We start from the raw sequence: 230,686 nt of genomic DNA on the forward strand, positions 1-230,686 counted from the left end.
TCCGGGGTATCCGGGCGGACATCCGGGGTATCCGGGCGGACATCCGGATCCTTCCGCGCGGATGTCCGCGGACAGTGCGTCGCCGTCGCCACGGATGTCGCCGTCCGTGGCGTCGGCGACACGGACGGCACCGTCGTGTCGCGACAGCAGCCGTTGAACACAGGCCCCGTGTCGCTGAACGCCAATCTTGTCGCGATGAAGACGAGACCTGTGTCGTTGAACGCCGAGACCTCCCGCGAGACCTAGGCGAGACCGAGACCTGCGTCCGCGAGACCGAGACCTGCCCCGCGAGACCGGCTGGCCTCGAAGCCCGGCAGTGTGCTCCCGAAACGAACGGGGACGCCCCCGAAGCCGACGGCCATGCCCTCGAAACACCACACAGGAATGCGCGGTTGCGCGGGCCGGCACGGCGAGACACGAACGCGCAGAGTTGGGCGTCGGAATTCCCAACGAGATTGATCCCAGGTGCGGCTGGCCTGTTCCGCGGTGGAGTGTCCCACTGGGCGAGGTGCGGCCCAAGGCCCCGAGGCGCGGGCATTCGGAGGGACTCTCCTTGATGCTCTCCTGGCGCCTGCGGCCGTGAGCAGACGCCGGAGTGTCGGCTGCCCACCCGGCAGGAGCTCAGTGCGAGAGGAGCCTTCCCTGGCGATTCGTGCCAGCCGCTCGTCGCCCAACGGAGGGCACTCCGGCAGGGCTCCGCCACAGTCACGGACGGGGCAAAGCAGCCGAAGCCCTGGTGAGGAGGGGTGCACGGTTCCACATCGGGCCACCCTGCACCACGCCCAGCAGCCGCTTCGGACGCGCCGGAGGTGATGTGGCGTTCATCACATGAGCGAGAGCGTCGTCGCGTCAGCCGCCGGGCTGGCGGCCACCGCGCGGGAGGCCGACACGGCTCTGCGACTCCGCGTACAGCCCTAAGCGGAATCTCTGGCTGCCTGTTCTCCTGGGCGCCGCACCCGCGTGCGGGCCTGCCTTGGATCCCGGCCCGGAGCCAAGAGGGCATGTGACCTAGGTGCATCCCGTACGCGATGGTGCAGGACGGAGTCGTACGCGACTGGGGACGTTCAGTGGTACATCCCCCTCCTCGAGGAGGGAGACGGCTGCGTCAGGCGGCGGGCTGCAGGACGGTGTGGACGGCGGCAAGGGCCTGGAGCCGGTCGGCCACGGCATCTGGGCCGAGAGCCGCAAGGGCCCACAGGGCACTGAGCTGGCGGCCGGAGGAGCAGATATTGATTAACGGCGGACGGAACGGCGCCACGGCGATGTTCCGGGCGGCGAAGGGTGCGGGATCGAGATAGGTCATGCCGCCGGTCCCGCACAGATACGCGCGGGCGCCGGTCGCGGCGGAGAGATCCGCGAGCCGGACGGATCGGCCCGGCCGGGACGGGAGTTGGCTGCTGGTGAGGATCTGGTCCTTCCAGCCGAGCAGGTCCAGCAGGACACGGGTGGAGATCTCGGCGACCGTCGCGGTCCGGCCGGTGGTGAAGGCGTCCAGCACCGGGCCCAGGGCCTTCGCCAGGGCGGGCCAGTGGGGGCTGGCGCTATGCTCCGGCCGATCTTCCAGCCGGAGTCCAAGCCCGGCATGGACGAAGTGCTCTTCGAGATCGACGAGAAGTACGGCTTCTCTGCCTCGATGGATTTCATCATCGCTCTCGCCTACTTCACGGGCGCCGTCGTTCACCGCACGGCGGCGTCGACCGGGCGCTCGGTCGAAGAGACCATCCAGCTCCTTGAAGGCCGGGCGAAGGTGGCTTGGGCCGAGCTCGACGCCTACGACAACCGCCCCTACATGAACCGCTGACTACCAACGGGCCGGTGGCTTCGGGCGCACGGAAAATTCGTCCACCCTCTCCCGGCTGACCGCTACTCTGCGTCTGGTGATCGTCCTTGACAGTAATCAGCTGAGATTCGTACTGCCCCACAGCCCCGCACTGCGGCTGTTCTCCGCCGTCGCTGAGCGGGCCGGGCACACCTTCGCCACGACCGACACCGTGATCCGTGAGGTCGTCCGGCAGCGCCGGGAGGAGTTGGAGGGGGCCCTGGCCGCCTTCGTTAAGTCCAAGCGCGAGGTCAACCGGCTGCTGTCGCCGGGCAAGCGCATGTCCGCGGTCAACTTCCCGGACCGGCTCCGCGCCCTGAAAATCAAGGAGGCGATCGCCGAGTTCGAGGACGATGTCCGTGACACGTTCCAGGTGCTGGCCACGGCACCCGAGGATGCGGTGGTCGCGTTGGAGATGGAGGCCGATCAACGGCCGCCCTGCAACAACGGCACAAGGGCCAGGGACGCTGTCATCTGGCTGACCGCCGCACGGGCCTGCCGGTCGCCGGAGTCGGATGCGTCCAGCCGGCCGCTGCCGGTGATCTTCGTGTACCAGGACAAGGACTTCCGCGGGCCTGGCAAGGCCGCGGGACTTGCACCGGAGCTCGTCAACGAGGACACCGAGGCAGGTCGGCTTCTCGTCCTGCCGACCGTGCTGGCCGCGATGGACGCGCTGGGCTACCCGCAGAAGTTCGCGGACGCCGAGGAGATCACGGCGGGCGAAGGCTTCCAGCAAGCCCTGCTCGACGCGGTCATCCGCTCCACTCCGTTCCCCAGTCGGCAGCTGGCGCAGATCGAGGAGGGAGATGTGACCGTGCGGTTCAACGGGGACGGCAAGGCACGCCAATGCCTGGGTGACGGCACCAAGCTCACCAGCATCGCGGGGACCTGGAGCGTCCGGGTCGTCACCGAGCGGCCGCCGCGTCGGCCCGATGGGCAAGGCAGGGGCTATCGCGGTTTTCCCATGGCTGTGGAGGGTGCCGCACTGATGGTCGAGGACCGCGGCCTGCCGACTGCGATCGACTTCGTTCCCCAGTCCGTACATCTTCCCTGGGCCTGAGGCACACAGCAGCACCATCCGAACGTGAACCATCCGATCGACGGTCAAGGAACCTGGACGTCATCGCAAGTGGACCCACCCCGGAAGAAGGGGACTTCGACGAGCACGACCGCGACGAGACGTTCTTGGCGGACCTCAGAGACGACGAACTGCGCGAGTTCTCCCGCCGCGCATCGGAACTCGCTGCGAGCGTGAGCCGCCAACTCGCACCGCGCATGGCCGCCATGGCCCCGGTCACCGACCTCGAACGCCGCCTCCGCACATCGTTCGCCCCCGTGCTCGAACAACACGCTGCCGCAACGGCCGCGTTCCGGAGGATGCAGCCGGTCTTCGACCTGCCGCAGCTCTCGTCGGCGTTCACCGTCGAGGTCGCGGGGATGCGCGACTGGCACCGGCGCATCGACGAGATCCAGAAGAGCATCGCGCCCTCCGCCGCCCTGCTCGGCCGCTTGAAGGACATCGCCTCCGGCTACCTTCCCGACAACCTCCAAGGGCTCCGGCTCGACTGGCACCACGTCCTCGACATCAGCGAGGAGGACGGGATCTCACTCGCCTGGGCACCCGCCAGGAGATCGTCGAGGAACTCATCAGACTCGACAGCCGTGAAGCCCGCGAATTGCTGCTGCTCAAGCGGCAGGACGAGGTACTCGACGACGTCAGCGACAGCCTCGCGCTCGTCACGTACCCAGCCCTGGTCGAACTGGCGGATCTCCTGGGCAAGGCCGCAGATGCGGTCCGGGCCGGGCATACGGAGGCGGCCCAGGCGCTGATCGCGAACATCCTCGAGACGACGATGAAGAACCACGCCAACGCCTGGATCCGGCGCACGTTCCCCTCCGTCGAATACCAGGGCGCCCCGGGCACCAGACACCACCGGACCCTGGCCGGCGCGACGAGCGGCCCGGCCAACCCCCGCGACCTGACCTTGCTCAGTTCAACCACTACCTGGCCCTGCGGGGCCTGACCGACACCTTCCAGGGCGGCGTCACACCCAGGAGACCCTCAACCGGCACCTCAGCTGCCATCATGCCTCGCACGACACCTACCGCAGCGAGTTCATCCTGCCCGCGCTCCTGCTCACGCAGGCCCTCCTACGGGTGATGGACCAGGTCCTGGAGCCCTCCGAATAGTCGCCCTGTCCCCGCAGGGGCACGACAGACAGATTCCTCGGCAGGCGAAGCGTTCTCCGTCGTTGGCTGAAGCGGGCCCATCTCAGATCCGGTACCTCGGCGAGATATCCGTCTCACAGCGCCTCCACCCACTCGACGGGCTCACACGTGAGGTCAACAACCGCCTCGCCTTCGGGCGCCCGCACATGGCGGACGGCCGCGTCCTGCGGGGGTTCGGGGACGGTGGCAGCGTAGGGGATCGCGGCGGCGCACGCAGCGCAGGCATCCGCGAGGTGCCAGGTGAGGCCACGGTCCGCCCGGATCAGCAAGAGCCGCAGCGGGCCGGAACAGGGGCCCCGGCGCCCGTGCCACACACAGACCCTTTCCCGGCACTGGCACGTACGCAGGTACGTCGGCAGCCGGGACTCGACGAGGTGGCCCGCAAGGTGCCGGCGGACCTGCACGACCCCATCAGCGCCCATGGCCACGAACGGCTGCGGGCAGGCACTGCACGTCAGCATGGGCCGCCCCGCCGAACTGTTGATCGTGACGGTCCAGGCGCGTGCGGACAGAGCCATGGACATCGGTCCCTCCAAGCCGTGAGGAGTCAGCCGCCGACCCTGCGTCCGGGCGGCTCCGGGCGCGGACACCGTAGTGCAGACCTCTGCCCTGCCGGAGCCGGTCCGCATCGACACAAATAGGGCAGAGGTCTGCACTGCCAGGGCAGGGTTCTGCACCGCCGGATGGATCCGTGACGATCATCCCGCCGCCGGAGCCCGACCCGACGGCACTCAGGCTCTCCCTCGCTCGGCTGCGTGCGCAGCGCAGGTGGAGCTACGACGAGCTCGCCGCGCACAGCGGTCTGTCCCGCCGGACTCTGATCGAGATCGAGCAGGGCCGAACGATCGGCACGCTGGCCACGTGGCACGCTCTCGCCCACGCCTTCTCCATCCCGCTGGGTGAGCTCCTGAATCCGCTGTGCGCGGGGCACGAACCTCCAATGTCCGACGCCTGAGCACAGTCGCACGTCGGCCACCCGAACGTGATGGCGCTCTCGTACATAAGTCCTGAATTCGGATTCCTGTCGCCGTCTTGTCACTGCATCGGGCGGACCGGACGGCGCGTACGTAAGACACGCGCGGATGCGTTGGCACTTTTTGACTCCGGCACCTGCCGAGGGTGCGCCCTTTCCCTGCGCCCACATGTCTGTGGCGTGGGCTTCGAGCTTCCGGAGAGATCTGTTCCATGCCCTTTTCCCCGACCGACGAACAGACCGCCGCCCTGGAGGCGTTCCGCAGCGGCGGCCATCTCGCCATCCAGGCCGGCGCAGGCACAGGCAAGACATCCACGCTCGTCTTCCTCACGGAACAGATGCCGCTGCGGCGTGGGCGCTACCTCGCTTTCAACCGGGCCATCGCCCTGGATGCCGCCGCCCGCTTTCCCTCTGTGGTCCAGTGCAAGACGGCCCACTCGCTGGCCTACGCCGCGCTCGGCCACCGCTTCCGCGGCCGCCTGAACGCTCCTCGGCGGCCCGGGTGGCGGATCGGGCAGGACCTGGGCCTTAACGCCCCGGCCGACATCGGCCGGGCGGGGCTGATGCCGGCGACGCTGTCCAACGCCACGCTGCGGACAGTGACCCGCTTTTGTCAGTCGGCCGACATGCAACTGGCCCACCATCACGTTCCGCGCCTTCGGGGCCTGGACGACGAGGACCATGCGGAACTGGCCGACCTGATCCTGCCCTACGCGGAGAAGGCATGGGCCGATCTGCAGGACCCCTACGGCGGCGCGGTCCGTTTCGAGCACGACCACTACCTGAAGATGTGGGCCCTGACCGAGCCGGTCCTGCACGGCGACTTCCTCCTGCTGGACGAGGCCCAGGACACCAACCCTGTCCTCGAGCAGATCGTCCTGGCCCAGCAGGAGCGCACTCAGATCGTCATGGTCGGTGACTCGGCACAGGCCATCTACGGATGGCGCGGCGCCCGGGATGTGATGACGCGGTTCACCGGCCAGCACCTCACGCTCACCCGCTCCTTCCGCTTCGGCCCCGCGCTCGCCAGCGAGGCCAACCGGTGGCTCACCCTCAGCAACGCTCCCATCCGACTGACCGGGACACCCGACATTCCGACCACAATCGGATCCCGAGCCGGGCGCCCGGATGCGGTCCTGTGCCGGACCAACATCGGCGCGATGACCGAGGTTCTCGCACTCATCGCCGCCGGCATCGCCACGGCGCTGGTCGGCGGGGGTGACTCCCTGCGCGCCCTGGCATGGGCCGCCCGCGACCTCATCCAGGGACGTCGCGCCCACCACCCCGAACTTGTGCTGTTCACCTCCTGGACGGCGCTGCGCGACTACGCCGAGCACGACCCCGCCGGCAGCGACCTGCAACCCTTCGCCAACCTCGTCGACGAACACGGCCCCGAGGCCATCCTGCAGGCCGTCGACCGACTCGTTCCCGAAGGCACGGCCGAGGTCACCGTCTCCACCGCCCACAAGGCCAAGGGCCGGGAATGGGCCCGGGTGCGCATCGCAGCCGACTTCACGCCGCCCGCCGACACCGACGAGGTCGACGCCCAGGGCCAGCCCGTTCCCCGGCCCATCGATGAGGCAGAAGCCCGCCTGGCGTACGTCGCCGTCACCCGGGCCCGCCACCACCTGGACCCCATCGGCCTGGCCTGGATCAGCCAGCACCCCGACAACCCGGCCTGAACCCGAACTCCCCGGCACACGCTGCGGCCTCACTCTGCAGATTGGCCACGATGACGCAGCACCGGCGCGCACCGCGCCTACTGATCACGCATTCCCCGACGTCATCGCGATTGACGAATGGACCGCGATTGTCACCACGGAGACGACTCGTCCACCCTATGCCCCGGAGGCCCGCACTTGCCTTGGAGCCTTCGGGACCGGCCAGGTGCCAGTGGTGAGGCACCGGGCGGCAGATGTCAGGAACGGTCGCGTACGACGGCTCGCCTTTGCTCCGCGTCCGGTCCGGGCTGCGGCACGATCCGCGGCAGGGCGGCGGGACGCAGGGCCCAGTGCACGCGGAACTGTTCCAGGATCTTTCGGGCGCTGTGCGGGGACACGGTCATCTCCAGGCGCGCCTCGGCCAGTCGCTGCAGGTCGCCGGGTGGCTTGTCGGGGCCGGTGTAGGCCGCTTTGCGGGCCGCGAAGTTAGGTCGCGCAAACACTTCGAGCAGGGTGCCGATGAAGTAGAGGTAGCAGGAGAACTCCTCCCAGCGCTGGCCAGATTCGCCGACGGGGTCGGTGGCTTCAGCGTGGGGAGGGTGTACGGCGTGCGCCAGATGCAGGACGCGCTGCTCGAGTTCGGGGTTGGCCCGACTGGAGTCGGCCTCGCGGATCAGGGTGATCAAGGTGTGCAGGTCGTGCACGATCCGCGCGGTGGCGGCGGAATCGTCGTGGCGGGCCAGTAGCGCGCGAAATCCGGCCAGAGCTTGTGCGGCTTCCTCCCACAGCACTTCACGGGCCAGGGCCGCCAGTCCGGGCCGCCGGGTACGCCGGTGGGTCTCTGTCACCTTGCGGGTGTAACGGATGAGGTCGCGTGGGAGCCCGCCGGACAGCGCGTGGACAAGTGCGACGAAGGGGTCGGTGAATCCCGGGACCCGTATCTGCAGCAGCTCTCTGGACTCCTCCAGGGTGCGCGCCTCGATGACCAGGACGTCCTCCAGGGAACTGTCGGTGACGTCGCGGGTGGGCAGTCCGCGGCGGATGAAGGCCGACCCGATGTCCTCGGACACCGACAGCACGAAGTACACGCGCGGTACGTCGAAGATGGCCTTGATCTCGGCGAGGAACGCGCGTGCCTGCTCGCTCGAGCCCAGCCGGTCGAGCTCGTCAATGCCGACGAAGACCTTCCAGTTGTCCTGGCGCTCGATGGCGCTGATGCGGGACAGCAGACTCCGGAACTCCCACACCAGCTCCGGGTAGGTGAAGGTGCGGGAACTGCTGCCACTGGTACGGCCGAATCCCAGGGTGAGCGCGCGGGCCGACGCGCCGAGCGAGGTTGACGTGCCGACAGACTGGATGTGCTGCAGCAGATTCAGGTAGTTGTGGCAGTCGTGCACCAGGCGCCGCACCGGCCGCCCGGTGAGCCAGCTTCTCGGATCTGCCCACCACAGCAGCAGCGCCCCCACCACGAGCAGCACCAGACGGGAGGTCACGGGATGCTCCTGCCATGCGGTCAGCGTCCACTCCCACAGACCCACCGCCCATCCCGCGGCGGCGGGGCGAGCGGACTGGTAGACGGCATCAACGAGATCGCGGACTTCCCTCTGGATCGCCAGGACGACCAGGCCGAGCCCTGCCAGGAGCTGGGCCCACCGGCGGGCCGAGTAGTACAGGCGCCGGGGGCGGTGTGCTGCGCGGGCCCGCGAGCGAAACAGAAACGGGGTACGCGGACGGCGGCCGTACAGTGCGAGGTAGTCCCGGCACACCGACTGGAACAGGGAGAGCAGGAACTCCTCGGGGCGGTAGTTGGCCGGCGTCTGGATGATGGTGTGGAAATGCGGTTCGGGAAAAGGACCAAGTCGGCCCTGGCATGCCTTCTTCAGCAGGGTGCTCTTGCCGACGCCCCGTGGCCCGCAGATCGCGATCGCCCCACCGCTCATCTGATCGAGCTTGCGCTGCAGCGTGGCCTCGACCTGCGTCGATGTCCAGTACCGGGAGTTGCCGGCGTCGATGAGCCCGTCATGGCTGCGGGCCACCAGCAGTGACTCGTGATCAGGTCCGAGCAGCGCCGTCATCTCACGCCGCATGATCGGATCCATTGTCTTCTTCAGCCTGACGAGCGCCCACCAGCCCAGGCGTACCTCGGCGTCGGCCGCGCATGCGGCCCACAGCACGCCGTATAGGGCGGTCTGTATTTGGTTGACAAAGTTGTTCCGGTTATCCGCGTTTCTGAACTCTTTGACGCCGCAGTAGCCCAGAGGCCAGATAAGGACCGTGATACCCACCCACCAGGGCATCCCGACCATTGCATCCGCCAGCCAGTAGACAAGCGCCACCAAGAACACGAGCGACAAGAAGGGCGTGGTGCGGCATCGCTCCCGGGACTCGATGAGGCTTTGACGCAAGGAGTCGACGCGAGCCGCTCTGCGGCGCAGATCGGAGTAGGAGGGATCGGCCCGCAGCACTTCGGAGATGATCCGGGGCTGGTCGAAGGCATGCCGCAAGTGCTCGTCCGTGATCTGGGGCCGGTCCAGGTCCAGATACGCCCGGATCTCTGGGTGCTCAGTTGACGCCGTCACGGCACGCGTGTACCAGGGCCGGATCCGCCGGGGCTCCAGGTGCCAGATTCCGCTCGGCATCCATGCCTTCCTCTGAGCAGCGAATGCATCCCGCGGCCCGACAGCGACGGGAAACCGTAGGGGGCTGACACCTTACGCCCCGTGCGCAACCCCTGGACCAGGGCAGCATCGTAGGAGCCAACATGCTCAACAGGGCCCGCCAGGAGGAAAATTGACGCAATGTCGCTGGTAGCAGCTAGCGGTCGCGGCATTTCATGGATGCGGCCCATCGAGGTCCGGTGGCGGACACGGCCGGCGTACGCGTGCCAGCGAGGAGCAACTGCACTAAGGAGAGGGAGACTTGGTCGGGCGGAACATGGCGTACCTGCGCAGGCACGAGGTGGAGAAGCTCCTCCACCTGGACAAAGGCGAGCTGGACCGACTGCTGGAGGAAGACGAAGACTTCCCTGAAGGGTCCCGGGATCATCACAGCCTGTTCGACCAGGCACTCGGCAAGGAGCCCCCCGTGACGTGGGACGGCGGCTCGGTCTACATCTGGGCCGCCCGCTCAAGCCGGTTTCGTGAGCGAGGAGCCGTGCTGCTTGATCCTGCCCTGGACACGCGGTCCGTCGCGCCCGGCAAGTGGCTCGGATTCCAGCCCACCTCGCAGGGCCCGGCCATGGACTGGGACACCGACCTCGGCATCGTGCGCATCGTCCACACCACTCGCCATGGCGCAGCCTGCGCTATGGCCGAAGAACTGGCCGAGGACGTCGGAGCCCAAGGCGTGATCACCGTATGCGCCCTGTTCGGTGATATCGGATTCTCGGGACCGGCCTTGATCGCGGCCGACACCGCGCAGCCGTTCCTGGAGTACGAGACCCAGTGGGGCCTTGTGACCCGGCTCGTCGGCCAGCCGCTGCCCTGGTGGCCCCGTGCGCTGCGACGCTCCGACGTGATCAGCCAGTGGTCGCCGGGCGCACCCGTCACCCTCGCCGAAGTCCTGCCCGACGAGAAGGAGACCACCCTGCGGCAGGCAGCCACCGTCCGATGGCCTGATGACGCCGCCAAGACGGCACTTGTGGACCTGGCCAACTCCCTGCGCAATCACGACATCGACAGCCTCGACAGCGAGATTCGCATCTTCGCCGAACACGGTGGGCACCCCCACGGCGACCCGCTCCTCATTGCGGCCCGACACCGCACCGAGGGCTACCCCCTGCCCCGCACCGATGACCGTGATCTGCTCGCTGCAGGCTGGCGCACAATCGCTTCCAGCCAGCTCTTCGAAGCCTACGAACCCATAGAGATCGGAATGCACTACGCCGCCGATCTCCTGCCGTACGGCCCACGCACCGAAGTGCGCCTGCGAGGCCCCGCCGCCCACCGATGGGGGCAGCACCTCGCAGCGTGCACACCTACCGCCGTGCACGCCGTCCTCGCCGGCGACGCCCACGACGTGACCTTCTACACCGACCGCACCACCGGCATTCCCATCGTCCGCAAGGGATCCTCCCGCGACGGCACTTGGGTCTTCCTGGCCCCCCTGCAGCTAGAGGACCAAGGCGCCCAGCTCGAGTCCGTGATCCTGGAAGACACCGTGTGGGTGCAGACCACGGACGGCCGGATCCATCCCGGGCCGTGTACGCCAGGCGACCACCTGTGGTGGGGCCCCGGCGGAGGGGACCGGCCCACGGAAGCCGCCTGGGTCATCTCCCAACTCATGGACGACATCAGTACGCGAGTGAGCCTGGCCGACCACTGGCACCACGCCCCCGCCGGCCTGACGAAGCTCCTCAACGAAACCCGCCGGTACGGCACCGAACTCCCGAGGGCCGTGCTCGAGCAGGCCCGGACGCCGCTGGTCGACGGCACTTCTTAGCCGACGGTCCACGCCACCTCACCTTGATTCTCGCCACTTGGGACTGCGCACTCAAGACCGCGCCGCACTCCCTGGTGACGATCTCGGACGACGACGAAAGCTGATCCTTCGGGCGTAGCCCGGTGGGCGATGGTCTCCAGCACCACCGGGCTACACCGCTTGCGCGGCAGGACCGAACCGGGCAACCACCTGGTCACGGGCCTGCCGCCTGAGACCCACGAGGGGTCGAAGGGGCTGAAGGGGCCGAGTTTTCGAAAAAGGCACTGGCGAGGAGAACGACACGGACCGGTGCGACGACGGCGAGTTCGACGACACCTGGGCCGACACCGCCGGCCGCCTCGCCGAAGCCGCGGAACTCGAAGGGGAGAAGACCTGCGAAGCCTGTGGTGAGCCCGGACGCGCCCGCTTCCACGGCGACCAACACGGCACCTGGATCAAGGCCCTTTGCGATGACTGTAGGGCACTCCCTGGCGCCGCTCTATGTCATTTCATGATCAGACAAGCGAAGAAAGTGAGCATATCGGTTCGCAAATCATCGACGCTCCACGCCATATTGTGGTCAATCTCGAAGAAGAGTCGTTATCGCTGGGCAGAGGATGCTGCCGTGGATAGATGGGCGGCGCAACGAGGGCAATGATCCCATCGGAGTCAAGTCACCTTGACCAGTTGGCCATTGAGTATGACGGGGATGTCACCGAGCGGGATCGGCTACGGCTCGATGACGACTGGCCCCGTCGGTGGAGTTCGTCATGGCGGGTGGGTGCTGGCGAAGTCTGTTGGCCGATCCGAGACATGGCGCACGTGCCGGTGCTGTCATCACGTCCGATGCGGGGGTTCACATGGCGGGCGAAGCAACGGCATCGCCCAGGCCTGGAGGTGATGGCCTCAACAGGCAGGCAACACGGCTTCGAGTCGCTGGAAGAGATGCGCCTGCTGGTCGCGCTGGACTTCTTGAGGGCATCGGAGGTTCTGTCGCAGCCGTTCCGACTGGACTTCGAGCATGTGGGCGGAGATGCCTGGCACATCCCGGACTTCCTGGCTGTGATCGACGGCGGGATGTGGCTGCTGGACGTCCGGCCGATGGAGCTGATCAAGGAAGAGGACGCGCTGAAGTTCGCGGCGGCCAGAGAAGCGGCGGCCGCCTGCGGCTGGCGGTACTCGGTGATCGCGGGCTGGCGCCCGCATGTCTGGAGCGTCCTTGATCATCTGTCCTCGCGCAGGCGGCCGGCGAGGGACCTGCTCGGCATGCGGGACCAACTGCTCACCGCTATCGGCGGGCAGCCGGGACGGATGATGACGTTCCGCGAGCTGGCGGACTCGACCAGCGTGCCTGCCGTTGGCCGGGCGAACATCGTCCGGCTGCTCTGGCACCGCGAGCTCGGCGTTGACCTGGGCAGTCCTTTGCGGGACAGCTCGCTGATCTGGGCGGTGTGATGGCAGCCAGGGGCTTCCTGCAGATCGCACCGGGCAGGCGGGTCGCGCTCAACGGCGTCGAGTGGACGATCGCAGCCGTCCACGGTCAGTACGGCCGGCTCGTCCTCACGGACGACGACGGCCGCGCGGAGACCCGCTCGTTCCGCTGGCTCATCAACCATCCCGACCTGCGGCTCCTGCCGAAGCCCCGAGAGCCGGGGCACCCGTCGCCAGTCGCCCAGCAGCCGAGGACCCTGGCCGACCTGACAAAGGACCAGCTGGAGCGGGCCCGGCTGCGGGCTGCGCACGTGCTGGAAGCCGAGACGGGGTTCCGGGAGGGCCACCCGGCTCGGGCCCTGCCGGGTGAGCCCCGGCCTGCCTACGACCCGGACCGCACGACGCTGACCGAGCGCCGCCGCTCGAAGGCTGCGGAGATGGAGGCGATGCCCCGCCCGGAAGCGGTCCGGCTCGGCCTGCAGCACCTCAGCTACCGGACGCTGATGCGTCTGTCGGGACTGTCGGGCGACAGTCTCCTGCTGGCCTGCGCGGACGGGCGCTGGACACGACGACGCAGCGGGCACCGCAGCATCACCGAGGAGGTCCGGGAGGCGATCTTCGCGGTCAAGGCCGAGTGCCGCGAACGCGCCGGCCTGAGTCTGGCTGCCAGGCACCGGTTGATGCACCAGTACATGCGCGAGCGGTTCCCGGCCTTCCCGACCGAGAAGATCCCTTCCCGCTGGACGTTCGCGACAGTCTGGGAGGAGTGGTTCGGGCCCGGCGGAGCCCGGCCGCGTTACGGGCGAACGGCCGAGGCCGCCGCGGAGGCCGGGGTCTCCGGCCGGGTGGTGGTCCACCGGCCGGGCCAGGTTCTGGTGCTGGACTCGACCCCGATGCCGGTGAAGCTGCGCGAGACCGTCTTCGGTGATGCGGTCACCTCGACGCTCACCCTCGCGCTCGATCTCTACACGCACGGGCTGCCGGCTTTCCGGCTGACGCTGCAGTCCGACACCTCGGTCGATGTCGCGATGCTGCTGCGGGACGTGATGCTGCCACTTCCGATGCGGGACGGCTGGGGCGAGGACATGGAGTGGCCCTACGCCGGGGCTCCGGCCGACGTGATCGCCGAGTTCACCGGGCACCGGGTCGCCGCCCTGCCGTTTTTCGCCCCGGAGACGGTCACCACCGACCACGGCGGCCCCTACAAGAACCACGACCTGGTGGAGGCCGAGCGGGAGATCGGCTGCCGGATCCTTCCTGCCCGCGTCCTGCGCCAGACCGACAAGTTCGCGGTCGAGCGCCAGTTCCTCACCGTCCAGACCATGCTCTTCGAACACCTGCTGGGTTTCACCGGCGGTGACGTCGCGGACCGCGGGGCCGACCCGGAACGCGATGCGAGCCTCACGCTCGCACAGACCGAGCACATCATCGCGACCTGGATCGTCCAGATCTGGCAGAACCGCAAACTCGGCGAATACGCCCCGAGTTGGGCGCCGGGCGAGGATCACAGCCCCAACACGCTGTTCGCCGCGGCGATGGAACAGGGCGGCTTCGACCTGGACTTCCCCGAACCGAGCCTCTACTACAAGGTCCTGCGCAAGCACCACGTGAAGATCCATCCGCGTCGCGGCGTGAAGATCCTCGGGCTTTGGTATCACGACCCGATCCTTGACGAGCCGCGGTTCCAGCAGCCCTCCGCCCGAGGCGGCAAACACGCGCGCCAATGGGTGGTCCGCAGCGACCGAAGGGACCGCCGACAGGTGTTCCTCCAAGACGACGCCGACCATGAGACCTGGCACATCCTGCGCTGGCGAGGACTGCCTCCCGACGGCGAGATCCCCGCCTTCTCGGACAAGACCGCAGGCGCCCTTCTGGCGCACGTGAAGGCGAACAACATCAGGATCCACTCCGAGAGCGAGCTCCTGGAGCACCTGCTCGGGATCCTCGGCTCGGTCACCCCCGTTGACCAGTGGCCCAGCCAGGCCAAGAAGAAGGCCGGAAAGAAGCGGCGCGTCGCCCAGGCCCGCGAGATCACCCGAGCACAGGCCGCTACGGCCGACCGCCCCGCCGCACCGGCACCCGCAAACGAGCAGGTTCCGGCGGAGATGCCCGTGGCCTGGGCCGAGCACGCCCGCACGATCGACCACGTCGTCGACGCCGACCGGCGCCGACGACGCGAAGAAGCACTCGCCGGCACCAGGCCCGTCGCACCGGCAACGCTGCACGCAGCCCTGAACCGGCGCCGCATGTTCCGGCTTCCGCCTCCCGACGACTCGGAAGCCGACACAACGGTCCGGGAGGACGACACGTGACCCAAGCGATCTCTCACGACGATTCGGTGGAGGGCCTGCCTTCACGAGCCAGGATCGCCGAGTTGATCCTGGGCAGCCGCCCGTCCCTCGACACCTACGCCGGCTGGCAGCACTACCGCACCCACTGCGATCTCCTCGTCCCTGCCTCCGTCATCTCGCCGAAGCAGTGGTCAATGCTTCCCGAGAGCCGCCAGTACGACTACGACCTCTACCGAGAGCTGACGAACGCGAACCTCCCACTGCAGGACACCCCCATGCACGACAAGGTCGGCAGGCTGATCCGGCGCCGGTTGAGCGGCAACACGAGGAAGAAGAACGACCCGACCCGCGCCGGCGTCATGATCAGCGGCTGGGGCAACTACGGCAAAACCGCGTCTGTCATCTCAGCCGGGGCCGTCTTCGAAGACCAGTGGCTGGAACTGCACAGCCACCTCAACCCTGGGGCTGTTCCGGGCACTCGGGACCTTCATGCGCCAGTCGTCTATGTCTCGACCCCGGTGACCGCGACCCCGAAGAGCCTTTGCGCATCGATCCTGGCCTTCTTCCGCGCCCAGACCCGCAAGTCGGCCACGCTGCCGGAACTGGTACGGCAGGTCGCCGACTCCCTCCATGACCACGGCGTCAAAGCGCTGATCCTGGACGACATCAGCCGGCTGCGGATGCACAGAGCCGACGATCAGGACGTCCTCGACCTGATGCGGGCCTTCATGAGCCTGGACGTCACCCTGATCCTGACCGGCGTCAACATCCCCGGCACTGGGCTGCTTCGCGAGGCCACGTGGAACAAGAAGACCCGGCAGTGGGAAATGCCGCCTCTGGAGTCGACCCGCATCCACGGCTTGGAGATCACCCAGACCGAGCACCGCTTCGAGCTCATCGAGATCGACCGCTTCCGCTACACCACCCCGGAGCAGATCCAGGGCTTCGTCGATCATCTGGAGGGAATCGAGCAGCACCTGCGGCTTTTCAACGCGAAGGCGGGCATGCTCACTGCCGGCGCCATGCCGGAGTACCTGATGCGTCGCACCGGCGGTGTCATCGGCCTGCTGGGACGCCTGCTCGAAGATGGTGCTCAAGAGGCCATGGAGTCCGGGAAGGAACTGATCGACGAGAGCCTGCTGGACGAGATCGTGCTCCGACGGGATGCGCCCGAACAGGCACCGGACGAGCCCGTGATCCCGGCCGACCCTCCGACCGCTGACAAGACCCCCAAGCCGGCGAAGCGCCCCCGGAACACCGTCTTCGATGACGCCGGCCCGGCTGCCCGCGCAGGCGCCTGACGGGTGAAGCCACGATGCATCCACTGCCCCGGAGCCTCGAACCCCTGTCCGGAGAGTCCCTGGTCAGCTACATGCTGCGACTTGGGCACCGTCTCGGCCTCTCGCCTCTCCACCTGATTCGCGCGGCGGACTGGATCAAGGACGGCGCCAACCCAAATCACTTCCCCGGCAGTCTGCTGCTGGACCTTCCCAGTCCTCAGATCGACGCATTCGCCCGGCTCACGGGACAGACGGCCAGGGAAGTCTCCGCGCTGACGCTGGCGCAGTGGCGTGACCGCTACCCGCCGATCGCCCGGTCCCTGTCCGCCCCAGGGCGCTTGATGAGGCCAGACGCATGGCTCTACGTCGGCTCGCCCCGCTTCTGCCCTTCCTGCCTGGCGGGCGACGGCACTGATGTTCAGCAACGGCACGGCGGGCCCTGGCTCAAGCTCTGGCACCTGCCCATCGTCTTCGCCTGCACCGAGCATCAGACCTATCTGGAGGCCGAATGCCCGCACTGCGGTCAGCCGCACGACGCGCAAGGACCTCTCATCCAACGGGCCAACGACCACACGCTGCATCCAGCGCAATGCCGGTGGACGGTCAACGCGCAGACGCCGAGGAGGAAGTCTTTCGCCTGCGCCGGCAGACTCGACCACCTCACCGACTCTGGGCGCGACCGGCCACAACCGACTGCCGACATCCTCCGCTTCCAGAAGTCCCTCCGGGGCCGCCTGGATTCACCCACTCGAGCCACGGACGCGTCCGAGTACTTCACCGATCTCCGGCTGGCCACTGCGCTGATCAACACGGCATGGCCTCACAGCCTGGACCTCCTCGATGCCAACACCGCTGAGCGAATCGACTCCAACTCGCAGACGATGCACGCCAGTCCGGGCGGGAGGCACAACCAACAAGTCCGCGACACGCCGCTGCGTGACCCCATTACCTGCGGAGCTTTGCTCATGGCCGCAGACCGCCTGCTTTCGAGAGACGACCTGCCCGACGTCATCTCGAATCTCACGCGTGCTGCCTTCGGCAGCCCTTCAAGCCGAACACCATGGGCCGTTCTCTACGACAGGCACAAGAGCGGCTGCTCCGAGCGACTCCGCCAGGTCGCTGAACCCGTCACTCGGACGTTCCCCCGGGTCAGCGGCGGCCGCGGAGGCACACGAGGACCACTCCGCAGCGGCTACCAGCCCGAGCACATCCCGGCGTTCCTGGAACCCGACTGGTATCAGCGCTACCTGGCCAGTTGCGCGGGCTCGGAAGTCAAGTCCGTGCGCAGGGCCGCCGCCGTCCGGCTCGTCCAGTGGACCATGGGCGGAACCTACGATGACGCCGCCGAGTTCCTCGGGATCACGCCAGTCCAGACACACCTACTCACCGGACGCGAGACTCGGCGCTCAGCATGGACGCGATGCAACCCTCTTGAGGTCGACAAAGCCCTTCGTGCTCTCGCCTCAGAACTGCAATCACGACGTCAACCACCAGTTGACTACTGGCACAGACGGCAAGCACTCCACGAGTGGGTGCTCAGCGTCGACTCCTGGGAAGCGCTGGTCAAAGAACTCCCGTCCGTTCACACCCAGACCCGCACCCGGACCGACGACCGCAAGCGCCAGGACGCCTCGGTATTCATCTGGACGCTGGTCACGCGAGGCGAGCACCTCTTCGCTCCCCGCCCACTCGAAGCCGCACAACCCACCGAAATCCAGCAACAGTGGGCCGCGCGGCGGAACACCGCATGGTTCCAGTTCTCCCGCCCCGATCCGCTGCGTCACTACGCGGACCTACGCTACGTCCTCGCCAAGTACGCACAGCAACTCGCATGGGAAATCGACGCCGGTGCTGGGCCCACGGCCACCCTCGCGGACGAGGTCAACGGATCACCCAACGCCCCGACGCTAACGCACAGTAGACATCCATGTCCGTAGCTCTACTCCCAAGAGCCCGTACAGCACCGTATGCAGCCCCGCCCACCGTCATCACCGCATCGCAGATGGCGGCGATCTCCAACATGGGGTACGGAGCAGAGATACGATCACTTCGCCCGCAATGGGAACGAGACACCGGATGGACAACTGATGGACAGCGCTCGTGCGCTCACCCAAGTGAAGGTCACTGGCCTGCTCGGCAGGTTCACGCATACGGTCAACTTCCCGGCTACCGACGAGTTCGTGATCGTCCACGGGCCCAATGGTGTGGGCAAGACAATGCTCCTCGACCTCATCAGCGCGGTGTCGTGGCCGGTGGACTTCGGCAAGATCGCGCGCGTGCCGTTTCAGACTCTTCAGATGTGCTTCAGCGACGGCTCGCAGCTCTCTATCGAAAAGCCCGAGCCGGAGAGCATGCACGAAGAGGACCGAGCCTCTCCAGACGACGAAACCCGGACCGCTCCGGCATCCTTGTCCTTCCTCCTCGAAGGACCTGGCCCCGTTCGCATCACGTGGTCGCCCAAGCTCCCCGTAGGGCGAGCGGAAGCCCGGCGCGCGTTTGTGCGCCTCGAAGCGGGCAGCGCTGAACTACTGTCCCGCAACCAAAGGTTGCTACGAAACCAGCTAATGCACGCTACCGACGAGGTCGCTCTCCTGGACCTGCTGGCACAGTGGGGGGACGAGCCCCCTGATGCGCTCAGGGACCTGCTGAGCGAGCTCATGCCGGCAGAGATGCGTGAGTATCTGACGGGCATCGTGGTCCATTCCATTGACACCCACCGACTGCTTGGCCTGTCGGTGCCAGAGGATCGGCCAGGACGGAGGCAGCGTCCCACACTGATGAAAGTCGAGGAGTTCGCTCAGGACCTGGCCCGCAGACTGGCGAAAGAACTGGCGGAGAACTCACGGACTTCGCAGGAGCTGGACCGAACCTACCCACAGCGCCTTCTGGAGAACCCCGCTGTCGACGTGAGCGAGCAGGCGATTCGGGAACGCTACGACGCCCAGAACGAGCTGCGACGCCAGCTCGGTGACATCTCGCTGGTTGACGATGACGAACGTTCCAGCGTGATCGAGATCCCCGAGCGCATGGAGGACTGGCAGCGCGCGGTGCTGTGGACCTATCTCCGTGACACCGAAGCAAAACTGGCGACGTTCCAGGACACTCTCGATCGAGTTTCTCGACTGCGTGAAATCGTCAACAGCCGGTTCCTGTTCAAACACCTCGAGATCGACCGCGAACGCGGCTTCCGACTGGTCAGCGACGATGACGGGCAGGAACTCGAACTAGCTTCCCTGTCTTCCGGAGAGCAGCATGAACTGGTGCTGGTCTACGACCTCCTGTTCAATGTTCCTTTGGGCGCTCTCGTGCTAATCGATGAACCGGAGATCTCCCTTCATGTGTCCTGGCAAAAGGGATTCATCACGGACCTCCGCAAGATCGCGTCCCTGGTGAGGTTCCGGACTATCGTCGCCACTCATTCCCCTCAGATTGCCGGAAAGTGGGCGGATCGTATGGTCGTGCTTGGCCCGGACGCGGAGTAGTAGACAAGGTGTTCGACGACCTCGATGCAGACGACCTCTACGCTGAACTGATCATGCTCCGGGCCAATGACTCACGCGCCTTCATACTCGTCGAAGGCTCTGCGGACTGCGCAGTCTTGGACCGCTTCATAAACGCCGAAAATTTCACCACAGTTCCCGCGCTAGGCAAGCAAAGAGCCCAAGGAGCCATCGAGAGGGTCCACGACAGCGGCCAACTCGCAGCCGTCTATGCCATCCTTGACCGCGACTGGGTAGGGCTGTTGGACAACGGTATGGACCACCACGCAGTGATCTACACCGACTTCTACGACTTGGACGCTTGCATCTTCTTCGCCCCGCACGTATACGAAGCACTCGCGGCCAGCTTCTGCACTGACCTGAGTTTTCGGCACGGCGCCGACGGCTGCACCCAGGAGGACATCAACGCCGCCTGTGTCCACCTGGCGCTCCCAGTCGGGCTCCTGCGCTTCATGTCTCAGCGTGACGGGCTCGCGCTGAATTTGCGGGACTTCCCGTTGACCGAGGTGGCAAGGAACAACGTCGGCAGTATCGACCTCACCGCATTGATCACGCTCGCCTGCAAACGCGCAGGAAAGGAGCCCGAAGACCATCCTGGGCTGCTCGCCCTTCTGCAGGCAGAACTCGCACGCGTCACGGAGAGGGAGCAGTACTGCTCCGGCCACGACCTGGCCAAGGCATTCTCGCTCGTCGCGAAACGGCGGTGGGCAGCCAAAGTGGGACACGATGTCATCGAACGCTCCGCCAGAGCCGCGCTTAGCCGTGACGCGTTCGAGCAGACGAGCATCTACCGTGGCTGCATGCGTTGGGCCGACAGTGAAGGGGCAGCCGTCTGGAAGGGCGCCCTCACCTCCTCCCAAAACTCGCATACCGAGTAACCGAGCGGGGCCGGTCAGAATTCCACACGGGGTCGTTCGCTGATATCCCGGCTGAGTAGGGTTCGAACATCGGCTTCCGGAAGTCCGGAACGATTGATGAAATCAGCGAAGGAGATCCCGGTTGTCTCCATGAGTTCTAGTGCGCGTTGCAAGAGTACGGGAACTTCTGGATTCCCAAGAGGGCCTGGCTCAACTTTCCTCCACCCCCGGACGGACAAGGCTTTCCATGCCTGCGCATAGGTGTGTTCACTCATAACACCGAGCGTTTTTGCCCTAACCAGGAGAGCTGCTAGAGAAACGTGCCACTTCGCTTTCAAGCGAAGAAATGCGGGCCAATCGAGATGTTCCGGAAGTTCGGATCTGATGTCGTTAGCTGGCATGAGGAACGCAGCAGCAAACTCGTGGGCCTGACTCTCAGTGACCTTGTCGCCGATTTTCCCGGTGAGGCCATGCAAGACCAGGTGCCCTAGCTCATGGGCCGCATCGAAGCGGGAGCGGTCACGCAGTCCCTTGTCGGCCCCGAGAGCGACAATAGGCCTGTCAGGGAAGTCGACACAGAATGCATCAACTTTTTCAATGCTGACACGGAAGCGAACGACGACAACGCCGTTCATTTCCATCAGGCGCACGACGTTTCGTACAGGACCGCGTGGGACATTCCAGTGATCACGGATCTGTGCTGCCGCTTGTTCGATGTCGGCGGATTGAAGAGGATGCTCTTCGTTGATTGGAATGCGCGGCAGATTGAGGTCGGGAAGCGCGACGTATTTTTCGAGCTCAAGCGCGAGTTCTCGTGCGAGGTGCACGTACGCAAGCGCTTGTTGGCGATCTCGGGGGGAGGTCGATCGAAGGCTGCGAAAGAACCCGTTGACCTGATCCTGAGCAGGGGGGCGGGCTGGCGCGGCGAAGAACGACGGCGGTACCCGCAAAGCGACCGCAAGCCGGCGAAGCGTCGATGTAGCGGGCTTGGTGTGTCCGTTTTCGAACTGGCTGATCGAGGCTGCGGTGACGGAGCCCACTTCCCTGGCCAGTTGCACCTGGGTGAGCCCCCGGAGTTCGCGCGCCATTCGCAGCCGGGCGCGATCGAACAGGGCTGCGATGTCACCGGGGTCCAGTCGCAGGTCGTTCACGTCGCTCGCCTCCCGGCCAGTCGGCGTCCGCCGATCAGCGGACGATTCTCGATCTTGAATGCTCCGCCCGCATCTTAGGCACACCTTGGTTACCGGTCGGTCAAATCGCTCGGCTCCAACCGAACACGCCCGAGTGAAGTGTGTCGAGTTGCATCTCCGCTACGTCATGTACTCTACCCAACGCGTGGAAGATGATGTTCAGATCTGAGGTAACCCGCCATGTGTGGGGGGATGGAGCTGAGGTGATGAGGGTTCAGGAGTGCGTGCTGTCGGACGAGGTGATCACCGCCGACTCGGCGGAGGCCGCCTTGTGGGACGCCATCGTGGTGCCGGAGGGGATCAAGGAGCGGTTGCGCAACCAAACCGTGTTGTCGCTGCTTGTGCGGCCTGACCTGCCGTTTGCGGTGACGGCGTTGCACGGCTTGTGCACGCTCTACGGTCCTCCTGGTACCGGCAAGACGACCCTGGCGCGGGGTCTGCCGGCGCAGGTCGCCCGCTACGTCGGCGGAGGCGCGGTCCGGCGGATCGAGATCAACCCGCACGGGCTAATGAGCGCCGAGCACGGGCAGTCGCAGCAGCGGGTCAGCGAGCTGCTGGGCGAGTACGTTCCAGGCCTCGCGTCAGATGGCGTGCCGACCGTGGTGATCCTCGACGAGGTCGAGTCGATGGCGGTCGCCCGCTCGGCGGCGTCGCTGGCCGCCAACCCGGCCGACGTTCACCGCGCAACGGACGCGGTGCTCACTGCCTTGGATCTCAACGCCGCCGAGCACCCGCACCTGTTCTTCGTCGCGACCAGCAACTTCACTACCGCTCTGGACGAGGCGTTCCTCTCCCGCTCGGACGCCGCCATCCTCGTCCCACTTCCCGAGCCTGAGGCACTGCGGAAGATCCTGGCCTCCACGCTGCTGATGCTGGCCGACAAGTACCCCGCCTTGGGTGAGCTGGCGCACTCCTCGGCGATGGAGCGCATCGCCGAGGCGGCTCACGGACTGGACGGCCGCCGTACGCGCAAGCTGGTCTTCGAAGCCCTGGCTCAGCGGCTGGACACCGTGCTGGACCCCGGCAGCCTCACCGAAGACGACCTGGCCGCCGCAGTGCGCAACGCCGTCGCGGAGACGGGTGAGCCGGAGGTGTCCCGTGCGGCGTGCTAGGCAGGTAGCGGCCTCTCCCGTGCGCAGCGCCAGCGGAACCTGGGCGGTGATCGCGGACCTCGTGGCGGACACCGTGGCGCAGTCCTCCGCGCTGTCCCGCGACGAGGCGATGCAGGCGATGTCGGCCGCCGAGGCAATCGGGCGGATGCTGATCGCGGCAGGGCACCTGCAGCAGCACCCGATCACCCTGGTGGCCGGCAAGGTGCACTGTGAGATAACGACGGTGTCCGGCACGGCGGCGCTGACGTTCGAGGAGAACCTCAATCCCGTCCCCGGCGCGGCGGGCGCCGACAATTTCACGATCCACCTGCCGTCCCCGGCCCCACTCCAGGAACAGGTGAAAGCAGCCGTCGACGGTCACGCCCGGTTGTCTGACGCGGTCCCGCCCGCTCCGGAGACAAAGGCTGCCAACTCCGGTCCGCTGATCGACCGTGAGGCTCTGCTACGGGCGGTGACCCAGCGATGACCTCCACCTATACCTACAGCTACACCCGGACCCACACCGCCACGCACCTGACCGACGTCATCCTCGGCACCATCACCGACATCCTCGCCGACCTGGGGATCAACATGGATCGGTTCCGTCGCGACTGGGTGCAGAACGAGGATGCGATCAAGGCATGGATCGAGGAGGGCTCCCTCGACACGGTCGTCCTGGAGTGCCACCAGCCCTCGGGCGCCGTCGCACCGGTGATCGAATTCCCGGTGTCCTACACCACCGCCGGCGACGGCAACGCCGAGTTCACCGCCTCCCGTGCCCGAGCCGCCCGGTTCCGGGCCAAGTTCGACCGGGTGCCCGCGGGCACCACCTACAGGCTGTTCTGCACCTTCAACGGGCCCCGCACCCCACAACCGGGTTGGGGGCCCGGCCAGCGGGCAAGCACTGACGGCCTGCGCGGCATCACCTTCGGCACTCTCGGCTCCGCCCCGCACGCCTCGACTGGCATGCGGTATTACCACACCTGAGACCACGAGCAGGAAGACACCGCTATGGGATACATCGACGACGCCTTCACCAAGCTCAAGCACAACCTGGAAATCACCCAGACCGAGCAGAACCTGGCGAAGGCACGGCACGAGGCCATCCGCGATTTCGTCCGGTCGCGCTGGGACCTCGCCGACGACTTCCTCACCGGCAGCTACCGTCGCGACACCAAGACGAAGAAGCTCAAGGACATCGATATCTTCGTGGTCCTCGACGCCGACGGCTCCCAGGCCGGCTTCCGCGATCAGGCCCCCATCCAAGTGATCAACGCCCTGGAGACCCTGCTCCGTCAGAAGTGGAGCTCCGCCGCCCGCGACGGCATGGCCGTCGTCATCCCTTACGGCCCCGACGACGAGGTCATGTCGATCGACGTAGTCCCCGCCTTCAAACGAGACGAGGGCGGCTACTACATCCCCAATCCCTCGGCAGGCGACTGGATCGCGACCAACCCCAAGCGCCACCACGAGCTGAGCATCGACAAGAACGCCGACTGCGACGGCAAGTACGTGCCCTTCGTCAAGATGGTCAAGGGCATCAACCGCGAACTCGGCGAGCCTGTGTCGCCCTCCTTCCTGCTGGAGGTCATGGCCCAGTCGCTGGTGAAACCGCCGATCGGGCGCTACCAGGACGAGATCGTGCTGTTCCTGGCCACCGCCGCCGAACGCCTCGGCGACGAGTGGCCCGACCCCGCTGGCCTTGGCGGTGACGTCAACGCCGTCATGAACGCGACCCAGAAACTCGCCGCGGCCAACACGCTCAACCAGGCCCGCGCCATCGCAGAGCGGGCGGTCGACCTGGAGGACGAGGGCCAGGAGCGCGCCGCCTACGACGAGTGGAAGAAGCTGTTCGGAAACAGGATGACCAGGCCATGAACCTCTCCACCGACCCCGGCGGCGTCCACGGGATCCCATCCCGGGCCATCCACGAGCGGCAGCTCGACGACGACATGCTGCTCCTCCAGCGCGCCGCGTCAGCAAGCCACCAACGCGGCCAGCTCCTCGAGGCCGTGCGCGTCACCGCCGCCGTTCTGCTCGCCGCCGCCGGTGTCCTGATCACGCTGATCGGCCACGGCCGGACAGCCGTCTCGATCGTCGGGTTCTTCTGGTTCGTCGTCTCCGCGTTCCTGCTCAAGGGCCTCGCCGGGAGCACAGCCCGCCAGGGCGCCCTGCTCCAGGAGATGTTCGACGTCACCCTGTTCCACTTGCCGTGGCGCTCCACCGTTGCAGGCGATCCCATCCCCGAACCCGACGTCCGCCGTCTCGCGCGCAAGCTCCCCCGAGGTGGCGCGAAGGACAAGCGCATCACTGACGGTTGGTACGACCCCACCCACGACGTCCACCACCCCTACGACATTTTCATCGCCCAGGAACAGAACCTTGCCTGGGACGCCCGCCTCCGCCGCCGCTACAGCCACCTCATCGCCACCCTCGCGATGCTGTGGGCCGCTATCGGCTTCGTCGCCGGTTTGGTGGTCGCGGACGCCACTCTGGGCGACACTCTCCTTAGCTTCTTCGTCCCGTCTCTGGCGGCCTACCAGATCGCTTACGAGATCTGGTCCGGCCAACGCAAGGTGGCCGACGAGCGCGACCGACTCACCAAGGTCGTCAACACCGAGCTACACAACGGACACCCCGGCCCCGTACCCGACGACGAATGGCACCGCCTTCGGACCGTTGCACGGGATGTGCAGGACGGCGTTCTCCGCACCCGCCTGGACACCACCCGAGTACCCGAGTGGTTCTACAAACGCTTCCGCGACGACGACGAACGCGACTTCGGCGACACAGCAGAAGGCCACCGCGTCCGCCTCGCCCAAATCACGCCCCCACCCCCGTAAGTCGCTGGGCGGGTTACTCCAAACCCGCCCAGCGACCTGCCGCACCTAAACGTGGCACCGTCTCACCCCGGCGCTCACGTACAGTAAGCATCCGTATCCTTGAGGTGCCAACTATCTCGCTCAAGATGTGCCAACAAGAATTCTCCAAGCCGCCCTGACCTGCACAGCTCGGACCGAGAAGTGCCAACTAGGAATCTCGGTCACATCTCGTCACTCCGCAGCGCGGCCGATGAATATGTGGCTCCTGGCCAGTCCAAGCTCGTGACAGCCCAGGAAAGGACACCGCCATGTCGGAGCTTCTCGTCGACTTCATCACCTCCCTCGACGGCTACGCGTCAGGAGAGGGATGGCCCGGGTTCTGGGGCCTCGAAGGCCCGGAGTACCTCTCATGGCTCGGCGAGCAGCCCGAGGCCACCTACCTGATGGGAGCGAACACCTACCGCCTGATGTCGGGCTTCGCCGCAGGCGAGGTCCCGCAAGGCCAAGACGAGTTCAGGCCCGAAGAAGAGGCGTCCGTCGACGAGCTCACGCAAGCTTCCAAGGTGGTGTTCTCCTCCTCACTCAAGGCGCCGCTGACCTGGGCCAACTCCACGCTCGTCCGCGACGACGCCGTCGAGGCGGTCCGCGCCATGAAGTCGAGTGGCTCAAAGCTCCTCAGCACCATCGGCAGCCTCAGCCTGTGCCGGTCCCTGCTACGAGCCGGACTCGTCGACCGCTTCCGGGTCGTGATGTTCCCGGTGATCACCGGGGCCACGGGCGAAGAACGCATCTACGACGGCTATCCGGACGTTGCCCTCCAGATGATCGAGCACCGCACCTTCGACGGCCGCATCCAACTGGTCGAGTACGAGCCCCGCGTGCTTGAGCACCCGCCGCTCGGCGTCCCTGCGTGACGTCGCCCCGGCCCGCCGGTCCGGACGGCCGCCAGGCCGGCGCCGGCGGGTGCGGAGGCATCCGTATCCGGAAGGCGGATCTTTGCGGAGACTGCGGTCTGGGAGGGCGCCGCCGCCGGACGCTTCCCTGGGCAGCGCCTCGGCCGATGGGGCCGACGGAAGCGCTCCGTCACATCTGAGTACGGTACGCAGACCGGGGTGAGTAGCCGAGCGGTGTGGCGCGGCCGTCGTACGGCGTTGGATCGGGGCATGGACGCCACCGCCCCTCCCCCTCCCGCCCCCGCTCCCCCGGCCCCGGTCCCGGCAGGCACGGACCGCACTCGGCTCTGGTCCGCCGGGTGCGCTCTCCTCTTCGCGCCGGCGGCCCTGGTGACCTGGATCCTCACCCTCCTCTCGGAGCGGGCGGCGCGATGTCTGACGTACGGCGAGGGGTGCGAGCCCGGGCTGCCCGACTCGGCGTTCGACGGGAGCCTCGGGCTGGGCGTCGTCGCCTGTGCGGTCGCCCTGGCCGCGCCCGCCGTACGGGTGCGGCGGGTGGCACTCGCCGTGCAACTGCTCGCGGAGTGCATGGCCCTGGTGGTGATCCTGAGCCGGGCCTGACCGGTCGGGCGGCCTGGGCGGCGGCTACCGTGGCGGCATGGGTGAGTTCTGGCCGGTCCCGGACGTGCTGGCGTATCTCGCCGGGAGCTGGCGGGTCACGCGCGAGGTACGGGATCTCGACGGGGGCGACGAGGGCCGGTTCACCGGCGACACCGTCTTCGCGCCCCTGCCGGACGGGGGCGGGCTGCTGCACCGGGAGTCCGGCACGTTCGTCTGGCGGGGCGAGGCCAGGCCCGCCGGTCGGACCCTGCGTTTCGCGCCGGGGGCGGCGCCGGGCACGGCCGAGGTGAGGTTCGCGGACGGCCGCCCCTTCCACCCCCTCGATCTGACCGGCGGGCGGTACGTCGCCGAGCACCCGTGCGCCGCGGACCTGTACCGCGGCGAGTTCACGGTCGCCGGCCCGGACCGCTGGCGTACGGTCTGGCGGGTGGGCGGCCCGGCGAAGGACCTGCTCCTGGTCACCGACTACACGCGCGATTCCTAGAGGGGCGAGCTGTTGGGCGCTCCGTCGAAGCGGAGGTTCCAGCGGCCCGCGCGGCCGGTGACGGTGGTGGTCGACAGCGGGCGCACATCGAGGTTCCAGTAGGTCGCGGGCGGGGCCTTGAGCGCGTAGACCAGGGCGGCCCGGATCACCGCGGGCTCGGCGACGGCGACGAAGTGGACGCCGTCCCCCACCGGGCGGGTGTCGAGCCAGCCGCCGACGCGGGTGATGAAGGAGATCAGGGACTCACCGCCGTGCGGGGTGCCGCGCGGGTCGGCGAGCCAGGCGTCGACCGCCGCCGGTTCCCGGGCCATCGCCTCGCCCAGGGTCAGCCCCCGCCAGCGGCCCATGTCGCAGTCCCGCAGGGCGGGTTGGACCAGCGGGGCGTAGCCGAGGGCGTCCCCGGTGGCGCGGCTGCGCGGGGTCGGCGAGCAGTAGCGCAGTTCGGCGGCGGCGAGCGGCACCAGCTCGCGGGCGACGCGCTGCACCTCGTACCAGCCCGCCTGATCCAGCGGCCGGTCGTCCTCGAAGGTCTCGGCGAGCAGCGGTGAGCTGCGCGCGGCGGCGACGAACGTGACCCGAAGTGCCATGCGGGGATCGTGTGCCCGCGATGTGCCCAGGTCAAGAGGGGCCGCCCAGGAGCTACCGACGGTACGCAAGGGTTTACCGGAAGGCAGGAATCAGTCGGGCATACGCCCTGAATCGCCGCCCGCGCGAGGGGGGTTGACGGGTGCCGGACGGGCGGCATCCCCACGGCCCGCTCAGTAGGTCAGCACCATCCAGTGGTCGGGCCGCTCCAGCCCCCGGAAGCCGATCCGCTCGTACACGCCGTGCGCGTCGTGCGTGGCGAGCAGCAGCCGGTTCAGCCCGCAGGGCCGCAGTTCCTCGCGGACGGCGGTGACCAGCGCGGTGCCGAGGCCGTGGCCGCGGACGGCGGGGTCCACGTACACGTCGCACAGCCAGGCGAAGGTGGCCCGGTCGGTGACGACCCGGGCGTAGGCGACCTGGGCGCCGGTTCCGCTGTCGTAGACGCCGAAGTTGAGGGAGCCGGCGATGGCCCGGTCCTGCTTCTCGCGGGGGCGGCCGAGCGCCCAGTACGCGTCGGTGGACAGCCAGTGGTGCACGCGGGCGGCGTCGATGCGGTCGGGGTCGGTGGAGATCTCGTAGCCCTCGGTGAGGACGGCCGTGGTGGTGGTGTCGGTCATGGCGGGATCCTCACAGCGCGGCGTGGGTGTGTCGACCGGTTTAGGGGGCGCCGAGCACCTCGTCGCAGGCGGTGCGCAGCCGTCGTAGGCCCTCGGCGATCTCGGTGGTGCCGGAGACGGCGGCGAAGCTGAGGCGGAGGTGGGCGCCGGGGGGTTCGGCGCTGAAGGAGGGGCGGCCGGGGGTGAGGGCGACGCCCGCGCGCAGGGCGGCGGTGTACAGGGTGCTCTCCGCGGCGGAGCCGGGGGTGCGGGAGGTGCCGTCGGGCAGCCGCAGCCACAGGTGGTAGCCGCCGGAGGGGATGTGTGGGAGGGCGAGTTCGGGCAGGTGGTGGCGCAGGCCCGCGGTCATGGCGTTGCGGCGGGTGGTGAGTTCGGCGGACAGGGCCCGCAGGTGGCGGGGCCACGCGGGCGAGCCGACGAGTTCGAGGGCCGCCTCCTGGAGCGGGCGCGGTACGAAGAAGGAGTCCACGATCTGGATGGCGCGCAGTCGTTCCAGGGCGGGGCCGCGGGCGGCCAGCGCGCTGACGCGGAAGCTGGGCGAGGTCGCCTTGGTGAGGGAGCAGACATGGACGACGACGCCGTCGGGGTCGTCGGCGGCGAGCGGGGGCGGCAGGGGCCCGGCGTCCTCGTGCACCAGCCGTCGTACGAAGTCGTCCTCCACGACGAAGGCGCGGGCGTCGCGGGCGATGCGCAGCACCTCGGGGCGGCGCTGGGCGCTGAGGACCGCGCCGGTGGGGTTCTGGAAGAGCGGCTGGCAGACGACGACGCGGGCGCCGGTGGCGCGGAAGGCGTCGGCGAGCAGGGCGGGTCTGATGCCGTCGGCGTCGACCGGGACGGGGACCGGGCGCAGTCCGGCGGCGCGGGCGATGGCCAGCATCCCGGGGTAGGTGGGCGACTCGACGAGGACGGGCGCGCCGGGCGGGGCGAGGGCGCGCAGGGCGGTGGTCAGCGCGGACTGGCCGCCCGCGGCGATGAGTACGTCGGCGGCGGTGAGGGAGTCGCCGATGCCGCGGGCGAACCACTCGCGCAGTTCGGGCAGTCCCTCCAGGGGCGGGCGGCCCCAGGCGCCAGGGCGGCGGCCGGCCCGGGCGAGCGCGGCGGTCATGGCCTTCTCCGGCTGGAGGGAGGCGTGGAGATAGCCGCCGTTCAGCTCGATGACCCCGGGCGGCGGTGCGGCGAGGCAGACGGTGACTCCGGAGGCGTCCACGGTCCGGGGGACGGCGTCGGCGGCGCCGTCGGCGCTGAGGGCGACCTCCTGCCAGGAGGTGTCACCGGTCGGCGCGAGCGGGGTGCGGGGGCTCGCGCGGAAGGCTCCGGCGCCGGGGCGGGTGACGACGAGGCCCTCGGCGGCGAGCTGGGCGAGGGCGCGCGAGACGGTGACCGGGCTGACCCGGAAGCGTTCGACGAGCGCCCGGCTCGACGGGAGCTTTCCATCCGGAGAGTAGCGCTGCACCTCGGGGCGCAGCCGTTTCACCAGTTCATCCACGCTGCTACGCTCTTGCATGAGAGCACAGGATAGCGCTATCGCACTGAACTCGATAGCGGTGAGCGACTCGCGCCGGACCGGTTCCGGCACTCTGGCGGCCGTCCTCGGGGTCGTCGCCTTCTCCCTCACCTTCCCGGCCACCGCCTGGGGTCTTGAGGGGTTCGGGCCCTGGTCGCTGGTGGCGGTGCGCAGTGTCCTCGCGGCGGTCGTCGCCGGGGGCTGTCTGCTGGCGCTGCGGATCCCGCCGCCCGACCGCGCCCACTGGCCGGGGCTCGCGGTGGTGGCGGGCGGGGTCGTGATCGGCTTCCCGCTGCTGACGACACTCGCCCTGGAGACCTCCACCACCGCGCACGCGGCCGTCGTGGTGGGGCTGCTGCCGCTGACCACCGCGCTGCTGTCCGCCCTGCGCACGGGACACCGGCCCTCGCGCACCTTCTGGGCGGCGGCCGTGGCGGGCGCGGCGGCGGTCCTCGCCTTCACGGTCCTGCGGAGCGGTGGCGCGCTGACCACCGCCGATCTGCTGCTCTTCGGGGCGCTGCTGGTGTGCGCGGCCGGGTACACCGAGGGCGGCCGGCTGGCGCGGGTGATGCCGGGCTGGCAGGTGATCGGCTGGGCGCTGGTGCTGTGTCTGCCGCTCGGGGTGCCGGCCGCGGCGCTGGCGCTGGCGCACGAGCCGGTGCGGCTCACCGCGCACAGTGTGACCGGGCTGGTGTGGGTCGCGGCGGGTTCGCAGTTCCTCGGGCTGGTGCTCTGGTACCGGGGCATGGCCGCCATCGGGGTGCCCAGGGCCAGTCAGTTGCAGCTCGCCCAGCCGCTGCTCACACTGGTGTGGTCGGTGCTGCTGCTCGGCGAGCGGCTGACACCGGCCGCCCCGCTCACGGCTGTGGCGGTGCTGGTGTGCATCGCCGTCACCCAGCGGGCCCGCGGCTGACACCGCCCGGGATCCGGTCGAACGGCCCCGGCGGGCCCAGCCTCGTAGACTCGACAGCACGGACCGCCGCTCCGGCGTCAGGAGGCCCCAGATGCGCGCAACCGAGGGCGACCAGCTTGTCCAGCACGGCAGGGTGGTCGGCCAGAACGACAAGGTCGGCGAGATCGTGGAAGTGATGGGACAGGGCGGCCGGCCGCCGTACCGGGTCCGCTTCCAGGACGGTCACGAGGGAGTCTGCTCCCCGGGCCCCGACACCGAGATCCGGCACCGGGAGACCGCCCGCGGCCGGTGAGCCGCCGGGGGCCTCAGCGCGGAGGTGCCGCCGACCGCCGGTAGTGGTCGGCGACCACCCGTGCCATGGCCCCCGCCGGGTCGGCCGCCACGTCCTTCGCGCCGAAGAACACATGCCCGCTCACCTCGGGGTGCTCGGCCGCGAGCGTGAGATGCCGGGAGAGTTCGGCGGGGTCCTGCCAGGCGGCGGGCTGACCCGAGGCGCCCGCCTTGTAGAGCGCCTCCCCGATGTGCAGCCGGGTGCCGCTGCCCTTGGCGACCTCGGCCCACCACGGGATCAGCTTGGCGTAGTCGGCGGCGGAGTTGCCGATGTGCCAGTACAGCTGGGGGCAGATGTAGTCGATCCAGTTCTCCCGCACCCAGCGCCGGGTGTCCGCGTAGACGTCGTCGTACGACTGGAGGGCCCGGGTGTCCGAGCCCAGCGGGTCGGTGGAGGCGTTGCGCCACACGCCGAACGGGCTGATGCCGAACCGGGTGCCGGGCCGGGTCCGGGCGATGCCGTCGGCCATGTCGCGGACCAGCCGGTCGATGTTGTCGCGCCGCCAGTCGGCCCGGGTGGAGAAGTCGCCGCCGTGCTGGTCGTAAGCCCGGTCGTCGTCGAAGGTCTGGCCGGCTTCCGGGTACGGGTAGAAGTAGTCGTCGAAGTGGACGGCGTCGACGGGGTACTTGGCGACCGCGTCCAGCATCGCCTGCTGCACGAACGCGCGGACTTCGGGCAGCCCGGGGTTGTAGTACAGCCTGCTGCCGTACTTCACCACCCAGTCGGGGTTGCGCCGGGCCGGGTGGGAGGCGATCAGCCGGGTCGGGTCGGAGTGGACGGCGACGCGCAGCGGATTGCACCAGGCGTGCAGTTCCAGGCCGCGCCGGTGGGCCTCCGCCACGGCCGTGCCGAGCGGGTCCCAGCCGGGGTCCTGGCCCTGGGTGCCGGTGAGGTACTGCGACCAGGGCTCGTGCGGTGAGGGCCACAGCGCGTCGGCGCAGGGGCGCACCTGGAAGATCACCGTGTTGAGCCCGCGGTCCACGGCCCGGTCGAGATGGGTGAGGAGTTCGGCACGCTGCTGCTCGGCCGTGAGCCCGGACCGCGAGGGCCAGTCCCGGTTGGTGACCGTGGCCAGCCACACCCCCCGCATCTCGCCCTCGGAGGCCCACCGCCCGCCCGCGGGGCGGCCCTGCCCCCGGCTGCCGGGCACGGCCTGCGCCTCCGCCGCCGTCACCAGGGCCGACAACGCGGCCAGCGCGAACGTCCGTCGGGACAGCCGTCCCATGCCTTCCACCTCCGTACGCTACGGATCCGCCCGGTCACGGTCCGTCCTCCGGCACCCAGGATGCCCGCCCCCCGCCGGTCGACCGGCGATTTTTACCGGTAACGTGCACGAACGGAGCAGAGTGCCGCACCGGCGGCGCCCTGCGGACGGGCATGCACGGGGTAGGGACCGGCGTGACCGGGCACGGACCAGCGTGACACGGCGAAAGGGACGAAGTGACCGGCTTCTCGGGTGATATCGAGCGCGTGGGCGTGGTCGGCTGCGGCCAGATGGGGGCGGGCATCGCCGAGGTGTTCGCGCGGGCCGGACTCGACGTCAAGGTCGCCGAGACCACCGGCGAGGCCCTGGAGTACGGCCGGACCCGGCTGCTCACCTCACTGGCCAAGGCGGCCGAGCGCGGAAAGATCACGGAGGCCGAGCGGGACTCCGCACAGGCGCGGCTCACCTTCACCACGGATCTGGGCGAGTTCGCCGACCGTGATCTGGTGATCGAGGCCGTGGTCGAGAACGAGCAGGTCAAGACGGAGATCTTCCAGGTCCTGGACCAGGTGGTGACCCGCCCGGACGCGATCCTCGCCTCCAACACCTCCTCCATCCCGCTGGTCCGGCTCGCGGTGGCCACCTCCCGCCCGGACCAGGTGGTCGGCATCCACTTCTTCAACCCGGCGCCGGTGCAGCAGCTGGTGGAGCTGATCCCGGCCCTGACCACGTCGGAGGGCACGCTCAGCCGGGCCCAGCTCTTCACCGAGAAGACCCTCGGCAAGCACGCCATCCGCGCCCAGGACCGCTCCGGCTTCGTGGTCAACGCGCTGCTGATCCCGTATCTGCTCTCCGCGATCCGGATGTTCGAGTCCGGCATCGCGAGCCGTGAGGACATCGACAACGGCATGGAGATGGGCTGCGCCCACCCGATGGGCCCGCTGAAGCTGTCCGACCTGATCGGCCTGGACACGGTGGCCTCGGTGGCGCACTCGATGTACGAGGAGTACAAGGAACCGCTGTACGCCGCTCCCCCGCTGCTCCAGCGGATGGTGGACGCGGGCCGGCTGGGCCGCAAGAGCGGCTCGGGCTTCTATACGTACGGCTGATCCCTACGGACGATCGCGACGGCTCCTGCCCTCGGCTGATCCTCGCGGCTCTTCCCTTCGGCCGATCCTCGCAGCTCCTGCCCTCGGCTGGTCCCTACGGCTCTTCCCCTCGGCCGCCGGCCGGGGGCCGGTGGATGCGGACCGGGCGCACCCCGACGGGTCTGGCGTTTCGCGGCCTCGATGTCCTGTCAGTGGTGCGCCCGGTGGCCCACCGGGCGGCCGGGGCACGGGACGGTGGCGCCGCGTTCGTTGCGCAGCACGAGCATGGCGATGTCGTCGGCGGGGGCACCGCCGCTGTGCCGCATCAGCCGGGCGTGGACCGCGCCCAGTACGGTGCGCGGTGGTTCGGGGCCGTCGCGGACGGCGTCGGCGAGCGCGGCGGTGAGCGGGAAGAACCGGCCGTGTGTGTCCCGCGCGTCCTCGACCCCGTCCGTGTGCAGGAACAGGCTGTCGCCGGGCAGCAGCGATCCACCGGGCAGCGGCACCAGGTCGGCCGGGAGCGGGAACAGCCCGAGCGGTGGCAGGGGTTCGGTGACGGAGAGGGGTACGACCCGCCCGCCGCGCAGCAGATGCGGCCAGGGGTGCCCGCAGTTCAGCGCCCGTACGTCGCCGTCGCGGCGGATCTCCAGGAGCAGTACGGTGACGAACTCCTCGGCGACCGCGAGGTCCGGGTCGCCCAGGGACTGGGCCACGCGGGCCTTCTCGCGCAGATGCCGGGCGAGCGCGCGGTCCAGGCGGCGCAGTACTCCGGTGAGGTCGCGTTCGTCGTGCACGGCCTCGCGGAAGCTGCCGAGCACGGCGGCGACGGTGCCGATGGCGGCGAGTCCGTGTCCGCGCACGTCCCCCATGACGACCCGCACCCCGTGCTCGGTGGAGATCACGTCGTAGAGGTCGCCGCCGACGAACGCGCCCTGCTCGGCGGAGCGCTGGGCGGCGGCGACGGCCAGTCCGTCGACCCGCGGGGGCAGGGGTCGGAGCAGTGCCGCCTGGGCGGCGCCCGCGACCCGGCGGACCTGCTTCAGCTCGGTCAGCAGCACCTGCCGTACATGGAGCACGAGCCCGGTACCGACCGCGAAGAACACGGCGCTGGTGACGATCCGCGCCCCGAGCCCGGTCTGCTGGGCAAGGGGGCAGCCGAGCTTGTAGGTGATGGCGACCGCGCCCCAGGCCGCCGGCAGTCCCAGCAGAAGACCGCGCCGCAAGGGCCTTCGGCCGGTCACCCCGGCTCCGAAACGCATCATCCCGATGCCCCCCTTTAGGCCCTGACAGCCGCGGACCGACCCCGAGAGGCCGGTCCGATTCTGTCGCTCCTCGCCCCGTACGAACCAGATCACCCGAATTCATCACTCAAATGAGTGAGGTGACTCGAATTCAGTACATGTATGCAGCAAGAACCCCGCCCTGCAAGTGCGGCACACGCCCTCACCCGGGCGCCCCGAACGGGGCGCGGGGAACCGCGCGCTCAGCGACCGCGGACCGAAATCCGCCGACGAGCCCGCAGCCCCCCGCTCACAACGCGTGCGAAGGAGAGGTGCACCCCCTCAGCCCCGCAGCACCGCACCCACCCGCTCCCCCGCGAGAGCGACCGCCGCGTCCCGCGCGGCCGAAGCCTCCTCCACGGTCAGCGTCCGGTCACCCGCGCGGAACCGCAGCGCGTACGCCAGCGACTTCTTCCCGGCCCCGAGCTGCTCGTCGTTGACGTACACGTCGAACAGCCGGATGCCCTCCAGCAGTTCACCGGCGCCCTCGCGCAGTGCGGACTCGACGTCCGCGTGCGGGACGGACCTGTCCACGACCAGCGCGACGTCCTGGGTGGCGACGGGGAACGCGGAGATGGCCGGCGCCTGCGGCACCCCACCGCCGGCGGCGGCGACGGTGTCCAGGTCCAGCTCCATCGCACAGGTACGCTCGGGCAGCCCGAGCGCCTTCAGCACCCTCGGGTGCAGCTCACCGGCGTGGCCCACCACGCGCTCGGCGCCGTCCACGACGACGACCAGTTCGGCGCACCGCCCCGGGTGCCACGGCCCGTACCGCCCCTTGCGGACGACCAGTTCGACCCCGGCCTCCCGGCCCACCAGACGTCCCGCCTCGATGGCGTCGGCCCAGTTCGCCGGACGGCCCTTGCCCCACCAGCCGGCCTGCTCGCGGGCGCCGCTCAGGACGACGGCGACATGGCGCGGCTGCTCGGGCAGGGCCCGGTTCAGCTCGGCCAGTTCCTCGTCGGTCGGGCGCCGGTCCACCGGCAGGTGCACGGCGGCGCTCCCCCGCTCACGCGGGTGGAACACCAGCCCGGTCTCGAACAGCGCCAAGTCGTGCGACCCGCGTCCGTCGTTGCGCCGCAGCGCGCCGAGCAGCCCGGGCAGCAACGTGGTGCGCAGCGCCGGTTCCTCGTCGTTGAGCGGGTTGACGAGGGTGACCACCCGGCGGGCCGGGTCGTCGGCGTCGAGGCCGAGCTGGTCGAAGACCTGCTCACCGAGGAAGGGGTAGGTCGGCGCCTCGACATGGCCGGCGCCGGCCAGCGCCCGGCCGACCCTGCGGTGCAGCCGCTGCCGCTCGGTCAGCCCGCGGCCCGCCTCGGGCCTGGGCAGGGTGGAGGGCAGGTTCTCGTAGCCCTCCAGCCGGATGACCTCCTCGGCGAGGTCGTTGCGCTCCAGCAGATCGGGCCGCCAGGACGGCACGGTGACGATCAGCTCGTCCTGCCCGTACACGTCGCAGCCGACCTCCTGGAGGCGGCGTACGACGGTCTCCCGGCCGTAGTGGACACCCGCGACCCGGTCGGGGTGGTCGGCGGCCACGGTGATGGTGTGCGGCGCGGACGGGGCGATGACCTCGGTGACGCCGGCCTCGGCGGTGCCGCCCGCGAGCAGCACCAGCAGATCGACGGTGCGCTGGGCGGCGGCGGACGCGGCCTGCGGGTCGACGCCCCGCTCGAAGCGCCGGGACGCCTCGGAGGAGAGCTTGTGGCGGCGGGCGGTGCGCGCGATGGACACGGCGTCGAAGTGCGCGGCCTCGATGACGACACCGCTGGTGGCGCCCTCGGCGCGGTCGTGGTCGGCGATCTCGGTGTCGGCGCCGCCCATGACGCCCGCGAGCCCGATGGGGCCCCGGTCGTCGGTGATCACCAGATCCTCGGCGTGCAGGGTGCGCTCCGCCCCGTCGAGGGTGACGATCTTCTCGCCCTCCTCGGCCCGGCGGACCCCGATGGTGCCCTGGACCTGTCCGCGGTCATAGGCGTGCAGCGGCTGGCCCAGCTCCATCATCACGTAGTTGGTGACGTCGACGGCGAGCGAGATCGGGCGCATGCCGACCTTCTGGAGCCGGCGCTTGAGCCAGAGCGGGGAGCGTGCCTCGGGGTGCAGTCCGGTGACCGTGCGGGCGGTGAAGCGGTCGCAGCCGAGCGGGTCGGCGACGTCGACCGGGTAGCCGTAGGCGTTGGGCGCGGGGACGTCCAGGAGGGCCGGGTCGCGCAGCGGCAGCCCGTAGGCGATGGCCGTCTCCCGGGCGACGCCGCGCAGTGACAGACAGTCGCCGCGGTTGGCGGTGACGGCGATGTCGAGCACCTCGTCGACCAGTTCGAGCAGCTCGATCGCGTCCTTGCCGACCTCGGTCTCGGGCGGCAGCACGATGATGCCCTTGGTGCCGTCGTCACCCATGCCCAGCTCGTCGCTGGAGCAGATCATGCCGTGGGAGACCTTGCCGTACGTCGTGCGGGCGGCGATGGCGAAGCCACCGGGCAGCTCGGCGCCCGGCAGGACGACGACGACCTTGTCGCCGACGGCGAAGTTGCGGGCGCCGCAGACGATCTCCTGGGGCGCACCGGTGCCGTTGGCGGCGCCCACGTCGACCGTGCAGAAGCGGATGGGCTTCTTGAAGCCCTCCAGTTCCTCGATGGTCAGCACCTGCCCGACGACCAGGGGGCCCTTGAGGCCGTCGCCGAGCTGCTCGACGGTCTCGACCTCCAGGCCGGCCGAGATGAGCTTGGCCTGGACGTCACGACCGGTCTCGGTGGCCGGCAGGTCGACGTACTCCCGCAGCCAGGAAAGCGGGACCCGCATCAGATCTCCATCCCGAAGGGCCGGGTGAACCGGATGTCACCCTCGACCATGTCTCGCATGTCTTCGACGTTGTGGCGGAACATCAGCATCCGCTCGATGCCGAACCCGAAGGCGAAGCCGCTGTACTTCTCCGGGTCGACGCCGCAGGCGGTGAGCACCCGCGGGTTGACCATGCCGCAGCCGCCCAGCTCGATCCAGCCCTCGCTGGAGCAGGTGCGGCAGGGCCGGTCGGGGTTGCCGACGGACGCGCCGCGGCAGACGTAGCACACCATGTCCATCTCGGCGGACGGCTCGGTGAACGGGAAGAAGTTCGGCCGCAGCCGGGTCTTCATGTCCGGCCCGAACAACGACTGGACCATGTGGTCCAGGGTGCCCTTGAGGTCGGCCATGGTCAGGCCCTCGTCCACGGCGAGCAGCTCGACCTGGTGGAAGACCGGGGTGTGCGTGGCGTCCAGCTCGTCGGTGCGGTAGACGCGGCCGGGGCAGATCACGTACACCGGCGGCTCGCGGTCGAGCAGGGAGCGGATCTGCACCGGCGAGGTGTGGGTGCGCAGTACGACACCGGAGTCGGCGCCGCCCCGCTCGTCCCGCACGAAGAAGGTGTCGGCCTCGCCGCGCGCGGGGTGGTCGGGGCCGATGTTCAGGGCGTCGAAGTTGAACCACTCGGCCTCGGCCTCGGGGCCCTCGGCGACCTCGTAGCCCATGGCGACGAAGACGTCCTCGATCCGCTCGGACAGCGTGGTCAGCGGATGGCGGGCGCCGGCCGGTACGCGGTCGTGGGGCAGGGTGACGTCCACGTCCTCCTCGACCAGCACCCGGGCGTCCCGCTCCGCCTCCAGCTCGGCCTGGCGGGCGGCGAGGCCCTTGTTGACCGCGCCACGGGCCTGGCCGACCCGTTTGCCGGCGTCGGCCTTGGCGTGCGGGGGCAGGGCGCCGATCTCCCGGTTGGCGAGGGCCAGCGGGGAGGTGCCGCCGGTGTGGGCGACCTTGGCCTCCTGGAGCGCGTCGAGGGAGTCCGCGGCGGCGAAAGCGGCGAGCGCCTCGTCCCGCATGCGCTCGATCTCTTCCGGTTTCAACGCCTCGACCTCGACAGGGTCGTACGACTTATTCGGTGCCGACATCTCTTCCCGTGCTTCCGATTGGCTGGCTGAAGGTCCCCGTCACCGACTCGCTGCCGAAGCGCAGGGCCAAGGGAGGACACAAAGGTGCCAAAGGCCGAGTCTAACGGGGTGGGGCTGGGCGGATGCGCCCGTGGCCGTCAGGCGAGATACGCCGGAGCCGCCACGGGCAACGTAAATCGGAACTGGGCGCCGCCCTCGGGGGCGCGGCCGACCGTGATGGTGCCGCCGTGGGCCTCGACGATGCCCTTGACGATGTACAGCCCGAGGCCGGTGCCACCGCGCTTGCTGCCCCGCCAGAAGCGGGTGAAGACGCGGTTCATGGACTCCTCCGGGATGCCGGTGCCCTCGTCGCTCACGGTGACCGATGTGCCGGCGTCCTCCCCCTCCCGGGGGGACGCGGCGGGCGTGATGTCGATGGTGACGGTTCCCTCGCCGTGCCGCACGGCATTTTCGATGAGGTTACTGAGCACCTGGTCGACCTTGTCGGGGTCGGCCCACAGCGGCGGCAGCGGCTGCCCGACCCGCAGCAGAAACCGGTCAGCGCTCTGACCTGCGGCGACGTACGCCTGGATATGGCGGCCGACGGCGGCCCCCAGATCGACGGGCTGGCGGCGCACCTCAAGGCGCCCGGAGTCGATCCGCGAGATGTCGAGCAGTTCGGCGATGAGCCGGGTGACCCGGTCGGCGTCGGCGTCGACGGTCTCCAGCATCAGCCGCTTCTGGTCGTCGGTGAAGCGTTCCCACTTCGCGAGCAGGGTGGCGGTGAACCCCTTCACGGAGGTCAGCGGCGAACGCAGCTCATGGGCGACGGTCGCTATCAGCTCGGCGTGACTGCGCTCGGTGCGGCGCCGGGCCTCGGTGTCCCGCAGCGAGATCACCAGCCGCCGTACCGGCCCGGTCGGCTCGTCGCGCCCGTAGGTGGCGGAGACCAGCACCTCCCGGCCGCCCGGCAGCAGCAGATTGCGCTCGGGCTGGCGGACCCGGATGGCAAGGCCGCCGTAGGGGTCGGTCAGCTGCCACCAGCGGCGCCCCTCCAGGTCCTCTAAGGGGAGCGCCTTCTCCAGTTCCTGGCCGAGGGCGTCGGAGGCGGCGACGGCGGTGATCCGCTCGGCGGCCCGGTTGAAGCAGACGACCCGCCCGTGCTCGTCGGCGACGACGAGTCCGTCGGGCAGTTCGTCGGGGTCGATGCCGAGGTCCGCGTACGGCGTGGGCGGCCGGGACGCGGCAGGGCCGCGCACCCGTGGTGCGCCCGGCACGCCGTCCGTACCGACACTCATCCCCGAACCCCACCTCTCGGACCGCGCAGGAGGCCCCTGGAGCAGGTCACCCTACAGGCAGACCCTACGAACCGTTCACCGTGCGGCAGCCCCCGGTGGCTCGCTGTGCGCGGGCCGACGCGTAGAGACATACGGCGGCGGCGCTCGCCAGGTTCAGCGACTCGGCCCGGCCGTGGATCGGGACCCGGACGACGGCGTCGGCGAGCGCGCGGGTCTCCTCCGGCAGGCCCCACGCCTCGTTGCCGAAGACCCAGGCGGTGGGGCCGCCCATGGTGCCGTGGTCCAGTTCCTCGTCCAGGTCGTGCGCCCCGGCCCCGTCGGCGGCGAGTACCCGCACACCCGCGCCCTTGAGCCCGGCGACGGCCTGCTCGACGGGCACACCGACCGCGACCGGCAGATGGAACAGCGACCCGACCGAGGCGCGCACGGCCTTGGGGTTGTACAGATCGACCGACGCGTCGGTCAGTACGACGGCCTCGGCGCCGGCCGCGTCCGCGCACCGCAGCACGGTGCCGGCGTTGCCGGGGTCACGGACGTGGGCCAGCACGGCGACGAGCCGGGGCCGGGCCTTGAGGATCTCCTCGAAGGGGGTGTCGATGAACCGGCAGACCCCGACCAGGCCCTGGGGGGTCACGGTGGTGGAGATGTCGGCGATCACCTGCTCGGAGGCGAGATGCACCCGCGCCCCGGCGTCGCGGGCGTCCCCGACGATGTCGGCGTACCGCTCGGCGGCCTCGACGGTGGCGAACAGCTCGGCCAGCGTCCCCGGGACCGCCCCGGCCTCCCGCACGGCCTGCGGCCCCTCCGCCAGGAACAGCCGCTCCTTCCCCCGGAAGTTCCGCTTCTCCAACCGCCGCGCGGCGCTCACCCGGGGGGACCGGGGGGAGATGAGTTCGGGAGTGACGGGAGACATGGGTTGGTTCACCTTCAGAAGTCCGGATACCGCCTCAACAAAACCAAGCAAAAAACCCCAAAAACCCCAAAAAACCCACCTCGGGTCCGCGTCCCGGCCGATCTCTCGACACAGCCCGACCACCACCCCCCAGCCCCGCGTCCCGGCCACTCTCTCGACACAGCCCAACCACCACCCCCAGGGCCGCGTCCGGCCACTCTCTCGACGCAGGCCGACCACCACCCCCCAGGAGCGCGTCCCGGCCGACTTCTCGACGCAGGCTGACCACCACCCCCCAGGGGCGCGGGGAACTGCGCGACCAGCCACCCCCCACCCGCACCCGCCCGACAACCTGCCCCCGCACAACGCTCCGCGCCCCCCACACACACCCACACCCCCGCGGCAAGCGACAAGCGGCGAGCCACAAACGACAAGCAACAAACACAGGACCCGCAGGCACAGCCTGCGGGTCCAGAAGTCACACCGCCCAAGCCCAGCGCAGCGTCACGCGGCCTTGGGCGCGTTCACGTCCGCCGGCAGCGCCTTCTGCGCGACCTCGACGAGCGCGGCGAAGGCGTTCGCGTCGTTGACCGCCAGGTCGGCCAGGATCTTGCGGTCGACCTCGACGTTCGCGGCCTTGAGACCCTGGATGAAGCGGTTGTACGTGATGCCGTTCGCGCGGGCAGCGGCGTTGATGCGCTGGATCCACAGCTGGCGGAAGTCACCCTTGCGCTTCTTGCGGTCGTTGTAGTTGTAGACCAGCGAGTGGGTGACCTGCTCCTTGGCCTTGCGGTACAGGCGCGAACGCTGACCGCGGTAGCCGGAGGCCTGCTCGAGGATCGCCCGGCGCTTCTTGTGGGCGTTGACTGCCCGCTTGACGCGTGCCACTTGTTAACTCCTTGTAGCGGGGCCGCGGTGGGACTCACGCGGCCCGGAAATCGATGGGGTCCCGGTCAGAGGTCGGGCGCGGGGACGGTGAAGCACCGTCCGCGCCCGGCGTCACTTGCCGAGAAGCTTCTTGATCTTCTTGGCGTCGCCCGGGGCCATCTCGGCGTTGCCGGTGAGGCGACGCGTCACACGGGACGACTTGTGCTCAAGCAGGTGGCGCTTGCCGGAGCGCTCACGGAGCACCTTGCCGGAGCCGGTGATCTTGAAGCGCTTGCTGGCACCGCTGTGCGTCTTGTTCTTCGGCATAGCGCCGTTATCTCCTCGTCGGTGGCGCTCCGGTGCCCGGTCATGGAAACCGGGCACGGCTGGAACGTCGCTCTGTCTTTCGGTTCTGTCCTGGGACTCGCGTCCCGGGGATCACGCCTCGGCGTGCTCCTCGGCGGGGGCTTCCGCGGAAACCTCTTCCTCAGGAGCGTCGGTGTCGGCGGGGTTCTGCGAGCGACCGGGGTTCGCCTTCGCGGACGCCTTGCGGGCTTCCTGCGCCTGACGGGCCTCGGCCATCGCCTCGGTCTTCTTCTTGTGCGGACCGAGGACCATGATCATGTTGCGGCCGTCCTGCTTCGGGTTCGACTCGACGAAACCGAGGTCCTGGACGTCCTCCGCGAGCCGCTGCAGCAGTCGGTAACCCAGCTCGGGCCGGGACTGCTCGCGACCACGGAACATGATCGTGATCTTGACCTTGTCGCCCTGCTTGAGGAACCGGACGACGTGACCCTTCTTGGTGTCGTAGTCGTGCGGGTCGATCTTCGGCCGGAGCTTCATCTCCTTGATGACCGTGTGCGCCTGGTTCTTGCGCGCCTCACGGGCCTTCATGGCCGACTCGTACTTGAACTTCCCGTAGTCCATGAGCTTGCACACGGGCGGACGGGCGTTCGCCGCGACCTCGACCAGGTCCAGGTCGTACTCCTGTGCAAGCTCCAGTGCCTTGGCCAGGGGGACGATGCCCACCTGCTCGCCACTGGGACCGACAAGTCGCACCTCGGGAACGCGAATCCGGTCGTTGATGCGGGGCTCGGCGCTGATGGATCCTCCTCGGTAGCACCACACGGCGGTCTGGCGGACAGCCGCGTACGTCTCTATTCGTCAGACCTAACCGCGCCGAAGCACAAAAAATGCCCCGGCCGATCACAGGCGGGGCTCCTCGAACTACCGGAACACCGCCGCGGGGATCGCGGGGCGCGCTTTCGGACGGATCGCCACGGAAGGGCGAGGCCGTCTGACCGGTGACCCGCCGCCCGTGAGAGCGGCCAGGTGGGAGATCGGAGCCTCCACTTGTGGGCCGGGCTCGCTAGCGGTGAGGCATACGTGTCCGGCCGGTCGTCACACAAGGTTAGCAGCTCCCCAGGGCCACGGCGAACCGAGACCCACTGGGGCGGGGCCGGGCGCTGGCTCTATCGTGAACGCCATGAGTGAAGACACGCCCGACTTCAACGCCATGACCCGAGACATCGCCGAGGTTCCCGCGGTCGAGGTGATCGTGACGGTCGCGGTCAACCTGATGAGCGCCGCCGCGGTGAAGCTCGGTCTGACGGAGGAGGGCGCGAAGCACAAGGACCTGGACGAGGCCCGCAAGCTGATCCACGCCCTCGCCGGTCTGCTGGACGGCAGCGCGACGGAGATCAGCTCCTTCCACGCGGCCCCCCTGCGCGACGGTCTGAAGTCCCTCCAGCTCGCGTTCCGCGAGGCGTCCCTGGTCCCGGACGCGCCCGGCCAGGGCCCCGGCGAGAAGTACACCGGCCCGGTCTACGGCTGACCCGGGGCGTCTTCCCGTACGTACAGGGGCTCGCCCGGAGGGGTGGTCCCGGCCGGCAGCAGTGCCAGGTCGAGGCCGCGCACCAGGCGGGCCCTCAGTGTGTCGTCCCCCGCCATCCGCGCGGCGACGGCGCGGGCCGCCTCGGCCGGTTCGGCGGACGGGTCCAGGACGAGCGCCAGGGTGCCGTCGGCGCGGCCGGGGCCGAGGTGGGCGCGCAGCACCGCGGGTTCGGCGGCGACCGCGGCCCGGACCGCGGCGAGGACGGCCGGGTCGGTCAGCGGGTCGACGGTGGCGCGTCCCTCGGCCAGCGCCAGCAGCGCCGGTCCGGTCAGCTCGAACGGCACGGGTCCCGCCAGGTCCAGGACGACCGTGTCGGCCTGCTCGTGCGCGGCGGCCTGGAGCGCCTGGTGCAGGGGGACGGCGACCGGGCGGGCCTCCGGGTCCCAGCGGGCCAGCGTGGCGGTGGACGTGAACGCGGGCAGCGCGGTCCGGCCGCCCGCCTTCAGGGTGGGGACGGCCATGTCGCTGGTCTTCTCGCGGCGCAGCCCGTTCCCGTCCTCCTCCACCTCGCCGAGCACGGCCACCACGGGGACCAGCAGCCGGGCGCCCTTGAGCGCCGCCAGCACCGGACCGAGGGCGGTACGGTCCTCGGCCCAGGCGGCGAGCGCCGTGCTCAGCCGAGGGTCGGCCGAGCCGTCGTCGTCGGAGAAGCCGGGGTCGGGAATGTTCTTGTTCGCCACGCCCCGACCCTATTCCAGGGCCGTCCGGCGCCCGCCGGGACCCCGTACGGCCCGGTGGCCCCGGGACTGAGGGAACCGAGGGAACGGATCATCCCTCTTTCCTCTCATGGAATTCTCAGGATTCGTTGACGTGTTTCTCATGTGCCCTTAACAGTGCACACAGTCGGCCCCCCGAGCATCGCGGGCATGAAGTCCCGACGAGACCGACGCGCCGTGCTCGGTGCCGCCCTCGCCTCGGCCGTCGTGGCGGCCAGTACGGCGGGCATGGGGTACGCGCTGAGCGGCCCGCCCCAGGGCACGCCGCCCGTATCGTCAGCCGTGATGCCGTCGGCGCCGGCGGCGGGTGGGGGGACGAGCCAGGTGACACAGACGGCGACGGCGGCGGCGACGGCACAGCCGAGTCCGGTCGACCGGAAGGCTCTGCTGGCCTCGGCCATGGCGGGGGTGCCGGTCGAGGACGGGGCGCGGCTGTCGGCGGCGGTGCTGGACGTGGCCGGCGGGGAACAGGCGGTGTACGGCGACGGGTCCTTCGACACCGCGAGCATCGTGAAGGTCGACATCCTGGCCGCCCTGCTGCTCCAGGCGCAGGACGCGGGGCGGGCGCTGACCGCCGGGGAGAAGTCGTACGCGACCGCGATGATCGAGCGGAGCGACAACGCGTCGGCGACGGCCCTGTGGGCGTCGATCGGGCGGGCGGCGGGGCTGGACGCGGCGAACAAGCGGTTCGGGCTGACCGGGACGCACGGGAGCGACGGGGAGACGTGGGGGCTCACCCAGACCACGGCCGCCGACCAACTCGTGCTGCTCCAGCAGGTGTTCGGGACGGATTCGCTGCTGGACGCGGATTCCCGGGGCTATCTGCGGGGGCTCATGGAGGGGATAGTCGACGGCCAGCGGTGGGGGGTCTCCGCCGCGGGCGGTGGGGCCGCCGGAGCCACCGGGGCCGCCGGGACCGCCTGGGCGCTCAAGAACGGGTGGCTGCCGCGGAGTGCGACCGGGCTGTGGGACATCAACAGCGTGGGCCGCGTCACCGTGGGCGGGCGGGAGTTCCTCGTCGCCGTGCTGTCGGACGGGAACTCCTCGCAGCAGCGTGGGATATCCATGGTCGAGCGGGCGGCCGAGGCGGCGGTCGGCTCGTTCGACAGGGCCGCCTGAGCGACGGGGGCGCCGCGCGGGGGTGGAGCAGGTCGGCTAGAAGCGATCGTGCTCGGGGAACTCGTCGTACTCCTGGCGGCCCCTCCGGATGAGGATCGCCGTGACCAGGAGGACTCCGCCCGCGCCACCCGCCAGGGGTGCCGCCCAGGTGGTCGTGTCGGTGCCGTCGTCCGGTTCCGCGGGGCCGGGGCCGAAGTAGTCGTCACCGTAGGCGGCGGCCTTGAGGTTCTCGGGCTTGAGCGAGGCCGCCTTCTCGATCGCGGCGGCCGGGTCCACGAAGCCGAAGCCGCGGGAGTCGTCGCGGCCGTCGGCGGGGGCGTCGCGGGCCGTGTCCTCCAGGAGCCTCTTGATCTGGGCCGGGGTGAGCCGGGGGTGGGCCGACTTCACCAGGGCGACCGCGCCGGAGACGAAGGCCGCGGCGGCGCTGGTGCCCCAGCCCTCGTAGTACTTGCGGTCCGGGTCGGCTATCACGACGTCCACGCCGGGCGCGCTGACCGTGGCGTACCAGCGGCGGGTGGAGAAGGAGGCGCGGGTGCCGTAGCGGTCCACGGCGGCGACCGCTATGACGCCGGGGTAGGCGGCCGGGTAGGAGATGTGGTCGCCCTTCTCGCCGCCGTTGCCGGACGAGGCGACGACGACCGCGCCGCGTGCCAGGGCGTACTGGACGGCCTCGTCCTCGGCGGGCTCGGGGTGGGCGGAGGCGGAGTCGTCGCCGAGGGAGAGGTTGATGACGTCGGCGCCCTGGTCGGCGGCCCAGCGGATGCCTTCGGCGAGGGCGTTGCCGCGGGTCTTGCGGGCCTTGCCGCGGGCGGTGTCGCCGTCCTCCAGGATGACCCGCACGGGAAGGATCTTCGCGGCCGGGGCGATCCCGAGGACCCCTTCGCCGCCGCCGGGGCCGTGTCCGTGGCCGGCGATGATCCCGGCCATGGCGGTGCCGTGGCGGGCCCAGGCGCGGTCGCCGGGGCCGGCGCCGAAGCCGACCATGTCCTTGGCGGGCAGGACGTTGCCGACGAGGTCGGGGTGGTCGGCGTCGACCCCGGTGTCCAGGACGGCGACGGTGACGGACTCGCCCTTGGTGACCCGCCACGCCTGCTCGGTGCGCATGGCCTTCAACGCCCACTGCTGGGCGCGGATGGCGTCGGCGTGGGCGGCGGTGGGCGGCACCAGGGCGACCGAGGCGGCGAGCAGCACCGCGAGGAGTCCGGCCCGGAGGGTCGTACGGCGGCTCATGAGGGTTGTCCCGAGGCGGAGGTGACGTGCTTGCGCAGTGCGCGTTCGATCCGGTCGGCCAGGCCCTTCGCCTCGTGGCCGAGACCGGCCTGGGCGGGGGCGGTGGTGGCGTCCTCGGCCATCGCGTCGGCGGCGGCCTGCGGGTTGTCGACGGTCCGGCCGTCGGCCCAGCCGCTGACGGAGTAGGTGACCACGGGGGCGTCGGTGAGGACGTGCACGGTCCAGGAGGCCCGCTGGTCGTCGCCGAAGTCCGCGGCGGCGGTGTTCTTGGCGGCGTAGGGACGGGGCATGAGGTCGGTACGGCGGCCGAGGGAGTCGCTCTCGAAGCGCTGGGCCAGGGACCGCATGCCCTGGCTGTCGGCGTCGGTGAAGAGCAGGCCGACGGTGGTCACGAAGCTCTGGGTGGCGTCGGTGTAGGTGGCGCGCAGCAGGCGGGCGCAGCCGACGGGGGCCAGGGCCTTGCGCAGCAGCGGGTCGAGGGCTTTGCCGCAGCCGCTGTCCGGTGCGACGGCGATCCGGGTCCAGGTGCGGTCGGATCCGCCGGGGCCCGCGCCGGTGCCGTCGATCGTGGGCGGGAAGAGGCGGTTGACGGGGACGCTGTGCCACAGGTCGCCCGCGGCGGCGAAGGTGTCGCGGTCGCGGGAGGCGTCCGAGTCGCCCGCGAGCAGGCTGCCGGTCACCGCGCCGCCGATCAGTCCGAGTCCGAGCACCACGCAGGCCGCCGCGGCGCCGGTACGGCTGCGCAGTCGCCGCCCGAGCGGCAGGGGCCGCGCGTCGGCGTCGTACACCTCGGGCCGCCCGAAGCTGACCACCGGCCGCCCGGGCGGGACGCTCCAGGAGCGCGCGGGATCGTGGGCCGGGGCGGGGGGCGGGGCGGGGGGCGGTGGTGTTCCGGGGAGTACGTCCGCGGGGTCCGGCGCCGGGATCGGGCGCAGCCGGGTGGTCCGCTCGGTCGGCCGCTCGGCAGGCACCCCCGGCCGACCGGGCGCGGCGTCCGGGAACCGGGCGGAGGCGACGGGAGGGGGCGGGCTGACGGGCCCAGGAGCTTCGGCGGCTGTGGAAGGTGCGGACGGGCCGTGCGGAGGGTCGGCGGGGGTGGGGGGCCGGCCGCCGGGCCGTCGCGCGGGCGCGTGCCGCTCCCCACCGACGGCGGGATGACCGACGTCGCGCCCGGCCGACCCCGGACGCCGCCACTCGAACGCGTCACCCGCGTCCCGGGGGGTGGGCCGATCCGGGTGGCGGTCGGTGCCGGAGGCGGGGGCGGGGGCGGGGCGCTTGATACCGGCCCCGGAGGTGTGGCGCTCGGCGCCGGTTCCGGGACGGTCCGACCGGCGCTCGGCGCCGGTTTCGGCACGGTCCGTGTGACGCTCGGCGCCGGTGGCGGAGGCGGGGTGGCCGGTACCGGGCCCGGGGGTGTGGCGTTCCGTGTCGGATCCGGGGCGGTCCGCGTGCCGCTCGGCTGCACGGACGGGGCTGTTCGGGGCAGGGCCGGTTCCGGGGCGTTCCCAGCGGCGTTCGGCGCCGGAGCGGTCCGGGCCGGTTCTGGGGGCGGGCGGGTGCCGCTCGGACCGTCCCGGATCCGGTGTCGGGCGGGGCGAGTCCGGGGCGGGAGCCTCGTACGGACCCGGGTCCGGATCCGGGCCCGGGGTCTCCGTGTTCGCCGTGCGCGGCGGGGGCAACGTCGGGGGCGGGTCCGTGGGGCGCGGCGGCGTCGGGGGGCGTCGCGCTTCCGTGCTCATGCACCCCCCGTTTCCTCGTGTACCGGGTCGGCTCCCGCGCGTGCGGGGGCGGACGCCCGTCCTTGTGTCGTACGCGCGTGCCCGTGCGGTCCCCCCGGGCACGCATACCCGCACGACCGTCCCGGCATCCTCGCGCGTGTGCGCGAATGGAGGCGTTCCGTGTGCGTGCGCGTCACTCTACGGGCTGACGCGGCTCGAACGGGAACCAGTCCGCGCCCCCGGGGCATCTGCCCGGAACGTCCCCCTACCCTGCGGTAATCGCGTCTGGCAGGCTTCGCACATGACCCCACGAGCCGCCGACCGGGCCCGCTACGACCGGGCCACCGCCCCTCTCGACGCCCCGTTCGCGATCGTGGATCTGGACGCCTTCGACGCCAACGCGCAGGACCTGTCACGGCGGGCCGGCGGCAAGCCGGTGCGGGTGGCCAGCAAGTCCGTGCGCTGCCGCGCGCTGCTCGAACGGGCGCTGGCGAAGGACGGTTTCGCGGGGCTCATGTCGTTCACGCTCGCCGAGTCCCTGTGGCTCGCCCGCTCCGGTTTCGAGGATGTGCTGCTGGCCTACCCGTCGGCCGACCGGACCGGCTACGCCGAACTGGCCGGCGACCCGAAGCTCGCCGCGGCGGTGACGGTGATGGTGGACGACCCGGCCCAGCTCGATCTCATCGACGCCTCGCGCGGCGGAGGCCGCGAAGTGGTGCGGGTCTGCCTGGAGTTGGACACCTCGCTGCGGCTGCTCGGCGGACGGGTCCGGGTCGGCGCCCTGCGCTCGCCACTGCGCTCCCCCGCCCAAGTCGCCGACCTCGCGCGGGCGGTGACCCGGCGCCCGGGGTTCGAGGTCGTCGGGATCATGGGGTACGAGGGTCATGTCGCGGGCGTGGGCGACTCCGTCGCGGGTCGGCCGCTGCGGTCCCGGGCGATCCGGCTGATGCAGTCCGCCGCGCGCCGGGAACTGGCCGAGCGGCGTGCCGCGGTCGTCCGGGAGGTCCGGGCGGTCGTCCCGGATCTGGAGTTCGTCAACGGCGGCGGCACCGGCAGTGTGCAGCACACCGCCGCGGAGGACGCGGTCACCGAGATCGCGGCCGGCTCGGGGCTGTACGTCCCCCGGCTGTTCGACAACTACACCTCCTTCAGCGGCCGTCCCGCGGCGCTGTTCGCGCAGCCCGTGGTGCGCAGGCCCGGCGTCGGGGTGGTCACCGTGCTCGGGGGCGGCTATCCCGCCTCCGGTCCGGCGGGTCCGGACCGGCTGCCGGTGCCGTATCTGCCCGAGGGGCTGCGCTACGACGCCCAGGAGGGGCCCGGCGAGGTGCAGACGCCGCTGGTGGGTCCGCCCGCCGACGATCTGCTGATCGGTGACCGGGTGTGGTTCCGGCACGCGAAGGCCGGTGAGCTGTGTGAGCGGTTCGATGAGCTGCACCTGGTGGAGGGCGACCGGGTGACGGCGACCGTGCCGACGTACCGGGGCGAGGGCCGGACGTTCCTTTAGCCCCCTCGGGGTCTTCGGGGTCATCGGGGTCATCGGGGTCATGGACGCCATCGAGGTCATCGAGGTCATCGGTCGGTCTTCAGTCCGACGGGCCCATGCTGGTGCCCACCCCGCCGCCCGTCGCCGTGTCGTCGATCGAGCGGATGCCCCGGGTGATGCGGTCGATGTCGGTGAGCGGCGGGGCCTCCGGCCCGGCGTCGAGGACGGTGCGGACGATGACGGGGGCCTGGGTGCCGGTGCTGGACCGGAAGGCGAGGGACTGGACGTAGCCGCCGGGTCCCAGCGCGGTCCCGACCCGCCAGCGCACGTAGTACCCGGCGCGGCCGGCCACCGCGACCGGCCCGGCGGCGATCTCCTCGGTCGACTCGACACCGCCGTAGGGACGCTGGTCGAGCGGGTTGCGGTCGTACGCCTCGTCGGCCGCGGTCTCGATGTCGCCCCGGGCGAGCGCCTCGGGGGAGGTCTCGGCGTTCTCGGTGACGGTGCGGGACATCACCAGGCCGTGGCGGCAGAGCGAGCCCGCGCCGGGGCAGTCGTAGCTGCCGTCGGTCCGCAGGACGGCGTTGTCCTGCACCGAGCTGTCGACCCGCTCCCAGCCGTCCAGCACGGGGAAGGTGAGGCCGTTCAGCTGGTCCACGACGACGTTCGGGTCCTCGGTGGGGGGCGAGGGCTGCCGGGCGGTGGTGCGGGTCGGCTCCCCGCCGTGGGTGGTGGCGGTGGGCGCGGGGTCGGCGCCCGGGGTGTCGCCCTCGGGGTCGCCGTCGATCAGGACGAGGGAGGCGGTGACGACGGCGGCCACGAGCACGGCCCCGGCGACGGTCAGCGCGATGGCCTTGGCCCGGACGGACTCCCCGTCGCCGTGCGGGGGGCCCGCCGCAGGCGCGTGGTCCGGGGTCGGTCCGCCGCTCGCCTCGGGGTGGCGGTGGTGGTCGGTCCAGGCCGTGCCGTCCCACCACCGTTCGAGGTGCGGGGCCGACGGATCGGGGTACCAGCCGGGCGGCGGTGTGATGCTCACCCGGGCACTGTAGGGCGATCGCCGGCCCCGCTGGGCGGCCCGCTACAGCGGTGTGACGTACGCCCCCGAGATCCCGCCGTCGACCAGGAAGTCGGTGGCGTTGACGAACGAGGAGTCGTCGCTGGCCAGGAAGGCGACGGCGGCGGCGATCTCCTCGGCCTCGGCGAACCGGCCGAGCGGAATGTGCACCAGTCGGCGCGCGGCCCGCTCCGGATCCTTGGCGAACAGTTCCTGGAGAAGCGGGGTGTTGACCGGGCCGGGGCACAGGGCGTTGACGCGGATGCCCTCGCGGGCGAACTGCACCCCGAGTTCGCGGGACATGGCGAGGACGCCGCCCTTGGAGGCGGTGTAGGAGATCTGGCTGGTGGCGGCGCCCATCCGGGCCACGAAGGAGGCCGTGTTGATGATCGAGCCCTTGCCCTGGCGCCGCATGTACGGCAGGGCGGCCTTGCAGCACAGGTAGACGGAGGTGAGGTTGACCTCCTGGACCCGCTTCCAGGCGTCGAGGCCGGTCTCCAGAATGGAGTCGTCGTCGGGGGGTGAGATCCCGGCGTTGTTGAAGGCGATGTCGACGCTGCCGTAGGTGTCGTGGGCGGCCCGGAACAGGGCCTCGACCTGCTCGGCGTCGGTGACGTCGACCTTGACGAAGGTGCCGCCCACCGCCTCGGCGGCGGCCTTGCCGCTCGGTTCGTCGATGTCGCCGCAGACGACATGGGCGCCCTCGGAGGCGAGTCGGCGGGCGGTGGCGAGGCCGATGCCGCTGCCGGCTCCGGTGATGACGGCCGTACGGCCCACGAGGCGGCGGCAGACGCTCTGTCCGGCCGCCTCGGCGGCAGCGGTGGCGTCAGGGGCTTCGGCCGCCTTGGCCGCCTTGGCCGCCTTGGTCGGTTCGGTCGGTCCGGTCGCTTCGGTCATTGTGCGGGGCCCTCCGTGCTGATGAAGACGTTCTTGGTCTCGGTGAAGGCGACGAGCGCGTCCGGGCCCAGTTCGCGGCCGATGCCGGACTGCCGGTAGCCGCCGAAGGGGGTCCAGTAGCGGACGCTGGAGTGGGAGTTGACGGACAGGTTGCCAGCGCGCACGGCCTGGGAGACGCGCAGCGCGCGGCCGACGTCACGGGTCCACAGGGAGCCGGAGAGGCCGTACTCGGTGGCGTTGGCGAGTCGGATCGCGTCGGCCTCGTCCTCGAAGGGCAGGACGACGGCGACCGGTCCGAAGACCTCCTCGACGGCGACCCGTGCCCCGGGGTCGACACCGGTGAGGACGGTGGGCGGGTACCAGTAGCCGGGGCCGTCGGGGGCCTTGCCGCGGATGCCGGGCATGTCGGCGGTGACGTAGGAGCGGACGCGGTCCAGCTGGAGCCGGGAGATCAGCGGGCCCATGTCGGTGCCGGGGGCGGCGGGGTCGCCCACGGTGACGTTCTCGATCGCCGGGGCGAGCAGGTCGAGGAAGCGGTCGTACACCGGGCGCTGGACGAGGATGCGGGTGCGGGCGCAGCAGTCCTGGCCGGAGTTGTCGAGGAAGGACATGGGGGCGGCGGTGGCCGCGGCCTCCAGGTCGGCGTCGGCGAAGACGATGTTGGGGCTCTTGCCGCCGAGTTCGAGGGTGACGCGTTTGACCTGGTCGGCGCAGCGGGCCAGGACCTGTTTGCCGACCCGGGTGGAGCCGGTGAACACGATCTTCGCGACGCCGGGATGGCGTACGAGGGCGTCTCCGGCGACCGGGCCGTGGCCGGGCAGCACCTGGAAGAGGTGCTCGGGGAGGCCGGCGTCCAGGGCGAGTTCGGCGAGGCGCAGGGCGGTCAGCGGGGTGGACTCGGCGGGTTTGAGGAGCACCGCGTTGCCCGCCGCGAGGGCGGGGGCGGTGCCCCAGGCGGCGATGGGCATGGGGAAGTTCCAGGGGGCGATCACGCCGACGACGCCGAGGGGTTCGAGGAGGGTGACGTCGAGGCCGCCGGGGACGGGGATCTGGCGGCCGGTGAGCCGCTCCACTCCCCCGGCGGCGTAGTCGAGCAGATCGCGGACGTTGCCCGCCTCCCAGCGGGCGTTGCCGAGCACGTGCCCGGCCTCGCGGACCTCCAGCGCGGCCAGTTCCTCGACGTGGTCGTCCACGACGGTCGCGAAGCGGCGCAGCAGCCGGGCGCGGTCGCCGGGGGCGAGGGCGGCCCATGCGGTCTGGGCGCGGGTGGCGCGTACGACGGCGGCGTCCACGTCGGCCGCGGAGGCCGCCGGGACGGTGGCGACGACCTCCTCGGTGGCCGGGTTGAGCACCTGGAGCGGTCCGGGGCTGCCGGAGCGGGCGGACGGGCCGGAGGAGTCGGACGGGTCAGACAGGTCGGACGGGTCAGACGGGTGGGTCACGAGGGGCCTCACATGCGTTCGAAGGAGCGGCGCAGCTCCCAGTCGGTGACCGCGGCGTCGAAGGCGTCCAGTTCGACACGGGCCATGTTGCGGTAGTGCGCGACGACGTCGTCGCCGAAGGCGGCCCGCGCCAGGGTGCTGTGCTCCCACAGTTCGGCGGCCTCGCGCAGGGTGGTGGGGACATGGGCGTAGTCGGCGGTGTAGGCGTTGCCGGCGCAGGGGTCGGGGAGGTCGAGTTTGTGCTCCACGCCGTGCAGTCCGGCCGCGACCATGGCGGCGACGGCGAGGTGCGGGTTGACGTCGCCGCCGGGGAGCCGGTTCTCGAAGCGGGTGGAGCGGCCGTGCCCCACGACCCGTAGCGCGCAGGTGCGGTTGTCGTGGCCCCAGGCGACGGCGGTCGGCGCGAAGGAGCCGGGCTGGAAGCGTTTGTAGGAGTTGATGTGGGGGGCGTAGAGGAGGGAGAACTCGCGCAGGGCGGTCAGTTGTCCGGCGAGGAAGTGGCGCATCAGCTCGGACATGCCGTGGGGGTCGTCGGAGGTGCCGGCCATCTGGTTGGCGCCGGTGGCATCGGTGAGCGAGAGATGGATGTGGCAGGAGTTGCCCTCGCGCTCGTTGTACTTGGCCATGAAGGTCAGGGAGACGCCTTCCTGGGCGGCGATCTCCTTGGCGCCGGTCTTGTAGACGGCGTGCTGGTCGCAGGTGACGAGGGCGTCGTCGTAGCGGAACACGATCTCGTGCTGGCCGGGGTTGCACTCGCCCTTGGCGGACTCGACGGTCAGACCGGCGCCGGCCATGTCGTTGCGGATGCGGCGCAGCAGGGGTTCGATCCGGCCGGTGCCGAGGACGGAGTAGTCGACGTTGTACCGGTTGACCGGGGTGAGTCCGCGGTAGTGGGCGTCCCACGCCTGTTCGTAGGTGTCCTTGAAGACGATGAACTCCAGCTCGGTGCCGATCTGCGCGGTCAGTCCGAGGGCGGCGAGCCGGTCGAGCTGACGGCGCAGGATCTGGCGGGGCGCGGCGGTGACGGGCGATCCGTCGGCCCAGGCGAGGTCGGCGATCAGCAGGGCGGTGCCCTCGTTCCACGGCACGCGGCGCAGGGTGGCGGGGTCGGGGTGCATGGCGAAGTCGCCGTAGCCGTTGTCCCAGGAGGACATGGCGTAGCCGTCGACGGTGTTCATCTCGGCGTCGACGGCGAGGAGGTAGTTGCAGCCCTCGGTGCCGTGCCGGAGGACCTCGTCGAGGAAGAAGCGGGCCGCGAACCGCTTGCCCTGGAGGCGCCCTTGCATGTCGGGGAAGGCCAGGACCACGGTGTCGATGTCACCCGCCGCGACGAGGGCGTGCAGTTCCTCGATGCTCAGCGGGGGTGTGCGGTCTGCCACGGGGTGCCTCCTGGAGGAGTCATGGACCGGCCGGGAGCCATAAGGTATTGCTGGAGACCATTGCTTGGGAAGGGGGCGCGTGCGGATGCCGCCGGATCGCGTGAACGAGACCGGAACCATGACCGGAAACGAGGCCGGAACCATGACCGGAAACGAGGCCGGAACCGAGCCCGGAAACGAGGCCGGAACGGCGGGCGCGCGGAGCGCCGACCGGTTGACGTCGGTGCTGCGGCCGGTGCGGGCGGGCAACGGTTTCGAGGAGGCCCTGGAGCAGATCCTCCAGGTCGTACGGCTCGGCCTGGTTCCGGCCGGCGGCCGGCTGCCCGCCGAGCGGGAACTGGCGGAGCGGCTCGGGATCAGCCGGGTGACCCTGCGCGAGGTGCTGAAGGTGCTTCAGGACCAGGGCCTGATCGAGTCGCGCCGGGGCCGCTACGGCGGCACGTTCGTGCTGCCGCGCACCGACGCCGGGGGCGAGGACGAACTGCGGCGGCGGGTCGCCGCGGTGGACATCGAGGACGTGCTGCGCTTCCGGGAGGTGCTGGAGGTCGGGGCGGCGGGACTGTGCGCGGCGCACGGGTTGGGCGGCGCCGGGGCCGACCGGCTGCGGGAGGCGCTCGACCGTACGCGGGACGCGCCGCTCGGCGAGTACCGGCGGCTGGACACCCTGTTCCACCTCACGGTCGCCGAGCTGTGCGGATCGCCGTCCCTGGCCGCGCGGTACGCGGGCGTACGGGCCTCGGTGAACGAACTGCTGGACTGCATCCCGCTGCTGGTGCGGAACCTGGAGCACTCGCAGCGTCAGCACACGGCGCTGGTGGAGGCGGTCCTGGACGGGGACGCGGACGGCGCGCGGGAGATCATGCGGGAGCACTGCGCGGGCACGGCGGCGCTGCTGCGGGGGTTCCTGACGTAGGCCGGGGCCGAGCGGGGGCGGGGCCGGGGCCGAGCGGACGCGGGCGGGGCCGGGCGGAGCCGGGGCCGGGCGGGCCGGGCGGCGATGACGGCCGACGCCCTGCTTGCCTCGGCCGGTGTCCGGCGGCAAAGGTATGAGGGTAAGCCATTGCGGGTGGTGCGGTGGCGGGAGGAGGCCCGATGAGCAGCAGACCGTTGATCGGTGTCAGTACCTATCTGGAGGCGGGGGTGCGCTGGGGGGTGTGGGAGCTGGAGGCGGCCCTGCTGCCCACGGAGTACCCCCGGCTGATCCGGCGGGCGGGCGGCCTCGCCGCGATGCTGCCGCCGGACGCGCCCGAGCACGCGGCGGCGGCCGTCGCCCGGCTGGACGCCGTGGTGATCGCGGGCGGACCGGACGTCGACCCCGCCCGCTACGGCGCCGGACGCGACCCCCGCACCGGTCCCCCGGCGCCGGAACGGGACGCGTGGGAGCTGGCCCTCATCGACGCGGCGCTCGCCTCCGGCGTACCGCTGCTCGGGATCTGCCGGGGGATGCAGCTGCTGAACGTCGCTCTGGGCGGCACGCTGGTCCAGCATCTCGACGGGCATGTGGAGCGGGTGGGGACCTTCGGCACGCACCTGGTCGAGCCCGTGCCGGGCACGCGGTACGCGTCCGTCGTACCGGAGGGGACGGCGGTGCCCACGCATCACCATCAGGCCGTCGAGCGGCTGGGGCGTGGGCTGGTGCCGTCCGCGTACGCGGGGGACGGCACGGTAGAGGCGGTCGAACTTCCCGGGGACGGGTGGGTGTTGGGGGTGCAGTGGCATCCGGAGATGGACCGCGATCTGCGGGTGATGCGGGCACTGGTGGAGGCGGCCGGGGCGGCCGAAGGGGCCGGGGCGGCCTCCTGACCGCGTTCCGGGTCCTGCCCCCCTTGGAGAGGTGGGGGCGCGGGTGCCGGTCAGGGGCGTGGAGGCGGGGTGGGCTGTCGGGTGAGGCCGAGGAGTTCCCTCGCCGGGCCCGCCGGGCGGTGGCCGGTGCGCCAGACGGCCCTCAGGTCGCGGCGCAGCCGGATGCCGTCGACCGGGACGGCGACCAGGCGGCGGGTGGACAGCTCCTCGCCCACCGCCAGTTCGCTGAGGACCGCCGGGCCCGCACCGCCCACCGCCGACGCCTTCACGGCGGTCGTGGAGGAGAGTTCGATCAGGGGGCGGGCCAGACCGCCGAGGGCCGCGTCGAGGACCTGCCGGGTGCCGGAGCCCTGTTCCCGCAGGACCAGGGGGGTGGCGGCCAGTTCCGCCGGCGACACGGGGCCGCGGCGGCGGGCCCAGGGATGGGCGGGGGCGGTGACGACGACCAGGTGGTCATGGGCGACCACCACCGCGTCCAGGCCGGCCGGCACGCTCAGGCCCTCCACGAACCCCAGGTCCGCCTCGTCGGCGAGGAGGCGTTCGGCGACGGCGGCGGAGTTGCCCGCGAGCAGGGAGACGGCCGTGTCGGGGCGCTGGGCGCGCAGCGCCAGCAGCCAGCCCGGCAGCAGATACTCGGCGATGGTCATGCTGGCGGCGACCCTGAGCCGGGAGTCGCGGCGGTCCCGCAGCGCCTGCGCGCCCGCGTCGAACGCCTCCGCCGCCTCCACCACCCGGCGCGCCCAGTCGGTGACCAGCGCGCCCGCGTCCGTGAGGCGGGAGCCGCGCGGAGAGCGGTCGACGAGGGCGACGCCGAGTTGCCGCTCCATCGAGCGGATCCGGCTGCTCGCGGCCGGCTGGCTGACCCCCACCTCACGCGCCGCCGCGCCGAGGCTGCCGAGCCGGGCCACGGCGAGCAGCAGTTCCAGTGCCCCCAGATCCGGCACCCGGTGGGCCAGTGAACCCGGGGCCGGACGCTGATCCGGGTCTCGGTCCCCCATGCCGGCCTTTCCGCCGCCCTTCCCGCCGCCCGCTCCCCCGCCGCCCGCTCCGCTGCTCATAACCCCACCTTATGCCCCCATAGGGGAGGACTCCCTGGTGGTGGGCGCCCGGCGGCGAAACCGTGGGGGCATGGTCACCGCCGCCCCTCCCCTGCCCCTCACCCGGGGCGTCCCCCGCCCGCGTACCGTCCGCCATCTCGGACCCAACTGGTACGCCGTCGTCATGGGCACCGCCGTCGTCGGCACCGCCGGGGCCGGGCTGCCGCTTCCCGTCCCCGGTCTGCGCACGGTGTGCACGGCCGTGTGGGCGCTGTCCCTGCTGCTGCTCGTGGCGCTGCTGGCCGCCCGCGCCCTGCACTGGCGCCACCACGCCGACCAGGCCCGCGCGCATCTGCTCGACCCCGCGATGGTCCCGTTCTACGGCTGTCCGGCGATGGCGCTGCTTGCGGTGGGCGGGGGCGCGATGACGGTGGGTGCGGACCTCATCGGGACGAGCGCGGCGGTCGCGCTGGACGCCGTGCTGTTCACGGCCGGTACGGCGGTGGGGCTGGCGGCGGCGGTCACGGTGCCGTATCTGATGGTCGTACGCCCTCGCGCGGCGGTGGGTGAGGCCAGTCCGGTGTGGCTGCTGCCGCTGGTGGCGCCGATGGTGTCGGCCGCGCTGGGGCCGCTGCTGGTACCGCATGTGCCGCCGGGGCAGGCGCGCGCGACGCTGCTGCTGGCGTGTGTGGCGATGTTCGGGGTGAGTCTGTTCGCCACCCTGCTGGTGCTGCCGATGGTGTTCGCCCGGCTGCTGACCGGCGGGCCACTGCCGCCCGCGCTGGCCCCGACGCTGTTCCTGGTGCTGGGCCCGCTGGGGCAGTCCACGACCGCGGCGGGCGCGTTCGCCGACGTGGCACCGGGGGTGGTTGCGGAGCCGTACGCCACCGGGTTCGGGGTGTTCGCGGTGCTGTACGGGGTGCCGGTGATCGGGTTCGCGCTGCTGTGGTGCGCGCTGGCGGCGGCGTACGTGGTGCGGGCGCGGCGGCGCGGGATGGGCTTCGCGATGACGTGGTGGGCGTTCACCTTCCCCGTGGGCACCTGCGTGACGGGCGCGGAGGCGCTGTCCCGCCACACCGGACTCGCCGTGTTCGACGGGCTCGCGGTGGTGCTGTACGCGGTGCTGGTCGCGGCCTGGGGGACGGCCGCCGCGCACACCGTACGGGGGCTGGTCAGCGGTGTGCTGCTCGCAGGGCCTCGCCCAGCACCCGGGGGGCCTCGGTGAGGGAGGGCCCGTACCAGGTGAGATGGCGTCCGCTGACGAGGGCGCAGGGCAGTCCGGGGAAGGCTTCGGGGCCGTCGGCGGCGGTGAAGCGGTAGGGCTCGTCGGGCAGCACCACCAGGTCGGGGCGGGCGTCGAGGAGTTCCTGGAGCGGGATCCGCGGATAGCGCTCGGGGTGGGCGGCGTGGACGTGGTCGACACCGAGGCGGGCGAGGATGTCCCCGGCGAAGGTGGACCGGCCCAGCACCATCCAGGGCCGCCGCCAGATCGGCACGACGGCGGTCGTACGGTGCGCGGGCGCCGGGAGCGACGCCCAGGCGGCCTCGGCGTCGTCCAGCCAGCGGGGGCGGCCGGGGGCGCCGCAGGCGGTGAGGACGCGGTCCAGTTCGGGGAACGCCCGCGGCACGTCCCTGACCTCGGTGACCAGTACCTCGGTGCCGGTGGCGCGCAGGGCGTCCAGGTCGGGGGCGCGGTTCTCCTCCTCGTTGGCGATCACCAGGTCGGGCCGGAGCCGCGCGATCCGCTCCACGTCGGGGTTCTTGGTCCCGCCGATCCGGGTCACGTCCAGGCCGGCCGGGTGGGAGCACCAGTCGGTGGCCCCGACGAGCACCCCGGGCAGCGACACGGCGACGGCTTCGGTGAGGGACGGCACCAGGGAGACGACACGCATGACGGCACGCATGCCACCGACCCTACGGGCCTGTTCTCCGGCCCGTCCTGGACGGGGCGCTAGTGCCGGTCCTCCACGGCCTCGATGTGTTCGGCGACGGCGACGACGAGGACGCGGGTCTCCGGGACGGTAGCGCGCCAGCGGTGGCGGACGCCGCCGGTGAGATAGAGGGAGTCGCCGCGGCCGAGGCGGTAGGCGCGGCCCTCCGCCTCGATCTCCACGGCCCCGTCGGCGACGTAGAGCAACTGGTCGTTGCGGTGCTGGAATTCACGGCCGGCCTCGTGGTCGCCGGTGAACTCGGACGCCTGCATCTGGTGGTGGCCGCGGACCAGGGAACGCGCCCGGGGGTCGGGGTTCAGCCCGGCGGAATCGGCGCGCACCACATCCACACTGCACGCCGGGTCGGCGGCGGCGAGGAGTTCGACAGCGGTGGTCCGCAGGGCGTCGGCGACCTTCTCCAGGGAGCCGCGGCTGGGACGGGCGCGGTCGTTCTCGACCTGGCTGAGGAAGGGCACCGACAGGCCGCTGCGCTCGGCCACGACGGCGAGGGTCAGGTCCAGGGCCCGACGGCGGCGCCGTACGGCCGCGCCCACCCGCAGGGGCTGTTCCTTGTGGTCGCCCATCGCTCCCGCTCCCTCCTCCGCTCCTCGTTCTGTCGAGTCTCCCGTCGAGTCTCCCCGATGAGTTCTCTGCACCCTACGCATGTTCGGCAAACCGATTCCGGCGCTCGTCATGTCGCCGACGCATTGTCTGAGGTCCGATCTCATAGTTCACGCCACTTCCGCACCCCGCGCGAGGCGTGGAAGCACCCGTTCGGTGCCCGAAACGGGGTTTCGCGCCGGGTTCCCGCACCTTCGCGCGACCCATGAAGCACCAGCGGAGCACCCATGAAGCACCCACGGAGCACCCGGGTGGCTCTCCGTGGTTGGCCGAATCCTTGCGGTGACCCGGCCTCGGCCCCCGTCCCCCCGGCCCCGCCCCCGGTCCGGCTACCGGGCCCGGCTCCCGGCCCGCCCCCGGCCGATCCGACGGCAGCCGCCCCGCGACACGGCCGTCAGGCGCGTCACGGGGCGGCGGGTCACCACAGGGGCGGGATCACCGGGAAGGCGTCACGGGATCACTGCGGGGTCATCCGGTTCACGATGTCCGGGTGGTCCTCCAGCCAGGCGGCGACGGCTTCCTCCTCCTTGCCCTGGCCGCGGTTCTTGATCTCCGCCTCCAGGGTGCCCAGCTCGTCCTCGGTCATCTTGAACTGACCGATCCACTCGGTGAGCTGCGGGTACTGCTCGGGGAACTTCTCGCTGGAGATGGTGCGGATGGTGTTTCCCTCGCCGAAGCCCTTCTGCGGGTCCTTCAGCTTGGTCAGCTCGTACTCGCTGTACGCCCAGTGCGGTGACCAGAGGGTGACCGCGATCGGCTCCTTCTTGGCGTACGCCCGCTTCAGCTCGGCGAGCATCGCCGGCGTGGAGCCGTCCACGACCTTGTACTCGTCCTCCAGGCCGTAGCCGGGCATGACCTTGTTCTTCAGCAGGTCCATCTCCCCGGTGCCCGGTTCGATGCCGACGATCCGGCCGTCGAACAGATCGGCCTTGCCCTTGAGATCCTCCAGGGAGTCGACGTCCTTGACGTAGGACGGGACGGCGATCTCCAGCGAGGTGGGCTCGTACCAGGTGCCGAGGTCGTTCAGGTTGTCCTTGTGTTTGTCCCAGTAGTTCTTCTGGGCGTACGGCAGCCAGGCGTCGAAGTTGAGATCCAGGTCCCCGGCGGCGAGGCCGGTGTAGACCGGGCCCACGTCCATCTGCTTCAGGTTCAGCGTGTAGCCGCGCCGTTCCAGGACGTTCTTCCACAGGTAGGTGATGGCGATGTCCTCGTCCCAGGGGAACCAGGCCACGTTCACCGGCCGCTTCGCCTCGGCGGGGCTGTCACCGCCCGCGTTCTGCACGGGCGCCCACTTGTCGACCACCCCGGGGTTCTGCTCCAGCCAGGCGCGCACGGCGTCCTGCTGGTTGCCCTTGCCCGCCTTGTTGATCTCGGCTTCCAGGCTGGTGAGCTGCTTCTCGGTCATGCTGAAGTTCTTCAGCCACTCACCGACCACCGGATGGTCCTCGGTGAAGCCCTGCCGGGACAGCATGTGCACGCCGTCGCCGGCGCCCCAGGCCCCCTTGGGGTCCTTGAGCTTCTTCAGGTCGTAGTCGTTGTACGCCCAGTGCGGCGACCACAGGGTGACGACGATCGGCTCCTTCTTGGCGTACGCCCGCTTGAGCTGCGCGAGCATCGCCGGGCTGGAGCTGTCAACCACCTGGTACTCGTCCTCAAGGCCGTACTCCTTGACGACCTTGCTCTTCAGCAGCTGCATCTCACCGGCGCTGGCCTCGATACCGGTGATCTTGCCGTCGAAGAGACCGGCCTTGCCCTTGAGGTCCGCCAGGGAGTCGATGTCCTCCATGTAGCTGGGGACGGTCAGCTCCAGCGAGGTCTCGTCGTACCAGGAGCCGAGGTCCTCGACGCGGTCGCCGTACTTCTTCCAGTACTGCGCGTGGGTGGTCGGCAGCCAGGAGTTGGTCTCGAAGTCGATGTCGCCGCTCGCGAGCGAGGTGTACATCGGTCCGGCGTCGAGCTGCTTGGCGTCGACCTCGTACCCGCGCTGCTCCAGGATCTCCTTCCAGAGGAAGGTGGAGGCGACGCCCTCGTCCCAGGGGATGTAGCCGACGGTGAGCTTCTTGCCCTGGCCGACGTTCTTCGCGTCCGAGGCGTCGGTGGTGGCCTTCGAACCGCCGAAGATCCCGAGGCCCCCCGCCACCAGGGCGAGGACCAGAACACCGGCCATGGCGACGGCCGGACGCGGCCGGTACGACCACACCTTCAGGGCGCGCGCGGTGTGCGCGGCACGGGCGCGGGCGGCGGCGCGGCGGGCGATCGGCGACACCTGGGTGCCGAGCGCGCCGGTCATCCGGTCCAGATAGATGGCGAGGATCACGATGGCGACGCCCGCCTCGGAGCCGAGGCCGACATTGAGCTGACCGAGCGCCTCGTTGACGTCGGCGCCCAGCCCGTCGGCGCCGACCATGCCGGCGATGGCGGCCATGGACAGGCCCAGCATGATCACCTGGTTGACACCGGCCATGACGGTCGGCAGGGCGAGCGGGAGCTGGACGCGCAGCAGGATGTCCCGGCGGCTGGTGCCGAACGCCTCGGCGGCCTCGACCAGGTCCTTGTCGACCTGGCGGATGCCCAGCTCGGTCATCCGGACGCCCGGGGCGAGCGCGAAGATCAGGGTGGCGACGATGCCCGCGGGGGCGCCGCTGCCGAAGAACAGGATCGCCGGGATGAGGTAGATCATCGCGGGCAGCGTCTGCATGAAGTCCAGCACCGGCCGGACCAGTCCGCTGACCCGCTCGGAGCGGGCCGCCCAGATGCCGACCGGCACCGAGATCAGCAGGGCGATCAGGGTGGCGACGAGGACCAGCGAGAGGGTCATCATCGCGTTCTCCCACAACCCCAGGGAGTCGATGAACGCGAAGCCGGCGAAGGAGAGCACACCGGCGAGGGTGCCGCGCAGCCAGAAGGCGATCACGGCGAAGATCCCGGCGAGCAGCAGGGGTTCGGGCGCCTGGAGGACGGCGTCGATACCGTCGTAGGCGCCCAGGAAGACGGATTTGAGGAAGTCGAAGAGCCAGGCAACGTTGTCCAGCAGCCAGTCGACGGTGCTGTTGATCCAGTCGCCGAAGGGGATTCTAGGCACGGGCGATCACCTTCTCGCCGGCCGGAATACTGCCGGTCAGGGTCCGCACCCGCGGGGAGAGACAGGGCTCGCTCGGCCCCTGCTCGTCACCGACGACGGCCACCAGACGGCGGCGCGGGACGACACCGACCACCGTGTCGCCCTCCAGGACGGCGACGGGGTGCGCCAGCCGGGTGCTGAGCGCGCACAGCTCGTGGAACGGTGTGTCGGGGGTGGCGGTGAGACAGCCGCAGTCGGCCTCGTCGCCGCGCAGGTCGGTCTCCATCACGGCGCCCGCGGTCAGCACCCGGGAGCGGTCGACGTCCTGGATGAAGGAGGCCACGTAGTCGCCCTCGGGGCGCAGCAGGATGTCCTCGGCGCTGCCGTTCTGCACGATCCGGCCGTCGCGCATGACCGCGATCCGGTCGCCGAGGCGCATGGCCTCGTTGAGGTCGTGGGTGATGAAGACGATGGTCTTCTTCAGGGTGCGCTGGAGGGTGAGGAGCTGGTCCTGCATGTCGCGGCGGATCAGCGGGTCCAGGGCGCTGAAGGACTCGTCCATCAGCAGCAGGTCGGCGTCGGTGGCGAGCGCGCGGGCGAGGCCCACCCGCTGCTGCATACCGCCGGACAGCTCGTCGGGCCAGGACTTCTCCCAGCCTTCGAGACCGCACAGGGCGAGCGCCTCGGCGGCCCGCCGCTCCCGCTCTGCGCGCGGCACGCCCTGGACGGCGAGGCCGTAGGCGGCGTTCTCCAGCACGCTGCGGTGCGGGAAGAGCGCGAAGTGCTGGAAGACCATGCTGATCTTCCGGGCACGGACCGCGCGCAGATCGCGCGCGGGGAGCGCGGTGAGGTCCTGTCCGTCGAAGCGGACGGTGCCCGCGGTCGGCTCCAGCAGTCCGTTGAGCATGCGCAGCAGCGTGGACTTGCCGGATCCGGACAGGCCCATGACGACAAAGATCTGGCCGGGTTCCACGGTGAAGGAGGCGTCGATCACGGCGGCGGTGGTGCCGTCGGCGCGCAGCTCCTCCCGGTCGGCTCCGTCGCGGAGCCTTCGGACTGTATCGACCGGTCGTCTGCCGAACACCTTGTAAAGGTGCTCGGCCTCAAGCCTGGATGACACGCGAACCTCTTGTCTCGGGGGCAAGGACAGGAGTGGCGCCGGGCCACGAAACGGTTGAACCAGCAACCGGCATCACTCCGACGCCGCGCCTGCCCCGACGTCTTCAAGCCAAACTGAAGAGTGTCGCAGGTCACACGGTGCGCTCTTGATGCAGGGGCTCGGAGGATGTTGCGGTGATCGGTGGAGAGCGCGCGCCGGGGGGTGGGTGTCAGTGGGGTGCGGCATGATGCGAGCGTGACCGGACAGCTGATGCTCCTCGACACCGCCTCGCTCTACTTCCGCGCCTACTTCGGCGTCCCGGAGTCCGTGAAGGCCCCGGACGGCACACCGGTGAACGCCGTGCGCGGACTGCTGGAGTTCATCGAACGCCTGGTACGGGACCACCGCCCGGCCCGGCTCGTGGCGTGCATGGACGCCGACTGGCGCCCCGAGTGGCGGGTCGAGCTGATCCCCTCGTACAAGGCGCACCGCGTGGCCGAGGAGCGCGCGGCCGGGCCGGACGAGGAGGAGGTGCCCGACACCCTCTCGCCGCAGGTGCCGATCATCGAGGCGGTGCTGGACGCGCTGGGCATCGCCCGGGTGGGCGTCGCGGGCTACGAGGCGGACGACGTGATCGGCACGTTCACCGTGCGGGCGGACGGCCCGGTGGACATCGTCACCGGTGACCGCGATCTGTATCAGCTGGTGGACGACGCGCGGGGGGTGCGCGTGCTGTATCCGATCAAGGGCGTCGGCAACCTCCAGCTCACCGACGAGGCGGTGCTGCGCGAGAAGTACGGCGTGGACGGCGCGGGGTACGTGGATCTGGCGCTGCTGCGCGGCGACCCCAGCGACGGGCTCCCGGGCGTGCCCGGCATCGGCGAGAAGACGGCGGCGAAGCTGATCGCCGAGTTCGGGGACCTGGCCGGGATCATGGCCGCCGTGGACGACCCCAAGGCCAAGCTGACCCCGTCGCAGCGCAAGCGGCTGTCCGAGTCGCGACCGTACGTCGAGGTCGCCCCGAAGGTGGTGCGCGTCGCGCACGACGTCCCGCTGCCGGAGATCGACAGCACCCTCCCGCGCGAACCGCGCGACCGGGCGGCACTGGACGAGTTGGCGGCCCGCTGGAACCTGGGCAACTCCCTGCACCGGCTGCTGCTGACCCTGAACGCGGTGGCATGACAACCACGCCGATGAGCCGGGAACCGGCTTCATAGGACCGGACCCCGGACCGGGGACGGGGTACGGAGGGCCGGGGACGGGGTCCGAAAGGCCGGGGACGGGGTACGGAAGGCCGGGGACGGAAGGCGTAGGGGGAGGGGGACGGCTCCACAGGGCCCGGGGACGTACGGCATTGGAGCCGGGACGGACGGCTAGGGACGGGGGACGGTCTCATAGGAGCCGGAGACGGGCCCATAGAGCCCGGGGCGGGTCTCCTAGGGCCGATGTCGGTCCGTATAGGGCCCGGGACGGTCCGCATAGGGCCAGGACGGGTCCGCATAGGGTCCAGGTCGGTCCGGGGCGCCCATAGGAGCCGGAGTCGGGGGCGATAGAGCCCAGGGCGGGGTCGATAGGGCCCACGGGGCGGGTATGCGGTGAGGTATGGCCATGGCTCCGCGAGGGCGTGGGCTTGCGGCCTCGTGATGCCGTCCGCCGGGCGGGAAACGTTCAACTGCGTCCCCCACCGGAAAAGGAGCGGGGAAATTGCCCGCACCCCCACGAATTCGCGCCGGACGAGGACGCGCCCCCGGCCCAACACCGCCTGACCTGGGGCGCACCGGCGCACCGCCCGGGAGAAACAGCCTCCCCCAAAGGCCCCGCCCCGCCCTCACACGTGTGAATCCCCGCGCCGCTCCGCCAGGACAAGAGGTGTCCGCCGGGAGGGGGTGCTAACTTAGGTAAACCTAAGCATGGAACAGCAGGGAGGTCGCCATGGCAGCACGTCCGGCTCGCAAGCCGCCGAAGCCGCATTCCGCGCAGGTCGTCCGCACCGAACGGTTGACCCCCCATATGCAACGCGTGGTGCTCGGCGGCGACGGCCTCGCCGATTTCTCGGCGGACACCTGTACCGACCACTATGTGAAGCTGCTGTTCCCCGTCGACGGGGTGACCTATCCGGAACCCTTCGACATCCAGCGGATCCGCGCCGAGTACCCGCGCGAGCAATGGCCGGTCACGAGGACCTACACCGTGCGCGCCTGGGACCCCGAACTGCGCCATCTCACCCTGGACTTCGTCATCCACGGCGACGAGGGGCTCGCCGGCCCCTGGGCGCTGCGGGTGCGGCCCGGTGAGACCGTGCGCTTCCTCGGCCCGGGCGGCGCCTACGCCCCCGACCCCGAGGCGGACTGGCATCTGCTCGTCGGCGACGAGAGCGCGCTGCCCGCGATCGCCGCCGCCCTGGAGGCGCTGCCGCGCGGCGCCGAGGTGCGGGCCCTGGTGGAGATCTCCGGTCCCGAGGAGGAGCAGAAGATCGACTCCGACGCGGAGGTGGTCTGGCTGCACCGCGGGGACCGCCCGGTCGGTGAGGCCCTGGTCGAGGCCGTACGGGCGCTGCGCTTCCCGGAGGGCCGGATGCACGCGTTCGTGCACGGCGAGGCGAGCTGGGTGAAGGAACTGCGCCGCATGCTGCGCGTGGAACTCCAGGTGCCGCGCGAGGCCATCTCCATCTCCGGCTACTGGCGGCTCGGCCATGACGAGGACGGCTGGCAGGCTTCCAAGCAGGACTGGAACGCGCGGATCGAGGCCGAGCAGGAGAAGAACACGAATCGGCAGCGGGCGGCGGCGTGACCTGACCGGACGGGCCCGGGCTCAGTGGGTCCCGGGCCGGTCCCCGCGCACCCGCGCGTGCAGATGCATGTCATGCCAGCCGTCCTCGTGCAGCAGCGCGGAGCGCTTGGTGCCCTCCACGGCGAACCCGGTCTTCGCGGCGACCCGGCAGGACGCCTCGTTGGCGACGGAATGGCTGAGTTCCAGCCGTCGGAAGGGCATGCCCCGCATCCTGCCCGGCGAAGGACCACGGTCCCCAGCGATTGAGCGAGCCGCGCCACCGCGCGCGCCCGCAGGCCACCCCCGTTCCCCTACCCTGAACCCATCATGCGCCGCCGTACCCCTCCCCCGCCCGCCCCGCTCCCCCAGCGCGACGGCATCGATCCGGTCCGGGTCCGGCTGCCCGCCGAGGGACCGTGGGAATCGGTCCGGGAGTACCTGGTGGAGCGGCTGTCGGGGGCGGGCCCCGGGGTCGTGGACGGAATGTTCGCGGCGGGGCTGTTCGTCGGGGCCGACGGGCGGGCGGTGGCACCGGACGCCGGATTCCGGCCCGGGACGTATGTGTGGTTCCACCGCGAACTGCCGTACGAGGTGCCCGTGCCGTTCCCCATCGAGATCGTCCACCGCGACGAACACATCGTCGTCGCCGACAAACCGCACTTCCTGGCCACCACCCCGCGCGGCAGCCATGTCGTCCAGACCGCGCTCGCCCGGCTCCGCCGCGAACTGGGACTGCCCACCCTGGGCGCCGCCCACCGGCTCGACCGGCTGACGGCGGGGCTGGTGCTGTTCACCGTACGACCGGAGGAACGCGGCGCCTATCAAGGGCTCTTCCGCGACCGGCGGGTGCGCAAGGAGTACGAGGCGGTGGCACCGTACGATCCCGCTCTCGCGCTGCCCCGGACCGTGCGCAGCCGGATCCTGAAGGAGCGCGGGGTGCTGGCCGCGCGGGAGGTGCCGGGCGAGCCCAACGCGGTCAGCGAGATCGACCTGATCGAACACCGCCGCGCGGACGGGCTGGGCCGCTACCGGCTGCTGCCCCACACCGGCCAGACCCATCAGCTACGGGTGCACATGACCGCCCTGGGCGTGCCCATCCTCGGCGACCCGCTGTACCCGGAGGTCGCCGCCCCGGAGACCCCCGGCGCGTTCCGCGACCCCCTCCAACTCCTCGCCCGGGGGCTGGAGTTCACCGACCCGGTGACAGGGGTGGAGCACCGGCTGCGCAGCTCCCGGGTGCTTGAGTCCTGGGCGGCACAGCCGTAGCCGGGCCGGGCGAGGACCGTACGCCCCCGGCTGCGGGCGTCACTCGCCCCGCCACCACCGCACCAACCGCCGCCAGGCGCTCGGCCTCTCCTCGGACGAGGACGCGGGCACGGACTCGGGCGCGGGCGCCGAGGCAGACGTGGGTGTCGGCTGCGGCTGCGGCTGCGGCTGCGGCTGGGACTGCTTCAGGGAGGTCGTCGTAGGCCGGAGTTCTGTGATCGGCTCCGGTCGCTGGGTGGAGATCTCCCAGACCGGTCGCGGGGGCGCGCTGCGGACGGCCGGCGGGACCTGGATGTCCTGGGTGGCCGTGGGGGCGAAGACCACCGGGAGCGCCACCAGATGGCGGGAGGCGATGGACTCGGTCCAGCGCAGGTCCCCCTCGGGGCAGTCCAGTTCCACGTCGGGCAGGCGCAGCAGCAGGGCGTCCACGCCTACGTCGGCGATGGCGCGGCCGATGTCCTGGCCGGGGCATTCGTGCGGGCCGCCGCCGAAGGCGAGGTGGGAGCGGTTGCCCTGCATGTGGGCGGAGAGATCGGGCCGTACGCGCGGGTCGATGTTGCCCGGCTGGGGGGCGAAGAGCAGACCGTCGCCGCGTTTGATCCGCTTGCCGCCCAGTTCGGTGTCCTGCTTGGCGAAGTAGGCGAAGACGGTGCTGAACGGCGGTTCGTCCCACAGCGACTGCTCGACCGCCTCGGGCACCGTCATCTGGCCGCCGTTGAGCCGGGCGCGGAAGCGCGGGTCGGTGAGGACCATGCGCAGCACGCTGGAGAGCAGGTTGACGGTGGCCTCGTAGGAGGCGAGCAGCACCAGGCGCAGGTGTTCGCGGACCTCGTCGTCGGTGAGCCCGGCGGGGTGGCGGATCAGGTAGCTGGTGAAGTCCTCCTGCGGGGCGGCGCGGCGGCGGCCGGTGAGCCGGCTGAGCGCCTCCATGACCTTGGCGTGGCTGGCGATGGCGGTCTCGGTGCCCTTGAGGGTGTCGCGGGCGGCGTGCACGAGTTCGTCGCCGTACTCGTCGGGCATGCCGAGGATCTCGCACATCACGCCCATCGGCAGATGCTCGGTGAACTGGCTGACGAGGTCGGCGGTGCCGCGTTCGCAGAACCGGTTGACGAGCCGCTGGGTGTGCCGGTTGATGTGGCGGCGCAGGGAGCGGTGGTCGATGGTCGACATGGCGCCGGTGACCGCGCCGCGCAGCCGCAGATGTTCGTCGCCCTCGGCGTGCGAGGCGATGGGCTGCCAGGCGATGTGCGGCATCAGCGGGTGGTCGGGCTTGACCCTGCCGTCGAGCAGCGGGGACCAGATGCGGCTGTCCCGGGTGTAGAGGGAGGGGGTGCGGACCATGTGCAGGTTCTCGGCGTGGCCGAGCACCACCCACATGGGGACGTCGTCGTGGAGCAGCACGGGGGCCACGGGGCCGTGTTCGGCGCGGAGCTTCTCGTACAGGCCACTGAGGTCGGCGGCCCCGGGGCCGTAGATACGCTCCACCGCGCCGCCGCCGGGTGTGTGGGCGGGGCAGCCGGGGGGCGGGACGAGGCCCTGTGCCGTGGCGGGGGTGGCTGGGGTGGGGGTACGGGGTTCAGGCGTCACGGGGGATGCTCCGAGGCTGGAAGCCGGGTTCCGGGATCAGGGTTCGGGGATCAGGGTTCGGGGTTCGGGGTTCAGGTGAGGGTGCCCGCCAGGGCGAGTTCGTGCAGGAAGCGCATGAGGGTCAGCAGGGTGTCCCGGCTGGAGGCGCGGCGGCGGGCGTCGCACTCCACGATGGGCACCTCGGGGGCGAGGTCGAGGGCGGCCCGCAGTTCCTCGACGGGGTAGCGGGGCGCGTCGGGGAAGGTGTTGACGGCGACGACGAAGGGGACACCGCGCTCCTCCAGCCGGCCCATGACGTCGAAGCTGACCTCCAGGCGCCGGGTGTCGATCAGCACCACCGCGCCGAGGGCACCTTCGAACAGACCGTTCCACAGGAACCAGAAGCGCTCCTGGCCGGGGGTGCCGAACAAATACAGCACCAGTCGGTTCGAGACGCTGATCCGGCCGAAGTCCATGGCCACGGTGGTGGCGGTCTTGGTGTCGGAGCCGCGGTTGTCGTCGACGCCGATGCCGGCCTGGGTCATGGTCTCCTCGGTCGTCAGCGGTTTGATCTCGCTGACCGACCCGACCATGGTGGTCTTGCCGACCCCGAACCCGCCCACGATCACGATCTTCACGGCGGCCTGTGCCGTGTGCGGGAGATGGTCCTCGGTGCGTGGTCCGGGGATGGTGGGGACGGTGTCAGAGCCTTTGAAGTCCATGCATCACCGCTTCGAGAAGGGAACGGTCGGGGAGCGCCTGGCGGACGATCGGGGCGCGCGCCTGGACCAGTTCGGCCGTCAGCATGTCGGTGAGCAGGACGGTCACCGCGCTGTACGGGAGGTGGAGATAGGCCGAGAGTTCGGCCACGGAGAGCGGGGCGGCGCACAGCCGGAGCACCGCCGCCTGCTCGGGGGTGGTGGACGACGGTGGATCCTCGGCGCGGGCCACGATCAGGGTGACCAGGTCGAGACCGGCCCGTCCGCCGTCCGCGCCCCCGATGACGTACCAGCGTTCGGGGTTGCCGCCCTTGCCCTCCGGAGGGGCCTCACCCACCTGGGGGGCCTCGCCTGCCCGGAGAGCCTCCTGAGGGGCCGGTTCCTCCCGCCGGGTCCGACCCTCCGGCGAGGCCCGGCCCTCCGGCGCGGTGTGGTCGGCGCGCGGGGCGTGGTCGGCGCACGGGGCCCACTCGCGCGCGGGTGGGGGTTCGGGCGGCTTCTGAGGGTGGCGCCGCTGGCGTTTGGGAGAGGTCATACGGTCTGCCCGTTGCTGTGCCGCGCCGGACTGGTGAGATGGGCGCCGATACGGACGACCAGGTCACGCATGCGGTTGCTCATCATGCCGGGCTCGCACTTGATGTCGGAGAGCACCGCGAGATAGGCGTTGGCGCCGGCCGCCATCAGATAGAAGTAGCCGCGGTCGATCTCGATGACGATCAGCTTCATCTCGCCGTCGCTGCCGGGCAGTTCCTGGGCGACGGCGTTGGCGAGGGACTGCATCCCGGCGCAGGCCGCAGCGACCCGGTCGGCGGCGTCCTGGTCACCGGAGTAGCGGGCGAGCCGCAGTCCGTCGGCCGAGAGGACCACGATCATCTCGATGCCCGGAACACCGTCGTACAGGTCCTTGAGCAGCCAGTCGAAGTTGGCGCGGTACGTCACTTGGCGTCCCCTTCGTCATCGGCCTCGGTGCGGGCCGTGTCGTCGATCAGATGGAGGAACTTGGTCGGGTTCCGGGTGAACTCGGTCGGGTGCGTGCCGGGCGGCAGGTCCTTCTTCAGGCCCTCCCAGAAGGACTCGACCCACGCGCCGGGCGCGACGAACGGCTTCTGCTCCGGCTGCTCGGGCTCCGGCTCGGGTTCCGGGTGGGGCCGGGCGGCGCGGGCGGCCTCGCGGGCCTCGCGCTCGGCCTTCTCGGCGCGTTCGGCGGCGTACTGGGCCGCGTACTGCTCCGTGATCCGCTGGGTGATCGGGATGGTGGCCCGGCTGCGGCGCTGCGGCAGCCCGCCCGCGGTCCACTCGGTGACCTCGGGGACGTCGTCCTCCAGGGAGACCCCGACGGGGATCTTCGGGTTGGTGGGCCGCCGGGTCTTGGGCGGCCGGGCCGGGCCCTGGAGGGCGTCCATGGTGACGGGCACGCCGGTGGCGCCGATGCCGTGGGCGAGACCGACGCCGCGCTCGTGGGTGAGCATGTTCATCGGTACGACGAGCACGGCGCGGACCCCGCCGTACGCCGAGGTGCGCATCGAGATCTGCATGTTGAACTGCTTGCAGAGGCGGCCCACGACGGCGAGGCCGAGGCGCGGGCTGCCGCCGATGTCCTGGATGTCGATGCCCAGCATCGCGTTCGCCAGCATCAGCTCGGCGCTCGCGCGGGTCTCCTCGCCGAGCCCCATGCCGCCGTCCTCGATCTCGATGGCCAGACCGCTCTGCACCTCGACGGCGGTGACGTGCACCTTGGTGTGCGGGGGCGAGTAGCGGGTGGCGTTGTCGAAGAGTTCGGCGCAGGCGTGGATGATCGGCTCGACGTAGATGCCCTTGGCGCTGATCCGGGCGATGTTGTCCAGCGAGATCCGCCGGTACTCCAGGATCCGGGACATCGCGCCACGCAGGGTGGAGTACATGGAGACCGCCTCGGGCCACTGGCGGCTGGGCCGCCCGCCGCCGAGGACGGAGATGGAGTCGGCGAGCCGGCCGATCAGGGCGGTGCCGTGGTCGAGGCGGAGCAGATCGTCGAAGACCTCGGGGTTGTGGCCGTGGTCCTCCTCCATCTCGCGCAGTTCGTTGGCCTGCTGGTGGACGATCGCCTGGACGCGGCGGGCGACATTGACGAACGAACGGTGCGCCGAGTCCCGCAGGTTCTCCTCGTGGTCCACGATGCGCAGCATCAGCCGGACCAGTTCGCGCTGCGGTTCGGGCAGGGCCCCCCAGCCCTGCTCGATCTCGTCCAGCTGGTTCATCACCTCGCGCATCGAGTTGCCCTTGCGCAGGTGGTCGATGGCGCCGGGCACGATGTCGGTCGCGAGGTAGAGCATCTGCCGGTCGTTGTCGGCGATCCGGTGTTCCAGATACGCGCAGTGACGGGCGTGCTCGGCCTTGAGGTCGCGCACGGTCCGGCCGCGCCGGACGATCTCGGCGGACGTGAGGAGCACCAGGAGCGTGGCCATGGCGCCGCACACGCCGACCGCGACACGGGCCGGCTGGGCCACCAGGACGACGGCGGCGGCGGTCACCGCGGCCATCACGACGGCGGGCGGCAACAGCAGGCGCGTAAGGGGAAGTTCGCGGTGTCCGGGAGGGGGTTGAACACTCACCATGGGGCCCTCGGAAGCAGATCGGCGGCGGGGTATCGGGGGTGCTTGCGTCATGACACAGGGGGGTACATCCGTGGACTTTCGGAATATCGGGGACTCTGGGGAACAAACGCACGATTACATCTCAACTGGGTGCGCTACGGGCGAGCTTAGTCCGACCGGATCATCGCCGTGTCATATTCGGCAAGCACCTGAAATGGGCCCGCGACAGGAGTAACCTCGGGCCCATTTACACGCTGAGCCCGCACTCGCACACGGCGCGTGACGACGTACGGGCGTACGAGGATCACTCACCGTGAGGGATGAACGGCCCCTCCGGATCTGACCCCGGCTGAGGCATCACGCAGGGGCATCACCCAGGGGCATCACGCAGGGGCATCACTCCCCGGGCGAGCCGGTCCGCACACCTCCGTCGTCGGCGAGCAGCCCGCGACGGCGACCCCTCGTCGTACATGCCGCTCACCAGCGAGGCGGACCGGGCTCTGACCCAGGCCACGGTCACGGCGTTCACCTGGTCCACGGCCTTCGCGGCAACGGCCCTGCTCATAGCCCTGTTCGGACTCGGCCGACCATCACCGCGTCGCGGCCAGGTCGGCGTCCCTCACCCGACGGAGGAGTAGGCGACAACCCCCCGGAGCAACCCGTCGACCGCCTTCCGCGCGGACTTCCCCACCGTCGACCCCTGCGGCGCCGCGGCCTGGATCTGCCCGAGCACATCGATCACCTGCTTGCACCAGCGGACGAAGTCACCCGCGGGCATCTCCGCCTCGCGCAGCACCTCGTCCAGCCCCGTCCCGGAGGCCCACATGTACGCGGCCCAGGCGAACCCGAGATCCGGCTCGCGCTGGCCGACGCCCTCGGTCTGGGTGATCCGGAAGTCCTCCTCCATGGCGTCCAGCCGCCCCCAGATCCGCACCATCTCGCCGAGCGCGGCCTTCGCCTTCCCGGACGGCACCTTGGGCGACATCGCGTCGTCGCTCACCCGCGCCTCGTACACCAGCGCCGAGACGCACGCGGCGAGTTCGGCGGGGGTGAGCCCCTCCCAGACCCCGGCGCGCAGGCATTCGCTGGCCAGCAGGTCCAGTTCGCCGTAGAGCCGGGCGAGGCGTCTGCCGTGCTCGGTGACCTCGTCGTCGCGGAGATAGTCCAGCTCGGTCAGCAGCGCCACGATCCGGTCGAACGTCCGGGCGATCGTGTTGGTACGTCCCTCGATCCGACGCTCCAACTGGGAGGTGTCCCGCAGCAGCCGGTGATAGCGCTCGGCCCAGCGGGCGTGGTCCTCCCGGTCGGCACAGCCGTGGCAGGGGTGGGCCCGCAGCTCGGTCCGCAGCCGGGCGATCTCCCGGTCGTCGGCGGCCTGCGCCCGCTTCTTGCGATGCCGTTCGGCGGGGATGTGCCCGGCCTTGGTACGCAGCGCGGACGCGAGATCGCGCCGGGACTGCGGGGAGCGCGGATTGAACGACTTGGGGATCCGCATCCGCTCCAACGCCTCGACGGGCACCGGGAAGTCGATCGAGGCGAGCCGCTTGACCTGCCGTTCGGCGGTCAGCACCAGCGGGCGCGGCCCGTCGTGGTGGTCGAAGCCGCGATGGCCGTTGGAGCGCCCGGCGGGCAGCCCGGGATCCAGGACCAGGGCCAGCCCGGCGTACTTGCCCGTGGGCACATGGATCACGTCACCCGGCTTGAGCCGCTCCAGCGCGACCGCGGACTCGGCCCGCCGCTGGGCCACGCCCTGCCGCGCCAGCTCGGTCTCACGGTCCTTCAGCTCCCGGCGCAACCGCGCGTACTCCTCGAAGTCGCCGAGGTGGCAGGTCATGGAGGCCCGGTAGCCGTCGAGGCCCTCCTCGTTGCGCTGCACCTGCCGCGAGATGCCGACCACGGACCGGTCGGCCTGGAACTGCGCGAACGACGTCTCCAGCAGCTCACGCGAGCGATGCCGGCCGAACTGCTCGACCAGGTTGACCGCCATGTTGTACGACGGTTTGAAGCTGGAGCGCAGCGGATAGGTACGGGTGCCCGCGAGCCCGGCGAGGTGGTCGGGGTTCATCCCGCGCTGCCACAGCACCACGGCATGGCCCTCGACGTCGATGCCCCGGCGTCCGGCGCGGCCGGTCAGCTGGGTGTACTCGCCGGGGGTGATGTCGGCGTGCTGCTCGCCGTTCCACTTGACGAGCTTCTCCAGGATCACGGACCGGGCGGGCATGTTGATGCCGAGCGCGAGGGTCTCGGTGGCGAACACGGCCTTCACCAGACCGCGTACGAAGAGTTCCTCCACGACCTCCTTGAAGGTCGGCAGCATGCCCGCGTGGTGGGCGGCGATCCCGCGCTCCAGGCCCTCCAGCCACTCGTAGTAGCCGAGGACGTGGAGATCCTCGGTGGGGATGGAGGCGGTGCGCTCCTCGACCAGGCCGCGGACCTTGAGCCGCGCCTCGTCGTCGTTGAGCCGCAGTCCCGCGTACAGGCACTGCTGGACGGCGGCCTCGCAGGCGGCGCGGCTGAAGATGAAGGTGATGGCGGGCAGCAGGCCCTCGGCGTCGAGCCGCTCGATGACCTCGGGGCGGCCGGGCGTCCACACCCGTGAGCGCTGGCGGCGCTCCCGCTCGCGGTCGGCCTCGCGCATGGACCGGCCACGTCTGCGGTCCTGGTAGGAGGGCCGGCTGGCCTCCATCCGGGCCATACGGGTCAGATCGGGGTTGACGGCCTTCTTCTGGCCCTCGCCCTCCTCGAACAGGTCGTACATCCGGCGCCCGGCGAGCACATGCTGGAACAGGGGCACGGGCCGGTGCTCGGAGACGATCACCTCGGTGTCACCGCGGACCGTGTCCAGCCAGTCGCCGAACTCCTCGGCGTTGGAGACGGTCGCCGACAGTGACACCAGGGTCACCGACTCGGGGAGGTGGATGATCACTTCCTCCCAGACGGCGCCACGGAAGCGGTCGGAGAGGTAGTGCACCTCGTCCATGACCACATAGCCGAGGCCGAGGAGCGTCTGCGAGCCCGCGTACAGCATGTTCCGCAGCACCTCGGTGGTCATCACGACCACCGGGGCGTCGGAGTTCACACTGTTGTCGCCGGTGAGCAGGCCCACCTTGTCGCTGCCGTAACGGCGGCACAGATCGGCGTACTTCTGGTTCGACAGCGCCTTGATGGGTGTCGTGTAGAAGCACTTGCGGCCCTGTCCGAGGGCGAGGTGGACGGCGAACTCGCCCACGATCGTCTTGCCGGACCCGGTGGGCGCGGCGACCAGCACGCCCTTCCCGGACTCCAGTGCCTCACAGGCTTCGATCTGGAAGGGGTCGAGGCCAAAGTCGTACATCTCGCGGAAGGACGCGAAAGCGGTGGCCTGGTCCGCAGCACGCCTGCGGGCTGCCGCGTACCGCTCGGCAGGTGAGAGGTCCTCTGTCATCGTGCTTTCGAGCGTACCCGGCCGCACTGACAACAGGACGATCATTATCCCGATCCGCGTCAGGGGCCGACGGATCCGCCCAGCTCAGGAGGGCCGACCCCGGGCCGGGAGGCACCCGGGCCGATCGGGGTGCGCGGGGCGGTGCCGGTCCTGCGGGGCGGAGGGGTGCCGGTCCTGCGGCGCGGGGCCGGTCGGGGCGCGGGGCTGTGCGGGGCTGTGGCCATCGGGGCGCGCTGGGCTGTGCCCGGTGCGGGGCGCGGGGCGGTGCCGGTCGGGGCGGGGGCGCCCGCTCGCCTCGCCCCGTCACGGTGCCACGACCCGTACGGCGCCCGGTACGCAGCGCGCCGTCAGGGGCAGCGGGCCGAGCGGCTCGCCGTCGGCGTACCCGGTGAGCCCCTCGGAGGCGATCTCCACGGTCGCGGCCCGCACCACGCTGACCTTGGGGTGGTCGACATGGGTGCCCCGGTACACGCGCGGGAAGACCCGCACGAGGGTGGCGCGGCTACAGTCCCCGACCACGGTCAGGTCGAACAGCCCGTCGGTGAGGTCGGCGCCGGGGCAGATCCGCATCCCACCCCCGTACGAGGAACCGTTGCCGACCGCGATCAGGGACGCCTCGATCTCGCGCACGGCCCCGCCGTCCAGGGTGAGGCGGTACGGCAGCGGCCGGAACGCGGCGAGTTCGGCGAGCATCGCCAGGTCGTACTTGAGGCGGCCGGCGGGCCGGCGCATCCGGTTGCCGCGGTCGTTGACGCGGGAGTCGAAGCCGGTCGCGAGCACGGTGGCGAACCAGCGGTCGCCGATCCGGCCCAGGTCCACCTCCCGCACCCGGGACCCTTTCAGTCCGTCGGCGATCAGCCGACCCGCGGCGGCCGGGTCCCGCACGGGCAGACCGAGGGCGCGCGCGAAGTCGTTGCCGGTGCCCACGGCGACCAGACCGAGCGGGGTGGCGGTGCCGGCCACCGCCTGGAGCGCGAGCTGGGCCATGCCGTCGCCGCCCACGGCTATCAGCGCGCCGGTGCCGTCCGCGACGGCGGTCCGGGCGCGGGCCAGGGCGTCCTCGGCGTCCTCTCCGAGGACCGCCCGTACCGTGTACCCGGCCGCGCGCAGGGCGGCGGCGGTCTGCTGGGCCGCGCGCACGGCGGGGTTCGCGGACCGTTCGGCGTCGGGCCGCTCGACGGCGACGGCGAGAGCGTGGACGCGCCGCTCGGCCGCCCCGGGCTGTGTGCGGCCACGCTCTCGCCGTCGTGGTGTCCCCGTGGCTCGCGCTCGGGCGCGGCCCGCGGTGGGGTTGACGAAGAGGGTGATCTCGCTGGTCATCCCCATGACCTTACGAGGCGGGGGTGTTGCTCAGGTCACATCGTCATAACCGTTGATCCGCTCGGTGCCGGCCTGCTCCGGCAGCGCGCGGGCGGCGGAGACGGACTCGACCTCGCCGATCGACTCGGGGGTGAGATCCAGTTCCGACGCCTCGTCGTCGTCGGGACCCTCGGCCTCACGGCGGCGCCTGCGCCGGTCGTTGAACAGCGCGATGGCCACGGCGCCGAAGTACAGCACCCAGATCGGCCCGGCCAGCATCATCATGGTCATCGGGTCGGTGCTGGGCGTGGCGATGGCCGCGAAGACCGTGATGCCCATGATCATGCCGCGCCACCAGCCGAGCATCCGCTTGCCGGTGATGGCTCCGCTGAAGTTGAGCATGACGAGCAGCAGCGGGAGTTCGAAGGAGAGGCCGAAGACGATCACCATGCGGGTGACCAGGTCGAGCATGTCGTCCAGCGGCAGCAGGTTGTTGACGCCGAAGGGGGTGAATTCGATCAGTACCTCGGCCGTCTTCGGCAGCACGTTGTAGGCGAAGTAGGCGCCGAGGAAGAAGAGCGGGGCGCCGGTGGCGACGAACGCGTACGCGTACTTCTTCTCGTGCCGGTGCAGGCCGGGCGCGACGAACGCCCACAGCTGGTACAGCCAGATCGGCGAGGCGAGGACGACACCCGCCATGAGGGAGACCTTCAGCGCCAGGGTGAAGGGGGTCAGCAGACCGTTGATGGTGATCTGCGCGCAGGGCTGACCCGACTTCGTCGCCGCCAGTTCCTCGAAGGACTGCGTGCACCCGACCGAGTCGAGGATCGGCCGGGTGAAGAAGTTGATGATGTCGTTGTAGAAGAAAGCCGCGACCACCGTGATCAGGACGATGGCGAGCAAAGCCTTCGCGAGCCGGTTGCGCAGCTCACGGAGGTGTTCCGCGAGGGGCATCCGCCCGTCCGGGTCCTTCTCCTGCTTGCGGGCAGACTTCAGCAACCCACGTTCCCATCTCGTGCGGCGGGCCGGAGGTCACCGGCCCTCGGTCAGCGCTTGGTCGAGTCCGTCGGCTCGGCGACCGGTCGGGAACTGGTCACGTCGCCGGGTGCGGCCTGGATGATGCGCTGAGCCGGATTCTGCTCGTCCGTGGTGGGCGCCGGCGGGTCGGCCGGGGTGGCGGTCTTGTTGCCGTCATCCTTCATGGCCTTCGCCTCGCTCTTGAGGATACGAGCGGACTTACCGAGCGAGCGGGCCATGTCCGGAAGCTTCTTCGCGCCGAACAGCAGGATGATGACGACGAGGATGAGAATGATCTCGGGGGCGCCGATCTTTCCGAACATAGGCCATTTACCTTCTCACCGAGGCGGCTGGGTGGGTGCTGTCCAGCCGGTCGGACCCGAGTCCGATCAGCCGTGCAGCAGCGATCGTAACGCTCAGGGGTGAACGCCGAGCAATCCCTGTGCGTACTCCGTACTCCCTGTCCGCGGTCCGCGCCTCGTCCCCGGGCCGCGATCAGCAGCGTACCTGCCGTTCCCGGCCTGGTGACAGGGCGAAGCAGTCCAAATCACGGCCCGCGTACGCCGGCGCCGCATTCACAGGGAATCGACAGAACGCGCGGTGCTGGCGGCGGCCTGCTCCAGGTCCTCGGCGGCCCTGCCGATGCGCTCCGCGGACTGCGAGACCTGCCGCCCGAGGCGCTGTGCCGCCACGAACACCCGCAGAGCGCACACCCCGAGCACCGCGATCCCCAGAAAACCCACCGTCACCGCGAACATCGCCCAGAACATGCGCCAGAGCCTAGACGGTCACGACACCGCCCTCACAGCCGCACCTCCGCCCGAACGCCGACCGTCCCCTGGCGGACGGGGGGCGCGGGCGGGGGCAGCGGACGAGGGCCGGGGGCAGCGGCCGGAGGTCGGTGGTCGGTGGTCGGTGGTCGGAGGTCGGTGGTCGGAGGTCGGTGGTCGGAGGTCGTTGGCCTGGTCGTGGTGGCCGTCGGGGTTTCCGGGGCCAAGGGCTTCGGGGCCGGGTCTCGGTGGCCGTCGGGGTTTCCGGAGCCAAGGGCTTCGGCGGCCCTTGGAACCCCGGGCGTCTTCGGGCCTTCGGCGGGCGAGGGGAGCATCCGGCGTCAGTGGCGGCGGACAGCCCCGGTCGGTGGAACCCCAGTGGGCCGACCGGTCCCCGGGGCCGGGGTCAGAGCGCTGAGTGCAGGCGCAGGGTGCTGACTCCGCCCCCGGTGAGGAGTTCCACGATCCGCTCTCCCGCCGGCTTGCGTACCAGTACCCCGCAGTCGGGGCAGGTGAAGGAGTAGAACGTGGTGCGGCTGGTGGCGCCGATGGCCAGGCGCAGCGCGGGCGCGGTCAGCTCGAAGCTGCCCCGGCAGTCCGGGCAGCCCGCCCGGAAGACCACGGGGTCCGCGCTCCTCATCCCGGCGAACGCGGCGGCGACCGTCATGCCCCGCGCATCGGACACCATCGACTCGCTCACAGCCCTGCTCCCCTTTGTTCCTGGTCGTTCGCCCGCGGTCCTCACAGGGCCCGCCGGGTGCGCGGCGCCCCGGACCGTGCCGTCCGCCCCCGGGGCGTACCGCCCGCGGCCCCGGCACCCCTCCCTGTGCCTACGGCTCACCGGGCCCCGTCGTCCCGCCCCGCACCGGACGTCCCGTCGGCGTCGATCCCGTCGTACGCCTCCAGCGCCTGGCGCGCGGCCCGCCGGGCGCTGTCGGCCAGGTCCTGGGGCGTCACGATCCGCCCGTCGGCTCCGAGCCGCAGCGCCAGCCTTCTGAGCGAGGCCGGGTCGGGGGTGCGCAGCGTGATCCGCAGCCCTCCGTCGGGCAGTTCCTCGGCGCTGTCGTGCGGGTAGTACTCGGCGACCCAGCGCCCGCCGGGCTCGACCTCCACGACGACCTCGGGGTCCTCCGCGGCGGGCTGCACCAGCCCCTCCGACAGATCCCGCAGTTCGACCTCCGGCGGCGCGGACGGTTCGTCCAGCACCCGGATCTCGGCGACCCGGTCCAGCCGGAAGGTGCGCCGCGCCTCGGAGCGACGGCACCACGCCTCCACATAGGTGTGGCCGACGCTGACCAGGCGGATCGGGTCGATCTCCCGCTCGGTCAGCTCGTCCCGCGCCGGTGAGTAGTAGCGGATCCACAGCCGGCGGCGCTCGGAGATCGCCCGGTCCACGTCGGCGAAGACGCCGCCCTCGGACTCGAAGGTCACCGACAGCCGGGAGGAGGCGCCTGCCGCCTCACCGGCCGCCGTCTCCACCTTGGCCGTGGCCCGCACCAGTGCCTGGCGGTCGCTCTCGCGCAGTCCGGGCAGGGTGGCCACCGCGCGGGCAGCCACCAGCAGCGCGGTCGCCTCGTCCGCGGCCAGCCGCAGCGGCTCGGCGGCCTCCGCGCCCAGCGCGGCGGGGTTGTGCCACCAGATGCGCTCGCCGTCGGTGTCGATGTCGAGGAGGTCGCCGCCGCGGAAGCTGGTCCCGCACATGGGCAGCACATCGAGGTCGGAGACCAGTTCGTCCTCGGTGATGCCGAAGGCGCGCGCGACGTCCTCGATCCGGGCGCCGGGCCGCTCCCTGAGATAGGTCACCAAGGAGAGCATCCGACGGGTCTGGTCGATGGCGTTCGCGGGCCTGATGGGTCTACCGGCCACTGTCCCTGTCCCCACTGTGCTTGTCCGTTCCCCCTCAGCCTTTGGCGACGGCACGCAGCCGCTCCACCACGTCGGCCCGCAGCTCGGCCGGTTCGAGGACCACCACGTCGGGCCCGAACTCCACCAGCCAGGCGTCCAGGCCGTGTCCGTACGGAATCTCCAACTCGTCCCAGCCGTCCCCGAGTTCCCGGACCCAGGTGGACTTCGCCCGCAAGGGGTACCCGGCGTCCGAGCGCAGCCGGATACGGGCGCTGCGGTCGGCGGTCTCCCCCGCCCACCCGGCGACGGTCTCCCGCACGGTGACGACATCGGGGACGGGCACACTGAACCGGCCGCCGCGCGAGCGCACCTTCCCGGTGATCCGGGACAGCCGGAAGACCCGCTCGGCCCCGCGGTCGCGGTCCCAGCCGGCCAGATACCAGTGACCGCGCCAGCACTCCAGCGCCCAGGGCTCCACGGTCCGGGTCCCGGGGTGCGCGGCGGTGGCCTTGCGGTAGGCGAAGGTGACCGGGCGGCGGTCCCGGCACGCCAGCATCAGCGGCTCGAACGCGGCCTCGTGCACCGGGATGCGCGGCTCCAGCGCGCTGTGCGCCTCATAGGGGTCGACATCCTCGGGAAGCCCCGCCGCGCGCAGTTTCTGCAGGGCGCCGCTCGCGGCACCGGCCAGCCGGGCCTGCTGCCACACCTTCGCGGCGAGGCCGAGGGCCGCGGCCTCCTCGGCGTCCAGGGTGATGGGCGGCAGCCGGTTGCTGTCCCGGCGGGCGAGATAGCCGACCTCGCCGTCGAGGTTCTCGACGGTCTCGATGACCAAGCCAAGTTCGCGCAGATCATCCTTGTCGCGCTCGAACATACGGTTGAAGGAGTCGTCACTGCCCGCTTCGAGATATGCCTCGATGGACTCCCGAAGCTCCCGCTTGCTGAGCGGACGCCGGGTCCCGAGCAGACACAGCGCGAGGTTCATCAACCGCTCGGCCTTGGCAATGGCCATCGACGCCCTTCGCCTTCCCTATGGTGCTTCTGACCGATGACCGTACCGCCCCGCGGCGGCGGGACAAAAGCCGAGGGCCCATGCCCGGTCAGGCATGGGCCCGGCTGATCGACTCCGGTAGGATCCGGCACTCGCGCGTACGGAGTCCGGACGGACGGAGACCGGGCCGCGATAGGGCCGTGATCGGGCCGCGACCGTACCCGCGCCGGACGCCGATCGGACCTCGGACCTCGGACTCAGACGGTGATCAGGTCGCGATCAGGTCGCAGACGAAGATCAGGGTCTCGCCCGGTCCGATCCGGCCACCGGCACCCCGGTCGCCGTACGCCAGGTGCGGCGGGATGATCAGCTGACGCCGGCCGCCCACCTTCATGCCCTGCACGCCCTGGTCCCAGCCGGGGATGACCTGGCCGACACCGAGCTGGAACTGCAGCGGCTTGCCGTGGTTCCAGGACGCGTCGAACTCCTCACCGGTCGAGAAGGCCACGCCCACGTAGTGCACGGAGACGGTGGCGCCCGCCTTCGCCTCCGGGCCGTCACCCTCCCAGATGTCCTTGATCTCAAGATCCGCCGGGGGCTCGCCGCCCGGGAAGTCCACCTCGGGCTTGTCGATGCTCACGTGTCGCTCCTGCGTGTCATTACGTCGTACGGAAACTGCAACGAGGCCAGTGTTTCATCTCCACGGCGGGCGGGCGCGGGGGCCCGTCCCGAAGCGCGGCGCTACATCTTCGCGAGGATGTCCACCGAGAAGACCAGCGTGGAATCCTTCTTGATGCCGCTGTCGGCCGGCGGGGAGTCGCCGTAGCCCAGGGCCGGCGGGACGACGATCAGGACCCGGCTGCCGACCTTCTTGCCGGTCAGCCCCTGCGACCAGCCCTTGACGACCTGCTGGAGGGAGAACGACGTCAGCGCGCTGCGGCTGTAACTGGAGTCGAACTCCTTGCCCGTGTCCCACAGCACACCCTTGTACTGCACCAGGACGGTGTCCTCGGCGGCCAGCTCCGCCCCGTCGCCCTCGATGACGTAGTTCGACACCAGGTCCTTCGGCGCGTCGCCCTTCGGGACCGTGATCTCCGGGGCCTTGCCGTCGGTGTTGGTGCCGACCTTCGGCAGATCGATGTCGTCCTGCGCGACATCGGTGCCCTTCGCGGAACTCTTCGCGTTGAACACATCCTGGATGTCGACCACGAAGACCAGCGTGTCGGTCCCCTTGATGCCCGCCTGCGCATTGCCCTGGGAGCCGTAACCCCAGGTCGGCGGGACGGCCAGCTCGACCCGGCTGCCCGCCTTCTTGCCCGCCAGGGCGTACCGCCAGCCGTCGATGATGCTGCCCGCGGCGAGCTGGATCACCAGCGGCGCCTTACGGTCGTAGGAATTGTCGAAGACCTTCGCGGAGTCCCAGACCTGACCCAGGTAGTTCGCCTGGACGTAGTCGTTCTCCGCGACCCTGGCGCCGCCGCCCGCGATCACCGTCCGCACCGCGAGCTGGTCCGACGGCTTCCCGCTGCCCTTCGCGATCGTCGGCTTCTCGTCGAACTTCGTGCCCGCCGTGATCGCGGGCAGCGGGCCGTCCACGATCTTCGGCGGTGGAGGGGCCGACTGACCGGCCGACGCGGACGGCGACGCCTCACTGCTGCTGGCCTGGCCGGAGTCGGAGCCGTCGTCCCCGCAGGCGGAAAGGGTGACCAGCCCTGCGGGAACGGCGATGAGGAGGGAGCGTCGGCGCACGGTGGGGGCCTCGTAATCGATCGATCTTGTGGTTTGCGTGCGCGCAACTCTACGACGTGAGCAGGGCGCCGTACGGGAAACGTACGGCGCCCGTGTTGCGTTCCGGCTGCACACCGGAACCTCCGGCTCACATCCCGGCGATCAGCTTCTCCACCCGGTCGTCGACCGAACGGAACGGGTCCTTGCACAACACCGTGCGCTGCGCCTGGTCGTTGAGCTTCAGATGCACCCAGTCCACCGTGAAGTCCCGGCGCTGCTCCTGGGCCCTGCGGATGAAGTCACCGCGCAGCCGGGCCCGAGTGGTCTGCGGCGGAACGGACTTGCCCTCGAAGATCTTCAAGTCGTTGCAGATCCGCGCGGCTTGTCCCTTGCGCTCCAGGAGGTAGTACAACCCCCTGCGGCGGTGGATGTCGTGGTAGGCGAGGTCTATCTGCGCCACGCGCGGATGCGACATCGTCATGTTGTTCTTGGCCCGGTACCGCTCGATGAGCTTGTACTTCATCACCCAGTCGATCTCGGTGCCGATCCGGTCCAGGTCCTCCGACTCGATCGAGTCGAGCGTACGGCCCCACAGCTCCAGGACCTGCTCGACGGTGCCCGTACGGATACCGCGGCGCTCACAGAAGTCCACGGCCTTCTCGTAGTACTCGCGCTGCACCTCCAGGGCGGACGCCTCACGGCCACTGGCCAGACGCACCTTGCGCCGGCCCGTGATGTCATGACTCACCTCACGGATCGCCCGGATCGGGTTCTCCAGGGTCAGATCACGCATCACCGTGCCCGCCTCGATCATGCGCAGCACCAGATCGGTCGCGCCGACCTTCAGCAGCATGGTCGTCTCGGACATGTTGGAATCGCCCACGATGACATGCAGCCGCCGGTAGCGCTCCGCGTCCGCGTGCGGCTCGTCGCGAGTGTTGATGATGGGACGGGAACGCGTCGTCGCCGAGGAGACGCCCTCCCAGATGTGCTCGGCGCGCTGACTGACGCAGTACACGGCACCGCGCGGAGTCTGCAGCACCTTGCCCGCGCCGCACAGCAGCTGACGGGTGACGAGGAACGGGATCAGAATGTCCGCGAGCCGGGAGAACTCCCCGTGCCGGGCCACCAGATAGTTCTCGTGGCAGCCGTAGGAGTTTCCCGCCGAGTCGGTGTTGTTCTTGAAGAGGTAGACGTCGCCCGCGATTCCTTCCTCGTGCAGGCGTCGTTCGGCGTCCACCAGGAGTCCTTCGAGAATGCGCTCGCCGGCCTTGTCGTGGGTGACCAGCTCGGTCACGTTGTCACATTCGGGTGTCGCGTATTCCGGATGTGACCCGACGTCCAGATACAGCCGGGCGCCGTTCCGCAGAAAGACATTGCTGCTGCGGCCCCATGACACGACACGGCGGAAGAGGTACCGCGCCACCTCGTCAGGCGACAGGCGGCGCTGTCCCCTGAACGTGCACGTGACGCCGTACTCGTTCTCCAGCCCGAAAATGCGGCGGTCCATGACTGAACATTACGCCCGTTCCCCTGAACTGAAACGGGGTTCGGCGGCACGGTTTGGATCATTTTCGGATACGGCCGCAATCACCCCTTCCCTGGCGGGAGCTGCGAGGACCCGCCCGGTGGCCAGCAGGACCAGCAACGACACCGCCCCCGCCAGCGCCGGGACCGCGAAGCCCCACCGCGCCCCACCGTGCTCGACCACCGGCCCGGCCAGCCCCGTACCCACCGAGGCACCCACCGTGAAGGTCGTCACCAGCCACGAGAACGCCTCCGTCACCGTCCCCTCCGGAGCGTGCCGGTCCACGATCACGAACGCGCACGCCAGCGCCGGCGCCAGGAACACACCCGCCACCGCCGTCAGCCCCGTCATCGCCACCGGGCCCGGGATCAGCAGCAGCGGCAGATAACACACCGCGAGCAGCGCCACCAGCACCCGCAGCCGCCGCTCCGGCACCCCCGACCACTGCCGCGCCCCGTACACCGTGCCACCGACCAGCGCGCCCAGCCCCAGCCCCGCCATCAGCCAGCCGTAGACCACATCACCGCCGCGGTCGTCCGCGTACGACACCGCCGCCACCGTGATCGAACCGAGCGCCATGCCCACGAACAGGAACCCACCCAGCAGCGCCAGCAGCCCCGGCGAACGCAGCGCGCCCAGCCAGTGCGCCTCTCGCGGCGCCGAACGCCACGCGCGCGACGGCGGCGTCACCACCACCGACAGCGCCCCGAGCACCCCGATGACGTTCAGCACCAGCAGCGCGGCCTGCGGCGACCACAGCGACACGCACAAGGTCACCAGCAGCGGGCCGACGGTGAACATCACCTCCTGCGCCACCGCGTCCATCGCGTACGCCGCGTGCACCTGGTCCGGCCGGCGCAGCACGGACGGCCACAGCGCCCGCAGGCCGCCCTCCAGCGGCGGTGTGAACAGCCCCGCCACCACCATGCAGACGTACGCGAGCGGCAACGGCCCGATCCCGGTGAACGCGAAGACACCCATGGCAGCCGCCGAGACCAGTACGGCGGGCAGCTGGACCCGCGGCTGCCCCAGCAGATCCACCAGCCGGCCCAGCAGCGGCTGACCGACCGCGTTCGCCACGCCGTAGACCGCCGCCAGCGCCCCCGCCAGGCTGTAGGAACCACCCTCCGCGCGGACGAAGAGCAGGATCGCGATCGGCGCCGTGGCGTTCGGCAGCCGCCCCACCAAGGTGCCCGCGAGCAGCCTCGCGGCGTACCGCGTCCTGAGTATCTCCAGATAGCCCGTGGCCATCGCGCACCTCTCCGAACCGAAGTGTTACGTATAACGTCGCGGGTCATACGTACCATGTGCGCTGTCCGGACGTCCACACAGAAGGAGCAGGCGCACGGTGGCAAACGCCAGCACACGCCCCACCAGCCGGGACGTCGCCCAGGCCGCGGGCGTCTCCCAGGCGGCCGTCTCCCTCGTCCTGGGCGACAAATGGCGCGGCCGGGTCTCCGAGACCACCGCCGAACGCGTCCGCGACGCCGCCCGCCGGCTCGGCTACCGCCCCAACCTCGCCGCCCGCAACCTGCGCCTCGGCCGCACCCGCACCATCCTCCTCGTCGTCCCCGCCCTCACCACCGAGTTCTTCGCCGGCGTCTACACCGGCGCCGCCCGCATCGCCGCCCAGCACGGCTTCGGCGTCGTCCTCTACCCCTCCCCCGAGGGCATCGGCCCCGCCCGCGACCCCTTCGCCTCCGCCCAGGCCGCCCTCGACGGGATCCTCGCCTCCTCCATGGCCGCCGACGCCCTCACCGCCCTGCGCGGCGGCGACCAACTCCCCCTCGTCATGCTCGACAGCGACCCCGACGGCAGCCTCGGCGCCGCCACCGTCAACCTCGACATCGCCGACGGCGTCCGCCAGGCCACCGACCACCTGCTCGCCCTCGGCCACCGCCGCATCCTGCACCTCGCCGCCGACATCGCCTCCTGGACCTTCGACGTACGCGCCCGGGAACTCGCCCTCCGCACCGCCGACGTCCCCGGCACCACCGTCCGCACCGTCCGCGCCGGCCTCGACATCGACGCCGCCCGCGCCGCCACCGAGACCGCCCTCACCGCACCCGGCCCCCGCCCCACCGCCGTCCTCTGCGACGACGACAAACTCGCCGCCGGCGCCTACAAAGCCGCCCGCCGCCTCGGCCTGCGCATCCCCGACGACCTCTCGGTCACCGGCCTCGACGACCTCGCCCTCGCCACCGCCATCGACCCCGAACTCACCACCGTCCGCCTCGACGCCGAACTCTTCGGCGAACGCGGAATGCAGGCCCTCCTGGCCGTCCTCCAAGGCCACGAACCCCCCGCCGGGGACATCCCCGTCGAACTCGTCCTCCGAGGCTCCACCGCACCACCGAAGGCCCCGGACAGCACACCGCCGCGCACCCCCTGACAAGGGGCGCGCGGCGGGTGGCTGAACTATCTGACGGAACCGATCGGCCGGACTCCCGACCTGACGCGCTACTCGTCCCCGGAACCCGAAGAGTCCGAGGAACCGGAGGAACCGGAGGAACCGGAGGAACCGGAAGAACCCGAGGACCCGGAGGAACCCGAGGAGCCCGACTCCGACGAACCCGACTCCGAGGAGTCCGACGCCTCCGCGGCACCGCTCTCCTCCGAGGAACCCGCACCCGCCTCCAGCAGACGAGCCAGCTGAGCACCGGTGATCCGCCGGAACTTACGCTTCTGAGGCCGCGTCCGATCCAGCACCGCGACCTCCAGACGCCCGGCCGGAATCTCCCGCTGCGTGCCGTTGGACTCACGCGAGAGCGCCTGCACCGCCAGTTTCAGCGCCTCGGCGAGCGTCATACCGTCCTGATGGCGCTGGTCCAGGTAATTGCTGATCAACTCGGCATTGCCGCCCACCGCGACCGAACCGTGCTCGTCCACGATCGACCCGTCGTGCGGCAACCGGTAGATCTGATCGCCCTCGGCCGTCTCCCCGACCTCCGCGACGACCAGCTCCACCTCGTACGGCTTCTCCGCCGCACTGGAGAAAATGGTGCCCAGCGTCTGCGCGTACACATTCGCCAGACCCCGCGCCGTCACATCGTCACGGTCGTAGGTGTAACCCCGCAGATCGGCGTAACGGACACCGCCGATGCGCAGATTCTCGTACTCGTTGTACTTGCCGGCCGCGGCGAAGCCGATCCGGTCGTAGATCTCGCTGAACTTGTGCAGCGCACGGGACGGATTCTCACCGACGAACACGATGCCGTCGGCGAACTGCAGCACAACCAGGCTGCGGCCCCGGGCGATGCCCTTACGGGCGTACTCGGCCCGGTCGGCCATGGCCTGCTGAGGTGAGACATAGAACGGCGTCGACACCGGTTATCCGTCCCTTTCTGTGGAGGTCACTCGATCACCTGGACAGGAAGCGCAGCCCGGCTACAGCAGCGCGGCCCGCGGACCGTCCGGCTGCTCCAGCCGCCGCTCCAGCACCGAACGGGCGATCTGCGCGGACTCCACCTCGGTCAACCTGCGGAAACCGTCATCCGTGATCACCGTGACGATGGGGTAGATCCGGCGCGCCACATCGGGACCACCGGTCGCCGAGTCGTCGTCGGCCGCGTCATAGAGGGCCTGCACCACCAAGGTGGTCGCCTGCTCCTCGTCGAGATCCTCACGGAAGAGCTTCTTCATGGCACCGCGCGCGAACACCGAGCCGGAGCCGGTGGCCGCATAGCCCTGCTCCTCGGAACGGCCACCGGTGACGTCGTAGGAGAAGATACGCCCCTTGCCGCGGTCCACGTCGTACCCCGCGAAGAGCGGGACCACGGCGAGGCCCTGCATGGCCATACCGAGATTGGAGCGGATCATCGTGGACAGCCGGTTCGCCTTGCCCTCCAGGGACAGCTGAGCGCCCTCGACCTTCTCGAAATGCTCCAGCTCCAACTGGAAGAGCTTGACCATCTCCACCGCCAGACCGGCCGTACCGGCGATCCCCACCGCCGAGTACTCGTCGGCCGGGAACACCTTCTCGATGTCCCGCTGCGCGATCACATTCCCCATCGTCGCCCGGCGGTCACCGGCCAGCACCACACCGCCGGGGAACGTCACCGCCACGATCGTCGTCCCGTGCGGGGCCTCGATGGCACCCTGCACCGGAGGCAGCTTGCGGTTGCCGGGAAGAACCTCCGGCTGGTGCTCCGACAGGAAGTCCACGAACGAGGACGACCCGGGCGTCAGGAAGGCAGCTGGTAGACGCCCCGTGCCACGAGTGTTGGCTTCCACGAGTTTCCTTCCAGATAGGCGGCAGCGCGACGGACCGCGTCGGGATCGTCTCCCAACTTGCCGATGGCCGAATTGCAGTTGAAGCACAGTACGCCACGGACCTTACCCGTCTTGTGGCAATGATCCACATGAATGGGCGGAGCCTTCAGGCAGATCACACACAGCCCCATCTGAGACGCGACCATCGCATCACGCTCAGCTTCGGTGAGGCCGTAGCTGCGTTTGAGGTGATCCTGACGCCCGCGTACGGCCCGACACGCCTTGCAGCGCGTCGACAGCCCGTCGGACGCCGTCGCGTTGCGATGCCACTCGCTGTGGGGCTTGATCTCTCCGCAGCTCCGGCAGAACTTGTGTCCCTCGGGCACATGAACCTTCTCCCGGACCGTCTTTCCCAGAGCCGCCCGGCGGCGCCGGTAGTGCGTCGCGCCGTACTCCGCCACGCACTCCCGGCAGTCCACCTGAAGGCCATCACGCCTGTTCCGATCCCGCGCGAAAGCTGCGAGGGGCAGCTCCCGCCCACACTTCCTGCACGGCTTCGCGGACGGCTCCTCCGCCACGCCTTCCTCCCCCATCATCTTCATTTCGAAGGCAAAGCGTCAGATCTGCCTCTACTCCCCACCTTTTTGCACGAAGGAGCGCACGAAGTCCTCGGCATTTTCCTCAAGTACGTCATCGATTTCGTCCAAGACGGAATCGACGTCGTCGTTGAGCTTCTCCTGGCGCTCCTTGAGGTCTTCGGAGACCTGCGCGTCCTGCGCCTGCTCCTCGACCTCCTCGTTGGAGCGTGTCGCCTTCTGCTGTCCGCCGCCGGTGTCCTTGGTCGCCATCACCCTCACCCCGCTCGGTTCGCCCGACAAACTCGGCATTGCTGCCGATCGGTCATGATCAGACCCTACTCGCCGGGTCTGACAACGGCCCCGTAGTTCTTCCAACGTACGGGGGCCATCTCGATGATTCCCTGGCGCGCGGATTTCCACCCTGCGCACCCGGGGTGCCAGGGGCTCGGTTCAGCCGCCGGAAAGCACCTTGACCAGGTCTTCCGCGGTCCGGCAGCGGTCGAGCAGCTCCTTGACGTGATTACGCGTTCCGCGAAGCGGTTCCAGGGTTGGGACCCGCTGGAGGGAGTCCCGGCCCGGTAGGTCGAAGATCACGGAGTCCCAGGAGGCGGCGGCGACGTCGTCGGCGTACTGCTCCAGGCAGCGCCCGCGGAAGTAGGCGCGGGTGTCCTCCGGTGGCTTGCCGATGGCGCGCTCGACCTCGGTCTCGTCCAGGAGCCGTTTGATGCGGCCCCGGGCGACGAGGCGGTTGTAGAGGCCCTTCTCGGGGCGTACGTCGGCGTACTGGAGGTCGACGAGCTGGAGGCGGGCGGCGTCCCAGTCGAGGCCGTCACGGCGTCGGTAGCCCTCCATGACCTCGCGTTTGGCGACCCAGTCCAGTTCGCCGGAGAGGCTCATGGGGTCGGTCTCCAGACGGGTGAGCACGTCCTCCCAGCGGGTGAGCACGTCCCGGGTCTGTTCGTCGGCGTCGGCGCCGTAGCGTTCTTCGACGTACTTGCGGGCGAGTTCGTAGTACTCCATCTGGAGCTGTACGGCGGTCAGGGTGCGACCGCTGCGGAGGGTGACCAGTCGTTTGAGGGTCGGGTCGTGGGAGACCCGGTGGAGGGTGCGGACGGGCTGGTCGACGGCGAGGTCCACGGCGATGAAGCCGTCCTCGATCATGGACAGGACCAGGGCGGTCGTGCCCAGTTTGAGGTAGGTGGAGATCTCCGAGAGGTTGGCGTCGCCGATGATGACATGGAGTCGGCGGTATTTCTCGGCGTCGGCGTGGGGCTCGTCCCGGGTGTTGATGATGGGCCGTTTGAGGGTTGTTTCCAGGCCGACCTCGACTTCGAAGTAGTCGGCGCGCTGGCTGAGCTGGAAGCCGTGGTCGTGGCCGTCCTGGCCGATGCCGACGCGGCCGGCGCCGGTGAAGACCTGGCGGGAGACGAAGAAGGGCGTGAGGTGGCGCACGATGTCCGAGAAGGGGGTCTCCCGCTTCATCAGGTAGTTCTCGTGCGTGCCGTAGGAGGCGCCCTTGTTGTCGGTGTTGTTCTTGTAGAGGTGGATCGGCTGGGCGCCGGGGAGCTGGGCGGCTCGTTCGGCGGCCTCGGCCATGATGCGTTCGCCCGCCTTGTCCCAGAGGACGGCGTCGCGGGGGTTGGTGACCTCGGGGGCGCTGTATTCGGGGTGGGCGTGGTCGACGTAGAGCCGGGCGCCGTTGGTGAGGATGACGTTGGCGAGGCCGATGTCCTCGTCGGTGAGCTGGCTGGCGTCGGCGGACTCGCGGGCGAGGTCGAAGCCCCGTGCGTCCCGGAGCGGGTTCTCCTCCTCGAAGTCCCAGCGGGCCCGGCGGGCGCGGTGCATCGCCGCCGCGTAGGCGTTGACGATCTGGGACGAGGTGAGCATGGCATTGGCATTGGGGTGGCCGGGGACGGAGATCCCGTACTCCGTCTCGATGCCCATTACTCGCCGTACGGTCATGCGGCCCTCCTTGCCCGGCAGCGCCCTCGGTCGTGGGCGTCGCTCGCGTACCGCTGGTGCTCCGGTGCTTGTGCGGTGCCCGTCCCCGCACTGCGCGACCCGGCGGTACGGAAGAGCCTAGAACGGCTTTGCGCTGGTGTGGAGATCATTTGCGTCATTGCCTGCTCCAGCCGTGGCCTGAAAAACAGTCGGCTGCGGGTACCCGGTGAGGGCACCCGCAGCCGCCCTGCTTTTTACAGGTACTGTCCGGTGTTCGCCACCGTGTCGATGGAGCGGCCGGTGTCGGCGCCCTGCTTTCCGGTGATGAGGGTGCGGATGTAGACGATCCGCTCGCCCTTCTTTCCGGAGATACGGGCCCAGTCGTCCGGGTTGGTGGTGTTGGGGAGGTCCTCGTTCTCCTTGAACTCGTCCACGCAAGCCTGGAGGAGGTGGGAGACGCGGAGGCCCTTCTGGTTGTGTTCGAGGAAGTCCTTGATCGCCATTTTCTTGGCGCGGCCCACGATGTTCTCGATCATGGCGCCGGAATTGAAGTCCTTGAAGTAGAGGACTTCCTTGTCGCCGTTGGCGTAGGTGACTTCCAGGAAGCGGTTTTCCTCGGATTCGGTGTACATGTGTTCCACGGCCGTCTGGATCATGCTTTCGACGGTGCCGCTCCGGGAGCCGCCGTGCTCGGCGAGGTCGTCGCCGTGGAGCGGGAGGCGCTCGGTGAGGTACTTGCCGAAGATGTCCTTGGCGGCTTCGGCGTCCGGGCGCTCGATCTTGATCTTCACATCGAGGCGGCCGGGGCGCAGGATGGCGGGGTCGATCATGTCCTCGCGGTTGGAGGCGCCGATCACGACCACGTTCTCCAGGCCCTCCACGCCGTCGATCTCGGCGAGGAGCTGGGGGACGATGGTGTTCTCCACGTCCGAGCTGACGCCGGAGCCGCGGGTGCGGAAGAGGGATTCCATCTCGTCGAAGAAGACGATGACGGGGGTTCCCTCGCTGGCCTTCTCGCGGGCACGCTGGAAGACGAGGCGGATCTGCCGCTCGGTCTCGCCGACGTACTTGTTGAGCAGTTCCGGGCCCTTGATGTTGAGGAAGAAGCTCTTGCCTGCGGCCTGGCCGGTGACTTCGGCGACCTTTTTGGCCAGCGAGTTGGCGACGGCCTTGGCGATGAGCGTCTTGCCGCATCCGGGGGGTCCGTAGAGCAGGACGCCCTTGGGCGGGCGCAGTTCGTGCTCCTTGAACAGGTCGGGGTAGAGATAGGGCAGCTCGACCGCGTCGCGGATGGCCTCGATCTGGTTGCCGAGGCCGCCGATGGCCTCGTAGCCGATGTCGGGGACCTCTTCGAGGACGAGTTCCTCGACCTCGCTCTTGGGTACGACCTCGTAGACGTATCCGGAGCGGGGTTCGAGGAGCAGGGCGTCGCCGGGGCGGATGGTGACGTCCAGCAGGGGCTCGGCGAGCCTTACCACTCGTTCCTCGTCGGTGTGCCCGAGCACCAGGGCGCGCTCGCCGTCCTCAAGGATCTCCTTGAGGGTGACGATGTCGCCGACGCGCTCGTACTTCATGGCCTCGACCACGTTGAGCGCTTCGTTGAGCATGACTTCCTGGCCGCGGCGCAGTCCGTCGAGCTCGACGCTCGGGCTGACGTTCACCCGGAGTTTGCGGCCTCCGGTGAAGATGTCGGCCGTGCCGTCCTCGTTGGCCTCCAGGAAGACTCCGAAGCCGGCCGGTGGCTGTGCGAGCCGGTCGACCTCTTCCTTGAGGGCCACGATCTGGTCGCGGGCCTCGCGGAGGGTGTTGGCCAGTCGTTCGTTCTGGGCGGAGACACCGGCCAGGTTGGTCTGCAGCTCGACGATCCGCTCCTCGAGAATCCTCGTGTGTCGCGGAGAGTCGGCGAGCTTGCGTCGCAGGACGGCGATCTCCTGCTCAAGGTAGGCAATCTGCCCTGCCGGGTCGTCGGACCCGCGTCCCGGGCGGATGCCGCGGTTCATGTCGTCGTCGTGGGCTGCCACGGTCCTCACCTCCTCCAAGGGGAGCTGGACGCTTCCAGACCCTACCTGGGTGGGTGTCGATTGAAACCCCTAGATCACAAAGACTGTCAAGGTGTGTCGTCGGTCACCCTGCGCTCTCCCTCACGCCGTCTGGATACCCACTCAACGCCTGACAGAAGCGGGCTGTTCCAAGTCGAGAGCTGTCAAAACCCTTCGCGATGGGCAGGAGTTGCCCACGCGGGCGGCCGGACTGCCTGCGTCGAGGCGGTTTCGGGTGGGTGCGTGGCGGGGGTCGGGGGGTGGTGGGGCGGGGTGCGGGCGGGTCGCGGTGGGCGCGGGTTCCCGCTCGGCGGGTGGTGACGGAGCGTGGTCACGCGCGCGGCGGGTGGGTGCGGGCCGGGCGCGGTTCGGGCGGGGTTTCAGCGGTGGGCATAGAGGGTGGTGTCGGGCTTGGTGGGTGCGGCGGCGGGGGGTGAGGTGTAAGCGGAGGGGTACCCTCGGTAACCATGACGCTCGTGCGGGTGCGTGGGGTGTGCTGGGCTGTGGTGGGGCTGGGGCTGGGGGGTGTGGGGGTGGCGGGTGTGCGGGGCTGCGGTCCGGCGGGTGTGCGGGGCGCGCTGGGTGGGGGTGCTCCGGCAGGCTGCGGGTCCCGCTGGGTGCGAGTGGCTCGCCGGGTGGGTGTCCCCGCCGGGCGGGGTGCGTCCCTGCCGGCGGGGTGTGTCTTCGCTGTGGGGGTGTCTCGCTGGGCTTCGCGAGGGGCAGGGCTGTGTGGGGTCCGGTGTCGGTCCGGTCGGGTCGCGGGGGTCAGACGCTGCGGGTGCCCGAGGACTCGGAGCGGAGGAAGGATCCGTCCTTCCACTCCCACTTCGGGTGCTCGGTGACATCGGGGCAGCAGGTGGGTACGTCGGAGGCGGAGTAGCCGAGCAGGGTGGCGTACAGGGCGCCGTCGCGTATCGCGAACTCCTTGACCTTGGAGCGGTCCTTGGGGTCGACGAGGGTGGCGACGACGCGTGGCCGGTTCGCGTCCGTGCCCTGGGTGAGGACGTACACCCCGTCGGGGGGTGTGCTCATTCCGGCGTCGCAGTGCACCACGGCGACGGTCTCGGGGCGGCCGTCGCCGTCGAGGTCGCCGGAGGTCTGCCGTGCGACGACGGGGTCGACGGGTCCGCAGTCGATCGGGAAGGTGACGCCCTCGGTGGACGGGGGCGCGGCGGCGGGCGCGGGCCGGGGTGCGCGGTCCTGTGGTGCGGCGGCGGTGGCCGCGTCGGGCTGCATCAGCGAGGAGAGGGCGACGACACCGGCGAGCGCGGTCGCGGTGGCGAGCCAGTGGATGGGGCGGGTGTGTGCGTGGGCCTGGGCCAGTTCCGGGACGGCGGATTGCTGCACGAGGAGTGTCTCCTGTGAGGGCTGTGCCGGTGGGGTGGCCAGCATGGTGCCACACGTCGCGGTGCGGGGGAACGGCGGGGTGGGTGTGGCCGGTGGGGAGCTGACGTGGTGTCGGCCTCGACGGCGTGGCCCCGTGGGTGCAACGAAGGGGCGCCGCGTCCGAGTTCCCTGTCGGGGACGGGAACGGGGGCGCGGCGCCGGGTCGTTGAGGGGGTGGGTCGGGCGGTGGCGTGGGCCGTGGTGCCCGGCCGGGTCAGCGTCCGGTCATGCCGCCGTCGGCGTTGGGGCCGGAGTAGTCCTCGCCGTAGGCGCCCTTGGCGGGGCGGCGTCGGCGCATGGGCGGCTCGACGCCGTCGGCGAGGCGGCGGGCGGTGAGGAGGAAGCCGGTGTGGCCGATCATCCGGTGGTCCGGGCGGACGGCGAGGCCCTCGATGTGCCAGTTACGGATCATCGACTCCCAGGCGGTCGGCTCGTTGAAGGAGCCGATCTCGCGGATGGACTCCACGGTCCGGGCGAGCTGGGTGGTGGTGGCGACGTAGCAGCAGAGGATGCCGCCGGGGACGAGCGCCTTGGAGACGGCGTCCAGGCATTCCCAGGGGGCGAGCATGTCGAGGATGACACGGTCGACGTCGGTGTCGGACAGGTTGTCCTGGAGGTCGCCGACGGTGAGCTGCCAGGCGGGGTGGGGGCCGCCGAAGTAGCGTTCCACGTTCTGCTGGGCGATGTCGGCGAAGTCGGCGCGGCGTTCGTAGGAGTGGAGCATGCCCTGGTCGCCGATGGCGCGCAGCAGGAAGCTGCTGAGCGAGCCGGAGCCGACGCCCGCCTCCACGACGCGGGCGCCGGGGAAGATGTCGGCGAAGGCGAGGATCTGTCCCGCGTCCTTCGGGTAGACGACGGCCGCCCCGCGGGGCATGGACAGGACATAGTCGGGGAGCAGGGGGCGCAGCGCGAGGTAGGCGACGTTTCCGGTGGTGCGGACAACGCTGCCTTCGGGTGCGCCGATCAGTTCGTCGTGCGGGAAGGAGCCCTTGTGGGTGTGGAAGTTCTTCCCGGCTTCGAGTGTGAACGTGTAGTGACGGCCCTTGGGGTCGGTCAGCTGAACCTGGTCCCCGACCTTGAAGGGCCCGCGCCTGCGGGCGGCACCGGTCGGTTCGGACATGTGACCAGCCTACCGGCCCCGGGGCGGGCCGCCGACCACGGCGTCCTTAGGGCCTGGCCATGGCTCTGACGAAGGCGCGTTCGACGTCGGCGGCGGAGAGGACGCCGTAGATCTCGCCGGTCTCCTCCACGACGAGGTACTCGGTGGCGGGGGTGGCGCGCAGGGTCTCCAGGAGGTCTTCCCCGGCCAGTTCGGCGGAGACGCGCATGCCGTCGGTGAGGTCGTGGGCGAGGCCGCTGACGGGGACCCAGGGGCGGCGGTGTTCGGGTACGCCGACGATGGCGGCCTCGCGGACGAGGGAGAGGGGGTTGCCGTCGCCGTCGACCACGACGAGGGCGCGGGCGCCGGAGGCGTTGGCGCGGCGCAGGGCCTCGGAGAGGGGGGTGTCGCTCTGGACGGGGACGGCGCGGCGGGTGAGGGTGCGGGCGCGCAGTTCGGGCAGGTGTTCGCGCAGTCGGGCGACGCGGAGGCTGTTGCCGGCGCCGGTCCAGATGATCGCGGCGAGGATGGCGGCCAGCAGGGCGTCCATGACGGTGTCCATGCCGACGTTGTCGGCGGCGCCGCTGCCGAGGGCGCCGGACTGGGTCAGCAGGGGCAGGCCGATGAGGACGGAGACGGCGAGGGCGCGGCCGACCCAGGCGGCGGCGACGGTGCCGCTCATGGGGCGGCCGGTGATCTTCCAGACGACGGCGCGGAGCATGCGTCCGCCGTCGAGCGGGAGGCCGGGCAGCAGGTTGAACGCGGCGACGATGAGGTTGGAGATCATCAGCCCGGCGAGCAGGACGCCGGGGACGGTGCCGGGTTCCACGACCTGCATGGCGAGGTAGAAGAGGCCGCCGAGGACGAGGGAGAGCAGGGGGCCGACGAAGGCCAGGACGAATTCCCTGCCGGGTGTCTCGGCTTCCTTCTCGATCTCGGAGACCCCGCCGAAGAACTGGAGCTGGATGCGGCGGACCGGGAGTTTGAAGCGGAGCGCGGCGACCGTGTGGGCGAGTTCGTGGACCAGGACGGAGGCGTAGAACGCGACGGCGAAGAAGAGGGAGACCAGGTAGCGCGCGCCGCCCAGTTCGGGCAGGACGCGGTCGAGCTGTCCGCCGAACACCCAGGTGATCAGTGCCGCGACGAGGAACCAGCTGGGCGCGACGTACACGGGTACGCCGAAGGGGCGCCCCATGAGCAGTCCGCCTCCGGGACCCGGGGGCCGTTTCGGGGGGCGTCCGTCGGTGGTGCCGGTGTGTGCGTGGGCGTGGGCGCGATCGGGGTGCGTGTCGTGGCCGGCACCGGGGGTCTTGGAGAGGTCGGGGGGTGCGGCGGGGCGGTTGTCCGACGCCGGTGCGGCGGGGTGGGTGGGCTGGGCCGGTGAGGGAGCTGCGGGGTGGGTGGGCTGCGCCGGTGAGGGGGCTGCGGGCTCGGCCGGCCCCGCGGGCTCGGTGGGCTCAGCAGGCACCGGTGCCGTGGGCTCGGTGGGCGTCTCCGGTCCGGAGGAAGGCTTCGCGGGCTCGGATGAGCCCACCGGTTCCGGGGCTGTGGGATCGCCGGGAGCAGCGGACTGCGGCGGCTGTGGGGCCGTGGGATCGGCGGGCTGCGTCGGCGCTGGTGTCGCGGGATCGCCGGGCTGCGTCCGCTGTGGGGCCGTGGGCTTCGCGGGGTCCGGTGACTCCGGGGTGGCGGGCTCGGCCGGGGTCGGAGGGTGGGGCTCCGTGGGGGTGGCCGGTGGGGTGGGGGCGGGGGGCGGCGACGACGGGGCCCGCTTCTGCGACGGGGCGTCGGTGGCGGGGTCCGGGTGGTCCGTGCCGTCCGCCGCCCGGGCCGCTGCATCCCGCTCCGTCGGTTCGGGGGCCGGGTCGGGGCGCGGGTGGTCGGAGTCAGGTGCCGTCGGCGCCGTGGGGGGCTCGGTCGGCTCTTCGTTCTCCGACCGCGGCTGCCGGCTCCCGCCGCTCTCGTCCACGATGTCCCCTCGTTCGAAGCGTCTTCCGCTCCTGCGGGGCGGAAGGGTCCTGAGGTCGATGGTATGCGGCCGGGGCAGCGCACCACGCCCCGGCACCCCTTCGGTTTCCCCTCCCGGCGACGCCCGTCGCCTTTCGTCGCTCCCGTCGCCGCGTGACCCTCGCGTCACCGTCCGTCGCCCCCCTCTTCCGGTCTTCCGCTGTTCCGCGCCTCCGCCGACGCCACTCGTCAGCTCTGGTCTCGGCCCCTCGCCTACCCTCCCTCCGCGCGATCTTGCACAGCCCCTCCCCCGCCCCTGGGCGACGCGGGTGGGTCACTGTCAGTGGTGGGTCGTATGGTCTGTGGCATGGAGAGCAGCAGCGGGGGCGACGGGACGGGCCCCGACGGCGGTACGGCGAGGGCGGCGACGCTGGTCGTGGACGCGGGGGGCGACCAGGTGACGGGAGGGGCGGAGGCGGCGCCGGGGGCGCGGTCGGTCGTCATAGCGCCGTCGTCGCTGTCCCCGTCGCGCGCCGGTGATTTCATGCGGTGTCCGCTGCTGTACCGGTTCCGGGTGATCGACCGGCTGCCGGAGAAGCCGTCGGAGGCGGCGACCCGGGGGACGCTGGTGCACGCGGTGCTGGAGCGGCTGTTCGACGCCCCGGCCGGGGAGCGTACGGCGCCGCGGGCGAAGTCGCTGATCCCGGGCCAGTGGGACCGGCTGCGGGAGAGCCGTCCGGAGCTGGCGGAGCTGTTCGCGGACGACCCGGAGGGCGGCCGGCTGGCGCGGTGGCTGACCGAGGCGGAGCAGTTGGTGGAGCGCTGGTTCTCGCTGGAGGATCCGACGCGGCTGGAGCCGGCCGAGCGGGAGCTGTTCGTGGAGGCCGAGCTGGAGTCGGGGCTGCGGCTGCGCGGGATCATCGACCGGGTGGACGTGGCGCCGACGGGTGAGGTGCGGATCGTCGACTACAAGACGGGCAAGGCGCCCCGGCCGGAGTACGCCGAGGAAGCGCTGTTCCAGATGAAGTTCTACGCGCTGGTGGTGTGGCGGCTGAAGAAGGTCGTGCCGCGGCGGTTGCAGCTGGTGTATCTCGGCAGTGGTGATGTGCTGACCTACGATCCGGTCCTCGCCGATCTGGAGCGGGTGGAGCGCAGGCTGCTGGCGCTGTGGGAGGCGATCCGGCAGGCGACCGAGACCGGGGACTGGCGGCCCCGGCAGACCCGGTTGTGCGGGTGGTGCGACCACCAGGCGGTGTGTCCGGAGTTCGGTGGCACTCCCCCGCCGTATCCGCTGCCGGTGAGGGCGGCCGACCCGGGTCCGGACGAGCAGGGCAGAATGGGGCCGGACTAGCGAAGGAGACTTACGTGGCCATCCGCGTCCTACTGGTCGACGACCAGCCGCTGCTGCGCACCGGCTTCCGGATGATTCTGGAGGCCGAGCAGGACATCGCGGTCGTCGGTGAGGCCGGAGACGGCCTTCAGGCCCTCGACCAGGTGCGTGCTCTGCAACCCGATGTCGTGCTCATGGACATCCGTATGCCGCGGATGGACGGTGTGGAGGCGACCCGCCAGATCACCGGTCCGGGGCGGGACGGTCCGGCGAAGGTGCTGGTGCTGACCACTTTCGACCTGGACGAGTATGTGGTGGAGGCGCTGCGGGCCGGTGCCAGCGGCTTCCTGTTGAAGGACGCTCCGGCCAATGAGCTGGTGCAGGCGATCCGGGTGGTGGCGGCCGGTGAGGCGATGCTGGCGCCGAGCATCACCCGGCGGCTGCTCGACAAGTACGCCACGCATCTGCCGTCGGGGGACGAGCCGGTGCCGGACACCCTGCACACCCTCACCGATCGTGAGGTGGAGGTGCTGAAGCTGGTGGCGCGCGGGCTGTCGAACGCGGAGATCGCGGCCGATCTGTTCGTCAGTGAGACGACGGTCAAGACGCATGTGGGTCATGTGCTGACCAAGCTGGGGCTGCGGGACCGGGTGCAGGCGGCGGTGTACGCGTACGAGAGCGGTCTGGTGCGGCCGGGCGCGCAGTAGCGTCGTCGCGGGCCGGAGCGGCGCGCGCGGTGCGGTGCGAGCGGCGCGCGGTGCGAGCAAGGGGAAGGGCGCCTCGTCCAGGGATGAGGCGCCCTTCTCATGTGTGTGCCGGGTGGTGTCGGTCAGCTCTTGCTGATCTCCCAGAAGCGGAACACCGTGGACGCGTCCAGGCAGTACTCCAGGCCGTAGACGCCGTCGCGGACGACGGCGTACTGCTTGGCCTGCCAGACCGGGATCATGGGGACTTCCTGGGCGACCAGGTCCTGGAGCCGGCCGTAGTCGGCGTCGGTGGCGGCGCGCTCGCTCTCGGCGGCGGTGCGCGGGATCAGGGTGCCGGTGATGGTGTCGTTGGTGTAGTTGTTGCCGAGGACGTTGCCCTCGCCGAAGAACGGGGCGGTGAAGTTGTCGGGGTCGGGGTAGTCCGGGACCCAGCCCTTGACGTAGACGCCGTACTTGCCGTCGGCGATGTCCTTCTCGTACTGGTCGAAGGGGACGGACTTGACCTCGGCGTCGAACAGGCCGCTCCTGTTGAGCTGGCCGGCGATCGCCTTGAGTTCCTGGTCGGTGGCGGGGCCGTAGCGCGAGGGGGTGGACCAGAGGGTGAGGTCGACCTTCTCGGTGATGCCGTCCGCGACGAGGGCCTGTTGGGCCTTGGTCTTGGAGGGGCTGGCGCCGTAGGTGTCGAAGAAGGCGGTGTTGTGGCCGCTGATGCCCGCCGGGATGATCGAGTACAGGGGGGTGGCGGTGCCCTCGTGGACCTCTTCGACCAGGGCTTCGCGGTCGAGGAGGTGGGCGATGGCCTTGCGGACGCCGAGTTGTCCGGTGACGGGGTCGTCCATGTTGAAGACGAGGTGCTGGACCTCGGCGCTGCTGCCTTCGACGACTTCGGTGCCGGTGCCGTCGGAGGTGCGGTCGATGTCGGCGATGTCGCCGGCGCTCAGTCCTCGGTAGGCGACATCGACGTCGCCCTTCTGGAGGGCCTGCTTGAGGGCTTTCTGGTCGCCGTCGAAGAAGGTGAGGGTGACGCCCTCGTTGTCGATCTCGGCGGTGCCCTTGTAGTGCTCGTTGACGGAGAACACGGCCCGGTCCTCGGTGAAGGACTCCAGCTTGTAGGGGCCGGAGCCGACCGCTTCGCCGTCCTCGCGCAGTCCGCCGGAGTCGTACTGGCGGTGGTCCACGATGGAGCCGGCGCCGGACGCGATCTTGCTGGGGAAGGTGGCGTCGGCGGTCTTGAGGTGGAAGAGGACGGTCTTGTCGTCGGGGGTCTCGACCCGGTCGAGGGTCGGGAACATGACGGCGGGCCCGTCGGGGTCGTCGATCTTCAGCAGACGGTCGAAGGAGTACTTGACGTCCTTCGAGGTGAGCGCGTCACCGTTGCTGAACTTGAGGCCGTCCTTCAGGGTGCATTTGTACTGCTTGGCGGAGGCGTCCGTGAAGGCGCAGCTCTCCGCGGCCTCGGGCTGGGGCTCGACGCCGCCCTTGGGGAAGCTGAGCAGTGACTGGAAGACGTTGTTGAACAACAGCCATGAGCCCGGGTCGTAGCCGGAGGCCGGGTCGGTGGCGAGGACGTCGTCGGACATGCCGATGACCACGTTGCCGTCGTCTCCCCCGGCGCCGTTCTCCGTGCCGCACGCGGTCAGCAGACCGCCGGCCAGTCCTGCCACGATCGGCAGGACGGGCCACTGGTTGCGCTTGTTCACCTGTGAGTGCCTTGTCGTCGTTCTTGTCGGACCTGTCGGCGTGCTGTGCGCTCCGGCCTGCACCCGCCGGGACGCGAAGACCGGGCCGGCCCGGGGGCCGGCCCGTGAGGGTTCCGTCGCCGGCCTGGGTCACCGGCGGTTCGCGGTTCCGCTCCGGCCGACAGAGCCGGGGCGGAGGGTCAGCCGCCCACTCCGCGGTTCAGCTCCCACAGCTGAAGGGTGGAGGAGGAGTTGACGACGTAGGCCGTGCCCGTGATGTCGTCGCGGGCGGCGACATACTGCTTGCCCTGCCAGAGCGGGAGCAGGGGGACGTCCTCGGCGACGATGTCCTGGATCTCGGTGAGGGGGTCGCTGGCGGCGAGACGGTCGGCCTCGCGGCGGGACTGCGGGATCAGGGAGTCGATGATCCGGTTGTTCGCGTAGGGCGAGTTGAGGAAGTTGTCCTCGTCCAGGAAGGGGGCGATGAAGTTGTCGGCGTCGGGGAAGTCGGGGAACCAGCCCATGCCGTAGACCTCGTAGGAGCCCTTGCGTTCGGCGGGGACGAAGGCGTCCCAGGCGGTGCCCTTGATGGTGACGTCGAACAGGCCGCTGTCGTTGAGCTGCTTGCGCAGCAGTTCGAACTCCTGCTGGGTGGCGGCGCCGTAGTGGTCGGTCGTGTAGTTCAGGGTGAGTTTGACCGGGGTGGCGACGTTGGCGTCGGTGAGCAGGTTCTTGGCCTTGGTGACGTCGGGGTCGCCGTACTTGTTGAAGAACGAGTTGGAGTGGCCGGTGATGGCAGCCGGGACCATCGAGTACAGCGGCTCGGCCTGGGTGCCGTAGACCTTGGAGACGAGGGCGCTGCGGTCGATGAGCTGGGCCATGGCCTGGCGGACGGCCTTGTCGCGGACGGTGGCGGCGTCGGTGTCGAAGCCCAGGTAGCGGATCTCCAGGCCCTGGATCTCGACGAGTTCGATGTCGGTGTCGGCGCTCTCGGAGAGCTTCTGGATCTGCTCGGGGGACATCGAGCGGGTCATCACGTCGATGTCGCCCTTCTCCAGGGCGCCGCCCATCGTGTCGGCGTCCTTGAAGGAGCGCAGGTCGACCTTCTCGTTGTTGACCTTGAGGGAACCCTTGTAGTGGGGGTTCTTGGTGAACGCGGCGGAGACCATCTCGCCGTCCTTCACCTCGGGCTTGAGGGTGTAGGGCCCGGAGCCGGAGATCTCGAAGCCGTCACGGAGCTTGTCCTTGGCGTAGTCGTCGGGGTTGACGATGCCGGCGACGGGGGTGGAGAGCTTGTACGGGAAGGTGGCGTCGGAGGTCTTGAGGTGGAAGATGACCTCGCGGTCGCCGGAGGTCTCGACGGTGTCGATGGTCGAGAGCAGGGCGAAGACGCCGCTGTCGGCCTCGATGGCGCGGGCCCGGTCGACGGAGTACTTGACGTCCTCGGCGGTGACGGTGCCGCCGTCGGAGAACTTCAGTCCCTCGCGCAGCTTGCAGACGTAGCGTTCGTTGCCGGTGTCGGTGAACCGGCAGCTCTCGGCGGCCTCGGGGACGGGTTCGCCCTCGCCCCGGGGCTGGATCATGAGGGTCTGCACGGTCTGGCGCAGTACGTTCCAGCTGCCGACGTCGTAGGAGTAGGCGGGGTCGACGGGCGCGGGTGCGTCCTTGGTGGCGATGAACCGGTCGGTGGTACCCGTGACGATCGCGTCGCCCCCGTCGCTGCCGCCGTCGGATCCCCCACAGGCTGCCAGCGCCGGGACGAGCAGACCGGCCACGGCCGGCAGCACCAGAATCTTGCGGTTCATGCTCGGGTTTCTCCAGGGCGTCGGGTCCGTGCATCACGCATGCAGGGGTGTCGCAGCGGAGCACGGGGGAGGGAGTGAGGGTCTCGTCACGAGATTAGTCGGCGCTCGCACCAGGGCCGTCGGCCCGTGGAGTTGAGGCCCCATCACGCTGCGAAACCGGGTGTGGACGCATTGAAAACCCGACAGCGGAAGGATTCGTGCAGGATTTCACCAATCGGGACACAAAGGCGCCTCGACGGCGGCCCGGCGGAGGCGACATGGGGGCGGAAGGCACAGCGGTGACACCCTGTCGAGCCCCTGTGGAGTGGCGAACCTCACACCCTCAACCAGAGATGTGAACACCGGAATTCAGTCATCCGGGCGAGGGGAATTCATAAGGACGAGAGAGCGTGGAATTGTGCCGTCCAGGCCGTCGTACGCTCCGTGAACAGTTGGGGCATTTCTGTCATCGGGTGGCCATCAGGCCATGCAGAAATGCCAGGTTCACCTCTTCCAGGGAGTTCACCACGGTGCGTCGGGCGGCGGGTGCGATGGGGGCGACGGAGGGCACGGCGACGACATGGCAGCCGGCCGCCTCGGCGGCGGCGACACCGGTCGCGGTGTCCTCGATGACCGCGCATCTGGCCGGATCCACTCCGAGCCCGACGGCGGCGTGGAGGTAGGGGTCGGGGTGGGGCTTGGTGCGCGGCACCTCGTCGCCGGCGACGGTGAGGGCGAAGTGCTGGGGACCGAGCGAGGTGAGGACACGGTCGATGATGCGCCGGTGGGAGGCGGAGACCAGGGCGGTGGGGACACGCTGGGCGGCGAGTTCGGCGAGCAGCCGGGCGGCGCCGGGCATCAGGGGCACGGCGCGGTCGATCCGGTCCTCGAAGCCCTGGTTGAGCAGGATGGTGAGGTCGGCGAGCGCGATGTCGGCGCCGGTGGCCTCGATGAGGAACCCGGCGCTGCGGGTCATCGGGCCGCCGACGACGACATGGCGCCAGGAGTCGTCGAGGGCGTGGCCGAGGCCGGCGAAGACCTCGACCTCGACGTCCCACCAGAAGCCCTCGCTGTCCACCAGGGTTCCGTCCATGTCGAGGAGCACGGCCTGCAAGCCCGATCCCTCGGCCGTACGGGTGCCGAGGGCGGGGACGGTGGTCGTCATGCGGCGTACCTCCTTGAGGGACGACCAGGCCGGTTCCCGTGCGGGGAACCGGCCTGCGATGGACCGACCAGTGTACGTCGCCTTCGGCCGGAGTGCCGGGTGAGCCGGTCCGGGGCCGTGCGGGCCGTTGCCGTGGCGGTGGCCGTGGCCGTGGCCGTACGGGCGGTGCGCGGGTGGGCCGTGCGGGCCGTGCGGGCCGTGGGCGTACGGACGGTGCCGCGGGTGGGCCCGGGACCACGACCCCGCGGACGGTGCGCGGGGTCGTGCGCGGGCGGCCCGGCGCCACGGCGGGGGAGGCCGCTCCCTCACCGTGGGTGAGCGGCGCTCACCGGGCGTTGAAGTACTTGGCCTCCGGGTGGTGGATCACGATGGCGTCGGTGGACTGCTCGGGGTGGAGCTGGAACTCCTCCGAGAGCTGTACGCCGATCCGCTCGGGCTCCAGCAGTTCGGCGATCTTGGCCCGGTCCTCCAGGTCGGGGCAGGCGCCGTAGCCGAGGGAGAAGCGGGCGCCGCGGTACTTGAGCGCGAACATGTCCTCGACGTCGGCCGGGTCCTCGCCGGCGAAGCCGAGTTCGGAGCGCACCCGGGCGTGCCAGTACTCGGCGAGGGCTTCGGCCAGTTGCACGGACAGGCCGTGCAGTTCGAGGTAGTCGCGGTAGGCGTCGGCCTCGAAGAGGCGGGCGGTCTCCTCGCCGATGCGGGAGCCCACGGTGACGACCTGGAGGCCGACGACATCGGTCTCGCCGGACTCCTCGGGGCGGAAGAAGTCGGCGAGGCACAGGCGGCGGCCCCGGCGCTGGCGGGGGAAGGTGAAGCGGGTGCGTTCGTTGCCGTCGTCGTCCAGGAGGATCAGGTCGTCGTCCTTGGAGACACAGGGGAAGTAGCCGTAGACCACGGCCGCCTCCAGCAGGTTCTCCGTCTGGAGCCGGTCCAGCAGTCCGCGCAGCCGGGGGCGGCCCTCGGTCTCGACCAGTTCCTCGTAGGTCGGTCCTTCACCGGTGCGGGCCTGTTTGAGGCCCCACTGGCCCTTGAAGAGGGCGCCCTCGTCCAGCCAGGAGGCGTACTCCTTGAGCTGGATGCCCTTGATGACGCGGGTGCCGCGGAACGGCGGTTCGGGGATCGGGTTGTCGGTGGCGACGTCGGAGCGGACGTGCCCTTCCTCGGGCCGCTCCTCGGCCACCGCGTTCGCCGTGGCGCGCACCCGGCGCTGCTTCAGCTCGGGCAGCTTGACGCCGGGCACGCCGCGCTTGACGCCGATCAGGGCGTCCATGAGGCGCAGCCCCTCGAAGGCGTCGCGGGCGTAGCGGACCTCGCCCTGGTAGACCTCGTGGAGGTCCTGTTCGACGTAGGCGCGGGTGAGGGCGGCGCCGCCGAGGATGACGGGGTAGTCGGCGGCGAGGCCGCGGGCGTTCAGCTCCTCCAGGTTCTCCTTCATGATCACCGTGGATTTGACGAGCAGTCCGGACATGCCGATGACGTCGGCCCGGTGTTCCTGGGCGGCGTCGAGGATCGCGGAGACGGGCTGCTTGATGCCCAGGTTGACCACGTTGTAGCCGTTGTTGGAGAGGATGATGTCGACCAGGTTCTTGCCGATGTCGTGGACGTCGCCGCGGACGGTGGCGAGGACGATGGTGCCCTTGCCGGCCTCGTCGGTCTTGTCCATGTGCGGTTCGAGGTGGGCCACGGCGGTCTTCATGACCTCGGCGGACTGGAGGACGAACGGGAGCTGCATCTGGCCGGAGCCGAACAGCTCGCCGACCACCTTCATGCCGTCCAGCAGGATGTTGTTGACGATGTCGAGAGCGGTGGTGGTGGTGAGGGCCTCGTCCAGGTCGGCCTCCAGGCCGTTGCGCTCGCCGTCGATGATGCGGCGCTTGAGGCGCTCGTCCAGCGGGAGGGAGGCCAGTTCCTCGGCCTTGCCCGCCTTGAGGGACTTGGCGGTGGCGCCCTCGAAGAGGGCCATGAGCTTCTGGAGCGGGTCGTAGCCCTCGCGGCGGCGGTCGTAGATCAGGTCGAGGGCGGTGGTGACCTGTTCGTCGTCGAAGCGGGCGATGGGCAGGATCTTGGAGGCGTGGACGATCGCCGAGTCCAGTCCGGCCTTGGTGCACTCGTCGAGGAAGACCGAGTTGAGCAGGATGCGGGCGGCCGGGTTGAGGCCGAAGGAGATGTTGGACAGGCCGAGGGTGGTCTGGACGTCCGGGTGGCGGCGCTTGAGTTCGCGGATCGCCTCGATGGTGGCGATGCCGTCCCCCCGGGACTCCTCCTGGCCGGTGCAGATGGTGAAGGTCAGGGTGTCGATGAGGATGTCGGACTCGTGGATGCCCCAGGTGCCGGTGAGGTCGTCGATCAGCCGTTCGGCGATCTCGACCTTCTTCTCCGGGGTGCGGGCCTGGCCCACCTCGTCGATGGTGAGGGCGATGAGCGCGGCGCCGTGCTCCTGGGCGAGGGCGGTGACCTTGGCGAAGCGGGAGTCGGGGCCGTCGCCGTCCTCGTAGTTGACGGAGTTGATGACGGCCCGGCCGCCGAGCTTCTGCAGGCCCGCCTGGATGACGTCGACCTCGGTGGAGTCCAGGACGATGGGGAGGGTGGAGGCGGTGGCGAAGCGGCCGGCGAGTTCCTCCATGTCGGCGACGCCGTCGCGGCCGACGTAGTCCACGCACAGGTCGAGCATGTGCGCGCCCTCGCGGATCTGGTCGCGGGCCATCTCCACACAGTCGTCCCAGCGGGCCTCCAGCATGGCCTCGCGGAACTTCTTGGAGCCGTTGGCGTTGGTGCGCTCGCCGATCGCGAGGTAGGAGGTGTCCTGCCGGAACGGCACCGACTGGTAGAGGGAGGCGGCGCCGGGCTCGGGGCGCGGGCTGCGCTCGGCGGGGGTCAGTCCCTCGACCCGCTCGACGACCTGGCGCAGGTGCTCGGGGGTGGTGCCGCAGCAGCCGCCGATCAGGGACAGCCCGTAGTCGCGTACGAAGTTCTCCTGCGCGTCGGCGAGTTCGGGCGCGCTGAGCGGGTAGTGGGCGCCGTCGGAGGTGAGGACGGGCAGACCGGCGTTGGGCATGCAGGACAGCGGGATGCGGGAGTGCCGGGCGAGGAAGCGCAGGTGCTCGCTCATCTCGGCGGGGCCGGTGGCGCAGTTCAGGCCGATCATGTCGATGCCGAGCGGTTCCAGCGCGGTGAGCGCGGCGCCGATCTCGGAGCCGAGCAGCATGGTGCCGGTGGTCTCGACGGTGACGGAGACGATGAGGGGTACGTCGTAGCCGGCGGTGCGCATGGCGCGGCGGGCGGCGATGACGGACGCCTTGGTCTGGAGGAGGTCCTGGGTGGTCTCCACGAGCAGGGCGTCGGCGCCGCCGGCGAGGAGGCCCTCGGCGTTCTGCTGGTAGGCGTCGCGGATGGCGGTGAAGGTGGTGTGTCCCAGCGTGGGCAGTTTGGTGCCGGGGCCCATGGAGCCCAGGACCCAGCGCTGGCGTCCGGTCCGCGCGGTGAAGTCGTCGGCGGTCTCGCGGGCGATGCGCGCGCCGGACTCGGAGAGTTCGTGGACGCGTTCGGGGATGTCGTACTCGCCGAGGGCGGAGAGGTTGGCGCCGAAGGTGTTGGTCTCGACGCAGTCGACGCCGGCGCCGAAGTACTCGGCGTGCACGGAGCGGACGATGTCGGGGCGGGTGACGTTCAGGACCTCGTTGCAGCCTTCGAGCTGCTGGAAGTCCTCCAGGGTGGGGTCCTGCGCCTGGAGCATGGTGCCCATGGCGCCGTCGGCGACGACCACGCGGGTGGCGAGCGCCTCGCGGAGCGCGGACACACGGGTCCGGGGGTCGGCGGAAGGGGTCGGCGGCACAGAGGCCATGGATGGGCTCCCTCGGATGCGACGGCTGTCGGCTTTGCGTCCCGGGTCAGGATGCGCTCGGACGGTACCGGGCGCTTCCCGACGGTGGCGTCCGGCCCCTTGCCGGACACCTCCCGGGTCGCGGCCGGGCGGCTCCCGGCGCTTCCCGCGATGCGGACGCACGCCGCAAGGGTAGCCGGGACCGAGGGCATATCGTCAGGACGTCCACGGGACGGACGCGGGAGGCGTCGGGGGCGGGCCCGGGGGGCGCGTCGCGGACGGGGTCCCGGGGGCGGGGGTTTTGGCCGGTCGGGGCGGCCCTGGTGGGCGGACGGGCGCCTCGGTCGACGGTGGGTGGGGGATGTCGGTCAGGATGTGCGTCGTCCGGCCAACCGGGTGGAGGGGGAGGGACGGGGGCCGATCCGGGGGCGGGTCGGTCGGTGGGCGGGGGTCGGTCGGTGGGTGGGCAGGGGCCGGTCGGTGGGCGGGGGCGATCCGGGGGCGGGGACCGGTGGGTGGACGGGGGCCGGTCAGTGGGCAGGGAGGGCGGCTCAAGGAGCCGAGGGAAGCGGGGGGACGGCACGACGGGCCGGGGCGGGTTCCGCGGGATCCGCGGGATCCGCGGGATCCGGCGGCACGGACACGAGGTCAGCGCCCGCTCGATAGCGGGAGGTCGGCATGGAACGGTAGTGTTCGACATTGCCGAACGATGGCCGTAACAGGCTGAGCAGGGCCGAACAGGGCCGTACAGGCCACGCGGGTCGAGGCCGACGAGAGTCGGCGACATGCGATGAGAACGGACGGAGGCAGGGCGGCGATGGCACGGAACATCCAGTCGCTCGAACGGGCGGCGGCGATGCTGCGGCTGCTCGGGGGCGGCGAGCGACGGCTCGGCCTGTCGGACATCGCGTCCTCACTGGGCCTCGCCAAGGGCACGGCCCACGGGATCCTGCGCACCCTCCAGCAGGAGGGCTTCGTGGAGCAGGACGAGGCGTCCGGGCGCTACCAGCTCGGCGCCGAACTGCTCCGGCTCGGCACCACCTACCTGGACGTGCACGAACTGCGCGCCCGCGCCCTGGTCTGGACGGACGACCTGGCCCGGTCCAGCGGTGAGAGCGTGTACCTGGGCGTGCTGCACCAGCAGGGCGTCCTGATCGTCCACCATGTGTTCCGGCCCGACGACAGCCGGCAGGTGCTGGAGATCGGCGCGATGCAGCCGCTGCACTCCACGGCGCTCGGCAAGGTGCTGTCGGCGTACGACCCGGTGGCGCACAGCGAGGCGCTGGAGAGCGAGCGCAAGGCGTTCACCGACCGGACCGTGTGCGCCACGGAGGACTTCGAGCACCTCCTCGACCTCACACGCGCCCGTGGCTACGCGGCCGACGTGGAGGAGACCTGGGAGGGCGTCGCGTCCATCGCCGCGCCGATCCACGACCGCCGCCGGATGCCGGTCGGAGCGGTCGGCATCGCGGGCGCGGTGGAGCGGGTGGCCCGCGACGGGGAGCTGCGTCCCGAGCTGATCGCGGCGGTGCGGGACTGCGCCCGCGCGGTCTCCAGGGACCTGGGGGCGGGCCGCTTCTGACGGCCCAGGCCGCCACCGGCCCCGCACCCCCTCCCCTCCCCTCCCTTCCCCTCCCCCGCCCTTCCCCTCCCCCGCCCTTCCCCTCCGCCCTTCTCCCTCTCCTCCCCCGCCCCGGCCCCGGCCCCGGCCCCCGCCCAGGCTCCGGCCCCGGCCCCCGGTCCCGCCCGTGCCGTGATCGGCCATTCGCCCTACCCTGAAGTGGACAAAAGGCTCAATCCACTCCACATCCACCTAGGGATCGATAGTCCAGACCGATCAGTAACGATCCCGGTTTCGATAACAGAACACTTGACGTTCCTGTAACCCCAGGGCGAGACTCCGACCATCGGTCGGCATTGTCGAACGCCTTCCGGAATTTCCGGTTAGAGTGTGATGACGTCGCAGGCCGAGGGACCCCCTGCAAGGGATCGGGGTTCCGCTTCCCCTGGACGAAGGACAAAGGAGTCGCGGGTGTCCAGCTCCGACATCTTCATCGGCGAGACCATAGGTACCGCCCTGCTCATCCTGCTCGGCGGAGGAGTCGTCGCCGCCGTCACGCTGAAAGCCTCCAAGGCACGCAACGCCGGCTGGCTCGCCATCACCTTCGGGTGGGGGTTCGCCGTTCTCACGGCCGTCTACGTCTCCGCGCCGCTCTCCGGCGCCCACCTCAACCCGGCCGTCACCCTCGCCCTGACCATCAAGGACGGCGAGTGGAGCAATCTGCCGATCTACTGGGGCGGCCAACTGCTCGGCGCCATGATCGGCGCCGTTCTCGTCTGGGTCACGTACTACGGCCAGTTCCAGGCCCACCTCACCGACCCGGAGATCGTCCCCGGCGCGACCGCCCTGCGGTCCAAGTCGGCCGCCACCCGGTCCAAGTCGATCGAGGCCCGGGAGAAGGGCGCCGGCCCGGTGCTCGGCATCTTCTCCACCGGCCCCGAGATCCGTAACGCCGTGATGAATGTCGCGACCGAGGTCATCGGTACGTTCGTACTGGTCATCGCCGTACTCACCCAGGGCCTCAACGACAACGGCAACGGCCTGGGCATCGTGGGCGGACTGATCACGGCCCTCGTCGTGGTCGCCATCGGCCTCTCCCTCGGTGGTCCGACCGGATACGCCATCAACCCGGCCCGTGACCTCGGCCCGAGGATCGTGCACGCCCTGCTGCCGCTGCCCAACAAGGGCGGTTCCGACTGGTCCTACGCCTGGGTCCCGGTGATCGGTCCGCTGATCGGCGCCGCGCTCGCGGCGGGCCTGTACAACGTCGCCTTCGCCTGACGCCCCCGCGGCACACGTCACCCGACCACCCGACACCCGGCAGAATCCGCCCCTCGACACCGGAACCCCAGGAGCTCATCGTGACCGACGACCAGACCGCCGGTATCGCCTCGCACGGGCACGGCCCGTTCATCGCCGCGATCGACCAGGGCACGACCTCGTCGCGCTGCATCGTCTTCGACCGGGACGGCCGGATCGTCTCGGTCGACCAGAAGGAGCACGAGCAGATCTTCCCCAAGCCGGGCTGGGTCGAGCACAACGCCGACGAGATCTGGACCAACGTCCAGGAGGTCGTCGCCGGTGCCGTCGAGAAGGCGGGCATCACCCGGGACGACATCAAGGCCATCGGCATCACCAACCAGCGCGAGACCACCGTGCTGTGGGACAGGAAGACCGGTGAGCCGGTCCACAACGCCATCGTCTGGCAGGACACCCGCACCGACACCCTGTGCAAGGAACTCGGCCGCAATGTCGGCCAGGACCGCTTCCGGCGCCAGACCGGGCTGCCGCTGGCCTCCTACTTCGCCGGGCCCAAGGCCCGCTGGCTGCTGGACAACGTCCCGGGGCTGGCCGAGCGCGCCGAGGCCGGCGACATCCTGTTCGGCACCATGGACAGCTGGGTCATCTGGAATCTGACCGGCGGCGTCGACGGGGGCCGGCACGTCACCGATGTCACCAACGCCTCCCGCACCCTGCTGATGAACCTGCACACGATGGCGTGGGACCCGAAGATCGCCGAGTCCATCGGTGTCCCGCTGCCGATGCTGCCGGAGATCCGCTCCTCCTCCGAGGTGTACGGCGAGATCAAGGGCGGGCGCCTCGGTGAGCTGCTCGGCGGCATCCCGGTCGCCTCGGCGCTCGGCGACCAGCAGGCGGCCCTGTTCGGCCAGACCTGTTTCGCCGAGGGCGAGACCAAGTCGACGTACGGCACCGGCACCTTCATGGTGATGAACACCGGTGAGAAGATCATCAACTCCTACAGCGGGCTGCTGACCACCGTCGGCTACAAGATCGGCGACCAGGACACGGTCTACGCCCTGGAGGGCTCGATCGCGGTCACCGGCTCCCTGGTGCAGTGGATGCGCGACCAGATGGGCCTGATCTCCACCGCCGCCGAGATCGAGACGCTCGCCCTGTCCGTCGAGGACAACGGCGGCGCCTACTTCGTCCCCGCCTTCTCCGGTCTGTTCGCCCCGTACTGGCGCTCCGACGCACGCGGTGTCATCGCCGGTCTGACCCGGTACGTCACCAAGGCGCACCTGGCCCGGGCCGTGCTGGAGGCCACCGCCTGGCAGACCCGCGAGATCGCCGACGCCATGACGAAGGACTCCGGGGTCGAGCTGTCCACCCTCAAGGTGGACGGCGGTATGACCTCCAACAATCTGCTGATGCAGACCCTCTCGGACGTGCTCGACGCGCCCGTGGTGCGGCCGATGGTCGCCGAGACCACCTGTCTCGGCGCCGCCTACGCCGCCGGTCTCGCCGTCGGTTTCTGGAACAACACCGATGACCTGCGGGCCAACTGGCGGCGGGCCGCCGAGTGGACCCCGCGCATGGACGCGGAGGTCCGCGAGCGCGAGTACAAGAGCTGGCTCAAGGCCGTGGAGCGGACCATGGGCTGGCTGGAGGACGAGAGCTGACGTGAGCTGACGAGAACCGACGCCAGCTCACGAGAGTGACCAGAGCCGGCCACGACGCCGGCTGACGAGGGCCTCCGGATCCCGCCGGAGGCCCTGGTGAGGAGCAAGAACCCGACATGACCAGTCAGTCCACCCTGAAGTCCGTGCCCGCCCGGCCCGCCCTGCCTTCCCTGCCTTCCCTGGGCAGCCACCCGGCCTCCGGCGCGCACCCCAGCCGCGCCGAGACCCGGGAGCAACTCGCCAAGGCGTCGTACGACCTTCTCGTCATCGGCGGCGGCATCCTGGGCATCTCCACCGCCTGGCACGCCGCGCAGTCCGGTCTCAGGGTGGCCCTGGTCGACGCGGGTGACTTCGCCGGAGCCACCTCGTCCGCCTCCTCCAAGCTGCTCCACGGCGGGCTGCGCTACCTCCAGACCGGCGCGGTGAAGCTGGTCGCGGAGAACCACTTCGAGCGGCGCGCGGTCTCCCGTCAGGTCGCCCCGCACCTGGCGAACCCGCTCACCTTCTATCTGCCGGTGTACAAGGGCGGTCCGCACGGGGCGGCGAAGCTCGGCGCGGGCGTCTTCGCGTACTCGGCGCTCTCCGCGTTCGGTGACGGGGTGGGGCATCTGCTCTCCCCCGCCAAGGCCGCGCAGGACGTGCCCGAACTGCGTACCGAGAACCTGAAGGCCGTGGCCGTGTACGGCGACGACCAGATGAACGACGCCCGGATGGCGCTGATGACGGTGCGCGCGGCCGTGGAGGCGGGCGCGGTGGTGCTGAACCACGCCGAGGTCACCGGGCTGCGCTTCACCAGGGGCCGGGTGACGGGCGCCGAGCTGAAGGACCGGCTGTCCGGCGAGGAGTTCGGGGTCGACGCCCGGCTGGTGCTCAACGCGACCGGGCCGTGGGTGGACCATCTGCGGCGGATGGAGGACCCGGACGCGGCACCGTCCATCCGGCTCTCCAAGGGCGCCCATCTGGTGCTGAAGCGGACCGCGCCGTGGCGGGCGGCGCTGGCCACACCGATCGACAAGTACCGGATCACCTTCGCCCTGCCCTGGGAGGACATGCTGCTGCTCGGCACGACCGACGAGGTGTTCGAGGGCGATCCGGCGGAGGTCGCGGTCAACGACCGGGACATCGCGCAGATCCTGGACGAGGCCGCGTTCTCCATCCGCGACCAGCAGCTCGACCGTTCCCTGATCACCTACGCGTTCGCCGGGCTGCGGGTGCTGCCGGGCGGGCCCGGTGACACGGCCAAGGCCAAGCGGGAGACCGTGGTGAGCGAGGGCCGCGGCGGGATGCTGTCGGTGGCGGGCGGCAAGTGGACCACCTTCCGGCACATCGGCCGGACCGTGATGCGCAAGCTGGAGACACTGCCCGGGCATCCGCTGGGCGAGGACTTCGAGCCGATCTCCGCGCTGCCGAAGCGGCTGCCGCTGCCGGGCGTGGCCAATCCGCGCGCGGTCGCGCACCGGCTGCTGGTCGACGGCCCGGCGCCGGGCCCGCGTATGGCGGCGGACACCGCCAGGCATCTGGCCACCCACTACGGCTCCCTGGCCTTCGACATCGCCCGGCTCGCCAACGAGAACCCCGAACTGGCCCGCCGGGTCCACCCCGACGCGCCCGAGATCTGGGCTCAGGTGGTCTGGGCCCGCGACCACGAGTGGGCGGAGACCGCGGACGACGTGCTGCGCCGCCGTACGACGCTCACGATCCGCGGTCTGGCCACGGACGAGGTACGGGCGCAGGTGCGGGCGGTACTGGACGAGGAGTAGGACACCTACGCGGCATGTCACCACGTAGGCGCCTATAGGCACACATAGCCGCACAGGCCGTATATAGAGCGAACAGCCCCCGAAGGGCGGCCCTTTCACCGGGCCGCCCTTCGGCGTGCGGTCACCCGACGTCCGGCGTCCCGACCGCCCATGCCTCTCTGCGCCCCCACCGCCTTGGGGTTCCGGCGGCGCGGGCGCAGGATACGCCTTGTGGGCGGATCGTCCTGGTTCTCCGGTCGGGTTCACCCTTTGATCGCCCGGCGCGAAGGAGAGTTCACGGCGCATTGGGGCATCGGCGGTGTAAAGACGTTGATGAAGCGTCAATCATCTTGTCATGAACCTGCGGTTCGAGAGACGGGCCGCAGCCTCATGGAGGTGTGGGATGCACCGCAGACTCGCCACCGGACTCGCCGCCTCGGCCCTGACCTTGATCACCGTCGCCGCGACCGCCACCACCGCCAACGCCGCCCCCGCGGACAAGCCCAAGGTCCTCGCCAACTGGACCCAGACCAGCGCGTCGAGCTACAACGCGTGGGCCGCCGCCCGCGCCAACCGGTCCGCCTGGTCGGCCTACCAGTTCGACTGGTCCACCGACTACTGTTCCTCCTCCCCCGACAACCCCTTCGGCTTCCCGTTCTCCACCTCCTGCGCCCGCCATGACTTCGGCTACCGCAACTACAAGGCGGCCAGCGCCTTCAGCGCCAACAAGGCCCGTGTGGACAGCGCCTTCCACGAAGACCTCAAGCGGGTGTGCAACGGCTACGGCGGAGCCCGCAAGGCCGCCTGCAACGGCACCGCGTGGACGTACTACCAGGCTGTACGCGCCCTGGGCTGACCGGCGCCGGACGCCGGTGCCGGCTGTGACGGCTATGACGGGTACGACAGCCTTGCCGAGTACGACAGCCGTGACGAGCACGACGGCTGGGAAGGACACGACGCCGTGACGGCCGCGAGGGCTGTGACGGCTATGACGGCTGCGACGGCTGCGACGGCACCGGACAGGGGCGGACGGGGCGGGTGTTCGTATGATCGGCACCGTCGCCCGCCTCCCCTGGAGCCGTCACATGCCCCACGATCTGCAGCCCCTCACCCGCATACCCCGCACCGGGCTGCCGGAGCACGCCGTGGTGGTCGGGGACCCGGCGCGTGCCGCGGCCGTCGCCGCACTGCTCGACGGCGCCGAGGAGGTGTCGTACCACCGCGAGTACCGGGTGTTCGCCGGCGGATGGAAGGGGCTGCCGGTCGTCGTGGCCTCGCACGGGATCGGCGGGCCGGGCGCGATCCTGCTCTTCCAGGAGATGGCCGACGCGGGCGTACGGACCTTTCTGCGCTTCGGCACCGCGGGCGCCATGCGGCCGGGCATCGGGGACGGCGACCTGGTCATCGCGCAGGCCGCGGTGCGGGACGACGGGGTCACCGCGCAACTGCTGCCGCCGGAGTACCCGGCCGTGGCCTCGCCCGAGGCGGTGCTGGCGCTGGAGCGCGCCGCGCGGGAGGCCGGGGCACCGCACCACCGGGGCATCGTCTGGACGCGCGCCGCGTTCCAGCCGGGGCTGATACCGCTCACCGGGTACGAGGGGGCCGGGCTGGCCGCCATCGAGATGGAACTGTCCGCGCTGCTGATCACGGCGTCGTTGCGCGGGCTGGTCGCGGGCGGAGTGCTGGTGATCGACGGGGTCAACGCCGACGAACTGGCCGACGACCGGGCCACCGGCGCCTACGACCCGCACCGGGACGTGGTCGCGGCGGGCGTGGAGCGGGGCGCGGTGGTGTCGCTGGAGGCACTGCGGCTGCTGGCGCGGCACCCCGCGGAAAGCTGAGCGCCGGGGCGTAGACCCTCCCTGACCTGCTGGTTCGGCAGGTCGCCGACCTCCGTGTCCGGCCGGTCCACCCGGTCCGCCGCCCGGCCGGGCACCCTCCTCGCCGTCCTGCCGATCGCCATGCCGTGCGGTCCGGCGGCGCCCATAATGGCGCTGAGACATCCGATGTCTGAGCTACTGGAGGCCGGGCCATGGCAGTCACCGACGAGGCGATCGAGAAGATCAAGGGGATGATCGTCTCCGGTGCGCTGCGGCCCGGCGACCGGCTGCCGAAGGAGAGCGAGCTGGCCGCCGACCTCGGACTGTCCCGGAACTCGTTGCGGGAGGCCGTGCGCGCGCTGTCGCTCATCCGGATCCTGGACGTGCGCCAGGGCGACGGCACCTATGTCACCAGCCTCGATCCGCAGCTGCTGCTGGAGGCGCTGAGCTTCGTCGTGGACTTCCACCGCGACGACACGGTCCTGGAGTTCCTCGCCGTACGGCGCATCCTGGAGCCCGCCGCGACCGCGATCGCCGCCACGCGGATCAGTGAGCGGCGGCTCGACGCCCTGACCGCTCAGCTCGACGCGCTGGGCGGGGCGCCCTCGGTGGAGGAACTGGTCGCCGCCGACCTGGAGTTCCACCGCGGGATCGGGCAGGCGTCGGGCAACAGCGTGCTGTGCTCGCTGCTCGACGGGCTGTCCGGGCCCACCACCCGGGCCCGGGTCTGGCGCGGGCTGACCCAGGAGGACGCGGTCGGCCGCACCCTGCGCGAGCACCGGGCGATCCTGGGCGCGCTGCGCGACCGGGACGCCGAGGCGGCCCGTTCCTGGGCGACCGTACACATCGCGAGTGTGGAGCACTGGCTGCGCAGCACCCTGTAGAGGGCCGGGGCGGCACTGGTGCTCGGATCATTCGCAGAGCTGTTCGTCGGGTGTTCCCCGGTGATCGGCGGGGCAGTGATCCGTTCACTGCCCCTGCCAGGGGGCTGCGGGCGCCCCCGCCGCACGCCGTAAGGTTGGGTGGTCAGGCGAGGGCATGTCGGAAGGAGGCGCTGGGTGATCGAGCTGGAGGGAGTTCCCGAGCTGATCGACCCAGTCATGGTGGCCGCGTTCGAGGGCTGGAACGACGCCGGTGACGCCGCTTCCACCGCGGTCACGCATCTGGAGCGGGAGTGGAAGGGCGAGGTGTTCGCGGCGCTGGACGCCGAGGACTACTACGACTTCCAGGTGAACCGGCCCACGGTGTGGATGGATGCCGGGGTGCGGAAGATCACCTGGCCGACGACGAGGCTGTCGGTGGTGCGGGTCGGCGGCGACAAGCCGCGTGACCTGGTGCTGGTGCGGGGGATCGAGCCGTCCATGCGCTGGCGTTCATTCTGCAACGAACTGCTGGGCTTCGCGCACGAACTGGGTGTGGAGCTGGTGGTGATCCTGGGCGCGCTGCTCGGCGACACCCCGCACACCCGGCCGGTCCCGATCAGCGGGACCACGTCCGACGCGGATCTGGCCCAGCGGATGGATCTGGAGGAGACGAAGTACGAGGGGCCGACGGGCATCGTCGGTGTCCTCCAGGAGGCGTGCACGCACGCCGGTGTCCCGGCGGTGTCGCTGTGGGCGGCCGTGCCGCACTACGTGTCGCAGCCGCCGAACCCGAAGGCGACCCTGGCGCTGCTCAACCGGCTGGAGGATCTGATCGACGTCCGTATCCCGCTGGGTGAGCTGGCCGAGGACGCGCGGGCCTGGCAGGTCGGGGTGGATCAGCTCGCGGCCGAGGACAGCGAGGTCGCGGAGTATGTGCAGACGCTGGAGGAGGCGCGGGACACCGCCGAGCTGCCCGAGGCGTCGGGCGAGGCGATCGCTCGCGAGTTCGAGCGGTATCTGAGGCGCCGGGACGGCGGGACCTCGCCGCCCTCTCCGGGCGAGCGCACCCGTCCCCCGAAGCCGCCGAAGCCGGCGGCGGACGACGACGAGTCGTCGGAGGACTGAGGACGCCGCACGTCCCGAGGCCGCGTCGGGCATGGGGGGGGGGAGCGGTACGGCGGCCCGTTCAGCGATACAGGCAGGGGAGGCGTACCCGCGGGTGCGCCTCCCCTGCCGTTCCTGTGGTCTTGCGTTCCTGTGACGTGGACGTTGCCGTTCCTGTGGCCTTGCCCGTTCCTGTGACGTTGACGTTGCTGTTCCTGTGGCCTTGCGTTCCTGTGACGTTGACGTTGCTGTTCCTGTGGCCTTGCGTTCCTGTGGCCTTGCGTTCCTGAGTGCTCTGCGGCCGGCTAGAGCGCCACGCCCAGGAGCGCGTCCACCGCCCGTGACACGACGCCGGGGGCGCCGGGGTCCGTGCCGCCCCGCTCCTCCTGGAGCGCGGCCCAGCGGTCGACGGCGGCGAGCGCGGCCGGGGCGTCGAGGTCGTTCGCGAGGGCTTCGCGGATCTCCTCGACCAGGGCCTCGGCGCTGGGGCCGTCGGGGCGGGAGACGGCCGCCCGCCAGCGTCCGAGGCGGGCCTGCGCATCGTGCAGGACCTGGTCGGTCCACTCCCAGTCGGCGCGGTAGTGGTGGGCGAGCAGGGAGAGGCGGATGGCGGCGGGGTCGACGCCGTCCCGGCGCAGCTGGGAGACGAAGACCAGGTTGCCCTTGGACTTCGACATCTTCTCGCCGTTCAGACCGACCATGCCGGCGTGGACGTACGCCTTGGCCATGGGGAACTCGCCGGTGAGAGCCTGGGCGTGCGAGGCGCCCATCTCGTGGTGCGGGAAGACGAGGTCGGAGCCACCGCCCTGGAGGTCGAAGCCCATGCCGAGATGGTCCAGGGCGATCGCCACGCACTCGATGTGCCAGCCGGGGCGTCCGCGGCCGAGGGAGCCGCCGTCCCAGCTGGGCTCGCCGTCGCGGGCGGCCATCCACAGCATCGGGTCCAGCGGGTTCTTCTTGCCGGGGCGGTCCGGGTCGCCGCCGCGCTCGGCGGACAGCAGCCGCATCGCCGTGGCGTCGAGGTGGGAGACCTGCCCGAAGTGCGGGTCGGACTCGACGGAGAAGTAGAGGTCGCCTTCGAGGTCGTAGGCGGCGCCGAGGTCCCGCAGCCGCTCCACCAAGGGGACGATGCCGGGTATGGCCTCGACCGCTCCTATGTAGTGCCGCGGGGGCAGCATCCGCAGGGCGGTCATGTCCTCGCGGAAGAGGGTGGTCTCCTGCTCGGCGAGGTCGGCCCAGTCGACGCCGTCCCGCTGGGCCCGCTCCAGCAGCGGATCGTCGACATCGGTGACGTTCTGGACGTAGTGGACCTGGCGCTTGGTGTCGAGCCACACGCGCTGTACGAGGTCGAACGCGTTGTAGGTCGCCGCGTGACCCATGTGGGTCGCGTCGTACGGCGTGATGCCGCAGACGTAGAGACGGGCGACGGGACCGGGGACGAGGGGGACGGGTCCCCCGGTCGCGGTGTCGTGAATCACGAGGTCGCGGCCCTGACCAGGCAGAGCGGGGACCTCGGAAGCGGGCCAGGCATGCATGACTTGAGCCTAACCGGACGGGAGTTCCCGCTACGAACCGGACCGGTCCGGATGGCCGGTAAGGCCCTCTTGCGGCTCAGGGGGCGGTATGCGTACCGGCAGGGGGCATACGAGAGCCCGCGCGCCGGGTACGCAGGACGGGAGCGGTACGGGGGGTACGGGGTACGGGGGGGGACGGGGTACGGGGGTACGGTCCCGGGGTCGCGGCCCTCTGCCCCCGCCCCTGCCCTCACAGCTGTGGCCCCGCCCCCGCCCTCACACCGGTGGCCACGGGATCGCCGGCCACTCCCCCGTCGGCTGGGGGTGGACGCCCGCGTCGAGCAGGGTGGTGATCCTCGTGCGGACGGCGTCGATCTCGGCGGGGGTGATCAGGGGCGTCAGCCGGGTGGCGAGCGGTCCCTCGGGTCGTAGGGACTCCCGGAGGTCGCGGAGGGTGTCGGCGGCCTCCTGGGGCAGCGGCTCGCCCGCCCAGCCCCACAGCAGGGTGCGGAGCTTGTCCTCGGTGTGGAAGGTGACGCCGTGGTCGATGCCGTAGAGGTGGCCGCCGGCGGTGGGCAGCAGGTGGCCGCCCTTGCGGTCGGCGTTGTTGATCACGGCGTCCAGGACGGCGAGACGGCGCAGCCGCGGGTCGTCGGCGTGGACCAGGAGCGCGGTGCGGTTCTCGGCGACCTCCGCGAGGCCGATGGCCTTCCAGCCCGGTTCGGGCTCCTCCCCGTCGACCAGGGCGAGCAGCTCGGTGTCCGGTGCCGCCTCGATCCAGAGCTGGACCATGCCCTCGCCATAGGGGCCGTCCCGCAGCACGGTCGGCGGGACCAGGTCCCAGCCGGTCGCGGCGGAGACCTCGTAGGCGGCCACCTCGCGCTGGGCGAGGGTGCCGTCGGGGAAGTCCCACAGCGGGCGCTCCCCGGCGACCGGCTTGTACACACAGGCGGCCTCGCGGCCGTCGTGCGCGACGGTGCAGTACAGCGCCGCGTTGGAGGCGTCCCGGATCCGGCCGCGTACGGTCAGCTCACCCCGGGTGAGCAGGGTGAGGGACCGTTGCACGGGGTGTTCGACGGGCTTCACGCCCCGCGGCGGTATCCGTTCTGGCGCGGACATACATGTCCCTCCGGGTCGAGCGGCAGACTGCACAGCGGGCACGGCGGGCGGCCCGCGTTGACGACGTCGAGCGCGCGCTTGGCGAAGGCGCGGGCCTGTACTCCGGACAGCCGGACCCGCAGCATCGGGGGTCCGTTCTCCTCGTCCTGGAGCAACCGCTCCTCGGCCTCGGCGAGGTCCTCGTCGGAGTCGGCGTCCAGTTCCACCAGCGCCTGGGCCTCGACGATCATGCGTTGTTCGTCGCCGTCCCAGGCCAGGGCCATGGTGCCGACCCGGAACTCCTCCTCGACGGGGGTGTCGAGCGGGGCGGTGTCGGCGATCTCGTTGGGGGCGACGGCGGGCACGGACGCGCTGCCCCCGCTGCGGCGGACGACTTCGTCGAGCAGTTCGTCCATGCGTTCGGCGAGTGCGGCCACCTGGGTCTTCTCCAGGGCCACGCTGGTCACGCGGGAGCCGGCGGTGGCCTGGAGGAAGAACGTACGGCGTCCGGGCAGCCCGACCGTACCGGCCACGAAGCGGTCCGGGGGGTCGTAGAGGAAGACCTGACGGGACACGTCCAGCTCCATAGCAGTCGGGGTGGAAGCGCGATCGACGGTGGTCGGTTTCGCGGCTACGGCAACCGCTCAACCCTACTGCGGCCGACGATCACGGTGCGCCCGCACCGCCCCCGACCGGGGCGTCCCCGCCGGGCGGCGGCTCGTGCGGCGCGAGGGAGGCGAGGTCGCCGGTGTCGCCGAGGCGCACCAGGTAGGGCCGCAGCCGGGTGTAGCGGATCGCGGTGATCGAGCAGGGCTCGACGGAGATCCGCTGGAAGAGGTCGAGGTGGAGGCCGAGGGCGTCGGCGACCAGGGCCTTGATGATGTCGCCGTGGGAGCACATGACGTAGACGGCGTCGGCGCCGTGGTCGCGCTCCACGCGCGCGTTCCACTCGCGTACGGCCTCGGCGGCGCGGGTGGCCATGGCGCGCATGGACTCGCCGCCGGGGAAGGCGGCGGCCGAGGGGTGGGCCTGGACGACCTCCATGAGGGGTTCGCCGGAGAGTTCGGCGAGCTTGCGGCCGGACCAGTCGCCGTAGTGCGCCTCCCCGATCCGGTCGTCGGTGTGGGCGCTGAGGGCGGGGCGGGCGTCCAGGAGCGGCCGGACGGTCTCCTGGCAGCGTTGGAGCGGGCTGGTGACCACCTCGGCGACCGGCAGGGCGGCGAGCCGTGCGGGCAGGGCCGCGGCCTGTTCCCGGCCGCGTTCGTCCAGGGCGACACCGGGGGTCCACCCGGCGAGCAGGCCCGCGGTGTTGGCGGTGGAGCGTCCGTGCCGGACGAGGATCAGCGTGGGCATGCCGCCCAGGGTAGGCGCATCAGCGGGTGCGGGGGCGGGCCGTCGGCGGGAGAATGCGCAGCGTGATCGTGGACTGTGCCATCTACCGTGACGGCCGTCGCAGGGAGGCCCCCGAGGACTTCTCGGCGGCCCTGGGGGAGGCGCGTGCGGAGGGCGGTTTCGTGTGGATCGGGCTGTACGAGCCGACGCACGCGGAGTTCGACCTGGTCACGGAGGAGTTCGGGCTGCATCCGCTGGCCGTGGAGGATGCGCTGAAGGCGCATCAGCGGCCCAAGCTGGAGGTGTTCGACGACTCGTTGTTCCTGGTGCTCAAGCCGGTGCTGTACGAGCCGGAGAGCGATGCCGTGTCCACCGGTGAGGTGATGATCTTCATCGGTGACGGCTTCGTGGTGACGGTGCGTCACGGTGAGGGGTCGCCGCTGGCGGCGGTCAGACGGCGGCTGGAGCAGGATCCGGAGCTGCTGGTCAAGGGGCCGACGGCAGTGGTGTACGCGATCGCGGACGCCGTGGTGGACCACTATCTGGAGGTTGCGGGGGAACTGCAGACGGACATGGAGGAGCTGGAGGCCGAGGTGTTCTCGCCGGAGGGCGGGGGTTCCCGGAACACGGCGATGCGGATCTACACGTTCAAGCGGCAGGTCCTGGAGTTCCGGCGGGCGTCGGGGCCGCTGACGCTGCCGCTGACCCGGCTCGCGGGGTTCGGCCCGTTCGGCGACGCGGTGCCCTTCGTGAACGAGAAGGCACGGCCGTACTTCCGTGACGTCAATGACCATCTGGCGCGGGTGAACGAGGCGGTGGAGGGGCTGGACCGGCTGGTGTCGGACATCCTGTCGGCGCATCTGGCGCAGATGAGTGTGCGGCAGAACGACGACATGCGGAAGATCTCCGCCTGGGCGGCGATGGCGGCCGTGCCGACGTTGATCGCCGGGATCTACGGCATGAACTTCGACCACATGCCCGAGCTGCACTGGATGTGGTCCTACCCGGCGGTGATTTCGCTGATGGTGGTCCTGGAGGTGCTGCTGTACCGGACGTTCAAGCGGCGGGGGTGGCTGTAAGCCGTTCCCCCGCGGGGTGTCGTCCGGTCCCGTCCGGACCCGTCCGGTCCCGTCCGGTCCCGTCCGGTCCCGTCCGGTCCTGTCCGGTCCTGTCCGGTCAGGCGAACTCGGGGGCCGCGCCGACGGGGCCGCCGAGGGCGTCGCGGCGTTCGGGCATCTTCAGGGAGACCATGCGCCGCCAGCCGCCCAGCCGTTCGTGGAGGTGAAGGGCGTGGATGCCGAGGGCGAGGAGGGCGGCCTTGGGGCGGGACCAGCCGAGGACCCGGCCCATGTGGGCCATCACGGCGAGGCTGACGTCCCGGTAGACGCGGATCTCGGCGCGGGCGCACGTGCGCAGGGTGCGCTGGATGGCCCGGCCGTGCCCGGCGCGCGCGAGGCGCAGCAGTTCCTCGTGGCAGTAGGCGAGGTGGTTGTCCTCGTCGTTGGAGATCATCTTCACCGCGCGGCCGACGTCCGGGTCGTCGCCGAAGTGGGTGCGCAGCATGTCCATCTGCTCCGAGGCGCGCTGCTCGGTGACTCTGCTGTGGGCGAGGTAGGTGATGATGTCCTGGACGGTCAGGGGCTGCTCGGCCTTGAGCTTCTCGTGCGTGAGGCCGATCCCGGCGCGTTCCAGGAGCATGGTGTAGTCGGTCTCGGCCGGGACGGGGACGGGTTCGAGGCCACGTTTCTTCATCAGGGCGTTGAAGATCCGCCCGTGCTTGTCCTCGTCCGCGCCGTGCCGGGCGATCTTGGGGGCGAGGTCGCGCTCGGCGGCGGGCACGAGCGCGGCGATGCGGGCGTTCTCCCACCCGCCCTGTGACTCACCGCTGGCGGCGATGGAGCAGAACAGCCGGAAGGACTCGTCGTTGTCGAGGATCTCCTGGAACAGACTCTTGGCCGAAAGCATCTGAGGCACCTCTCTGCAGGTTCCGCAAAGAACGAGTCAAGTGCGCCCGCGCGGGTGCTGCAACAGGTGTGTCGGCCAACTGCGCCAAAAGGAGGACCCCGGGGTCGCATGTCGGTGAAGGCGGTGAAGGCGGTGAAGGCGGTGAGGGCGGTGAAGACAGCGAAGGCGGTGAAGGCGGTGAAGCCGTGTCACGCGAGTCCGGCGCGCTCCAGGGCCTCGGTACCGGCGCGCAGGGCGGCGAGCCGCTCGTCCAGGGTGAATCCGGCGGGCGCCAGAGTGAGGGTGGTGACCCCGGCCGCGGCGTACGCCGCCATCCGGTCGGCGATACGGTCCACAGAGCCCAGCAGCGTGGTGGAGTCGATGAGGTCGTGTGGTACGGCCGCGGCGGCGCCCTGTTTGTCGCCGGCGAGGTATTTGTCCTGGATCTCGTCGGCGGCCTGCTCATAGCCCATACGGCGGGTGAGCTGGTTGTAGAAGTTCTGCTTGCGGCTGCCCATGCCGCCGACGTAGAGCGCGGTGTAGGGGCGGAAGGTGTCGGCGAGGGTGGCGACGTCCTGGTCGGCGCCGAGGGCGAGCGGGAGGGTGGGGCAGACGTCGAAGCCCTCCATGGTCCTGCCCGCCTTCTCGCGTCCGGCGCGCAGCGGGGCGAGCGCGGTGGCCTCCAGGTGGTCGGCGGCGGGGAAGATCAGCAGGGCGCCGTCGGCGATCTCGCCGGTCTGCTCCAGGTTCTTCGGGCCGATCGCCGCGATGTAGAGCGGGATGTGCTCGCGCTCGGGGTGCACGGTGAGCTTGAGGGGCTTGCCCGGCCCGTCCGGCAGCGGCAGCGTCCAGTGCGCGCCCTCGTACGACAGACGTTCACGGGTCATCGCCTTGCGCACGATCTCGACGTACTCGCGGGTGCGGGAGAGCGGCTTGTCGAACGGGACGCCGTACCAGCCCTCGGAGACCTGCGGTCCGGAGACGCCGAGGCCGAGCCGGAACCGTCCGCCGGACAGCGAGTCCAGGGTCGCGGCGGTCATCGCGGTCATGGCGGGCTGGCGGGCCGGGATCTGGAAGATGGCCGAGCCCACGTCGATCCGCTCGGTCCGGGCGGCCACCCAGCTCAGCACGGTGGCCGCGTCGGAGCCGTATGCCTCGGCGGCCCAGCAGACCGCGTAGCCGAGCCGGTCGGCCTCCTGCGCGACGGCGAGATTGTCCGCGTCCATCCCGGCGCCCCAGTAACCGAGGTTGATCCCGAGCTGCATGACCGCATCCCCTTACCGATCAGTAACGTCCCTGTGCGGCAGACCTTAGCGCGGGGCGCGGGCGGGGGCGAGACCGCGGTGGCGAGGGTCGCTCGCGCAGCGGTCCCGGCCTGGGGGAAACCGGTTGACCACCGGCCCCCACGGCTCCAGTTCCGGCCAGTACGCTCGGCGTTCATGGAGCAGAGGCATCTCGGCCGCACCGGCCTGCGCGTGTCCCGCATCGGACTCGGCACCCTCACCTGGGGCAGGGACACCGACGAACACGACGCGGCGGACCTCTTGAAGACCTTCTGGGAGGCGGGCGGGACGCTGGTCGACACCGCGGACGTGTACGGCGACGGGGAGGCCGAGTATCTGCTCGGGCGGCTGGTCGACGGACTGGTGCCGCGCCGGGAACTCGTGATCTCCACCAAGGCCGGGAGCGTGCCCGACCCCGACCGCCGCTTCGACGGCTCGCGCGGCCATCTGCTCGACGCGCTGGACGCCTCGCTCGCCCGGCTCGGCACCGACCACGTCGACCTGTGGCACATCCACGCCTACGACCCGCAGACCCCGCTGGAGGAGACCCTCCACGCCCTCGACCTCGCGGTGACCAGCGGACGCGCCCGCTATGCCGGGGTCTCCAATTTCTGCGGCTGGCAGCTCGCCAAGGCCGCGACCTGGCAGCTCGCCGCGCCCGGCACCCGCACCCGGCTGGCCAGCACCCAGATGGAGTACTCGCTGCTCCAGCGCGGGGTGGAGCGGGAGGTGCTGCCGGCCGCGCTGGATCTCGGGGTCGGTCTGCTGCCTTCCTCACCGCTGGGGCGCGGGGTGCTGACGGGCAAGTACCGCGACGGCCTGCCCCCGGACTCGCGCGCGGCCTCCGAGCATCTCGCCCCGTTCGTCGAGCCGTATCTGGACGACACGGCCGGCCGGATCACCGACGCGGTGGCGACGGCGGCGGACGGGCTGGCGGTCACCCCGCTCCAGGTGGCCCTGGCCTGGGTCCGCGACCGGCCGGGGGTGAGCGCGCCCATCGTCGGCGCGCGCAACGCGCAGCAGCTCAGCGCCGCGTTGTCAGTGGAGGCGCTTAGTCTTCCTGACGAGATCTGCCGGGCGCTGGACGATGTGTCGGCGCCCGTGCACCGCTATCCCGATCACGACTGGAGCACGCTGTGAGCACGGAGCCGGACGGCACGGAACCGGAGGCGGGCCCGCCCGCCACCCCGGACACACCGAAGACGCCGGACGCCCCGGAGGGCGCGGCGCGAGGCACCTCGGGGCGTAAGGGGGCCACACCCTCGGACGGGGAGACCTCCACGCCTCCGGACGGGCCGCCGGAAACCCCCGACGCCGCCCCGGAGAACACCGACCGGCTCACAGGGGACGGTGCCGGGACCCGGCCGACCGGGGACGGGGGCCGGGCTGCCGGGGACGGGGACCGGCCGTCTCGGGACGCGGACCAGACACCTGGAGACGCGGACCGGACCGCCGGGGACGCGGCTCAGACGTCCGGGGACGCGGCCCGGACCACCAGGGACGCCGACCAGACTGCCGCAGACTCGCACCAGCCCCCCGCAGACACGGACCGGACGCCCGGGGACGCCCATCGGCCCACCGCGGGCGCGCACGCGAGCGCCGGAGACAGGGATCAGGCGTCCCAGAACGCGGACCAGTCCCCCGCGGACCCCGCCGATTCCGCGGACCCCGCCGATCCCGCGGACCCCGCCGATTCCGCGGACGCCGCAGGCACGGACGGGGCGTCCGGGGGTGGGAGTGCGGGTTCCGCGGACGAAGGCGCGGCTCGGGACGCCGCCCAGCGTTCCGAGGCCGAGGCCGAGATCGCGGCTCAGCGGGTGGAGCGGGAGCGGATCGCGCGGCGCAAGGCCGAGAAGGCGGGGCCCGTCGCCGCGGGCACCAAGCTCAGTGGGAAGGCCGCCGATCTGCTCGCGGCGGTACGGGCCGTGGAGAGCGGGGAGAAGCCCAGCGCCACCGTGTTCGCCGAGCCGAAGCCGGAGCCCGCGCGTGAGCCGGGGACGGACCGGGCCCCGGGCCCGCGCGGTCCCGCCCCGGAGGCCGTACGGCAGCCGGAGCCGGTGGCCGCGCACACCCCGGCGGCGCCCACGGACGACGCGGTCGCGGCCGTACGGCAGGTGCTCTCGGCCGGTGACGCGCCCGAGGCGCTGGCCCCGCAGACCGCGGCGGCCCTCGGCGAGGACGCGCCCGGTCTGCTGCGCGAGGACCCCTGGCTGCTGCTGAGGGTCACGGGCGTACGGCCCGAGCAGGCCGACGGCTTCGCGCGGGCGCTGCTCGGCGCCGAGTGCCGTCCGGACGACGAGCGGCGCGGCCGGGCGGTGACGTGCTGGCTGCTGGAGCAGGCGGCGCTCGCCGGGCACACCGCGCTCGATCTGCCCGCGCTGGTCACCGCCCTGGAGCGGCGTGGGGTCCCCGACCCGGACACCGCCGTGCAGAGCGCCCTCGCCGAGGGGGAGGCCCTGGTCTTCCACGACGCGCTGGACGAACCCGCCGCGGGTGGGACCGGCCCCGGCGCCGAGGAGGGCGGGGGGAGCGAGGAGCGGGGAGAGCGCGAGGGGGACGACGCGGCCGAGCGGCCGGTGCGGATCCTCGTCGGTCTGGAGCGGTACGCCCTCGCCGAGGAGAGCCTCGCCGACGGGCTGGCCCGGCTGATCAACTCGGTTCCGAAGCAGGACGGTTCGGCCGAGGAGTGGGAGCGGGCCGCCGCTTCCGCCGAGGGTGCCGCCGCCGACCTGATCCGCGCGGTCGCGGGCCACGGCCTGGTGCTGCACACCGGCTCCGAGGCGTCCCTCGCCGAGCCGGCCGCCCTGCTGGACGCGGCGCACGCGCTGGGGCTGCGCGCCTGGGCGGCCACCCACTCCCCGGTGGGCCGGGACCGGTTCGCGGCCCGGGTCGACGGCCCCGGCACGGCCACCGTCCACGACCTGCTGGCGGGTGTCCACGGACCCGGCCGGGACCCGGAGGGCGCGTTCGACCTGGACCTCCTCGTGGTGCTCGACGCGCCTCAACTGGACGTGGAGAGCGCGGCCCTGCTCACCGAGTCGCTGCCCGACGGCGCCCGGCTGGTGCTGGCCGGCGACCCCGCCGTGCTGGGGTCGGCCGGGCCCGGCCGGGTCTTCGCCGATCTGCTGGCCGCGCGGCACTGCCCGCAGATCGCCTCCCGCCGCCCGGACCCCGGCCCGCTGGGCGAACTGGTCTCGGGCATCGGCGTCGGCGAGCTGAACCAGGTCGAGGCGCCCGGCAAGGAGATCGTGATCGTGCCGGTGCGGGACGCCCGCGAGGCGGTGCACCGGACGGTACAGCTCGTCGCCGACTCCGTGCCCCGGGCGATCGGTGTGCCCGCGGAACAGACCGTCGTGGTCACCCCGGGTCACGGCGGCGCCGCGGGCACCCGGGTGCTGAACGCGGCCCTGAAGAAACGGCTCAATCCCGGTCCCGGCCGGTTCGCCGGCTTCGACCCCGGCGACCGGGTCGTCCACTCCCCCGCGCCGGGCCGGAGCACGCCGGGCACGGTCGTGACGGCGGACGCGGCGGGGCTGCATCTGTCCTGCGCGGGCGAGCCGGTCGTCGTGGCGAAGGACCAGGTGACCCGGTCGGTGCGGCACGGCTGGGCGATCACCGCGCATCAGGCGGTGGGGGCCCGCTGGCCGGCCGTGGTGGTCGTGCTGCCCGGTGATGCCGCGCAGACGCTCGACCGCCCCTGGGTCTACACGGCGTTCAGCCGGGCCGACCGCCATCTGTCCGTCGTGCACGGTGTGGAGCAGGCCCTGCCGAGAGCCGTCGCCGAACTGCCCGCCAAGCCGCGTACGACCCGCCTCCCGGTGCTGCTGCGCCCCCAGGTCCCCACAGCGGACTGACCCCCGCCCCGGGGCCGTGGCGGAGACGACGACGGCGGCCGAGGGAGTCGTACCCCCTCGGCCGCCGCCAGCCACAGCACATGCCCCAGCCGGAGCCCATCGGCTCTGCCCGTGGTCGTCCGTCCTCTCCCCGCCGGCCGGTCCGGCCGCCACCGTTCACGCCGGTCGCCGCGGGGAGCGGGAGTCACCGGCCGGGCGCGTGATCCGCGTCCAGCGGCTCCAGGTCCTCGTCCTCGTCCAGCGCGTCCAAGGCGTCCAGCGCGTCCAGACCGGCCCGGTCCCGGCCCCCGGGAGCGGTCGCACCGCCCTCGTCGTCCACCTCGTCGTCCGCCTCGTCCTCGTCGTCCTCGTCCTCCAGGTCGTCGGCGTCCGAGTCGTCGTCGAAGACCGAGCTGACGTCGAAGCGGCACACCACCCGCTGCGGTTCGACCTGGTCGAAGGGGGCGTCGAGCCATTCGCCGGGGTCGGCCGGTTCGTCCGCCGCGGTCACCCAGAGCGTGGAGTCGCCCTCCTCCAGGCCGAACTCCTTGTGCCGGGACGCGATCTCGTCCGGTTCGTACTCGCCGAAGAGCACCCCGAGCGCACCGTGCAGGGTGCTGGAGGCGTCCCGGCCGCCGATGGTGTCCTCCTGGTCCACCGCCTCGATCCGCTGGGCCTGGGCCAGCAGCCGCTGGGGTTCCACGACCGCGTAGTCACGGCGGATCAGCACACTCAGCGCGTTCGGCTCCTCGGGACCGGCGTACGGCGGGAGCGCGTCGTCGGCACCGGGGATCTCGAACGGCGTGACCTCGTCGTAGCGGTCGTAGAGCAGCTCGTCGTAGACCTCCGCCGCCGCGGCGAGCTGATTGAACGCGTCGTAAACGGCCTGGTCGGCCTGGTCGTCCTCCTCGGACCGACGTTCGACCGCGGCCAGGTGGTGGTCGAGCGCGGTCTTGACCGCCTCGGCGGCGGCGCGTACCTCGGCAGCGGTGGGCTGCGCAGCATCAGACATAGTGCAGACGCTATCCGTACCGGGCCCCAGCCCGCACAATAGATGCGATGCCGGAATACGAATTTGTCGACGTGTACGTGCCCCGGGGGACATCCCGCAAGGAGGCGGCCCGTCTGCTGACCGACCACGCCGAGTACGGGAACTGGGAGTTGCAGCGCCTGAGCCTGCTGCGTGACGGCAGCCGCAGGGTGCGGCTGCGGCGCCGGATCATCCGCCAGGTCCGCGCGACCTGGTGAGCGGGCCGGAACGCGCGGAGCGGGTCGGCCCCGCCGGTTCGGGGCCGACCCGCTTCCTCAGGGGTGTCCGCCCGCTCACGCGTCGCGGCACCCGGTGTTACGCGGCCGTACGCGCCCGGCGGTAGATCACCGCTCCGGCGAGCAGGGCTCCCGCGCCCAGGGCCCCCGCGGCGCCCATCGGCAGGGTGCTGCCGGTCTCGGCGAGCTGGGACGAGCCCTTCGGCTGGCCGGCGGCGTGGGCGCCGGGCTCGTTGCCCGAGGTGCCGGGGCCGGGGGTCTCACCGCCCGGTCCGGGCGGGTTGCCGGGGTTGCCCGGGGTGGGGGGCGTTCCCGGAGTGCCCGGCGGGTTGGTGCCGGGCGGATTGGTCCCCGGCGGGTTGGTGCCGGGGGGATTGGTGCCGGGCGGATTGGTGCCCGGGGGGTTGGTGCCGGGCGGGTTGGTGCCCGGGGGGTTGGTGCCGGGCGGGTTGCCCGGGGTGCCGCCGTTGGCGCAGTCGTTGCCGAAGGCGGGGTTGCCGATGCCGATGACGTCGACACTGTTGCCGCAGACGTTGACCGGTACGTGGATCGGCACCTCGACGTGGTTGCCGGAGGCGACGCCGGGCGAGCCGGCGGTGTGGCCCTCGGCGTGCGATCCGCCGGAGCCGCCGGAGTGCCCGGAGCCACCGGGCTTGCCGTGGCCGCCGGAGCCGCCGTAACCGCCGGAGTCACCGTGACCGGCGGAGGACCCGCCGCCCTGGTTGACGCAGCGGTTGCCCATGGCCGGGTTGAGCACACCGACGACGTCGACGGTGTTGCCGCAGACGTTGACCGGTGCGTGCACCGGCGCCTGCACCGAGTTGCCGGACAGCACGCCGGGTGAGCCCACGGCGGCGCCACGGGCGCCCGAGTCGGCGTGCGCGGCGCCGCTCGCGGCGGCGATCACACCGGTGGCGGCGGCCACGGTCATCAGGCCCTTGCGGGTGGCCTGTCGCATTGCTGGTTCCTTGCTTTCGACGTGAGAGAGACGAGAGGGGGCGAAAAGGGACGAAAGGTGATGAGAGGGCGAGGGGAAGGGGAGGGGGACGGGAGGGAGGTGCCTGGGAGTCGCCGCGGATGTTCCGCGAGGGCGGAACAGGGGGAGAACGCGGGGGACGCAGATGAAGAGCGTTCGGCCCCGGAGCGCATGGGACGCGCTCCGGGGCCGAAGCTCCGCCCTTCACCGGGCGGGGCACAACCTCACTTGTTGATGCAGGTGTTGCCGAACGCGGGGTTCAGCAGCCCGATCACCGAGATGGTGTTGCCACAGACGTTCACCGGCACGTGCACGGGAACCTGGATGACATTGCCGGAGGCGACACCCGGGGAGTGCACGGCGGCACCCTGGGCACCGGAGTCGGCCACAGCCAGCCCCGCGCCCGCGAGAACCAGTCCACCAGTGGCAGCGGCAGCGGCGACGACCTTCTTGATCATTATTCCTCCTTGTTGGCAAAAGCGATCCCATGCCGCGGATCGCAACACCAGTAACGAGGGGCTCGCATTAGGGCTACGACCTGATGAGCGCATTCACTCTTCCCGGTGATCGCCGAGCGTGTCGCCGTACACAAGGACGAACCTTCACAAGTGCGTTTGACCGGCCCCCTTCGTCCAGGCCCGCTCGGGCTCGCTCAGGACGCGTCGATGAACCGGTCCAGCACCCGCACGCCGAACTTCAGCCCGTCCACCGGCACCCGCTCGTCCACACCGTGGAACATGCCCGCGAAGTCCAGCTCCGGCGGGAGCTTGAGCGGCGCGAAGCCGAAGCAGCGGATGCCGAGGTCGTCGAAGGACTTGGCGTCGGTGCCGCCGGAGAGCATGTAGGGCACCGCGCGGGCGATCGGGTCCTCGGCACCGAGCGCGCTCTGCATGGCGTCGACCAGCCGGCCGTCGAAGTCGGTCTCCAGCGCCTTGTCGCCGTGGACGTCCTCGCGCCGCACGCGCGGGCCGAGGATCCGGTCGAGGTCGGCGAGGAACTCCTGCTCGTACCCGGGCAGGAACCGGCCGTCGACATGGGCGGTGGCCTGGCCGGGGATGACGTTGACCTTGTAGCCGGCGCCGAGCATGGTGGGCGCCGCCGAGTTGCGCAGGGTGGCCCCGACCATCTTGGCGATGCCGCCGAGCCTGGCGAGCGTCTCGTCCATGTTCTCGGGGTCGAGTTCGGTGCCGAGCGCGTCGGACAGTTCGTCCAGGAAGGACCGTACGGTCTTGGTGACCCGGACCGGCCAGGTGTGGCGGCCGAGCCTGCCGACCGCCTCGCACAGTTCGGTGATCGCGTTGTCGTCGTTGGTCATCGAGCCGTGGCCGGCCGTGCCGTCGACGGTGAGCCGCATCCAGTGCATGCCCTTCTGGGCGGTCTCCACCAGGTACAGCCGCAGCTTCTCGTTGACGGTGAAGGAGAATCCGCCGACCTCGCCGATACCCTCCGTGACCCCCTCGAACAGGTCGGGGTGCTTGTCGACGAGGAAGCGGGCGCCGTAGGTGCCGCCCGCCTCCTCGTCGGCGAGGAAGGCGAGGACGATGTCGCGCGGGGGCTTGCGCCCGCTGCGCAGCCGGTCGCGGACGACCGCGAGGGTCATCGCGTCCATGTCCTTCATGTCGACGGCCCCGCGCCCCCACACGCATCCGTCGGCGATCTCGCCGGAGAACGGGTGGTGCGTCCAGTCGTCCGCGTTGGCGGGGACGACGTCGGTGTGGCCGTGGATCAGCAGCGCGGGCCGGGACGGGTCCTCGCCTTCGATCCGGGCGACCGTGGAGGCACGGCCCTTGTGGGACTCGAAGATCTTCGGCTCCAGGCCGACCTCGGCGAGCTTCTCGGCGACGTACTCGGCCGCCGCCCGCTCTCCCGGCCCCGAGTGGTCGCCGTAGTTGCTGGTGTCGATCCGGATCAGCTCGCGGCAGAGGTCCACGACCTCGTCCTCGCCTGTGACGCCGCTCGCGGTGCCCGTCTGGCTCACGCTGTTCCTCCCGCTGTAGCTGCTGGCAGTCCCTCCACATCCTCTCCCGGGCGCGCTCCCGCCCCAAGACCGGGAGGGGCCCGACACACCCCGTTCACGTGCGCGGGCCGGGCATCGGGGTGATCGCGGGGGTGATCGGACGTACTCGAAAGCCTGGTAGTGTTTACGACGTCGCCGCGAGGGAAACCCCGCGCGACAGACACCTTGTCCGGGTGGCGGAATGGCAGACGCGCTAGCTTGAGGTGCTAGTGCCCTTTATCGGGCGTGGGGGTTCAAGTCCCCCCTCGGACACCAGTGGGACGTTCACGAGACCGTCCCGAAGCGTTCACGAATTACCGGTCGAGTCATGTGACTCACCGGTATTTCGTCGTTTCTGGGGCCTTGAGCCTCGTGATCGGCTCGATGAGGGGGTGAGGCGGTGGCGGTCCAGGTACTGCGCCTCTCACCTGCAGAAACAGGACATGCCTGCGCGACGGCTGGTAGCCGTGACGCAGGCATGTGGGGTTTTCAGGGGGCGGAACGCGGCGGAGGTGCGTCACTCGCGTGGCGGAGGCTCCACCTGCTCGGTCGGAAGCGGTCGCGCCTGGGGCGGGCCGGAGGGCTCACCGGGTCGGGTCGCGGTGCTCTGCGCGCTGGCTTTGCGGGGCTGGATGCCCTGGTCGCGGAGGAACCGTCGGATGGCTCTGAGGTTCGCCACAAAGATGATGACGGCATTGAGCAGGGTCTGTGCGACGCGCCCGTGCGGCAGGCGGAGCTGGGGATTGTCGATGCTGTCGAGGGCGGACTTCTTGAGGTTGCCGTTGCCGCCCTTGTTCTGGCTGCGCAGTCCGGACCAGGCTTCCTGCCACACAGGGGTGAACAGGGGGCATTTCTGCCGCCACTTGGCCAACACGGTGCCCGGGACGGTGATGCTCTTCCCCCTGCAGATGTCGGGGTAGACGGGGGTGTCCCGCTTGGGCTTGGAGATAGTGGGCAGGGCTGCCGGGGTACGGACAGTGGGGGCGTCGAGGTCGACGACGGTGGACGGGCGTGGCTGGGGCCGGCGGTAGCAGGTGACCGTGGCGTGGGACCCGAGGGCAGGGCACTGTCAACGCTGGTCCCCTGCGGGCCCGTACTCCTTGATCTTGGTCTGGTAGTCCTTCCGGGACTGGATCAGGTTGAGCGCGTGGGCGCGGTCCTCGTCCGTGCGGCTGTCGATGTACGTGGCGCCCGCAGTGATGAGCGGGGTGGGCATCAGCGGGCAGTAGAACTCGCCGCCAACCAGCTGCATGCCGCGGAACTCTCCCTGCCGGTCGACCTTGTCGTCGTTGTAGTGCTTTACCGCGTTGAGGCCGAGTTTGAGCAGCTGCAGATGCAGGTTGTGAGGCTTGGCCTGGGTGATGCCCCGGTCGGCGCAGAACAGGTCTTTGACCAGGCCTCGTTCGAAGGCCAGCTGGATGGCGCGCAGGGCGGCCGGGCCGGGTTCGGTGCCCGGGGTGTGAAGGATCATGCCGAGGCAGACCGCCGGGTAGGCGCCAGCGAGGTCGCCATGGCCATGGCCTGGGAACGCGGCCATCATGGCGTAGCGGAACTCTCTTTTCTCCGGCGCCTTAGCCTTCTTCTCCTGTCCCGACTTGGTCTTGCGAGGCGGTGGCTTGTTTGTCGTGCCGCGCCGGGTACCAGTGTTCGTGGAGGCCGCAGCTTTGCCGCTGGGCCCCGACTTCTTCTGCGCACCTCCCTTCACGTACATCCCGGCGGTGATCTCAAGCGAAGCCCGGTCCTGGTGGTAGTCCGGCTCTTTGCCCCAGACCGGAACCGGAGTGTCGTCGACCGCGATGTGGCCAGGCCACCGAGCGAAGTCGCCGCGCCGGTAGGAAGCCATCACCGGAGCGAGAATCAGATCCTGGGCGATGGCCTCCAGATTGCGCACGGTGTCCTGGTTGGCGCGGGCATTCCACTTCCGTCGGATCTTCTTGGCCTCCCTGAGCGGCAGCCGCTTCCGGCGGTCGTGTGGTGCCGGGTCGAGGCGCCGGGTCATCGAGGCCCAGGACCGGTAGACGCGCTTCGACGTCGCGTACTGGTGGTGCGCGACGCGGTCGATTTCTTCTCGGGTTGCGCCCTCGCGAATGTGCAGGTCGACGTGGGGGACGTCAAGGAGGGCTTTGGACCATGGAGACAGGGCGAAGAACAGCGTCTCCCATGCGTCGTTGATGTTCGCGCTCTTGCCCATGTACTGCGACAGGATCAGGCCGATCAGCACTGTGCGGAACGGCAAGCCCTTCGGACCTGGCCGGTGCTCGTTGGAAGGAAGGCGTCCTGGGAGAAGCAGGCTTCATCTCGGAGCTCAATGCGGTGAATCTGATCTATATCTGGGCAGCAGCAAGCCGCGCGGACCTTCAGGGACCGTTACCCGCATACTGTGCAGTCGGCCATTCCGGTGATGTCGCCGACCGCCGAACTCAGCTTCACGGCGGTGTCCTCCCATTTCTTCTCTCGAGGGAAGCTCTCAGCGAGAACGTGCTTGCGCAGGGCGCTGACCTAGCAGCTGCCCAGCAGTCCGGTACGGATCACCGGATCGCGCAGCAGAGCGAGGGTGTCGGACTCGTCGGTGAAGATGTCCTCGGCGCCCGGGACGACTGCTTGGTGGAACATGGCATGAACTACGTCGGCGGTGGGCTGCTCCCAGATGGTTGCCGCACAGGCTGCCGCCTCCGCCAGGTCGTCCTTCTCGAAGGCAGCGCGCCACTGGTCCAGGAGGAGCGGGGTGATCCGATACGCGTTGCGCCGTCCCCGGACGAGGATGCTCCGATTGAGACCGAAGACCTTGATCGTCGCGGTACCCCTGTCGGTGAGGTCGAGGTATTCACCGGCTGCGAGCGACAGGTGCAGATGCGGAGCGGGGTCCTCACTGCTCGGGTCGATGAGCAGGGGCGTGCCGTCGTTGGCGAGGGGGAAGAGGCCACGTTTGAGGTGGCTGTTGCACAGGGAGCACGCCAGCAGGTGGTTGTTCCAGTCGAAGGTCCGTAACGGATTGACACGGACGGGCTCGAAGTGGTCGATGTCCGTGCCCTGGTTGTCCCCGCAGTACATGCACCGCTCCAGCCCGGGTGCCATCTCCGCGAGGGCGCTTCTCAGCACGGGGTGTATGTGCCTGCGGACGGACGTGTGCTTCCATAACTGCCCCGCTCGCGTCTTGGGTGCAGCGGCCTGCCCGATGTCACCGGTGTAGCCGGCCATGGAAGTCAGCGTCGACTGCGGGAGTGGCACCCTCGTCACTCGGATCATGAATCGCGCCGTGGACGGCGGGAGTGGAGCCCGGCTGCGATTTCTTCGACGCGAGCTGCCGGTGAACTGGCCAACTTGCGCTTCAGGTGGCGGTATCGGTCCCTTTCCTCTTCGCTGGCGCGGCCTCGCACGACGTCCAGTTCCAGGGCGAGGAGTTCTTCCCGCTTCTCTTCGGCCTGGTCGGAGTAGGGGGTGTCGAGCCCGAACAGGTCCGAGAGTACGGCGTCGTCGCCGCTGCCGAAGATGATGCGGTCGTAGAGGTGCTGGGGCACGACCTCCACAGGGCCCTCCACGTCGGGGCCCGGCAGCCGGATCAGTCCGCCCGGGTCCGCTGCCTGGCAGACGTAGGGGCTGTGCGTGGTGACGATGAACTGGATGTTCGGGAAGTGCGCCTTCAGCCAGCCGCCGATGCGCTTCTGCCAGGACACGTGCAGATGGGCGTCGATCTCGTCGATGATGACGACCCCGGAACTCGGAACGTTCGGCGTGCCGTCCGTCGTGTCCAGGACGAGTTCGCCGTAGGCGTCATGGATCTGCTTGAGGATGTCCACGACCAGGGCAGCCACCGTGCGGTAGCCGTCGCTCATCTCCCGCAGCGGGAACCGGTGGTTGCGGTTGACGACCCATAGGCCTTCGGAGTCGACGTTGTCGATCCGGTAGTCGTCGGGCAGCAGGTCGTCGCCCAGGATGGCCAGAGCGGCCGCCTTGAGGTCCCGGGCGCCGTCGCGGTCCTCGAACGCGCGCAGGTGCTGCTCGATGAGCCAGCTCACGCCTTCCGCCAGCGACGCGTCCTCGTGAAAGAGGCTCGTCAGCCGGGCTACCGCGCCTGAGCTGGACATCAGCCGCTGGATGTCGCTCGAGCCCCCGGCGAGCCTGCGGAAGGGACCGTACCCCGCGCAGAACCATCCCACCGGATTGTCCGCCCACGGGCCGCGCTGGGCGACGGGGCGTTCCTTCTGGTAGCCGATGGCGTTCAGCGCCGGCTGCCCGGCCCGGCTGGAACCCGGCTTGCCCGAGAGTGACGTCTGCTCCGCCGCCGTCCAGCGGAGTCCTGCCCAGATGGGTCGGACCGGACGCCGCCCCGAAGTGAATTGGTCCTGCTCCGGGTCATGGACCAGGCACACCTCGGCTTTCGCCACCGTCTCGTCCCGCGAGACCCAGGTGTCGAACCCGGGGACGAGACTGCGGGCCACGGCAGGTCCACTGATCGTCAGGGCGACCGCGCGCAGCAGGGTCGTCTTCCCCGAGCCGTTGCGGCCCGCCAGGACCGTCCAGCCGGCGTAGGAGCCGTCGGGCCTGGTCAGGTCCAGGTCGACGTCGCGTGCACCGTGGAACGACCTGATGTTCCGTAGGCGAAGGTTTTTCAGGTACATGTCTCGTCCGCCCGGATCCCGTTCTGAGGTGAGAGCCGGACGACGGCCGGCTCCGTGGTGACTCTAACGCGGCGGCGTTGTGTCGCGTCACCGCAGGTCAGTGGCAGCCCTCCAGGAACGGGCTGCGTGGTCCGGCCCAGGTTATGGAGAGCTGTTCGCGGGCCCTGGTGGCCGCGACGAACAGCAGCGAGCGCTCGCGCTGCAGGTCGCGGTCATGCTGGGTACGGTCCTCGGAGGCCGGGGTGACGGCGCCTGGCTGCGGCACGTGATCCGCGCCCACTCCGATGATCGCGACTGCCCGGTATTCCAGGCCCTTGATCCGGTGCATCGTCATCACGTGCACCCCGGAACCGATGGCCGGAGTCTGCCGCGGTTTCACCCTGACGGCCTTGATCCCCGCGTTGTGCAACGCCTCCACCGCCGCGTCCGCGAGCTTGTTGGTCCGGGCGGTGACGACGATCTCGTCCTCCTTCATGCCCTCGCCCAGCCACTCCTCGACCCGTCCGGCCAGGCCCGCGAGTTCGGCGGCCGTGCTCGGGTACTCGGTCAACTCGGGCTTCGCCCCGCCGAGAACGGACCGGTAGCCACCCAGGTCCTCGGTCGCGTCGTCGAGGTCGTCGAAGCTCGCGTCGCCCAGCAGGCTCAGCGACCTTCCGAGGATCTGACGGGTTGTGCGGTAGTTCAGGGTCAGCCGCCTAGAGCGTCTCCCCCGCACGTTGATACCGTGCGCGCTCAGCGCGGTCCGGTTGTCGTAGATCCGCTGGTGGGCGTCGCCGACGATGAAGAGGTCGTCCTCGCCGACCGGGACGAGCGCCCGCAGCAGCTTCCAGTGCGCGGCGTGCAGGTCCTGGGCCTCGTCCACGACGATGTGCCGGTACGGGCGGGTCTCGTCGCTCCGGCCCGAGGCGATCCGGGCGGCCTGCGCGGCGAGTTGGGTGACGCCGACCTCACCGGCCGCGTCAAGCCGGTGCTCGAAGGCCTCGATCAGCCCCCACACCTGCGCCCGTTCCGGGCGGTTGAGGCGCCGGCCGCGACCGGCCCGGCTGGCGACGAGGTACTCGTCGCGGCTGCGCACGTCCTGTGCGAGCACGACCTGCTTCCATTCGGCCTCCAGGAAACGCGCGTCCCAGCGGTGCGGCTGCTGTTCCTCGGCCAGGTCCTCCCAGCGCCTGCGGATCTCGTCGTCACCGAGCGACTTGGGGGTCTTCGCGCCGAAGACCTCCTTGGCGATGCCGTAGGCGACCTTGTCGATGTTGCGGACGTCCACCTTCGCTGTGAGCTGGGTGCCGCCGAGGTCCTCAAGCAGCGAGCGCAGCAGTTCGGCGAGCGTGGTGGTGTAGGTCGTGAGAAGGATGGCCTGGCCGGGCGGCAGCCGTTCGGCCAGCGCCTTGACCCGGTGCAGGGCGACGACGGTCTTGCCCGTGCCGGGGCCGCCGGTGACCCGTACCGAGCCCTTGTTGGGGGTCTTGCGCTCGGCCAGGGCGCGCTGGGCCGGGTGCAGGAAGATCCGCCAGGCCGACAGCGGCTCGGACATGATCCGGCCGAACTCGGCGACGTCGCCGGTGACGACGAAGGACTCCTTGGTCGCGGGGCGCTCGTTGGCGGCCTCGTAGTCGTCCGGGTCGATGGTGTCGCTGGTCGCGGCGACGGAACTAACGTGCTCCCAGACGTCCTCGACGGTCATGCCGTCGGCGAGGCAGAGGATCACGTCCCTGGCGAGCTTGGGCAGGTGCTCCACGAAGCCGAGTATCGCGTCGATGCTGCGGATCTCACGCAACGCCGGTACGACCGAGGGGTGCACGCCGAGCCGGTCGAAGTCGGCGTCTGAGACGTGGGCGAAGACGGACGGCTCCTCGGTGGCGGGCGCCTGGGCGGGCTGCCCGCCCAGGGCGCCGTGGAGGCTCGCGAGGTTGATCAGTTCGACGCCGCCGGTGACCTTGTTGATGTCGAAGATGATGTGCGAGGCGAGGGTGTAGGCGTCGTCGTGCGGCAGCACCGCGACCAGGTAGTAGATGCGGTCGGCGTAGTGCATCAGCACCGCGCGGAAGTTGTCGTTGATCCTGGCCGTGCGCACCCGCTTGTCCTCGGCGCCCTTCGGCGGCTTGAGGTTCAGCCCGTTGGCGTCCGGGTCCCGCTGCATCTTCATGATGAACTGCAGGACCTGTGCCTGGACCGACCCGTCGAGCTTGTCGTAGTACTTGCCGAAGACATCCGCCATGACGACCTGGGCCTTGGACATCACACATTCTCCAAACGCTCGGCCAACTCGGCCACATCAACTGTCCCGGTGTGTACGACGTGCCAGCCGGCCTCCGCAAGCGCGGCGTCACGGTGCTCGTCCACGTCGAGGAACACCGCCACCCTGGCGTCCGGCCAGGCGAGTTCCGCCTGCTGCGCGACCCGGTCGTCGAGCTCGAAGCCGACCTGCGGGGCGCCGAAGTGACGGGTGCGGGCTTCCCGGCACAGGGCGAACAGCAGTTCCTCGGCCTGCGAGGAGGCCCACTCGACCGCCTCCGCCCAGGGTTCCGGTAGTTCGTCGGGCAGGCCCGTGGTGGTGGGCAGCGCACCCGCGAGGAGGGCCACCGTGTGCGGGTCGAGCTGCCCGGCCGTGGACATCGCGACCTGGTGGAACGAACGCGGCAGTGCCGAACCCCGGTCGCCCGTCAGCAGCTGCAGCAGATTGGACCACCGCAGCCAGTCGGCCCACCGCGCCCGATGGCCGGGCTCGGCGACCGCCTCGTCGCGGTCGTCCAGCACGGTGAAGGCCGACCAGGCGGACATCCCGGGCTGCCCGGTCGCGGGCTCGGCCCGCCGGTCGAGCAGTCCGATGACGCGCAGCCCGCCCAGGGTGCGGATGTCCATCGCGATGGCGTCGGCGGCGGCCGTGTTGCCGGCGACCGGCAGGGGGCTGCCCGCCAGCACGTCCGGCAGTCGCTCGCCCACCGAACGCCGCTCGATCGGCTGCCGCGTCGCTCCGCCCCCGGCGAAACCGCTGATCAGCGCTGCCGCCCTGCGGGACCACTTCTCCGCGTCGGGATCGGCGAGCACCGCGAGCAGCGTCTCGATCGGGTTGCGCAGCGCCGGGTCCAGGGTGTCGTCGGGGCGTGGGCCGCCCGTCAGCATCTGGTGGATCTGCCGGGCGGTCCGCAGCGCGCCCTCACCGAGGAGCGGTTCGGCAGGGGTGCGCACCTCACGGTCGTCCGCGGTCCCCTCCACCGCCGCCTTCCACGCCATGACGTCCGCGTGCGTGAACTGCCACACCTGCATGCCCTCGGCCCGCAGCGCCTCGCGCTTGGCGGCGTCGTCGGCGATCCGGTTGATGCCGGTGCTGGCGTGGAAGGCGTAGCCGTCGAGGAAGACCGCGATGCGCGTCGACGGCCCGTCGATCCGGGTCAGTAGATAGTCCGGTTCACTGGGCGCGGACGTCAGTTGCCGGACATGGTCCTGGAAGAGCCAGCGGGTGCCGCTGCCGTCCGGGCGGGTGAAGCGCAGCTCGTACTCCATACCTCGTTCCCCGGCGCGGGGCGTCACCGAACCGGACTCCGGGCGGCGGCTGCCCCAGTCGACGAGGGTGCGGACGAACTGCTTCTCCAGCTCGCTCTCGGCGAGCTGGTCGATGCGCACCCCGGACAGGGTGTCGACCTGCTCCGTGTCCCAGCCCGTGAGGATCTCGTCCAGCAGCTCCCTGGCGACCCGCAGCGACGCGAAGGGGTGTTCGTTGCTGCTGACGTGCGGCAGCAGGCAGCGGTGACAGGGGGTGCGCAGGTTCTCCTTGCCGCAGGGACAGTCCCGCAGGGCGATCTGGGCGAGGGTCAGCACCCGGTGCAGCACGGTCGCGTCGGCGAGGTGCTCCAGGTAGCCGGTGCCGCCCGGCATGGAGTCGTGCAGCACCAGGAAGCGGCGGCGCAGTTCCCGGGTGCCGCCCGGCATGGTCGCGGGGACGACGCGCAGGTGGTCGGGAGCGCCGCCGAAGTGCTTGGTGATGCCCAGCAGCAGCGCGGCCTTGAACGACACCAGCCGGGTCTGCAGTTCCATCGTGGAGACGGGCAGCAGGATCCGCAGTGCCTGCGTGGTCAGCTCGTGCGCGAGGACGAGCCGCTGCATCGACGCCGTCTCGGCGTCGATCCCGTCGTCCTTGTGGCCGCACCAGTACGCGTGCCGGGTACCGATCCGCTGGGCGGCCCGGTCCCATGCCTGGGGGTGCACACCGCGTACGGCCCCGCACTCCAGGCAGGTATCGAAGCCGGGCACCTGGACGTCGTCGCCGGCGATCTGGTGCTCGGGACCCGCGGCGGCGGCTGGGCCGAGGTTGAGGGTGCGGATGGTGGCCACTCGGGCGAACTCCACACCGAACGGCAGCTCTCCGACCCGCTTCCAGGCGCGCAGCCCTTGGGGCTGTTCCGGGTCGATGTCCACCAGCGTGATGTCGTTGAACCGGCGTCGTTCCCGCTCGTCGCGCTCGTCGGTGAGCCGTGCGTCCTCGCGCCGCTCGCGGGCGGTGACCCGTTCGGGCACGAGTACGGTGTGGAGCGCGCCGGGATCGGCGATCTGCGGCGTCAGGCAGCGCGGGCACGCCGTGACGTCGAGGCCGGACTCGGCGGTGGCGACGTAGCCGCACTCGGGGCACAGCCGCCACTTGGCGTAGGCGGTGTCGCCATCGCCGGCGCCCAGGTCGAGGCCGTTGACGATGTACTTGTAGCCGTCAGTGTGGAAGGTGTTGCCGGGCGCGAGTTCCAGCAGGCCCATGCGTGAGCCCCGCCCGTACTCGGTCAGCTGGTCCTGGAACTCGCCGTCGGCGTCCTTCCACCACAGCGTCGCGTCCAGCAGCGTGGCGTCGTCGTGGAGGGTGTAGTTGGGCAGCAGGCCCAGACGGACCATGGCGTTGACCGAGTTCTCGCCGACCAGGGCGTCCCTGCGTCGGTTGACCGACCTGCGCTCGGCGTAGAGCTGGCGGCGCTGCTCGTCGCGTTCGCGGTCCCCGGAGGCGGTGGACAGGGCGTCGAAGGCCCGGCCGATCTGCCGGGACCGGGAGCGCAGAGCCTCCAGGCGTTTGCGCCACGCGGTGGCGGCCTGGCCCACGGTCTGCTCCAACTCCAGCTGCGCGAACTGCCGCAGGCCTTGCTCGGCCTCGGCCGACATGCCCGGGAAGAGCTGGACAAAGGAGGACGCGAGTTCGGCGTGGCGGGCGTGGGCGACGTCCAGGAAGCGGCGGAACCAGCCGTCCTCGGCGAGCCCTCGGGTGAAGAGGGCGCCGATGCGGTGCGGCATGGGCTCCTCGGGCATCATCGTCCCCCGCCACAGGCTGCGGTCGGCGGCCCGGTCCAGCAGGTACGCCAGGTACTGGCGGCGCAGGATCTCGGAGGCGTCGAGGTAGCAGTCCGGCGGGATGATCCGGCCCGCGAGCATCTCCTCGGGTGCATGCAGGTAGTACTGGTTGCGGGCGCCGCGCGGTACGAAGGTGACGGTGAGCGAGTTGCCGGTGCTGCGCCCGGCACGGCCGATGCGCTGCGCGTAGTTGGCGGGCGCGGGCGGCAGGGACGCGAGCAGCACGGCGGACAGGTCGCCGATGTCGATGCCGAGTTCGAGGGTGGGCGTACAGGTCAGTACGTTCGGGTCGAACGGCGAGGGGCGGTTCTTGAAGGCCTGCTCGACCTCCTCGCGGCGGGCCCGGCTGAGCGCGCCCGTGTGCTCGGCGGTGAGGACGTCACCGGGCCGGTCGACCGTGTAGAGACGGCGGTAGTAGTCGTCGCTGTAGTCGCGGTCGTCTGTGGTGAAGGTGCCGCCGCACTGGAAGCGCAGGCAGGGTGTGCCGAGCCAGTTCTCGCGTCGGCCGGGCGGGACGGTGTGCCGCCAGGTGCAGCTGTCGCAGCGGACGCCGTGGTCGTTGACGCCGGTTCCGTCGTCCCCGGCCCCGTCCGCCCCGTTGCCGTCGTCAGGGGACGACGGGCCGGTGGCGAGGCTGTGCACCATGATGGTGCGCGGCCTGAGAGCGAAGACGGTCGAGCCGCCCTCGGCCGGATAGGTCGCCAGTATCTCGCGCTGCGCGAGCAGCTTCATGGCCTGTTCGGCAAGGGCGCGGGCCTCGCGTCGCTCGCAGCCGAGGGTGCGGTGCCCCCAGTCAGCGAACCAGGTGTTGTCGCGGGCCAGCGAGTCGAACTCGGACGTGCCGAGGCGCCCGAGGACCGGGAAGGTCGGTGCGGCCAGGCCGCGCGGGAAGGCGGGCATGCCCGTGGGCCGACCGCCCCAGATCGGCCAGCGCCGGGCGCCGGCCTGGGCGATGTACTCCTTGAGCCAGGGATGGAACAGCGCCCCGCGCAGGCGCATACGCTCCAGCAGGCCGCGCAGGTAGACGATGTAGTCGGCGTCGTCGGTGGGGAGGGTGATCTGCCCCGGGAGGCGCTGGTGGGCTTCCCGCAGCAGAGCCGCGACGGCGGCGGCGTCGGGGAGGTGTACCTCGGCGGCGGCGGTGCGGGTCAGTTCGAGGGTACGGCCCAGGCGTGAGCGCAGGCCGAACTCCAGCAGCGTCTGGAAGACCATGCGGTCCTGCAGCATGTAAGCGCCCGCGTCGCTGAACCCGTCGCCGCTGAGGAGCGTCCGGATCTCCGGGTTGTCGCGCAGGTCGGGCGGCACGATCGAGGCGAGCTTGCTCATCTCGCCCTTCTCCGCCGCCGTCACCACGGCTTCGGCGGCGTCGGTGGCCAGATCGTGTACGGCGACGGGGGTGCCCGGCTTGAGCTGCTCGGCGAGCAGCCCGCGGAAGGTGAAGCCGAAGCTGCGGTTGGCGATGAACGCGGCCCGGTGGGTGGCGTCCTGGACGGAGTCGGTGAAGACCAGCAGTTTGCGCTCGTCGTCGGTCAGGCCGCGGTCGGAGAAGAGCTGGGTGGTGGTGACGGAGGCGAGGGTAGCGGTGCCCGCACCGAGGAAGCGCATACCGTCGGTCAGGTCGCAGGAGGGGCACTTGTCGCCTGCGTTGGCGGGGATGGGCCCGGCGACGGTGATCACGGGCACGGTGTCGTTGCTCGGCACCGTACGCAGTTCGGCTTCCTCGGCGTGCAGGAAGACGGCGGTGTGCTCGCCCGGCCTGGCGCGGATCATCCAGCGGACGGCGCGGTTGCTCTGGGCGGAGGCCCGGTAGATCTCCAGCGGCTTGGTCTTGAGCTGCTGCCACTCCAGATCCGTGGAGAGCGCGGCCCAGCCGGAGCGTCCGCAGTGACGGCAGTACACGGCGGGGAGGTGGGCGCGGTAGGCCGGGCCGACGGGGTGGACGAACGGGACGGGGCTGTCCGGGGTGAGAGCGGATGCGCCGTCGCCGGGGGCATACGGGTCCGTGTCGGCGTCGGCGGTGCTGTCCACCTCGGCGGACGGGTAGACGGCGAGGTTGGCCGGGTTGGGCCGGGTGTCCCCGGTGGGGCCGTCGTCGTCGAACCAGCGGAAGTGGGGCGTCGGCGTCGCGGCGCGGATCACGCGGCGCACCTCACGGACCCAGAGCTGGGCCTCAACGCGGAGGAAGGGGATGATGCGGTCGGCGATCGGGTCGTAGGCGCGGGCGGTCGAGACCAGCGCGAGGAGCCGTGCGAGGCCGGTCGCGACCAGGTCGATGTCGGTCCGGGCCGCCTCGTCCCAGGCCGCGCCGCCGCCGCGCTTCGCGAACTCGCGGGCGATCTCGGGGACGGTGACGGGAGTGTCGCCCGCGACGTCGAGGAGGGCGCGGATGAGGTTGTGCTGGCGGAGCTTCTCGCCGAGTTGGATTGGGTCGGCGAAGTCCCTGCCGACGACGAGTTCGGCGAGTCGGTGGAGGGCCGACGGGTCGTCGATGGGGTCGGGGACGGCGGCGAGGGCGGCCGCGGAGGGCACGGGGAGGAGGAAGTCGGGCTCGGCAACGAAATCGCCGGGCGTCTGACGGTCCTCGCCGATGAGGGCGGAATCCGGGAAGGGGGTGCCGAAGACCTTCTCGGCGAATTCGAGGAGGAGTTCGCGGTCGGACTTCTGGGGGCCGTCGGGGGTGGGGGCCGCTTCGGCGGAGGGGGTGCCGCTGATGGCTGCGGTGCGGCCGACGGCGCCGGTTCCGCCGGTTCCGCCGCCGAGGGTGGCGGAGGTGGCGACGGGGGTGATCGTGCCGAGGGGGCGGCCCGGCTCGGCCTTGCCGGTGGCCGCGCCCAGGCGGCGCAGCAGCATCGCCACATCGGTGCCCTGGGCGCCGTCGTAGGTGTGGAACTCGTCCAGGACGACGTACGTCAGCCCGCCGTCCTGCCAGAGCGGGACGTCCGGGATGCGCTGGAGGAGGAGGTCCAGCATCTTGTAGTTGGTGAGCAGCAGGTCCGGCGGGTTCGCGCGGATGGCCTCACGGTCGGTGATCAGGCGGCTGTTGGGGGTCAGTTGCGCGGGGGTGACGGTGCTTGCGCCGGACTCGCGGGCGTAGGAGCCGGGGGCGTTCTCGTCCTCGTCGTCCGGGGGGCGGTTGCCGGAGGCGCCGCCGATGTAGATGCCGGCGGTGACGGAGGAGAGGGCGGCGTTCTTGGCGAGGAAGTCGTCGATACGGCGGGCCTGGTCGTCGGCCAGCGCGTTCATCGGGTAGAGCAGCAGCGCCTTGACACCCTTCACCCCGGCGGCGCGGGCACGGGCGCAGTGGTCGAGGATCGGAATGAGGAAGGACTCGGTCTTTCCGGAGCCGGTGCCGGTGGTGACGATCGTCGGCTCGGGGGCGTGGCCAGACTTGCTGGACAGCCGCTGCCAGGCGTTCGCCTGGTGGGTGTAGGGGCGGAGGCTGGGCGACCAGTCAAGGGCCTTCTCCCAGCCGGGGGGCGCGTACCGGAAGGGCGTACGGACACGGAGGTACGGGCCCCGGAAGAGCCGACTCTCCGGCCGCTCAAGGAACGCCTCGAGCTCCTCGCGGACGTCGTCGTCGGCGAGCGCGAAGCTCGTCGTCAGGTACGCGGCGAGGGCACGGCGCAGATCCTCGGCGGCCAGGGAGGGAAGCATGGCTGGGTGCTACCTGCTTTCCGGGGCGCGGGTGGGCGTGGCGGTGGACTCGGTGAGCGTGGGCGAGGGCGTGGTGAGGGGGTGCTCGGCGAGGTAGGCGGCGTAGTCGCCGTACTCGCTGGCGTGGAGGCGAGCGGTGAAGTCCGCATGGGCGCGGGTCATTTCAGCCTCGCGGTTGGGCTTGACCCAGCCCTCGGGGATGGCGGGGGTGGGGTCGCCTGCGCGGGCGGCTTTGGCCCAGGCCTTGACGAAGGCGGTCTCTTCGGGGGTCTGGCGGATGCCGACGTTGTGGGTGGCCGCGCCGATCTTGTGACCGTCGGGGGCGAAGAACATCTCCCACTCGTACTTGCGCAGTACGGCGAACTGGGAGCGGTACATGGCGCAGAGTTGTTCGGCGGTGAGCCCAAGCATGATGGCTACAAGTGCGTCACTTTCAACTAGGGCCATGCGGCGGTCGTACTCCGTGCGAAGCGGTGTCGCCATCGACCAGGTGGGCTCGACGGCCTGGATCGGCAAGCGGGCTGCTTCCGGGTCGGTCCAGCGCTCAGCGAGCCAAGCTGGTTCGAAGAGTTCGTCCCAGAGGGGGGCATAGTCACGAGTTAGGCAGTTCAAGCGGAGAGTGCGGAGCAGGAGCGGGGTGGTAAGGGGGCTTTGGAGAGGAGCAGGGAAGTTGCGGGCGAATTCAGCATTGACTTTCGACGCACCTGAGACTTTAACCAGATAGTCAAAGTTGATCGTGGCCCAGAGGCCGCCAATGACTGCTGTCTCTCGATTGGTATCCAATGCCATGGTGTGCACTGCGTCCACATGAGTGGGACCGGGCGGCAAGAGTGCAGCCTGTAGCGATCGCTCGGTATTCGAGGTGATCATACGACGCCACGCAACGCGAAATCGCTCACGCGCGAGGGAGCCGCCCCATGTACGCAGTGCCGCAGTAAACTGTTCCGGCGTGCATGATCTTTTGAAATTCACTCGGGGGATTATGGTTTCAGGCAGCACTTCCAGGTCCCATGTCGAGTAATCCTTGTTTGATTTACACTCCTCATTCGGCTGCTTGGCGAAAGGGGTAGCCACGGAGAAGTGCGGCCCCTGCAGCACCACCTCGTCCCACGAATCCGGCAAATGGGTTTCCCATTTAATCACACGCTGCTTCTTGGCTTTCCCTTCATCAAGCTCCAGCGACCACTGGAAGCTCGTTCCTGGAATTCGCTCAGAGAAGCGAGAGAGGGCACGCAGTACTTGATTTTCGGCTGCCGTAACCGGACGCAGCGCACGGGCTTGCGCCGCTGGCGTGCCCGGAGGGTCTACCAGTGCGGCCCAGTCGGCGAGTGCGTCGATGGTCACGCGTACGATGCGCTCACTGTGCGGCCGCGTGTCCCAACCACCTTCCGGGAATTGAATACCCGGCAGCCCACCCCGACCGTCATGGTCAAACGAGCGGTCAACCACCGAAGGGTGAACAACTCGCGCGATCTGCGAAAATTGTACGTCCCGTCGCGCCCCATAGACGCTGACTCCGAAGTTTTTGTTGTTATCTACATCTTCGAAGAGGAGGATATTGTTGCCGTACTGGAAGTGGCGACGAAGTCTTGAATAAGTTTCCTCTCGGAACGGCCCTCCAGTTGGCACAGTAAAGTGATTCTCTTCATGAATGAGCGCCGCCGATCCTTGCTCGTTGAGGTTGCGCCACGCCCGCTCCATGAAACTCATGTATAGATTGGTCTTCATCCCGGAAAGTAGCGCATGATAAATGGGGGAGCCGAGATGCTCGCTGATTCCCGCCCAAGAGGTCAGGTCCAACAAGTAAGCTTGAATGGCGGATGTCTCAGAGAGGGCGTTTTCCTTGCGGTCCGATTTTACTTGAATAGATGCATTTTCGATAAGGCCGAACCAAGCATCATGTTCAGCGACTGCGAGATCGTCATCCCACTCGAACTTCACCCATGGTGGGTTTCCCACCTGAAGGTCAAAACCGCCCTGCTCAAAGATGTGCGCAAACTCCAATTCCCAGTGAAAAAACCCCTCCTGTCCGGTGACTCGATCTACTTCGCTCAGCCACGAGAACCGCAGCATTACCGACGGTAGGTCTGCGCACTGGCTCATCACACGGTCGAACTCGTCATCCGTTGCCAATTGCTCGAAAATTCCAGTGTCCGCGAACAACCCGAACTCGTCGTCCAGTCCGGCCGCGCCGCCGCCGACCCGGCCGGAGGACCTTGCCTTCGCCTTGGCGGCCGGGACCCCCAGCACTGCCTCGCAGAATGACAGCCACTCCTCCATGCTGGGCGGCGTAGGCGTGTCGGGCTGCCCCACGGGCCAGAACCACAGGGCACACCAGGCGTCCATGACGAGCTTCAGGCGCCCCCGCGGCGACCCAGGCTCGTTCAGCGCGCTCTCGATCTGCTCACGGGTCACGTCTCCCGATGCCTTCTCCAGCGGCTGGTCGGGGTCGACTTCCCACACGTCGATCTGGCGCCGGACCTCCTGTTCACTCACGATCAAGCGACGCCGGGTCAGCTCCCACAGCCGTTCGACTCGCGTTGCCAGCGCCAGCAGTCGCTTGCCCTGCGCCACCGACGGCGTCGCCGTGACAGCGGTCCGCCACTTGGCCAGCTCGTCGCGTTCGTCCTTGGCCAGCTCCTTGGCCTGCTTGGCGTCCGCGACCGCGCCCCACCCCCTGGTCGGCAGCAGGAAGTGGTGGATCTCCTTGCCCGCTTCGAACTGTCCTTCCTCGGCTCCTGCCCGCAGCGGCCGGTCCGTCGGGACCGTCGTCAGCCATGCCTTTCGCTTCAGTGCCTCCGCCGCGTACACGGCCCGCCGGGCCCCGATCAAGGAGTTGCCGCGACGTAGGTGCAGGCCGAACCAGGGGGCTTTCAGGCCCTCATGCATCGAGTTGAGCCACAGCGAGACCTCTGCCAGCTCGACAGCGGTCTGGTTGAGGTCAACGCCGTAGCAGTTGTGCAGGGCCAGGTACGCCTTGACCTTCTGCAGCTCCGCCTCGTACCGGTCCGGAGGCAGTTGTTCACCACCCAGCTCCGCCATCCTGCGCTTCAGGTACTCCGCAGCCAGCTGATTGATGGCCTCATTGAGGAACGCGCCCGAGCCCAGGGCGGGCTCACACACCGTCAGGTCCAGGATCGCCCGCGCAGGCGTCGTCTCACCGTCCTGGTCCAGCAGCTCCGCCAGCGCGTGCTTGACCGTGCTGCGGGTCAGTACCTCCGGCGTGTAGTACGACGCCGATCGCTGCCTCTCCCGCCCGGACAAGCGGTACACGAAGCTGCCCTTCTTGTGCAGGACGCGCTTCTTTACGCCCGTCAGGTCGTCCGTCCGTTTGACGAAGACGTTCTCGTCGTAGTTGTCGGCGTCCTTCAACGGCACGACCCAGGTGCCGCTCAGCCCGTCCGAATCCGGCTTGGCAACCTCGTACAGGTCATCCCACGCGAAGAAACCGGTGTACGACATCAGGCCCTCGTACACCGCGCCAAGCTGGTTGATGCCAAGCTGCGCGTACGAGATGAAACCCTTGCCGGTGCCACCGCTGGCCTTGCCGCGTCCGCTGCGCCGCCCCTGGGTGAGCATCAGCAGGTTGAGCACCCGCCACAGCACCTTGTTCCGCAGCTTTGTCTCGATCCGCTCGCCCTCAACCGACACCGAGCCGATCAGCGGGGTCGCGTCGGCCTTGAACAGGTCGCTGCGCAGGGCCTCGAAGCGCAGGCCGTCCGCGTCGAGGACGGTCACGTTGTCCTCGGACGGTGCCTCATCCCTGCCCAGGGGGCGGTGCCCCTGGTCTACCAGGCGGAACAGCAGGTCCAGCGAATCGGCGAAGTGCGTGCCGTCCTGCGCCTCCTCCGGAAGGTCGTAGGAGACCAGTTCGCCGAGCCGGGCCAGGCCGTAGCCGTCCTGGTAGGCGTCATCCTTGCTGGGCAGGATGCCGAGTTCGGGCCGGGCTTCTGCGTAAAGCAGGAACAGGATCCGGTACAGATACCGCAGCGACTCCCGAGTTAGCCGGCTCGCCAGCTCGGCCGGGTCCCCCAGCTCCGCCGGATCGGCACCCCCGTCCTTGAGCCGGTCCAGGATCTCCTGGGCGATGAGCTCGACCGACTGCCGCAGGCCTTCCCGCAGCTCCTTCGAAACACCCACCGCGTGCTTGCGGCCCTTGTCGATCAGCCCGTCCAGATACCCGGCGACACCACCCTCCGTCAGCAGCGACTCCGCGCCGAACAGCGCCGCCACCGCCTCCAGCTCCTCGCCGTCCGCGCTGAGGTTGCGGTCCAGTGCCTCGTCCACGCTCACCGCGAGGAACCGGCCCTCGTGCCAGGCCGTGCGGTCGGCGAGCAGTACCGCGCCGCCCGCGAGGAGCAGGACGTAGCGCGGGGCGTAGCCGTCCTCGCAGCCGAAGAGGAAGGTGACGGCGTCGGCCGCACCAGTGATGAGCTGCTTGCCGTCGAGCAGGATCGGGTCGAGGAGTTGTGCGCCGCCGTCCTCGATGTCCGCGACGACGAGTTCGCCGTCCACCTGCCAGGTGACATCCAGGGCGACGAGTTCCAGGCCACCGGGGCCCGTGACGGCGAGGGCCACCGGCACCGACCGTTCCTTGTCGCCCTGCATCACCTCGAAGTCGCCCCGGCGGAGTCGGGTGTGGGTGGAACCCGCGGGCTCCAGAGCGGCGGGCTCAGCATTCTTGCCCTCGCTCTCCGGCTCGACATACGCCAGCGCCGCCAACAGGCGGTCGTTGAGCTCCCGTACCTCGGGACCGTCGAAGGCCTTGTTCTCGGTGATGCGGACCTTGGCCTTGAAGTACTCGCGGCGCAGGCCCTTCACACCCGACCGGGACGACGGAGCGCCCGCCCGGTCGGCGGAGGTCCAGCGCTTGCGCAGCTCGGTGAGGTCCTTGGCGAACAGGTCGGCGAGGTAGTGGGCGGAGATGTACTCACCGCGGTTGGTGATCGCTTCGAATGCCACGGTGTCACGCGCCCCTCTGCTGCTGAATCACGTTGCCGCTGGCGGCCGCGGGTGGCGCCAGGACTCCGATCACACGAACCATCGCCTCGCCCTGTGTGGCCAACTGCTCGATGAGCTGCTCGACCTCCACCGCGGTCTTCTGCACGCGCGTCTCCTCGTGCTTCCGCCGCATGCCGCTGAAGCTCAGTTGCTCGAACGTCGACAGGCTGGCCTTCCGCCATGCCTCCAACCGCTGTTCGTATTTGAGGAGTTGCTCCACCAGCGGAGTTTGCTGCTCGTTGCGCAGCCCGCCGATGTGCTCGCGGCTCGCCTGAACCGCCGCCGGGACCAGTGCCTGGAGGGCAGACCTGTCGCCGGTGAAGGGCCGGTTGAGCATTCCCGGCTTGACTCCGGCCCGTTCGAGTACGCCCACCAGGTCGTCGTCGAAGGTGGGTGTGCCGCCCGCCAAGCCCGTCACGCACGTCCACGCCAGGACGGTCGGGTGGCCCTTGGCGTTGGAGTACATGCCCTGGGTGAGGAACACCGGTTCGGTGACGTCCGCCGTGATGATCGGGGCGGTGTTACGGGTGAGTCTGACGAGGACCTTGTCGGTGAGCCACTCCACCACCGGGTGCTGGTCCGTGAGGTAGCTGACGTCAGGCCAGCCGGAGGTCTCGGTGCGCTCCTGCTTGGTGATCGCGCCCTTGGCACGGCTGCCGCTGCGCTCACGGGCCCGGTCCAGCCGGTCCTGGCCGAACTGCTTGTCGAAGGTGACCCGGAGCTGGTCCAGAACCTGACGCTCGTCCAGGTACGACTTGGGGAGGACCAGCAGGCGGCGCTGGAGTTCCCGGTCCGGGGTGAAGACCATCATCTTGGGGTGGTCGGCATCCCAGTGCTTGCCGATGCGCTGCTCCGGGTTGCCGTAGACCTCCTCCAGGGCCTCTTCGACGAACGCGCGCGTGGAGGCGAACAGTTGCGGCACCCGATAGCCCGGTGAGTCGCCGTCCGGGGTGTGGTCGGCGAGGAACGCCTCGAAGGGGTCCAGTGGGACCGACGGAACGGCGGCGTCGAACGGTTCTTCGTTCGCCAGGAGCCGTTCCATGATGGCGTTCGTCTCGGCGTCCTCGTCGCGAAGGCCCAGGATGGAGGCGGCCTCGCCGAGGGTGCGGTGGACCTCGTCCTCACGCTTGAGTAGGCGCTCGGACACGGCTCGGTCGGCCGAGGGGCGGTCGGGATCCTCGTCGGCGGTGAGCAGCAACAGCGCGCGGATCTCCGGGGAGTGCTGTTGGCCGTAGCGGTCGATACGGCCGTTGCGCTGCTCGATGGTGATCAGCGACCAGGGCAGGTCGTAATGGATCATCTGGTGGCACTGGCGGTGCAGGTTGACGCCCTCGGCGGCGATGTCGCCAGTGAGTAGGACCCGTAGATCGCTGCTTGCCAGGCCGAAGTCCTTGACGGTGCGCTGCTGTTCGTCGTCGGAGAGGCCGCCGTGGAGCTGGCGGACGGCGCCGCTGGTCTTTACCCGGCTGGGGGCGAAGCCGAGGGCCGAGGGCAGGGTGTCCTGCAGTATCTGGAGGGTGGCGCGGCGTTCGGAGAAGATCACGACGCGGGTGTCGGACCCGGGGCCGACCTTGATCTCCTCCTTGAGGACCTTCACCAGCTGCCGGAACTTGGCTGCGTCCTCGATGTCTATGGCCTCGGCGATGGTGCCGAGGTTGACCAGTGCGTCGCGTTCGGCCTGGCGTTCCTTTGGGTTGGGGCTCCGGTCGATGCTGTCGATCCGGTTGTCGACCGTTTCGACGAGCGCGGAGTGGGAGGAGAGGAAGGACTTCAGCAGGGTGTACGGGAAGAGCCGTGCGCCCTTGCCGGAGACGGGGGCCATGCGGCCGTCCTTCGGGTTGATCCAGACGTCGTACAGCTCGTCGAAGACCTGCTGCTCGGCCGGAGTCGCCGTGCAGTCGATGGCGACGGGCGGCTTGCGGGTGGCCCACATCTGGCCGATCTCGGCCGAGACGTCGGGCGACATCTTGTGGCGCCGGATGTAGAGGTGCTGGAGCTGCGTCTCGTCGTAGTCGCTGGTGTTGGGGATGGCTGTCGGGTCGAGCAGGCTCAGCAGCTCGCCGAAGGACTCCCGCTGGCCGTTGTGCGGTGTGGCGCTGGCCAGGATCAGGGCGTCGGTCTTCGGCGCGAGGAGCTGCGCGAGGCGGTTGTTCTTCGTGCCGGTGTTGATGAGCTTGTGCGACTCGTCGATGACGACGGCGTCCCAGGTGACCTGCATGAGATGGCTGCGCCAGCGGTCGGAGCGCAGGGTGTCGATGGAGATGATGGCGCGCTTGTAGTAGGAGAAGGGGTTGCGGCCGGCGGGGATGTCGTTCTTGATCCGCTCGATGCCGGCCGAGTCCAGCCGCACCACCGGGATCGCGAAGCGCGTCCACAGCTCGTGCTGGAACTGTTCCAGGATGTGCTTCGGCGTCACCACCAGGATACGCTCGCCGCGCCCGCGCCTGATCAGTTCGGACAGCAGCAGCCCGACCTCAAGCGTCTTGCCGAGGCCGACCGCGTCCGCGATCAGCAGTCGGGGGCGCAGGGCGCGCAGGGCGGCCTTGGCAGGTTCGCGCTGGTAGGCGAGGTCGTCGACGAGGTGGGTGCCCACGGTGGCCAGGCGCTGCTCGGAGAGGGGCAGCGGGGTCTTGCGGATCAGCGCGTCGATGAACAGGCGTGAGCGGCGGCACTCGGGGGAGTCGTCGGGGACGAGCTCGGTGTCCTCGGGACGCAGCGGGGTCACCTGGTCGAGGCTTTCGTGCGCGAAGAAGACCGCCCGCTGGTCGCGGACCAGGGGCGAGATGCCTCGTACGTCCAGGCGGGTGCCGTCCTTGGCGGTCTCGGCGGCCTCCACGACCAGCCAGTCCTCGTCGCGGGCGCGGACCTGCATCCCGGCGGCGAACCGGACGCCACCGGACGCATCGCCCGGGACGTTGCCTGACGCACTGTCGGCGACGGTGCTCATCGGCGGGTCTCCTTCGATTGCTGCTCTGCTGCTGTGCTGCTCTGCCGCTGTGTCGTTCGGGCACTGTGCCGTTCGGGCACTGTGCGTTTGTGGTTTGTGTGCGGGTTCGACGGGTTCAGCCACCGTAGTCGCCGCGGCGGTCCTCGATACGGCTGCGCCATCGTGCGGCCCAGCGGTCCGGCATGGCGTCCGGCCGGGGCCCGGGGTCGAGCGGCTCCGCGGGCCTGGGGAACGGCGCGGCCTCGGGCACCGGCTCGGGGGCGATGCCCGAAAAGCCGTCCGGCTCGCCGTCCACCGCGGCATCGGGATCCGTTACGGCATTCGGTACGGCATGCGGTGCCTCGACTGGTGTGGCCTGCCGCTCCAGCACCGCCGCGAGGAACGCCTCCGGCAGCGGCGGGTACGCCTGCGCCTCCGTCGGCACGCCGAAGTCGAGCAGGCGTCCCATCGCCTCCTCCAGCACGTTCTGCGCCGTCGGCCGGTCCTCGGCGTCGAAGGCCAGCGTGTGGGTGACCAGGTCGAGCAGCGCGGGCGGGAGGCCGGTCAGGTCGGGCTGGATGTCCAGCGTCCGCTGTGCCGGCATCTGTGCGTAGAAGGGGACGTGGCCGGTCGCCGCATGCGCCAGCGTCGCGCCGAGGCTGTAGACGTCCGACGCCTCGCTGGCCTTACGGGAGTCCGCCGCCTGTTCCGGTGCCATGTAGGAGAGGGTGCCGAGGGCCGCGCTCGCCGTGGTCAGGCCGGTGCCGCCGCTGACGTGGGAGATTCCGAAATCTATGACCCGGACGCCGTCCGTGGCGACCAGGACGTTGCCGGGCTTGAGGTCCCGGTGGAGTAAACGGACCGAGTGGATGTGCATCAGGGCGTCCGCGAGACCTGCTGCCAGCCACCACGCACCCAGCTCGCTGACCGGGCCGTGCTGCTCCACCAGCTCCTGCAGCGAGGGCGCATTGATGTACTGGGTCGCGATCCACGGCGTCGCCGCTTGCGGGTCGGCGTCCACCAGAGCGGCGGTGTGGAAGCCGCCGACACGGCGGATCGCCTCCAGCTCCAGGGCGAAGCGCTTGCGGAAGTAGTCGTCCTCCGCGAGCTGCGGTCTGACGATCTTCACCGCGACCGGGCGGGTCGAACGGTAACCCAGGTACACGACTCCCATCGCGCCCTGCCCCAGTCGGCCGACCAGTCGGAAGTTCCCGACCGTCGTCGGGTCGCCCGCTCTGAGCGGCTGCAGCACCTTTGCCCCCGTACTGTCCTGACCTGGCTGGACGAGAGCGAGGTTATCAGCGGGTCGGTTCACTGATCCTGCGCCTCCTGGGACTCGCTCTTCCCCGAAGAGGCACTGGTGGCCGACGGCGGCAGCAGGGCACCCTTGGTCAGCCCGTCGTACGCGAGTGCGCCGACCCGGTCGCCGATGGCGGCGGCCTCGCGCAGCAGTTCCCCGAAGGTGGCCAGACGCCGGAAGGCCTCGCCGTACTCCCGCTGGCGCCCGATGTCCATCTGCGGAATCTGCCACCCCAGGACCCCTGAAGTTTCAGGGGTCTTCTGTTTTTTCGGGGGTGTGGGGCATGTCTCCCGGGGGTGGAGATGCCGAGGTCACGGTGGTCCTGTGGCGCTCGTGGGCCTCTCCGGCGGGTCGCCCGAGTGGCCGGGGGACGGGCGTGAAACTAGCGTCGTACTAAAATATCCGGCTTGTTACGGAGCTGGAGCCGGACAACCCCAGGCGGACCTGCGGGCCATCCAGCGCCCCGGAGGTTTCCGGGATCGAGACGCGAGGACCCGATGGCAGCCCTTCACGAGAGCGATGCTCTCGGCCTGCTCGACACGGAGATGCATGAGCGTCCCGGCACCACAGCACGTTTCCCGGGCGGCCGGCCCGCCTCGCCGCGCACGCTCGTCGACATCTTCGAGGCATCCGCGCGCTCCCATCCCGACGAGCCGGCCCTGGACGACGGCACGGCCCGGCTGACCTACCGGGGGCTGGCCGTGGAGGTGGAGCGGCTGCGGGCGCGGCTGGCGGCGGCCGGGGTCGGGCTCGGCGACCGGGTCGGGGTGCGGGTGCCGTCCGGGACCAACGCGCTCTACGTGGCGATCCTCGGTGTGCTGGCGGTGGGCGCGGCCTATGTGCCGGTGGACGCCGAGGACCCCGACGAGCGGGCCGACCTGGTCTTCGGCGAGGCCGGGGTGCGGGCCGTGATCGGCGCCGGGCACGAGGTACGGGCGGACGGGCCCGGCGGGGCCCCCGCGGGCAGACCCGGGGTCGAGCACGACGCGTGGATCATCTTCACCTCCGGATCGACCGGGAAGCCCAAGGGCGTCGCCGTGAGCCACCGCAGTGCCGCCGCGTTCGTGGACGCCGAGGCCGCGCTGTTCCTCGCCGACGACCCGATCGGGCCCGGTGACCGGGTGATGGCGGGGCTGTCGGTGGCGTTCGACGCGTCCTGCGAGGAGATGTGGCTGGCCTGGCGGTACGGGGCCTGTCTGGTGCCGGTGCCGCGGGCGCAGGTGCGCAGCGGTGCCGATCTGGGGCCCTGGCTGGTCGAGCAGGAGATCAGCGTGGTGTCGACGGTGCCGACGCTGGCCGCGCTGTGGGAGCCGGAGACGCTGGACGACGTACGGCTGCTGATCTTCGGTGGGGAGGCGTGTCCGCCGGAGCTGGCGCAGCGGCTGGTGACGGAGGGGCGGGAGGTCTGGAACACGTACGGGCCGACCGAGGCGACCGTGGTGGCGTGTGCCGCGCTGCTGACCGGGGCGGAGCCGGTCCGGATCGGGCTGCCGCTGAAGGGGTGGGAGCTGGCGGTCGTGGACGAGGCCGGGGAGCCCGTGGCGATGGGGGCGAGCGGTCAGCTGGTGATCGGGGGTGTGGGGCTCGCGCGGTACCTCGACGCCGAGAAGGACGCGGAGAAGTACGCGCCGCTGGAGTCGCTGGGCTGGGAGCGGGCGTACCGCAGCGGTGATCTGGTGCGGGCCGATCCGGAGGGGCTGGTCTTCCTGGGGCGGGCCGACGAGCAGATCAAGCTCGGGGGGCGGCGGATCGAGCTGGGTGAGGTGGACACCGCGCTCCAGGCGTTGCCCGGGGTGGCCGGGGCCGCGGCGGCCGTACGGACCGCGCGCAGCGGCAATCAGCTGCTGGTGGGGTATGTCGTCACGCAGGACGGGTGGGACCGGGAAGCGGCGGTGGAGAAGCTGCGGGCGGCGTTGCCGGCCGCGCTGGTGCCGCTGCTGGCGCCGGTGGCCGAGTTGCCGACGCGGACGTCGGGGAAGGTCGACCGGGACGCGTTGCCGTGGCCGCTGGAGGGCGTGGCGGCGGGTGGCCGGGCCGAGGAGCTGTACGGGACCGAGGCGTGGCTGGCCGAGCAGTGGACGGAGGTGCTCGGGGCGCCGGTGGCCGGCCCGTCCGACGATTTCTTCGCGATCGGCGGCGGCAGTCTGGCCGCCGCGCAGCTCACCACCCGGCTGCGGACCCGCTATCCGGGCGCGGCCGTGCTGGACATCTATCAGCGGCCGACGCTGCGCAAGCTGGCCCGGCGGCTTGAGGAGTCGGTGGGCGAGGACGGCGCGCGGCGGGTGGTCGCGCCGGTGCCGGTGCGGGCGATGGTCGTGCAGATGCTGGCGCTGGTGCCGCTGTTCACGTTGGTGGGGCTGCGCTGGACGGTGGTGCTGGCGGCGCTCGGGCTGGTGCTGCCGGGGTACGCGTGGCTGCCGGTCGCGCCCTGGTGGGCGGTGGTGGCCGGGGCGCTGGTGTTCTTCTCGCCCCCGGGGCGGATCGCGCTCGCGGCGGGCGGGGCGCGGCTGCTGCTGCGCGGGGTGCGGCCGGGCCGCTATCCGCGCGGTGGGAGGGTGCATCTGCGGTTGTGGGCGGCCGAGCGGCTGGCGGAGGTGAGTGGGGCGACCGGGCTGACCGGGGCGTGGCTGCTGCGGTATGCGCGGGCGTTGGGCGCGAAGGTCGGGCAGGACGCGGATCTGCACTCGCTGCCGCCGGTGACGGGGCTGTTGAAGCTGGGCCGGGGTGCGGCGGTGGAGTCCGAGGTGGATCTGTCGGGGTACTGGCTGGACGGTGACCGGCTGCGGATCGGCACGGTGAAGGTGGGGGCGCACGCGGTGGTCGGCACGCGCAGTGTGCTGTCCCCGGGGGCGCGGGTCGGTAAGCGGGCGGAGGTGGCGCCGGGGTCGGCGGTGGCCGGGGCGGTACCGACGGGGCAGCGCTGGGCGGGGTCGCCCGCGGTGAAGCTGGGCCGGGCCAAGCGGAACTGGCCGGCGCAGCGTCCGCAGCGGGGCGCGTACTGGCGGGCCATGTACGGGGTGACGGGGGTGGCTCTGGGGCTGCTGCCGGTGGTGGCGGGGCTGGCCGCGCTGCTGGTGGTGCGGGGGTTCGTGGGTCCGCGGGCGGGGCTCGCGGAGGCGTTGCGGGGTGCGGTGGTGGCCCTGGTGCCGGCGACGCTGGTGTTCGGGGCGGTGTACGCGCTGCTGATCCTGGTCGGGGTGCGGGTGCTGAGTCTCGGGCTGCGGGAGGGGACGCATCCGACGCACAGCCGGGTGGGCTGGCAGGCGTGGACGGTGACCCAGTTGATGGACCGGTCGCGCGAGACGTTGTTCCCGCTGTACGCGGGGCTGGCCACGCCGGTGTGGCTGCGGTTGCTGGGGATGCGGGTCGGCAAGGGGGCGGAGGTGTCGACGGTGCTGGCGCTGCCGAGTCTGACCACGGTCGGGGAGGGCGCGTTCCTGGCGGACGACACGCTGACCGCGCCGTACGAGCTGGGTGGGGGCTGGATCAGGATCGGGCGGGCGCGGATCGGGCGGCGGGCGTTCCTCGGGAACTCGGGGATGACGGGGCCGGGGCGCAGGGTGCCGGACGGTGGGCTGGTGGGGGTGTTGTCGGCGACGCCGAAGAAGGCGAAGAAGGGCACGTCGTATCTGGGGTTGCCGCCGGTGAAGCTGCCGCGCAGCACGGCCGACGGGGATCAGAGCCGGACGTACGAGCCGCCGGCGCGGTTGCTGTGGGCGCGCGGGCTGGTGGAGGTGTGCCGGTTCGTGCCGGTGCTGTGTTCGGCGGCGCTGGCCGTGCTGACGGTGGCGGGGCTGGCCGCGCTGGGCGGCTGGGTGTGGCTGGCGGGCGGGCTGGTGCTGTTGGGGGTGGGGGTGCTGGCGTGCGGGCTGTCGGTGGTGGCGAAGTGGCTGTTGGTGGGGCGGCACCGGGCCGGGGAGCATCCGCTGTGGAGCGGTTTCGTGTGGCGCAACGAGTTGGCGGACACGTTCGTGGAGGTGCTCGCGGTGCCGTGGCTGGCGGGGGCGGTGCCGGGGACGCCGGTGATGACGGTGTGGCTGCGCGGGCTGGGGGCGCGGATCGGGAAGGGTGTCTGGCTGGAGAGTTACTGGCTGCCGGAGGCGGATCTGGTGACGCTCGGCGACGCGGTGACGGTGAATCGGGGCTGTGTCCTGCAGACCCACCTCTTCCACGACCGGATCTTGCGGACGGATACTGTGGTTCTCCGTGAGGGTGCGACGCTGGGCCCTGGCGGAATCGTCCTGCCCGGCAGCACGGTGGGGGCCCGTACGACCCTGGGGCCCGCGTCCTTGGTGATGGCGGCGGAGTCCCTCCCCGACGACACCCGCTGGCTGGGCAACCCGATCGAGGCGTGGCGTCGGCGGGACCGGCCCTGAGGACGCCCGGCGGCGGGACGGCCGGGGTGAACGGGGCGGACGGGGTGGACGGGGCGGACGGGGTACGTCGTACGAGCACAGGGCAGGGAGCAGGCGGGGCAGTGGCAGTTCAGCAGGCGGCGGGGCCGGACCCGTACTTCCCGGGCAACGGGGATCCCCGCTACCGGGTGCACCGCTACGAGCTGGCCGTGGACTACCGGCCGGGGCCCAACCGGTTGTCGGGATCGGCGCGGATCAACGCGATCGCGGGCCGGGCGGCGCTGAGTGAGTTCCAGCTGAATCTGGCGGACTTCAAGATCGGCCGGCTGCGGGTGGACGGGCGGCAGCCGCACTACACGCATCGCGGGGGGCGGCTGCGGATCCGGCCGGCGAAGGCGGTGCGGGCGGGGGCCGCGTTCACGGTGGAGATGACCTGGTCGGGCAATCCGCGGCCGGTGAACAGCCCGTGGGGCGGGATCGGGTTCGAGGAGCTGACGGACGGGGCGCTGGTGGCGAGCCAGCCGGTGGGCGCGCCGTCCTGGTATCCGTGCAACGACCGGCCGGCGGACAAGGCGTCGTACCAGATCTCGGTCACCACGCCGTCGGCGTACTCGGTGGTGGCGGGCGGGCGGCTGCTGACGCGGACGACGAAGGCGTCCACGACGACCTGGGTGTACGAGCAGGCGGCGCCGACCTCCAGCTATCTGGTGGGGTTGTCGATCGGCAAGTACCAGACGGTGCTGCTGGGGGATCCGGGGATCGGCGGGGTGCCGCAGCACGGGCACATCCCGGCGGATCTGCTGCCCCGTTTCTCGCGGGACTTCGCGCGGCAGCCGCGGATGATGGAGCTGTTCGAGGAGTTGTTCGGGCCGTATCCGTTCGACGAGTACGCGGTGGTGGTGACCGAGGAGGAGCTGGACGTCCCGGTGGAGGCGCAGGGGTTGTCCCTGTTCGGCGCCAACCATGTGGACGGGGCGCGGGGTTCGGAGCGGTTGGTGGCGCATGAACTGGCGCACCAGTGGTTCGGCAACAGTGTGTCCATCGCCGACTGGCGGCACATCTGGCTGAACGAGGGGCTGGCGAAGTACGCCGAGTGGCTGTGGTCGGAGCGGTCGGGCGGGCGTTCGGCGCAGCAGCACGCGGGGGTCGCGCACCGGTTGCTGGCCGGGATGGCGCAGGATCTCCGGCTGGCCGATCCGGGCCGCAAGCTGATGTTCGACGACCGGCTCTACGAGCGTGGCGGGCTGGCGGTGCACGCGGTGCGGTGCGCGCTGGGCGACGAGGCGTTCTTCCGGATGCTGCGGGGCTGGGCCGGGCAGCATCGGGGCGGGTCGGTCACGACGGCGATGTTCTCGGCGCATGTGTCGCGGTTCGCGGCCGAGCCGCTGGACGAGGTGTTCGACGCGTGGGTGTACGGGGCGGTGTTGCCGCCGCTGCCCTCCGGGGGGTCGGGGTCGTCACGGCCGTCGGGGTCTTCGCGGCCGTCGCGGCCGTCGGGGTGGTTCGGGAAGGGGGCGTCGGGGTGAGCGGGGGGTCTTCGCGGCGGAGGGGGGCCGGGGGTACGGGGGGCCGAGGTGCGGGGTCTCGCGGGGCGGGGGCTCGGGGGGCGGGGGCTCGCGGTACGGGTTCTCGGGGGGCGGGGGCTCAGGGGGCGGGGCGTTCGGGGGCGGCTGTCGGGTGTCCGTGCGGGCTGCCGGGGCCGTACGACGGCTGCTGCGGGCGCTTCCACTCCGGTGCCGCCGCCGCGCCGACCGCGGAGGCGCTGATGCGGTCGCGGTACAGCGCGTTCGTCAGGGGCGACCAGGCGTATCTGCTGCGGACCTGGCATCCGGGGACCCGGCCCGCGCGGCTGGACCTGGATCCGGGGACGCGGTGGACGGGGCTGGAGATCCTCGCCACGCGGGACGGGTCGGCCTTCCACGCCACCGGGACCGTGGAGTTCCGGGCGTCGTTCCGGGGCGGGGCGCTGCGGGAGCGGAGCCGGTTCGAGCGGGTGGACGGGGCCTGGGTGTATGTGGACGGGGAGTTCCCCGAGGGTTGATGTGGGCCGAGGGGGCGGCGGCCCCTTAGGGCGCCAGGATGTCCAGTTCCTGGAGGGCGCCGACCGTGATCTGGCGGGTCAGTTCCTCGGCGCGGACCGCGTCGCGTTCGCGGACCGCCTCGGCGACCTGGACATGGAGGGTGACGGCGGCCGGGTCGGGGTCCTCGAACATCACGTCGTGGTGGGTGCGGCCGGTGAGGACCTCGGCGACGACGTCCCCGAGGCGGGCGAACATCTCGTTGCCGGAGGCCGTGAGGATCACCCGGTGGAAGGCGACGTCGTGGACGAGGTACTGCTCCAGCCGCTGGCCGCGTGAGTTGGCGACCATCCCGAGGGCGCACTCGGTGAGTTCGGCGCACTGCTCGGGCGTGGCGTGCTGGGCGGCCAGCCCGGCGGCGGCCGGTTCGACGGCCGAGCGCAGCACGGTGAGGGAGCGCAGCTGACGGGGGCGGTCGGCGCCGGCCAGTCGCCAGCGGATGACCTGGGGGTCGTAGACGTTCCACTCGTGCTCGGGCTGGACCGTGACGCCGACGCGGCGGCGGGACTCGACCAGGTGCATCGACTCCAGGACCCGGACCGCCTCGCGCATCACGGAGCGCGAGACGTCGAAGCGTTGCGCCAGTTCGTCCGTCCGCAGGACGCTGCCCGGGGGGTAGCCGCCCGCGGTGATCTCGGGGCCGAGAGTGTCCAGTACGTGGCCGTGCAGCCCCCGGCCCGTTGTGCTCATGCACTCAGCGTACGGGGCGCGTCACCCAGCTAAAAAGTCAGACTTATTCATCACACCCTCTTGAATTTGTCGTACCTAATGGGTTTCAGTTGCTCCACATCACGTGAACGTGACGTGACATGTCGACGAAGACAGACAGCGAGGCAGTGATGAGCACCCCCCACGTCGTCGTGGTGATGGGCGTCGCGGGCACCGGCAAGACCACGATCGGTCCCCTGCTCGCCGCCCGGCTCGGCGTCCCGTACGCCGAGGGCGACGACTTCCACCCCCAGGCCAATATCGCCAAGATGTCGGCCGGCACTCCGCTCACCGACGAGGACCGGTGGCCCTGGCTGGATGCCATCGGCGCCTGGGCGGACGGCCGGACCGGGCTCGGCGGGGTGGTGAGCAGTTCGGCGCTGAAGCGGTCGTACCGCGACCGGTTGCGGGCCGCCGCGCCCGGTGTCGTCTTCGTCCACCTCACGGGCGGGCGCGCGCTGATCGAGGAGCGGATGACGCACCGGCAGGGTCACTTCATGCCGACCGCGCTGCTGGACTCGCAGTTCGCCACGCTCGAACCGCTCCAGCCGGACGAGCGCGGAGTCGCCGTCGATGTCTCCGGCAGCCCGGAGGAGATCACCGAACGGGCCGTCCAGGCCCTGGACGAGCCGTCCGGCTGACCCACCCCTCACTCCACCCCCCGCATCCCTCTCCCCGTCCCCGTCATCGCCAAAGGAATTCCCCGTGACCAGACTCAGCGTCGAGATACTGGCAGCGGACACCGTCGAGCCGATCACCTCGGCCGGTCACGCCCAGCTGGGTGTCGCCGTGCTGGCGGGCATCGCCGTCATCGTCCTGCTCATCACCAAGTTCAAGCTCCATGCCTTTCTGTCCCTGACCATCGGGTCGCTGGCGCTCGGCGCGTTCGCCGGGGCGCCGCTGGACAAGGTCATCGCCAGCTTCACCAGCGGGCTCGGGACCACGGTCGCGGGCGTCGGCGTGCTGATCGCGCTGGGCGCGATCCTGGGCAAGATGCTCGCCGACTCCGGTGGTGCGGACGAGGTCGTGGACACCATCCTCGCGAAGGCCGGCGGGCGTTCGATGCCGTGGGCGATGGTGCTGATCGCCTCCGTGATCGGGCTGCCGCTCTTCTTCGAGGTCGGCGTGGTGCTGCTGATCCCGGTGGTGCTGATGGTCGCCAAGCGCGGCAACTACTCGCTGATGCGGATCGGTATCCCGGCGCTCGCCGGTCTGTCCGTGATGCACGGTCTGGTGCCGCCGCACCCCGGCCCGCTGGTGGCGATCGACGCGGTCGACGCCGACCTCGGGGTCACGCTGGCGCTGGGTGTGCTGGTCGCCATCCCGACGGTGATCATCGCCGGTCCGCTGTTCGCGCGGTACGCGGCTCGCTGGGTGGACGTCCCGGCGCCCGAGCGGATGATCCCGCAGCGGCCGTCGGAGACCCTGGAGAAGCGGCCGAGCTTCGGCGCGACCCTGATCACGATTCTGCTGCCGGTCATCCTGATGCTGGCCAAGGCGCTCGTGGACATCATCATCGACGACCCCGAGAACTCCGTTCAGCGGGTCTTCGATGTGATCGGCTCCCCGATGATCGCGCTGCTGGCCGCCGTGCTGCTGGGCATCTTCACGCTGCTGCGGCCCGCCGGGTTCGCCCGGGAGCGGGTCTCCGGACTGGTCGAGAAGGGGCTCGCGCCGATCGCGGGCATCCTGCTGATCGTCGGCGCGGGCGGCGGCTTCAAGCAGACGCTGATCGACTCCGGCGTGGGCCGGATGATTCTGGAGATCTCCGAGAGCTGGGCGATCCCGACGCTGCTGCTGGCCTGGCTGATCGCGGTGGCGATCCGGCTCGCCACCGGTTCGGCGACCGTGGCGACGGTCTCCGCGGCCGGTCTGGTCGCGCCCCTCGCCGCCGGTATGTCGACCGGTGAGACCGCCCTGCTGGTCCTGGCCATCGGCGCCGGTTCGCTCTTCTTCAGCCATGTCAACGACGCCGGGTTCTGGCTGGTGAAGGAGTACTTCGGCCTCACCGTCGGCCAGACCATCAAGACCTGGTCGGTGATGGAGACGATCATCTCGGTGGTCGCCGGCGGGATCGTGCTGCTGCTGTCCCTGTTCATATAGCCGGGACCGACGGACAAGGGTGGGCCCGGCCGGTCGGTCGGGCCCACCCCTTTTTCTTCCGCGCCGCCCTGGGGGGGTTGGGGGGGGTGGGGTGGATGGGGTGCCGAGGGTTCGAGCGGGGGTTCGATGACCCACTCCGACTGCTGACGGTGGAGCCGCGGTTCGGCGGACCTGGAGCGGGACCATGAAGTGCCGCTGGATTTCGGGAGTGACTGAGCTGATGATGGAAGACCTCCGGTGGGCCGCCTCGGTCCGCGGAGGTCTTCACAGCGGGGGGCGGAATGACGGTTTCCCTGGGGACACGTGTCTCGGGGTGGCTGATCGCGGGTGCGGTGGCTGTTGCGGCCCTCGCGTTCACGGAAGGACGCGACAACGGGACGGCACGGCCGGACGGCAGGGGCGCCCCCGTCACGGTCGAGCCGACGGACGGCTCCGCGGGACAGACGGTCTCCCCCGCGCCGTTCCCCGAGCCACCGGCGCTGCTGCCGTCCCCGGCGGGCAGCGCCGACGCGGCGATCGAGGAACGCAGCCCTGAAGCGGCGCCCCCGGCCACCGACACCCCCGCGCCGACCCTCTCCCCCACCGACCCGGCGCCCCCGCGCACCCTGCCCTGGCTGCCGCCGGGCCCGGCCTCGCCCGACACCGACCGGCTGCCCGATCCCGCGAGCGGCTACGACACCCTGCTCGACCCCGACCGGTGCGGCGAGGGGCTGGAGTCCGTGCCCGCCGGGGCGGTGGGCCCCGAGTGGGAGGTGCTGCGCGGGCTGGCCTCCGCCTGTCTGGCCGTCCAGGGGCGGGGCGGGGACTGGGAAGCGGCACGGCAGGCCCGGGACAGCACGGCGGGGCGGGCCGACAGTTGCAAGGGGCGGGCCGCGCTCGCCGTACTGGAAGGTCTGCTGGACTTCCATCACCGCCACCCGACCGGGACCGCCCGCCCGGTCCCGGTGACCGACGCGGAACCCGCCTGCGCGTTCGGGATCGCGGCCGGGGACACCGGCACGGGCACGGGTGAGGTACGCCCCGGTGACCGCGTACGGATCGCACTGCGCGGCACCTTCTTCGACCCCGGCGAGCTGACCTCCGGCGGACAGGTCCTGGTGGACGGGGTGCCGGTCCCGGCGACGGCCGAGGGCCCGCACGCCCTGTCCCTGGTGATCCCCGAACTGACCGACTACCCGAGGACCGTGTCGGTGAGTGTGCGGTACGGGGGTGTCGAGGCGGCCCTGAAAGGGGCGTTCAGGGTGGTCGCCCCCGAGCCGGGCGGGTCCCCGTCCCCGGGGCCGGAGGGTCCCGGTGAGGAACCCGTGACGGAGGGCGCCGCCGCCCTGGCCGGGGCAGGACCGGCGGAGCCCCCACCGACGCCGGTCGGGTCGACCGCGCCGACGACCGCGCCCACGGCCGCGCCCACGGCCGGGCCGTCGCCCTCGGACGACACCCCGCCGACGGGCACCCCGTCGCCGGACACTCCGTCGCCGGACACTCCGGCGGCGGACACTCCGGCGGCGGGCACGCCTTCGGCGGGGTCGGAGGCCGTGTCGGCCGTGTCGACGGAGGCGGAGACGCTGTTGAGGGACGGGACTTCACGGTCCGTCGGGATGCCGTGGCCGACGGGACTTCGTTGACTTCGTGGGGTCGGTGGCCTGGAGCGTCGTAGGGCGGGGGCTGGTCTTCGTAGGCCCGGGGGCTGGACTGTCGTAGGGCGGGGGGCTGGACCGTCGTAGGGCGGGGGCTGGTTGGGCCAGGGGTCCGGCTGCGCATGGGGCGGCGACGACGGGGACGACGGGCCGGGGCCCGGCTGACGGCTGACCGGCTGACCGGCTGACCGGCTGACCGGCTGACCGGCTGACCGAGGGTCTGGGCGGCCGAGGGTCCGGTTGAGCAAGGGGGCCGACCTGTCTCGGGTCCGGCGGGTCATGGGCTCGGCCGAGCGGCGACCGACCACGGGCCCGACCGACTCACCGCGACCGGGCGCATCCGGGCCGGCCGCAGGCCCGGTCGGCCGTGGCGGCGGTCGGGGCCGGTGTGCCACATCCGTTCCGCGTGGGCGCGCTCACGTGTCACTCGGAACGATCGAGCACCCGCTCCTCCCAGGGTCGGGAGCGCGGGTGCTCGGGAGCGGCGTGCCAGGGGCCGGGTCGGGTCGGTCGGCACCCGCTGCTCCCGGAGGGGGGCAGCGGGTGTTCCGGGAGGGGGGTCAGGGGGTGCTGGCCTTCTCGGTCTCGGTCTCTGCCGACTCGGCCGCCTTCTCCAGTTGGAACGCCTCGTTGCCCAGGCCGATGCGGGCGTGGGCCTCGGGGTTGCGGGAGCGCATGATCAGGCCCTGGGTCAGGCCCGCGACGAGGGCGAGGCCGATGATGCCGGGAAGCACCCAGCTCAGCGAGGAGTCGGGGCCCGCGCCGACGAGGACGTCGAAGTCCTTGACGGTGTAGAAGGCGATCACCACGAGGGCGATGCCCGCGAGGGAGGAGGTGACCAGGCGCCAGCCCTGGGTGCCGGCGGCCCCGCGGCGGACGAAGAAGACGACCACCGAGAGCGAGGCCAGGGCCATCAGCACGATGACGCCGAGGGCGCCGACGTTCCCGAACCAGGTGAACAGGTGCAGGATCGGCGCGGTCGGGTCGCCGTGCGGCTTGTCGTCGGTGACGGCGAAGGCGATCACGATGAGCGCGGAGACGGCGGTCTGGAGCAGCGAGCCGGTGCCGGGCGCGCCGCTGCCGCCGGTGGTGCGGCCGAAGGCGGACGGCAGCAGCCCCTCGCGGCCCATGGCGAACGCGTACCGGGCGACCACGTTGTGGAAGCTGAGCATCGCGGCGAACATGCCGGTCACGAAGAGCACATGCATGACGTCGGTGAAGGTCTCGCCGAGCCGGGCCTCGGTGAGGAAGAAGAGCAGTCCCGCGCTCTGTTCCTGGGCCGTGGGCACGATCTGGCCGGGGCCAGTGGCGACGGTGAGGGCCCAGCTGCTGAAGGCGAAGAAGACGGCGACCCCGGCGACGGCGAGGAACATCACGCGCGGCACCAGGATGTGCGGCTTGCTGGTCTCCTCGGCGTAGACGGGGGCCTGCTCGAAGCCGAGGAAGGCGGCGATGCAGAAGCACAGGGCGGTGCCGACGCCCGCGCCGCTGAGGGTGTCGGGGTTGAAGGCGTTCAGGGAGAGCCCCTGGGGGCCGGGGTCGGCGATGGCCGCGATGTCGAAGATGACGACGAGCACGACCTCGATGATCAGCAGCACGCCGAGCACCCGCGCGTTGACGTCGATCTTCAGGCAGCCGAGCGCGCCGACCAGGGCGAGTGCCAGGAGGGAGGGGATCCACCAGGCGACGGTGATGTCCGCGTAGGTGTCGAGGAGACCGGCCACCTCGAAGCCGAAGATGCCGTAGATCCCGGCCTGGAGGGCGTTGTAGGCGACCAGGGCGACCAGGGCGGCGCCCGCTCCGGCGGTGCCGCCGAGACCGCGGGAGATGTAGGCGTAGAAGGCGCCCGCGTTGTGGACGTGCCTGCTCATCTCGGCGTAGCCGATGCCGAACAGGATGAGGACCACACCGAGGAGGACGAAGAGGAGCGGCTGACCGACGATCCCCATCACCGCGAATGTGGTGGGCATGACACCGGCGACCACCATGAGTGGCGCGGTCGCGGCGAGGACGGAGAGCAGCAGTCCCCCCGTGCCGAGTCGGTCGGCGCGCAGTGCGCGCTCCTGGCCCTTGAACGTGCTGATACCGCCTGCGGCGGCTCTGCTCGGGTCGGAACTGCCGGTGCTCATCGGGGGCGGGTCCTTTCAAGCGATCGGTTCGGGTTCCTGCGGGCGTGCGGTGTGGGGGTCCTGGCGGACACTGTCTGTGGGGCGTCAGGTCGTGCCGAGTGCGCTGTCGCGCGCGGCACGGAAGGCGGTGTACGGATCTCGGCCCGGGTAGGACCAGGGCTGCGGGGTGAAGTGCTCGCCGATGCGGTGGAAGAGGGCGGCGGCCTCGGCGGCCCGGCCCTCGCAGAACTTGGCGTGCGCGAGGAAGTTGAGGTCCACCAGGCGGCGCGGGTGCTCCTCGTGCTCCCACTCCAGCCACCAGTCGAAGGCGGCCTTCATCACCTGCCGGGCCCGGCGTCCGTCCCAGTGCCCGGAGGCGGCCGGGTCGGTGGGGAGGTGTCCGGCGGCGGCGAGCACCCGGAACCGCTCGGCGTGCGCGACCACCGGCAGGATCGCGAGCGGCGAGTCGGCGGGGGCCTGCTCGGCGGCCCAGTTGGCGAAGTCGTAGACCTCGTGCAGCGGGTCGGCGCCGGCCTCGGTGAGGCGTTCGGCGAGCCGGGCCACCAGGAGGTGGTGGGCGTGGTGGTGGTCGGGGTGGCGGTGGCGGACCTCGTCGAAGAGCCGCACCACGTCCTCCTCGGCGCCGAGCGAGCGCTCCAGGAGCAGCAGGGCGAGCCAGGGGGTCGGGTCGGCGGGTGCCCGCCGGGCGGCGGTCCGGCACGCCTCACGGGCGCGTGGCGGCTTCTGCTTCCCGGCCAGCGCGCGGTGCACCTGGGCGGACGCGAAGAGCACGGCGGCGTCGGCGGACTCCGGTTCGGCGAGTTGCCATTCCCGGGCCCAGGCGGCGGTGTACGACTCGGCCCCGAGGACGGTGATGCGGTGTCCTCGCAGGTCCCAGTCGTCGCCGGTGCGCACCAGCAGGGAGCGGACTGCCTGCCAGCGACCTTGAGCCAACGCGGCACGCGCGGCACTGAGTTCGGTGTCGTCGAGAGCCGCGTCGTGGGCCTGGGCCGCTCGCCTGCGGCCTCGGCCGAGGGGAGGCGGGGGTGGGGACACCGCGGGATCATTCCTCAGCGACGATGCGGGTGGTCGGCGTGCTATCGGCCGATCACGCACAGCAAACCCGCAGCCAATGGTCATCGTCAAGTGCGGTAGGTCCGTGACACGCGTCAACTCATGGGGGAGGAGAGAGAGTTGTGGCCACTCTGTGGAGATCAGCGCGTCCTTGACCTGATTCAGGGCGAGAGATGTGATGTATGACACATTCATTCGAGGGCGAAAATCAGCCATGGCCGAGGCAGGTGCCTGGGTGCCGGCGGATGCCGGTCACCGGGAGGCAGTTGCCCGGCCCCTCACCGGGCCGCCCCCGGACGGTGTTCGGCGTCAGGGCAAGGCGGCGCGGCGGGCCGGCGCGGGAATGTGGTGCACGCCATAGCCAGGGCCGGTCCGGCGCCGGACCATGAGAAGGCAGGCCCGGCGCTTCACGTCCGGGCGCTCGGAGGGCGGTCCGGCCCCCGGGCCATTACAGTCGGCCGTACCGCACCCCGTGTCCCGGCCGGATGATCTGAGGTACAGCGTGTCGGTTCTGGTCCTGGTTCTCGCCGTGAGTGCCGCGTGCTGCCTGGGCTTCGGTTTCGTCCTCCAGCAGAACGCGGCCCAGAAGGCGCCGCTCGGCGATTTCCTCTCGCCGCGGCTGCTGCTCGACCTGATGAAGGTGCCGCGCTGGCTCGGCGGCATCGGGCTGATGGCCGCGGGCATGGTCCTCGGCGCGATCGCGCTGGGCCAGGGACAGCTCTCCCTCGTGGAACCCCTGCTGGCGACCAACCTCCTCTTCGCCCTCGCGCTCTCCCGGCGCCAGACCAGACAGCCGCTGGGCCCCCAGGGCTGGGCCGGGCTCGCGCTGCTCGCGGGCGGTGTCACCACCTTCATCGTGGCGGGCGAGCCGCAGGGCGGCACCGCGCTGACCTCTCCCCTGCGCCACTGGCTGATCATCGGTGTGATGGTCGGTCTCGCGGCGCTCCTCACGGCCTGGGCCAAACGCTCCCGGCTCAGCTCCGGCCCGGTCCTGCTGGCCCTGGCGGCGGGTCTGCTCTACGGGGTGCAGGACGCCCTGACCCGGGTCAGCGGACAGCGCTTCGGCGAGGGCGGCCTGGTCGAGCTGCTGACCGGCTGGCAGCCGTACGCCGTGCTGCTCCTCGGCGTCACGGGGCTCATCCTCGTGCAGAGCGCCTTCGAGACGGCGTCGCTGCGGATGTCGCTGCCCGCGCTGACCGCCGCCCAGCCCATCGCCGGGATCATCTGCGGCGTCGGCTTCCTCGGCGACCGGCTGCGCACCGACGCGGGCGCCCTCGCCTGGGAGGCGGCGGGCCTCGCGGGGGTCGTCGTGGGCATCGTCCTGCTGGGCATGCACCCCGCGATGCCGAGCGGCGCGACCCGGCGGGTGCCGGGGGTGGCCCAGCTCCAGCCGGCCCGGCCCAGCTGACCCGGCCCGACCCAGCTGACACCGGCCCGACCCAGCTGACACCGGTCCGGCCCAGCTGACAGCGGTCCGACGGCAGCCCGACAGCGGCAGGGGGCTCTCCGGGCTCCGGCTCCGGGCTCCGGGCTCCGGCTCCGGGCTCCGGGCTCCGGGCTCCGGGCTCCGGGCTCCGGGCTCCGGGCTCCGGGGCGACCCTGCTTGGATGGCCGTATGACCTCATCGGACGAATCCGTGGACCCGGACCCGAGCCCCTCACCTCAGCCCGCTCCGCAGCCCGCTCTGGACCCGGCTGACGAGATCCTCGACCTCGTGGACGAGCGGGACCAGGTGATCGGGCGGGCCCCGCGCGGCGCGGTGTACGCCCGGGGGCTGCGGCACCGCTGTGTGTTCGTCCTGGCCCGCGACCCGGACGACCGGATCTTCGTCCACCGCCGCACCCCGACCAAGCTGGTCTTCCCCTCCCGCTACGACCTCTTCGTCGGCGGGGTCGTCGGCGCGGGCGAGTCCTACGACACCGCCGCCCTGCGCGAGGCCGAGGAGGAACTCGGCGTCACGGGGCTGCCGCGACCGACGTACCTGTTCAAGTTCCTCTACGACGACGGCGCCGACCGCAGCTGGTGGTCCAGCGTGTACGAGGTGCGCTGCGCCCTGCCGGTCCACCCCCAGCGCGAGGAGGTCGCCTGGCACGCCTTCCTGCCGGAGGCCGAGGTGGAACGCCACCTGGACACCTGGGACTGGGTGCCGGACGGGCTGGAGGCGTACCAGCGGCTGCGGGCCCGCGCACGGGCACAAGCCACGGACACGGACACAGGCACGGACACGGGCACAGGCACGGACACGGACACAGGGTCTCGGTGAGGCGCGGGCCGGTGGTGCCCCGACCGGAAGGGACGGTGAGGGGCGGTTAAGGTCGGGCAGGTGAGCGAATTCGTGCGGAACGTCCGGCTGTGGTTCGGCCCCGAGCGCGTCCGCGAGGAGGGCAGCACCCCCGACTACCGGTTCTCGCTGGCGAACGAGCGCACCTTCCTGGCCTGGCTGCGTACCGCGATGGCGCTGGTCGGCGGTGGTTTCGCGGTCGATCAGTTCCTCCCCGACCTGCGCTGGGGCTGGCGGGTCGGACTCGCCCTCGCGCTGCTCGCCGCGGGCGTCCTGTGCTCCCTGCGCGCGGTCGACCACTGGGTGCGCTGCGAGCGGGCCATGCGCCAGGGCGAGGATCTGCCCGTGTCCCGGTTCCCGGCCGTGCTGAGCCTGGTCGTGGCGGCCGTGGCCCTCGTCATGGTGGTCGTCGTGCTCGCCGGACGGGACACGTGAACGGGGCACACCCCCCGAACGGCCCTGCGGGCGACATCCCTGGAGGCACCGCCGGAGGTCCCCCCGAAGGCCCGCCTGGAGGCACCGCCGGGGGTCCCCCCGAAGGCCCGCCTGGAGGCACCTCGGGAAGCGCCGCCCCCGTGCGCGACCCCGGGCTCCAGCCCGAGCGGACGCGGCTGGCGTGGCGCCGTACGACACTCGCCGGCACCGTCGTGGCCGTCCTCGCCGTGCGGACCACCGTGCGCGACGGGATCACCCCCGCCGCGGCCGTCGCCTGTGCCGCCTGCTGTCTGCTCTGGCTGGGCTTTCTGCTCATCGCCCACCGGCGCATACGCGCCCTCGCGGCCCTCGCCCCGCCGCCCGCGCTGCCCCCGCGCCAGGCCGCCGCGGCGACGCTGTGCACCGTGGCGCTGGCGGTGTGCGCGGCGGCGCTCGTCTTCTGAGCCCCGCCGCTACTGAACCCCGCCGCTACTGAACCCCGCCGCTTCTGAACCCCGCTTCTGAACCCCGCCGCCGCTTAAGGGGCGGCCGTACGGGGTACAGGGAGGAGGGCTGACCGATATGCCCCCATTTCGCCTCCCTTCCGCCCCCATTCCCCCCCCGCCTACTTCTCCACTCCGCCCCAAAGGTGAGCACGATGACCACCACCCACCTGGAACACTCCTCCCACGCGCACACCCACGGCCCCGACTGCGGCCACCCGGCCGTCCGGCACGGCGACCACGTGGACTACGCGCACGACGGCCATCTGCACCGCGCGCACGACGGGCACTGGGACGAGTGCGAGTCCGAGGGGCACACCGCCCACGCGGACCACGAGCACCGGCACGGCGAGGGCTGCGGCCATGAGTCTGTGCTCCACGGCGACCACGTCGACTATCTGCACGACGGCCACCGCCACGCGGCGCACGCCGGTCACTGGGACGACCACTGACACCGAGGCGCGCGAGGCGCGCAACCCGTTCCGCATCGGCATCCCCGACGGCTCCCCGCGTTCCCCGCGGGGAGCCGTCGGCCTAGGGTGGCTCCGATCACGTTCGCCCAGGGCACCCTGGACGGCATACCGACCGGTCGGCATGATGTGTGACGTCCCGTTCACGCATCCGTAGGAGCGCTGATGGCTGCCGACCACCCGCCCGGTCTCGATCCCGTCGCCCTGCGTGCCCTGCTGGATCGCGAACGGCCCGGGCTGGTGCGGGGCCCGCTCACCGGCCGGCTGATCGAGGGCGGACGGTCGAACCTCACCTACGGGGTCACCGACGGCACCGCGCGATGGGTCGTCCGGCGGCCCCCGCTCGGCCATGTGCTGGCCACCGCGCACGACATGCGCCGCGAGCACCGGGTGATCAGCGCGCTGCACCCGACCGGCGTACCCGTGCCGGAGCCGGTGCTGCTGTGCGAGGACGAGACGGTGCTCGGGGCGCCGTTCTACGTGATGGAGTACGTGTCCGGCACCCCGTACCGCACCGCCCAGCAGCTCGCCCCGCTCGGCCCCGAACGCACCCGCGCCGCCGGCTTCGGGCTGGTGGACACCCTGGTGGAGCTGCACGCGGTGGAGCCGGAGGCGGTGGGGCTCGGGGACTTCGGGCGGCCGGACGGCTTCCTGGACCGTCAGCTGCGGCGCTGGGGCAAGCAGTTGGACGCCTCGCGCAACCGCGACCTCGCGGGCATCGGGGAACTGCACGCCTCACTGGGCCGCGCGCTGCCCCGCTCCCCCGCAGCCACCGTCGTCCACGGCGACTACCGGCTGGACAATGTGCTGCTCGACGGCGACGACCGGATCACGGCGGTCCTGGACTGGGAGATGTCCACGCTCGGCGATCCACTGACCGATCTGGGCCTGCTGGTGATGTACAGCATCCCGCTGGGCGCCCCCGAGTCACCGGTCTCCACCACCGCCGAGGCCCCCGGGCACCCGGCCCCGGCCGAGCTGGTCGAGCGGTACGCGGCCCGCTCGGGGCGCGATGTCTCGGCGATCTCCTGGTACACGGCGTTCGCCTGGTTCAAGCTCGCCGTGATCCTGGAGGGCATCCACTACCGCTACACCCTCGGCCGGACGGTCGGGCCCGGCTTCGACCGCATCGGCGACCTCGTGCCCGTCTTCATCGCGCACGGGCTGACCACTCTTCAGGAAGGCTGACCGGTCATGGACTTCGCGTTCGACGCCCGCACCGAGGAGCTGCGTGGCTCCCTGCTCGCCTTCATGGCGGAGCACGTCCACCCGGCCGAGGCCGTCGCCGAGGAGCAGCGGGCGGCCCTCGCCTCGCCGTGGGACACCCCGCCGGTGGTGGCGGAGCTGAAGGCCGAGGCCCGTAGGCGGGGGCTGTGGAACCTCTTCCTGCCGGACAGCGAGTACGGCGCCGGTCTCACCAACCTCCAGTACGCGCCGCTCGCGGAGATCACCGGCCGCTCCCCCCACCTCGCGCCCACCGCGACCAACTGCGCGGCCCCGGACACCGGGAACATGGAGGTGCTGGCGCAGTTCGGGGACGCGGAACAGCGCAAGCGGTGGCTGGAGCCGCTGCTGGCCGGGGAGATCCGCTCGGCGTTCGCGATGACCGAGCCGGAAGTGGCCTCCTCGGACGCCACCAACATCACCACCCGGATCGAGCGGGACGGCGACTCGTATGTCGTCACGGGCCGCAAGTGGTACATCTCCGGGGCGATGAACCCGGACTGCGAGATCTTCATCGTGATGGGCAAGACGGACCCGCGGGGCGCGGACCCGCGCCGCCAGCAGTCGATGGTCCTGGTGCCGCGCGACACCCCCGGTGTCACGGTCACCCGGGCGATGCGGGTCTTCGGCTACGAGGACCACGCGCACGGCGGCCACGCCGAGGTGATCCTCGACCACGCCCGCGTACCGGTGTCGAACCTGATCGGCGAGGAGGGCGGCGGCTTCGCCATCGCGCAGGCCCGGCTGGGCCCCGGCCGCATCCACCACTGCATGCGGCTGATCGGCATGGCGGAGCGGGCCATCGAGCTGATGTGCCGGCGCGCGGTGTCGCGCACGGCGTTCGGCCGGCCGCTGGGCACGCAGGGCGTGGTCCACAACTGGATCGCCGACGCGCGCGTGACGGTCGAGCAACTGCGGCTGCTGGTGCTGAAGACGGCCTGGCTGATGGACACGGTCGGCAACAAGGGCGCCCACACCGAGATCCAGGCCATCAAGATCGCCACCCCCCGCGCGGTGGTGGAGATCCTGGACCGGGCGATCCAGTTGCACGGGGCGGGCGGGGTGAGCCAGGACTTCCCGCTGGCCGAGCTGTACGCCGCGGCCCGCACCCTGATGATCGCCGACGGCCCGGACGAGGTGCACCAGCGGTCACTGGCCCGGCGGGAGCTGAAGACATACCTGTAGTGCCGGTAGTGCCGGTAGTGCCTCTAGTCCCTGTAGTCCCTGTAGTCCCTGTAGTCCCTGTAGTCCCCGGAGTGCCTGGAGGGCCGTGGTGCCTGTGGCGGAGGCGGTGGTTCTGTCCGGGAACCCGCTGCCCGCCGCTCAGGAAACGTTTCTACGGCCGCAGCGCCCGCAGCAGCAGATCGGCGAGGTGGTCGGCGACCTGCTGGGGGCTGAGGGGGCCGTCGGGGCGGTACCAGGTGGACAGATGGTGGACGGAGCCGAAGTGGTAGTCGACCACCAGGTCGGCCGGGGTCGCGTCGGAGAAGACGCCCTCGCGCTGACCCTCCTCGATCAGCGCGCGGAAGCGTTCGTGATAGCGCCGCCGCTCGGCGCGGACCTGCTTGTTCTTCTCCGGGCTCAGATGGTGCATCGAGCGGAAGAAGATCATCGCGTCGTCCAGGTTCTCGATGGTCGTGACGACCACGTCCGCCGCGGCGGCCCGCAGCCGCCGGTCCACCGGCTCGTCCGCGTCCGCGAACGCGTCCAGCCGCTCCTGCTGGACCCGCAGCACGCGCGCGTAGACCTCGTGCAGCAGATCGTCCTTGGAGCCGAAGTAGTGGTAGAGCGCGCCCTTGGTGACGCCCGCGGCCTCCACGATCTCCTGCACGGACGTACGGTCGTAGCCCCGCTCGGCGAAGAGCCGGGTGGCGGCGGCCAGCAGCCGCTGCGGTACGGGTGAACCGTCCGCGTCCGTCGTTCTGGGCACTGCCGCCACCTGCCTTCCATGAGCTTCCACTGGTTCTCGCGCCGGCCTTCTCCCGCCGGCCCGCTCCCGTACGCCTTCTCGCACCGGGTTCCCGCGAACGGGAGCGCGACTCCCGACGGGGGATCTTCCCATCCGCCGCGCTCGGCCGGTCGGGCAGGATCCCGGCGGAGATCCGCCGGGGCTCGGCTACCCCTTGTCCTCCCAGGTGCGCTGGAGGTGGTTCATCCCGCTCAGCCAGCGGTCCGGATCGGAGGCCCGCAGCCGGTAGTACCCGGCGGCCTCGGGGTGCGGCAGGATCAGGAAGCGGTCCTCGGCCATGCCCTTGAACAGCGCGTCCGCCACCTCCGACGGTTCGATCGCCGTCGGCCTGAGCACCAGGTCGCCCGCGCTGCCGGTCGCGTCCAGCATGTCGGTGCGCACCCCCTGGGGGCAGACGGCGTGCACCTTGAGGCCCCGGTGCCGGTAGGTCAGGGACAGCCACTCGGCGAAGGCGTACGCGCCGTGCTTGGTGACGCTGTACGGGGCCGCCCCGATCATGGTGAGCAGCCCGGCCGCCGACACCGTCGACACGAACCGGCCGCCGCCCCGCTCCAGCCACCCGGGCAGCAGCGCCCGCGCGGCCCGCACATGCGCCATCACGTTGACGTCCCAGGCCAGATCCCAGATCGCGTCCTCGGCGGCCTCGGAGCCGCCGGTGGCCACCCCGGCGTTGGCGCAGTAGACGTCGACGGCACCGCCGAGGGCGTCCATGGCCGCACCGACGACGGTGGACGCGTCCCCGACGACGGCCACGCCTCCGATCTCCTCGGCGAGGCCGACGGCCCGGCCCTCGTCCAGGTCGTTGACGACGACCCGGGCCCCCGCCGCGGCGAACCGCCTGGCGAGGGCGGCCCCGATGCCCCCGCCACCTCCGGTCACGACGACCCCGGCACCCCGCAAGCTCTCCACCATCACCCTCCAGAGCGGACCGACACCTTCCCGATCTCCAGACTAACCAGTCGGTATGTGCCGGAGAAGGCTGCGGTCACCGCCCGCTCGGCAACCGGTCCGGTCCGGGGCGGCGCGCACCCTCCCCACCGCCCTCACCACCCCCTACCGTTCCGTCATGCCCCCAACAAGACGCACGGTCCTCGCGGCGACCACCGCGGCCCTCACCGTCCCGGCCGCCACCGCCACCGCCACCGCCACGGCCGCGGGCACTCCCGCGGCCCCATCCCCCGCCTCGGCATCGGAGGACCGCACCCGCCTCCGTACCGGCTTCGAACGGCTCCAGGCCGACGGCTACGCCGTCTTCGGGAACGACCGCATCGGCATCGTCACCAACCCCACCGGTGTCACCCGGGACGTCCGCCACCTCGTGGACGTCATGCACGCGGACGACAGGGTGAACCTCACCGCCGTCTTCGGCCCGGAGCACGGCTTCCGCGGCACCGCCCAGGCCGGTGGCTCGGAGGGCCGCTACGACGACCCGGCGACCGGGCTGCCGGTCTACGACACCTACCAGAAGTACGGCAGGCCGCTCGCCGACATCTTCACCGCGTCCGGAGTGGACACCGTCGTCTTCGACATCCAGGACGCGGGCGCCCGCTTCTACACCTACATCTGGACGCTCTACGACTGCATGGAGGCGGCCCGGCTCGCGGGTAAGCGGGTCGTGGTGCTGGACCGGCCGAACCCGGTGACGGGCCGTCGCGCCCAGGGCCCGGTGTTGCACCCGGAGTTCGCCTCGTTCGTCGGGCGGCAGCCCATCGCGCAGGCGCACGGGATGACCGTCGGCGAGTTGGCCCGGCTGTTCAACGCCGAGTTCCTGACCGCGCCGGTGCCGCTGGACGTCGTACGGATGTCGGGGTGGCGGCGGTCGGACTTCTACGACGCCTCGGGGCTGCCGTGGGTGCCGCCGAGCCCGAACATGCCGACGCCGGAGACCGCGCTGGTGTACTCGGGGACCTGTCTGTTCGAGGCCACCAACCTCTCCGAGGGGCGCGGCACGACCCGTCCCTTCGAACTGCTCGGGGCCAAGGATCTCGACGGCCGCTGGGCCGCCGCCGTCAATGAACTCGGGCTGCCCGGCGTGCGCTTCAGGGAGGCGTACTTCACGCCGACGTTCTCGAAGTTCCCGAACCAGACCATCGGCGGGGTGCAGGTCCATGTGCACGACCGGGAGACGTTCGACCCGGTGCGTACGGGGATCGCCCTGCTGATCACCGCCAAGCGGGCCTGGCCCGGCTTCGTCTGGCGCCCGGACTGGATCGACAAGCTGACCGGCTCCACGCTGGTCCGCACGATGATCGACGCGGGGGCGGGGACCGACGAGGTGGTGGCCGGCTGGCAGGACGAACTGCGGGCGTTCCGGCGGACGCGCGCGGAGTATCTGCTCTACCGGTGACCGGGGACGCGGAGTGTCTGCTCCACCGGTGACCGGGGAGGGGCGTACGGCGGCGCCCCTCCCCGTCCCCTCGTCCGCGGGACGTGGACTCCGTCATCGGCGGGACGTGGACTCCGTCACCGGTGGGACGTGAACTCCACGACCTGCTGGTACGTCGGCCTGTTCTGCCAGCTGATCAGGGGGTGCTTGATACCGCCGAGGGCCCGTTGGTCGAGGGCGTCGGCGCACCACTGGTCGCCAGCGGCGCACCGGGTGTCGCCGGGGTAGACCTGGGCGGGGGTCTTCGCGGCGGCCTCCTTGAGGGTGGTGAGCAGGGCGGAGCGGCAGGCGGTGAGGCTGCCGGCGCCGCAGTAGGTGTCGCCGAGCGGGCCCCGGACGCTCTCGCCGAGCACGGACCGGAGATCTTTGTCGACATAGCTCCACCAGCCGTACTGGAAGGCGCTTCCGGCGTGGGCGCCGGTGGGGCCGTGGGCGGCGGACGGGGCCTCGTCCACGGGCAGGTTGGCGGTGACGGCGGTGTACAGGCCGGTGCCGAGGCCGGGTTCGAACTGGGCTTTCACCAGCAGCGGCCACCAGGCGTCGAGAACGCGGATCGCCTCGGCGTGGGCGTAGGTCTTCGACCCGGCCGAGGTCTCGGTGCGTCGGCCGCCCGCCGCCAGCCACGCCTGGAGCCGGTCCACCGCCGGGGCCGCCGCCGGGTCGGTGACGGGGGTGCTGGTGAGCACCCTCAGCAGCGCGGGCAGGACCTGCTCCGCGCGCAGGTCGGTGAGGCCCGCTTCGGCCATCGCCTTGACCAGCGAGGACCGGGTCACACCGCCCTGCTGGACCAGTTTCCTGACGCGGTCGTCGAGCAGATCGCCGCGGTGCACCGCGCCGTTGCCCCAGGACGCGGAGGCGTAGTCGGTGGCCTGTTTGTTGTTCCAGGAGATGTAGTAGTCCTGGTCGAGGGAGTGGGGGTGTTGGGAGGGCGGGGTGTGGTCGGCGGTGTTGGTCGCCGGGTCCCAGCCGCGCCATTCGTACGCCGGCTGCGCCCAGGCCGGGAACTCGGGGTCGACGCCGGTGGCGCGGACCGGGTTGTCGCCGCTGTTGTAGTACGCGGTGTGCGCGGAGTCGGCGTAGAACCAGTTGAAGGTGAAGTTGATGTGCTGCACCGCCCGCTGGAAGCCGGCCGGGCCGTCGACGTAGCCGGGGTCGTTGAGCATCTGGAAGCCGACGATCGACTCGGCCTCGTTGAGGAAGGAGGAGCGCAGGGTGGTGTAGGCGACCTTCTTGCCGCCGACGGTGGCCCGGTACTCGACGGGACCGTACTTCGTGCGCCATACGCGCATGGTGTACGAACCGGCCGGGGTGCCGTCGGCGACGGTCGGCTTCCAGGCGTTCTTCCGCTCGACCTTCTCCATGGGCGTGCAGACGCCCCGGAAGAGGTAGTGGTGGTCGTCCTGGCACAGTTCGACGGCGTAGGTGTCGATGATGTCCTGGCCCGAGGTGGTGGCGCTCCAGGCGTAGTCCTGGCCGCGGCCGAGCAGGACGTACATGCCGAGTCCGGCGAAGGTGGCGCCGCGGGCGCTGATGCCGGGGCCCTGGAGTTCCTGGAGCATCAGGAGCTGGGGCGCGAAGTAGCCGGTCTGCGGTCCGAAGACGGCGACGGGGTGGCCGCTCGCGGTGTGCTCGCCGCTGACGACGAGGGCGTTGGACATCCCGCGCCGCGCGGAGGAGACGGCGGCCTCGGCGACGGCGGCGGAGGTCCGTGCGGCGGTCCGGGTGGCGGCGCTGCCGGTGCGGTCGTGGATCAGCGGTTCCCGGGTGACGGAGCCGGGGTCGGGCAGGGCGGCGCCGCGCGGGTCGGCGGGTCTGCCGCCGTAGGGGAAGCTGCCGTCGTGGACGGTGAGCGCGGCCTCGGGGTCGTTGCGCATCCGGAACGACTCCCACACCTCGGTGCCCTTCACCACCCCGTACCTCTGCTGGGCGGCGAGCAGGGAGAGCGCGTTGTCGACCTCGCCGCCGCCTCCGGCGCCGAAGAGGGTGCCGATCACGGAGGCCAGTGCGATCAGGTCGGTGGGTTTGAATCGCTCGATGGTGCCGGCGTTGGTGATCGAGTCCTTGTGGCCGGTGAGGACGTACTCGCCGGGGAAGTACCGGCCGCGGTCGGAGGCGTCGATGTAGGCGTTGATGCCGTCGACATAGGCGGCCACGTCGGCGAGGGCCTGCCGGCCGCGTTCGCCGTTGTTCGCGGCGGCGCGCTCGATCTGGGCCTGGAGATCGGCCTCGGTGTAGGGGGCGTTGCGCCAGAAGGTCTGTTCGAGGGCCTGGTTGTCGGGGGCGCCGCCCGCGAACGGGGTGAGGTTGCCGCGTCCCACGTTCCGGAACAGGTCCATGAGCCAGAGCCGGTCCTGGCCCGCCGCGTAGCCCGCGCCGAACTCGGTGCCGTAGCGGGTGGTGCCCGTGATGTGCGGCACACCCGTCTTCTTGTCGCGGACGATGGTGACGTCGGTGCGGCCCGCGGGCTTGAGGGTGGAGGCGACCTGGTCGGCGGGGACGCCGAAGGAGGCGTCGTTGAAGAAGGTGTTGAGGGTGGAGTCGGTCAGCGACTGGTGTCCGGTGGCGAGCCGGGCATAGGGCCCGAGCTGGTCCTGCGCGTGTTCGGGCAGGGTGCCGAACGCCTGGTTGAGCAGGATCTGGGCGAGGGTGGCGTTGCCGTTCTGGCCGGGCGGCAGGATGTCCGAGCACCGGCCGCCGCAGTGGTCCGCGACCGCCGCCGTGTCGGCCGCCTTGGGGGGCACGGCCGAGGCGGCGCGGGACAGCGGGGACAGCAGCCCGGCCATCAGGACGCAGACGAACGCGGTCTTCAGGAACCCACGAGGGCCGTGGGGAGTTCTCATTCTGTCGAGGGCGGTGCGTGGGGTGCGCCGTGACATGGCGGCTCCTCCCGACGGGGATGGAGCCGGGACGTTACCGGCGGTACTTCCGGGTTAAAAGGTGAACATGCGTCAAGTCAGGGGACGCTCCCACCACGGTGCGGGGCCGCCGAGAAAATCAGGGGGAGCGGGAAGGGAGCCGAATCGCTTGTCGATACGTCTATTCGGCGACGTCCGTACGACGACGCCGCAATGACCGAAGTACAGGTGCAGGTGTGACGGAGGTGCAGGGCGATGGCCGGATTCCGAAGTCTGGCAAGACAGGTGCGCGACCCTCGGTGCGATCTGGCGCTGCGGCGCTATTCGCTGCGCAAGTGCCTTGAGCGGTTCGCTCCCTATGGACACAGAGCCACCTGGGATCATCTCTGCTCCCGGGCCGGGTTCGGTCCCGAGGACCGCTCCCCCGACCCGGTGCGGCTCGTGGCCGCGCTGGAGGAACTGGAGGAGGCGCGGGCGGTCTGGCAGGGCTACGAGACCGAGTTCGCCGAGCGCCGCAAGAAGGAGAAGCACGACGGGTTGCGCCGGCCGGGCAGTGTGGACGACTGGCACCGGCTGACCTGGGGCGGCTTCGGGGTCGCCTGGTGCGACGACCCGAAGGTGCACCCGGACGACTCCCTGGCCGAGGTGCTGAGCCGGTTGATCGAGGCCCTGGAGCGGGAGCCGGGCGCGGAGTGCCCGGTCTGCGGCGGGGAGCGCCTCGTCTGGAAGTACGAACTTGACCACGAGCCGTCCTCCGGCCCGGTCTGCACGGACTGCGGGATCCTGGTCCCGCGCCCGGTGCTCACCCCGGAGGCACTGGCCTACGCGAGGCGCGGACGCATGCTCATGTCGGCATAGCGAGCGGGCCCCACGGGGCCCCGGGGGTGCGCCGGGGATGCCGCACCCCCATGAAGACCGAACGGGCCGTTCCAGGGCGACGGGACGACGCCCTCAAGGGCAACGCCCTGTAGGGCACCGCCCCAAGGGGCGCGGGGAACTGCGCGACCGGCCACCCGACCACCCGCACCCGGCACGCACGCCCCCTCCTCCCCGGCGTGCCGGCGCTAGCGCCCGCGTTCCACCAGCAGCCGCGACCCCACCCGCCGCTGCCCGAACTCGTCGTCCGGGTTGGACAGCACGCACGACTGCAGGGAAAGACACCCGCAGCCGATACAGTCCGCCAGATGATCCCGTAGCCGGTTGAGCTGCTTGATCCGCTCCTCCAGCTCAGAGCGCCACGCGTCCGACAGCCGCGCCCAGTCCTCCCGGGTCGGCGTCCGCTCCTCGGGCAGTTCGGCGAGGGCCTCGCGGATCGTGGCGAGCGGGATGCCGACCCGCTGCGCGGCCCGTACGAACGCGACCCGCCGCAGCGCGTCCCGGGAGTAGCGCCGCTGGTTGCCGGATGTACGTCGGCTGCTGATCAGGCCCTTGGACTCATAGAAGTGCAGCGCGGACACGGCGGCGCCACTGCGCGCGGAGAGCTGGCCGACGGTGAGTTCATGGACGTTCTCGGGAATCTGAGGCATCACCCGCAACCCTACCGACCGCACCCGGCTCCCTCCGTTGACATCCGCCCCACCCCCGACCATGCTAAGCAGTTGCTTAGCAGAGATCGAGGACCGATGGGTGCGAGCGAGAGGCAGTGAGCATGGCAGAGCCGAGGATCTTCCCTTCCGTCGACGCGCTGCGGGCCGCCGTGGGCGAGCCGCTGGGGTACACGGACTGGGTGGAGATCGACCAGAAGCGGATCGATCTGTTCGCCGAGGCGACCGGCGACCACCAGTGGATCCATGTCGACCCGGAGCGGGCGGCGGCCGGACCGTTCGGCACGACCATCGCCCACGGCTATCTGACGCTGTCGCTGCTGCCGCTGTTCGCGCCGCAACTGCTGACCGTCGAGGGTGTGTCCATGGGCGTCAACTACGGCACCAACAAGGTCCGCTTCCCCGCCCCCGTCCCGGTCGGCTCGCGGCTGCGCGCGACCGCGCGGATCTCCGGGGTGGACGAGGTGCCGGGCGGGGTGCAGGTCACGGTCGCGTTCACCGTGGAACGGGAGGGCGGGGAGAAGCCGGTCTGTGTCGCGGAGTCGGTCTCCCGCTACCACCTCTGAGCCACGCCGAGCCGGTCAGCTCCCGGGCCTGCCCGGCGTGCCGGGCTTCCCCGACGTGCCGGTGGTGCCGGTCGTGCTGGGCGTCCCGGTCGTGCCCGACGTGCCGGTGGTGCCAGGCGTCCCGGTCGTCCCGGTCGTCCCCGGCTGGTCGGCCCCGACCATCCGCAGCACGAGGGCGGCGTACATCGCGCCGACCTCGTCGGGGGTCCAGGGGCCGTTCGTGCTGAACCAGCGGGCCACGTCGATGCAGAGGGACAGCACGGCGAGCGTCGTACCGCGCACGTCGAGCACGTCGAACTCGCCCGCGGCGACGCCGTCCTCGATGATCCCCCGGACCTCGGCGTCGCACCGCCGCCGCAGCGCGACGATCTCGGCACGGGCCCCGGGACCCAGCGAGTCCAGTTCGTACTGCACGACCCGGGCGGTGGTGCGGCCTCCGGCGTGCCAGCGGACGAACGAGCTGACCGCGTCGGCCAGACGGTCCCTCGCCGTGCCCTCGCGACCGGACGCCGTGCGCAGGATGTCCAGCGCCCGCTCATGGCCGATACGGCTGATCCGGTGGAGCAGTTCTTCCTTGGTCTTGTAGTGGATGTAGAGCGCGGCCGGGCTCATCCCGGCGCGGCCCGCGATGTCACGCGTGGTGGTGGCGTGGTACCCGCGCTCGGCGAAGGCTTCCACCGCGGCGACCAGCAGCCGCCGTGCCGCGTCGGGAGTGACCTCGGCCCACGGCCCGCTCTCACCGCCGACCGTCTCCTCCGCCGTACTCATCGCTGATGCGCTCCTCTCACTGACTGGGGCACCACCATACAGCCGAGGGTGAGCGGGCGCTTAGCACACGGCTTCCCGGAGGGCGGGTTCAGAGCTTCTCGAAGGGGTCGTGCTCGGCGAGGAGCTTCTCCAGGCGTGCCTGGTCGACCCGGCTGACGATCTGCCCCGCCTCCGCCCGGTCGCGGACCACCTTGGCGAGGGTGAAGGCGGAGGTGACGAGATAGAGGACGGCGATGCCCAGAAAGGCACGGACCCAGGTGTCGGCGTCGAGCCGGAAGATGCCGACGGCCGTGGCGCCGAGGGCGATGGCGAACGAGGCGACGGCCTGACCGTGATAGGCGGCCGTGGTCTGCTGTTTGACGGGTGTGTCGGTCATGCGGACCAGAGTCGGCGACCGTGGCGTCCGCCACATCCGTCGCCGTACTCAGGATGCTACTCAGATGCCGGTGGCACCCGGCCCCGCGGAACGCCCGCCTCCCGTCCGACCGGCGCCGCTCCCGGCGGGCCGACCTACTATGTGCGCCATGGCCCGACCGCGCACACCGCTGCTGAGCACCGACCGGATCGTCGCGACCGCACGGGAACTAGTGGACGCGGAGGGGCTCGCGGCCGTCTCCACCCGTCGGCTCGCCGCCGAACTGGGGGTGAGCGGGCCCTCGCTCTACAACCACTTCCGCACCAAGGACGAGATCCTGGAGGCGGTCGCGGACTCGGTGAGCGCCCAGGTCGATCTGTCGATGTTCGAGGACGGCCGGGACTGGCGGACCGCGCTGCGCGACTGGGCGGTCTCCTACCGCGGCGCCCTGCGGGACCACCCCAACATCGTGCCGGTCCTCGCCGGCGGGCCCGGCCGCCGGCCGGCCGCGCTGCGGCTCGCGGACGCGGTGTACGGGGCGATGGTCGAGGCGGGGTGGCCGCCCGCGCAGGCCACCTCGATCGGGGCGCTGATGCGGTACTTCATCATGGGGTCCGCGCTCGGGTCGTTCGCCGGAGGGTTCGTCCGGGACGAGAGCGCCTACGACCCCGCCGACTATCCGCACCTCGGACAGGCCCACCTGCTGGCCGAGCGGCCGGAGAAGATCGATGAGCGCGCGTTCGAGACCGGGTTGAGCGCACTGCTGGACGGGCTGGCACAGCAGTTCGAACGGATGGGTGCGGAGCGGGGCGTCTGAGGCGGGTTCCGAGCGGATGGGTGCGATACGAGGAGAGGCGGGGGCGGGTTCCGAGCGGATGGGTGCGATACGAGGAGAGGCGGGGGCGGGCCTTCCCGCGTTCTCGCCGCGGCACGTTTCGGTGGGCGCCGAAGTATCTGTGGCGCATGCTGGACCACATGAACCCGCGGGATCCTCGTGCACCTCAGCTGGCCGCCCTCGCCGCCCTCATCGCCGATGAGACCCGGGCCCGCTGTCTGCTCGCCCTGCTCGACGGACGGGCGTGGACCGCCGGTGAGCTGGCACGGCACGCCGGGGTGGCCGCGTCCACGGTCAGCGAGCATCTCGGGAAGCTGGTCACGGGCGGGCTGATCACCGAGGAGCGGCAGGGCCGGCATCGCTACGTCCGGCTGGCCGACGCCTCGGCCGCACAACTCGTGGAAGACCTGGCCGCGCGGGTCGGCCCCGCCGTACGACCACCCCGCACCCTGCGGGAGGCCGGCGCCGGGTCGGCCATGGCACGCGGGCGGACCTGCTACGACCATCTCGCCGGGCGGCTCGGGATCGCGGTCACCGACGCGCTGACCGCGCACGGGCTGTTGCGCCAGGACACCGGGTTCGCGCTGACCGACCCCGGGGTGGAGTGGTTCGGCTCCACGGGCATCCCGCTCACCCGCACCGGACGCCGCCCCCTGGCCCGCGGCTGCCTCGACTGGACCGAACGCCGCCCGCACCTCGGCGGTGTCGCGGGCGCCGCGCTCTGCCGGCACGCCCTCGACACCGGCTGGTGCGTACGGATCGGCTCCGAGCGCGCGGTGAAGGTGACGGCGGAGGGGGAACAGGCCCTCGCCGGGCTGCTGGGCATCGACGCCGAGTCCCTGCGCTGAGCCCCGGCTCCAGCCCCCGCCGCCCTGCCGCCCCCGCTCCTCCCTCCCTGCCCCGACCTACCCCGACCTGCCCCGACCTGCCCCGATCCGCCGGTCTCCCGCGTCCATGTCGCCGTCCGAAAGCCGCGAGCGCGCCCCGCGGCTCGTCCCTACCCTCTGGAGCATGATGACCCTCTCCCCCGCCGTTCCCTCGCGCCGTGCCGAGGTGCTGGCCGCCGGTGCCGCCGTCGTCTCCGTGGTGTTGTGGGCCTCCGCGTTCGTGTCGATCCGCAGCGCCGGTGAGGTGTACTCGCCGGGTGCGCTGGCGCTCGGGCGGCTGGCGGCCGGGGCACTGGCCCTCGGCGCGCTGTGCCTCGTACGACGGGAAGGGTGGCCGCCGCGGGCGGCGTGGCCCGGGATCGCGGTCTCCGGGGTGCTCTGGTTCGGGGTCTACATGGTCGTCCTGAACTGGGGCGAGCAGCAGGTGGACGCGGGCACGGCCGCGCTGGTCGTGAACACCGGGCCGCTTCTGATCGCACTGCTGGGTGCCCGGCTGCTCGGCGATCCGATGCCGCCGCGGCTACTGGCCGGCATGGCGGTGTCGTTCGCGGGGGCGGTGACCGTCGGGCTGTCGATGTCCGGCGAGGGCGGGGCGTCGGTGCTCGGGGTGGTGCTGTGCCTCGTGGCGGCGGTCGCCTACGCGGGCGGGGTGGTGGCGCAGAAGCCGGCGCTCGGGCGGGCCAGCACGCTCCAGGTGACGACGTTCGGGTGTCTGGTCGGGGCGGTGCTCTGTCTGCCGTTCTCCTGGCAGCTGGTCACCGAGGCGGCCGAGGCGCCGCTTTCGGCCACCCTCAACATGGTCTACCTGGGAATCTTCCCGACCGCGCTCGCCTTCTGGACCTGGGCGTACGCGCTGTCCCGGACGACCGCGAGCAGGATGGGCGCCACCACGTACGCCGTGCCCGCGCTGGTGGTGATGATGTCCTGGCTGGCGCTCGACGAGGTGCCGGGGGCGTTGACGCTGGTGGGCGGGGCGCTGTGCCTGGTCGGTGTGGCGGTGTCCCGGTCGCGGGGGTCGCGGGGGTCGCAGGTCGTGGCGACCATAACGGGGACAGGGGCGGGGGCGGAGACCGGAGGGACGCGGGGGGCTGTGGAGAGCCAGGAGGCCCGGGAGACCCCGAACGCACAGGAGGCACAGGAGGCACAGGAGGCACAGGAGCCTGCCTGAAGCAGGTCACGCCAGGCGCGCCCGTCCTCCCGTCAGAACGTCACCAGTGCCCGGCCGCCCTTGCCCGCCAGCATGTTGTCGAACGCCGCCGGGATCCCCTCCAGGCCGATGCGTTCGGTCACCAGGGCGCCGAGGTCCAGACGGCCCGCACGGACGTGTTCGGCGAGGACCGGAAGGTCCTTCTCCGGGTCGCAGTTGCCGTAGACGCAGCCGGACAGGGTGCGGCCCCAGTGGAAGAGTTCCAGGGCGTTGAAGGTGACCTGCTGGTCCTTGCCTCCGATGCCGACGACAGTCGTACGGCCGCCGCGGCGGGTGGCGTCCCAGGCCGAGCGGATGGTGACCGCGCGGCCCACGCACTCCACGGCCACGTCGACGCCCTGCTTGCCGGTGAGGGCGCGGATGTCGCGGGCCGTGTCCGGGGCGGCGGGGAGGAAGTCGGTGGCGCCCGCGGCGCGGGCCAGTTCCTCCTTCGCCGGGGAGAGGTCGACGGCGATGATCCGGGAGGCGCCCGCGATCCGCGCGGCCTGGAGGGCGGCGAGGCCGACCCCGCCGACGCCGAACACCGCGACGGTCTCGCCGGGCGCCACCTCGGCCGCGTGGTGGACGGCGCCGTAGCCGGTGAGGACCGCACAGCCGAGGAGGGCCGCGTCGGTGAGCGGGATGCCGGGCGGCAGCGGCAGCGCGCAGGAGACGGGGACGACGGTCTCCTCGGCGAACGCGGCGACGTTCAAACCGGGGTGGAGGTCGGTGCCCCCGGTGGTGCGGGCGTAGACCTCGGCGACACCGTTGAGCGCGTGGGCGCACAGCCACACCTCGCCGCGCGCGCAGGCCGGGCACCGTCCGCAGGCGGGCGCCCAGTTGAGGACGACGGGATCGCCGGGGGCGAAGCGGGTGACGCCCTCGCCGACGGCCACCACCGTCCCGGCGCCCTCATGGCCGAGGACGGCGGGGACCGGGACGCGCAGGGTGCCGTCGGAGAGGGAGAGGTCGGAGTGGCAGACCCCGGCGGCGGCGAGCCGGATCCGGAGCTTTCCGGGGCCGGGGGCGGGCAGTTCGATGCCGGTGATCTCCAGCGGGGCACCGATGGCGGGCAGTACGGCGGCACGTACGGTCATCTCGGAGACCTCTTCTAGAACTGGAGCGACTTGGTCTGGAGGTACTCGGCGAGGCCGTGGGCGCCCAGTTCGCGTCCCACGCCCGACTGCTTGTAGCCGCCGAAGGGGGCCAGCGGGTTGAAGCGTCCGCCGTTGATGTCGACCTGGCCGGTGTCCATCCGGCGGGCGAAGGCGACCGCCTCCGCCTCGTCGCCCGCCCACACGGCTCCGGCGAGTCCGTAGACCGTGCCGTTGGCGATCAGCAGGGCGTCGGCCTCGTCCTCGTAGCGCAGGATCGACAGGACCGGGCCGAAGATCTCCTCCTGGGCGATGGTCATGTCCGGGGTGACATCGGCGAAGACGGTGGGGCTGACGAAGTAGCCCGTGTCGCGCGGGGCCTCGGGGCCGCCGGCCACCAGCCGGGCGCCCTCGGCGAGACCCTGCTCGATGTAGCCGCGCACCCGGGCCCGCTGCTTGGCGTTGACGACCGGGCCGATGCGCTCGCCGTACTTGGCGGCGGCGGCCGTGGCCAGCGCGACGGCCTCGTCGTACTGGTCGCGGTGGACCAGCATCCGGGTCAGGGCGCTGCACTTCTGCCCGGAGTTGGACATCACGTCGGCCACCCCGACGGCCACCGCCTTCGCCAGGTCGGCGCTGGGCAGGATCACATTGGCGGACTTGCCGCCCAGTTCCAGGGCGACCTTCTTGACCGCGGCCCCGGCGGTGGCGGCGATGGACCGGCCCACGGCGGTGGAGCCGGTGAAGGAGACCAGGTCGACTCCGGGGTGCTCGGCGAGTGCCTGCCCGGCGACCGGGCCGAGGCCGGTGACCAGGTTGAAGACCCCGGCCGGTACCCCCGCCTCGTGGACGGCCTCCGCGAAGAGCTGTGCGGTGAGCGGGGTGTCCTCGGCGGGCTTGAGGACGACCGTGCAGCCCGCGGCGAGGGCGGGGGCGACCTTGGCGACGACCTGGTGGAGCGGGAAGTTCCAGGGCGTGATCGCGCCGACCACACCGATCGGCTCGTGGTGGACGACGGAGTTGCCGACCTTCTCCTCGAAGGAGTACGTCGCGGCCAGTTCGGCGTAGGTACCCGCCACCGCGATGGGCAGGGCGGCGTGCACGGCCTCCGAGAAGGCGAGCGGGGAGCCCAGTTCGGCGGTGACCGTTCGGGCGATCTCGTCCTTGCGGGCCACCAGGAGGTCCCGCAGGGCGGTCAGGCGGGCGGCCCGTTCGGCGGGCGGGGTGGCCGCCCAGGACGGGAGGGCGGCGCGGGCGGCGCGCACGGCCGCGTCGATGTCGTCGGCGCCGCCCGCAGGGACCCGGGCGATGATCCGCTCGTCCACCGGATTCACCACGTCGATCAGGTCCGGGCCCGCCGCGGGGCGCCAGGCACCGTCGATGTACATCCCGTCCTGGGCCTTCATGCTCTGCCTCCCATGGCTGCGGTGCGCTGCCCCGAGCCTAAACTAGCGGCGGTAGTTGCTCATCGGGCCGAGGACCCGCGGGCCGAGGTCGGGAGCCGGGGGCTGGGAGCTGGAGCCGGGGCCGGAAGCCGGGCCCGGGAGCTGGAGCCGGGGCCGGAAGCCGGGCCCGGGAGCTGGAGCCGAGAGCTGGGAGCCGGGGCCGGAGCTGGAGCCGAGAGCTGGGAGCCGGGGCCGGAGCTGGAGCCGAGAGCTGGGAGCTGGGAGCCCGGGCCGGAGCTGGAGCCGGGAGCTGGGAGCCGGACTTCGGGAACGTCCGCCCCCGGGGTCCGGGCTCGGCGACCGCGTTCAGAAGTCGACCCGTACCCGGTCGTCCACCCGTCCCACCGACTCCTGCCCGAACCGTTTCTCGTAGTCCCGGCGGATCTCCTCGATCGCCCGGTCACCGGAGGCCGCCGCCGCGACCGGGTACAGCAGGAGCAGTTCGTACGACCGCTCCTTGCCGATCACGCCGGCCGTGTCCCGCCACTGGCCGCGCCCCTGCCGCACGGTCAGCCCGTCGGGGAAGGACGGGGTGACCTCCTGGTCGACGAACGCCATGAACTGCCGGTCGGTGACGGCCGGAGCGCCGTCCGAGCGCGCGGTGCCGAAGAGCAGCCGGGACTCCACGAACGGCTCCCCGCGCACCGGCGCGGCGGCGGGGGCGGCGGCCGGGGATCGCTCCGAGCCGTCGAGGGTGGCGTAGGCGGCGGTGGGGAGGGCCGCGCCCAGCAGGACTCCGGCGGTGACGAGGGCGGCCCGGGCACGGGTGGACTGAGGATTCATGCCCCTCCCCTACGGGATCCCCCACCGCCCTGTCCCGCCGCCGCGCCGGAGCGCCCAGGGCTCCGGCCAAGGTGAAGGCGGCCGTCAGCTAAGGGAGTTGGGGCGTGGTGAGCGGCGTTCCCGAGCGGGGCCCCCGGCGGCTTCCGCCCCTTCCACGGGTTCGGCCGGTTCCGGCGGTTCCACCGCTTGGGCCAGTGCGACCGCTTCGGCCGGTGCTGGCGCTTCGGCCGGTGCTGGCGCTTCGGCCGGTGCGACCGCTTCGGCCGGTTCCACCGCTTGGGCCGGTTCCACCGCTTCGGCCGGTTCCACCGCTTCGGCCGGTGCCAGCGGTTCCCCCGGTCCCCGTGCCGGTGACCGCAGGGCCACTCCCGCCGACAGCAGCAACAGCCCGCCCAGCAGCACGAACGGCGCGGCCACGCCCGCGACTCCGGCGATCAGGCCCGCCCCGGCGGGGGCGGCGACCTGGCCGAGGCGGTTGCCGGTGAGGCGCAGGGCGAGGGCGGTGGAGCGGGCCGCCTCGGGGGCCGCCTGCACGACCGTCGTCATGGAGAGCGGCTGGCCGACGCCGAGGCAGAAGCCCAGCACCGCCAGCATCACGGCCAGCGCCCACACCGGCACCGGCAGCGCGACGCCCGCGCAGAGCAGGGCCGCGAGCAGACAGGTGGTGGTGAGCAGTGCGGTACGGCCCAGTCTCAGCAGCGGGGTGAGCACCAGCCGGCAGGCGATGGTGGCCGCGGCGCGCAGGCTGAGCAGCAAGCCGATCACGGTGGGCGAGATGCCGCGGTCCTCCCCGACCACCGGAAGGTAGGCGGTGAGGACGTCGGTGGCGGAGAGCACGGAGAGGCTGATCAGGATGCCCGCGGGGACGCCTCGGGCACGCAGGATGCGGTGCACCGGCACCCGCTCGCCCCGGGACGGACGGGAGACGGTCGTCGTACGGTCCTCGATCCGCCACAGCGAGGTGACCGCGACGGCGGCGCCGACGCCCGCGACGACCAGGGCGAGGGCGCTCGTCCGCGCCATGTCGTGGCCGCCGATCAGCGCGCCCGCGGCGATCGGGCCGATGAGCTGGCCGAGGGAGGCGCCGATGGTGAAGTGGCCGAAGTTGCGGTCCTGTTCGTGCGGGGCGGACTGCCGGGCCACCAGGGACTGGGCGCCGATGACGAAGCTGAGATGACCGAGGCCCATCACCCCGCTCCACACGGCCATGGTCCACAGGGAGCCGGCGAGCCCGCTGAGGGCGCAGCCTGCGGCGATCAGCGCGACCCCGGCGGGCAGCAGGGGCGCGCAACGGCCGTGGTCGGTGCGGCGGCCCAGCGGGACGGCGGCGAACAGCGGGAGCAGGGCGTAGACACCGGCGATGACACCGATGGCGCGTTCGTCGGCGCCCAGCGCGAGGGCCCGGTAGGAGACGGCGGGGCGGGCCATCGACACCGCCCCTTGCGCGAAGGTGAAGGCGATGACGAGGCGGAGCAGCCAGCCGCGGTTCCTGCCGGGCCTCACGTGTGGTCCTCCTGCTTCCTCGGCCGGGCGTCGTGGCGGACGCCGGATGACTCCGGATGACGCCGGATGACGCCGATGACGCCGATGACGCCGGACAGGATTTCAGATGATTCCGAACAGGATTCCCGCGCCGAGGACCACCAGGGAGGTGAGGGCGGCCCACTTCACGACGAACCGGGTGTGGTCGCCGAACTCGACCCGCGCCATGCCGACCAGGACGTACACGGCGGGGACCAGCGGGCTGGACATGTGCAGGGGCTGGCCGACGAGCGAGGCGCGGGCCATCTCCACCGGGCTGACGCCGTGTGCGGCGCCCGCCTCGGCGAGGACCGGCAGGACGCCGAAGTAGAAGCCGTCGTTGGACATGAAGTAGGTGAGCGGGAGGCTCAGCAGGCCGGTGACGATGGCCATGTGCGGGCCCATGCCGGCGGGGATGATGTCGACCAGCCAGGTGGCCATGCTGTCGACCATGCCGGTGCCCTGGAGGACGCCGGTGAAGACGGCGGCGGCGAAGACCATGCCGGAGACGTTGAGCACATTGTCGGCGTGGGCGGCGAGCCGGGCCTTCTGGTCGGGGATGTGCGGGAAGTTGACGGTCAGGGCGAGCGCGGCGCCGAGCAGGAACAGCACCGGGATCGGCAGCAGCTCCATGATCATGGCGGTCAGCAGGGTGACCGTGAGCAGCACGTTGAACCAGAGCAGCTTGGGGCGCAGGGTGTCCCGGTGGGGGTCGAGGCCCTGGAAGTCGTCACCGTCGTCGTCGGCCTCGGCATCAGCATCGGTGCCGGAGCCGGCGCCGCCGGTCGCCGGGGTGCCCTTGCCGAAGCCGGTCTTGCCGTCCAGGGAGCCCGCACCGGCGCCGGAGCCGACGAGCACGGTCTCCTTCTCCTCGGCGTCCTCGGTCGCCTCGGTGTCCTTGACGGCCTTGGCCGACCCGGCCGGCTTCTCCAGCACCTCGTCCAGGGTCAGCGTGCCGAGCCGCTTGCGCTCGCGCAGACCGAGGAAGTACGAGAGGACGAAGACGAAGAGCAGACCGACGGCGAGGGCGGGGATCATCGGGACGAAGATCTCGCTGGCGTCGAGCTTGAGCGCGGTCGCGGCACGGGCGGTGGGGCCGCCCCACGGCAGGGTGTTCATGACGCCGTTGGCGGTGGCGGCGACACCGGTCATCACGACCAGGCTCATCTTGAGGCGCTTGTACAGCGGGTACATGGCCGAGACGGTGATCATGAAGGTGGTCGAGCCGTCGCCGTCCAGGGACACGATCGCGGCGAGCAGGGCCGTGCCGACGACGATGCGCATCGGGTCGGCCTTGCAGAACTTCAGGATGGCTTTGACGATCGGGTCGAAGAGCCCGACGTCGATCATCAGCCCGAAGTAGACGATCGCGAACATCAGCATCGCCGCGGTGGGGGCGAGACTGGAGACACCGTCGATGACGTAGTCACCCAGCTGGGCGCCCTTGCCGACGAACACACAGAAGAGTGCGGGGATCAGCACGAGCGCCGCGATGGGCGACATCTTCTTCAGCATGATCAGGACCAGGAAGGTCGCGATCATGGCGAAGCCGAGGATGGTCAGCATGTTGTGGATACCTAACGTTCGCCCTTGAACTCCACCAGGGACGGCGGTGCGACGACGTTAGGTCCGGTCAAATAGCGTTAACAAGATGTTGACGTGCGAGCAATAAGCGCAAAACTCCAGGTCACAGCTTTGCTTCGGCGTCCGGGGGTCGATGCCGCGACCCGTCGGTCACCCTCGACCCACCATCCGTCACCGCCGGTCACCCTCAGCCGGCCCACCACCCGTCGCCGTCGGTCGTGCTCCTCCGCCGCCGGTCACCCTCCGTCGAGGACCCGGGCCAGGTACACCCGGAGCAGTTCGCGCATCTCCGCGATGATCCGCTCGTCCCCTCCCGGCTCGGCCCGGAAGGCCAGGTGGACCAGGGTGTCGGCGGTCTCCACCGCGATCAGGACGGTGCGCCGCAGGGTGTCGTCGGGGTGGCGGGAGAGATAGCCGGCGAGCAGTTCGGTGAGCCGGTCGGCGACCAGGTGGTTGGGCTCGCCCTGGCAGGAGCCGATGGGGATCTGGTTGCCGAAGTCGACCAGGGAGAAACCGGGCGCGGTGCGCTTCATGGCGAGGTACTCGTCCAGCACGGCGTCCAGGGCCTCGCGCCAGCCGCCGTCCGGCAGGGCGCCCAGCCGCTCGGCGACCCGCTCGCTGAACCGCTCCAGGTTGCGCTCGGCCAGGGCGTCGGCCATGGCCCGCTTGTTGCCGAAGAAACGGTATACGGACCCGATGGGGACACCGGCCCGCTGGGCGACGGCCCGGGTGCTCAGTTGGTCGTACCCACCCTCGTCCAGGAGTTCGGCGCACGCGTCGAGGATCCGGGACAGCCGCTCGGCGCTGCGCCGTTGCACGGGGACGCGGCGAAGCGAAGTCGCTTGGGACACGGGCATCATGATGCCTTTCCGCCAGGGCCGGGTGAAGCGGGCCTCCACCTGGTGCGCGGCCGGCTCCGGGCCGTCCGGGCGCGACGGGGTGCCGCTCCGGACCCGGCTCCGTCCGCTGCCCTCACCTACGCACGGCGCCCCCTGCCGTACTCATCGGCTCGGAGACGGTGATGTCCGCCGTGGACTCGATGGGCTCGCCGTCCGCGGCCCAGGCCGTGCCGTCGTCGGCGTAGAGCCGGACGGTGACGTGGTGGGTGCCGCGCGGCATGAGGTCGGCGGTGAGCCGGTGCCGGGGTGTGCGCAGTTCGACGACCGGGCGGCCGTCCACGAAGAGCCGGGCCGTACCGCGTCCGGCGACCGCCACGGGGTCCGTGCCGAACGGCGAGAAGGTGAAGCCCTCGACCGTCAGCCGGACCTCCCAGCCCTCGCCGCTCCCGGCCGGCTGGACCTCTATGTCCACCTCGGGGGCCGCGTCCTCGTCCACCTCGCGGTAGTGCCGTCCGTCCTCCGCGGTGTCCTCCAGGACCTTGCCCACCGGGTGGGGGCGGTCCGTGGCGGGCGCCCGGCCGTCGGTCCCGTCGCCGGGGACGCAGCTCGCGGAGCCGGCCAGCACCAGACAGACCGCGAGCGCGGCGAATTTCCCCCGTGTCCACGTCATAACGGCGAGCGTAGAACAGGGGTACGAGGGCCCGGATCCGTCTGAAGGCTGGTTCCGGGAGCCCTTCGCTAATCCGTGGAGAGGAGGTCCACGGGCGCGTCCCCACCTCGGGTACCACCCCCGGCTCCGCCCCGGCGCGGACCCGCCCCCTCTTGCGCCCACCCTCCTCCATTCCTATGGTGCTATATAGGAATCCTCAGGTCACGCCAAGGGAGCAGCGAACATGACCGCGGACGCGCGCAGGACGGCCGACACGCTTGCCCATCCCTCCGGGCTCCCCGGGCTCCCCGGGCATTCCGGGCTTTCAGGGCTCCCCGGGCTTTCCGGGTTCGGCAACGAGCACGCCTCGGAGGCGGTGCCGGGCGCCCTGCCGCAGGGCCGCAACTCGCCCCAGCGCTCGCCGCTCGGGCTCTACGCGGAACAGCTCAGCGGCTCCGCCTTCACCGAGCCCCGGGCGCACAACCGCCGCTCCTGGCTGTACCGGATCCGCCCCTCGGCCGCGCACCCGGCCTTCACCCGCACCGGCAACGGGGCCGTGCGGACCGCCCCGTTCGCCGAGACCGTGCCCGATCCCAACCGCCTGCGCTGGAACCCGCTGCCCGAGCCCGCCCCCGGCACCGACTTCCTGGCCGGGCTGTGGACCCTCGGCGGCAACGGGGACGTCACCCAGCGCACCGGGATGGCCGTGCACCTCTACCACGCCACCGCCTCGATGGAGCGGGTGTTCGGCAACGCGGACGGTGAACTGCTGATCGTGCCCGAGCGGGGCGGGCTGCTGCTGCGCACCGAGTTCGGGCTGCTGCGCGCCGACCCCGGTCACATCGCCCTGATCCCGCGCGGGGTGCGCTTCCGGGTCGAACTGCTGGACGGCTCGGCGCGCGGCTACGTCTGCGAGAACTACGGCGCCCCGTTCGTCCTGCCCGACCTCGGCCCGATCGGCGCCAACGGCCTGGCCAACGCCCGGGACTTCCTGGCGCCGGTCGCCGCCTACGAGGAGGTGGAGGGGCCGGTGGAGGTGGTCAACAAGTACTGCGGCAACCTCTGGACGGCGACCTACGACCACTCCCCGCTCGATGTCGTCGCCTGGCACGGCAACCATGTCCCGTACGTCTACGACCTGCGCCGCTTCAACGTCATCGGGAGCATCTCGTACGACCACCCGGATCCGTCGATCTTCACGGTGCTGACGTCGCCGTCGGACACCCCCGGGCTCGCGGGCGTCGACTTCGTGGTGTTCGCGCCGCGTTGGCTGGTCGGCGAGGACACCTTCCGGCCGCCGTACTTCCACCGGAATGTGATGAGCGAGTACATGGGTCTGATCGAGGGCGCCTACGACGCCAAGGCCGAGGGTTTCGTGCCGGGCGGCGGCTCGCTGCACACCATGATGTCGGCGCACGGCCCGGACCGGGAGACCTTCGACCGGGCCGGGGCCGCCGAACTGGCGCCGCAGAAGATCGATGACGGTCTGGCCTTCATGTTCGAGACGCGCTGGCCGGTGACGCTCACCCGGCACGCGGCGGAGGCCGACCATCTCCAGCAGGGCTACGACGCGGTGTGGCAGGGCCTCGAACGGAACTTCCGGGCGCCGTGAGGCGGATGAGTACGGTGAAGTGCGGTGGGACCGGTTGCACCGGAGATCCCCGGCCGGTACGGATTGCCCAGTGACCTCCTTCGCCCCTGACTCGATCGTCCTCAATCGCAAGCTGCCGCTCTGGTACCAGGTGTCGCAGTCGCTGCGCGCCTCGATACTCGGTCGGTCCGCGCGGGACTCGCTGCGGCTGCCCACCGAGGAGCAGCTCGCCGAGCACTACGGCGTGAGTGTGCTGACCATGCGCCAGGCGCTCAAGGAGCTGGAGGACGAGGGGCTGATCACCCGGCACCGCCGACGCGGCACGTTCATCGAGCCGGACGCGACGCGCGCCGCCCCGGTGCGGCTGCTGGGCTCGGTGGACGCCATCGTGGCCCAGCAGTCCGGGATGACGGCGGAACTGCTGGGGCACGGCCGGGCGCCGGTGCCCGCCGAGTTCGCCGAGTACTTCCCGGAGCTGCCGGAGGCGATGACGTACCACCGGCTGCGCAGTGACGAGAAGACGGGCGAGCCGACCAACCACGCCCGCAACTGGATCCGTCCCGAACTCGCCGACGCCATCCGCCCGCAGGACCTGACCCGCTGGCCGATGACCAAGGTGCTGCGGGACGTGGTGGGCGCCGACATCAGCCGGATCACGGACACGGTGGCGGCGCGGCTCGCCGACCCGGAGACCTCCCGGCTGCTGCGGGTCCCGCTGCTCAGCCCGATCCTGCACTACACGGGCGTCACCTACGATTCGGGCGGGCGGGTGCTGGACGTGGCCGTCATCCACTACCGGGGCGACCGCTTCTCCTTCACGGTGACCCTGGACGCCACCTGACCCGGCGCCCGGCGCCCGGCGCCCCGTCGTACGATGCCCGGCGTGCCGTACGACGACGCTCCGCCGCTCGCGGACCTCATGCCGTGGTCCGTCGCACCGCCCCGGCTCGGCAGGGACTGGCCCGCGGGCCCCGACCCGGCGTCGCTCAGAGCCCGTTGGGACACGCTGATGAAGGCCGGGGGCGCGGACCGCGAGGCGCTGTTCGAGCCGAGCCGCGCCCGTGGGGTACACACGGCGGTCGGGAGTCTGCCGGGCCGCTCCGGCGGCACCGGGCGGCTGGCCCGGGCGCAGGGCCCCTGTCCCGAGCCGGTGCGGGCGCTGCTGGCCCCCTTCGACGAGCAGTGGCTGATCCCCGACCACCGGCTGATCGACGCGGCCCGCCCCGAGCTGTGGCGGGTCGCGGACGAACGGCAGGTCTTCGTGCTGGAGACGGCCGGCGGCCCCGGCCCCGCGCTGCTCGCGACCGGGGTGTTCCCGCTGGTGCGGTCCGGCCGGGTCCGCCCGCTGTACCGCCGCCCCGGTGGCGCGGAGCCGAATCTGGCGCCGGGACTGCGGGAGCGGCTGGGCGCCGGGCTCGGCCGGGTGCCGGAGCCGGAGGAGGTGCTGGCCTGGATCCTGGCCGCGGTCCGCGCCGACCTCACCGTGCCGCTCACCGAGGATCCGGGGCTCTGGGCGCACGGTGTGGAGTCGGGGCGGCGGACCCTGTGGCTGATGCGCCGCGACGGCGACCGCCCCAAGCTCCCCGGTGGACGCCGCCCCTACGTGCGTGCCCCGCTCCCGGCCCGCCCGGACGGCCTGCGCTACGACCGGGACGAGGAGACGCTGTGGATCGGCGAGGGGCGGATCGCCCCGGTGCCGCCGCAGGCGTGGGACTTCGAGGCGGGCGGCGTACGGGTCCTCGACCACTGGTTCCTCACCCGGACGAGTGATGCCGCGCCGGGCACGCTGGGCGCGATCCGCCCGGCCTCCTGGTCGCAGTCCTGGACGTCCGAACTGCTGGAGCTGGTCACGGTCCTCGCCCTGCTGGCCGATGTCCCGCCGCTGCCCGAGGAGTCGACCGCCCCGCTCACGGCGACCGCCCTGCGGGAGGCGGGGGTGCTGCCGGTCCCGGAGCCGGCCCGGCGTCCCGCGTCGGTGCTGGACGCGCACGAGGAGGGCCCGGAGGGGCAGCTCGCCCTGCTCTGAGCCCCCCGGGGCCGGGGGGGGTGTGCCCGGCTCAGTCGGGGTCGTAGGCGTCCAGGACGCGGTGGAGGCTGCGTTCGAAGACGGCCTCCAGATCGACGGGGCCCTGCTGTTCGGCGAAGGCCGCGGCGAGCCGGGGATAGGCGCCGGTGGCCACCTGGGCGCCGAGGTAGGCCATCCGTACGGCGTTCTCCTCCGCCTCGGTCCAGGGCATGGACCGGGTGCGTTCGGCGGTGGCGATCTCGTTGGCGGTGAACGTGGTCACCACACCGGTGACCAGCGCGATCAGCTCGGTCTTGGTGCCGAAGGGGGCGTCGAGCGGCTCCAGACAGGCCAGGCAGTGCTCCAGAAAGCGCAGGCTGTTGGGGCTGAAGCCGTAGACGCCGGGCATCAGCCGGGGCACCCAGGTGTGGCGGCGCATGATCGCCCGGGTCTGGTGGGCGTTGCGGAGCATGTCCGCGCGCCAGTCACCGGAGGGCTCGCGGATCTCGTGCTCGCCGCCGACCGCGTCGATCATCAGCTCGTACAGATCCTCCTTGCGGGGGACGTAGTTGTACAGCGACATCGTGCCGCAGCCCAGCTCGGCCGCCAGGCGCCGCATGGTGACCGCCTCCAGGCCCTCCGCGTCGGCGACCCGCACCGCCGCCGCCGCGATGTCGGCACGGGTGTACGCCGGTCTGGGCCCGCGCCCCGTCCGCTCGGGACGTGCCCAGATCACCTGGGGTACTCCGGTCCGGCCCGCCATCGCTCATCACCTCGGCCACCATCCTAGTTACGTACAGCGTACGTAGTGCGCTATGGTCGGGCCATGACTTCTACGTACGCTGTACTTAGTGAAGGTCTGGAGAAGCGGTTCGGCGAGGTGCGGGCGTTGAGCGGGCTGGATCTGGCCGTGCCCGAGGGCACCGCCCTCGGGCTGCTGGGTCCGAACGGCGCGGGCAAGACCACAGCCGTCCGGCTGCTCACCACCCTGCTGCGGCCGGACGCCGGTTCCGCCCGGATCGCGGGCCACGACCTGGTGCGGGAACCGGCCGCGGTCCGTCGCGCCATCGGGGTCACCGGGCAGTACGCCTCGGTCGACGGCGATCTGACCGGCCGCCAGAACCTGCGTCTCTTCGCCCGGCTGCACCGGGTCGCGGATCCGGCGGGGCGGGCCGGTGAACTCCTCGCGCGGTTCGGACTGACCGAGGCCGCCGACCGCCCCGCCTCGACCTACTCGGGCGGGATGCGGCGCCGCCTCGACCTCGCCGCGAGCCTGGTGCGCCGCCCCGGCGTGCTCTTCCTGGACGAGCCGACCACCGGACTCGACCCGGCCGGCCGCAACGAGATCTGGGACGCGGTGCGCGCCCTGAAGAGCGAGGGCACGACCGTCGTGCTGACCACGCAGTACCTGGAGGAGGCCGACCGGCTGGCCGACGACATCGCCGTGGTGGACCGGGGCCGGGTGGCCCACACCGGCTCCCCCGCCCAGCTGAAGACACTCATCGGGACGTACGCGGAGATCGTCGTCGCCCACTCCGACGCGCTGACCCGCGCGGCCGGGGTGCTGGACCAGCTCACCGGCGGCGCACCGGCCATCGACCACGAGCGCAACGCGGTCGGCGCGGTCACCCGCGACGCCACCCTCACCCTGCCCCGACTGGTGCGCGAACTCGACGCGGCGGGCGTCCCGCTGCTCGACGCCAGTCTGCGCCCGCCCACCCTCGACGAGGTCTTCCTCCAGCTCACCGACGCCAAGGAGCCCGCCGTATGAGCACCCTGACCTACGAGAGCACCGCCCTGCTGGGCCGTCAGCTCGCCCGGCTGCGCAACAACCCCGGGCTGCTGATCCTCACCCAGACCATGCCGATCACCATGCTGCTGTTCTTCGGCTATGTCTTCGGCAGCGCCCTCGCCATGCCCGGCGCGGAGTACCGGGCGTACCTGGTGCCGGGGCTGCTGGTGGCGACCGCCGCGAACGGCATCATGACGGGGATGTTCCAGGCCGCCCAGGACGTCCATCGGGGGGTGACGGACCGGCTGCGGAGTCTGCCGATCAGCCGGGCGTCGGTGCTGCTCGGGCAGTCGGCCGCGGACGTGGTCGTGACGGCGGCCGGGACGGTGCCGCTGCTGCTGGTGGGGCTGGCCGTCGGCTGGCGGATCGACGGGAGCGCGCTCGGGGCGGTGGCGGCGGTCGCACTGCTGCTGCTGTTCCGGTTCGCCACCACATGGGTCGGGATCCTGCTCGGTCTGATGACCCGGAGTGAGGAGGCGGCCGGTCAACTGGGCGGGGCGACCTTCGTGCTGCCGCTGCTGTCCAACGCGTACATCCCGACCGACGGGATGCCCGGCTGGCTGCGCACGGTCGCCGAGTGGAACCCGATCAGCGCGGTGACGACGGCGCTGCGTGACCTGTTCGGGAACGCGCCCGTGCCGGAGGACGCGGCGTGGCCGGTGGCCCATCCGGTGGCCGGGTCGCTGCTGTGGTGCGCGCTGCTGCTGGTGGTGTTCGTCCCGCTGGCGGTACGCCGGTACGGGCGCGGCGAACGCTGAGCGGGGAAGCCGTAGACAGGGGAGCCGACGGCAGGGGAGCCGGAGGCAAGGGCGGCCAGGTACGGGGTTGCCGGGCACGGGACAGCCGGGCACGGGGCAGCCGGTTACGGGGAGGGAGGCGCCGGGGTCGTCGCGGAGGGTCGTTCGACCGACGCCGCCCGTGGGGAGTCGGGGCGTCGGATCGGACGGTCCGGACGATCAGGTCGGTCGAGTGGGTCGGGCCGGTCGGTCGATCACGTGTCGCGGTCGGGTCCGGGGCGGTGGGTTCGCCGAGCGGGGACGTCCCGGCGGACGCCGGGGAGCCGCCGGGAAGTGCTCAGTGTCCGCCGAACAGCGAGCGGCGCAGTCGGCGCAGGGGTGCGAACAGCGAGACCCGGCGGACGCGCGCCCCCCGGCCACTGCGGTCGTGCGCGGTGTCACGCGCGGTCAGCTCCAGCATCAGCGAGGTGGCCTCGGCCGCCTCGCGCTGCGGTACCGCGGGGCCCGCCAGCACCGACAGGTGGCGGTCGAGCCGCGAACTGGTCGCACCGCTCCCGCAGGTGATCGCAGGGACCCTCGCCCTGTTGCGCACTGTTATCTGATCCATGTCACTCCCCACCCGTACGAGTCCACCCGGCCCAGGCAGGCTAACCCTATCGCCCCCTCGGGGCACACATGTATCGCGCTCACAGGATTCACCTTCCCTGTAAGGGGGTTGACTCACACCTCCTGATTACTCTCCGAATCCAACCGATTCCAGGGCGAGTTGGACAAGGGGCTGGCCGATGGGGTGCGCCGACCCGCCGTCGGGGCCGACGGTCACGGCGAGTGACATCGGGGCCGGTGAGGGCGGTACCCGTCAGGGGGTGGGCCGGGGGTGGAGGACCCCACGGGAGAGCGGTTGCGCGCCGGGGCACTCGTCCAGGAGCCGATGCACGCCCCCGCTCGGGAGAGCGCGCCGACCGCTCAACGTCACCACCGCGCGCCCCCCGTGGACGTGGACCGCGGCACCCGCGGACACGGGCTCCGGCGGTCGCCCCGGAGCAGCGCGAACGTGGGCCATCTCACGCCGCCCGCACCCTCCGGACAGACGGACGCGGAGACCCCGACCGGGCGGGACCTCCGCGTCCACCGCTTCCGGATCGACAGGGATCAGGCGGCGTTGTTCAGGGCCGGCAGGTAGCCGCCGGACTGACCGGCGGCGGTCGGGTGGTACGACTCCCCGACGTTGAGCCAGTTGACGCTGTGCAGCCAGGAGTTGCCGGAGCAGATCTCGTGGCCGGTGAAGGTGGAGCGGACGTCAGCGAAGGTGAAGCCGTGGTCGGCGACGCGCTTGGCGATGGTGCTGTTGAGCAGGTCGGAGGCGTCGTTGATGGCCTTGCGCTTGGTCTCCGAGAGGCCGAGGCAGCTCTGGCCGAGTTGGTAGAAGCGGGGGTAGCCGAAGACGACGACCTGGGCGGAGGGGGCCTTGGTGCGGATCGTGGAGTACACCGTGTCGAGCTTGCCGGGGAGGGTGGAGGTGACGTATGCCCGCCCGGTGTTGATACGGGAGAGGCAGGCGCTGTCGGACTGGAGGACGCAGGTGGTCATGATGTCGGCGAAGCCCGCGTCGTTGCCGCCGATGCTGAGGGAGACCAGGCCGGTGCCCGCGCCGAGCGGTCCCGTCTGGTGGGCGAGAACTTCATCCGTTCGGGCGCCCGAGCAGGCGGTGAAGTTGAAGGACGAGGGTGAGTTCGCGGCGGCCCACAGCGAGGGGTACGCCTTGGTGCTGCGCTTGCAGTCGCCGCTTGAGCTGATGTAGCTGCCCGCGCCGACGCCCGAGGAGTAGGAGTCGCCGAGCGCGACATAGCCGGTCGCGGCGGTTTCGGCGCCCTGCGCCGCGGTGGCCCCGGTGAGGGCGGCGCCGACGGCGAGCAGCAGTGAGCTGAGGAATACGACAAGTCGGGAACGTCTCATGGAATCTCCCTTTAGCAGGGTCTCTGCTGTAACTGGAGTACCAACTACGCGTGTTGACTGGAAGTGTCCATGCCAAAAATTCCCGACGCTCTTCACACATCGGGGCATCTCTTCACCGCTTGATTACGTGCTCATGTCAGATTTATGGACAGGCCCCCAACACCCTTGATCCGCAGGGGTGGATGGCCGACGCTGTACCGCGGCCCCGGAACGGAACGCGACGTTCCAGGGGCCGTGCGCGCGACAACGCGCGGCGACACCACCGCCACCGACGGCAACGGCCACGGCCACGGCACCCATGTGGCCACCACCATCGCGGGCTCCACCTACGGCGTCGCCAAGCGGGCGAGGGTCGTGGCGGTGCGGGTCCTCGACAACAACGGCTCCGGCACCACCGCCGGGGTCATCGCGGGGGTCGACTGGGTGACCCGGAACCACTCCGGCCCCTCGGTCGCCAACCTGTCGCTCGGCGGCGGCGCCTCCGCCACCCTGGACACCGCCGTGCGCAACTCCATCGCGTCCGGCGTCACCTACGCCATCGCGGCGGGCAACTCCAACGCCAACGCCTCGAACTACTCCCCCGCCCGGGTGAGCGAGGCGATCACCGTCGGCGCCACCACCAGCACCGACGCCCGTGCCGGCTACTCCAACTACGGCACGGTCCTGGACCTGTTCGCCCCGGGCTCCTCCATCACGGCCGGCTGGCACACCGGCGCCACCGCGACCAGCACCATCTCCGGTACGTCGATGGCGACCCCGCACGTGGCGGGCGCGGCGGCGATCTACCTCGCCGGTCACCCCTCGGCCACGCCCGCCCAGGTGGCGACGGCGCTGGTGAACGGGTCGACCCCGAGCAAGGTGACCGGCCCCGGCACCGGCTCCCCGAACCGACTGCTGAAGATCGTCCCGTAAGGCGGCCCCACCGGTCGTAGCCGACCCGCGAGGCAGACCCGCCGGTCGTGGCCGAGCAGGTTGGTCAGAGTCGAACGGCGGGTTTCCCGGGGCCTCCCAGCGCCCCGGGGAACCCGCCCGTCGCCGTGCGGCGACCGCCCCTCGGCATCTTGACGGCCCCCCGAGCGCTGCGCGACATTGAAGCCCGGCATCCGGCGCTTCGGGGGGCAAAGTCGCCAATGCGGCCCTTACACACCGAGAGACCCACCGAGAGACCCACCGGGACACCCGTCACGGACAGCCCGTCGGACGCGTCGGAAGGCGCCGGGCGGATGCGGCCGGGGCCGGGCCGGGATCTGGGACCGCTGCTCGCGGGCGGGGCCACGGCCGTCGCGGGTACCGGCGCGGTACTCGCGCTGACCGGCTCGGACTCACCGCTGCGCGGCCCGTTCACCTTCTTCTTCCTGCTCGCCGCGCCCGCCGCCGCCTTCGCCGCCGCGCTGCGCGGACTGGAACCGTTCACCCGGCTGCTGGTCTCGGTGGCGGGCGCGATCGTCGTCGACATGCTGGTGGCCCAGGGGATGCTGGCCGTCCACGGCTGGTCGCCGACCGGCGGTGTCGTCGCCGTCACCGCGATCAGCGTGCTGACCCTGCTGCTGGTGGTCCTGGCGGAGCGTCGGCGCTCCGCGCGCGGACAGGACGGCTGACGTGGACATCAGCGTGCACCGGACCGGGGAGCTGAGCGCGGCCGACCGCGCGGCCTGGACGGCGCTCCAGAGCGCGGCGCCCGTGCCCGGGGCGGCCGAGCTGGGCAATCCGTTCCTCGCGCCGGAGTTCGCGCTGGCGGTCGGCCGGTGCCGGCGGGGGGTGCGGATCGCGGTGGTCCGCGAGGGCGGCGAGCCGGTCGCCTACTTCCCGTTCCAGCGCACCGCCACGGGCGTCGGCCGGGCCGTCGGCCTCGGGGTCTCCGACGCGCAGGGCGTGGTCCACCGGCCCGGGTTCACCTGGGACGCGCGCGAACTGCTGCGGGCCTGCGGCCTCGCGGTGTTCGAGTACGACCACCTGGTGGCGGGCCAGCGGCCGTTCGAGGCGTACGCCTCCGGCACCTTCGCGTCCCCGGTCATCGATGTGGACCGGGGCTACGACGTCTATCTGGCCGGTCTGCGGGAGCGGTCGCCGAAGTTCACCCGGACCACCCTCGCCAAGGAGCGCAGACTGGGACGGGACGTGGGCGAGGTGCGATACGTCCATGACGAGCGGGATCCGGCGGTGCTGCGGACGCTGATGGGGTGGAAGTCGGCGCAGTACCGCAGGACCGGCCGCGGCGACCGGTTCGCACACGAGTGGATCACCGGCCTCGCGCATCAGCTCTTCCACACCCGTTCCGGGCCGTTCGCCGGGATCCTGTCGGTGCTGTACGCCGGACGGCGGCCGGTCGCCGCGCACTTCGGGCTGCGCACCGGGCGGGTGCTGGCCTGCTGGTTCCCGGCGTACGACCCGGCGTTCGCGAAGTACTCGCCCGGTCTGGTGCTGCATCTGCGGATGGCGGAGGCGGCGGCGGCCGAGGGGATCGGGCATCTCGATCTCGGCCGGGGCCGGAAGGAGTACAAGGACGCCCTGAAGACCCGGGAGATCCAGGTGTCCGAGGGATGGGTGACCCGCCGTCACCCGGTGGCGGTCGGACATCGGGCCCGGCGTGCGCCGGCGCGGGCGCTGCGCAACGCGGTGGTGGCCCGGCCGGAACTGTTCGACCCCGCCGACCGATGGCTCAAGCGGTGGGGAAAGATTCGGTCAAAATAACAAAAGTGTGAGGCGTCGGTGCAGCCCTTGTCATAAATACTCATTCATCAATACCGTTGCACAACTCAGTCGTATCGCTCAGTCGTATCGCTCGGCCGTATCACCCAGTCGTACAACTCAGTCGTACAACTCAACCGCTTCAGATCATCACCCAGGGCTCCAGGGGAGGGCTCAGGGCCCGGGTGGTGCCGGTGCGGAGCAGCGCGGTAGGGGGGTGTCGCGCCCGGTGGCCCGAGGGCCGGCGGGCCGAGCCGCGCGACCGGGTGCCGATCTCCGGCCTCCGGCGTACAGCCGGCTCATCTGCCGGGCACGGAGCGTCAGCCGCGATGTGCCGTAGGTGAGAACCCCCCTTTCGAACCGGACACAGAGCCGGGCCGCCCGAGGGCGGGCGGTCCACCGGACGAGAGGGACCGTACTCATGAGTTCTGTACTGCACCCGGCGAGCACGGGTGAGGAACCTTCCACCGGGGCCTCCGTCGGCCCTTCCTCGGGGCCCGGCGCGGCCGTCCGGTACCGTCCGATCTCCTCGCACCTGGCCATCACGCCGCCGGTGAGTGTGGTGATCCCGGCGATGAACGAGGCGGAGAACCTCCCGTACGTCTTCAGAACCCTGCCCGGCTGGATCCACGAGGTGGTGCTCGTGGACGGCCACTCCACGGACTCCACGGTGGAGGTGGCGCGCGGGCTGTGGCCGGGGGTGCGGGTGGTCGGACAGCGCGGCAGGGGCAAGGGGGACGCCCTGATCGCCGGGTTCCGGGCGTGTACCGGCGACATCATCGTGATGGTCGACGCGGACGGCTCGGCCGACGGCGGCGAGATCGTCTCCTATGTGTCCGCGCTGGTCTCCGGCGCGGACTTCGCGAAGGGGTCGCGGTTCGCCAACGGCGGCGGCACCGACGACATGACGTTCGTCCGCAGACTCGGCAACCGCGCGCTGTGCGCGGTCGTGAACCGGAAGTTCGGCGCCCGCTACACCGATCTCTGCTACGGATACAACGCGTTCTGGCGGCACTGCCTCGACCGGATCGACCTGGACTGCACCGGCTTCGAGGTGGAGACCCTGATGAACATCCGGGTCGTCAAGGCGGGGCTCAAGGTGCAGGAGATACCGAGTCACGAGTATCTGCGGATCCACGGCACCAGCAATCTGCGGGCCGTGCGGGACGGGCTGCGGGTGCTGCGGGTGATCCTCAGGGAGCGGTCCAACCGGCGGGCGCTGCGCCGCCGCCCGGGCCGCCCGCGGCTGCTCGACACCGTACCCGGGGAGCTGTCTTGACCGGTCCTCTCGTCTCGGTCGTGGTCTGCGCCTACACCGAGGACCGCTGGGAGGACATCCTCGCCGCGGTCGCCTCGGTGCGGGGGCAGTCCCGCCCCGCCCTGGAGACCCTGCTGGTGATCGACCACAACCCGGCGCTCCTGGAACGGCTGGGCGCGCGGTACAAGGGGACCGCCGGTGTCCGGGTCCTCGCCAACGCGGGCCCCCGGGGACTGTCGGCGGGCCGCAACACCGGGATCGCCGCCGCGCGGGGCGAGGTGATCGCCTTCCTGGACGACGACGCGGTGGCCGAGCGGGACTGGCTGCTGCGCCTCGCCGCGCACTACGCCGACCCGCGGGTGATGGCGGTCGGCGGCCGGACCGAGCCGGTGTGGGCGTCGGGGCGGCGGCCGGTCTGGTTGCCCGAGGAGTTCGACTGGGTGGTGGGCTGCACCTACCGGGGGCAGCCGCGCGGGATCGCCCGGGTGCGCAACGTCCTCGGCGGCAACGCGTCCTTCCGCCGCAGCGCCTTCGACGCGGTGGGCGGCTTCGCGACCGGCATCGGCCGCGACGGCGACCGGCGCCCGCTGGGCTGCGAGGAGACGGAACTGTGCATCCGGCTCGCCCGCGCCCTGCCGGACGCCGTCCTGCTGCTCGACGACCGGGCGGTCATCCACCACCGGGTGCCCGCCCCGCGCGAGCACTTCGCCTACTTCCGCACCCGGGTCTACGCCGAGGGCCTGTCCAAGGCCCTGGTCTCCCGCAGCGTCGGCGCCGCCAAGGGCCTGGAGTCCGAACGCCGGTACGCCACCCGCGTCCTGCCCGCCGCGGTCGCCCGCGGCCTGCGCGACGCCGCCCTGACCCGCCCCGGCGGCGCGGCCCGCGCGGGCGCGGTCGTCGCGGGAGTCCTGACGGCGGCCGGCGGGTACGTCGTGGGGAGCGTACGGGCCCGGCGCGGCGGTACGACGTTCCCGGCGCAACCGGTCGGGACGGGGCGGCCATGACCGACGCGCGGGTGCCGGTGCTGATGTACCACTCGGTGGCCGCCGTGCCCCAGCAGGCGACCCGGCGGTTGTCGGTGTCACCGGAGGCGTTCGAGGCGCAGATGGCGACGGTGGAGGGGCTGGGGATGACACCGATGACGGCCGCCGAACTGGCGGCGCGATGGCGCCGGGGGCGGGCACTGCCGGTACGGCCGGTGCTGATCACCTTCGACGACGGGTACGAGGGGGTGCACCGGCACGCGCTGCCCGTGCTGGCCCGGCACGGCTTCCCGGCCACGCTGTTCGTCACCACCGGCTGGCTGCGCGGCCCCCACGACAACGGCGGCGGCCTCGACACCATGCTCGGCTGGGACCAGGTCCGCGAACTGGCCGCCGCCGGGGTGGAGATCGGCGGCCACAGCCACACCCATCCACAGCTCGACCAGCTCGGCGGCCACGCCCTGCGCACCGAACTGGCCCGCTGCCGGGACCTCGTCGCCGAGGGGCTCGGCACCCCGCCGCGGTCGTTCGCCTACCCGTACGGCCACTCCGACCGCCGGGTCCGCCAGGAGGTGCGGTCCGCCGGCTACGCCCAGGCCCTCGCCGTCGGCAACGCGCTCGCCGAGCGCCGGCAGGGGCCGTACGCGCTGCGCCGGGTGACCGTGCGGCGCCGCACCGACGCCGGGGAGTTCGAGCGGCTCCTCCAGGGCCGCGCGATCGGCCGCGCCTTCGCCAAGGACCGCGCCCTGACCAAGGGGTACGCCCTGGTCCGCCGAGCCCGCCAGGTCCGCCGGAAGGCCACCCGGTCCGGTGGCTGACCCGTCCACGTCCACCGCCACCGAGCCCCACCCGGCCGGGCCCCGCAGCGGGGCGGCGCACCCGGGCGGCCCCGGCGGCAGCCCGCTGTTCCGCAACGCCTACGCGTTGATGCTGAACACCGGGGTCTCCGCCGTGCTCGGCCTCGGCTTCTGGCTCGCCGCCGCCCGCTTCTACGAGGAGTCCGCCGTCGGCCAGGGCTCCGCCGCGATCGCCGCGATGAAGCTGCTCGCCGGGCTGACCGCGTTGACCCTCACCGGCGCGCTGGCCCGCTTCATCCCGGTCGCCGGACACGCCACCGGACGTCTCATCCTCCGGACGTACGCGGGCAGTTCGCTGCTCGTCGCGGTGGCGGCCGGGGCGTTCCTGCTGACCCTGGACCTCTGGGGGCCGTCGTACCGCTTCCTGCACGGGCCGCTGCCCGCGCTCACCTTCGTCGTCGCGGTCGTCGGCTGGAATCTGCTCACCCTCCAGGACGGGGTGCTGACCGGGCTGCGCGGCGCGCCCTGGGTGCCGGTCGGCAACACCGTCTTCTCCGCGGTGAAACTGGGGCTGCTGGTCGCGTTCGCCGCGGCGGTCCCGGTCGCCGGGGTGTTCGTGTCCTGGGTCGCGGCCATCGCCACCTCCGTGCTGCCGCTGGGCTGGCTGGTGTTCCGGCGGCTGGTGCCCCGGCATGTGCGGGCGACCGAGGGACGGGCCGAGCCGCCGACGCCGAGGGAGGTCGGCCGGTTCCTCGCCGGGGACTACACCGGCTCCCTGTTCTCCCTGGCCGTGGTCCATCTCGTCCCGGTGATCGTGGCCGCGCGGGTCGGCGCCGCGGACAACGCGTACTTCTACGTCGCCGTCACCATCGGCGGCACGGTCAATCTCCTCGCCATCAACATGGGCGCCTCGCTGACCGTGGAGGGCTCGCACGACCCGGCCCGGCTCGCCGCCCACACCCGGGCCGCGCTCGGACGCATGGCCCGGATCATGCTGCCGGTCGCCGCCGTCCTCTTCTTCGGCGCCCCCTGGATCCTCGGGGTGTTCGGCGCGGGCTACGCGGAGGCGGCGACACCGCTGCTGCGCTGGTTCGCGGTCGGCGCGGTGCTCCGGGTCGTGATGGAGACGTACTTCGCGGTGCTGCGCGCCCAGAGCCGCACCGCCGGACTGGCCTGGCTCCAGGGTCTGCTGTGCGCGCTGGTGCTCGGGCTGACGCTGCTGCTGCTTCCGCGCATGGGGCTGACCGGTGCCGGGGTCGCCGAGGTCAGCAGCCTCGCGGTGATCGTGGCCATCGCCGCGCCCAGGCTGTACCGCACGGTCCGGGCCGCGCCCGCCGCGCCCGCCGCGGTCCCCGACGCCGTGGCGCCCGACGGTGACCTCGCCGACCTCGGGCCGCGTGAGACCGCGCCCGCGGACCGGCCGTCCCGCAGGCGTGGCCCGGCCTGGGCGCTGGACCCGGACACCCTCGCCCTCGGTATCCCGGTCGACTTCGACCATATGGAGCGGCGGCCGGACGTACGGCCCGGACCCGGGACACCGCCGACCGGGGGACCGCCGACCGGGGTGCCGGTGGCGGTGGCGGTGCCGGAGCCGGTTCCTGTGCCGGTCTCTGTGCCTGTGCCGGTTTTTGTGCCGGTGGTACGGACTCCGCCGGCCTGGGCCCGGCGGCCGGAGGGGGGCGGGACGGGCGCCGCTCCGGAGGGCGAGGCTTCAGAGGGTGAAGCGGCGGAACCCGAGCGGCCGACCGCCGCGGAGCCCGAGCGGCGTACGGCCCCGGAACCCGCCCCCGTACCGGCGGCGCCGCCACTTGTGCTCGGCGCTCTGCTGGTCGTCGCCCTGCTGCTGTACTGGGTGCCGGCCGTGCGGCTGGACGAGGCGGATCTGGACCGGATGGGCGGGCTCGGCCTGATCTCCGTGCTGCCGCTGCCCACCCTGGCCGGAGCGGCGCTGCTGGTGGTGGTGTTCGCCGCGCTGCTGTGGCGCGGCCGGGAGCACCGGGCGCTGCTGCTGGTGACGCTGCTCGCCACGGTGGTGTCCCTGCACGCGCTGCCCGCGGTGATCGAGACCGAGCCGCGGTTCGCGACGGCCTGGCAGCATCTGGGCTTCCTGGACCACATCGAGCGGACCGGGTCCGCCGTACCCGATCTGGACGCGCGATGGAGCTGGCCGGGCTTCTTCGCGGTAGCGGCGTTCGTCGCGCAGGCGGGCGGGGTGGGCGACTTCACCGAGGTCATCCGCTGGTGGCCGACGGCGATGCAACTGCTCTACCTGGCCCCGGTGTTCCTGCTCACCCGGTCACTGCAGGCGAGCTGGCGGGCCCGCTGGACCGGTGTCTGGATCTTTGTGCTCAGCGGCTGGGTCGGGCAGGACTACTTCTCGCCGCAGGGCTTCACCTATCTGCTCTACCTGGTGTTCGTGGCGCTGCTGCTGGTGTGGTTCCGCGCCCCGCAGGTCGTCCGGGGCCGGATGCGGCCGGGCGAGGCCGAGGGGGAACCGGTGGACCGGCGGCAGCGCACCGTGCTGCTGCTGGTGGTGATCGGGCTGTTCGCGGTGAGCGTCCCGGCGCACCAGCTGACCCCGTTCGTGATGCTGGGCGTGCTCACGGTGCTGGTGCTGGCCGGCCGGTCCGAGCCGCGCGGGCTGCCGCTGCTGGGCACGGTGATGGTCACGGCCTGGATCGGCTTCCTCGGCGAGCCGTACTGGTCGGGGCACTTCGACGAGCTGTTCGGCGGGGTCGGGGGCGTCGGCGGCAATGTCTCCTCGTCGGTCTCCGGCCGGATCGAGGGCGGCGACGCGACTCATCGGCTGGTGCTGTACACCCGGGTGCTGCTGGCGGGCGGGGTCATGGCCCTGGCCTGCTGGGGCTGGTGGCGCCGCCGTCTCCACCGCTACCGCGAGCGCTCGCTGCCGATCCTCGCCCTCGTCCCGTTCCTCGGCTTCGGAATGCAGTCGTACGGCGGTGAGATGGCGCTGCGGGTCTTCCTGTTCGCGCTGCCCGGCGCGGCCCTGCTCGCCGCGCTCGCCCTGTTCCCGCGTGTCGGCACCGCCACCGAGGAGCGCGATCGGGAGCGGGACCGGGACCGGGACCGGATGAGCCTTGGCCCGTCGGCGGCGTTGCTGGTGGGGCTGGTGCTCATGGGCGGGTTCCTGGTGGCGCGCTGGGGCAACGAGCCGTTCGAACGGGTGCGGCCCGGGGAGGTCGCCGCGATGGAGTATGTGTACGCGCACGACGATCCGACGGTACGGCTGCTGTGGCTGAGCGACGACACCGAGGAGAACGTGACCCCGGCTCTGCCGTGGGGGGCGCGGGACATGGAGAAGGTGAGCTATGTGCCGACGCTCGCGCCGACCGACCCGGTGCTGGTGTCGGGGCTGGTCAAGGCGTTGAAGGACGCGGGGCCGAACTCGTATCTGATGGTCAGCCGGAGCCAGTCGACCTATCTGACGATGGACGCGGGGTACGGGGCGGACTGGGAGCGGCGGCTGCTCCGGAACCTGGACGAGCGGCCCGAGCTGACGACACCGTTCGCCAACGGGGAGGTGTCGATCTACGCGCTGCGCGACCGGCCGGCCGGGGCGGTGCCCGAGGCGGAGCCCGGTCCGGTCGGGCCGCGGGTGACCTGGACGCGGTGGTCGGTGGTCGGGGGGTTCGCGGCGGTGGTGCTGATCGTGCTGCTGACGGTGCGTGAGGTGGTCCGGGTGGCGACGCGGCCCGGTCCGCGGCAGTCGGGGTGGCTCCAGGGCAGCTTCTGGTTCTCGCTGCCGCTGCTGGCGGTGTTCTTCGCGTCGCTGGTGCAGCGGTTTCTCACGATGAAGTAGGCCGGTCGCCGTTCGGGGCGGGGAGTGCGGGTGCGTGGGTGCGGGTGGGGGTGAGTGGGTGCGGGGGGCGGGTGCGGGGGGGCTGGTTGCGGAGTTCCCCGCGCCCCTTCAGGAGGTCGGTCGGTTCGTGGGGGTGAGTCGGCGTACCTCGTAGGCGTCCAGGCGGAGCCGTTCGCCGTCGACCCGGACGGTGACCGGCCGGTCCCGGGTGCTGACGACGAGGGTGGTGCGGTCGGAGGCGAGGACGCGTACGTCGGCCCGGTCGCCCTCGGCGACGGACACCTCCCGGTACCGGGTGCCGGGCGGGAAGGCGGCGCTGAACCAGGAGAGGAGCCTTCCCATCGGCAGTTCGCGTCCGCCGTCGGGAGTGTCGGTCGGGGACCAGAGGCAGCCGGCGCAGTCGGGGCCGCTCTCGTTCTGCGGGTTCCAGTAGAAGCCGGAGCCGGCGCCGCCCTCAGCCATGGCCATCAGTCCGGCCGCCTGGACGGCGACCCGGTGCGGCTCGGACCAGCCGGTGCGGTCGTCGTCGCCGTCGGCGGGTTCGACGTAGTACTCGGCCCACCACAGCGGCAGGTCCCCGGTCCGCGCGCGCACCCACTCGCCCACGGCGGTGAACTTGTCGGTGGCGGTGAACTCGTCCGGGAGCAGTTCGTCGTCCTTGGTGTAGCTGGAGCCGTCCACGACGACGAAGTCGGCGCCCGCCTTGTGCGTGTTCCAGTAGGTGAAGGCGTCGAGGACCCGCCGGTCCAGGGCGCCCCAGGGGCCCCGGAGGGAGGTGGAGGCGAGGTCGGTCCGCCGGGGGTCGACACTGTCCATCACGAGGTAGGGCCCGCCCACCATGAGGGTCTCGTCCACTTCTTTCAGCGCGTTGTACACCTTGTTGTACAGCTCGGTGTAGCCCTCCTGGTCCCAGCGGCCCTCGGCGTCGTTCCAGAATCCCTTGAACTCGTTCCAGACGACGAAGTGGCGTACGTCGGGATAGCGGCGGGCGACGGTCGCGGCGAGGGCGGCGAAGTCGTCGTAGTGCGCGGGGTCGGGGGCGGTCTCCAGGGCGGCCCGGCTCCAGTCGGTGGTGCCGGGCTCGCCGCCCTTCATCCAGTCGGGCGCGCAGCACAGGGTGATCACCGGGGTGGCGCCGGTGGCGCGGGCGAAGTCGATGCGGCGGTCCAGGGCGGCGAAGTCGTACCGTCCCTTCGCCGGCTCGGGGTTGTCGGCGCCCCAGCCCATGATGTGCTGGTTCTGCGGGAGGGCGGCGCCGGTGCCGGTGCCGGTGCCGGTGCCGGTGCCGGTGCCGGTGCCGGTGTCAGTATCGGTATCGGTATCGGTATCGGTACGCGGGCCGGTTCCGGTGAGGCGTTCCTCGACCCGTGCGACGGCCTCGGGGCTGCCCGCGTCGGCGCTGAACTGGGTGTGGGTGAAGCCCCAGCCGACGTCGGGGCCGGTCCTCGCCGGGGTCGCGGGGGTGCCGTGGACCCGGTCGCCGTCGGGGGTGGTGCCGGCCGGGGAGCCGTCGCCGGGAAGGGTGTTGAGCAGGGTCACGACCAGGGCGATCGCCACGGCCGCCACGCCGAGCAGTGCGGTGAGCCGCCACCGCCCCACCCCTGAGAGCCACCCATGACGTCCCATCGGGGGCAACAGTAACGGGGGGACCGACGGGTGGAAACCGCGTGCGCGCGGGGCGCGGGTGCCCGATCATGGCGGCATGTCCGCTCTTCCGCACGACGTCCCGCCGCTCCGGCTCAACGTCGACGACTCCGACTCCCCGTCGGACGTCGTCGATCTGCTGTTCCTCGGCCGTTTCGCGACGGGCGAGCAGCCGTACGCCCGCGCCGCGAACATCGAGCGCGTACGGCCCGGGGCGACCCTGATGCCCCAGGGCGCCCGCGTGCTGCGCGAGTCCCGTGACGACGACCGCAGCGCCACCCTGGTCGAGGGCGAGGGCTGGACGCTGCTGATCTCCCGCTGGAACCGGGGCGCCGATGTCACGGTCACCGCGACCAGCGCCGAACTGGCCGGGAAGGTGCTGGACGAGGCGACCGACGGCGCGGCCGACGAGCCCGAGCCGCAGCCGGAGAACGTGACGATGGGGTTCTGGTACCTGTCGCCGCGGCGCGGCCCGTACCGGACCACCCGGCAGATCGCGGCGGGCACCTGGGACGAGGTGCGGGCCAACTACACCGCGCCGGTGGCGGACGCGATGGACGGTCTGATGAAGACCACCCCGGAGAACATCGCCGGACGGCTGCTCCTGCTGCACGGTCCGCCGGGCACCGGCAAGACATCGGCGCTGCGGACGCTGGCGCGCTCCTGGCGGGACTGGTGTCAGGTGGACTGCGTCCTGGACCCGGAGCGGCTCTTCTCCGACGTCGGCTATCTGATGGACATCGCGATCGGTGAGGAGGACTCCACGGGCAAGGGCCGCTGGCGGCTGCTGCTCCTGGAGGACTGCGACGAACTGATCCGCGGCGAGGCCAAGCACACGGCGGGACAGGCGCTGTCCCGGCTGCTCAATCTGACGGACGGTCTGCTCGGTCAGGGCCGCAACGTACTGGTGGGGGTCACCACCAACGAGGATCTCGAACGCCTCCACCCCGCCGTGGTCCGTCCGGGCCGCTGTCTCGCCCGGATCGAGGTCGGCCCGCTCACCCGCCCCGAGGCCATCAGCTGGCTCGGCGCGGAGGAGGGCGTCGGCCGGGAGGGCGCGACCCTGGCCGAGCTGTACGCGCTGCGCCGGGGGACGTCCCCGACGGCCCTGCCGGAACCGAGGGGCGGCACGGAGGCGGGGCTGTACCTGTAACCCCGCCCCGCGCCCGACCGCCCCGCCCGGCCGTCACGCCCGCCCCGCCCGACCCTCACGCCCGATCGCCCCGCCCGACCCTCACGCCCGGTAAGCCGCCCGCAGGGCATCCTGTACGGCGGTGAGCGCCTCGGTCTCCGGCACTCCCAGGCGGCGTACCCGCTCCGCGTACGTCTGGGCCGCCGACGCCGCCTCCCGCTGCGCCGCCGAGCCCGCGGCGGCGACGTACGTGCCGTTGCGCCCGCGGGTCTCGATCACTCCATCGGCCTCCAGCGCCCGGTACGCCTTCGCGACGGTGTTCGCCGCGAGGCCCAGGTTCTCGGCGAGCCCCCGCACGGTCGGCAGCCGGTACCCCACCGGCAGTACTCCCGACCGCGCTTGCTCGGAGATCTGCGCCCGCACCTGCTCGTACGGGGGCGCGCTGTCATCGATCCGGATCTTCAAAGTCACACCGCACAGTCTCCCGCACCGGCCCGAAATTCGGAGGCGGCCGGCGGCGCCCCCACGTAGCGTGCGCTCACATGACCGTCATCGTCCGCGACATCCGCCCCGGGGTACGGGCCGACCTGGAGGGTTTCGCCGAGGCCCGCCGCCGTGCCCTGCCCCATCTGCTGGTCACCCCGGAGTCGCTGCTCCACGATCTGGACCGCAGCCGCCCCGACGCCCACGTGCGGCTGCTGGTCGCGGAGCGGGACGGCGAGATCATCGGCACCGCGCAGACGGGTCTGGCCCTGGACAGCCCCGAACCCGGCCAGGGCTACCTCGATGTGTACGTCGCCCCGGACCGCACCGGCCACGGCGCCGGATCGCTCCTGGTCCGCACGGGCGAGGACCATCTGGCGACCAGCGGCGCGACCCAGGTCTTCTCCTGGGTCCTGGACAAGCCGGAGCACCGGGCCTTCGCCGAGCGTCACGGCTACACCGCCAGCCGTACGGGCCACTTCCTCCGCCTGGACCTGGCGCACGGCACCCTCCCCCCGCTCCCGCCCGTGCCTCCCGGTGTCACCCTGTGCACCGGCGCCGACTTCGCCGACGACCCCCGCCCGATGTTCGAGCTGGACGCGGAGGCCACGGCCGACGAGCCGGGCGACATCGGCGCCGAGATCACCGACTATCCGGCCTGGGTCGAGGAGACCTGGCGGCACCCGCTGCTGAACCACGCCCTGACCTCCGTCGTCCTGGTCGACGGCGCGCCCGCGGCGTTCAGCGCGGCCAACACCGACGGCCGGGGCCGCTACAGCTCCGCGATGACCGGCACCCGTCGCGCCCACCGCGGCAAGGGCCTGGCCAAGCTCGCCAAGACCGACTCCCTGCACCGGGCGCGCGCGGCCGGCTGCGTCGAGGCGATCACCGGCAACGACGCGGGCAACGGCCCGATGCTCGCGATCAACACCTGGTTCGGCTACCGGATCTGTGCGACGGAGGTCCGCCATGGCCGCGCCCTCGGCTGACCCGACCCGCCCGGTGACCGTCGAGGTCGTCCTGGTCAAGGCGGGCCGTACGAAGATCCGCTACCCGGCCGACCTGCTGGCCGACGACGGGGTACGGATCGTGGTCCGCGCGCCCTGGGCGGGTGACACCACCCGGGACTTCGGCTTCGTACGGTTCGAGTCCGGTGATGTCTTCACCGAGTACTACTGGCGGGACCGCTGGTACGCGGTGAAGGAGGTGCGGGACGCCCGGGGCCGGGTCAAGGGCTGGTACTGCGACATCACCCGTCCGGCCGTACTGGCCGGCGGCGGGTTGACCGTGGAGGATCTGGACTTGGACCTGTGGCGCTCCGCGGACGGCACGGACGTACGGCGGCTGGACGAGGACGAGTTCGCGCAGAGCGGTCTGACCGAGCGGGACCCCGAGGCAGCGGCGGCGGCCGTGGCGGCACTGGACGAACTGGAGTCACTGGCCCGGGGCGGGAACTTCACGGCCCTGCTGGCGTGACACCACCCGCCGGTCACACCCGGCGCTGCCCCTCCCGACACGGCATCCTCTTCGACGGCACCGCCACCCGATGGCACCTCACTCGATGACCTCCCCGACCGACGGCATCCCCTTCCTCCGTCACATGACCGCCACCACCGCGTACCGCTCGTCCGTCACCTCTCTGCCCCACAGCGCGGCGTCGTGCGCGAGCGACTCCGCGCGCAGGTCGGTGGCGACCGGGGCGAGCAGACCGGTCAGCCGCTGGGCCGGGACGCCCGTCGGGCTGACCGTGCCCCACACCCCCTCGACCAGGACCAGCCGGCCGCCCGGCCGCAGCAGCCCGCGCCACTGCCGCAGCACGCGCGCGGGATCGGGCAGCGCCCACAGCACATGCCGGACGAGCACCACGTCGTAGCGCTGCTCGCCGACCGGGGGCGCGGTCGCGTCACCGACGAGGAACGCGGCGTCACGCCCCGCGAGCTTGGCTCTGGCCCGCTCGACCATGGCCGGTGAGCGGTCGACCCCGGTCACCCGGTGGCCCTGTTCGGCGGCGAGCAGGGCCAGACTGCCCGTGCCGCAGCCGAGGTCGAGCAGGTCGCAGGGGCGCTCGGGCAGCCAGGAGCGCAGCCGGACGGCCCAGGCGGCACGCACCTCGGGATCGCGCAGTCCGTGGTCCGGCTCCTCGTCGAAATGCTCGGCCTGCGCGTCCCAGTCGACGCCGCCCGGCACGGCGTCCCGCTCCGTGTGCGACGCCTTCGTACCATCCGCGTTGTTCGTCATGCACCCAGAGTGACACCCGGCACTGACAATCCGACCTCCGCCGCCCCCGGACCGCCGAGCCGGACGGTCGAAGGGCGGCCATGGATGGCCGATGAGGGATCGAGGGACGGTCGAAGGGCGGACGAATCGTGATCCCCGCCACAGACAGACCGGCATCCATGAGGAATTCTCCCCCAAAGGGTCTACCTCCGTGCCGCCACGGAACCCGGTAGGCACTGAAGGAGGCAGCCATGCGCCGCATGACCGTGCAGAAGCCCCTGAAGAAGAGCGACGCCCGACGGGTCCGCGAGGAGCACGAGGAACGCCCCGCGGCCGGCCCCGAAGTGCGCAAGGACATCGCCCGCACCTGGTGGCCGGAGAGCTGACCCGGGCCGGGTCCGCCGGTGCGCTCAGCGCAGCCGCTTGCGGTAGTGGATCCGGTCGTAGGGCCCGTCCACCCGGCGCTCCACGACCTCGTAGCCGAATCTCGGGTAGAGCTTCTGGTTCTCCCACATGAGCGCGTTCGTGTAGAGCCGGACCTCGGGCAGGCCCAGCGCCCGCGCGCGGGCGTCCACGAACTCCAGCAGCCGCCGCCCCGCACCCCGGCCGTGCGCGTCGGGGTGCACGGCGATGCTGTCCAGGAAGAGATGGTCCGCCCGGGCCTCGACGACCACCAGCCCGGCCACCGGTTCCCCGGTCACGAAGACCAGCCCGGCCGCCACCTCCGCCGCGTGGTCCGCCTCCATGGGCTGCGGAATCAGCCCGATCCGGGCGATGTAGTGGTGGTACGCGGCATCCGTCACCGCCTTTACAGCCGGTACGTCGGCGGCCACCGCGGGCCGGATCCGTATGTCGTCCATGGCTCGAACCGTACCTACCTCAGCCCAGTCTGAGCACTCCCTTAAACGCACCATAAGGATGCCCCCTCCCCGTTCCCAGCAGGCGATTTCGCGGTGCCTTGGGGCTAGCTTCTGAGCACCCCCCAACGGGATCAACACGATCCGCCATGTGAACGCAAGGAGCGTCCCCCATGTCCGTTCGCCGCAAGGCCGCAGCCGTCGCCGCCGTCGGTATCGCCCCACTCGCCCTGACCGCGCTGTCCACGGCGCCCGCGTCGGCGCACGGCTCGATGGGCGACCCGGTCAGCCGGGTCTCGCAGTGCTTCGCGGAGGGACCGGAGAACCCCAGGACCGCCGCGTGCAAGGCTGTTGTCGCCGCCGCCGGCACCCAGGCGCTCTACGACTGGAACGGCATCCGCATCGGCAACGCGGACGGCCGCCACCAGCAGCTGATTCCGGACGGCAAGCTGTGCAGCGCCAACGACCCCACCTTCCGCGGCCTGGACCTGGCCCGCTCCGACTGGCCGACGACCGGCGTGAAGGCCGGGTCGTACACCTTCAAGTACCGGGTGACGGCTCCGCACCGGGGCACCTTCAAGGTGTATCTGACCAAGCCGGGCTTCAACCCGTCGAAGGCGCTCGCCTGGGGTGACCTGGATCTGGCCAAGCCGGTCGCGACGGTCACCAACCCGACCGCCTCCGGCGGCTACTACACCTTCCGCGGCACCCTGCCGCAGCGCTCCGGCCAGCATGTGCTGTACGCGGTGTGGCAGCGCTCGGACAGCCCCGAGGCGTTCTACTCCTGCTCGGACGTCGCCTTCGGCGGCGCCAGCGGTGGCGGCTCCGGCAGCACCCCGGCGCCCACCGCGTCCGCCCCCTCCCAGGAGCAGATAGACGCCGGCAACGACAAGTCGACGGTGGAGAACCACGGCCACGGCGACCACGACCCGCAGACGACGTCCGACGCGACCGTCGCGGGTGAAGCGGGTGACGCGGGTGACGCGGGCGCGGGCGGCGGTGAGGACACCTCCTCGGGCAACGAGCCGAAGGCCGCCGAGGCCGCCTCGGCCGAGCCGGTGCGGGACGGCGGCAGCGGCAGCGGCAGCGGCAGCGGCGAGAACCTCGCCGAGACCGGCGGGGACAGCAACACCGCGCTGATCGCCGTGGGCGGCGCGGCGGCACTGGCGCTCGGTTCGGCCGCGCTGTTCGCCTCGGCCCGCCGCCGGGCCACCACGGGCAGCCGCACCGGCGGCTGACCCCACGCGCAGCCCACCCGGGGGCAGGTGGGCGCAGGAGTCCGGGGTCTGACCAGCGGCTCAGGCCGGTCAGGCCCCGGACGTACGTCGTGGGTCGGGCGTCTCAGCTGAACGCCGAGGCGCAGGTGGTGGGCTTGGCCCGGGCCGGATCGAGGGCGTTGGCCACCTCGTGGAAGGCGATCCGGTCGAACAGCCCGATCGCCACGTGCTCGGAGAGATCGACCGGGCACAGGTCCTGGAGCAGCACATTGCGTACGTTCGGCCCGTCCAGGAACTGACTGCGGTACGGCGTGACGACCTGGTCGTACCGGGTGGCGATGACCGTGTACGTCACTCCGGGCACGGTGTCCCCGCCCTCGTTGAGCCGGGTGAGGAAGGGCGAGCCGGCGATCTGGTCGGCGAGGCCGGGGGTGGCGGTGGTGAGCAGGTCCTTGGCGCCGGGGAAGTACGGCAGGAGTCCGGTGAGGCCGGACAGGGTGGTGCCGTGGTTGTCGGGGGCGATGCCGACCAGGGCGTTCACCTCGGCCGCCCCGCCCAGGAACTTGAGGTAGTGACGGGGCATCATGCCGCCCTGCGAGTGGCCCACGACGTCGACCTCTCCGGCGCCGGTCGCGGCGAGCACCTTGTCGACGAATCCGTCCAGTTGCTCCGCCGACCTGCCGATGGGGCCGAGGCCGTGGAAGAACGGCACTCCGGGGAGTTGGCCGTAGTCGAGGGAGAAGACGCAGTAGCCGCGCCGGGTCAGATACGGGGCGAGGCCCAGCCAGTTGTCGACGGAGTTGCCGAATGTGCCGTGCACCAGGACGACGGGGCGGGGATGGGCGGCGGAGGGTGTGCAGGAGTAGTCGTTCCAGCCGCTGCTCGGCGCGGCCGGGGCCTGCGGGGCGGCGGTGGCCGTGGCGGTGGGGGCGAGGGCGAGCGCACCGGTCAGCAGCAGTGCGGTCAGCGGTCTGAGCAGGCGTTTCCAGGGCAGCATCGGGTGATCTCCTTGCGGCTCAAGGGAGGTACGGCGATCTGACGCCCTGTGATCCGGATCACGGGATGCTGTTCACTCGTCAAGTTACGGACGAGTAATTCAAGAGGGAAGTTACGGGTCGGTAAAACCTCGCAGCGCTCGACGACACCGATCGGCGCATGGGCGACGCCGGTCCCGGCGGACGGGCACCGGGTGGGCCGCATCGGTCCGCCCGGCGCGATCCGCAGCAGCCGAGGTGCGGGCGCGGAGGCACCCGCGCACAGCCTTCGCACCCCACCCCGGAGATCGAATCGCACAAACATTCGACACTGGTCTATGGTGAGAGAACCAGCCTGGTGAGACGGATGTGGCGCGACAGGAACGACGATCGCGACCAGCACAACGATCACAACGAGCAGGACGACAACAGGGGGCAGTGGTGGCGAGGTGGTTCGGATGCGGGGATTTACGCATCTGCACACCGCCTCCGGGTTCTCCCTGCGCTACGGCGCGTCGCACCCGGAGCGGCTGACCGAGCGGGCCGCCGAGCGGGGCATGGACGCACTCGCCCTCACCGACCGGGACACCCTCGGCGGTGCCGTCCGGTTCGCCAAGGCGGCGGGGCGGTCCGGCATCCGGCCGCTGTTCGGGGTGGACCTCGCCGTGGCCGCGCCGGTCGTGGCGGCCGGTCGTACGGAGCGCCGGCGCACCCCGGTCAGGGGCGGCGCGTTCGTGGACGAGTCGGCGCAGCGCGCGGTGTTCCTCGCCCGGGACGGGGCGGCCGGCTGGGCCGAACTGTGCCGGCTGGTGACCGCGGCGCACGCCACTGTCCCGGACGGGGCGAGCGGACGACGCCCGCTGCTGCCCTGGGACGCGCTGGGCGGTGCGGACGACGGGCAGGTCGTCGTCCTGCTCGGCCCGGACTCGGAGGTCGGCCGGGCCCTGGCCGCCGGTCGTCCGGACCGGGCCGCCCGGCTGCTCGCGCCCTGGCGGGAGCGGTACGGGGACGGGGACCTGCGGATCGAGGTCGTCTGCCACGGGCTGAGCGGCACCGGCCCCGGTTCGCTGCGGCTGGCCGCCCGGGCCCTCGGCTTCGCCGCCGAGCAGCGGATCACCCCGGTGCTCAGCAACGCCGTACGGTACGCCGACGCGGAGCAGGGACCGGTCGCGGATGTGCTGGACTCGGCGCGTCGGCTGGTGCCGATCGATCCGCACGGCACCCTCGACAGCGGGGAGCGCTGGCTCAAGCCCACCGGGGACATGGCGCGGATCGCGGAGCAGGTGGCGGAGGCCGCCGGGTACCGCGCCACCACCGCGCGCCGGCTTCTGGAGGTCACCGAGGAGACCGCCGCGGGCTGCCGGGTGGACCCCGAGGACGATCTGGGGCTCGGCCGGGTGCACTTCCCCGAGCCGCAGCTCGTCGGCGCCGGGCTGCGCACTCCCGCGCGGGTACTGCGCTCGCGGTGCGCCGCCGCGATGCTGCGCCACGGCTACGACCGTGACCGCCACCGCTGGGACCGGCTGGAGGACGAACTGCGGCTGATCGAGCGGCTGGGCTACCCCTCCTACTTCCTCACGGTCGCCCAGGTGGTCGCCGACACCCGGGAGCTGGGCATCCGGGTGGCCGCCCGGGGCTCCGGCGCGGGGTCCCTGGTCAACCATCTGCTCGGGGTCGCCACCGCCGACCCGGTCGAGCACGGGCTGCTGATGGAGCGGTTCCTGTCCGAGCAGCGGGCCGAGTTGCCGGACATCGACATCGACGTGGAGTCGGCCCGCCGGCTGGAGGTCTACCGGGCGATCCTCGACCGCTTCGGACCGGAGCGGGTGGCGACCGTGTCCATGCCGGAGACCTATCGGGTACGGCATGCCGTACGGGATGTCGGGCTTGCCCTCGGGGTGGATCCGGACGAGGTCGACCGGCTTGCAAAATCGTTTCCTCATATCCGGGCCCAGGACGCCCGAGCCGCCCTGCGGGAGCTTCCCGAACTGCGCGGTATCGACCCGGAGGCGTACGGGCCACGGCTGTGGGACCTGGTCGAGGCGCTCGACGCGCTGCCGCGCGGTATCGCCATGCACCCGTGCGGGGTGCTGCTGTCGGACGCCTCGCTGCCGCGCCGCACCCCGGTCGTGCCGACCAGCACCGAGGGCTTTCCCATGTCCCAGTTCGACAAGGAGGACGTGGAGGATCTCGGGCTGCTCAAACTCGATGTGCTCGGGGTGCGGATGCAGTCCGCGATGGCACACGCCGTCGCCGAGATCGCGCGGACCACCGGGCACCGCATCGACCTGGACGATCCCGCGCAGGTGCCGACGGACGACCCGAAGACGTACCGGCTCATCAAGGCGTCGCAGACCCTGGGCTGCTTCCAGACCGAGTCGCCGGGCCAGCGCGACCTCGTCGCGCGGCTCCAGCCCGAGACGCTGCACGATCTGGTGGTGGACATCTCGCTGTTCCGGCCCGGCCCGGTCGCGGCGAACATGGTCGAGCCGTTCATCAAGGCGCGGCACGGGCGGCAGGCCCCCGTCTATCCGCACAAGGATCTCACCGAAGCGCTGCGCGAGACGTACGGCGTGGTCGTCTTCCACGAGCAGATCATCCGGATCCTGCATGTGATGACCGGCTGCGGGCTGGCGTTCGCCGACTACACCCGGCGGGCACTGTCCCGGCCCGACCAGGTCGGGCGGGTGCGGGCGTGGTTCGCGCAGCAGGCCCGCCGGCGCGGGTACGAGGAGGAGACCGTCGAGCGGACCTGGGAGATCGTGGAGGCGTTCGGCGCGTACGGGTTCTGCAAGGCGCACGCCGTGGCGTTCGCGGTGCCGTCGTACCAGTCGGCCTGGCTGAAGGCCCATCACCCGGCCGCTTTCTACGCGGGACTGCTCACCCACGACCCCGGGATGTACCCGAAGCGGCTGCTGCTCTCGGACGCCCGCAGACGGGGGGTCCCGATCCTGCCGCTGGATGTGAACGCGTCGGACACGGCCTATCGAATCGAACTGGTGTCTGATGATCAGGGTGGGGGCGACCGGCCCGTGCACGGTGTGCGGCTCGCCCTCGGTGATGTACGGGGCATGAGCGAGGCCGAGGCGGAGCGGATCGTCGAGGGGCGGCCGTTCTCCTCGCTCCAGGACTTCGTCTCCCGGGCCCGGCCGTCCCGTCCGGTCGCCGAACGGCTGGCCCAGGTCGGCGGGCTGGACGCCTTCGGCCGCAACCGGCGGGACCTGATGCTGCACCTCGCCGAACTGCACCGTGCCCGGCTCCGCTCGGGTGCGGGTCAGCTGACCCTGGGCGAGAGCGAGGGGACGGAGACCCCGCTCGCCGTCGCGCCCGCGTATCTGCCCGACCTGGACGGCGCGGAGCGGCTGGGGGCCGAACTCGGGGTGCTCGGCATGGACACCTCGCGCCATCTCCTGCTGGACCACCGGGAACTGCTCGACGAACTGGGCGTGGTCCCGGCCCGGCGGCTGCGGGACCTTCCGCACGGGCAGGTGGTCCTGGTCGCCGGGGCCAAGGGCGCCGTGCAGACCCCGCCGATCCGGTCCGGCAAGCGGGTCATCTTCGCGACCCTGGACGACACCTCGGGGCTCACGGACTGCGCGTTCTTCGAGGACAGCCATGACGCTTGCGCGCACACCGTCTTCCACTCCTGGCTGCTGCTGGTCCGCGGGGTCGTGCAGCGGCGCGGCGGCGGCAGCGGTAAGGCCGTGTCGGTGACCGGCTCGGCCGCCTGGGACCTCGCGGAGCTGGCCGAACTGCGCCGCACGGGCGGCCTGTCGGCGGTCACGGACCGCCTCACCGCCACCCCCCTCCCGGGCTCGCCCCCGGGCTCCGCCCCGCCCTCCCGCACCCTCCGCCTGGAAACCGGCTACACGCTCAGCCCCTGGGCGGACCTCCAGCCTCCCGGCGAATCCGTCAAACAGAGCCGGAAGCTGTGGCACCAGAGCCCGGGGAGCGCGGGGTGACGGCGAGGAGGACGAGAAGGATGAGCGGGATGAGCGGGATGAGCGGGACAGGTAGGACAGGTAGGACAGGTGGGATGAGGAGGGCGGACACCGCGGGTACGGCCCCGGTCATTCTGTACATCCACTTCCACGACCTCACCGACGAACGGCTCTACCGGCGGCTGCTCGATCTGCTCGCGGAGTTCACGCCGGTGGTGCAGGCGTTGCCGCCGGACACGGCGCTGGCCGACGCCTCGGGCAGTCTGCGCTACTTCGGCACGGACGCCCTCGCGCTCGCCGAGCGGATCCGGGTCCGTACCGGCGGGCTGTACGGGCTGCGCTCGACGGTCGGGGTGGCGGGCAACCCCATGCTGGCCCGGATGGTCGCCGCCGACGGCCCGCCCTCGGCGGTGCGCGTGCTGCCCGACGACCTGGACGCGGTCGCCGCCTTCCTGGCCGGCAAGCCCGCCGCCGCCCTGCACGGCGTGGGGCCCGCGACCGCCCGGACCCTGTCGTCGTACGGCCTGGACAGCGTCGGCCGGATCGCCGCCGCACCGCTGGGCACCCTCCAGCGGATCCTGGGCATCGAGGCGGGCCGGCGGCTGCACGACGCGGCCCGCGGTCTCGACCCGACACCGGTACGGCCCGCCGACCCGCCCCGCTCGCTCCGCGTCGAACACCGCTTCCCCCAGGACGAACTGGACCGCGACCGACAGCGCGCCGCCCTGCTCGCCCTCACCGACCGGCTCGGCCTCCAGTTGCGGGCCGAGTCCCAGGCGGCCCGCGCCCTCACCCTCACCGTGCGCTACGCGGACCGCTCGACGACCGTCCGCACCCGCGCCCTGCGGGAGGCGACCGCGCACACCCCGCCCCTGACCGCGCTCGCCCACGCCCTGCACGACCGGCTCGGTCTGCAACGCGCCCGGGTCCGTTCCCTCGCCCTGCGCGCGGACGATCTGCTCCCCGCCGAACACGCCCCCCGTCAACTGCTGTTCGACCCGACCGACGACAAGGCCCGCCGGATCGAGGCCGCGGTCGACCGGGCCCGCGACCGGTTCGGCCCGGGAGCGGTACGCCCGGCCGGAACCCCACCACCGCCGCCTCCCCCGCCGCCACCCCCGTCGCCTCCCCCATCGCCACCCCCATTGCCCCCATCGGCCCCTGCACCGCCGCCGTCGCCGCCGCCGCCGTCGCCGTCACCGTCGCCGTCGCCGTCGCCGTCGCCGCGCAAGGTCGCCTGAGAGGGCGTACCCCGCCTCCCGGCACCGCCCGCTCAGCCACCTCCCGGCCCATCCCGCACCGAACACCCGTACGGCATCCGTTCGGCCCCTTCCCGCCTGCGGAGACGGCCCGCTGCCCGGAGCGTGAGGGCATGACACAGACCGCCGACACCCGCCACGGCTTTCTCGCCGAGGTGAGGGACGCTGTCACCCCGCGGGCCACCCTGCTGGTGGTCGGCGTGGTCGCCCTGCAACTCCTCTTCATCGCCTCCTATGTGGGCGCGCTCCACGACCCGAAGCCCAAGGACGTGCCCTTCGGAGTGGTCGCCCCGGCGGCGACGGCCGAGCGGACGGCGACCCGGCTGGACCGGCTGGCGGGCTCCCCGCTGGACGCGCGCGTGGTGACCGACGAGGCGAGCGCCCGCGACCAGATCCTGAACCGGGACCTCGACGGCGCCCTGATCACCGACCCGGCCCGCCCCACCGACACCCTTCTCGTCGCCTCCGGCGGCGGCACGGTGCTGGCGGCCTCGCTGGAGCGTCTGGTCGGCACCGTCGAGAAGTCCGAGGGCCGGGCGATCCGCACGGTCGACGTGGCCCCGACCTCCTCCCAGGACTTCAACGGGCTGTCGTCCTTCTATCTGGTGGTGGGCTGGTGCGTCGGCGGCTATCTGTGCGCCTCGATCCTGGCCATCAGCACCGGGGCGCGGCCCGCCAACCCGCGCCGCGCTCTGATCCGGCTGGGTGCGATGGCCCTGGTGTCGGTGGTCGGCGGGCTCGGCGGCGCGCTGATCGTCGGACCGATCCTCGACGCGCTGCCCGGGGGCGTGGCCGCCCTGTGGGGGCTGGGCGCGCTGATCACCTTCGCGGTCGGCGCGGCCACCCTGGCGCTCCAGGGAGTGTTCGGGATCGTGGGTATCGGCCTCGCGATCCTGCTCGTGGTGATCGCGGGCAACCCGAGCGCGGGCGGCGCCTTCCCGTATCCGATGCTGCCCCCGTTCTGGCAGGCCATCGGCCCCGCACTGCCCCCGGGCGCGGGCACCTGGGCGGCGCGCTCGATCTCCTACTTCGACGGCAACCACCTCACCGCCTCCCTGCTGGTGCTGTCGGCGTGGGCACTGGCGGGCATCGTCGTCACGATGCTGGCGGCGACGCTCCGACGACGACGCCCGCAGCCGACCCCGGCCGACCTGAGCCCACCCCAACCGACCTGAGCCGCCCCGGCCGACCTCAACCGACCCCCGTCACCTGAACCGACCCAGGCCCCTCCCCTCCCTCCCCTCGCGCACGAGTCCCCCTCAGCCCGGCCCGGGCCACCTCACCCGGCCCGAACCCCGTCAGCCGGACACCCCCGCCGACGGCACCCCCTCCACATAACCCGC

Annotated in this window: 190 protein-coding genes, 1 tRNA gene and 3 pseudogenes (1 of these 194 cut by a window edge); 89 read left to right on the top strand and 105 right to left on the bottom strand. The window is 71.3% G+C overall.

The annotated features are described in order from the left end of the window. The coding region (locus ACIQNG_RS22125) for a hypothetical protein (protein ID WP_401487174.1) at positions 1-246 on the top strand (246 nt) is incomplete at its 5' end. A gap of 859 nt (positions 247-1,105) precedes the next feature. On the opposite strand, the gene ACIQNG_RS22130 is transcribed toward ACIQNG_RS22125, so the two are convergent. After that, complete coding sequence (locus ACIQNG_RS22130; RefSeq protein WP_401487478.1) at positions 1,106-1,639, bottom strand: WbqC family protein; 534 nt, start codon at positions 1,637-1,639, stop codon at positions 1,106-1,108. Between ACIQNG_RS22130 and ACIQNG_RS22135 the strand changes: the two genes are divergently transcribed. Beyond that, the gene (locus tag ACIQNG_RS22135; protein WP_401487511.1) at positions 1,544-1,801 is read left to right on the top strand and encodes a hypothetical protein; all 258 of its coding nucleotides are present in this window, start codon (positions 1,544-1,546) and stop codon (positions 1,799-1,801) included. The two genes, ACIQNG_RS22130 and ACIQNG_RS22135, sit on opposite strands and share 96 nt — an antisense overlap. A gap of 76 nt (positions 1,802-1,877) precedes the next feature. Then, positions 1,878-2,879, top strand: coding sequence for a PIN domain-containing protein (locus ACIQNG_RS22140; protein WP_401487176.1), 1,002 nt, complete (start codon positions 1,878-1,880; stop codon positions 2,877-2,879). Positions 2,880-2,923: 44 nt separating this feature from the next. On the opposite strand, the gene ACIQNG_RS22145 is transcribed toward ACIQNG_RS22140, so the two are convergent. Next, entirely contained in the window at positions 2,924-3,394 is a 471-nt protein-coding gene (locus tag ACIQNG_RS22145) for a hypothetical protein (RefSeq protein ID WP_401487178.1), read from the bottom strand. A 101-nt stretch (positions 3,395-3,495) separates the two neighbouring features. Between ACIQNG_RS22145 and ACIQNG_RS22150 the strand changes: the two genes are divergently transcribed. Next, entirely contained in the window at positions 3,496-3,843 is a 348-nt protein-coding gene (locus ACIQNG_RS22150) for a hypothetical protein (RefSeq protein WP_401487180.1), read from the top strand. 279 nt (positions 3,844-4,122) lie between these two features. Here the strand turns inward: ACIQNG_RS22150 and ACIQNG_RS22155 are convergent, their stop codons facing one another. Further along, positions 4,123-4,566 (bottom strand): hypothetical protein, encoded by a 444-nt coding sequence (locus ACIQNG_RS22155; RefSeq protein WP_401487182.1) that lies wholly within the window; start codon positions 4,564-4,566, stop codon positions 4,123-4,125. A 173-nt stretch (positions 4,567-4,739) separates the two neighbouring features. Between ACIQNG_RS22155 and ACIQNG_RS22160 the strand changes: the two genes are divergently transcribed. After that, the gene (locus ACIQNG_RS22160; protein ID WP_391002450.1) at positions 4,740-5,003 is read left to right on the top strand and encodes a helix-turn-helix domain-containing protein; all 264 of its coding nucleotides are present in this window, start codon (positions 4,740-4,742) and stop codon (positions 5,001-5,003) included. 230 nt (positions 5,004-5,233) lie between these two features. Next, on the top strand, positions 5,234-6,703 hold the full coding sequence (locus tag ACIQNG_RS22165; protein WP_401487184.1) for a UvrD-helicase domain-containing protein: 1,470 nt from the start codon (positions 5,234-5,236) through the stop codon (positions 6,701-6,703). 236 nt (positions 6,704-6,939) lie between these two features. On the opposite strand, the gene ACIQNG_RS22170 is transcribed toward ACIQNG_RS22165, so the two are convergent. Then, positions 6,940-9,321 (bottom strand): hypothetical protein, encoded by a 2,382-nt coding sequence (locus ACIQNG_RS22170; protein ID WP_401487186.1) that lies wholly within the window; start codon positions 9,319-9,321, stop codon positions 6,940-6,942. 295 nt (positions 9,322-9,616) lie between these two features. Between ACIQNG_RS22170 and ACIQNG_RS22175 the strand changes: the two genes are divergently transcribed. The 7 genes from ACIQNG_RS22175 (at position 9,617) to ACIQNG_RS22205 (ending at position 20,481) form a co-directional block, all read left to right on the top strand. Continuing rightward, complete coding sequence (locus ACIQNG_RS22175) at positions 9,617-11,122, top strand: hypothetical protein (protein ID WP_401487188.1); 1,506 nt, start codon at positions 9,617-9,619, stop codon at positions 11,120-11,122. Positions 11,123-11,914: 792 nt separating this feature from the next. After that, complete coding sequence (locus tag ACIQNG_RS22180) at positions 11,915-12,556, top strand: TnsA-like heteromeric transposase endonuclease subunit (protein ID WP_401487190.1); 642 nt, start codon at positions 11,915-11,917, stop codon at positions 12,554-12,556. Beyond that, positions 12,556-14,844, top strand: a complete 2,289-nt coding sequence (locus ACIQNG_RS22185; protein ID WP_401487480.1) for a transposase — start codon at positions 12,556-12,558, stop codon at positions 14,842-14,844. Before ACIQNG_RS22180 ends, ACIQNG_RS22185 begins: the two co-directional genes overlap by 1 nt. Continuing rightward, positions 14,841-16,124, top strand: coding sequence for a TniB family NTP-binding protein (locus tag ACIQNG_RS22190; protein WP_401487192.1), 1,284 nt, complete (start codon positions 14,841-14,843; stop codon positions 16,122-16,124). The genes ACIQNG_RS22185 and ACIQNG_RS22190 overlap by 4 nt, the downstream gene beginning before the upstream one ends. A 14-nt stretch (positions 16,125-16,138) precedes the next feature. After that, on the top strand, positions 16,139-18,040 hold the full coding sequence (locus ACIQNG_RS22195; RefSeq protein ID WP_401487194.1) for a TniQ family protein: 1,902 nt from the start codon (positions 16,139-16,141) through the stop codon (positions 18,038-18,040). 150 nt (positions 18,041-18,190) lie between these two features. After that, positions 18,191-19,585 (top strand): AAA family ATPase, encoded by a 1,395-nt coding sequence (locus tag ACIQNG_RS22200; RefSeq protein WP_401487195.1) that lies wholly within the window; start codon positions 18,191-18,193, stop codon positions 19,583-19,585. A gap of 8 nt (positions 19,586-19,593) precedes the next feature. Beyond that, positions 19,594-20,481, top strand: coding sequence for a hypothetical protein (locus ACIQNG_RS22205; protein ID WP_401487197.1), 888 nt, complete (start codon positions 19,594-19,596; stop codon positions 20,479-20,481). Positions 20,482-20,495: 14 nt separating this feature from the next. Here the strand turns inward: ACIQNG_RS22205 and ACIQNG_RS22210 are convergent, their stop codons facing one another. Further along, positions 20,496-21,611: an XRE family transcriptional regulator gene (locus ACIQNG_RS22210; RefSeq protein WP_364807346.1), complete on the bottom strand. Its 1,116-nt coding sequence runs from the start codon at positions 21,609-21,611 to the stop codon at positions 20,496-20,498. 245 nt (positions 21,612-21,856) lie between these two features. Here ACIQNG_RS22210 and ACIQNG_RS22215 point away from each other — a divergent pair, with 245 nt between their 5' ends. The 8 genes from ACIQNG_RS22215 (at position 21,857) to ACIQNG_RS22250 (ending at position 27,561) form a co-directional block, all read left to right on the top strand. After that, the gene (locus ACIQNG_RS22215) at positions 21,857-22,762 is read left to right on the top strand and encodes an AAA family ATPase (protein ID WP_401487199.1); all 906 of its coding nucleotides are present in this window, start codon (positions 21,857-21,859) and stop codon (positions 22,760-22,762) included. Between the two features lie 19 nt (positions 22,763-22,781). Continuing rightward, entirely contained in the window at positions 22,782-23,228 is a 447-nt protein-coding gene (locus tag ACIQNG_RS22220) for a hypothetical protein (protein ID WP_364807351.1), read from the top strand. Further along, positions 23,225-23,728, top strand: a complete 504-nt coding sequence (locus ACIQNG_RS22225) for a hypothetical protein (RefSeq protein WP_401487201.1) — start codon at positions 23,225-23,227, stop codon at positions 23,726-23,728. Before ACIQNG_RS22220 ends, ACIQNG_RS22225 begins: the two co-directional genes overlap by 4 nt. Positions 23,729-23,752: 24 nt before the next feature. Next, complete coding sequence (locus ACIQNG_RS22230; protein WP_401487203.1) at positions 23,753-24,619, top strand: CBASS oligonucleotide cyclase; 867 nt, start codon at positions 23,753-23,755, stop codon at positions 24,617-24,619. Next, positions 24,616-25,584, top strand: a complete 969-nt coding sequence (locus tag ACIQNG_RS22235; RefSeq protein ID WP_391004717.1) for an S-4TM family putative pore-forming effector — start codon at positions 24,616-24,618, stop codon at positions 25,582-25,584. Before ACIQNG_RS22230 ends, ACIQNG_RS22235 begins: the two co-directional genes overlap by 4 nt. A 287-nt stretch (positions 25,585-25,871) precedes the next feature. Then, positions 25,872-26,477: a dihydrofolate reductase family protein gene (locus ACIQNG_RS22240; protein WP_401487204.1), complete on the top strand. Its 606-nt coding sequence runs from the start codon at positions 25,872-25,874 to the stop codon at positions 26,475-26,477. Positions 26,478-26,726: 249 nt separating this feature from the next. Then, complete coding sequence (locus tag ACIQNG_RS22245; RefSeq protein ID WP_401487206.1) at positions 26,727-27,077, top strand: hypothetical protein; 351 nt, start codon at positions 26,727-26,729, stop codon at positions 27,075-27,077. Positions 27,078-27,114: 37 nt separating this feature from the next. Then, positions 27,115-27,561 (top strand): DUF6314 family protein, encoded by a 447-nt coding sequence (locus ACIQNG_RS22250; protein ID WP_401429177.1) that lies wholly within the window; start codon positions 27,115-27,117, stop codon positions 27,559-27,561. Here ACIQNG_RS22250 and ACIQNG_RS22255 read toward each other — a convergent pair. From ACIQNG_RS22255 to ACIQNG_RS22265, 3 genes are all read right to left on the bottom strand, one after another. Then, positions 27,558-28,148, bottom strand: coding sequence for a histidine phosphatase family protein (locus tag ACIQNG_RS22255; RefSeq protein WP_401429174.1), 591 nt, complete (start codon positions 28,146-28,148; stop codon positions 27,558-27,560). The genes ACIQNG_RS22250 and ACIQNG_RS22255 overlap by 4 nt on opposite strands. Before the next feature lie 171 nt (positions 28,149-28,319). Next, positions 28,320-28,763, bottom strand: a complete 444-nt coding sequence (locus ACIQNG_RS22260) for a GNAT family N-acetyltransferase (RefSeq protein ID WP_401429172.1) — start codon at positions 28,761-28,763, stop codon at positions 28,320-28,322. Between the two features lie 40 nt (positions 28,764-28,803). After that, positions 28,804-30,267: a PLP-dependent aminotransferase family protein gene (locus ACIQNG_RS22265; protein ID WP_401487209.1), complete on the bottom strand. Its 1,464-nt coding sequence runs from the start codon at positions 30,265-30,267 to the stop codon at positions 28,804-28,806. On the opposite strand from ACIQNG_RS22265, the gene ACIQNG_RS22270 reads away from it, so the two are divergent. Together ACIQNG_RS22270 and ACIQNG_RS22275 are read left to right on the top strand one after the other, a co-directional pair. Continuing rightward, positions 30,266-31,180, top strand: a complete 915-nt coding sequence (locus ACIQNG_RS22270) for a DMT family transporter (protein WP_401487211.1) — start codon at positions 30,266-30,268, stop codon at positions 31,178-31,180. The genes ACIQNG_RS22265 and ACIQNG_RS22270 overlap by 2 nt on opposite strands. Positions 31,181-31,271: 91 nt before the next feature. Continuing rightward, positions 31,272-31,472 (top strand): DUF1918 domain-containing protein, encoded by a 201-nt coding sequence (locus ACIQNG_RS22275; protein WP_401487213.1) that lies wholly within the window; start codon positions 31,272-31,274, stop codon positions 31,470-31,472. Positions 31,473-31,485: 13 nt separating this feature from the next. Here the strand turns inward: ACIQNG_RS22275 and ACIQNG_RS22280 are convergent, their stop codons facing one another. Further along, positions 31,486-32,736 carry a glycoside hydrolase family 10 protein gene (locus tag ACIQNG_RS22280; RefSeq protein ID WP_401487215.1) on the bottom strand — a complete coding sequence of 417 codons (1,251 nt, stop codon included), beginning with the start codon at positions 32,734-32,736 and terminating at the stop codon, positions 31,486-31,488. 215 nt (positions 32,737-32,951) lie between these two features. On the opposite strand from ACIQNG_RS22280, the gene ACIQNG_RS22285 reads away from it, so the two are divergent. Further along, complete coding sequence (locus tag ACIQNG_RS22285; RefSeq protein ID WP_401487217.1) at positions 32,952-33,824, top strand: 3-hydroxybutyryl-CoA dehydrogenase; 873 nt, start codon at positions 32,952-32,954, stop codon at positions 33,822-33,824. A 188-nt stretch (positions 33,825-34,012) separates the two neighbouring features. Here the strand turns inward: ACIQNG_RS22285 and ACIQNG_RS22290 are convergent, their stop codons facing one another. The 8 genes from ACIQNG_RS22290 to infC form a co-directional block, all read right to left on the bottom strand. Further along, entirely contained in the window at positions 34,013-35,065 is a 1,053-nt protein-coding gene (locus ACIQNG_RS22290) for a PP2C family protein-serine/threonine phosphatase (protein ID WP_401487219.1), read from the bottom strand. A gap of 300 nt (positions 35,066-35,365) precedes the next feature. After that, positions 35,366-37,879 (bottom strand): phenylalanine--tRNA ligase subunit beta, encoded by a 2,514-nt coding sequence (gene pheT, locus ACIQNG_RS22295; protein WP_401487220.1) that lies wholly within the window; start codon positions 37,877-37,879, stop codon positions 35,366-35,368. Beyond that, on the bottom strand, positions 37,879-39,000 hold the full coding sequence (gene pheS, locus ACIQNG_RS22300; RefSeq protein ID WP_401429155.1) for a phenylalanine--tRNA ligase subunit alpha: 1,122 nt from the start codon (positions 38,998-39,000) through the stop codon (positions 37,879-37,881). Before pheS ends, pheT begins: the two co-directional genes overlap by 1 nt. Before the next feature lie 137 nt (positions 39,001-39,137). Next, positions 39,138-40,277 (bottom strand): ATP-binding protein, encoded by a 1,140-nt coding sequence (locus ACIQNG_RS22305; RefSeq protein WP_401487222.1) that lies wholly within the window; start codon positions 40,275-40,277, stop codon positions 39,138-39,140. Between the two features lie 64 nt (positions 40,278-40,341). Next, entirely contained in the window at positions 40,342-41,190 is an 849-nt protein-coding gene (locus tag ACIQNG_RS22310) for a TrmH family RNA methyltransferase (RefSeq protein ID WP_401487224.1), read from the bottom strand. A 483-nt stretch (positions 41,191-41,673) separates the two neighbouring features. Next, the gene (rplT, locus tag ACIQNG_RS22315) at positions 41,674-42,057 is read right to left on the bottom strand and encodes a 50S ribosomal protein L20 (RefSeq protein WP_401429148.1); all 384 of its coding nucleotides are present in this window, start codon (positions 42,055-42,057) and stop codon (positions 41,674-41,676) included. 111 nt (positions 42,058-42,168) lie between these two features. Next, a complete protein-coding gene (rpmI, locus tag ACIQNG_RS22320; RefSeq protein ID WP_121888283.1) occupies positions 42,169-42,363 on the bottom strand; it encodes a 50S ribosomal protein L35 in 195 nt (64 codons plus the stop codon). Positions 42,364-42,474: 111 nt separating this feature from the next. Beyond that, positions 42,475-43,164: a translation initiation factor IF-3 gene (gene infC, locus ACIQNG_RS22325; RefSeq protein ID WP_401429146.1), complete on the bottom strand. Its 690-nt coding sequence runs from the start codon at positions 43,162-43,164 to the stop codon at positions 42,475-42,477. A gap of 358 nt (positions 43,165-43,522) precedes the next feature. On the opposite strand from infC, the gene ACIQNG_RS22330 reads away from it, so the two are divergent. After that, the gene (locus ACIQNG_RS22330) at positions 43,523-43,870 is read left to right on the top strand and encodes a DUF1844 domain-containing protein (RefSeq protein WP_401429144.1); all 348 of its coding nucleotides are present in this window, start codon (positions 43,523-43,525) and stop codon (positions 43,868-43,870) included. Here ACIQNG_RS22330 and ACIQNG_RS22335 read toward each other — a convergent pair. Continuing rightward, positions 43,861-44,610: an SseB family protein gene (locus ACIQNG_RS22335; protein ID WP_401487227.1), complete on the bottom strand. Its 750-nt coding sequence runs from the start codon at positions 44,608-44,610 to the stop codon at positions 43,861-43,863. The two genes, ACIQNG_RS22330 and ACIQNG_RS22335, sit on opposite strands and share 10 nt — an antisense overlap. A 186-nt stretch (positions 44,611-44,796) precedes the next feature. On the opposite strand from ACIQNG_RS22335, the gene ACIQNG_RS22340 reads away from it, so the two are divergent. After that, a complete protein-coding gene (locus ACIQNG_RS22340; protein WP_401487229.1) occupies positions 44,797-45,765 on the top strand; it encodes a serine hydrolase in 969 nt (322 codons plus the stop codon). A gap of 36 nt (positions 45,766-45,801) precedes the next feature. On the opposite strand, the gene mycP is transcribed toward ACIQNG_RS22340, so the two are convergent. Then, complete coding sequence (mycP, locus tag ACIQNG_RS22345; RefSeq protein WP_401487231.1) at positions 45,802-46,995, bottom strand: type VII secretion-associated serine protease mycosin; 1,194 nt, start codon at positions 46,993-46,995, stop codon at positions 45,802-45,804. After that, positions 46,992-47,807 carry a hypothetical protein gene (locus ACIQNG_RS22350; protein ID WP_401487482.1) on the bottom strand — a complete coding sequence of 272 codons (816 nt, stop codon included), beginning with the start codon at positions 47,805-47,807 and terminating at the stop codon, positions 46,992-46,994. Before ACIQNG_RS22350 ends, mycP begins: the two co-directional genes overlap by 4 nt. 1,207 nt (positions 47,808-49,014) lie before the next feature. Here ACIQNG_RS22350 and ACIQNG_RS22355 point away from each other — a divergent pair. After that, a complete protein-coding gene (locus tag ACIQNG_RS22355) occupies positions 49,015-50,217 on the top strand; it encodes an amino acid deaminase/aldolase (RefSeq protein ID WP_401487233.1) in 1,203 nt (400 codons plus the stop codon). A 79-nt stretch (positions 50,218-50,296) separates the two neighbouring features. Here the strand turns inward: ACIQNG_RS22355 and ACIQNG_RS22360 are convergent, their stop codons facing one another. The 4 genes from ACIQNG_RS22360 to ACIQNG_RS22375 are packed head-to-tail and all read right to left on the bottom strand — an operon-like array spanning position 50,297 to position 54,968. Further along, positions 50,297-51,226 carry a DUF2510 domain-containing protein gene (locus ACIQNG_RS22360; RefSeq protein WP_401487484.1) on the bottom strand — a complete coding sequence of 310 codons (930 nt, stop codon included), beginning with the start codon at positions 51,224-51,226 and terminating at the stop codon, positions 50,297-50,299. Positions 51,227-51,274: 48 nt separating this feature from the next. Next, the gene (locus ACIQNG_RS22365; RefSeq protein ID WP_401429132.1) at positions 51,275-52,147 is read right to left on the bottom strand and encodes a 3-oxoacyl-ACP reductase; all 873 of its coding nucleotides are present in this window, start codon (positions 52,145-52,147) and stop codon (positions 51,275-51,277) included. Beyond that, entirely contained in the window at positions 52,144-53,562 is a 1,419-nt protein-coding gene (locus ACIQNG_RS22370; protein ID WP_401487486.1) for an aldehyde dehydrogenase family protein, read from the bottom strand. Before ACIQNG_RS22370 ends, ACIQNG_RS22365 begins: the two co-directional genes overlap by 4 nt. A 35-nt stretch (positions 53,563-53,597) precedes the next feature. Next, positions 53,598-54,968, bottom strand: a complete 1,371-nt coding sequence (locus ACIQNG_RS22375; protein WP_401487235.1) for a glutamine synthetase family protein — start codon at positions 54,966-54,968, stop codon at positions 53,598-53,600. 142 nt (positions 54,969-55,110) lie between these two features. Here ACIQNG_RS22375 and ACIQNG_RS22380 point away from each other — a divergent pair, with 142 nt between their 5' ends. Both ACIQNG_RS22380 and ACIQNG_RS22385 read left to right on the top strand, forming a co-directional pair. Further along, positions 55,111-55,881: a FadR/GntR family transcriptional regulator gene (locus tag ACIQNG_RS22380; RefSeq protein ID WP_401487488.1), complete on the top strand. Its 771-nt coding sequence runs from the start codon at positions 55,111-55,113 to the stop codon at positions 55,879-55,881. Positions 55,882-56,060: 179 nt separating this feature from the next. Then, positions 56,061-56,771, top strand: a complete 711-nt coding sequence (locus ACIQNG_RS22385; RefSeq protein WP_401487237.1) for a gamma-glutamyl-gamma-aminobutyrate hydrolase family protein — start codon at positions 56,061-56,063, stop codon at positions 56,769-56,771. A gap of 50 nt (positions 56,772-56,821) precedes the next feature. Here ACIQNG_RS22385 and ACIQNG_RS22390 read toward each other — a convergent pair whose 3' ends face one another. Continuing rightward, positions 56,822-57,769: a LysR family transcriptional regulator gene (locus ACIQNG_RS22390; protein WP_401429453.1), complete on the bottom strand. Its 948-nt coding sequence runs from the start codon at positions 57,767-57,769 to the stop codon at positions 56,822-56,824. A 130-nt stretch (positions 57,770-57,899) separates the two neighbouring features. Between ACIQNG_RS22390 and ACIQNG_RS22395 the strand changes: the two genes are divergently transcribed. Continuing rightward, positions 57,900-59,033, top strand: a complete 1,134-nt coding sequence (locus tag ACIQNG_RS22395) for a TDT family transporter (protein ID WP_401487239.1) — start codon at positions 57,900-57,902, stop codon at positions 59,031-59,033. Here the strand turns inward: ACIQNG_RS22395 and ACIQNG_RS22400 are convergent. From ACIQNG_RS22400 to ACIQNG_RS22415, 4 genes are all read right to left on the bottom strand, one after another. Next, a complete protein-coding gene (locus tag ACIQNG_RS22400) occupies positions 58,981-59,700 on the bottom strand; it encodes a helical backbone metal receptor (RefSeq protein WP_401487490.1) in 720 nt (239 codons plus the stop codon). The two genes, ACIQNG_RS22395 and ACIQNG_RS22400, sit on opposite strands and share 53 nt — an antisense overlap. Before the next feature lie 59 nt (positions 59,701-59,759). Then, positions 59,760-60,323 (bottom strand): helix-turn-helix domain-containing protein, encoded by a 564-nt coding sequence (locus ACIQNG_RS22405; protein ID WP_401487241.1) that lies wholly within the window; start codon positions 60,321-60,323, stop codon positions 59,760-59,762. Positions 60,324-60,817: 494 nt separating this feature from the next. Further along, on the bottom strand, positions 60,818-63,442 hold the full coding sequence (locus tag ACIQNG_RS22410; protein ID WP_401429117.1) for an ABC transporter permease/substrate binding protein: 2,625 nt from the start codon (positions 63,440-63,442) through the stop codon (positions 60,818-60,820). Next, positions 63,435-64,541, bottom strand: a complete 1,107-nt coding sequence (locus tag ACIQNG_RS22415) for a glycine betaine/L-proline ABC transporter ATP-binding protein (protein WP_401487243.1) — start codon at positions 64,539-64,541, stop codon at positions 63,435-63,437. Before ACIQNG_RS22415 ends, ACIQNG_RS22410 begins: the two co-directional genes overlap by 8 nt. 249 nt (positions 64,542-64,790) lie before the next feature. Between ACIQNG_RS22415 and ACIQNG_RS22420 the strand changes: the two genes are divergently transcribed. Both ACIQNG_RS22420 and ACIQNG_RS22425 read left to right on the top strand, forming a co-directional pair. Then, positions 64,791-65,702, top strand: coding sequence for a 5'-3' exonuclease H3TH domain-containing protein (locus ACIQNG_RS22420; RefSeq protein ID WP_401487492.1), 912 nt, complete (start codon positions 64,791-64,793; stop codon positions 65,700-65,702). 750 nt (positions 65,703-66,452) lie between these two features. After that, a complete protein-coding gene (locus ACIQNG_RS22425; RefSeq protein ID WP_401487244.1) occupies positions 66,453-67,310 on the top strand; it encodes a siderophore-interacting protein in 858 nt (285 codons plus the stop codon). Between the two features lie 21 nt (positions 67,311-67,331). Here the strand turns inward: ACIQNG_RS22425 and ACIQNG_RS22430 are convergent. Next, positions 67,332-67,505 (bottom strand): annotated as a pseudogene (locus ACIQNG_RS22430) (GNAT family N-acetyltransferase); the annotation flags it as partial. Positions 67,506-67,616: 111 nt separating this feature from the next. Here ACIQNG_RS22430 and ACIQNG_RS22435 point away from each other — a divergent pair. After that, on the top strand, positions 67,617-68,555 hold the full coding sequence (locus tag ACIQNG_RS22435; protein ID WP_401487246.1) for an RluA family pseudouridine synthase: 939 nt from the start codon (positions 67,617-67,619) through the stop codon (positions 68,553-68,555). A 39-nt stretch (positions 68,556-68,594) separates the two neighbouring features. Here ACIQNG_RS22435 and ACIQNG_RS22440 read toward each other — a convergent pair whose 3' ends face one another. The 5 genes from ACIQNG_RS22440 to ACIQNG_RS22460 form a co-directional block, all read right to left on the bottom strand. Further along, positions 68,595-70,142: a cytochrome P450 gene (locus ACIQNG_RS22440; protein ID WP_401487248.1), complete on the bottom strand. Its 1,548-nt coding sequence runs from the start codon at positions 70,140-70,142 to the stop codon at positions 68,595-68,597. 71 nt (positions 70,143-70,213) lie between these two features. Continuing rightward, the gene (locus ACIQNG_RS22445; protein WP_401429105.1) at positions 70,214-70,843 is read right to left on the bottom strand and encodes a GTP-binding protein; all 630 of its coding nucleotides are present in this window, start codon (positions 70,841-70,843) and stop codon (positions 70,214-70,216) included. After that, complete coding sequence (locus ACIQNG_RS22450) at positions 70,824-71,177, bottom strand: DUF742 domain-containing protein (protein ID WP_401429449.1); 354 nt, start codon at positions 71,175-71,177, stop codon at positions 70,824-70,826. The genes ACIQNG_RS22445 and ACIQNG_RS22450 overlap by 20 nt, the downstream gene beginning before the upstream one ends. A gap of 194 nt (positions 71,178-71,371) precedes the next feature. Then, positions 71,372-71,779, bottom strand: a complete 408-nt coding sequence (locus ACIQNG_RS22455) for a roadblock/LC7 domain-containing protein (RefSeq protein WP_401429103.1) — start codon at positions 71,777-71,779, stop codon at positions 71,372-71,374. Continuing rightward, positions 71,776-73,434, bottom strand: a complete 1,659-nt coding sequence (locus tag ACIQNG_RS22460) for an ATP-binding protein (RefSeq protein ID WP_401487250.1) — start codon at positions 73,432-73,434, stop codon at positions 71,776-71,778. Before ACIQNG_RS22460 ends, ACIQNG_RS22455 begins: the two co-directional genes overlap by 4 nt. Positions 73,435-73,883: 449 nt before the next feature. On the opposite strand from ACIQNG_RS22460, the gene ACIQNG_RS22465 reads away from it, so the two are divergent. Continuing rightward, entirely contained in the window at positions 73,884-74,051 is a 168-nt protein-coding gene (locus ACIQNG_RS22465) for a hypothetical protein (RefSeq protein ID WP_401487252.1), read from the top strand. On the opposite strand, the gene ACIQNG_RS22470 is transcribed toward ACIQNG_RS22465, so the two are convergent. From ACIQNG_RS22470 to ACIQNG_RS22525, 12 genes are all read right to left on the bottom strand, one after another. Beyond that, complete coding sequence (locus ACIQNG_RS22470; protein WP_401487254.1) at positions 74,033-76,882, bottom strand: DEAD/DEAH box helicase; 2,850 nt, start codon at positions 76,880-76,882, stop codon at positions 74,033-74,035. The genes ACIQNG_RS22465 and ACIQNG_RS22470 overlap by 19 nt on opposite strands. A gap of 258 nt (positions 76,883-77,140) precedes the next feature. Beyond that, entirely contained in the window at positions 77,141-78,157 is a 1,017-nt protein-coding gene (locus tag ACIQNG_RS22475) for a diacylglycerol kinase (protein WP_401487256.1), read from the bottom strand. Between the two features lie 30 nt (positions 78,158-78,187). Continuing rightward, on the bottom strand, positions 78,188-79,135 hold the full coding sequence (gene tatC, locus ACIQNG_RS22480; RefSeq protein WP_401429092.1) for a twin-arginine translocase subunit TatC: 948 nt from the start codon (positions 79,133-79,135) through the stop codon (positions 78,188-78,190). A gap of 47 nt (positions 79,136-79,182) precedes the next feature. Beyond that, entirely contained in the window at positions 79,183-79,476 is a 294-nt protein-coding gene (gene tatA, locus ACIQNG_RS22485) for a Sec-independent protein translocase subunit TatA (RefSeq protein ID WP_401429089.1), read from the bottom strand. Positions 79,477-79,728: 252 nt separating this feature from the next. Further along, complete coding sequence (locus ACIQNG_RS22490) at positions 79,729-79,923, bottom strand: hypothetical protein (protein WP_401429087.1); 195 nt, start codon at positions 79,921-79,923, stop codon at positions 79,729-79,731. 406 nt (positions 79,924-80,329) lie between these two features. Continuing rightward, complete coding sequence (locus ACIQNG_RS22495; protein WP_401429085.1) at positions 80,330-80,623, bottom strand: hypothetical protein; 294 nt, start codon at positions 80,621-80,623, stop codon at positions 80,330-80,332. Between the two features lie 137 nt (positions 80,624-80,760). Beyond that, positions 80,761-81,789: a helix-turn-helix transcriptional regulator gene (locus ACIQNG_RS22500; protein WP_401429083.1), complete on the bottom strand. Its 1,029-nt coding sequence runs from the start codon at positions 81,787-81,789 to the stop codon at positions 80,761-80,763. A gap of 34 nt (positions 81,790-81,823) precedes the next feature. Next, complete coding sequence (locus tag ACIQNG_RS22505) at positions 81,824-82,777, bottom strand: helix-turn-helix transcriptional regulator (RefSeq protein ID WP_401487258.1); 954 nt, start codon at positions 82,775-82,777, stop codon at positions 81,824-81,826. Between the two features lie 247 nt (positions 82,778-83,024). Beyond that, a complete protein-coding gene (locus tag ACIQNG_RS22510; protein WP_401429079.1) occupies positions 83,025-83,396 on the bottom strand; it encodes an FKBP-type peptidyl-prolyl cis-trans isomerase in 372 nt (123 codons plus the stop codon). Between the two features lie 101 nt (positions 83,397-83,497). Further along, a complete protein-coding gene (locus ACIQNG_RS22515) occupies positions 83,498-84,505 on the bottom strand; it encodes an FKBP-type peptidyl-prolyl cis-trans isomerase (RefSeq protein WP_401487259.1) in 1,008 nt (335 codons plus the stop codon). A gap of 127 nt (positions 84,506-84,632) precedes the next feature. After that, on the bottom strand, positions 84,633-85,994 hold the full coding sequence (gene pafA / locus ACIQNG_RS22520) for a Pup--protein ligase (RefSeq protein ID WP_401429075.1): 1,362 nt from the start codon (positions 85,992-85,994) through the stop codon (positions 84,633-84,635). A 9-nt stretch (positions 85,995-86,003) separates the two neighbouring features. Then, positions 86,004-87,263, bottom strand: a complete 1,260-nt coding sequence (locus ACIQNG_RS22525; protein ID WP_401487260.1) for an MFS transporter — start codon at positions 87,261-87,263, stop codon at positions 86,004-86,006. Between the two features lie 97 nt (positions 87,264-87,360). Here ACIQNG_RS22525 and ACIQNG_RS22530 point away from each other — a divergent pair, with 97 nt between their 5' ends. Next, positions 87,361-88,404: a LacI family DNA-binding transcriptional regulator gene (locus ACIQNG_RS22530; RefSeq protein WP_401429071.1), complete on the top strand. Its 1,044-nt coding sequence runs from the start codon at positions 87,361-87,363 to the stop codon at positions 88,402-88,404. Between the two features lie 68 nt (positions 88,405-88,472). Here ACIQNG_RS22530 and prcA read toward each other — a convergent pair whose 3' ends face one another. The 9 genes from prcA to ACIQNG_RS22575 form a co-directional block, all read right to left on the bottom strand. Continuing rightward, complete coding sequence (prcA, locus tag ACIQNG_RS22535; protein ID WP_401487262.1) at positions 88,473-89,339, bottom strand: proteasome subunit alpha; 867 nt, start codon at positions 89,337-89,339, stop codon at positions 88,473-88,475. 60 nt (positions 89,340-89,399) lie between these two features. After that, positions 89,400-90,245, bottom strand: a complete 846-nt coding sequence (gene prcB / locus ACIQNG_RS22540; protein WP_401429066.1) for a proteasome subunit beta — start codon at positions 90,243-90,245, stop codon at positions 89,400-89,402. Beyond that, complete coding sequence (locus ACIQNG_RS22545) at positions 90,197-90,817, bottom strand: endonuclease VII domain-containing protein (RefSeq protein ID WP_401487494.1); 621 nt, start codon at positions 90,815-90,817, stop codon at positions 90,197-90,199. The genes prcB and ACIQNG_RS22545 overlap by 49 nt, the downstream gene beginning before the upstream one ends. Before the next feature lie 36 nt (positions 90,818-90,853). Then, positions 90,854-91,072, bottom strand: coding sequence for a ubiquitin-like protein Pup (locus ACIQNG_RS22550; protein ID WP_401429063.1), 219 nt, complete (start codon positions 91,070-91,072; stop codon positions 90,854-90,856). Between the two features lie 180 nt (positions 91,073-91,252). Continuing rightward, positions 91,253-92,764, bottom strand: coding sequence for a depupylase/deamidase Dop (gene dop / locus ACIQNG_RS22555; protein WP_401487265.1), 1,512 nt, complete (start codon positions 92,762-92,764; stop codon positions 91,253-91,255). 233 nt (positions 92,765-92,997) lie between these two features. Beyond that, entirely contained in the window at positions 92,998-94,764 is a 1,767-nt protein-coding gene (gene arc / locus ACIQNG_RS22560) for a proteasome ATPase (protein ID WP_401429058.1), read from the bottom strand. 783 nt (positions 94,765-95,547) lie between these two features. After that, positions 95,548-96,129: a hypothetical protein gene (locus ACIQNG_RS22565; protein WP_401487267.1), complete on the bottom strand. Its 582-nt coding sequence runs from the start codon at positions 96,127-96,129 to the stop codon at positions 95,548-95,550. Between the two features lie 253 nt (positions 96,130-96,382). Next, entirely contained in the window at positions 96,383-97,288 is a 906-nt protein-coding gene (locus ACIQNG_RS22570) for a tRNA (adenine-N1)-methyltransferase (protein WP_401429054.1), read from the bottom strand. 46 nt (positions 97,289-97,334) lie between these two features. Continuing rightward, positions 97,335-99,236 (bottom strand): site-2 protease family protein, encoded by a 1,902-nt coding sequence (locus ACIQNG_RS22575; protein ID WP_401487269.1) that lies wholly within the window; start codon positions 99,234-99,236, stop codon positions 97,335-97,337. Positions 99,237-99,581: 345 nt separating this feature from the next. On the opposite strand from ACIQNG_RS22575, the gene ACIQNG_RS22580 reads away from it, so the two are divergent. Together ACIQNG_RS22580 and ACIQNG_RS22585 are read left to right on the top strand one after the other, a co-directional pair. Then, positions 99,582-100,565 carry a RecB family exonuclease gene (locus tag ACIQNG_RS22580; protein WP_401487271.1) on the top strand — a complete coding sequence of 328 codons (984 nt, stop codon included), beginning with the start codon at positions 99,582-99,584 and terminating at the stop codon, positions 100,563-100,565. A gap of 14 nt (positions 100,566-100,579) precedes the next feature. Further along, entirely contained in the window at positions 100,580-101,251 is a 672-nt protein-coding gene (locus tag ACIQNG_RS22585) for a response regulator transcription factor (RefSeq protein ID WP_020141342.1), read from the top strand. A gap of 122 nt (positions 101,252-101,373) precedes the next feature. Here the strand turns inward: ACIQNG_RS22585 and ACIQNG_RS22590 are convergent, their stop codons facing one another. The 4 genes from ACIQNG_RS22590 to metH all read right to left on the bottom strand — a co-directional run bounded on the left by ACIQNG_RS22590 (position 101,374) and on the right by metH (position 109,720). Beyond that, positions 101,374-102,951: an ABC transporter substrate-binding protein gene (locus tag ACIQNG_RS22590; protein WP_401487273.1), complete on the bottom strand. Its 1,578-nt coding sequence runs from the start codon at positions 102,949-102,951 to the stop codon at positions 101,374-101,376. Between the two features lie 179 nt (positions 102,952-103,130). Then, complete coding sequence (locus tag ACIQNG_RS22595; RefSeq protein WP_401487275.1) at positions 103,131-104,735, bottom strand: ABC transporter substrate-binding protein; 1,605 nt, start codon at positions 104,733-104,735, stop codon at positions 103,131-103,133. Between the two features lie 445 nt (positions 104,736-105,180). Then, positions 105,181-105,879: an HAD family hydrolase gene (locus ACIQNG_RS22600; protein ID WP_401487276.1), complete on the bottom strand. Its 699-nt coding sequence runs from the start codon at positions 105,877-105,879 to the stop codon at positions 105,181-105,183. A gap of 325 nt (positions 105,880-106,204) precedes the next feature. Continuing rightward, positions 106,205-109,720 carry a methionine synthase gene (gene metH / locus ACIQNG_RS22605; RefSeq protein ID WP_401429039.1) on the bottom strand — a complete coding sequence of 1,172 codons (3,516 nt, stop codon included), beginning with the start codon at positions 109,718-109,720 and terminating at the stop codon, positions 106,205-106,207. Between the two features lie 796 nt (positions 109,721-110,516). On the opposite strand from metH, the gene ACIQNG_RS22610 reads away from it, so the two are divergent. The 8 genes from ACIQNG_RS22610 to ACIQNG_RS22645 all read left to right on the top strand — a co-directional run bounded on the left by ACIQNG_RS22610 (position 110,517) and on the right by ACIQNG_RS22645 (position 119,728). After that, positions 110,517-111,281, top strand: coding sequence for an IclR family transcriptional regulator (locus tag ACIQNG_RS22610; RefSeq protein WP_401429037.1), 765 nt, complete (start codon positions 110,517-110,519; stop codon positions 111,279-111,281). A 450-nt stretch (positions 111,282-111,731) separates the two neighbouring features. Then, a complete protein-coding gene (locus ACIQNG_RS22615; RefSeq protein WP_401487278.1) occupies positions 111,732-112,541 on the top strand; it encodes an MIP/aquaporin family protein in 810 nt (269 codons plus the stop codon). An 80-nt stretch (positions 112,542-112,621) separates the two neighbouring features. Next, on the top strand, positions 112,622-114,181 hold the full coding sequence (gene glpK / locus ACIQNG_RS22620) for a glycerol kinase GlpK (RefSeq protein WP_401429032.1): 1,560 nt from the start codon (positions 112,622-112,624) through the stop codon (positions 114,179-114,181). A gap of 116 nt (positions 114,182-114,297) precedes the next feature. Then, complete coding sequence (locus tag ACIQNG_RS22625) at positions 114,298-115,941, top strand: FAD-dependent oxidoreductase (RefSeq protein ID WP_401487280.1); 1,644 nt, start codon at positions 114,298-114,300, stop codon at positions 115,939-115,941. A gap of 382 nt (positions 115,942-116,323) precedes the next feature. After that, the gene (locus tag ACIQNG_RS22630; protein ID WP_401487282.1) at positions 116,324-116,776 is read left to right on the top strand and encodes a phospholipase; all 453 of its coding nucleotides are present in this window, start codon (positions 116,324-116,326) and stop codon (positions 116,774-116,776) included. A 229-nt stretch (positions 116,777-117,005) separates the two neighbouring features. Further along, positions 117,006-117,761 carry a nucleoside phosphorylase gene (locus ACIQNG_RS22635; protein ID WP_401487284.1) on the top strand — a complete coding sequence of 252 codons (756 nt, stop codon included), beginning with the start codon at positions 117,006-117,008 and terminating at the stop codon, positions 117,759-117,761. A 191-nt stretch (positions 117,762-117,952) separates the two neighbouring features. Continuing rightward, positions 117,953-118,624, top strand: a complete 672-nt coding sequence (locus ACIQNG_RS22640; RefSeq protein WP_401487285.1) for a FadR/GntR family transcriptional regulator — start codon at positions 117,953-117,955, stop codon at positions 118,622-118,624. A 174-nt stretch (positions 118,625-118,798) separates the two neighbouring features. Continuing rightward, positions 118,799-119,728, top strand: coding sequence for a PAC2 family protein (locus ACIQNG_RS22645; protein WP_401487287.1), 930 nt, complete (start codon positions 118,799-118,801; stop codon positions 119,726-119,728). A gap of 284 nt (positions 119,729-120,012) precedes the next feature. Here the strand turns inward: ACIQNG_RS22645 and mshC are convergent, their stop codons facing one another. From mshC to ACIQNG_RS22665, 4 genes are all read right to left on the bottom strand, one after another. Then, positions 120,013-121,242, bottom strand: a complete 1,230-nt coding sequence (gene mshC, locus ACIQNG_RS22650; protein WP_401487289.1) for a cysteine--1-D-myo-inosityl 2-amino-2-deoxy-alpha-D-glucopyranoside ligase — start codon at positions 121,240-121,242, stop codon at positions 120,013-120,015. Between the two features lie 255 nt (positions 121,243-121,497). Then, positions 121,498-122,340, bottom strand: coding sequence for an SCO1664 family protein (locus tag ACIQNG_RS22655; protein WP_401487291.1), 843 nt, complete (start codon positions 122,338-122,340; stop codon positions 121,498-121,500). Then, positions 122,304-122,894 (bottom strand): DUF3090 domain-containing protein, encoded by a 591-nt coding sequence (locus ACIQNG_RS22660; RefSeq protein ID WP_401429013.1) that lies wholly within the window; start codon positions 122,892-122,894, stop codon positions 122,304-122,306. The genes ACIQNG_RS22655 and ACIQNG_RS22660 overlap by 37 nt, the downstream gene beginning before the upstream one ends. 91 nt (positions 122,895-122,985) lie before the next feature. Continuing rightward, positions 122,986-123,672, bottom strand: a complete 687-nt coding sequence (locus ACIQNG_RS22665; RefSeq protein WP_401429011.1) for a histidine phosphatase family protein — start codon at positions 123,670-123,672, stop codon at positions 122,986-122,988. A gap of 62 nt (positions 123,673-123,734) precedes the next feature. Here ACIQNG_RS22665 and corA point away from each other — a divergent pair, with 62 nt between their 5' ends. Next, on the top strand, positions 123,735-124,730 hold the full coding sequence (gene corA / locus ACIQNG_RS22670) for a magnesium/cobalt transporter CorA (RefSeq protein WP_401487293.1): 996 nt from the start codon (positions 123,735-123,737) through the stop codon (positions 124,728-124,730). Positions 124,731-124,827: 97 nt separating this feature from the next. Here the strand turns inward: corA and ACIQNG_RS22675 are convergent, their stop codons facing one another. Together ACIQNG_RS22675 and ACIQNG_RS22680 are read right to left on the bottom strand one after the other, a co-directional pair. Next, positions 124,828-125,616 (bottom strand): ferritin-like domain-containing protein, encoded by a 789-nt coding sequence (locus ACIQNG_RS22675; RefSeq protein WP_401429007.1) that lies wholly within the window; start codon positions 125,614-125,616, stop codon positions 124,828-124,830. Positions 125,617-125,804: 188 nt separating this feature from the next. Next, positions 125,805-126,860 carry an LLM class F420-dependent oxidoreductase gene (locus ACIQNG_RS22680; protein ID WP_401487295.1) on the bottom strand — a complete coding sequence of 352 codons (1,056 nt, stop codon included), beginning with the start codon at positions 126,858-126,860 and terminating at the stop codon, positions 125,805-125,807. A 174-nt stretch (positions 126,861-127,034) separates the two neighbouring features. On the opposite strand from ACIQNG_RS22680, the gene ACIQNG_RS22685 reads away from it, so the two are divergent. Together ACIQNG_RS22685 and ACIQNG_RS22690 are read left to right on the top strand one after the other, a co-directional pair. After that, the gene (locus tag ACIQNG_RS22685) at positions 127,035-128,018 is read left to right on the top strand and encodes an aldo/keto reductase (protein ID WP_401429003.1); all 984 of its coding nucleotides are present in this window, start codon (positions 127,035-127,037) and stop codon (positions 128,016-128,018) included. Next, positions 128,015-130,732, top strand: coding sequence for a helix-hairpin-helix domain-containing protein (locus ACIQNG_RS22690; RefSeq protein WP_401487297.1), 2,718 nt, complete (start codon positions 128,015-128,017; stop codon positions 130,730-130,732). Before ACIQNG_RS22685 ends, ACIQNG_RS22690 begins: the two co-directional genes overlap by 4 nt. A 184-nt stretch (positions 130,733-130,916) precedes the next feature. Here the strand turns inward: ACIQNG_RS22690 and ACIQNG_RS22695 are convergent, their stop codons facing one another. Beyond that, on the bottom strand, positions 130,917-131,723 hold the full coding sequence (locus tag ACIQNG_RS22695; RefSeq protein ID WP_401487299.1) for a hypothetical protein: 807 nt from the start codon (positions 131,721-131,723) through the stop codon (positions 130,917-130,919). A gap of 47 nt (positions 131,724-131,770) precedes the next feature. On the opposite strand from ACIQNG_RS22695, the gene ACIQNG_RS22700 reads away from it, so the two are divergent. Continuing rightward, on the top strand, positions 131,771-131,959 hold the full coding sequence (locus ACIQNG_RS22700) for a DUF5703 family protein (protein WP_401428995.1): 189 nt from the start codon (positions 131,771-131,773) through the stop codon (positions 131,957-131,959). A 97-nt stretch (positions 131,960-132,056) separates the two neighbouring features. Here ACIQNG_RS22700 and ACIQNG_RS22705 read toward each other — a convergent pair whose 3' ends face one another. The 3 genes from ACIQNG_RS22705 to ACIQNG_RS22715 all read right to left on the bottom strand — a co-directional run bounded on the left by ACIQNG_RS22705 (position 132,057) and on the right by ACIQNG_RS22715 (position 134,931). Continuing rightward, on the bottom strand, positions 132,057-132,935 hold the full coding sequence (locus ACIQNG_RS22705) for a chaplin (protein ID WP_401487301.1): 879 nt from the start codon (positions 132,933-132,935) through the stop codon (positions 132,057-132,059). 242 nt (positions 132,936-133,177) lie between these two features. Beyond that, a complete protein-coding gene (gene chpH, locus ACIQNG_RS22710) occupies positions 133,178-133,411 on the bottom strand; it encodes a chaplin ChpH (RefSeq protein WP_401428990.1) in 234 nt (77 codons plus the stop codon). A gap of 194 nt (positions 133,412-133,605) precedes the next feature. Then, positions 133,606-134,931 (bottom strand): M20/M25/M40 family metallo-hydrolase, encoded by a 1,326-nt coding sequence (locus ACIQNG_RS22715; protein ID WP_401428987.1) that lies wholly within the window; start codon positions 134,929-134,931, stop codon positions 133,606-133,608. 206 nt (positions 134,932-135,137) lie between these two features. On the opposite strand from ACIQNG_RS22715, the gene ACIQNG_RS22720 reads away from it, so the two are divergent. Next, positions 135,138-135,225 (top strand) — tRNA-Leu (locus ACIQNG_RS22720). 241 nt (positions 135,226-135,466) lie between these two features. Here the strand turns inward: ACIQNG_RS22720 and ACIQNG_RS22725 are convergent. From ACIQNG_RS22725 to ACIQNG_RS22770, 10 genes are all read right to left on the bottom strand, one after another. Beyond that, positions 135,467-135,820 (bottom strand): hypothetical protein, encoded by a 354-nt coding sequence (locus ACIQNG_RS22725; RefSeq protein WP_401487303.1) that lies wholly within the window; start codon positions 135,818-135,820, stop codon positions 135,467-135,469. 198 nt (positions 135,821-136,018) lie between these two features. After that, the gene (locus tag ACIQNG_RS22730; protein ID WP_401487305.1) at positions 136,019-137,185 is read right to left on the bottom strand and encodes a hypothetical protein; all 1,167 of its coding nucleotides are present in this window, start codon (positions 137,183-137,185) and stop codon (positions 136,019-136,021) included. Positions 137,186-137,448: 263 nt separating this feature from the next. Beyond that, positions 137,449-138,147 (bottom strand): HNH endonuclease, encoded by a 699-nt coding sequence (locus ACIQNG_RS22735; protein WP_401487307.1) that lies wholly within the window; start codon positions 138,145-138,147, stop codon positions 137,449-137,451. 44 nt (positions 138,148-138,191) lie between these two features. Beyond that, positions 138,192-139,568 (bottom strand): AAA family ATPase, encoded by a 1,377-nt coding sequence (locus ACIQNG_RS22740; RefSeq protein WP_401487309.1) that lies wholly within the window; start codon positions 139,566-139,568, stop codon positions 138,192-138,194. A 97-nt stretch (positions 139,569-139,665) separates the two neighbouring features. Next, positions 139,666-141,807 carry a UvrD-helicase domain-containing protein gene (locus tag ACIQNG_RS22745; RefSeq protein WP_401487311.1) on the bottom strand — a complete coding sequence of 714 codons (2,142 nt, stop codon included), beginning with the start codon at positions 141,805-141,807 and terminating at the stop codon, positions 139,666-139,668. After that, a complete protein-coding gene (locus ACIQNG_RS22750; RefSeq protein WP_401487313.1) occupies positions 141,807-148,547 on the bottom strand; it encodes a DEAD/DEAH box helicase in 6,741 nt (2,246 codons plus the stop codon). The genes ACIQNG_RS22745 and ACIQNG_RS22750 overlap by 1 nt, the downstream gene beginning before the upstream one ends. 9 nt (positions 148,548-148,556) lie before the next feature. Further along, complete coding sequence (locus ACIQNG_RS22755; RefSeq protein WP_401487314.1) at positions 148,557-153,509, bottom strand: Eco57I restriction-modification methylase domain-containing protein; 4,953 nt, start codon at positions 153,507-153,509, stop codon at positions 148,557-148,559. A gap of 4 nt (positions 153,510-153,513) precedes the next feature. Then, the gene (locus ACIQNG_RS22760) at positions 153,514-156,495 is read right to left on the bottom strand and encodes a DEAD/DEAH box helicase (protein WP_401487316.1); all 2,982 of its coding nucleotides are present in this window, start codon (positions 156,493-156,495) and stop codon (positions 153,514-153,516) included. Between the two features lie 115 nt (positions 156,496-156,610). After that, the gene (locus ACIQNG_RS22765) at positions 156,611-157,726 is read right to left on the bottom strand and encodes a protein kinase (protein ID WP_401487317.1); all 1,116 of its coding nucleotides are present in this window, start codon (positions 157,724-157,726) and stop codon (positions 156,611-156,613) included. Positions 157,727-157,785: 59 nt separating this feature from the next. Then, positions 157,786-157,989 (bottom strand): hypothetical protein, encoded by a 204-nt coding sequence (locus tag ACIQNG_RS22770; protein WP_401487319.1) that lies wholly within the window; start codon positions 157,987-157,989, stop codon positions 157,786-157,788. A 282-nt stretch (positions 157,990-158,271) separates the two neighbouring features. Between ACIQNG_RS22770 and ACIQNG_RS22775 the strand changes: the two genes are divergently transcribed. The 3 genes from ACIQNG_RS22775 to ACIQNG_RS22785 all read left to right on the top strand — a co-directional run bounded on the left by ACIQNG_RS22775 (position 158,272) and on the right by ACIQNG_RS22785 (position 164,170). Then, complete coding sequence (locus ACIQNG_RS22775) at positions 158,272-162,150, top strand: Pls/PosA family non-ribosomal peptide synthetase (protein WP_401487321.1); 3,879 nt, start codon at positions 158,272-158,274, stop codon at positions 162,148-162,150. 101 nt (positions 162,151-162,251) lie between these two features. Further along, a complete protein-coding gene (locus ACIQNG_RS22780) occupies positions 162,252-163,655 on the top strand; it encodes a M1 family metallopeptidase (RefSeq protein ID WP_401487323.1) in 1,404 nt (467 codons plus the stop codon). A gap of 164 nt (positions 163,656-163,819) precedes the next feature. After that, entirely contained in the window at positions 163,820-164,170 is a 351-nt protein-coding gene (locus ACIQNG_RS22785) for a YchJ family protein (RefSeq protein ID WP_401487496.1), read from the top strand. 25 nt (positions 164,171-164,195) lie between these two features. Here ACIQNG_RS22785 and ACIQNG_RS22790 read toward each other — a convergent pair whose 3' ends face one another. Then, positions 164,196-164,897 carry a FadR/GntR family transcriptional regulator gene (locus tag ACIQNG_RS22790; RefSeq protein WP_401428959.1) on the bottom strand — a complete coding sequence of 234 codons (702 nt, stop codon included), beginning with the start codon at positions 164,895-164,897 and terminating at the stop codon, positions 164,196-164,198. A gap of 149 nt (positions 164,898-165,046) precedes the next feature. Between ACIQNG_RS22790 and ACIQNG_RS22795 the strand changes: the two genes are divergently transcribed. The 3 genes from ACIQNG_RS22795 to ACIQNG_RS22805 all read left to right on the top strand — a co-directional run bounded on the left by ACIQNG_RS22795 (position 165,047) and on the right by ACIQNG_RS22805 (position 168,640). Continuing rightward, positions 165,047-165,556: a gluconokinase gene (locus tag ACIQNG_RS22795; RefSeq protein WP_401429443.1), complete on the top strand. Its 510-nt coding sequence runs from the start codon at positions 165,047-165,049 to the stop codon at positions 165,554-165,556. Between the two features lie 64 nt (positions 165,557-165,620). Further along, positions 165,621-167,018, top strand: coding sequence for a gluconate:H+ symporter (locus ACIQNG_RS22800; protein WP_401487325.1), 1,398 nt, complete (start codon positions 165,621-165,623; stop codon positions 167,016-167,018). A gap of 281 nt (positions 167,019-167,299) precedes the next feature. After that, complete coding sequence (locus tag ACIQNG_RS22805) at positions 167,300-168,640, top strand: hypothetical protein (RefSeq protein WP_401487327.1); 1,341 nt, start codon at positions 167,300-167,302, stop codon at positions 168,638-168,640. 572 nt (positions 168,641-169,212) lie between these two features. Here ACIQNG_RS22805 and ACIQNG_RS22810 read toward each other — a convergent pair. Then, positions 169,213-170,781, bottom strand: a complete 1,569-nt coding sequence (locus ACIQNG_RS22810; RefSeq protein ID WP_401487328.1) for an APC family permease — start codon at positions 170,779-170,781, stop codon at positions 169,213-169,215. Positions 170,782-170,865: 84 nt separating this feature from the next. Continuing rightward, complete coding sequence (locus tag ACIQNG_RS22815) at positions 170,866-171,816, bottom strand: hypothetical protein (RefSeq protein WP_401487330.1); 951 nt, start codon at positions 171,814-171,816, stop codon at positions 170,866-170,868. A 520-nt stretch (positions 171,817-172,336) separates the two neighbouring features. Between ACIQNG_RS22815 and ACIQNG_RS22820 the strand changes: the two genes are divergently transcribed. The 7 genes from ACIQNG_RS22820 (at position 172,337) to ACIQNG_RS22850 (ending at position 177,911) form a co-directional block, all read left to right on the top strand. Continuing rightward, positions 172,337-173,242, top strand: a complete 906-nt coding sequence (locus ACIQNG_RS22820) for a DMT family transporter (protein WP_401487331.1) — start codon at positions 172,337-172,339, stop codon at positions 173,240-173,242. Positions 173,243-173,518: 276 nt separating this feature from the next. After that, the gene (locus ACIQNG_RS22825) at positions 173,519-174,097 is read left to right on the top strand and encodes an NUDIX hydrolase (protein ID WP_401487499.1); all 579 of its coding nucleotides are present in this window, start codon (positions 173,519-173,521) and stop codon (positions 174,095-174,097) included. 60 nt (positions 174,098-174,157) lie between these two features. Continuing rightward, on the top strand, positions 174,158-174,550 hold the full coding sequence (locus ACIQNG_RS22830) for a YidH family protein (protein WP_401428946.1): 393 nt from the start codon (positions 174,158-174,160) through the stop codon (positions 174,548-174,550). A 140-nt stretch (positions 174,551-174,690) separates the two neighbouring features. Beyond that, on the top strand, positions 174,691-174,993 hold the full coding sequence (locus tag ACIQNG_RS22835) for a DUF202 domain-containing protein (RefSeq protein WP_401487333.1): 303 nt from the start codon (positions 174,691-174,693) through the stop codon (positions 174,991-174,993). A 194-nt stretch (positions 174,994-175,187) separates the two neighbouring features. Continuing rightward, on the top strand, positions 175,188-175,484 hold the full coding sequence (locus tag ACIQNG_RS22840) for a hypothetical protein (protein WP_401428941.1): 297 nt from the start codon (positions 175,188-175,190) through the stop codon (positions 175,482-175,484). 183 nt (positions 175,485-175,667) lie between these two features. Further along, positions 175,668-176,690 (top strand): phosphotransferase family protein, encoded by a 1,023-nt coding sequence (locus ACIQNG_RS22845; protein ID WP_401487335.1) that lies wholly within the window; start codon positions 175,668-175,670, stop codon positions 176,688-176,690. Between the two features lie 6 nt (positions 176,691-176,696). Further along, on the top strand, positions 176,697-177,911 hold the full coding sequence (locus tag ACIQNG_RS22850) for an acyl-CoA dehydrogenase family protein (protein ID WP_401487337.1): 1,215 nt from the start codon (positions 176,697-176,699) through the stop codon (positions 177,909-177,911). Between the two features lie 151 nt (positions 177,912-178,062). On the opposite strand, the gene ACIQNG_RS22855 is transcribed toward ACIQNG_RS22850, so the two are convergent. Both ACIQNG_RS22855 and ACIQNG_RS22860 read right to left on the bottom strand, forming a co-directional pair. Continuing rightward, complete coding sequence (locus tag ACIQNG_RS22855; protein ID WP_401487339.1) at positions 178,063-178,656, bottom strand: TetR/AcrR family transcriptional regulator; 594 nt, start codon at positions 178,654-178,656, stop codon at positions 178,063-178,065. A 186-nt stretch (positions 178,657-178,842) separates the two neighbouring features. Further along, on the bottom strand, positions 178,843-179,607 hold the full coding sequence (locus ACIQNG_RS22860; protein WP_401487341.1) for an SDR family oxidoreductase: 765 nt from the start codon (positions 179,605-179,607) through the stop codon (positions 178,843-178,845). Positions 179,608-179,761: 154 nt separating this feature from the next. On the opposite strand from ACIQNG_RS22860, the gene ACIQNG_RS22865 reads away from it, so the two are divergent. Continuing rightward, positions 179,762-181,042 (top strand): exo-beta-N-acetylmuramidase NamZ domain-containing protein, encoded by a 1,281-nt coding sequence (locus ACIQNG_RS22865; RefSeq protein ID WP_401487343.1) that lies wholly within the window; start codon positions 179,762-179,764, stop codon positions 181,040-181,042. A 116-nt stretch (positions 181,043-181,158) separates the two neighbouring features. Here ACIQNG_RS22865 and ACIQNG_RS22870 read toward each other — a convergent pair whose 3' ends face one another. Beyond that, positions 181,159-183,957 carry a penicillin acylase family protein gene (locus ACIQNG_RS22870; protein ID WP_401487345.1) on the bottom strand — a complete coding sequence of 933 codons (2,799 nt, stop codon included), beginning with the start codon at positions 183,955-183,957 and terminating at the stop codon, positions 181,159-181,161. A 234-nt stretch (positions 183,958-184,191) separates the two neighbouring features. Here ACIQNG_RS22870 and ACIQNG_RS22875 point away from each other — a divergent pair, with 234 nt between their 5' ends. Further along, positions 184,192-184,794 carry a hypothetical protein gene (locus tag ACIQNG_RS22875; RefSeq protein ID WP_401428922.1) on the top strand — a complete coding sequence of 201 codons (603 nt, stop codon included), beginning with the start codon at positions 184,192-184,194 and terminating at the stop codon, positions 184,792-184,794. A gap of 206 nt (positions 184,795-185,000) precedes the next feature. Here the strand turns inward: ACIQNG_RS22875 and soxR are convergent, their stop codons facing one another. Next, entirely contained in the window at positions 185,001-185,462 is a 462-nt protein-coding gene (soxR, locus tag ACIQNG_RS22880; protein WP_401487347.1) for a redox-sensitive transcriptional activator SoxR, read from the bottom strand. A gap of 122 nt (positions 185,463-185,584) precedes the next feature. Between soxR and ACIQNG_RS22885 the strand changes: the two genes are divergently transcribed. Then, positions 185,585-186,046, top strand: a complete 462-nt coding sequence (locus tag ACIQNG_RS22885; RefSeq protein WP_401428917.1) for a MaoC family dehydratase — start codon at positions 185,585-185,587, stop codon at positions 186,044-186,046. A 150-nt stretch (positions 186,047-186,196) separates the two neighbouring features. Here ACIQNG_RS22885 and ACIQNG_RS22890 read toward each other — a convergent pair. Continuing rightward, positions 186,197-186,814, bottom strand: a pseudogene (locus tag ACIQNG_RS22890) (TetR/AcrR family transcriptional regulator); the annotation flags it as partial. 88 nt (positions 186,815-186,902) lie between these two features. Further along, complete coding sequence (locus ACIQNG_RS22895; RefSeq protein ID WP_401428914.1) at positions 186,903-187,190, bottom strand: YiaA/YiaB family inner membrane protein; 288 nt, start codon at positions 187,188-187,190, stop codon at positions 186,903-186,905. A 148-nt stretch (positions 187,191-187,338) separates the two neighbouring features. Between ACIQNG_RS22895 and ACIQNG_RS22900 the strand changes: the two genes are divergently transcribed. The 3 genes from ACIQNG_RS22900 (at position 187,339) to ACIQNG_RS22910 (ending at position 190,059) form a co-directional block, all read left to right on the top strand. Next, positions 187,339-187,986 carry a TetR/AcrR family transcriptional regulator gene (locus tag ACIQNG_RS22900; RefSeq protein WP_401428912.1) on the top strand — a complete coding sequence of 216 codons (648 nt, stop codon included), beginning with the start codon at positions 187,339-187,341 and terminating at the stop codon, positions 187,984-187,986. 146 nt (positions 187,987-188,132) lie between these two features. After that, positions 188,133-188,852, top strand: a complete 720-nt coding sequence (locus ACIQNG_RS22905; protein WP_401487349.1) for an ArsR/SmtB family transcription factor — start codon at positions 188,133-188,135, stop codon at positions 188,850-188,852. A 163-nt stretch (positions 188,853-189,015) separates the two neighbouring features. Next, a complete protein-coding gene (locus ACIQNG_RS22910; protein WP_401487351.1) occupies positions 189,016-190,059 on the top strand; it encodes a DMT family transporter in 1,044 nt (347 codons plus the stop codon). Positions 190,060-190,091: 32 nt separating this feature from the next. Here ACIQNG_RS22910 and ACIQNG_RS22915 read toward each other — a convergent pair whose 3' ends face one another. The 7 genes from ACIQNG_RS22915 to ACIQNG_RS22945 form a co-directional block, all read right to left on the bottom strand. Further along, positions 190,092-191,174 (bottom strand): Zn-dependent alcohol dehydrogenase, encoded by a 1,083-nt coding sequence (locus ACIQNG_RS22915; RefSeq protein ID WP_401487352.1) that lies wholly within the window; start codon positions 191,172-191,174, stop codon positions 190,092-190,094. 14 nt (positions 191,175-191,188) lie between these two features. Continuing rightward, positions 191,189-192,577, bottom strand: coding sequence for an aldehyde dehydrogenase family protein (locus tag ACIQNG_RS22920; protein ID WP_401487354.1), 1,389 nt, complete (start codon positions 192,575-192,577; stop codon positions 191,189-191,191). A 345-nt stretch (positions 192,578-192,922) separates the two neighbouring features. Then, the gene (locus tag ACIQNG_RS22925) at positions 192,923-193,399 is read right to left on the bottom strand and encodes a DUF3574 domain-containing protein (RefSeq protein ID WP_401487355.1); all 477 of its coding nucleotides are present in this window, start codon (positions 193,397-193,399) and stop codon (positions 192,923-192,925) included. Positions 193,400-193,483: 84 nt separating this feature from the next. After that, positions 193,484-194,902 (bottom strand): MFS transporter, encoded by a 1,419-nt coding sequence (locus tag ACIQNG_RS22930; protein WP_401487357.1) that lies wholly within the window; start codon positions 194,900-194,902, stop codon positions 193,484-193,486. A 102-nt stretch (positions 194,903-195,004) separates the two neighbouring features. After that, the gene (locus ACIQNG_RS22935; RefSeq protein WP_401487359.1) at positions 195,005-196,486 is read right to left on the bottom strand and encodes a CitMHS family transporter; all 1,482 of its coding nucleotides are present in this window, start codon (positions 196,484-196,486) and stop codon (positions 195,005-195,007) included. Positions 196,487-196,740: 254 nt separating this feature from the next. Next, positions 196,741-197,364 carry a TetR family transcriptional regulator gene (locus ACIQNG_RS22940; protein ID WP_401487361.1) on the bottom strand — a complete coding sequence of 208 codons (624 nt, stop codon included), beginning with the start codon at positions 197,362-197,364 and terminating at the stop codon, positions 196,741-196,743. A gap of 112 nt (positions 197,365-197,476) precedes the next feature. Further along, the gene (locus ACIQNG_RS22945) at positions 197,477-198,013 is read right to left on the bottom strand and encodes a hypothetical protein (RefSeq protein ID WP_401487363.1); all 537 of its coding nucleotides are present in this window, start codon (positions 198,011-198,013) and stop codon (positions 197,477-197,479) included. Between the two features lie 223 nt (positions 198,014-198,236). Here ACIQNG_RS22945 and hmgA point away from each other — a divergent pair, with 223 nt between their 5' ends. The 3 genes from hmgA to ACIQNG_RS22960 all read left to right on the top strand — a co-directional run bounded on the left by hmgA (position 198,237) and on the right by ACIQNG_RS22960 (position 201,609). Further along, the gene (hmgA, locus tag ACIQNG_RS22950; protein ID WP_401487365.1) at positions 198,237-199,604 is read left to right on the top strand and encodes a homogentisate 1,2-dioxygenase; all 1,368 of its coding nucleotides are present in this window, start codon (positions 198,237-198,239) and stop codon (positions 199,602-199,604) included. A 70-nt stretch (positions 199,605-199,674) separates the two neighbouring features. Then, entirely contained in the window at positions 199,675-200,424 is a 750-nt protein-coding gene (locus ACIQNG_RS22955) for a GntR family transcriptional regulator (protein ID WP_401487367.1), read from the top strand. Between the two features lie 33 nt (positions 200,425-200,457). Further along, positions 200,458-201,609, top strand: coding sequence for a type ISP restriction/modification enzyme (locus ACIQNG_RS22960; protein WP_401487368.1), 1,152 nt, complete (start codon positions 200,458-200,460; stop codon positions 201,607-201,609). A gap of 31 nt (positions 201,610-201,640) precedes the next feature. On the opposite strand, the gene ACIQNG_RS22965 is transcribed toward ACIQNG_RS22960, so the two are convergent. After that, on the bottom strand, positions 201,641-202,351 hold the full coding sequence (locus tag ACIQNG_RS22965) for a TetR/AcrR family transcriptional regulator (RefSeq protein ID WP_401487370.1): 711 nt from the start codon (positions 202,349-202,351) through the stop codon (positions 201,641-201,643). A 63-nt stretch (positions 202,352-202,414) separates the two neighbouring features. Here ACIQNG_RS22965 and ACIQNG_RS22970 point away from each other — a divergent pair, with 63 nt between their 5' ends. Together ACIQNG_RS22970 and ACIQNG_RS22975 are read left to right on the top strand one after the other, a co-directional pair. Continuing rightward, positions 202,415-203,359, top strand: coding sequence for an ATP-binding cassette domain-containing protein (locus ACIQNG_RS22970; protein WP_401487372.1), 945 nt, complete (start codon positions 202,415-202,417; stop codon positions 203,357-203,359). After that, a complete protein-coding gene (locus ACIQNG_RS22975; protein WP_401487374.1) occupies positions 203,356-204,138 on the top strand; it encodes an ABC transporter permease in 783 nt (260 codons plus the stop codon). Before ACIQNG_RS22970 ends, ACIQNG_RS22975 begins: the two co-directional genes overlap by 4 nt. 316 nt (positions 204,139-204,454) lie before the next feature. Here ACIQNG_RS22975 and ACIQNG_RS22980 read toward each other — a convergent pair whose 3' ends face one another. Together ACIQNG_RS22980 and ACIQNG_RS22985 are read right to left on the bottom strand one after the other, a co-directional pair. After that, positions 204,455-204,724 carry a hypothetical protein gene (locus tag ACIQNG_RS22980; RefSeq protein WP_401428875.1) on the bottom strand — a complete coding sequence of 90 codons (270 nt, stop codon included), beginning with the start codon at positions 204,722-204,724 and terminating at the stop codon, positions 204,455-204,457. A 545-nt stretch (positions 204,725-205,269) separates the two neighbouring features. Continuing rightward, on the bottom strand, positions 205,270-206,073 hold the full coding sequence (locus tag ACIQNG_RS22985; protein WP_401487376.1) for an SGNH/GDSL hydrolase family protein: 804 nt from the start codon (positions 206,071-206,073) through the stop codon (positions 205,270-205,272). 252 nt (positions 206,074-206,325) lie between these two features. Between ACIQNG_RS22985 and ACIQNG_RS22990 the strand changes: the two are divergent. The 7 genes and pseudogenes from ACIQNG_RS22990 to ACIQNG_RS23020 form a co-directional block, all read left to right on the top strand. Next, positions 206,326-206,985: pseudogene (locus ACIQNG_RS22990) on the top strand (S8 family peptidase); the annotation flags it as partial. Between the two features lie 311 nt (positions 206,986-207,296). Beyond that, positions 207,297-207,671, top strand: coding sequence for a hypothetical protein (locus tag ACIQNG_RS22995; protein WP_401487378.1), 375 nt, complete (start codon positions 207,297-207,299; stop codon positions 207,669-207,671). 1 nt (position 207,672) lies between these two features. Then, positions 207,673-208,764 carry a GNAT family N-acetyltransferase gene (locus ACIQNG_RS23000; RefSeq protein WP_401487380.1) on the top strand — a complete coding sequence of 364 codons (1,092 nt, stop codon included), beginning with the start codon at positions 207,673-207,675 and terminating at the stop codon, positions 208,762-208,764. Positions 208,765-209,182: 418 nt separating this feature from the next. After that, positions 209,183-210,040, top strand: a complete 858-nt coding sequence (locus ACIQNG_RS23005; protein WP_401487382.1) for a glycosyltransferase family 2 protein — start codon at positions 209,183-209,185, stop codon at positions 210,038-210,040. Next, positions 210,037-211,023: a glycosyltransferase family 2 protein gene (locus ACIQNG_RS23010; protein ID WP_401487384.1), complete on the top strand. Its 987-nt coding sequence runs from the start codon at positions 210,037-210,039 to the stop codon at positions 211,021-211,023. The genes ACIQNG_RS23005 and ACIQNG_RS23010 overlap by 4 nt, the downstream gene beginning before the upstream one ends. Further along, the gene (locus ACIQNG_RS23015) at positions 211,020-211,820 is read left to right on the top strand and encodes a polysaccharide deacetylase family protein (protein WP_401487386.1); all 801 of its coding nucleotides are present in this window, start codon (positions 211,020-211,022) and stop codon (positions 211,818-211,820) included. Before ACIQNG_RS23010 ends, ACIQNG_RS23015 begins: the two co-directional genes overlap by 4 nt. Beyond that, complete coding sequence (locus ACIQNG_RS23020; RefSeq protein ID WP_401487388.1) at positions 211,813-215,619, top strand: lipopolysaccharide biosynthesis protein; 3,807 nt, start codon at positions 211,813-211,815, stop codon at positions 215,617-215,619. Before ACIQNG_RS23015 ends, ACIQNG_RS23020 begins: the two co-directional genes overlap by 8 nt. A gap of 108 nt (positions 215,620-215,727) precedes the next feature. On the opposite strand, the gene ACIQNG_RS23025 is transcribed toward ACIQNG_RS23020, so the two are convergent. Continuing rightward, on the bottom strand, positions 215,728-217,245 hold the full coding sequence (locus ACIQNG_RS23025; RefSeq protein WP_401487390.1) for a xylan 1,4-beta-xylosidase: 1,518 nt from the start codon (positions 217,243-217,245) through the stop codon (positions 215,728-215,730). A 76-nt stretch (positions 217,246-217,321) separates the two neighbouring features. Between ACIQNG_RS23025 and ACIQNG_RS23030 the strand changes: the two genes are divergently transcribed. Next, positions 217,322-218,416, top strand: coding sequence for a DUF5925 domain-containing protein (locus ACIQNG_RS23030; protein ID WP_401428852.1), 1,095 nt, complete (start codon positions 217,322-217,324; stop codon positions 218,414-218,416). An 81-nt stretch (positions 218,417-218,497) separates the two neighbouring features. Here ACIQNG_RS23030 and ACIQNG_RS23035 read toward each other — a convergent pair whose 3' ends face one another. Next, complete coding sequence (locus ACIQNG_RS23035; RefSeq protein WP_401487392.1) at positions 218,498-218,866, bottom strand: GntR family transcriptional regulator; 369 nt, start codon at positions 218,864-218,866, stop codon at positions 218,498-218,500. Between the two features lie 71 nt (positions 218,867-218,937). On the opposite strand from ACIQNG_RS23035, the gene ACIQNG_RS23040 reads away from it, so the two are divergent. Both ACIQNG_RS23040 and ACIQNG_RS23045 read left to right on the top strand, forming a co-directional pair. Continuing rightward, positions 218,938-219,867: a GNAT family N-acetyltransferase gene (locus ACIQNG_RS23040; protein WP_401487394.1), complete on the top strand. Its 930-nt coding sequence runs from the start codon at positions 218,938-218,940 to the stop codon at positions 219,865-219,867. Beyond that, positions 219,848-220,354, top strand: coding sequence for a DUF402 domain-containing protein (locus ACIQNG_RS23045; protein ID WP_401487396.1), 507 nt, complete (start codon positions 219,848-219,850; stop codon positions 220,352-220,354). Before ACIQNG_RS23040 ends, ACIQNG_RS23045 begins: the two co-directional genes overlap by 20 nt. A 120-nt stretch (positions 220,355-220,474) precedes the next feature. Here the strand turns inward: ACIQNG_RS23045 and ACIQNG_RS23050 are convergent, their stop codons facing one another. Beyond that, positions 220,475-221,116 (bottom strand): class I SAM-dependent methyltransferase, encoded by a 642-nt coding sequence (locus ACIQNG_RS23050; protein WP_401487398.1) that lies wholly within the window; start codon positions 221,114-221,116, stop codon positions 220,475-220,477. A 230-nt stretch (positions 221,117-221,346) separates the two neighbouring features. Here ACIQNG_RS23050 and ACIQNG_RS23055 point away from each other — a divergent pair, with 230 nt between their 5' ends. Then, positions 221,347-221,481 (top strand): hypothetical protein, encoded by a 135-nt coding sequence (locus ACIQNG_RS23055; RefSeq protein WP_401428841.1) that lies wholly within the window; start codon positions 221,347-221,349, stop codon positions 221,479-221,481. A 24-nt stretch (positions 221,482-221,505) separates the two neighbouring features. Here the strand turns inward: ACIQNG_RS23055 and ACIQNG_RS23060 are convergent, their stop codons facing one another. Then, entirely contained in the window at positions 221,506-221,955 is a 450-nt protein-coding gene (locus ACIQNG_RS23060) for a GNAT family N-acetyltransferase (RefSeq protein WP_401428839.1), read from the bottom strand. Between the two features lie 170 nt (positions 221,956-222,125). Between ACIQNG_RS23060 and ACIQNG_RS23065 the strand changes: the two genes are divergently transcribed. Further along, positions 222,126-223,190, top strand: coding sequence for a lytic polysaccharide monooxygenase (locus tag ACIQNG_RS23065; protein WP_401487400.1), 1,065 nt, complete (start codon positions 222,126-222,128; stop codon positions 223,188-223,190). A 103-nt stretch (positions 223,191-223,293) separates the two neighbouring features. Here the strand turns inward: ACIQNG_RS23065 and ACIQNG_RS23070 are convergent, their stop codons facing one another. Then, the gene (locus tag ACIQNG_RS23070) at positions 223,294-224,166 is read right to left on the bottom strand and encodes a lipase family alpha/beta hydrolase (RefSeq protein WP_401487402.1); all 873 of its coding nucleotides are present in this window, start codon (positions 224,164-224,166) and stop codon (positions 223,294-223,296) included. Positions 224,167-224,601: 435 nt separating this feature from the next. Between ACIQNG_RS23070 and ACIQNG_RS23075 the strand changes: the two genes are divergently transcribed. From ACIQNG_RS23075 to ACIQNG_RS23085, 3 genes are all read left to right on the top strand, one after another. Next, positions 224,602-228,105 (top strand): DNA polymerase III subunit alpha, encoded by a 3,504-nt coding sequence (locus tag ACIQNG_RS23075; RefSeq protein ID WP_401487404.1) that lies wholly within the window; start codon positions 224,602-224,604, stop codon positions 228,103-228,105. 74 nt (positions 228,106-228,179) lie between these two features. Next, a complete protein-coding gene (locus ACIQNG_RS23080; RefSeq protein WP_401487406.1) occupies positions 228,180-229,325 on the top strand; it encodes a DNA polymerase thumb domain-containing protein in 1,146 nt (381 codons plus the stop codon). 131 nt (positions 229,326-229,456) lie between these two features. Further along, entirely contained in the window at positions 229,457-230,518 is a 1,062-nt protein-coding gene (locus tag ACIQNG_RS23085) for a DUF3533 domain-containing protein (protein WP_401428827.1), read from the top strand. Positions 230,519-230,641: 123 nt separating this feature from the next. Here ACIQNG_RS23085 and ACIQNG_RS23090 read toward each other — a convergent pair whose 3' ends face one another. Further along, positions 230,642-230,686: the 3' portion of a saccharopine dehydrogenase gene (locus tag ACIQNG_RS23090; protein ID WP_401487408.1), read on the bottom strand. It continues 963 nt past the right edge of the window; 45 of the gene's 1,008 nt are visible here — the last part of the coding sequence; its start codon lies beyond the right edge, outside the window — the gene reads right to left on this strand; the stop codon is at positions 230,642-230,644.

Source organism: Streptomyces sp. NPDC091377, assembly GCF_044757045.1.
In the GTDB taxonomy this organism is placed as follows: domain Bacteria; phylum Actinomycetota; class Actinomycetes; order Streptomycetales; family Streptomycetaceae; genus Streptomyces.

Coding starts and splice junctions, on each gene's coding strand:
- ACIQNG_RS22135 (WP_401487511.1), top strand. CDS start 1,544: ATGCTCCGGCCGATCTTCCAGCCGGAGTCCAAGCCCGGCATGGACGAA.
- ACIQNG_RS22155 (WP_401487182.1), bottom strand. CDS start 4,566: ATGGCTCTGTCCGCACGCGCCTGGACCGTCACGATCAACAGTTCGGCG.
- ACIQNG_RS22165 (WP_401487184.1), top strand. CDS start 5,234: ATGCCCTTTTCCCCGACCGACGAACAGACCGCCGCCCTGGAGGCGTTC.
- ACIQNG_RS22170 (WP_401487186.1), bottom strand. CDS start 9,321: ATGCCGAGCGGAATCTGGCACCTGGAGCCCCGGCGGATCCGGCCCTGG.
- ACIQNG_RS22175 (WP_401487188.1), top strand. CDS start 9,617: ATGGCGTACCTGCGCAGGCACGAGGTGGAGAAGCTCCTCCACCTGGAC.
- ACIQNG_RS22180 (WP_401487190.1), top strand. CDS start 11,915: ATGGCGCACGTGCCGGTGCTGTCATCACGTCCGATGCGGGGGTTCACA.
- ACIQNG_RS22185 (WP_401487480.1), top strand. CDS start 12,556: ATGGCAGCCAGGGGCTTCCTGCAGATCGCACCGGGCAGGCGGGTCGCG.
- ACIQNG_RS22195 (WP_401487194.1), top strand. CDS start 16,139: ATGCATCCACTGCCCCGGAGCCTCGAACCCCTGTCCGGAGAGTCCCTG.
- ACIQNG_RS22200 (WP_401487195.1), top strand. CDS start 18,191: ATGGACAGCGCTCGTGCGCTCACCCAAGTGAAGGTCACTGGCCTGCTC.
- ACIQNG_RS22215 (WP_401487199.1), top strand. CDS start 21,857: ATGAGGGTTCAGGAGTGCGTGCTGTCGGACGAGGTGATCACCGCCGAC.
- ACIQNG_RS22225 (WP_401487201.1), top strand. CDS start 23,225: ATGACCTCCACCTATACCTACAGCTACACCCGGACCCACACCGCCACG.
- ACIQNG_RS22230 (WP_401487203.1), top strand. CDS start 23,753: ATGGGATACATCGACGACGCCTTCACCAAGCTCAAGCACAACCTGGAA.
- ACIQNG_RS22235 (WP_391004717.1), top strand. CDS start 24,616: ATGAACCTCTCCACCGACCCCGGCGGCGTCCACGGGATCCCATCCCGG.
- ACIQNG_RS22240 (WP_401487204.1), top strand. CDS start 25,872: ATGTCGGAGCTTCTCGTCGACTTCATCACCTCCCTCGACGGCTACGCG.
- ACIQNG_RS22245 (WP_401487206.1), top strand. CDS start 26,727: ATGGACGCCACCGCCCCTCCCCCTCCCGCCCCCGCTCCCCCGGCCCCG.
- ACIQNG_RS22250 (WP_401429177.1), top strand. CDS start 27,115: ATGGGTGAGTTCTGGCCGGTCCCGGACGTGCTGGCGTATCTCGCCGGG.
- ACIQNG_RS22255 (WP_401429174.1), bottom strand. CDS start 28,148: ATGGCACTTCGGGTCACGTTCGTCGCCGCCGCGCGCAGCTCACCGCTG.
- ACIQNG_RS22260 (WP_401429172.1), bottom strand. CDS start 28,763: ATGACCGACACCACCACCACGGCCGTCCTCACCGAGGGCTACGAGATC.
- ACIQNG_RS22270 (WP_401487211.1), top strand. CDS start 30,266: ATGAGAGCACAGGATAGCGCTATCGCACTGAACTCGATAGCGGTGAGC.
- ACIQNG_RS22265 (WP_401487209.1), bottom strand. CDS start 30,267: ATGCAAGAGCGTAGCAGCGTGGATGAACTGGTGAAACGGCTGCGCCCC.
- ACIQNG_RS22275 (WP_401487213.1), top strand. CDS start 31,272: ATGCGCGCAACCGAGGGCGACCAGCTTGTCCAGCACGGCAGGGTGGTC.
- ACIQNG_RS22280 (WP_401487215.1), bottom strand. CDS start 32,736: ATGGGACGGCTGTCCCGACGGACGTTCGCGCTGGCCGCGTTGTCGGCC.
- ACIQNG_RS22290 (WP_401487219.1), bottom strand. CDS start 35,065: ATGATGCGTTTCGGAGCCGGGGTGACCGGCCGAAGGCCCTTGCGGCGC.
- pheT (WP_401487220.1), bottom strand. CDS start 37,879: ATGCGGGTCCCGCTTTCCTGGCTGCGGGAGTACGTCGACCTGCCGGCC.
- pheS (WP_401429155.1), bottom strand. CDS start 39,000: ATGTCGGCACCGAATAAGTCGTACGACCCTGTCGAGGTCGAGGCGTTG.
- ACIQNG_RS22305 (WP_401487222.1), bottom strand. CDS start 40,277: ATGAGTGTCGGTACGGACGGCGTGCCGGGCGCACCACGGGTGCGCGGC.
- ACIQNG_RS22310 (WP_401487224.1), bottom strand. CDS start 41,190: ATGTCTCCCGTCACTCCCGAACTCATCTCCCCCCGGTCCCCCCGGGTG.
- rpmI (WP_121888283.1), bottom strand. CDS start 42,363: ATGCCGAAGAACAAGACGCACAGCGGTGCCAGCAAGCGCTTCAAGATC.
- ACIQNG_RS22330 (WP_401429144.1), top strand. CDS start 43,523: ATGAGTGAAGACACGCCCGACTTCAACGCCATGACCCGAGACATCGCC.
- ACIQNG_RS22340 (WP_401487229.1), top strand. CDS start 44,797: ATGAAGTCCCGACGAGACCGACGCGCCGTGCTCGGTGCCGCCCTCGCC.
- mycP (WP_401487231.1), bottom strand. CDS start 46,995: ATGAGCCGCCGTACGACCCTCCGGGCCGGACTCCTCGCGGTGCTGCTC.
- ACIQNG_RS22355 (WP_401487233.1), top strand. CDS start 49,015: ATGACCCCACGAGCCGCCGACCGGGCCCGCTACGACCGGGCCACCGCC.
- ACIQNG_RS22365 (WP_401429132.1), bottom strand. CDS start 52,147: ATGACCGAAGCGACCGGACCGACCGAACCGACCAAGGCGGCCAAGGCG.
- ACIQNG_RS22380 (WP_401487488.1), top strand. CDS start 55,111: ATGACCGGAAACGAGGCCGGAACCGAGCCCGGAAACGAGGCCGGAACG.
- ACIQNG_RS22385 (WP_401487237.1), top strand. CDS start 56,061: ATGAGCAGCAGACCGTTGATCGGTGTCAGTACCTATCTGGAGGCGGGG.
- ACIQNG_RS22390 (WP_401429453.1), bottom strand. CDS start 57,769: ATGGGGGACCGAGACCCGGATCAGCGTCCGGCCCCGGGTTCACTGGCC.
- ACIQNG_RS22395 (WP_401487239.1), top strand. CDS start 57,900: ATGGTCACCGCCGCCCCTCCCCTGCCCCTCACCCGGGGCGTCCCCCGC.
- ACIQNG_RS22400 (WP_401487490.1), bottom strand. CDS start 59,700: ATGCGTGTCGTCTCCCTGGTGCCGTCCCTCACCGAAGCCGTCGCCGTG.
- ACIQNG_RS22405 (WP_401487241.1), bottom strand. CDS start 60,323: ATGGGCGACCACAAGGAACAGCCCCTGCGGGTGGGCGCGGCCGTACGG.
- ACIQNG_RS22420 (WP_401487492.1), top strand. CDS start 64,791: ATGCTCCTCGACACCGCCTCGCTCTACTTCCGCGCCTACTTCGGCGTC.
- ACIQNG_RS22425 (WP_401487244.1), top strand. CDS start 66,453: ATGGCAGCACGTCCGGCTCGCAAGCCGCCGAAGCCGCATTCCGCGCAG.
- ACIQNG_RS22435 (WP_401487246.1), top strand. CDS start 67,617: ATGCGCCGCCGTACCCCTCCCCCGCCCGCCCCGCTCCCCCAGCGCGAC.
- ACIQNG_RS22445 (WP_401429105.1), bottom strand. CDS start 70,843: ATGGACTTCAAAGGCTCTGACACCGTCCCCACCATCCCCGGACCACGC.
- ACIQNG_RS22460 (WP_401487250.1), bottom strand. CDS start 73,434: ATGGTGAGTGTTCAACCCCCTCCCGGACACCGCGAACTTCCCCTTACG.
- ACIQNG_RS22465 (WP_401487252.1), top strand. CDS start 73,884: ATGCCGCTCACCAGCGAGGCGGACCGGGCTCTGACCCAGGCCACGGTC.
- ACIQNG_RS22470 (WP_401487254.1), bottom strand. CDS start 76,882: ATGATCGTCCTGTTGTCAGTGCGGCCGGGTACGCTCGAAAGCACGATG.
- ACIQNG_RS22475 (WP_401487256.1), bottom strand. CDS start 78,157: ATGACCAGCGAGATCACCCTCTTCGTCAACCCCACCGCGGGCCGCGCC.
- tatA (WP_401429089.1), bottom strand. CDS start 79,476: ATGTTCGGAAAGATCGGCGCCCCCGAGATCATTCTCATCCTCGTCGTC.
- ACIQNG_RS22490 (WP_401429087.1), bottom strand. CDS start 79,923: ATGTTCTGGGCGATGTTCGCGGTGACGGTGGGTTTTCTGGGGATCGCG.
- ACIQNG_RS22505 (WP_401487258.1), bottom strand. CDS start 82,777: ATGGCCATTGCCAAGGCCGAGCGGTTGATGAACCTCGCGCTGTGTCTG.
- pafA (WP_401429075.1), bottom strand. CDS start 85,994: ATGGACCGCCGCATTTTCGGGCTGGAGAACGAGTACGGCGTCACGTGC.
- ACIQNG_RS22525 (WP_401487260.1), bottom strand. CDS start 87,263: ATGGCCACGGGCTATCTGGAGATACTCAGGACGCGGTACGCCGCGAGG.
- ACIQNG_RS22545 (WP_401487494.1), bottom strand. CDS start 90,817: ATGGGGGAGGAAGGCGTGGCGGAGGAGCCGTCCGCGAAGCCGTGCAGG.
- ACIQNG_RS22550 (WP_401429063.1), bottom strand. CDS start 91,072: ATGGCGACCAAGGACACCGGCGGCGGACAGCAGAAGGCGACACGCTCC.
- dop (WP_401487265.1), bottom strand. CDS start 92,764: ATGACCGTACGGCGAGTAATGGGCATCGAGACGGAGTACGGGATCTCC.
- ACIQNG_RS22570 (WP_401429054.1), bottom strand. CDS start 97,288: ATGTCCGAACCGACCGGTGCCGCCCGCAGGCGCGGGCCCTTCAAGGTC.
- ACIQNG_RS22580 (WP_401487271.1), top strand. CDS start 99,582: ATGGAGAGCAGCAGCGGGGGCGACGGGACGGGCCCCGACGGCGGTACG.
- ACIQNG_RS22595 (WP_401487275.1), bottom strand. CDS start 104,735: ATGAACCGCAAGATTCTGGTGCTGCCGGCCGTGGCCGGTCTGCTCGTC.
- ACIQNG_RS22600 (WP_401487276.1), bottom strand. CDS start 105,879: ATGACGACCACCGTCCCCGCCCTCGGCACCCGTACGGCCGAGGGATCG.
- metH (WP_401429039.1), bottom strand. CDS start 109,720: ATGGCCTCTGTGCCGCCGACCCCTTCCGCCGACCCCCGGACCCGTGTG.
- ACIQNG_RS22610 (WP_401429037.1), top strand. CDS start 110,517: ATGGCACGGAACATCCAGTCGCTCGAACGGGCGGCGGCGATGCTGCGG.
- ACIQNG_RS22625 (WP_401487280.1), top strand. CDS start 114,298: ATGACCAGTCAGTCCACCCTGAAGTCCGTGCCCGCCCGGCCCGCCCTG.
- ACIQNG_RS22630 (WP_401487282.1), top strand. CDS start 116,324: ATGCACCGCAGACTCGCCACCGGACTCGCCGCCTCGGCCCTGACCTTG.
- ACIQNG_RS22635 (WP_401487284.1), top strand. CDS start 117,006: ATGCCCCACGATCTGCAGCCCCTCACCCGCATACCCCGCACCGGGCTG.
- ACIQNG_RS22640 (WP_401487285.1), top strand. CDS start 117,953: ATGGCAGTCACCGACGAGGCGATCGAGAAGATCAAGGGGATGATCGTC.
- mshC (WP_401487289.1), bottom strand. CDS start 121,242: ATGCATGCCTGGCCCGCTTCCGAGGTCCCCGCTCTGCCTGGTCAGGGC.
- ACIQNG_RS22655 (WP_401487291.1), bottom strand. CDS start 122,340: ATGTCCGCGCCAGAACGGATACCGCCGCGGGGCGTGAAGCCCGTCGAA.
- ACIQNG_RS22665 (WP_401429011.1), bottom strand. CDS start 123,672: ATGCCCACGCTGATCCTCGTCCGGCACGGACGCTCCACCGCCAACACC.
- ACIQNG_RS22675 (WP_401429007.1), bottom strand. CDS start 125,616: ATGCTTTCGGCCAAGAGTCTGTTCCAGGAGATCCTCGACAACGACGAG.
- ACIQNG_RS22680 (WP_401487295.1), bottom strand. CDS start 126,860: ATGCAGCTCGGGATCAACCTCGGTTACTGGGGCGCCGGGATGGACGCG.
- ACIQNG_RS22685 (WP_401429003.1), top strand. CDS start 127,035: ATGGAGCAGAGGCATCTCGGCCGCACCGGCCTGCGCGTGTCCCGCATC.
- ACIQNG_RS22695 (WP_401487299.1), bottom strand. CDS start 131,723: ATGTCTGATGCTGCGCAGCCCACCGCTGCCGAGGTACGCGCCGCCGCC.
- ACIQNG_RS22700 (WP_401428995.1), top strand. CDS start 131,771: ATGCCGGAATACGAATTTGTCGACGTGTACGTGCCCCGGGGGACATCC.
- ACIQNG_RS22705 (WP_401487301.1), bottom strand. CDS start 132,935: ATGCGACAGGCCACCCGCAAGGGCCTGATGACCGTGGCCGCCGCCACC.
- chpH (WP_401428990.1), bottom strand. CDS start 133,411: ATGATCAAGAAGGTCGTCGCCGCTGCCGCTGCCACTGGTGGACTGGTT.
- ACIQNG_RS22735 (WP_401487307.1), bottom strand. CDS start 138,147: ATGGCCGGCTACACCGGTGACATCGGGCAGGCCGCTGCACCCAAGACG.
- ACIQNG_RS22740 (WP_401487309.1), bottom strand. CDS start 139,568: ATGTACCTGAAAAACCTTCGCCTACGGAACATCAGGTCGTTCCACGGT.
- ACIQNG_RS22745 (WP_401487311.1), bottom strand. CDS start 141,807: ATGTCCAAGGCCCAGGTCGTCATGGCGGATGTCTTCGGCAAGTACTAC.
- ACIQNG_RS22750 (WP_401487313.1), bottom strand. CDS start 148,547: ATGCTTCCCTCCCTGGCCGCCGAGGATCTGCGCCGTGCCCTCGCCGCG.
- ACIQNG_RS22760 (WP_401487316.1), bottom strand. CDS start 156,495: ATGAGCACCGTCGCCGACAGTGCGTCAGGCAACGTCCCGGGCGATGCG.
- ACIQNG_RS22770 (WP_401487319.1), bottom strand. CDS start 157,989: ATGGACATCGGGCGCCAGCGGGAGTACGGCGAGGCCTTCCGGCGTCTG.
- ACIQNG_RS22775 (WP_401487321.1), top strand. CDS start 158,272: ATGGCAGCCCTTCACGAGAGCGATGCTCTCGGCCTGCTCGACACGGAG.
- ACIQNG_RS22790 (WP_401428959.1), bottom strand. CDS start 164,897: ATGAGCACAACGGGCCGGGGGCTGCACGGCCACGTACTGGACACTCTC.
- ACIQNG_RS22795 (WP_401429443.1), top strand. CDS start 165,047: ATGAGCACCCCCCACGTCGTCGTGGTGATGGGCGTCGCGGGCACCGGC.
- ACIQNG_RS22805 (WP_401487327.1), top strand. CDS start 167,300: ATGACGGTTTCCCTGGGGACACGTGTCTCGGGGTGGCTGATCGCGGGT.
- ACIQNG_RS22810 (WP_401487328.1), bottom strand. CDS start 170,781: ATGAGCACCGGCAGTTCCGACCCGAGCAGAGCCGCCGCAGGCGGTATC.
- ACIQNG_RS22840 (WP_401428941.1), top strand. CDS start 175,188: ATGACCACCACCCACCTGGAACACTCCTCCCACGCGCACACCCACGGC.
- ACIQNG_RS22845 (WP_401487335.1), top strand. CDS start 175,668: ATGGCTGCCGACCACCCGCCCGGTCTCGATCCCGTCGCCCTGCGTGCC.
- ACIQNG_RS22850 (WP_401487337.1), top strand. CDS start 176,697: ATGGACTTCGCGTTCGACGCCCGCACCGAGGAGCTGCGTGGCTCCCTG.
- ACIQNG_RS22860 (WP_401487341.1), bottom strand. CDS start 179,607: ATGGTGGAGAGCTTGCGGGGTGCCGGGGTCGTCGTGACCGGAGGTGGC.
- ACIQNG_RS22865 (WP_401487343.1), top strand. CDS start 179,762: ATGCCCCCAACAAGACGCACGGTCCTCGCGGCGACCACCGCGGCCCTC.
- ACIQNG_RS22870 (WP_401487345.1), bottom strand. CDS start 183,957: ATGTCACGGCGCACCCCACGCACCGCCCTCGACAGAATGAGAACTCCC.
- ACIQNG_RS22875 (WP_401428922.1), top strand. CDS start 184,192: ATGGCCGGATTCCGAAGTCTGGCAAGACAGGTGCGCGACCCTCGGTGC.
- soxR (WP_401487347.1), bottom strand. CDS start 185,462: ATGCCTCAGATTCCCGAGAACGTCCATGAACTCACCGTCGGCCAGCTC.
- ACIQNG_RS22885 (WP_401428917.1), top strand. CDS start 185,585: ATGGCAGAGCCGAGGATCTTCCCTTCCGTCGACGCGCTGCGGGCCGCC.
- ACIQNG_RS22895 (WP_401428914.1), bottom strand. CDS start 187,190: ATGACCGACACACCCGTCAAACAGCAGACCACGGCCGCCTATCACGGT.
- ACIQNG_RS22900 (WP_401428912.1), top strand. CDS start 187,339: ATGGCCCGACCGCGCACACCGCTGCTGAGCACCGACCGGATCGTCGCG.
- ACIQNG_RS22905 (WP_401487349.1), top strand. CDS start 188,133: ATGCTGGACCACATGAACCCGCGGGATCCTCGTGCACCTCAGCTGGCC.
- ACIQNG_RS22910 (WP_401487351.1), top strand. CDS start 189,016: ATGATGACCCTCTCCCCCGCCGTTCCCTCGCGCCGTGCCGAGGTGCTG.
- ACIQNG_RS22915 (WP_401487352.1), bottom strand. CDS start 191,174: ATGACCGTACGTGCCGCCGTACTGCCCGCCATCGGTGCCCCGCTGGAG.
- ACIQNG_RS22920 (WP_401487354.1), bottom strand. CDS start 192,577: ATGAAGGCCCAGGACGGGATGTACATCGACGGTGCCTGGCGCCCCGCG.
- ACIQNG_RS22925 (WP_401487355.1), bottom strand. CDS start 193,399: ATGAATCCTCAGTCCACCCGTGCCCGGGCCGCCCTCGTCACCGCCGGA.
- ACIQNG_RS22935 (WP_401487359.1), bottom strand. CDS start 196,486: ATGCTGACCATCCTCGGCTTCGCCATGATCGCGACCTTCCTGGTCCTG.
- ACIQNG_RS22940 (WP_401487361.1), bottom strand. CDS start 197,364: ATGATGCCCGTGTCCCAAGCGACTTCGCTTCGCCGCGTCCCCGTGCAA.
- ACIQNG_RS22945 (WP_401487363.1), bottom strand. CDS start 198,013: ATGACGTGGACACGGGGGAAATTCGCCGCGCTCGCGGTCTGTCTGGTG.
- hmgA (WP_401487365.1), top strand. CDS start 198,237: ATGACCGCGGACGCGCGCAGGACGGCCGACACGCTTGCCCATCCCTCC.
- ACIQNG_RS22960 (WP_401487368.1), top strand. CDS start 200,458: ATGCCCGGCGTGCCGTACGACGACGCTCCGCCGCTCGCGGACCTCATG.
- ACIQNG_RS22965 (WP_401487370.1), bottom strand. CDS start 202,351: ATGGCGGGCCGGACCGGAGTACCCCAGGTGATCTGGGCACGTCCCGAG.
- ACIQNG_RS22970 (WP_401487372.1), top strand. CDS start 202,415: ATGACTTCTACGTACGCTGTACTTAGTGAAGGTCTGGAGAAGCGGTTC.
- ACIQNG_RS22975 (WP_401487374.1), top strand. CDS start 203,356: ATGAGCACCCTGACCTACGAGAGCACCGCCCTGCTGGGCCGTCAGCTC.
- ACIQNG_RS22980 (WP_401428875.1), bottom strand. CDS start 204,724: ATGGATCAGATAACAGTGCGCAACAGGGCGAGGGTCCCTGCGATCACC.
- ACIQNG_RS22985 (WP_401487376.1), bottom strand. CDS start 206,073: ATGAGACGTTCCCGACTTGTCGTATTCCTCAGCTCACTGCTGCTCGCC.
- ACIQNG_RS22995 (WP_401487378.1), top strand. CDS start 207,297: ATGCGGCCGGGGCCGGGCCGGGATCTGGGACCGCTGCTCGCGGGCGGG.
- ACIQNG_RS23005 (WP_401487382.1), top strand. CDS start 209,183: ATGAGTTCTGTACTGCACCCGGCGAGCACGGGTGAGGAACCTTCCACC.
- ACIQNG_RS23015 (WP_401487386.1), top strand. CDS start 211,020: ATGACCGACGCGCGGGTGCCGGTGCTGATGTACCACTCGGTGGCCGCC.
- ACIQNG_RS23025 (WP_401487390.1), bottom strand. CDS start 217,245: ATGGGACGTCATGGGTGGCTCTCAGGGGTGGGGCGGTGGCGGCTCACC.
- ACIQNG_RS23030 (WP_401428852.1), top strand. CDS start 217,322: ATGTCCGCTCTTCCGCACGACGTCCCGCCGCTCCGGCTCAACGTCGAC.
- ACIQNG_RS23040 (WP_401487394.1), top strand. CDS start 218,938: ATGACCGTCATCGTCCGCGACATCCGCCCCGGGGTACGGGCCGACCTG.
- ACIQNG_RS23045 (WP_401487396.1), top strand. CDS start 219,848: ATGGCCGCGCCCTCGGCTGACCCGACCCGCCCGGTGACCGTCGAGGTC.
- ACIQNG_RS23050 (WP_401487398.1), bottom strand. CDS start 221,116: ATGACGAACAACGCGGATGGTACGAAGGCGTCGCACACGGAGCGGGAC.
- ACIQNG_RS23055 (WP_401428841.1), top strand. CDS start 221,347: ATGCGCCGCATGACCGTGCAGAAGCCCCTGAAGAAGAGCGACGCCCGA.
- ACIQNG_RS23060 (WP_401428839.1), bottom strand. CDS start 221,955: ATGGACGACATACGGATCCGGCCCGCGGTGGCCGCCGACGTACCGGCT.
- ACIQNG_RS23065 (WP_401487400.1), top strand. CDS start 222,126: ATGTCCGTTCGCCGCAAGGCCGCAGCCGTCGCCGCCGTCGGTATCGCC.
- ACIQNG_RS23070 (WP_401487402.1), bottom strand. CDS start 224,166: ATGCTGCCCTGGAAACGCCTGCTCAGACCGCTGACCGCACTGCTGCTG.
- ACIQNG_RS23075 (WP_401487404.1), top strand. CDS start 224,602: ATGCGGGGATTTACGCATCTGCACACCGCCTCCGGGTTCTCCCTGCGC.
- ACIQNG_RS23080 (WP_401487406.1), top strand. CDS start 228,180: ATGAGGAGGGCGGACACCGCGGGTACGGCCCCGGTCATTCTGTACATC.
- ACIQNG_RS23085 (WP_401428827.1), top strand. CDS start 229,457: ATGACACAGACCGCCGACACCCGCCACGGCTTTCTCGCCGAGGTGAGG.